203 protein-coding genes, 1 pseudogene and 1 riboswitch (2 of these 205 only partly in view) are annotated in these 230,686 nt (G+C 52.0%); of the genes and pseudogenes, 118 read left to right on the top strand and 86 right to left on the bottom strand.

Going from position 1 to position 230,686, the window contains the following annotated elements; genetic code table 11:
* On the bottom strand, positions 1-542 hold the 5' portion of the coding sequence (locus KDM89_RS05590; protein WP_212686958.1) for a MerR family transcriptional regulator. Its footprint begins 457 nt before the window's first position; only the first 542 of its 999 coding nucleotides appear in the window; its start codon is at positions 540-542; the stop codon falls past the left edge of the window.
* 98 nt (positions 543-640) lie between these two features.
* On the opposite strand from KDM89_RS05590, the gene KDM89_RS05595 reads away from it, so the two are divergent.
* From KDM89_RS05595 to KDM89_RS05610, 4 genes are all read left to right on the top strand, one after another.
* Positions 641-1,012, top strand: a complete 372-nt coding sequence (locus KDM89_RS05595; RefSeq protein WP_212686959.1) for a thiol-disulfide oxidoreductase DCC family protein — start codon at positions 641-643, stop codon at positions 1,010-1,012.
* A gap of 310 nt (positions 1,013-1,322) precedes the next feature.
* Entirely contained in the window at positions 1,323-2,345 is a 1,023-nt protein-coding gene (locus tag KDM89_RS05600; RefSeq protein ID WP_212686960.1) for a phospholipase C/P1 nuclease family protein, read from the top strand.
* Positions 2,346-2,451: 106 nt separating this feature from the next.
* A complete protein-coding gene (locus KDM89_RS22835; protein ID WP_212686961.1) occupies positions 2,452-3,708 on the top strand; it encodes a peptidylprolyl isomerase in 1,257 nt (418 codons plus the stop codon).
* Positions 3,705-4,280 (top strand): hypothetical protein, encoded by a 576-nt coding sequence (locus KDM89_RS05610; RefSeq protein ID WP_212686962.1) that lies wholly within the window; start codon positions 3,705-3,707, stop codon positions 4,278-4,280. Before KDM89_RS22835 ends, KDM89_RS05610 begins: the two co-directional genes overlap by 4 nt.
* Before the next feature lie 544 nt (positions 4,281-4,824).
* On the opposite strand, the gene nhaR is transcribed toward KDM89_RS05610, so the two are convergent.
* The 7 genes from nhaR to KDM89_RS05645 form a co-directional block, all read right to left on the bottom strand.
* Positions 4,825-5,733 carry a transcriptional activator NhaR gene (nhaR, locus tag KDM89_RS05615; RefSeq protein WP_212686963.1) on the bottom strand — a complete coding sequence of 303 codons (909 nt, stop codon included), beginning with the start codon at positions 5,731-5,733 and terminating at the stop codon, positions 4,825-4,827.
* Positions 5,734-5,841: 108 nt separating this feature from the next.
* Complete coding sequence (locus tag KDM89_RS05620; RefSeq protein ID WP_212686964.1) at positions 5,842-6,414, bottom strand: DUF2062 domain-containing protein; 573 nt, start codon at positions 6,412-6,414, stop codon at positions 5,842-5,844.
* 75 nt (positions 6,415-6,489) lie between these two features.
* Positions 6,490-6,984, bottom strand: a complete 495-nt coding sequence (locus KDM89_RS05625; protein ID WP_212686965.1) for a tellurite resistance TerB family protein — start codon at positions 6,982-6,984, stop codon at positions 6,490-6,492.
* Positions 6,981-7,370 (bottom strand): HPF/RaiA family ribosome-associated protein, encoded by a 390-nt coding sequence (locus tag KDM89_RS05630; protein ID WP_212686966.1) that lies wholly within the window; start codon positions 7,368-7,370, stop codon positions 6,981-6,983. Before KDM89_RS05630 ends, KDM89_RS05625 begins: the two co-directional genes overlap by 4 nt.
* A gap of 342 nt (positions 7,371-7,712) precedes the next feature.
* Positions 7,713-11,096 (bottom strand): metallophosphoesterase, encoded by a 3,384-nt coding sequence (locus KDM89_RS05635; protein WP_212686967.1) that lies wholly within the window; start codon positions 11,094-11,096, stop codon positions 7,713-7,715.
* Positions 11,097-11,359: 263 nt separating this feature from the next.
* A complete protein-coding gene (locus KDM89_RS05640) occupies positions 11,360-12,610 on the bottom strand; it encodes a diguanylate cyclase (RefSeq protein WP_212686968.1) in 1,251 nt (416 codons plus the stop codon).
* Positions 12,611-12,643: 33 nt separating this feature from the next.
* Positions 12,644-13,588, bottom strand: a complete 945-nt coding sequence (locus KDM89_RS05645; protein ID WP_212686969.1) for a TIGR02285 family protein — start codon at positions 13,586-13,588, stop codon at positions 12,644-12,646.
* Between the two features lie 329 nt (positions 13,589-13,917).
* Here KDM89_RS05645 and KDM89_RS05650 point away from each other — a divergent pair, with 329 nt between their 5' ends.
* Positions 13,918-15,372 (top strand): 3-hydroxybutyrate oligomer hydrolase family protein, encoded by a 1,455-nt coding sequence (locus tag KDM89_RS05650; protein WP_212686970.1) that lies wholly within the window; start codon positions 13,918-13,920, stop codon positions 15,370-15,372.
* Positions 15,373-15,636: 264 nt separating this feature from the next.
* Here the strand turns inward: KDM89_RS05650 and KDM89_RS05655 are convergent, their stop codons facing one another.
* From KDM89_RS05655 to KDM89_RS05665, 3 genes are all read right to left on the bottom strand, one after another.
* Positions 15,637-16,950, bottom strand: a complete 1,314-nt coding sequence (locus tag KDM89_RS05655) for a hypothetical protein (RefSeq protein WP_212686971.1) — start codon at positions 16,948-16,950, stop codon at positions 15,637-15,639.
* Positions 16,951-17,338: 388 nt separating this feature from the next.
* On the bottom strand, positions 17,339-18,385 hold the full coding sequence (locus KDM89_RS05660) for an MFS transporter (protein ID WP_212686972.1): 1,047 nt from the start codon (positions 18,383-18,385) through the stop codon (positions 17,339-17,341).
* 319 nt (positions 18,386-18,704) lie between these two features.
* Positions 18,705-19,046 (bottom strand): hypothetical protein, encoded by a 342-nt coding sequence (locus tag KDM89_RS05665; RefSeq protein WP_212686973.1) that lies wholly within the window; start codon positions 19,044-19,046, stop codon positions 18,705-18,707.
* Positions 19,047-19,226: 180 nt separating this feature from the next.
* On the opposite strand from KDM89_RS05665, the gene KDM89_RS05670 reads away from it, so the two are divergent.
* Positions 19,227-20,336 carry an S-(hydroxymethyl)glutathione dehydrogenase/class III alcohol dehydrogenase gene (locus KDM89_RS05670; RefSeq protein WP_212687185.1) on the top strand — a complete coding sequence of 370 codons (1,110 nt, stop codon included), beginning with the start codon at positions 19,227-19,229 and terminating at the stop codon, positions 20,334-20,336.
* A 12-nt stretch (positions 20,337-20,348) separates the two neighbouring features.
* The gene (fghA, locus tag KDM89_RS05675) at positions 20,349-21,185 is read left to right on the top strand and encodes an S-formylglutathione hydrolase (protein ID WP_212686974.1); all 837 of its coding nucleotides are present in this window, start codon (positions 20,349-20,351) and stop codon (positions 21,183-21,185) included.
* A 4-nt stretch (positions 21,186-21,189) separates the two neighbouring features.
* Here the strand turns inward: fghA and KDM89_RS05680 are convergent, their stop codons facing one another.
* Positions 21,190-21,483: a hypothetical protein gene (locus KDM89_RS05680; protein ID WP_212686975.1), complete on the bottom strand. Its 294-nt coding sequence runs from the start codon at positions 21,481-21,483 to the stop codon at positions 21,190-21,192.
* A gap of 14 nt (positions 21,484-21,497) precedes the next feature.
* On the opposite strand from KDM89_RS05680, the gene KDM89_RS05685 reads away from it, so the two are divergent.
* The 6 genes from KDM89_RS05685 to KDM89_RS05710 all read left to right on the top strand — a co-directional run bounded on the left by KDM89_RS05685 (position 21,498) and on the right by KDM89_RS05710 (position 29,262).
* Positions 21,498-22,592, top strand: a complete 1,095-nt coding sequence (locus KDM89_RS05685) for a GGDEF domain-containing protein (RefSeq protein ID WP_212686976.1) — start codon at positions 21,498-21,500, stop codon at positions 22,590-22,592.
* A gap of 24 nt (positions 22,593-22,616) precedes the next feature.
* On the top strand, positions 22,617-23,564 hold the full coding sequence (locus tag KDM89_RS05690; RefSeq protein ID WP_212686977.1) for an AraC family transcriptional regulator: 948 nt from the start codon (positions 22,617-22,619) through the stop codon (positions 23,562-23,564).
* Positions 23,561-23,995, top strand: coding sequence for a GyrI-like domain-containing protein (locus KDM89_RS05695; RefSeq protein WP_212686978.1), 435 nt, complete (start codon positions 23,561-23,563; stop codon positions 23,993-23,995). The genes KDM89_RS05690 and KDM89_RS05695 overlap by 4 nt, the downstream gene beginning before the upstream one ends.
* Positions 23,996-24,278: 283 nt before the next feature.
* Positions 24,279-25,814, top strand: coding sequence for a methyl-accepting chemotaxis protein (locus KDM89_RS05700; protein ID WP_212686979.1), 1,536 nt, complete (start codon positions 24,279-24,281; stop codon positions 25,812-25,814).
* Positions 25,815-26,010: 196 nt separating this feature from the next.
* Positions 26,011-28,272, top strand: a complete 2,262-nt coding sequence (locus tag KDM89_RS05705) for a putative bifunctional diguanylate cyclase/phosphodiesterase (RefSeq protein ID WP_212686980.1) — start codon at positions 26,011-26,013, stop codon at positions 28,270-28,272.
* A gap of 150 nt (positions 28,273-28,422) precedes the next feature.
* Positions 28,423-29,262, top strand: coding sequence for a substrate-binding periplasmic protein (locus tag KDM89_RS05710; protein ID WP_212686981.1), 840 nt, complete (start codon positions 28,423-28,425; stop codon positions 29,260-29,262).
* A 238-nt stretch (positions 29,263-29,500) separates the two neighbouring features.
* On the opposite strand, the gene KDM89_RS05715 is transcribed toward KDM89_RS05710, so the two are convergent.
* Together KDM89_RS05715 and KDM89_RS05720 are read right to left on the bottom strand one after the other, a co-directional pair.
* The gene (locus KDM89_RS05715; protein WP_212686982.1) at positions 29,501-30,499 is read right to left on the bottom strand and encodes a threonine ammonia-lyase; all 999 of its coding nucleotides are present in this window, start codon (positions 30,497-30,499) and stop codon (positions 29,501-29,503) included.
* An 813-nt stretch (positions 30,500-31,312) separates the two neighbouring features.
* A complete protein-coding gene (locus KDM89_RS05720; protein WP_230427695.1) occupies positions 31,313-31,798 on the bottom strand; it encodes a cache domain-containing protein in 486 nt (161 codons plus the stop codon).
* Between the two features lie 405 nt (positions 31,799-32,203).
* On the opposite strand from KDM89_RS05720, the gene KDM89_RS05725 reads away from it, so the two are divergent.
* Complete coding sequence (locus tag KDM89_RS05725; protein ID WP_212686983.1) at positions 32,204-32,731, top strand: HD-GYP domain-containing protein; 528 nt, start codon at positions 32,204-32,206, stop codon at positions 32,729-32,731.
* An 85-nt stretch (positions 32,732-32,816) separates the two neighbouring features.
* Here the strand turns inward: KDM89_RS05725 and KDM89_RS05730 are convergent, their stop codons facing one another.
* The 4 genes from KDM89_RS05730 to KDM89_RS05745 all read right to left on the bottom strand — a co-directional run bounded on the left by KDM89_RS05730 (position 32,817) and on the right by KDM89_RS05745 (position 37,858).
* A complete protein-coding gene (locus tag KDM89_RS05730; RefSeq protein ID WP_212686984.1) occupies positions 32,817-33,713 on the bottom strand; it encodes a CAP domain-containing protein in 897 nt (298 codons plus the stop codon).
* Between the two features lie 460 nt (positions 33,714-34,173).
* Entirely contained in the window at positions 34,174-35,346 is a 1,173-nt protein-coding gene (gene hmpA / locus KDM89_RS05735) for an NO-inducible flavohemoprotein (protein WP_212687187.1), read from the bottom strand.
* A 419-nt stretch (positions 35,347-35,765) separates the two neighbouring features.
* Positions 35,766-37,181 (bottom strand): heavy metal sensor histidine kinase, encoded by a 1,416-nt coding sequence (locus KDM89_RS05740; protein WP_212686985.1) that lies wholly within the window; start codon positions 37,179-37,181, stop codon positions 35,766-35,768.
* Entirely contained in the window at positions 37,178-37,858 is a 681-nt protein-coding gene (locus tag KDM89_RS05745; protein ID WP_212686986.1) for a heavy metal response regulator transcription factor, read from the bottom strand. Before KDM89_RS05745 ends, KDM89_RS05740 begins: the two co-directional genes overlap by 4 nt.
* A gap of 120 nt (positions 37,859-37,978) precedes the next feature.
* Between KDM89_RS05745 and KDM89_RS05750 the strand changes: the two genes are divergently transcribed.
* The 4 genes from KDM89_RS05750 to infA all read left to right on the top strand — a co-directional run bounded on the left by KDM89_RS05750 (position 37,979) and on the right by infA (position 40,041).
* Positions 37,979-38,443 (top strand): GlcG/HbpS family heme-binding protein, encoded by a 465-nt coding sequence (locus KDM89_RS05750; protein ID WP_212686987.1) that lies wholly within the window; start codon positions 37,979-37,981, stop codon positions 38,441-38,443.
* Between the two features lie 31 nt (positions 38,444-38,474).
* Positions 38,475-38,903 (top strand): hydroxyisourate hydrolase, encoded by a 429-nt coding sequence (uraH, locus tag KDM89_RS05755; RefSeq protein WP_212686988.1) that lies wholly within the window; start codon positions 38,475-38,477, stop codon positions 38,901-38,903.
* Between the two features lie 375 nt (positions 38,904-39,278).
* Positions 39,279-39,491: a cold-shock protein gene (locus KDM89_RS05760; protein ID WP_189356265.1), complete on the top strand. Its 213-nt coding sequence runs from the start codon at positions 39,279-39,281 to the stop codon at positions 39,489-39,491.
* A gap of 289 nt (positions 39,492-39,780) precedes the next feature.
* On the top strand, positions 39,781-40,041 hold the full coding sequence (gene infA / locus KDM89_RS05765) for a translation initiation factor IF-1 (protein ID WP_212686989.1): 261 nt from the start codon (positions 39,781-39,783) through the stop codon (positions 40,039-40,041).
* Positions 40,042-40,318: 277 nt separating this feature from the next.
* Here infA and KDM89_RS05770 read toward each other — a convergent pair whose 3' ends face one another.
* From KDM89_RS05770 to KDM89_RS05800, 7 genes are read right to left on the bottom strand one after another with little or no spacing between them, the layout of a single operon-like run.
* Entirely contained in the window at positions 40,319-41,626 is a 1,308-nt protein-coding gene (locus tag KDM89_RS05770) for a glycosyltransferase (RefSeq protein ID WP_212686990.1), read from the bottom strand.
* Positions 41,604-42,203 (bottom strand): hypothetical protein, encoded by a 600-nt coding sequence (locus tag KDM89_RS05775; protein ID WP_212686991.1) that lies wholly within the window; start codon positions 42,201-42,203, stop codon positions 41,604-41,606. The genes KDM89_RS05770 and KDM89_RS05775 overlap by 23 nt, the downstream gene beginning before the upstream one ends.
* Before the next feature lie 21 nt (positions 42,204-42,224).
* Positions 42,225-43,400: a glycosyltransferase gene (locus KDM89_RS05780; protein WP_212686992.1), complete on the bottom strand. Its 1,176-nt coding sequence runs from the start codon at positions 43,398-43,400 to the stop codon at positions 42,225-42,227.
* Positions 43,394-44,359, bottom strand: coding sequence for an NAD-dependent epimerase/dehydratase family protein (locus tag KDM89_RS05785; protein ID WP_212686993.1), 966 nt, complete (start codon positions 44,357-44,359; stop codon positions 43,394-43,396). The genes KDM89_RS05780 and KDM89_RS05785 overlap by 7 nt, the downstream gene beginning before the upstream one ends.
* A gap of 3 nt (positions 44,360-44,362) precedes the next feature.
* Positions 44,363-45,715 (bottom strand): F390 synthetase-related protein, encoded by a 1,353-nt coding sequence (locus tag KDM89_RS05790; RefSeq protein WP_212686994.1) that lies wholly within the window; start codon positions 45,713-45,715, stop codon positions 44,363-44,365.
* A complete protein-coding gene (locus KDM89_RS05795; RefSeq protein ID WP_212686995.1) occupies positions 45,709-46,566 on the bottom strand; it encodes an MBL fold metallo-hydrolase in 858 nt (285 codons plus the stop codon). The genes KDM89_RS05790 and KDM89_RS05795 overlap by 7 nt, the downstream gene beginning before the upstream one ends.
* A 7-nt stretch (positions 46,567-46,573) precedes the next feature.
* Positions 46,574-47,611 (bottom strand): 3-oxoacyl-ACP synthase III family protein, encoded by a 1,038-nt coding sequence (locus tag KDM89_RS05800; RefSeq protein ID WP_212686996.1) that lies wholly within the window; start codon positions 47,609-47,611, stop codon positions 46,574-46,576.
* A 236-nt stretch (positions 47,612-47,847) separates the two neighbouring features.
* Between KDM89_RS05800 and KDM89_RS05805 the strand changes: the two genes are divergently transcribed.
* From KDM89_RS05805 to KDM89_RS05820, 4 genes are all read left to right on the top strand, one after another.
* Positions 47,848-48,585 carry a helix-turn-helix domain-containing protein gene (locus KDM89_RS05805; RefSeq protein ID WP_212686997.1) on the top strand — a complete coding sequence of 246 codons (738 nt, stop codon included), beginning with the start codon at positions 47,848-47,850 and terminating at the stop codon, positions 48,583-48,585.
* A 277-nt stretch (positions 48,586-48,862) separates the two neighbouring features.
* Positions 48,863-49,327 (top strand): VapA/VapB family virulence-associated protein, encoded by a 465-nt coding sequence (locus KDM89_RS05810; RefSeq protein WP_212686998.1) that lies wholly within the window; start codon positions 48,863-48,865, stop codon positions 49,325-49,327.
* Between the two features lie 178 nt (positions 49,328-49,505).
* A complete protein-coding gene (locus KDM89_RS05815) occupies positions 49,506-50,048 on the top strand; it encodes a YbhB/YbcL family Raf kinase inhibitor-like protein (protein ID WP_212686999.1) in 543 nt (180 codons plus the stop codon).
* Positions 50,049-50,107: 59 nt separating this feature from the next.
* Complete coding sequence (locus KDM89_RS05820) at positions 50,108-50,899, top strand: AraC family transcriptional regulator (protein WP_212687000.1); 792 nt, start codon at positions 50,108-50,110, stop codon at positions 50,897-50,899.
* A 46-nt stretch (positions 50,900-50,945) separates the two neighbouring features.
* Here the strand turns inward: KDM89_RS05820 and KDM89_RS05825 are convergent, their stop codons facing one another.
* Positions 50,946-51,209 carry a DUF2249 domain-containing protein gene (locus KDM89_RS05825; protein ID WP_212687001.1) on the bottom strand — a complete coding sequence of 88 codons (264 nt, stop codon included), beginning with the start codon at positions 51,207-51,209 and terminating at the stop codon, positions 50,946-50,948.
* A 121-nt stretch (positions 51,210-51,330) separates the two neighbouring features.
* Complete coding sequence (locus KDM89_RS05830) at positions 51,331-53,616, bottom strand: nitric-oxide reductase large subunit (RefSeq protein WP_212687002.1); 2,286 nt, start codon at positions 53,614-53,616, stop codon at positions 51,331-51,333.
* Positions 53,617-53,764: 148 nt separating this feature from the next.
* Between KDM89_RS05830 and KDM89_RS05835 the strand changes: the two genes are divergently transcribed.
* The 6 genes from KDM89_RS05835 to KDM89_RS05860 all read left to right on the top strand — a co-directional run bounded on the left by KDM89_RS05835 (position 53,765) and on the right by KDM89_RS05860 (position 57,898).
* Positions 53,765-54,358, top strand: coding sequence for an Rrf2 family transcriptional regulator (locus KDM89_RS05835; protein WP_438947501.1), 594 nt, complete (start codon positions 53,765-53,767; stop codon positions 54,356-54,358).
* A gap of 15 nt (positions 54,359-54,373) precedes the next feature.
* Entirely contained in the window at positions 54,374-54,535 is a 162-nt protein-coding gene (locus KDM89_RS05840; RefSeq protein ID WP_212687003.1) for a hypothetical protein, read from the top strand.
* Positions 54,536-54,583: 48 nt separating this feature from the next.
* Positions 54,584-54,754, top strand: a complete 171-nt coding sequence (locus tag KDM89_RS05845) for a hypothetical protein (RefSeq protein ID WP_212687004.1) — start codon at positions 54,584-54,586, stop codon at positions 54,752-54,754.
* A gap of 98 nt (positions 54,755-54,852) precedes the next feature.
* Positions 54,853-56,349: a copper-containing nitrite reductase gene (nirK, locus tag KDM89_RS05850; RefSeq protein WP_212687005.1), complete on the top strand. Its 1,497-nt coding sequence runs from the start codon at positions 54,853-54,855 to the stop codon at positions 56,347-56,349.
* On the top strand, positions 56,349-57,182 hold the full coding sequence (locus KDM89_RS05855) for a formylglycine-generating enzyme family protein (protein WP_438947502.1): 834 nt from the start codon (positions 56,349-56,351) through the stop codon (positions 57,180-57,182). Before nirK ends, KDM89_RS05855 begins: the two co-directional genes overlap by 1 nt.
* A complete protein-coding gene (locus KDM89_RS05860) occupies positions 57,179-57,898 on the top strand; it encodes an SCO family protein (RefSeq protein WP_212687007.1) in 720 nt (239 codons plus the stop codon). Before KDM89_RS05855 ends, KDM89_RS05860 begins: the two co-directional genes overlap by 4 nt.
* 57 nt (positions 57,899-57,955) lie before the next feature.
* Here the strand turns inward: KDM89_RS05860 and KDM89_RS05865 are convergent, their stop codons facing one another.
* Positions 57,956-58,171 carry a DUF3079 domain-containing protein gene (locus tag KDM89_RS05865; RefSeq protein ID WP_438947503.1) on the bottom strand — a complete coding sequence of 72 codons (216 nt, stop codon included), beginning with the start codon at positions 58,169-58,171 and terminating at the stop codon, positions 57,956-57,958.
* A gap of 216 nt (positions 58,172-58,387) precedes the next feature.
* Here KDM89_RS05865 and KDM89_RS05870 point away from each other — a divergent pair, with 216 nt between their 5' ends.
* From KDM89_RS05870 to KDM89_RS05920, 11 genes are all read left to right on the top strand, one after another.
* On the top strand, positions 58,388-59,050 hold the full coding sequence (locus KDM89_RS05870; protein ID WP_212687008.1) for a carbonic anhydrase: 663 nt from the start codon (positions 58,388-58,390) through the stop codon (positions 59,048-59,050).
* A complete protein-coding gene (gene mobB, locus KDM89_RS05875) occupies positions 59,047-59,547 on the top strand; it encodes a molybdopterin-guanine dinucleotide biosynthesis protein B (RefSeq protein WP_212687009.1) in 501 nt (166 codons plus the stop codon). The genes KDM89_RS05870 and mobB overlap by 4 nt, the downstream gene beginning before the upstream one ends.
* The gene (locus KDM89_RS05880) at positions 59,534-60,745 is read left to right on the top strand and encodes a molybdopterin molybdotransferase MoeA (RefSeq protein ID WP_212687010.1); all 1,212 of its coding nucleotides are present in this window, start codon (positions 59,534-59,536) and stop codon (positions 60,743-60,745) included. Before mobB ends, KDM89_RS05880 begins: the two co-directional genes overlap by 14 nt.
* 370 nt (positions 60,746-61,115) lie before the next feature.
* Positions 61,116-61,568, top strand: coding sequence for a GNAT family N-acetyltransferase (locus tag KDM89_RS05885; protein ID WP_212687011.1), 453 nt, complete (start codon positions 61,116-61,118; stop codon positions 61,566-61,568).
* Positions 61,569-61,956: 388 nt separating this feature from the next.
* Positions 61,957-62,337: a VOC family protein gene (locus KDM89_RS05890; protein ID WP_212687012.1), complete on the top strand. Its 381-nt coding sequence runs from the start codon at positions 61,957-61,959 to the stop codon at positions 62,335-62,337.
* Positions 62,338-62,472: 135 nt separating this feature from the next.
* Positions 62,473-62,823: a DUF1304 domain-containing protein gene (locus tag KDM89_RS05895; RefSeq protein WP_212687190.1), complete on the top strand. Its 351-nt coding sequence runs from the start codon at positions 62,473-62,475 to the stop codon at positions 62,821-62,823.
* 22 nt (positions 62,824-62,845) lie between these two features.
* Positions 62,846-63,166, top strand: coding sequence for a DUF6968 family protein (locus tag KDM89_RS05900; RefSeq protein ID WP_212687013.1), 321 nt, complete (start codon positions 62,846-62,848; stop codon positions 63,164-63,166).
* A 580-nt stretch (positions 63,167-63,746) separates the two neighbouring features.
* A complete protein-coding gene (locus KDM89_RS05905) occupies positions 63,747-64,832 on the top strand; it encodes an HD domain-containing phosphohydrolase (protein WP_212687014.1) in 1,086 nt (361 codons plus the stop codon).
* Between the two features lie 79 nt (positions 64,833-64,911).
* Positions 64,912-68,220, top strand: a complete 3,309-nt coding sequence (locus KDM89_RS22840; RefSeq protein ID WP_212687015.1) for a response regulator — start codon at positions 64,912-64,914, stop codon at positions 68,218-68,220.
* A gap of 104 nt (positions 68,221-68,324) precedes the next feature.
* Positions 68,325-68,585 carry a YkgJ family cysteine cluster protein gene (locus KDM89_RS05915; RefSeq protein WP_212687016.1) on the top strand — a complete coding sequence of 87 codons (261 nt, stop codon included), beginning with the start codon at positions 68,325-68,327 and terminating at the stop codon, positions 68,583-68,585.
* Positions 68,586-68,781: 196 nt separating this feature from the next.
* Complete coding sequence (locus KDM89_RS05920) at positions 68,782-69,498, top strand: site-2 protease family protein (RefSeq protein ID WP_212687017.1); 717 nt, start codon at positions 68,782-68,784, stop codon at positions 69,496-69,498.
* A gap of 402 nt (positions 69,499-69,900) precedes the next feature.
* Here KDM89_RS05920 and KDM89_RS05925 read toward each other — a convergent pair whose 3' ends face one another.
* Entirely contained in the window at positions 69,901-72,531 is a 2,631-nt protein-coding gene (locus tag KDM89_RS05925; protein ID WP_212687018.1) for a S53 family peptidase, read from the bottom strand.
* A gap of 55 nt (positions 72,532-72,586) precedes the next feature.
* Positions 72,587-72,672, bottom strand: a riboswitch (cyclic di-GMP riboswitch).
* A gap of 811 nt (positions 72,673-73,483) precedes the next feature.
* Between KDM89_RS05925 and KDM89_RS05930 the strand changes: the two genes are divergently transcribed.
* The 5 genes from KDM89_RS05930 (at position 73,484) to KDM89_RS05950 (ending at position 79,760) form a co-directional block, all read left to right on the top strand.
* The gene (locus KDM89_RS05930; RefSeq protein ID WP_212687019.1) at positions 73,484-74,758 is read left to right on the top strand and encodes an MFS transporter; all 1,275 of its coding nucleotides are present in this window, start codon (positions 73,484-73,486) and stop codon (positions 74,756-74,758) included.
* A gap of 21 nt (positions 74,759-74,779) precedes the next feature.
* Entirely contained in the window at positions 74,780-76,162 is a 1,383-nt protein-coding gene (locus tag KDM89_RS05935; protein WP_212687020.1) for a NarK family nitrate/nitrite MFS transporter, read from the top strand.
* 202 nt (positions 76,163-76,364) lie between these two features.
* Positions 76,365-77,111 carry a DUF4852 domain-containing protein gene (locus tag KDM89_RS05940; RefSeq protein WP_212687021.1) on the top strand — a complete coding sequence of 249 codons (747 nt, stop codon included), beginning with the start codon at positions 76,365-76,367 and terminating at the stop codon, positions 77,109-77,111.
* Positions 77,108-78,022: a thioredoxin domain-containing protein gene (locus KDM89_RS05945; protein ID WP_212687022.1), complete on the top strand. Its 915-nt coding sequence runs from the start codon at positions 77,108-77,110 to the stop codon at positions 78,020-78,022. Before KDM89_RS05940 ends, KDM89_RS05945 begins: the two co-directional genes overlap by 4 nt.
* Positions 78,023-78,371: 349 nt before the next feature.
* On the top strand, positions 78,372-79,760 hold the full coding sequence (locus KDM89_RS05950) for a flavin monoamine oxidase family protein (protein WP_212687023.1): 1,389 nt from the start codon (positions 78,372-78,374) through the stop codon (positions 79,758-79,760).
* A gap of 206 nt (positions 79,761-79,966) precedes the next feature.
* Here KDM89_RS05950 and KDM89_RS05955 read toward each other — a convergent pair whose 3' ends face one another.
* Together KDM89_RS05955 and KDM89_RS05960 are read right to left on the bottom strand one after the other, a co-directional pair.
* Positions 79,967-81,031: an FAD:protein FMN transferase gene (locus KDM89_RS05955; RefSeq protein ID WP_212687024.1), complete on the bottom strand. Its 1,065-nt coding sequence runs from the start codon at positions 81,029-81,031 to the stop codon at positions 79,967-79,969.
* A gap of 22 nt (positions 81,032-81,053) precedes the next feature.
* Positions 81,054-81,461, bottom strand: a complete 408-nt coding sequence (locus KDM89_RS05960; RefSeq protein ID WP_212687025.1) for a c-type cytochrome — start codon at positions 81,459-81,461, stop codon at positions 81,054-81,056.
* Between the two features lie 406 nt (positions 81,462-81,867).
* On the opposite strand from KDM89_RS05960, the gene nosZ reads away from it, so the two are divergent.
* The 6 genes from nosZ to KDM89_RS05990 all read left to right on the top strand — a co-directional run bounded on the left by nosZ (position 81,868) and on the right by KDM89_RS05990 (position 90,372).
* Positions 81,868-83,787 (top strand): TAT-dependent nitrous-oxide reductase, encoded by a 1,920-nt coding sequence (gene nosZ / locus KDM89_RS05965; protein ID WP_212687026.1) that lies wholly within the window; start codon positions 81,868-81,870, stop codon positions 83,785-83,787.
* Between the two features lie 367 nt (positions 83,788-84,154).
* A complete protein-coding gene (locus KDM89_RS05970) occupies positions 84,155-86,737 on the top strand; it encodes a 4Fe-4S binding protein (RefSeq protein WP_438947504.1) in 2,583 nt (860 codons plus the stop codon).
* A complete protein-coding gene (locus tag KDM89_RS05975; RefSeq protein ID WP_212687027.1) occupies positions 86,734-88,017 on the top strand; it encodes a nitrous oxide reductase family maturation protein NosD in 1,284 nt (427 codons plus the stop codon). Before KDM89_RS05970 ends, KDM89_RS05975 begins: the two co-directional genes overlap by 4 nt.
* Positions 88,018-88,021: 4 nt before the next feature.
* The gene (locus KDM89_RS05980) at positions 88,022-89,008 is read left to right on the top strand and encodes an ABC transporter ATP-binding protein (protein WP_438947505.1); all 987 of its coding nucleotides are present in this window, start codon (positions 88,022-88,024) and stop codon (positions 89,006-89,008) included.
* Between the two features lie 9 nt (positions 89,009-89,017).
* The gene (locus KDM89_RS05985) at positions 89,018-89,833 is read left to right on the top strand and encodes an ABC transporter permease (RefSeq protein ID WP_212687193.1); all 816 of its coding nucleotides are present in this window, start codon (positions 89,018-89,020) and stop codon (positions 89,831-89,833) included.
* Complete coding sequence (locus KDM89_RS05990) at positions 89,830-90,372, top strand: nitrous oxide reductase accessory protein NosL (RefSeq protein WP_212687028.1); 543 nt, start codon at positions 89,830-89,832, stop codon at positions 90,370-90,372. The genes KDM89_RS05985 and KDM89_RS05990 overlap by 4 nt, the downstream gene beginning before the upstream one ends.
* 365 nt (positions 90,373-90,737) lie before the next feature.
* Here KDM89_RS05990 and KDM89_RS05995 read toward each other — a convergent pair whose 3' ends face one another.
* From KDM89_RS05995 to KDM89_RS06005, 3 genes are all read right to left on the bottom strand, one after another.
* Positions 90,738-91,226, bottom strand: a complete 489-nt coding sequence (locus tag KDM89_RS05995) for a nuclear transport factor 2 family protein (protein WP_212687029.1) — start codon at positions 91,224-91,226, stop codon at positions 90,738-90,740.
* A gap of 11 nt (positions 91,227-91,237) precedes the next feature.
* Positions 91,238-91,921: a pyridoxamine 5'-phosphate oxidase family protein gene (locus KDM89_RS06000; RefSeq protein ID WP_212687030.1), complete on the bottom strand. Its 684-nt coding sequence runs from the start codon at positions 91,919-91,921 to the stop codon at positions 91,238-91,240.
* Positions 91,922-91,984: 63 nt separating this feature from the next.
* Entirely contained in the window at positions 91,985-92,521 is a 537-nt protein-coding gene (locus KDM89_RS06005) for a carboxymuconolactone decarboxylase family protein (protein WP_212687031.1), read from the bottom strand.
* A gap of 172 nt (positions 92,522-92,693) precedes the next feature.
* Here KDM89_RS06005 and KDM89_RS06010 point away from each other — a divergent pair, with 172 nt between their 5' ends.
* Positions 92,694-93,602, top strand: coding sequence for a LysR family transcriptional regulator (locus KDM89_RS06010; protein ID WP_212687032.1), 909 nt, complete (start codon positions 92,694-92,696; stop codon positions 93,600-93,602).
* Positions 93,603-93,810: 208 nt separating this feature from the next.
* On the opposite strand, the gene KDM89_RS06015 is transcribed toward KDM89_RS06010, so the two are convergent.
* Both KDM89_RS06015 and KDM89_RS06020 read right to left on the bottom strand, forming a co-directional pair.
* Positions 93,811-94,479, bottom strand: coding sequence for a hypothetical protein (locus KDM89_RS06015; protein ID WP_212687033.1), 669 nt, complete (start codon positions 94,477-94,479; stop codon positions 93,811-93,813).
* Between the two features lie 98 nt (positions 94,480-94,577).
* On the bottom strand, positions 94,578-95,246 hold the full coding sequence (locus KDM89_RS06020; RefSeq protein WP_212687034.1) for a ribonuclease E inhibitor RraB: 669 nt from the start codon (positions 95,244-95,246) through the stop codon (positions 94,578-94,580).
* Between the two features lie 201 nt (positions 95,247-95,447).
* Between KDM89_RS06020 and KDM89_RS06025 the strand changes: the two genes are divergently transcribed.
* Both KDM89_RS06025 and KDM89_RS06030 read left to right on the top strand, forming a co-directional pair.
* A complete protein-coding gene (locus KDM89_RS06025; RefSeq protein ID WP_212687035.1) occupies positions 95,448-96,200 on the top strand; it encodes a glucose 1-dehydrogenase in 753 nt (250 codons plus the stop codon).
* 71 nt (positions 96,201-96,271) lie between these two features.
* On the top strand, positions 96,272-96,670 hold the full coding sequence (locus KDM89_RS06030) for an ACT domain-containing protein (protein ID WP_212687036.1): 399 nt from the start codon (positions 96,272-96,274) through the stop codon (positions 96,668-96,670).
* Positions 96,671-96,742: 72 nt separating this feature from the next.
* Here KDM89_RS06030 and KDM89_RS06035 read toward each other — a convergent pair whose 3' ends face one another.
* Complete coding sequence (locus KDM89_RS06035; RefSeq protein WP_212687037.1) at positions 96,743-97,081, bottom strand: hypothetical protein; 339 nt, start codon at positions 97,079-97,081, stop codon at positions 96,743-96,745.
* Between the two features lie 456 nt (positions 97,082-97,537).
* On the opposite strand from KDM89_RS06035, the gene KDM89_RS06040 reads away from it, so the two are divergent.
* Entirely contained in the window at positions 97,538-98,578 is a 1,041-nt protein-coding gene (locus KDM89_RS06040) for an RDD family protein (RefSeq protein WP_212687038.1), read from the top strand.
* A gap of 206 nt (positions 98,579-98,784) precedes the next feature.
* Here KDM89_RS06040 and KDM89_RS06045 read toward each other — a convergent pair whose 3' ends face one another.
* Positions 98,785-98,952: a hypothetical protein gene (locus tag KDM89_RS06045; RefSeq protein ID WP_212687039.1), complete on the bottom strand. Its 168-nt coding sequence runs from the start codon at positions 98,950-98,952 to the stop codon at positions 98,785-98,787.
* A 355-nt stretch (positions 98,953-99,307) separates the two neighbouring features.
* Between KDM89_RS06045 and KDM89_RS06050 the strand changes: the two genes are divergently transcribed.
* Both KDM89_RS06050 and KDM89_RS06055 read left to right on the top strand, forming a co-directional pair.
* Positions 99,308-99,676 carry a hypothetical protein gene (locus KDM89_RS06050; protein ID WP_212687040.1) on the top strand — a complete coding sequence of 123 codons (369 nt, stop codon included), beginning with the start codon at positions 99,308-99,310 and terminating at the stop codon, positions 99,674-99,676.
* Between the two features lie 54 nt (positions 99,677-99,730).
* Positions 99,731-100,006, top strand: coding sequence for a hypothetical protein (locus KDM89_RS06055; protein ID WP_212687041.1), 276 nt, complete (start codon positions 99,731-99,733; stop codon positions 100,004-100,006).
* Between the two features lie 438 nt (positions 100,007-100,444).
* On the opposite strand, the gene arsH is transcribed toward KDM89_RS06055, so the two are convergent.
* The 4 genes from arsH to KDM89_RS06075 form a co-directional block, all read right to left on the bottom strand.
* The gene (gene arsH / locus KDM89_RS06060) at positions 100,445-101,167 is read right to left on the bottom strand and encodes an arsenical resistance protein ArsH (RefSeq protein ID WP_212687042.1); all 723 of its coding nucleotides are present in this window, start codon (positions 101,165-101,167) and stop codon (positions 100,445-100,447) included.
* 38 nt (positions 101,168-101,205) lie between these two features.
* Positions 101,206-101,898 (bottom strand): aquaporin, encoded by a 693-nt coding sequence (locus KDM89_RS06065; RefSeq protein WP_212687043.1) that lies wholly within the window; start codon positions 101,896-101,898, stop codon positions 101,206-101,208.
* Positions 101,899-101,997: 99 nt separating this feature from the next.
* Positions 101,998-102,483: an arsenate reductase ArsC gene (locus KDM89_RS06070; RefSeq protein WP_212687044.1), complete on the bottom strand. Its 486-nt coding sequence runs from the start codon at positions 102,481-102,483 to the stop codon at positions 101,998-102,000.
* A 33-nt stretch (positions 102,484-102,516) separates the two neighbouring features.
* Entirely contained in the window at positions 102,517-102,828 is a 312-nt protein-coding gene (locus tag KDM89_RS06075) for an ArsR/SmtB family transcription factor (RefSeq protein ID WP_212687045.1), read from the bottom strand.
* A 710-nt stretch (positions 102,829-103,538) separates the two neighbouring features.
* On the opposite strand from KDM89_RS06075, the gene KDM89_RS06080 reads away from it, so the two are divergent.
* The 10 genes from KDM89_RS06080 (at position 103,539) to KDM89_RS06125 (ending at position 116,796) form a co-directional block, all read left to right on the top strand.
* Positions 103,539-107,270 (top strand): nitrate reductase subunit alpha, encoded by a 3,732-nt coding sequence (locus KDM89_RS06080; RefSeq protein WP_212687046.1) that lies wholly within the window; start codon positions 103,539-103,541, stop codon positions 107,268-107,270.
* A complete protein-coding gene (gene narH / locus KDM89_RS06085; protein WP_212687047.1) occupies positions 107,267-108,823 on the top strand; it encodes a nitrate reductase subunit beta in 1,557 nt (518 codons plus the stop codon). The genes KDM89_RS06080 and narH overlap by 4 nt, the downstream gene beginning before the upstream one ends.
* 13 nt (positions 108,824-108,836) lie before the next feature.
* Entirely contained in the window at positions 108,837-109,514 is a 678-nt protein-coding gene (narJ, locus tag KDM89_RS06090) for a nitrate reductase molybdenum cofactor assembly chaperone (protein ID WP_212687048.1), read from the top strand.
* Positions 109,511-110,194 (top strand): respiratory nitrate reductase subunit gamma, encoded by a 684-nt coding sequence (narI, locus tag KDM89_RS06095; RefSeq protein WP_212687049.1) that lies wholly within the window; start codon positions 109,511-109,513, stop codon positions 110,192-110,194. Before narJ ends, narI begins: the two co-directional genes overlap by 4 nt.
* 9 nt (positions 110,195-110,203) lie before the next feature.
* Positions 110,204-110,965, top strand: coding sequence for a peptidylprolyl isomerase (locus tag KDM89_RS06100; protein WP_212687050.1), 762 nt, complete (start codon positions 110,204-110,206; stop codon positions 110,963-110,965).
* Positions 110,955-111,398: a hemerythrin domain-containing protein gene (locus KDM89_RS06105; protein ID WP_212687051.1), complete on the top strand. Its 444-nt coding sequence runs from the start codon at positions 110,955-110,957 to the stop codon at positions 111,396-111,398. Before KDM89_RS06100 ends, KDM89_RS06105 begins: the two co-directional genes overlap by 11 nt.
* 12 nt (positions 111,399-111,410) lie before the next feature.
* Positions 111,411-112,679, top strand: coding sequence for a hypothetical protein (locus tag KDM89_RS06110; RefSeq protein WP_212687052.1), 1,269 nt, complete (start codon positions 111,411-111,413; stop codon positions 112,677-112,679).
* Positions 112,680-113,277: 598 nt separating this feature from the next.
* Positions 113,278-114,972 carry a 2-isopropylmalate synthase gene (locus KDM89_RS06115; protein ID WP_212687053.1) on the top strand — a complete coding sequence of 565 codons (1,695 nt, stop codon included), beginning with the start codon at positions 113,278-113,280 and terminating at the stop codon, positions 114,970-114,972.
* Between the two features lie 145 nt (positions 114,973-115,117).
* On the top strand, positions 115,118-115,582 hold the full coding sequence (locus KDM89_RS06120) for an OsmC family protein (RefSeq protein ID WP_212687054.1): 465 nt from the start codon (positions 115,118-115,120) through the stop codon (positions 115,580-115,582).
* 71 nt (positions 115,583-115,653) lie between these two features.
* Positions 115,654-116,796 carry a TDT family transporter gene (locus tag KDM89_RS06125; RefSeq protein WP_212687055.1) on the top strand — a complete coding sequence of 381 codons (1,143 nt, stop codon included), beginning with the start codon at positions 115,654-115,656 and terminating at the stop codon, positions 116,794-116,796.
* 6 nt (positions 116,797-116,802) lie between these two features.
* Here the strand turns inward: KDM89_RS06125 and KDM89_RS06130 are convergent, their stop codons facing one another.
* From KDM89_RS06130 to KDM89_RS06140, 3 genes are all read right to left on the bottom strand, one after another.
* Positions 116,803-118,317: a S41 family peptidase gene (locus KDM89_RS06130; protein WP_212687056.1), complete on the bottom strand. Its 1,515-nt coding sequence runs from the start codon at positions 118,315-118,317 to the stop codon at positions 116,803-116,805.
* Between the two features lie 356 nt (positions 118,318-118,673).
* Entirely contained in the window at positions 118,674-120,752 is a 2,079-nt protein-coding gene (locus tag KDM89_RS06135) for a sensor histidine kinase (RefSeq protein WP_212687057.1), read from the bottom strand.
* Complete coding sequence (locus KDM89_RS06140) at positions 120,749-121,441, bottom strand: response regulator transcription factor (protein WP_212687058.1); 693 nt, start codon at positions 121,439-121,441, stop codon at positions 120,749-120,751. Before KDM89_RS06140 ends, KDM89_RS06135 begins: the two co-directional genes overlap by 4 nt.
* A 191-nt stretch (positions 121,442-121,632) precedes the next feature.
* On the opposite strand from KDM89_RS06140, the gene KDM89_RS06145 reads away from it, so the two are divergent.
* Positions 121,633-121,977 (top strand): hypothetical protein, encoded by a 345-nt coding sequence (locus KDM89_RS06145; RefSeq protein WP_212687059.1) that lies wholly within the window; start codon positions 121,633-121,635, stop codon positions 121,975-121,977.
* Here the strand turns inward: KDM89_RS06145 and KDM89_RS06150 are convergent.
* Together KDM89_RS06150 and KDM89_RS06155 are read right to left on the bottom strand one after the other, a co-directional pair.
* The gene (locus KDM89_RS06150; protein WP_212687060.1) at positions 121,948-122,346 is read right to left on the bottom strand and encodes a hypothetical protein; all 399 of its coding nucleotides are present in this window, start codon (positions 122,344-122,346) and stop codon (positions 121,948-121,950) included. The two genes, KDM89_RS06145 and KDM89_RS06150, sit on opposite strands and share 30 nt — an antisense overlap.
* Before the next feature lie 129 nt (positions 122,347-122,475).
* Positions 122,476-122,796 (bottom strand): DDE-type integrase/transposase/recombinase, encoded by a 321-nt coding sequence (locus KDM89_RS06155; RefSeq protein WP_212687061.1) that lies wholly within the window; start codon positions 122,794-122,796, stop codon positions 122,476-122,478.
* A 297-nt stretch (positions 122,797-123,093) separates the two neighbouring features.
* On the opposite strand from KDM89_RS06155, the gene KDM89_RS06160 reads away from it, so the two are divergent.
* The 4 genes from KDM89_RS06160 to KDM89_RS06175 all read left to right on the top strand — a co-directional run bounded on the left by KDM89_RS06160 (position 123,094) and on the right by KDM89_RS06175 (position 126,205).
* On the top strand, positions 123,094-123,522 hold the full coding sequence (locus KDM89_RS06160) for a hypothetical protein (protein ID WP_212687062.1): 429 nt from the start codon (positions 123,094-123,096) through the stop codon (positions 123,520-123,522).
* A gap of 419 nt (positions 123,523-123,941) precedes the next feature.
* Complete coding sequence (locus tag KDM89_RS06165; protein ID WP_212687063.1) at positions 123,942-124,571, top strand: pentapeptide repeat-containing protein; 630 nt, start codon at positions 123,942-123,944, stop codon at positions 124,569-124,571.
* 588 nt (positions 124,572-125,159) lie between these two features.
* Positions 125,160-125,450, top strand: a complete 291-nt coding sequence (locus KDM89_RS06170; protein ID WP_212687064.1) for a hypothetical protein — start codon at positions 125,160-125,162, stop codon at positions 125,448-125,450.
* 449 nt (positions 125,451-125,899) lie between these two features.
* The gene (locus KDM89_RS06175; RefSeq protein WP_212687065.1) at positions 125,900-126,205 is read left to right on the top strand and encodes a hypothetical protein; all 306 of its coding nucleotides are present in this window, start codon (positions 125,900-125,902) and stop codon (positions 126,203-126,205) included.
* A gap of 279 nt (positions 126,206-126,484) precedes the next feature.
* On the opposite strand, the pseudogene KDM89_RS06180 reads toward KDM89_RS06175, so the two are convergent.
* Positions 126,485-127,060 (bottom strand): annotated as a pseudogene (locus KDM89_RS06180) (IS66 family transposase); the annotation flags it as partial.
* Between the two features lie 267 nt (positions 127,061-127,327).
* On the bottom strand, positions 127,328-129,064 hold the full coding sequence (locus KDM89_RS06185; protein WP_230427698.1) for a carbohydrate-binding protein: 1,737 nt from the start codon (positions 129,062-129,064) through the stop codon (positions 127,328-127,330).
* Between the two features lie 187 nt (positions 129,065-129,251).
* Here KDM89_RS06185 and KDM89_RS06190 point away from each other — a divergent pair, with 187 nt between their 5' ends.
* Complete coding sequence (locus KDM89_RS06190; RefSeq protein ID WP_212687067.1) at positions 129,252-129,572, top strand: hypothetical protein; 321 nt, start codon at positions 129,252-129,254, stop codon at positions 129,570-129,572.
* 60 nt (positions 129,573-129,632) lie between these two features.
* On the opposite strand, the gene KDM89_RS06195 is transcribed toward KDM89_RS06190, so the two are convergent.
* On the bottom strand, positions 129,633-130,199 hold the full coding sequence (locus tag KDM89_RS06195) for a TlpA family protein disulfide reductase (RefSeq protein ID WP_212687068.1): 567 nt from the start codon (positions 130,197-130,199) through the stop codon (positions 129,633-129,635).
* A 110-nt stretch (positions 130,200-130,309) separates the two neighbouring features.
* Positions 130,310-131,929 carry a methyl-accepting chemotaxis protein gene (locus tag KDM89_RS06200; protein ID WP_212687069.1) on the bottom strand — a complete coding sequence of 540 codons (1,620 nt, stop codon included), beginning with the start codon at positions 131,927-131,929 and terminating at the stop codon, positions 130,310-130,312.
* Between the two features lie 457 nt (positions 131,930-132,386).
* Here KDM89_RS06200 and KDM89_RS06205 point away from each other — a divergent pair, with 457 nt between their 5' ends.
* The 3 genes from KDM89_RS06205 (at position 132,387) to KDM89_RS06215 (ending at position 135,832) form a co-directional block, all read left to right on the top strand.
* The gene (locus KDM89_RS06205; protein WP_212687070.1) at positions 132,387-133,706 is read left to right on the top strand and encodes an SPFH domain-containing protein; all 1,320 of its coding nucleotides are present in this window, start codon (positions 132,387-132,389) and stop codon (positions 133,704-133,706) included.
* A gap of 2 nt (positions 133,707-133,708) precedes the next feature.
* Positions 133,709-135,151, top strand: coding sequence for a hypothetical protein (locus KDM89_RS06210; protein ID WP_212687071.1), 1,443 nt, complete (start codon positions 133,709-133,711; stop codon positions 135,149-135,151).
* A gap of 294 nt (positions 135,152-135,445) precedes the next feature.
* A complete protein-coding gene (locus KDM89_RS06215; RefSeq protein WP_212687072.1) occupies positions 135,446-135,832 on the top strand; it encodes a VOC family protein in 387 nt (128 codons plus the stop codon).
* 46 nt (positions 135,833-135,878) lie between these two features.
* Here the strand turns inward: KDM89_RS06215 and KDM89_RS06220 are convergent, their stop codons facing one another.
* Both KDM89_RS06220 and KDM89_RS06225 read right to left on the bottom strand, forming a co-directional pair.
* On the bottom strand, positions 135,879-137,318 hold the full coding sequence (locus KDM89_RS06220) for a nitrilase-related carbon-nitrogen hydrolase (protein WP_212687073.1): 1,440 nt from the start codon (positions 137,316-137,318) through the stop codon (positions 135,879-135,881).
* Between the two features lie 375 nt (positions 137,319-137,693).
* A complete protein-coding gene (locus KDM89_RS06225; RefSeq protein ID WP_212687074.1) occupies positions 137,694-138,560 on the bottom strand; it encodes an SDR family oxidoreductase in 867 nt (288 codons plus the stop codon).
* A gap of 107 nt (positions 138,561-138,667) precedes the next feature.
* Here KDM89_RS06225 and KDM89_RS06230 point away from each other — a divergent pair, with 107 nt between their 5' ends.
* From KDM89_RS06230 to KDM89_RS06255, 6 genes are all read left to right on the top strand, one after another.
* A complete protein-coding gene (locus KDM89_RS06230) occupies positions 138,668-139,570 on the top strand; it encodes a LysR family transcriptional regulator (protein ID WP_212687075.1) in 903 nt (300 codons plus the stop codon).
* A 166-nt stretch (positions 139,571-139,736) separates the two neighbouring features.
* Complete coding sequence (locus KDM89_RS06235) at positions 139,737-140,522, top strand: SDR family NAD(P)-dependent oxidoreductase (protein WP_212687076.1); 786 nt, start codon at positions 139,737-139,739, stop codon at positions 140,520-140,522.
* A gap of 122 nt (positions 140,523-140,644) precedes the next feature.
* A complete protein-coding gene (locus KDM89_RS06240) occupies positions 140,645-141,289 on the top strand; it encodes a Rossmann-fold NAD(P)-binding domain-containing protein (protein ID WP_212687077.1) in 645 nt (214 codons plus the stop codon).
* Positions 141,290-141,470: 181 nt separating this feature from the next.
* Positions 141,471-143,042, top strand: coding sequence for an alpha/beta fold hydrolase (locus KDM89_RS06245; RefSeq protein ID WP_212687078.1), 1,572 nt, complete (start codon positions 141,471-141,473; stop codon positions 143,040-143,042).
* A gap of 183 nt (positions 143,043-143,225) precedes the next feature.
* Positions 143,226-143,690, top strand: a complete 465-nt coding sequence (locus KDM89_RS06250; protein WP_212687079.1) for a hypothetical protein — start codon at positions 143,226-143,228, stop codon at positions 143,688-143,690.
* 190 nt (positions 143,691-143,880) lie between these two features.
* On the top strand, positions 143,881-144,555 hold the full coding sequence (locus tag KDM89_RS06255) for a TetR/AcrR family transcriptional regulator (RefSeq protein ID WP_212687080.1): 675 nt from the start codon (positions 143,881-143,883) through the stop codon (positions 144,553-144,555).
* A gap of 175 nt (positions 144,556-144,730) precedes the next feature.
* On the opposite strand, the gene KDM89_RS06260 is transcribed toward KDM89_RS06255, so the two are convergent.
* Together KDM89_RS06260 and KDM89_RS06265 are read right to left on the bottom strand one after the other, a co-directional pair.
* Positions 144,731-145,444: an FMN-binding negative transcriptional regulator gene (locus KDM89_RS06260; protein WP_212687081.1), complete on the bottom strand. Its 714-nt coding sequence runs from the start codon at positions 145,442-145,444 to the stop codon at positions 144,731-144,733.
* Positions 145,445-145,495: 51 nt separating this feature from the next.
* A complete protein-coding gene (locus KDM89_RS06265) occupies positions 145,496-145,846 on the bottom strand; it encodes a DUF3147 family protein (RefSeq protein WP_212687082.1) in 351 nt (116 codons plus the stop codon).
* Between the two features lie 200 nt (positions 145,847-146,046).
* Between KDM89_RS06265 and moaA the strand changes: the two genes are divergently transcribed.
* The 7 genes from moaA (at position 146,047) to KDM89_RS06300 (ending at position 155,676) form a co-directional block, all read left to right on the top strand.
* A complete protein-coding gene (gene moaA, locus KDM89_RS06270; RefSeq protein ID WP_212687195.1) occupies positions 146,047-147,075 on the top strand; it encodes a GTP 3',8-cyclase MoaA in 1,029 nt (342 codons plus the stop codon).
* 40 nt (positions 147,076-147,115) lie between these two features.
* Positions 147,116-149,038, top strand: a complete 1,923-nt coding sequence (locus KDM89_RS06275; RefSeq protein WP_212687083.1) for a type IV pili methyl-accepting chemotaxis transducer N-terminal domain-containing protein — start codon at positions 147,116-147,118, stop codon at positions 149,036-149,038.
* A gap of 26 nt (positions 149,039-149,064) precedes the next feature.
* Positions 149,065-149,715: a response regulator gene (locus KDM89_RS06280; RefSeq protein ID WP_212687084.1), complete on the top strand. Its 651-nt coding sequence runs from the start codon at positions 149,065-149,067 to the stop codon at positions 149,713-149,715.
* Between the two features lie 73 nt (positions 149,716-149,788).
* Positions 149,789-150,493, top strand: a complete 705-nt coding sequence (locus KDM89_RS06285; protein WP_212687085.1) for a Crp/Fnr family transcriptional regulator — start codon at positions 149,789-149,791, stop codon at positions 150,491-150,493.
* An 11-nt stretch (positions 150,494-150,504) separates the two neighbouring features.
* Positions 150,505-151,650 (top strand): NnrS family protein, encoded by a 1,146-nt coding sequence (locus KDM89_RS06290; protein WP_212687086.1) that lies wholly within the window; start codon positions 150,505-150,507, stop codon positions 151,648-151,650.
* Between the two features lie 141 nt (positions 151,651-151,791).
* On the top strand, positions 151,792-152,253 hold the full coding sequence (locus KDM89_RS06295; RefSeq protein ID WP_212687087.1) for a hypothetical protein: 462 nt from the start codon (positions 151,792-151,794) through the stop codon (positions 152,251-152,253).
* Between the two features lie 264 nt (positions 152,254-152,517).
* The gene (locus KDM89_RS06300; protein WP_212687088.1) at positions 152,518-155,676 is read left to right on the top strand and encodes an MORN repeat-containing protein; all 3,159 of its coding nucleotides are present in this window, start codon (positions 152,518-152,520) and stop codon (positions 155,674-155,676) included.
* 71 nt (positions 155,677-155,747) lie between these two features.
* On the opposite strand, the gene KDM89_RS06305 is transcribed toward KDM89_RS06300, so the two are convergent.
* The 7 genes from KDM89_RS06305 to KDM89_RS06335 form a co-directional block, all read right to left on the bottom strand.
* The gene (locus tag KDM89_RS06305) at positions 155,748-158,522 is read right to left on the bottom strand and encodes a nitrate reductase (protein WP_212687089.1); all 2,775 of its coding nucleotides are present in this window, start codon (positions 158,520-158,522) and stop codon (positions 155,748-155,750) included.
* Between the two features lie 24 nt (positions 158,523-158,546).
* Positions 158,547-158,885 (bottom strand): nitrite reductase small subunit NirD, encoded by a 339-nt coding sequence (nirD, locus tag KDM89_RS06310; protein ID WP_212687090.1) that lies wholly within the window; start codon positions 158,883-158,885, stop codon positions 158,547-158,549.
* A gap of 17 nt (positions 158,886-158,902) precedes the next feature.
* Positions 158,903-161,332 carry a nitrite reductase large subunit NirB gene (gene nirB, locus KDM89_RS06315; protein ID WP_212687091.1) on the bottom strand — a complete coding sequence of 810 codons (2,430 nt, stop codon included), beginning with the start codon at positions 161,330-161,332 and terminating at the stop codon, positions 158,903-158,905.
* A 15-nt stretch (positions 161,333-161,347) separates the two neighbouring features.
* Positions 161,348-162,187 (bottom strand): ABC transporter ATP-binding protein, encoded by an 840-nt coding sequence (locus KDM89_RS06320; RefSeq protein WP_230427699.1) that lies wholly within the window; start codon positions 162,185-162,187, stop codon positions 161,348-161,350.
* Between the two features lies 1 nt (position 162,188).
* Entirely contained in the window at positions 162,189-163,076 is an 888-nt protein-coding gene (gene ntrB, locus KDM89_RS06325; protein ID WP_212687092.1) for a nitrate ABC transporter permease, read from the bottom strand.
* 10 nt (positions 163,077-163,086) lie between these two features.
* Complete coding sequence (locus KDM89_RS06330; protein WP_212687093.1) at positions 163,087-164,367, bottom strand: CmpA/NrtA family ABC transporter substrate-binding protein; 1,281 nt, start codon at positions 164,365-164,367, stop codon at positions 163,087-163,089.
* Between the two features lie 256 nt (positions 164,368-164,623).
* Entirely contained in the window at positions 164,624-165,271 is a 648-nt protein-coding gene (locus tag KDM89_RS06335; protein ID WP_230427700.1) for an ANTAR domain-containing response regulator, read from the bottom strand.
* A 216-nt stretch (positions 165,272-165,487) separates the two neighbouring features.
* Here KDM89_RS06335 and KDM89_RS06340 point away from each other — a divergent pair, with 216 nt between their 5' ends.
* The 4 genes from KDM89_RS06340 to KDM89_RS06355 all read left to right on the top strand — a co-directional run bounded on the left by KDM89_RS06340 (position 165,488) and on the right by KDM89_RS06355 (position 168,049).
* Positions 165,488-165,814 carry a low molecular weight protein tyrosine phosphatase family protein gene (locus KDM89_RS06340; RefSeq protein ID WP_212687198.1) on the top strand — a complete coding sequence of 109 codons (327 nt, stop codon included), beginning with the start codon at positions 165,488-165,490 and terminating at the stop codon, positions 165,812-165,814.
* Positions 165,815-165,827: 13 nt separating this feature from the next.
* Positions 165,828-166,655, top strand: a complete 828-nt coding sequence (locus KDM89_RS06345) for a DUF4349 domain-containing protein (RefSeq protein WP_212687094.1) — start codon at positions 165,828-165,830, stop codon at positions 166,653-166,655.
* Entirely contained in the window at positions 166,655-167,278 is a 624-nt protein-coding gene (locus KDM89_RS06350) for a transglutaminase-like domain-containing protein (protein WP_212687095.1), read from the top strand. The genes KDM89_RS06345 and KDM89_RS06350 overlap by 1 nt, the downstream gene beginning before the upstream one ends.
* A 90-nt stretch (positions 167,279-167,368) precedes the next feature.
* Positions 167,369-168,049 carry a YoaK family protein gene (locus KDM89_RS06355; RefSeq protein ID WP_212687096.1) on the top strand — a complete coding sequence of 227 codons (681 nt, stop codon included), beginning with the start codon at positions 167,369-167,371 and terminating at the stop codon, positions 168,047-168,049.
* A 240-nt stretch (positions 168,050-168,289) separates the two neighbouring features.
* Here the strand turns inward: KDM89_RS06355 and KDM89_RS06360 are convergent, their stop codons facing one another.
* On the bottom strand, positions 168,290-169,114 hold the full coding sequence (locus KDM89_RS06360; RefSeq protein ID WP_212687097.1) for an NAD-dependent epimerase/dehydratase family protein: 825 nt from the start codon (positions 169,112-169,114) through the stop codon (positions 168,290-168,292).
* 69 nt (positions 169,115-169,183) lie between these two features.
* Positions 169,184-170,737, bottom strand: a complete 1,554-nt coding sequence (gene garD / locus KDM89_RS06365) for a galactarate dehydratase (RefSeq protein ID WP_212687098.1) — start codon at positions 170,735-170,737, stop codon at positions 169,184-169,186.
* Between the two features lie 372 nt (positions 170,738-171,109).
* On the opposite strand from garD, the gene KDM89_RS06370 reads away from it, so the two are divergent.
* The 6 genes from KDM89_RS06370 (at position 171,110) to KDM89_RS06395 (ending at position 182,197) form a co-directional block, all read left to right on the top strand.
* Positions 171,110-171,814 (top strand): FadR/GntR family transcriptional regulator, encoded by a 705-nt coding sequence (locus KDM89_RS06370; protein ID WP_212687099.1) that lies wholly within the window; start codon positions 171,110-171,112, stop codon positions 171,812-171,814.
* A gap of 237 nt (positions 171,815-172,051) precedes the next feature.
* Complete coding sequence (locus tag KDM89_RS06375) at positions 172,052-174,742, top strand: TonB-dependent receptor plug domain-containing protein (RefSeq protein ID WP_212687100.1); 2,691 nt, start codon at positions 172,052-172,054, stop codon at positions 174,740-174,742.
* Positions 174,743-174,791: 49 nt separating this feature from the next.
* Positions 174,792-176,663 (top strand): glycoside hydrolase family 28 protein, encoded by a 1,872-nt coding sequence (locus tag KDM89_RS06380; RefSeq protein WP_212687101.1) that lies wholly within the window; start codon positions 174,792-174,794, stop codon positions 176,661-176,663.
* A 58-nt stretch (positions 176,664-176,721) separates the two neighbouring features.
* Entirely contained in the window at positions 176,722-177,546 is an 825-nt protein-coding gene (locus KDM89_RS06385) for a rhamnogalacturonan acetylesterase (protein ID WP_212687102.1), read from the top strand.
* Positions 177,543-180,314: a pectinesterase family protein gene (locus KDM89_RS06390; RefSeq protein ID WP_212687103.1), complete on the top strand. Its 2,772-nt coding sequence runs from the start codon at positions 177,543-177,545 to the stop codon at positions 180,312-180,314. The genes KDM89_RS06385 and KDM89_RS06390 overlap by 4 nt, the downstream gene beginning before the upstream one ends.
* Complete coding sequence (locus KDM89_RS06395; protein ID WP_230427701.1) at positions 180,311-182,197, top strand: glycoside hydrolase family 28 protein; 1,887 nt, start codon at positions 180,311-180,313, stop codon at positions 182,195-182,197. The genes KDM89_RS06390 and KDM89_RS06395 overlap by 4 nt, the downstream gene beginning before the upstream one ends.
* Before the next feature lie 88 nt (positions 182,198-182,285).
* Here the strand turns inward: KDM89_RS06395 and KDM89_RS06400 are convergent, their stop codons facing one another.
* The 8 genes from KDM89_RS06400 to KDM89_RS06435 all read right to left on the bottom strand — a co-directional run bounded on the left by KDM89_RS06400 (position 182,286) and on the right by KDM89_RS06435 (position 193,781).
* Positions 182,286-183,893, bottom strand: a complete 1,608-nt coding sequence (locus tag KDM89_RS06400; protein ID WP_212687104.1) for a methyl-accepting chemotaxis protein — start codon at positions 183,891-183,893, stop codon at positions 182,286-182,288.
* Positions 183,894-184,041: 148 nt separating this feature from the next.
* Complete coding sequence (locus KDM89_RS06405) at positions 184,042-186,165, bottom strand: glycoside hydrolase family 28 protein (RefSeq protein WP_438947506.1); 2,124 nt, start codon at positions 186,163-186,165, stop codon at positions 184,042-184,044.
* A gap of 27 nt (positions 186,166-186,192) precedes the next feature.
* The gene (locus KDM89_RS06410; RefSeq protein ID WP_212687106.1) at positions 186,193-187,452 is read right to left on the bottom strand and encodes a porin; all 1,260 of its coding nucleotides are present in this window, start codon (positions 187,450-187,452) and stop codon (positions 186,193-186,195) included.
* A 455-nt stretch (positions 187,453-187,907) separates the two neighbouring features.
* Complete coding sequence (locus KDM89_RS06415) at positions 187,908-188,804, bottom strand: SMP-30/gluconolactonase/LRE family protein (protein WP_212687107.1); 897 nt, start codon at positions 188,802-188,804, stop codon at positions 187,908-187,910.
* A gap of 40 nt (positions 188,805-188,844) precedes the next feature.
* Positions 188,845-190,206, bottom strand: coding sequence for an MFS transporter (locus tag KDM89_RS06420; RefSeq protein ID WP_212687108.1), 1,362 nt, complete (start codon positions 190,204-190,206; stop codon positions 188,845-188,847).
* Positions 190,207-190,333: 127 nt separating this feature from the next.
* Positions 190,334-191,908, bottom strand: coding sequence for an aldehyde dehydrogenase (NADP(+)) (locus KDM89_RS06425; protein ID WP_212687109.1), 1,575 nt, complete (start codon positions 191,906-191,908; stop codon positions 190,334-190,336).
* Between the two features lie 52 nt (positions 191,909-191,960).
* A complete protein-coding gene (gene kdgD, locus KDM89_RS06430) occupies positions 191,961-192,878 on the bottom strand; it encodes a 5-dehydro-4-deoxyglucarate dehydratase (protein ID WP_212687110.1) in 918 nt (305 codons plus the stop codon).
* A 141-nt stretch (positions 192,879-193,019) separates the two neighbouring features.
* The gene (locus KDM89_RS06435; RefSeq protein WP_212687111.1) at positions 193,020-193,781 is read right to left on the bottom strand and encodes a FadR/GntR family transcriptional regulator; all 762 of its coding nucleotides are present in this window, start codon (positions 193,779-193,781) and stop codon (positions 193,020-193,022) included.
* A gap of 76 nt (positions 193,782-193,857) precedes the next feature.
* Between KDM89_RS06435 and KDM89_RS06440 the strand changes: the two genes are divergently transcribed.
* The 6 genes from KDM89_RS06440 to KDM89_RS06465 all read left to right on the top strand — a co-directional run bounded on the left by KDM89_RS06440 (position 193,858) and on the right by KDM89_RS06465 (position 198,439).
* On the top strand, positions 193,858-194,757 hold the full coding sequence (locus tag KDM89_RS06440) for an aldose epimerase family protein (RefSeq protein WP_212687112.1): 900 nt from the start codon (positions 193,858-193,860) through the stop codon (positions 194,755-194,757).
* A 231-nt stretch (positions 194,758-194,988) separates the two neighbouring features.
* Positions 194,989-195,234, top strand: a complete 246-nt coding sequence (locus tag KDM89_RS06445; RefSeq protein ID WP_212687113.1) for a DUF7661 family protein — start codon at positions 194,989-194,991, stop codon at positions 195,232-195,234.
* 78 nt (positions 195,235-195,312) lie between these two features.
* Complete coding sequence (locus tag KDM89_RS06450; RefSeq protein ID WP_212687114.1) at positions 195,313-195,771, top strand: GNAT family N-acetyltransferase; 459 nt, start codon at positions 195,313-195,315, stop codon at positions 195,769-195,771.
* A 49-nt stretch (positions 195,772-195,820) separates the two neighbouring features.
* Entirely contained in the window at positions 195,821-196,342 is a 522-nt protein-coding gene (locus tag KDM89_RS06455; RefSeq protein WP_212687115.1) for a GNAT family N-acetyltransferase, read from the top strand.
* Between the two features lie 518 nt (positions 196,343-196,860).
* Positions 196,861-197,301 (top strand): inner membrane protein YiaA, encoded by a 441-nt coding sequence (yiaA, locus tag KDM89_RS06460; RefSeq protein ID WP_212687116.1) that lies wholly within the window; start codon positions 196,861-196,863, stop codon positions 197,299-197,301.
* Positions 197,302-197,614: 313 nt separating this feature from the next.
* Entirely contained in the window at positions 197,615-198,439 is an 825-nt protein-coding gene (locus KDM89_RS06465; protein WP_212687200.1) for a mechanosensitive ion channel family protein, read from the top strand.
* Between the two features lie 87 nt (positions 198,440-198,526).
* Here KDM89_RS06465 and KDM89_RS06470 read toward each other — a convergent pair whose 3' ends face one another.
* The 8 genes from KDM89_RS06470 to KDM89_RS06505 are packed head-to-tail and all read right to left on the bottom strand — an operon-like array spanning position 198,527 to position 206,288.
* Entirely contained in the window at positions 198,527-198,982 is a 456-nt protein-coding gene (locus tag KDM89_RS06470) for a hypothetical protein (RefSeq protein ID WP_212687117.1), read from the bottom strand.
* Positions 198,983-198,994: 12 nt separating this feature from the next.
* Positions 198,995-199,252: a hypothetical protein gene (locus KDM89_RS06475; protein WP_212687118.1), complete on the bottom strand. Its 258-nt coding sequence runs from the start codon at positions 199,250-199,252 to the stop codon at positions 198,995-198,997.
* A complete protein-coding gene (locus tag KDM89_RS06480) occupies positions 199,249-200,133 on the bottom strand; it encodes a ChaN family lipoprotein (RefSeq protein ID WP_212687119.1) in 885 nt (294 codons plus the stop codon). The genes KDM89_RS06475 and KDM89_RS06480 overlap by 4 nt, the downstream gene beginning before the upstream one ends.
* A 1-nt stretch (position 200,134) precedes the next feature.
* Positions 200,135-201,055 carry an ATP-binding cassette domain-containing protein gene (locus tag KDM89_RS06485; protein ID WP_212687120.1) on the bottom strand — a complete coding sequence of 307 codons (921 nt, stop codon included), beginning with the start codon at positions 201,053-201,055 and terminating at the stop codon, positions 200,135-200,137.
* Complete coding sequence (locus KDM89_RS06490; RefSeq protein ID WP_230427702.1) at positions 201,019-202,104, bottom strand: FecCD family ABC transporter permease; 1,086 nt, start codon at positions 202,102-202,104, stop codon at positions 201,019-201,021. Before KDM89_RS06490 ends, KDM89_RS06485 begins: the two co-directional genes overlap by 37 nt.
* A complete protein-coding gene (locus tag KDM89_RS06495) occupies positions 202,104-203,009 on the bottom strand; it encodes a heme/hemin ABC transporter substrate-binding protein (protein WP_212687121.1) in 906 nt (301 codons plus the stop codon). Before KDM89_RS06495 ends, KDM89_RS06490 begins: the two co-directional genes overlap by 1 nt.
* Positions 202,997-204,073 carry a hemin-degrading factor gene (locus KDM89_RS06500; protein WP_212687122.1) on the bottom strand — a complete coding sequence of 359 codons (1,077 nt, stop codon included), beginning with the start codon at positions 204,071-204,073 and terminating at the stop codon, positions 202,997-202,999. The genes KDM89_RS06495 and KDM89_RS06500 overlap by 13 nt, the downstream gene beginning before the upstream one ends.
* Positions 204,066-206,288: a TonB-dependent hemoglobin/transferrin/lactoferrin family receptor gene (locus tag KDM89_RS06505; protein ID WP_212687123.1), complete on the bottom strand. Its 2,223-nt coding sequence runs from the start codon at positions 206,286-206,288 to the stop codon at positions 204,066-204,068. The genes KDM89_RS06500 and KDM89_RS06505 overlap by 8 nt, the downstream gene beginning before the upstream one ends.
* Positions 206,289-207,137: 849 nt before the next feature.
* Between KDM89_RS06505 and KDM89_RS06510 the strand changes: the two genes are divergently transcribed.
* Entirely contained in the window at positions 207,138-208,988 is a 1,851-nt protein-coding gene (locus KDM89_RS06510) for a hypothetical protein (protein WP_212687124.1), read from the top strand.
* A gap of 95 nt (positions 208,989-209,083) precedes the next feature.
* Here the strand turns inward: KDM89_RS06510 and dbpA are convergent, their stop codons facing one another.
* Entirely contained in the window at positions 209,084-210,469 is a 1,386-nt protein-coding gene (gene dbpA / locus KDM89_RS06515) for an ATP-dependent RNA helicase DbpA (RefSeq protein ID WP_212687125.1), read from the bottom strand.
* Between the two features lie 175 nt (positions 210,470-210,644).
* On the opposite strand from dbpA, the gene KDM89_RS06520 reads away from it, so the two are divergent.
* Positions 210,645-211,169 (top strand): hypothetical protein, encoded by a 525-nt coding sequence (locus tag KDM89_RS06520; RefSeq protein WP_212687126.1) that lies wholly within the window; start codon positions 210,645-210,647, stop codon positions 211,167-211,169.
* 88 nt (positions 211,170-211,257) lie between these two features.
* Here the strand turns inward: KDM89_RS06520 and KDM89_RS06525 are convergent, their stop codons facing one another.
* A complete protein-coding gene (locus KDM89_RS06525) occupies positions 211,258-211,560 on the bottom strand; it encodes a hypothetical protein (protein ID WP_212687127.1) in 303 nt (100 codons plus the stop codon).
* Between the two features lie 565 nt (positions 211,561-212,125).
* Here KDM89_RS06525 and KDM89_RS06530 point away from each other — a divergent pair.
* The 12 genes from KDM89_RS06530 to KDM89_RS06585 all read left to right on the top strand — a co-directional run bounded on the left by KDM89_RS06530 (position 212,126) and on the right by KDM89_RS06585 (position 224,899).
* The gene (locus KDM89_RS06530) at positions 212,126-213,187 is read left to right on the top strand and encodes a hypothetical protein (RefSeq protein WP_212687128.1); all 1,062 of its coding nucleotides are present in this window, start codon (positions 212,126-212,128) and stop codon (positions 213,185-213,187) included.
* Between the two features lie 44 nt (positions 213,188-213,231).
* Complete coding sequence (locus KDM89_RS06535; protein ID WP_212687129.1) at positions 213,232-213,924, top strand: FadR/GntR family transcriptional regulator; 693 nt, start codon at positions 213,232-213,234, stop codon at positions 213,922-213,924.
* Positions 213,925-213,997: 73 nt separating this feature from the next.
* Positions 213,998-215,560: an ABC transporter substrate-binding protein gene (locus KDM89_RS06540; protein WP_212687130.1), complete on the top strand. Its 1,563-nt coding sequence runs from the start codon at positions 213,998-214,000 to the stop codon at positions 215,558-215,560.
* 105 nt (positions 215,561-215,665) lie between these two features.
* Positions 215,666-216,619 carry an ABC transporter permease gene (locus KDM89_RS06545; RefSeq protein ID WP_212687131.1) on the top strand — a complete coding sequence of 318 codons (954 nt, stop codon included), beginning with the start codon at positions 215,666-215,668 and terminating at the stop codon, positions 216,617-216,619.
* 98 nt (positions 216,620-216,717) lie between these two features.
* Positions 216,718-217,569 carry an ABC transporter permease gene (locus KDM89_RS06550; RefSeq protein ID WP_212687132.1) on the top strand — a complete coding sequence of 284 codons (852 nt, stop codon included), beginning with the start codon at positions 216,718-216,720 and terminating at the stop codon, positions 217,567-217,569.
* A gap of 4 nt (positions 217,570-217,573) precedes the next feature.
* A complete protein-coding gene (locus KDM89_RS06555; protein ID WP_212687133.1) occupies positions 217,574-218,497 on the top strand; it encodes a dihydrodipicolinate synthase family protein in 924 nt (307 codons plus the stop codon).
* 16 nt (positions 218,498-218,513) lie between these two features.
* Positions 218,514-219,530 (top strand): ABC transporter ATP-binding protein, encoded by a 1,017-nt coding sequence (locus KDM89_RS06560; RefSeq protein ID WP_212687134.1) that lies wholly within the window; start codon positions 218,514-218,516, stop codon positions 219,528-219,530.
* Positions 219,527-220,528, top strand: a complete 1,002-nt coding sequence (locus KDM89_RS06565) for an ABC transporter ATP-binding protein (RefSeq protein ID WP_212687135.1) — start codon at positions 219,527-219,529, stop codon at positions 220,526-220,528. Before KDM89_RS06560 ends, KDM89_RS06565 begins: the two co-directional genes overlap by 4 nt.
* Positions 220,525-221,223, top strand: coding sequence for an N-acetylmannosamine-6-phosphate 2-epimerase (locus KDM89_RS06570; protein WP_212687136.1), 699 nt, complete (start codon positions 220,525-220,527; stop codon positions 221,221-221,223). The genes KDM89_RS06565 and KDM89_RS06570 overlap by 4 nt, the downstream gene beginning before the upstream one ends.
* Positions 221,165-222,103 carry an ROK family protein gene (locus tag KDM89_RS06575; protein ID WP_212687137.1) on the top strand — a complete coding sequence of 313 codons (939 nt, stop codon included), beginning with the start codon at positions 221,165-221,167 and terminating at the stop codon, positions 222,101-222,103. Before KDM89_RS06570 ends, KDM89_RS06575 begins: the two co-directional genes overlap by 59 nt.
* Positions 222,100-223,212 carry a sialate O-acetylesterase family protein gene (locus KDM89_RS06580; RefSeq protein WP_212687138.1) on the top strand — a complete coding sequence of 371 codons (1,113 nt, stop codon included), beginning with the start codon at positions 222,100-222,102 and terminating at the stop codon, positions 223,210-223,212. The genes KDM89_RS06575 and KDM89_RS06580 overlap by 4 nt, the downstream gene beginning before the upstream one ends.
* A 19-nt stretch (positions 223,213-223,231) precedes the next feature.
* A complete protein-coding gene (locus tag KDM89_RS06585) occupies positions 223,232-224,899 on the top strand; it encodes a methyl-accepting chemotaxis protein (RefSeq protein WP_212687139.1) in 1,668 nt (555 codons plus the stop codon).
* Positions 224,900-224,905: 6 nt separating this feature from the next.
* Here the strand turns inward: KDM89_RS06585 and KDM89_RS06590 are convergent, their stop codons facing one another.
* The 4 genes from KDM89_RS06590 to KDM89_RS06605 all read right to left on the bottom strand — a co-directional run.
* Positions 224,906-226,261, bottom strand: a complete 1,356-nt coding sequence (locus tag KDM89_RS06590; protein ID WP_230427703.1) for an MFS transporter — start codon at positions 226,259-226,261, stop codon at positions 224,906-224,908.
* Between the two features lie 37 nt (positions 226,262-226,298).
* Positions 226,299-227,258, bottom strand: coding sequence for a PfkB family carbohydrate kinase (locus tag KDM89_RS06595; RefSeq protein ID WP_212687140.1), 960 nt, complete (start codon positions 227,256-227,258; stop codon positions 226,299-226,301).
* Positions 227,255-229,219 carry an alpha-amylase family protein gene (locus KDM89_RS06600; RefSeq protein ID WP_230427704.1) on the bottom strand — a complete coding sequence of 655 codons (1,965 nt, stop codon included), beginning with the start codon at positions 229,217-229,219 and terminating at the stop codon, positions 227,255-227,257. Before KDM89_RS06600 ends, KDM89_RS06595 begins: the two co-directional genes overlap by 4 nt.
* A gap of 111 nt (positions 229,220-229,330) precedes the next feature.
* A protein-coding gene (locus tag KDM89_RS06605; protein ID WP_212687141.1) for a TonB-dependent receptor crosses the window boundary here: on the bottom strand, positions 229,331-230,686 show its 3' portion. 954 nt of this gene lie beyond the right edge of the window; 1,356 of the gene's 2,310 nt are visible here — the last part of the coding sequence; the start codon falls outside the window, past its right edge; its stop codon occupies positions 229,331-229,333.

Consider the following 230,686-nt stretch of genomic DNA (forward strand, 5'->3'; position numbering starts at 1 on the left):
CGGTACATCACCGCAGTGCGTGCCTGACCGGTATTGTCCGGCAGTAAATCCGGGTGCAGGGTATTCATTTGCAGCAGCACTAATTCTGCGCTGTGCTCTTTGGTGTGCCAAACGCTGATGTCGTCATAAACATCAATCTGACTGAAATACTGGCGCGCCCGGGTTGCCAGTGCTGGCCGTTGCAGGCGCAGCGCAATGCCTGCACCGATCACTGCCAGGCGTAAAGGACGCAGGATTTTTTTGTCACTGACGGTCACGCGCCCCTGTGCGGCCAGTTCCCGCAGCTGGGTATCGCTGAGCGCTGCAATGGCGCTGATCGCATGTCCCAGAGATGTCAGGGAGCGCAAGAGCATAACTCTCTGTAAATCGAGCGCCGAATACAGACGATGTCCGCCGTGGCTGGTGCGTGGTTGCACTGCGCGGTAACGCTGCTCCCAGATGCGCAGTGTTGCCACCGGCATACCCGCCATTTGCGCGACGACGCTGCTGCGAAATGCGGCGGCTTCTGCAATTTGAGTCGGATTTTCGCTATTTTTCATCATCTGCATGATTTTCTGACCTCTGCTACACTGTAAAAAGTCACGCAAAACCAACGCGACTACTATTGATGAGTTCAATTTGAGTTGGATTATAGTTGAAAATGGAAAAAGCAACCTGTCAGGGCACGGTGGTCTATTACGACGGCGGATGTCCGGTTTGTCAGCGCGAAATTACCTACTACCAAACCCAGAAGGGGGCGGAGCAAGTGCAGTGGGTGGATGCCGCCACCTGCGGCGAAAATGCGCTCGGTGAGAATCTTGAAAGGGACGCGGCACTGAGCCGTATGCATGTGCGCTTGCCGGATGGCCGTCTGGTCAGCGGAGCGGCAGCCTTTGTCGCGATGTGGCAAACCATGCCACGCTGGGCGTGGCTCGCGCGTCTGGCAGGTTCCGGCTGGCGTTTGCAAGGTCTGGAACTGGCCTATCGGGCTTTTCTGAAAATACGCCGTCTGTGGCGCAAACCGGCGCCCTGAGCCGGATACCGGCTGTTGTTTGTCACCTGCTACTCATCTCTTTGCGGGACGCATTTCGCAGACTTCTCGCGCAATCGTTTTCGTCTTCAAATCTGCCATCCCACTGTTTCAGGCGTATGAAAAAACCTAGATGTGACAGTCTAGGTTTAATCATTGATTGCCCCCGCTGAAGCACAGTTCAATAGCGCCTCTGTCTTACCCTTGTCCAGGCAGGGCGCGGAAACATCGCTTCTGTTATCCGCTGCATGCTGTACTTACCTTGCCGCTGTGATTGTTGTAATTGTTTTTATTTAAAAATAAGGAAAAAGCAATGAAATCAGTCTTCCAAGCGACAGTGCTGAGTCTCGCTCTGTGCGCCAGTTTGCCAGCAATGGCATTTCAGCAGGAAACCCATCGTCGTATCGCGATGGATGCCGTCACTTTCATGAAAAATAATCCAGACAAAACCAATTTCGCCAAACTGCAGGCGGGTTTAGCGAAAGCCGGTATTACCGTTGATCAGTTTGCCACGGCAATGGGACAAGGCGCTTACGACGTCGATGATTTTGCCGATACCTATCTGTGCGGTGCAACCACTGGCAGCTGTGTGCTCGCGCCGGTCTGGGGTGCGGCACAAAGCATCGTTAAATACACGTCTTACTGGCATTTTCAGAATCACACCGCAGGGCCGGATGTACACGGCAATCCGTTTGGCGGATATAACTATGCGAAGCTGACTGTGGCGGGTGATGTCGATAAACTGGCAGCGACATGGCTGGTTGGCGATTATCTGGATGATGGTCCTGGCGGAATGAAGGGCTGGTTTGGCGACAGCAGTAAGTACAACAGCTATGGCGTGACTGAGGCGCATTATCGCCTCGGTGGTTATTCCACACCGCAAATGTATGCTGACTTTGAAACTGCACCATTTCAGCCGATTGATAATCTGGCGCAATACTGGTTCCAGCAATTCCTGACCGCGCCAAGTCTGCAAAGTCTGGGTTTCGTTATGCACTCCACCGACTTGCTGCAACCGCATCACACCTGGACAACATCGGCCAACAACCATTCCGGTTGGGAACAATGGGTGAACGACTATTACTACAGCCAGAATCTGAACGATCCGGCGCTGGTCAAAGTCGCGCTGAACGATTTCACGCCGGTGCCTGCGGGCTCGAATGATATTCGTCCTTTGCTGACACAAGGCGGCACGTATTCGTACAAAAACGGCGGCATCGTGTTGTCATCGACTGACCAGAATGACCGTGTTCGCGTCGGCAAAATGGTCGTGCCTCACGCCATTGCGATGCTGGTGCATGTGCTTAACCGCGCTGCAGACCGTCTGGCGAGCTGATATGTTCAGTGTGCGTAAGTATGATGTTACGCAACGCAAACAGTTAACAAACTGCCTGCTGCTGGCAGGCAGTTTGTTCTGTTTCTCGTTGTCGCAAGTGAATGCTGTGCAACCACAATCAGCTGTGGCGCTGCGCAGTCAGAATCAGCCTGTATATCAGCTAACGCTGGAAGTCATGACGCGCTTACGCCAGCAACAGGACAAGCACGTCGGCGAAGCGGCGATGCTGGAAGAAATGCTGACGCAGCGCTATTTGCTGGAAAAAACTGCCGGACGTATCGGGCAGCATGATCTGTTTTCCGGTGCGCGCCGCGTGGGTTTCGATCCGGCAGTTGCCAGTGATGATCAACTGGCTGCCGCCTTGCGCAGTGTGTATCAGACGCAGATAGAAGCCAGCCTGAAAGCCTTACCCGGCGGCAGTTTGCAGGGGAAAGTCAGCGCGGAAGCGAATCTGAGCGCGCAGGATTGGCAGCAATTGCTCGGACCCGCCGATAAACTGATTGCAGAGTATCGCCTGAGCAATGCGCAACTGGCGCAGGCCGGACAATACGTTTTGCTGCGCAGTCCGCTTGCGCCGAACGGCGTAATCACACTGGCAGATGTGTATGCCCGTCAGAATGTGCAGGGCAGGGTCGCGATTTTTAATCGGGATCAGACTTTCGTACGGCAGCAAGCCTGGCTGATGCTGGGGCAGCTGTATGTGACGCAATGGGCTGAGCAGCAATTCGGCAAAGCAGCGGTAGCGGATCTGCGTGAAGCACTGACGACGCAGAACAAAGTACAGGCATTGCTGGCGCTGCATGGCATCGGTGCGGATATCGACAGCGAAAGTCCGCTGATCAGCCAGCTGGCTCAGCAAGTCACGCCAAAAGAAATTCAAAGCTACTACCGGCAGCACAAATCGGAATTCCGTCGTATTGCGTGGATCAGCGCACGACATATCCGCGTACCGGATCAGGCTACGGCAGACAAAGTGCTGCAAGCGGCACGCAGCGGGCAGGATTTTGCCACGCTGGCACGCCGTTATTCGATTGCACCGGATGCGCTGAGTGGTGGCGACCTCGGAAAAATTCTGCATGAAGGACAGCTCAACTGGCTGCAGGAACTGGCGATGATGCAGGAGCCGGGCGTGGTGTCGCCACCGTTTCGCGCTGCAGTTGGCGCGAATGAACCTGCGTATTATGAAATTCTGTTAGTCAGCCAGCGTGAATACGGTTTTCAGCCGGAGAATTCAGAAACCGTTCGCTATCAGGCTAGTCGCGCCATCGCCCAGCAAAAAGCGGTTCAGCAAATCCAGCGACTGCAACAGGATGCAAGGCTGGCTGCGCAACGCGAAATACGCAATAGCGGAGCCAGAACATGATGCGCAAATGGATGATCGCCGGACTACTGGCCGCACTGGCGCTGATCGCGCTGCGCTTGCTGGCAAACGACGATAGCAGCGAAGCCGGAAAGACAGCATCAGCACCGCGGTCGCCGATGCAAACCAGTGAAGGCAGGACGGCGGGTACAGAGTCGCAACAGCAAACCGCCAGCTGGCCGCCACCGTTTCCGGAACTCAAACGTGTCCCTTTACTGGACTACGGGCCGCAGCAAGCGGCGGCGCAAAGCCTTGCCACCACTCGCAACGGCGATCCGCGTAGCCCGCCTCTGCATCGTGATACGGTTTCTGCAAATCAGCCAAGCGCTGCTGAACTGGCAGACCCGCAAGCCTATCAGCGTTACGAAGCCAGCCAGCATCAGCAATTGCTGGCTTCTTTCGCCAGTGCGGCGCAGCAGGAAGTGCCGCGTCTGCAAGCCGATATCGAACGCGGCCGCCAGATGGGGATAGCGCCGGACGCTATCGCCAAAATGGAAGACAAAGCCAGACGCCTCGCCGCGCTGGAACAGGAACTCCGTCAACAACATCCGGAATGGCAAACCCGGCCGCGCTGACGGTTCAACCATTCACTTCGTTGTGCAGAAGTCCGCATCCGTGATTTTCGGAGAGCCGGACTTTCTGCCGACGACCGCCGGATCGCTGTGCAGAACACCGCATTTGAGCAGGTTTTTGCGGTTTTCAGGCGGTTAAGCACCCTCGTCGGTAAACCAGTCTGCACCGCATCGCTCTGTGTCGGAAAGTTGAGGATGAAAAGAAAGGCCGGAACAGCAGCGCACGGTTCAGATGCTAGAACTCATTTCATAAATACCCGCGAGATGCGTTTGTCTCATAGCGCGGGCTGGCAAGGCGGACAAGGCAGTGAATAGCGGTGCTATTCACAACGCGTCCAACGCGGTCCAGCGTGCGCTATGAGACAAACCCTCCGGGAACGGAGGTGCCGGGCGCATTGCTTTGTTGCGTCGCTTGCACAGGCACCAGCCTGTGCTGCGCAACGGCGCCGCGCACTGCATCCCGGCACCTCGCGTTCGCACTCGTGGCTATTTATGAAATGAGTTCTAGACCCGTCGCGTGCTGTCTGACAGACTGTCACGGAGGCTGTCATGCAAAGGTATCTTGTTTTGCATGCTGGCTGATCGCCATCACGGCAGGATCTTGCAGCCTGCGCTCTGTGGTGATGACGTAAATTTCTTCTATCAGTTCCGGCACATCAAAAACCGCCTTCACGCCATATTGCTGTATGACGTCTTCTTTCATCGCCGATGGCGCAAAGAAGAAACCGGCTCCGGCGCGGCCAAAGGCTTTCATTAATGCGCCATCATCAAACTCACCGATGATCACCGCTTGTAAATGCTGATCGGACATCCATCGTAAGATTTTGCTTTGTACCGCCGCATCTTCGCCCGGAATCAGAAACGGCGCTTCTTTCAGGCAAGCCGGATAGGTTCCTTTATATTGCTTTGCCAGCGCGGGTGCCGCGAAGATCGTGAGTCCGCATTTTCCCAGCAGATGGCTGAAAGCCCGAACGCTGACCTGATTGCTGACACTGTTCAGTGCGCGATCTGCGATCACGGCGTCGATTTTATGCAGGGCCAGATCCGCCAGCAACAATTCCAGGCCACCCTCGCGGCAATGCAAACGCACCGGCTCACTGATCTGCAAGGCGGGTTCTAACAGCTTATAGGCCAGCACTTTCGGTACGGCATCTGCAATGCCAACGCGGAACGGGCGACGCCGTGCCTGCAACTGATTACGCAATACATCGAGTAACTGATCGCCTGTCGTGAAGATATCATCGGCATAACTCATGATGCGCTGGCCGGCTTCGGTCAGGCTCAGGTTACGACCGGTTTTTTTGAATAACTCAACGCCCAGAGTTTGCTCAAATTCTTTGATCTGGCCACTCACCGCATGCGGCGTCAGATGTAATTGCTCTGCCGCTTTGGCGATACTGCCCGTCTTCGCCACCATCCAGTAATAGCGCAAGTGCTTGTAATTTAACGACGCCATCGCATGCCTTTCCGGTACATGACTTTCATGTATGCATGCATTTGACCAGTACCGGTACGAAAAAAACGGTCGTATCTGTGTCGGCAGAAATGCACACCTTTTAAGAAGTCACATTTTAACCGTTTGCTGACGCAGAGACCGCAGCCGTATTAAGTGCCAGTAACGGTGACCGCGCCAGACGATTTGCATCAGAACATAACTGAGCAGCGCCATGCCGAAGGCCAGTACCAGCATACCGGTTACCCACGGCATGCCCAGATCTGCGACCCATTGCCACCATGTCTGCAGGCTGCTCCATGGCGTTTGCCAGTCGGTTTGCGGCAGGGGCGGGAATTGATTCCAGTCTGTATCGCCGTCATCTGCACCCAGCAGCCATTGTCCGGTGCTATAGGCAGCAATATAAATCGGCACGATGGTGAACGGATTCGTGAGAAACGTACCAACCACGGCCATAGGCAGGTTCAGGCGGAACAAAAATGCGAGGCTGATTGCCGCTATCATTTGCAGCGGTCCGGGAATCATGCCGCATAACACACCCGCAGCCAGACCACGGGCGATTGCTTCGCGCTCAACCAGCCATAGACCGGGCCGGTCAAACCGGTGTGTAAAGCGACGGCTGACCGGAATCCGTTCTATGGTTTCGCGGTTAGGCAGAATACGGCGTAATAGTTTCTTTGGCATACGCAACATGCCTGAAGCTTTGCATGCCGCCCCCGCTTCGTCCGGGTTTTGTCATGCAAAATATCAGGCTTTATTTCAGTAGTGAGTTTCGAGGATAGAGGGGCGGCGCTTAGCCGGAAACGGACTGGAGAATTCCGGCGCTGCCACAGAATGCACTTCACTCATCCTGGCATCGCCTAAAGTCACCAGATCCAGCGTCCAGCGTTCAAGCGCCCTTGAAATCAGTACGGCTTCACCATCGCTGACGCGCTGATCGGCATCCACAATCGCCACCATCCACGCCAGCAATAATTTACGCAATTGCGGGTCTTCAATTTCTGCCAGCAAACTGTCAATCTGATCTATCGTCATTTCAATCTGACCGTAGCGCGTCCCGCAAGTCAGAATATCTTCACACAGAATATGAACGATAGATTCGAATTCATCTTCACTTAAACCCAGCTTACGGACGATGCCGTATCCCGCCACCAGTTCCAGTTCCGATTTATCCAGACCGCCATCTACCAGCATCGCCAGCGCAACGATTCTTGCCATCGCCTGCGGACTGTCTTTTTCATAGCTTCGCATCATGCCCTCGCCTTGGGTTCGGTATCAGAAATCTCACTGTCGTCTGCAACCGGTGCAGACCAGAGCTTGTGCTGTACATGGCTGTGCTCCCGCTTACGACCGATACGTTTTGACAGCAGATGCTCAGCCCGCCCGATGGCACGGTCAATCGCAACATACATATCCGCTTCCGTATCGTGTACCAGAATTTGCTGACGGCCAGCCAGAGGAATCTGGATCAGGCAATGTTTATCTTCGCCACCACGTGGTCCGTTGACATCCGAGAGTCTGACTTTCACCGTCCGCACTTCGTCGAGTGCCCAGTCAGTAGCGAACTTTAAGCGGCGGAACGTATGTTCACGTAATCCTTCGGTGAGTTCAAAGCCGCGAGCGTGGATGTCGATATGCATTGCTGATCTCCTGTAAAAATGTCAGACGCAGTTGTGTGACTTCCTTAGTGTAGGGATCAGTCAATGCTCTTTCAAATCGATTAATCGGACAGAATTGCTCGAAAATTTCGAGTTATTTAGTAGCTTGAAATGGACTGGGCAGGCGTCGGAATTTCCTTTGTGCGGGGGGGCATACGGGGCGCGGAAATTGGTGCGTCTGAAGGGCTCGTGTCCCTGATAGCAGCAGGAATAAATTTATACCTAAGGATAGCTGTTGAAGCAGTACCAGCCCGACTCACTCAACTAAGTGGATTAATATCAAGGGCGGTACATGCTTGTGTTGTCCCGGTGAATTCGGATTTCTCAGTTTGAAGAACGTAAATTTTCCCACTCAGCCTGGCGTAAGCGATAGCCGCATTCCTGAATCAGTGCTCCGGCACGTTGGTGGTCTTGGGCGGGGGAGGAATCTGGCCAGGGGTAGGGCTGGGTCGCGCCAAACAATTCCAACCTCGTCAGCAGGGCATCAGTTTCGTATAGTCGCATGCCGCAACGGTGGGCGATGGCATAGGCTTCGTTCAGCGCCACCAGCGCGGCGGCGGGGGCTTGTAAAGCACATCGAATGCGGGCATGGGTGAGCAGGGCGAGAATGATGTGATCAGCGGGACCACCCTGACGGATCAAGCGTAAGGCAGTCTGGTTGTGGGCTAGCGCTGCGTTCAGGCAGGCGGCAGGGTCCGGCTGCGCGGCGCGCGCCAACAGCAACTGGCATTTGGCTAGAGTGTGGTGGTCTAGGCCCTGATCTAGCAGCCAATTTTGGCTTTCCGCCACGGCCAAAGTCTGCTGCGCACGCTTGACCACCTCCGCCGCGCTGCTTTGCTGCGCCAACAGGATCTCGCAATACTGAAAACCTCGCAACGAATACAGCAGCGGGTATTTTGGTTGGTTTTCCGCTTGCAAGCACTCGGCTTCCTGCATCAAGCGCACTGCGCTGGCGCTGTCGCCGCTTAAAAAGCGGTGCCAGGCAAGGTTGCAGCGCCTTACGATTTTCTGAATGGCGTCTTGGCTTTGCTCTGCATAGTCCAACGCCTGTTGGGCAATGGTTAGCGCGGCTGGCAAGTGGCCGAGCAGTGCTCGGGTTTGGCTGAGGTTGCTGGCGGTGATGGCGGCGTTTTTCCAATTTTCTTGCGGCACACGCATGGCAAGTTCTGCTTCCATCAAGGACAGAGATTCTGGCAAACGCCCCAACGCATGCAGGCGAAACGCGATTGCGGCAAACAGCCAAGCCTGTTTGCCATCGGGGATTTGCTTGACTGCTTCCTCTTGTAGTGCGCGCCAACCGGGCTCAAAAAAATGGGCGATGGCGGCCAGGTCGTGGGCATAAACGCCAAGTTTTTTGATGCTGTAATTTTCGTTGCCGCGTTTGATGCGTTTGCGATACACATCATCCAGCGCTTTTGCAAATTCCCCCGCCGCACAGCCATGCATCATGGCTTGATACAGCGGCAATAAATCTTCCAGTGTGGGTTGTGTTTTTTCCGGAGTGTTTTTACACAGATAGTTAAATACCCGCTTGTGCGCTTCACGCCAGCCGTGCGGGCAGTAGTTTTGCAATTCGCGTGCAAAGTATTCGCGCAGCAAGGGATGGGCGTCCAGGCTATGCCATTCGTTTTGTGTGTCTTTGCTTTGGCTGATCAGCTTGGCTTGCTCTAAGCGGCTGAGCAGGGTTTGCAGGATGTTTGGCGGCAAGGGTGTGTGGACTTTTTTGCGGCCTTTTTGCGTGGTGCTGAATAGGGCATCTGTTACGCCCTCGATCGGTTCACCTCGCAACAGGCATTCAATACTGCCACGGCTGGCAGGTTTATCAAACAGGCTGAGTATGTACAAAATCGCCAGCGCTTGTTTGCCATATTTTTCATCCTGATTCAGCCATTGTGCATAGGCGCGTATCGCGCGGAAGGCATGACCGTGACCCTCTTCCTCATCGGCAATTTGCCAATCGACCAGATCACGCTTGGCGATGTCGCCGCCATGGGCTTCTTTTAAATACAAGCCGAGGATGCGCAGGGCCAGGGCGTGGCAGCGCATTTCATTTGCGGCAGCCTCAAGTTCGTGCGGTGGCCCTTTAATTTCTAGACTGCGCAGTAACGCAACTGCGGCAGACAGAGGCAGGGCGGGCAAGTAGATTTTTTCTACGTGGGCGGTGAAACGGTCATCCAGCGCATAGCGGCTGGTGATGACACACAGGCTGGGGCCATCCCAATGGCGGAGCAGGGCTTCTATGCCTGGGTCTTTGATTCTGCCGCGCTCCGGGCTGGAGGGCGGCATTTGCAAAGGTTCCAAACCATCGAGCAAGAGCAGGGACTTAGTTTTCTTGCAGCAGTCAGCCAGTTTTTGGCCTTTTTCGTAGAGGCTGGCCTGGCTATCAGCGAAATCCGCTTCGCCAAAAAATTTCAACGCAGCACGTAAAAATAAATCTGAGGAGGCCTGACTTTGGTCGCTGGAACCCTGACTGTAAAACGACCAGGCAAAGACTTTTTGCAAGCCTGGCCAACCCGCATTTTTACGGGTGTAAACCCAGTTCGTCATCAACGAGGTTTTGCCTTCGCCACCCAAAGCGATGATGGTCGCGATTTTCTTGGCGTTTGGATCTTCAAATAGCGCATCCAGTCTGGCTAGCTCCGGCTCACGTCCCAGCAAATCAGGCAGCAAATATTGCATGATGTGGCTGAGGTCTTCGTGTACGAGTGGTGGTTGTGGCGCGCTGGTAGGACTGAGCATTGGCGCGATGCCTGCACCAAGTGGCGCTGGATCAAGCTGGTAAGATTTTACTGTACTTAACCGCCACGGCTCATCTGTACTGCCGGGATCAAATTCCCAAGGCTGACGCTGCACCTGCACACCATCAATCCGTATCAAGCTGAAGCTGTTTGTATGCCCGCCATCCTCAAACGTCGCGCCACCTTGAAAATGCCAGGCTTTATCACATACCTTGCTGGGTTTTTTGACCTTACCATGCGTATGTCCAGTCAATACTACATGGCAGCGCGAGGCGACAAAATCGTCAATATCGACCCGCCCCCGTGCATTAGTTTCTTCTTCGTGTAACCAGTCAAAGGGATGATGCAGCATGCCTACTGTCAGCTTGACCCCGTCTTTGCAATCAGCTAAGCCATTTTCTGCCGCCAGCACCTGCAATTGCGGCAAGCCCAGCCAGAGATTGTCTTTATCTTTATCGCCTTGCGCATACCAGGCCGAATTCATTACCAGTACGCGCAAATCAGCCCATTCATAAATCCCGGCCAGACGGTTTTGTTCGGCGCCTAACATCAATGGCGGCAAGTCGAAATCGGTGCAAAATTTTATAAAATTAGTGAAACTTTTCAGGTTAGGAATGTCAGCAATTGGTGGGCTCAGCGCATCATTGGCAGCCTCGTTGCTGCTCGGATAAGCAAAGCGCTTGGCGGTGTTGCGATCACTGTCATGGTTCCCAGCACAGATTTGCATCTTATCCGTCGTCAAATCGCAAACTGCCAACAATTTCTTTAGCCATTCTCCAGCCAAATCATAGTCGCTGGCAGTCCCGCGCATACCCAAATCGCCACTGATCAAGATGTAATCCGGTTTCCAGCAACGAGGATCCTTCAGGCAGGTTAGCAAACCATCTAAACATAGCGTGCGTTGCGCTTTTTGTGTTGGGTTGGCATCGAAACCAAAATGCAGATCAGACAAATGTAAAATTGTAGGCATTGTTAGGTGCGGGCTGGAAACGGGGGGTGACATTTTAGCATTTCAATATCCTAATATTCCATACGAATGCACAGATCAAATGGATAGGATTTTCCGGCCGCCAGAATAGGAAATTTGACCTCAATCCCATGATCATGGGGAATTTTCCGGATGAAATTTACCTGATGTTCAGTTCATTATCCGGAGAGATACACGCGATCAGGTTCTTTTGAATTTATTTTTTCAGCCAGTTCTTCTTCGGCTTTACCTGTGGTTGATTGTTTCTAACAGATCTCTGTTATCGCAATCCCGGCAGCCGCCACGCGGTTACGTCCGCCGCGTTTGGCTTCATACAAGGCATTGTCGGCGTGTCTGAGCAGATCGTTGCTGCTGTCGTTTTCGGTGAGGCTGGCGACGCCGAAGCTGCTGGTTATATGGCCGACGACAGGGAAGATATGGCCTTCCACTGCGCTGCGCAGTTGCTCTGCCAGCAGGCGGGTTTGTTCCGGATTGCTGTCGGGGCAGATGATCAGAAATTCTTCGCCGCCCCAGCGTCCCAGTACCGCTGTCGCCGGAATTGTCTGTTGCAGAATGCGGGCGAATTCCTGCAGTAACTGATCGCCGGTCAGATGCCCGTGCTGGTCGTTGACTTGCTTGAAATGGTCGATGTCAGTGATGATCAGCGACAGCGCACGCTGTTCTTTTTTTGCCGTGGTAATTGCCGACTGCAGTGTTTCATCCAGCCCAAGCCGGTTCAGAATACCGGTTAGTTTGTCGGTAACGGATAAGCGCGCCAGTTCCTGATGGGCTGCGCTCAGTTCTCTGGTGCGTTCTGCGACTTCGCGGCTCAGGATTTCCGCATGCTGCACTTCAAATTCGTGGGCTTTTTGTATGCGCTGATAGGCATCATTGAGCGCATCAACCAGCACCGTCAGTTCATCCGGCGACGATGTTTCGCGGCGGCGCAGGCGGAAAGGCCGGAAATTTTGTCCCGGTTGAAAGGCTTGTGCAAATGCAGCCATTTGCGTCAGCGGGCGGGTAATCAGCCATGTCATCAGCAGAAAAATGCTGATGGTGGTGATCAGCGATTTGCCGATTTGCGTACTCAGCACCACCACAAAGCGGTCGATTGTCCGGCGGTACAGAACGTCGAGATTCGGAAAAATATAAATTTTGCCGACCACTGCATCATTTCTGTGTAATTCATACGTGTACAAATGATGGCTGTCGGTTGCGATCTGACCAGTAGTTAATTCGGCGGCCTGACGCGGGCCGTAGCGCAGGCTGACACCGGCAACCCACGGCGACCGGCCTATGCCTTCCAGTTGCAGTTGCATGCTGGGAATATTGAAATTCCACGCTGCATCAGATAATCCCGGCAACTGGTTTTGTTCAATGTAATGCATGCCTTGTTCCAGCTCGGACAAGTCACGCCGGTAATCAAAAAACAATTGTATGGATGTGGCAACCAGCGCCGCAACGGCACTGATGCCGAGAATCCAGGCCAGCATACGACGTGCAAGACGATGTTTCATTTGCTGTTGTCCGTGGAATATCAATATGTTTATTTATTTTTGATGACGAAATGGTGAGTGGCGCGCATAAATGACTTCAAACCGCTTCGCTGCTTCCGGGTCCAGAAAACCGGCTTCCGCGTCCACCCATGGCGGACGTTTTCCGGCTTTCGCCACTACTTCATTAACGCGCTGTATCACTTTTTTTCCCCACGGGCTTTTGGTGCAGCCGACGTAACCTATCGTGTATTCGGGAATGCCGGCAATCGGTACATACGCCAGTTTCAGCGGCGTTTCCAGTTGCCGTGCGTACCAGTTCGCTTCATTGGCATAGGCAACGACATAACTGATCCAGCCAGTAGAAATCTGACGAAACGCCGCTTGCCCGTCATCACTGCTGACGATGATATTCTTTTGTCCGGCAGCGGCTTCAAACGCACTCAACACCGGCGGCGGGTAACCGCGCTTTTCCTGACGCACGGTGGTCAGGCTGGTGTCGTGTACCAGCTTGCTCATATCGACTTCGCCTTTGGCATTGCGATATGGCGCCAGTTTCGGCAGCAGTCTGACCGGTAACACAACGTGATGTGGCAAGACAAATTCGACCGGATCGCTGAAATCAACATACTGCTCGCGTTCCGCGGTTTTAATCAGGCTGGGTTCACAGACCAGCTCACCCTGTCGCATCAGTCCGAATACCCGCGACATGCTGGATGGCTCAATTACATGCTTGATATCCGGCGTGCGTTCGATGAAATAGCGCAGAAAAACATCGGCATAGCCGGTTCCTTTATGCGGACCGCTGCCAATAATCGCGGGCGGAAAATCCGGCATTTGCCAGCTGATGGTCAGCTCGGCGGCTTGCGCGGTGCCGCAGGCGGCAATACTTAGCCACGCAGCCATCGCTTGTATAGGGCGCAGATCGCGCCGTTGACCGGCAGGCTGAGACCTTACGGTTCTGATTGCGGGAAAAGCGTTTTTGTTCTCGTGCATCGTCATCGCAGAAATCCGGATGATATTTGTAAAATTTATATTGAAATGCATGATGACACTGCGCGGTCTGACTGACTCTGATGCAGCGCATAACTGGCGCGAGGCATTATATCAGTGCCAATCTTGCTCCTGTGTTATTGCAAGCGCTGAATATGGCTGAAAGATCGGATTTAATCGCTATTTCTTTAGGAAAATTAATAATTTTTTCATTTTTATGGCAATTAACATGTCAACAGTATGGCAATTCGTTATCATGCTATTCGATAATCTATGCAGAAATAACAACATATTTATCTGAATATCCCGTTAATCCTATTCTTAAAAGGAAGCCTGATATGTGGAAACCGGTGCTGGCAGCGATTCCTGCCATGTTGTACTCAACCTTTACCTTTGCTGCCGGTACGGCATCGTGTGAACAGGTGTTAAAGCAATTAGCAAGCCAGCTGATGGACGCCACTTGCGTTGAAAGTGCTGATCTGACGACCCGCAATCCGGCCACCACGCCCGAAGACAATGCGATCAAATCACTGCCGCCGTTTGCATTTATGCCGCGTTCTGACCGCGCCATTCTGATGCCGGATGAACGCCGCAGAACCCCGATTCTGAAAGCCGTCCCCGGATTGCAGATTCAGGCGCGCTTTGTCAGCGATCCTTTACAGCAGGGACGTTTCCTGCTGCGCTTGCCGAAAGACTGGAACGGTCGTCTGGTGATTGCCGGTGCATCCGGTGCGCGCAGCGAGTTCAATGGCGATTTCGCATGGAGCGATTATCTGGTGCAAAAGGGATACGCCTATGCCTCGCAAAATAAAGGCGTGCTGAGTTCACAATCCAGTCAGGCTGACGACCCGCTCGCATGTCGTACTGCGCCGGACTCCGATACCTATGTGCGCTACTACGATAATGAAGCAGGACAGGAATTTACGCGCTGGCGCGATTTCATGGTGCTGGCAGCGCGAGTGGCACGTCAGGGTGTTCAGTTTGCTTACGGCAAAGCGCCGCGTTACACCTATGCAGTCGGCACATCGAATGGCGGTTATCAGGTGCGCCGTGCGGTGGAATCTGCGCCGGAACAATTTGATGGCGGCGTGGAATGGGCGGGAACCTACGTTGGCGAGCCCGGGCCGAATTTACTGACTGCATTACCACCGGCCATACGGAATTTTCAGGCATATCAGGATTCAGGCTACGCCGCCGACAGCCTTGCCGCCCGCAATCTGCTGGCGGCAGGCTATCCGCCGGATCTGATCATCGAAAAAGATGGTAAGAAAACCTCCTTCCTCGCATATCACTCCATGCATTTCTGGGAGCCAACCCAGTGCCAGTGGCAAAAGCGCCTCGATCCTGACTACAACACCTATGGCGCAGGCCCCGGCAATTACAACTATCTGGCGCGCTTATCTGCTTCCGGTGTCGGTAAAAACGTAGCTGCGATTGCGACTACCGGCCATATCCGCCGTCCGTTAATTACCGTGGCTGGCACCATGGATGGCTTACTGCCGATTGATTTACATGCACGCGCCTATGCACGTCAGGTGGCGGCACAGGCAGGGCGCAATGCACCGGCTTACCGCTTGTATGAAATCCAGAACGGCAACCACGTCGAAAGCCTCGCCGACGATTTCCCGCAACTGGAACTGATGTGGCCGCACGCCCAGCATGCGTTTGATCTGTTAGTTGCCGCCGTCGAGCAAAAGAAAACTCTGCCACCTGCGCAATGCGTGCCGCGTGGCGCACGCATCGCCGAACAACCCGCCCAACCCGGTCATTGCGTGCAGCTGTTGCAACCGTAATTGGCGCCATCGTTATGCAGAAGTCTGCATCCGCTATTTACGGACAGCCAGACTTTCTGCCGACGACCGCCGGATGGCTATGCAAAAATCCGCATTTGGGGTGAAAAGTGGTGTTTCAGGGATGACCAAGCAACTGCTTGCCTGAGTGTGGTCAATACATCGTGTTGATTCATTGATCTTCATTATCATTAATTTGCTTATGGCAGACTTTGGCGCGGTAGAAGGTTGATACAAAATACTAGGTCATTCCACGTAGATAAATGACTAATCTTTTGGATATCCGCAATAGCTTGGTTTTTGAAATTTAGTATCTGATCGCGTTTCCTCAATCCATGAAAATTTTTCGTTAGATAGATGTTCTTTAATGAGATTGTCTGCAGTTATAGAATTTTTTAAAAAGTAAATTGATTTCAAAATTCCTTGAATTGCATTAGTTTTATTTAATAAATGTATATATTTTCTTCTTATACTATCTTCGTCTTTATTGTGAAAAAAAATCTTTGCTTCATTTAGGTTGTTATTGTAAATTTTTATATAGCACTCTGAAAAATCTAGATCTCGGCTAAAATAAAATAGAGCATTCAAACCCGCTAAATTTTCAGGAGTAAGTTCTGGTAAAACCGAGAGCCAAATATCATCTTGAATTTCAAATGTTTTTTTCATTTTCCTAAGAATTTCATCAATGCCCTCCTGATTTTCAACGTCCTCGCCTGAATGAGGCTTGTGTTGTTTAAGCCATTGACAGAAAAAGTTACCTATATCTTTTTCATTGACGCCAAGTAGTGGAATCGAAATATTGATTTTTGGGGCAATTTCATAATGTTTTTCTATGATTCTTAAAGCCGTAGAAAATTCTGCGCTACCGATTTTAAACTGACTTTTAATTTCAGATTTTGCATTGGAAAATATTTCGCTACCCCAACTATTGCGAGGGGGAAGTATATTTGCAATTTCAAATAAATTTTTCCTTGAAAGCTTCTTTGTAAACGATTTCCATTGATATTCTGTTCTTAGAAATTCATTTAGTTTATTTAATTCATCTAATGATGACTCTAATTTTATAAATCTCTCTTTTAAGGTTACGAAGTTAATTATTTTGACATCAACGAGATGCTTTTTGCTATTGGTGTCTAGTGGATATCTAAATGTTTGACCAGTTGCGTCAATTTCAGCAATATCCATTATTTTTTCATCTAAATTGCTAACTATATTTTCAAATCTGTCGTCTAAGTTTTTGGATTTTTCTTTAAAAAAATTCCATATTTTTGCAATATCATGTGAGCCTACAAGGTCAAAATCTAGGCGAATTTCCTTAAGGCTACTGAGATGAATTATTTCTTCAATCGCACCTTTTATACGGAGCTCAATTGAGTGTCTCATGTTAAAGCAAACGGGATAAACCATTTCGTCAACGGAATATCTCATTCCTGGGTCACTAATAACTAAATCGATAAGGATAGTTGCTGCTTGGGAAAAGCCCTTTGCATATTCCCAGTACCCTGGAGATCCATTTTCGCCAACGCACGCATTTGCCCATGTTGGCTCACCACCTGAGAACGTTTTATTGATTCTTTTCATGAGACTTTCCCGACGTCAATTTTTGAAGATATATGTAATAATTTTATATGAGACATTTAATGTAAGTATTGATGCTTGCTAAAAAACATTTTTTCGTATAATTAATATATGGATATTTTATTATTAATTTAATCTTTCATAAAATACTCATAAGGTAATTGGTATATTTTTTTTGTTATTTTTGTGGTGTGAATAAATTGGCTTTCCAAGAAATAGAAATTGATTTTGTAATTTACATATAAATTACAAAAAATCAATTTCTATCATTTTCCCGAGAATGTCACCAGACATTTTGGATGAGCAGAACGCCGGATTTCAGGCGAAAGACGCCTGCCAGGACTATCCAGTGTGGCGCCATCCGTTTCTGTGTGAACGGATGGCTGGAAAATCACTTTTTATTCTTGCGGCGTTGTTCGTAGAACTGCTGCATTTTCTTTTCCAATTCAGAATGATCAAGCTGCCACATACCCAGCGGGCCGCGGACCAGATTGAACTGATGGATGGAATCTTCTTCAAACTGGTTCCAGTATTCCCTTCTGTTTTTGTAATCAATATCCGGCGGGCCGTCGCTGACGGGTGTCAGTAAGCCATGGTCCCCCAGCCGGTAGGCGTACGATTGCGGGCCATCGGTGGAAAGTAACTGATCCACGCGCTTGATTGCCGGAATGTAGGCAAGGCTCAGTGCAACGGCGATCAGCGTGGATAAGGTCAGTGATTCTCTTGCCGGTACTTTCGATTTGCTGAGCCACCAGTACACAGGCAAGGCCAGAAGCATGATGATTTGCATGCCCGGCATCAGTAGCCATGAAGTGCCAGCCGTTCTTAACCATTCATATTTATTCAGAAATTTTCCGTCGATCAGGGCAAAGGCCAGCAGCAGAAAGAATATCGCTACGATGACCAGTGAAGCCCGGTTTTTTTCCAGTGCGAATTCTGATTTTGCGATGCCCGGTAAGCGAAACTCAGGATCAATTCTGCGGCACAAATCGGCGGTGGCTTCGCGTGACTGGATTGCGTTAAAGCCAGTGTCGGCGCTCAGCATCAGCGGATTGTCATTCGATCCGATGGCGAGCCAGTGCAGGTTGGCACTGGCGATGCCGCTGTTGCCGTGCCAGCGTAATTGCATACTGGATTTCGGAAAGGTTTGATCGATGCGTTCGCCGGAAGGCCATTCCGCAATCACTCTGACGCCATCCGGCAGGTTGACTAAAATACCCCTGGTTTCATAGGCAGTGAATTTGAACCGTTTGCGGAAAAAAGGTGTTCTGGAAATGTAGATGCGATACCAGTCGCGCAATCCTTCACGCTCTACATTTTCAACGATCTGATTTTGCGTGCGTTTGCTGCGCCGGGCTTTTCTGAAAACGACCCAGAATATCGGAATCCAGCAGAGCAAAAGAATGCTGTGCAGTGTGGACAGCGTGCTGATATTCATAAGAAAATATTTTAAAAGGTGGTGATATCGCTGCGCCTTCCTCAATGGAAGTGCAGCGGGCGATGTGGTGGTGCCTGATTCCGGTTCTTCGTGCGGTTTTGCGCTTGCGGCCGGATGCGCTTGTCCCGCGCATACCTGTATCTGTCTGCCGGATCGCTTAGTCTGATGCGGTATGCCATTTCAGCCTGCGGTTCAGATCTTTTGCCTTTACTGAATGGCAATAACTGACACTAGCACAGTGATATGTTTGCAGCAATAAATCTGCGATTGCCGCACATTGCTTGCGCGGACGGGCGATCGGATACCACAGGTGGGCGGCTCAGCCGACATCGTTGCGATCCGGCTTTAAGGTATCCGGTGGCTGGATTGCCGTCTTGATTGTGCAAAAATCATCACCTGTACATTTCGGACAGCCAGACTTTCTGCCGACGACAGACGGGGTGCTGTGCTGAACACCGCATTTTGCACAAAATTGGTGCATTTTTGGCATGGGAGAGCATTCCAGCGTTGCCAGCGGCGCTGGCGGGATAAGCAGGGGCGAAATCGCCGGCAATGCTGAAACCAGGCAATCCGCCAAATCCAAAGCATCCACGCAATCCGCCAAGCCGGCCAAAATGACCGGAACGACCAGAAAGACTAAAACAACAACCACGGTAATCACGGTAAAAAAGCTGAAACCGGGGCATGGCCGGAGCCCTGATACCAGTTCTGCTATACTTTTTGAAATCAGGTTTGCGCTGATCGTGTGAATTGCAGCGCAGACGGAGAACAGCGGTGACGCGGCCTGTGGCCAGCGTCGCCGCTTTCTTATTTCCCTCTTTTTTCTTCAGGAGTCACCATGCTGAAATCCCGTGCTGCCGTTGCTTTTAAAGCTGGCGAACCACTGCAAATCGTTGAAATTGATGTCGCACCGCCAAAGAAAGGTGAAGTGCTGATCAAAATCACCCATACCGGCGTTTGCCATACGGATGCGTTTACGCTGTCCGGTGAAGATCCGGAAGGTTTGTTCCCGGTGGTGCTGGGCCATGAAGGCGCAGGCATTGTGGTGGAAGTCGGTGAAGGCGTGACCAGCGTGCAGCCGGGCGACCACGTGATTCCTTTGTACACGGCGGAATGCGGCGAATGTCTGTTCTGTAAGAGCGGTAAGACCAATCTGTGCGTTTCCGTGCGCGCAACGCAGGGCAAGGGCGTGATGCCGGATGGCACCAGCCGTTTCTCGTATCAGGGCCAGCCGCTGTATCACTACATGGGTTGCTCTACCTTCAGTGAATATACCGTGGTGGCCGAAGTATCGCTGGCAAAAATCAATCCGGATGCAAATCCGGAGCAAGTTTGTCTGCTCGGTTGCGGCGTGACGACCGGTCTCGGTGCCGTTAAAAATACGGCGAATGTGCAGGAAGGTGACAGCGTGGCAGTGTTTGGCCTCGGTGGCATCGGTCTGGCAGTTGTGCAGGGTGCGCAAATGGCGAAAGCCGGTCGCATTATTGCGGTGGATACTAATCCGGAAAAATTTGAACTGGCGCGTAAATTCGGCGCGACCGACTGCATCAATCCGAAAGATTACGACAAACCGATCCAGCAAGTGATTGTGGAAATGACAGGCTGGGGCGTGGATCACAGCTTTGAATGTATCGGTAATGTGAATGTGATGCGCGCTGCGCTGGAATCGGCGCACCGTGGCTGGGGCCAATCCGTGATTATCGGTGTAGCAGGTGCGGGTCAGGAAATCTCTACCCGTCCGTTCCAGCTCGTGACCGGCCGTCGCTGGCTCGGTACGGCGTTCGGTGGCGTCAAAGGCCGCAGCCAGTTGCCGGGTATGGTGGAAGATGCGATGGCAGGCAAAATTCAGCTGGAACCGTTTGTCACACACACCATGCCTATCAGTGAAATCAATGAAGCCTTTGATCTGATGCACGAAGGCAAATCGATACGCTCGGTTGTGCATTACTGATCGGAGCGGTCTATGCAACGTACAGAACGACACGCCAGCTTTGGCGGCTGGCAGGAAGTCTGGCAGCACCGGTCGGAGGTTTTATCCTGCGACATGAAGTTTGGTATTTATTTGCCACCGGCAGCGGTGCGCGGTGAAGCTTGCCCTGTGTTGTACTGGCTGTCCGGCCTGACCTGCAACGAGCAAAACTTCATCACCAAAGCAGGTGCGCAACAGTATGCGGCGCAGCACGGCCTTATTCTGGTGGCGCCGGATACCAGTCCGCGCGGAGCGGATGTGGCGGACGATGCGGCTTATGATCTGGGGCAGGGCGCAGGCTTTTATCTGAATGCCACGCAAGCACCGTGGGCCGCGCATTTCCGCATGGAAGATTACATCGTGCAGGAATTGCCGGCACTGATACAGCAGCATTTTGCGGTAACAGCGGCGCAGAGTATTTTCGGTCATTCTATGGGTGGACATGGCGCGCTGACACTGGCGCTGCGCCACCCGGGGCGTTACCGCAGCGTATCGGCATTTTCTCCGATTGTGGCACCGTCGCAAGTGCCGTGGGGTGAGAAAGCCTTCAGCGCCTATCTGGGTGAAGACCGCGACCAGTGGGCGGCGCATGATGCCTGTGCGCTGATTCAAAGTCAGCTCAGCGAACGGCTGCCTTTGCTGGTGGATCAGGGCGAGGCCGATGATTTTCTGGCGAACCAGTTGCAGCCGCAACGCCTGCAAGCCGCATGCGACGCTGCCGGACACCCGCTGACCCTGCGCCGGCACCCCGGCGCCGACCACAGCTATTACTTCATCGCCAGCCTGATCGGTGAACATATTGCCCATCACGCCAAGGCACTACAGGGCTGATCAGTCAGACAAAATTCTTGTTGTCTGAGGTAAAAAAGGGAGAGTCTGACTCTCCCTTTTTATTGGGTTTCCCGCTCATTGCTCCGGTGAAATACAGTGTTACCGGAGCATGTGCCAGATCAAATTCCAGCGTTGCCCTAAGCTGGTTTTCGGTACCAATCGGCAGCTGGTAAGGCGCAAAATAGAAATCAGTGCAGGCGTTTTTTCCGGTGCCCGCTTTAATATTTCCTGCCTTCAGTGTAGTGCTGAAATGGATGGGCAGGTTCTGGCGGATGCTGGGAATGTGTTCTCTGATCACAGAAGGTGAAATAAATGGTGCTGTCTTTGCAAAAAATTCTGTTTGGCCCGGTTCATTTCCCGGATAACGATGAATACCGGGCGTTTCAGTTTCGCTTTTTATGTATTGTGCTGATCGCCGGTGGTCTGGTGACCTTGCTGCTGCTGGGCGGTTCTGTGGGGGGTGTGAATCCCATCAGCAGACAGCATTCGGTATCAATGACAGCATTCACCACCGTCAGCTTTGGTTTATGGCTGGTTTTGCGCGGGCAGCCGCAACGGTTCTATCCGGTTGCCTGGACGTATGAACTGATTTGTCTGGCGGAATATATTTCAGCGCTGATTTTCGTTTCAGAAGATGAAATGCGTGTGATCTGGTTTTTTACCAATATCCCGGGCGTGTACATTTTGCTGGGACAGCGTGCCGGTATGGTGATCACCGCACTGACGGTGACCGGGCTGGCACTGGCAAACCGGCATTTTCCGAGACCGTATTCGGTAAATGGTCTCGCCACCGTGTTATCTGCACTGGTGTATCTGGGGGCTTTCTTCCATGTCTACGGAGCGCGTTCCGTATCGTATTTTGTCCGTATGCGCGAATCGAATCAGCGTCTGCGCCATATCGCCAGCCACGATGCATTAACCGATTTACTGAACGCAGGTGCGTATTACGCCAGTTGCGATCAGATGATTCATCTTGCCGCGCGCCAGGGCAAACCTTACTCAGTGTTGTTTGTGGATCTGGATCACTTCAAGAAAATTAACGATACCTATGGTCACGAAGCCGGTGACACCGTATTGCGCAGCGTGGCATCGGTTCTGGCTGCTTCGGTGCGGCAAAGTGATGCAGTCGGCAGAATCGGTGGTGAGGAATTTTCTGTTTTTTTACCGGATACAGACCGGCATGGGGCATTCCGGCTTGCAGAGCAGTTACGGCAAAACATTGAACAGCTTCGTCCGAAATCCGGTGAGATTTTTATTCCCGTGACAGCCAGCATTGGTATTGCAACCAGCGATCACAGCGATATGTCGATGGCAGTCATTCAGCGTAAAGCTGATCAGGCGATGTACGTTGCGAAACAACAGGGACGAAACCGGGTTTCATTATTCGATCAACCCGCACCATTCTGAATCAGGCGCAGGTCAGCAAGATTTGTGAAACACAGACGTGGTACGCTGCAAGCATATCAACATGGCAACCACGTCATCATGAACTTACTCAGTCCGCTACAGCAAAGCTATGAGCGTCGCTTAATCCGCGTCACACAGTATCTGCATGCGCATCTGGATCAGCCGCTGGATTTGCAGACGCTGGCGGATCTGGCATGTATGTCGCCTTATCACTGGCATCGTATATATCAGGGCATACACGGCGAAAGCGTGATTGCGACGCTGAAGCGTTTGCGCATGCAAAAAGCGGCAGCTCTGCTGTTGCACACATCCACGGCGGTGAAAGAAATTGCTGTGCAGGTCGGTTATCCGAATCTGCAATCGTTCACACGCACGTTCACCCAGACCTATGGCACGCCGCCTGCGCGTTTCCGTGAAGCTGGTGTTGCTCCGGTATTGCCTGACGCGGCGCAGATGCAAACGCACTATCCGGTCCGGCTTTGCCACCAGCCATCGCAGCAACTGATACAGCTCGCCCATCAGGGCTCTTATATGGAGATAGGCCGCGCATTTGATGTGTTAAATGCCTGCGCCGGACAACGCGGCTGGATAGTACCGGATACTGAGTGGATGGGCATTTATCCGGATGATCCGGTCATCACACCGGAAGCTGATCTGCAGTCATTTGCGGCAATCAGCGTGCGTGAAAGTCAGCAAACAGCGTTGCCAGCCGGTTTTACGACGCGACAACTGCCGGCCGGCACCTACGCAGTCTTACGTTATCAGGGGCCGTACTCAGCTATGCAGCCGGTATATCAGTGGTTTTGCGGTCAGTGGTTGCCTGCATCCGGTTATGAAGTGGCGGCGCATCCGCCATTTGAAAAATACCTGAATAACCCACGTCAGACTGCACCGGCAGATTTGTTAACGGATATTTATTTGTTGCTCAACCCGGTATCCGAGGATGCCAACAGCGAAGGAAAATCATCATGAAACTTCAGAAAATGCAGGCATTGACGGTGCATGGCATCAGTGTGCGCACCAATAATCAGACCGAAAGCGGCCCGGACGGCAAGATCCCGCTGTTATGGCAACGCTATATGGCAGCGCATCCGCAGCCCGCCGCAGAGATATATGCTGTGTACGCAGATTATGCTTCTGATGTTAACGGCGATTACACCTTAACTGTGGGAAGTTTGCAGGATTTGAACGCTGAAACTGTTACCGGTGTGGCTGCAGGAGATTATCTGGCGTTTGAAGTGCATGGCACCATGCCGGAAGCCATTATCCGTGGCTGGCAAACGGTCTGGACTTATTTTTCTGAACCAGGCGCGCCGCAGCGTGCTTACCGTACCGATCTGGAAATCTATCACGGCCCTGCATCGGCAACGATCCTGATTGGCATTGTCCCGCCCGCCCCGTAAGCCCATCACCGCACACCTTCCCCCTGAACTCCCAAGAAAAAAGCACGCATGACCACAGTTGGCTCATGCGTGTTAAACGACATATCAACATTGTTTGCTACTTTTTACATCGAACATCAGTTCGCTGATCTGTGTGAATCCGGTATTGTGTTTTTTTAATCATCACGAAATACCGGGAATGTCATACGTAGTTTCCGACACTTTGTGCTGAATTATTTTCATTCATTCTTCTGATGACATAGGATGCTGACAGCGTCATAAAAAAGTGGTCACGGGGGACAACATGAAAAACTTCAGTATCAGTCGCAAACTCGCGCTTGGTTTCGGCATCATTTTGTTTATTGTTGCTGTGATTGCAAGTGTCGGTGCCTGGCGTTTGTCGGAATCTGATAAAGCAACGCATGACATTCTGGATATTCCGCTGCGTAAAGAGAGAATCGTCAGCGACTGGTATGCCACAGTCAGTGCCGGTGTGCGGCGCACGGCGGCGATTGCCAAAAGCAGCGATGCATCGCTGGCGGGATTTTTTGAAAGCGATGTAAAAGATGCATCGAAAGCATCTTCGGGTTATCAGAAAGCCTTTGAGGAGCTGGCTTCCGGCGACGAAGAGAAAAAACTATTCGCTGACATCGGGCAGTCACGCAATGAATTTATCCGCACACGCGACAAAATTACAGAACTCAAAAAAGCGGGCAACGAGCAGGAAGCCTTTGAATTGCTGGAAACTAAATTCAAGCCGGCAGCCAAAGCGTATCTGGATGGCATGCTGGCCTTGCAGGCAATGCAAAGGGAAGATATCACCCGTCGAAAAGAAGCGATTGAGCAGGCGAATTCCAATGGAGCCCGGTTCTTGCTGGGGCTTAGCGCATTATCCTTGTGTCTGGGCGCATTCATTGCATGGCAGATCAGCAAGCTGATTACGCAGCCGTTACGGCAGGCAATGCATTTTGCAGAGCAGGTGGCTTCCGGTAATTTGTCCGGCAATATCCGTGCCGAAGCACAGGATGAAACGGGTGTGTTACTGGCAACTTTATCGCGTATGAAAGATGATCTGGCGCGAGTGGTATCAACGGTCCGTGAAAATGCTGACTGTGTTGCCACTGCCAGCGCGGAAATCGCGCAGGGTAATCTGGACCTCAGCCAGCGCACCGAAAGTCAGGCTGCCGCGCTGGAAGAAACCTCGGCCACCATGGGCGAACTCAATGAAATGGTCAGGCGTAATGCCGCCAATGCGGGTGAATCACGTCATCTGGCGGAAAAAGCATCGCAGGTTGCTGTGAAGGGCGGCGAAGTGGTGGAGAGTGTGGTCGATACGATGTCAGAGATCAATTCCAGCTCACAAAAGATTATGGACATCATCAGTGTGATTGATGGCATTGCTTTTCAGACCAATATTCTGGCGTTGAATGCAGCGGTCGAGGCGGCGCGTGCCGGTGAGCAGGGCAGAGGATTTGCCGTGGTGGCCTCCGAAGTCCGCACGCTGGCGCAGCGCAGTGCAACCGCTGCAAAAGAAATTAAAGAATTGATTTCTGACAGCGTGGAAAAAGTGGAGCGCGGGTCCACACAGGTGGAGCATGCAAAGCAAACCATGACCGAGATTGTCAGTGCGATTCATCAGGTCAGCAGCATCGTCAGTGAAATCAGTGCTGCCAGCAGCGAACAAAGTAACAGCGTGGCGCAGGTGGGTATTGCGATTACAGAAATGGACGATGTCACGCAGCAAAATGCCGCGCTGGTAGAGCAAAGTGCAGCCGCCGCTGAAAATCTGAAACGGCAATCGCGCGAACTGGTTGCCACAGTATCAATATTTAAAATATGACATCGCCAACCTATCGTGACCGTCTATAAAAAATATTTCTATAAGGAAATTTTGTGCGGTTTTTGTAAGATAATGTCGGGATTCTGAGCGATTGTTATTGTTTAAACTGGTATCTTGTGAAGCTGGCAATGGGTGCTGTCGCTGATGCAGGCACAGATTGCCGGTTTTTGTTTTTGCACTATTTCTTTTGATTACTGTGGAAGCACAATCTTTTGTCCTGTTATCACTTGCGGTTGATGTTGTCCTGATTGCAGCTTTGTTGCTGCCGTGGCTGCATGAGCGCAAAGAATCGCATGCCTTATTCTGGGCAGCCGGTCAGGCGGCACTGACAGCAAATACGGCATTATTGTTTCTCGGAGTGCAGCCAGTTGCCAAAGCAACCGTGTCCGCATTGCTTCTGACTACCAGCATCAGCAGTTTTTTACTCGGTACCGGAAAGTTCATTCGCCAGCGCGCGATTACACGCACAACGGCAATGATGATTACAACGCTGGCGATAATGATGCAGGTATTTTATGCGTTGTTTCCGGCACTGATCGTCGATGCAACTGCATTTATGACGGGCGCAACTTTTCTGGTCAGTGGATTACTGATTGCAAAATTCACCCGTGCTTATCCTGTCCTCAGTGCTTTACTGATTATTCGCGGAGTTATAAATTTGTTGACGGCATTTAAATGGATGCCGGACAACATGACGCTGTGGTTTTTCGAGTCGTTTACGATTAAAACCCTGTCAATGCTCTGCCTGATTTCTGCCGTCATCGAGCGTATTCGTGACCGGTATAAATACACAATTGACAGCTTTGGCAGCGGCCTGATTATTCTGGATGGTCAGGCCAGAGTGCAGATGGTGAATGAGCGTGCGGCAAGTCTGATCGGTAAAAGTAATACCCGCAGCGCACGCGATCTGCATGTGGCAGATGTGTTTGCCAGACCGCATGGCGCGTCGCTGAGTGCATTTCTTGAGCGGATTACAGCCAGTCAGTCACCGGTACCAATGACCGATGAAATCACCGTTACGGCTGCAGACGGGCGCAGCATACCGCTGGAAGTGATTGTGTCGCCTTACTACGAGCGTGAGGAACGTTTTTACTTACTGCAGTTGATTGATATTTCTGAGCGTAAAGAAAAAGAAGGTTTGCTGTACAAGGTCGCGCATTTTGACGGGCTGACCGGTTTACTGAACCGTCACGGTTTCCTGCGGGCGCTGAGCGCACTGATGCAGGCCGGTGCACAGCCCGGTAACGATTACGTGGTGATACTGGTGGATCTGGACAAATACAAGCGTGTCTATGATTCTTTTGGTCACGTGTATGCGGAGCAACTGCTGAAGCAGATTGCTGCTGATCTGACTACGCACATACCGGAGCACGCTATTCTGGCAAGGTTTGGCGGTGATGAATTTGCGATCGGGATTACCGGTATTCCCTCTTCTCAGACCGCTGCGCTGGCTGAAAACATCGCTGCTGCGCTGGGTCGTTCACTGGCTGCGGGCTTTGCTATTCAGCATCATCAGCATTATCTGACGGCGAGTATCGGCATTGCGATTGCGCCGGAAATGCAGCCGGATGTATATGGCCTGATTCAGAATGCTTATCTTGCGATGTACGACGCCAAGAAAGCCGGTAAAGGACAAATCAGGACTTTCAACCCGCAAATGCTGGGCTTACCGCGTGAAGCCATTCTCGACAGTGCTTTACGTCATGCGATGCATACCGATGAGTTGTATCTGCTGTATCAGCCTATTGTTGATGTGAATTCCGGCGAGATTCGCAAATTTGAGGCATTGATACGCTGGTCCAGTAAAACCCTGGGTCAGGTGCCACCCGATCAGTTTATTCCGATTGCTGAAGACAGTGATCTGATTCTGGACATCGGTGACTGGGTGATTGCCACTGCCTGCGCCCAGTTTGCCGAATGGAGTCAGCACTTTGATATTCGCAATTGCGTCATGAGTATCAATATTTCAGCTGCGCAACTGATGGATTCGCGGTTTGCCGGAAAACTGAAAGCAATCCTCAGTACACACGGTTTGCAGCCTTCGCAAATTGAACTGGAACTGACGGAGCGGGTACTGATTGATGACGGGGATTACGTACGACGTTCCCTCAGCGATTTGAATCAGCTTGGCGTTCGCATTTCGCTCGACGATTTTGGTACCGGCTATTCTGCGCTCAGTTATCTGACCAAGTTTCAGATTGATACCCTGAAAATCGACCGCTCATTTGTCATGCGTCTGACTGAGCACGACAAGCTTGAGCAACTGGTGTCATCTATCATCATGATGGGACATAAGCTGGGGATGTCTCTGGTGGCGGAGGGGGTGGAAACCGCGTATCAGGCCAGTACATTGTCGGCGATGGGCTGTCATTTTCTTCAGGGTTACCTGATCTCGAAGCCGATTGCAGCGCAGGATATCCCGGCGTTTGTGCTGAGTCACGGCAGTGGTACCCGATAAACACGACAGGCTTGCCGGAGTTCTGTTTTTCTTTTCGGCAATTCAGGTATTCCGGTGTAGCCAGCGGTAACACCATTTAACAGACGAAGCTTGCATAGCCTGGTCCCGTCGCCTAACTTAAATACCGGATGTATGAAACGGGAGAGTGGTATGGAGCGAGGCGCGGTGAAGCAAGCACGACGGTTTATCTCCGGCAATACCGGCCAGTTCACTGCCGTATGGCTGCAATGTCTGCTGATGCTGTGCCTTGTGATCCCGGGCTTTGCATGTGCCGGAAACGAGCTGACGATTTATACCGAGGACTGGCCACCGGTCACATTTAAAAACGGCGACAAGCCGGATGGTATGGCAGTGGAAGTCGTGCAGGAACTGCAGCGCCGCATCGGTAATACTTCAGCAATTCAGGTAGTGCCCTGGAATCGCGCCTATAAAGCCTTGCTGGACGAAGCGAACGTCATGATCTTTACCGTAGGCTGGTCGGAAGAACGCGAGCGTCAGATGACGCTGATCGGCCCGGTCGCTGTATCCCGCACCGTGCTGTACACCCGCAAAGGCAATGCCGCCCGCCTGCAAGCCCTCAAAGACGATATCAAACATCTTGCCGTTGGCGCATACCGCGGCAGTATTTTTGCGGATGCTGCTGCCCGCAAGGGCTTTCAGACACTGGAGCTGGCCGGTACGCCACAGGTTGTTGCCAAAATGCTGATGTCAGGGCGCTTTGATTTATGGTCTGAAGGCAGCGTGGTTGTTTCATCTGTACTGAAAGAGATTGGCTATACAGCCAATGATGTCGAGCCTGTCATGGTGCTGGAAAGTCTGGATTTGTATCTGGCGTTTTCTTCCAAGACGTCACTGAGTACGATCAGGCAATGGGAAGATGCGCTGCGCCAGATGAAAAAAGATGGCAGCTTCCAGAAAATTCACCAAAAATGGTTTCCGAATGAACCGGTACCGGCTGAAGTCACCCGCAAAGGCCTGACGGCGCAGTGAGTCCGTCCGCCGGAAAATAAGCGGAAATTGTGCAGTTATCGTCATTTACTATTTCCGGAGAGCCGGACTTTCTGCCGACGACCGCCGGATTGCTATGCTAAACACCGCATTTCAGCAAAAAACAGGCCAAGAACAGGCTAAAAACAAGTCAAACAAGGCCAGAATTTAACAATCCAGCGCCTGCTGATGATTCTGCCCCGACTGGCCTGCAGCTCGTACAGGTCACTCAGGCTGCATTTCAGGACTTTTCCACCAGTACTTGTCCACGCGCGAGCAATTCGCTGTAGCGGCTGACATCAATGTTGGCACCGCACACAATCAGCCCGACTTTTTTGCCGTTCAGCGTTTCCTTCAGCGGCCCGAGTAACGCAGCGGTACTAGCGGCAGTTGCAGGCTCGGTAACCAGTTTCATGTCGCGGAACAGAAAATACATGGCCTGACACAGCGCATCATCACTGACCCGCACCACATCATCCACAAAACGCTGGCACACACCAAAGCTGTAAGGCAATGCAAACGGCGCGCCCAGGCTGTCAGCAACCGTGCTGACTTTCTCCAGCTTTTCAGGTTGCCCGCTGCGCAAGCTGCGCGACATTGAATCCGCGCCTTCCGGTTCCACACCATACACTGCGCAGGCCGGATTGATTTGTTTGACTGCCGCAGCAATACCGGCGCACAGTCCGCCACCGCCAATCGGCACAATCACAGCATCCAGCTGCGGTACTTGCTGCATCAGCTCCAGTCCAACAGTGGCCGTACCCTGCGCAGTCAGCTGGCCTTCAAACGGATGAATCATGGTGCGCGATTCATCTTCAGCAATCTGTTTTGCCCACGCAAAGGCCTGATGCACATCGGGTGCCAGCAAAATTTCCGCTCCTGACGCTTTGCAGGCAGCGATCCTCGCAGGGCTGGATTGTTCGAGCATGACAACTTTTGCATGGGTGCCAGCCAGCGCAGAAGCATAAGCAACAGCGATAGCGTGATTTCCCGCACTGACGGCAACCACGCCCCTCGTTTTGGCTTCCGCATCCAGCGCTTCAATGCAATTCAGTGCTCCGCGCAGCTTAAAAGTACCGGTCTTTTGTAGCAATTCCAGCTTCAGCCAGACTTCTGTTTGTGGCAGCAACTGATCTGCAATCACACCGGTTTGCCATTGCCAGACAGGTGTTGTCAGAACCTTGCCTTGTAAACGTTTCGCGGTTTCCTGAATGGTTTGTAAACGAGGATATTCAGACATGCGTGTTTTCTCCTTATCGTGAATTTTTTAAAAAACTGCGATCCGAAAAAAGTACCGGATCTGCTGGGTGACTTGAAGCTCAGACTAAACCTTACACAGACTGTATCACAGCTTCGTTTTGAAAAAATACATACAGCCGCTTACGGAAATTTTTCCAACTGTCATAGAAATTTCTGTGATGCGCTTTGGCTACGATGAAAAGTTTCTTGGTTTAATAGCAGTAGAAAAACATCTTTTGAAAGGTTACGTAAAGCTGTATGCTCACCGGAGCCTATCTTTAGATTTACTGCTTGCGGAAGACTGAAAAACTCACCAGAATCGCAGCAGTTCATGCTGTAACAGAATGGACAGAATATGAATGAAAACCGCGTGGGGCGCAGTCACCGTAAAAAATGCGGTTTGTAAAAGATAATACTGCGCAGAACTTTTGTGGACGGGAGATTTGCTAACCCGGGTACAAGTGAGATTTCAAGCCAGTATGTCTATGTTCGTCCGATATCCGCAACCACGCCGATGCAGTGCAGGAAATCATGACGTTTGAATGAGGCGAAGCGCCTGATGCTGAATGTGCATGCTGATGCCGCGACGGCTACAACAGCGTTTCGTATGGGTTATGAAAGCCTGTTTCAGCTCAGCAGGGAATAGCAGGGAATAGCGGAGATTTTTCGGAGCCCCGCCACCCAAAGGCATTTCATCCAGTCAGGATGTGTAATCGAAGCAACTTTTGATCCAGAGTTAACGCCGAAACTGTCGATTGTATCGGCGCATTGCCGGCATCGCGAGGATTCCCGCTGTCTTCAATTTCGCTGAGAATCAGCCTTTACCGGAATAGATTCCAGTGCAAATCATGGTGTCACCGGCACCGCGTTCACAGTAGGATTTCTTCAGTTCGTAAGACTGGGTAGCCGGATTGTTAAATTTGTATGGTCCATACCAGCCCTTAGATGAAGCTTTGACCATATCGATCATTCCTTTGATAAACGTATTGCCATCGACATCACGCATCGCCAGAAGATTTTTCCCAACCATTTTCGGGTTTGCACCTTGTGCCAGACAGTTGCCTTCAAAGTCATACACAAAAACGTATAAATCTTTTAATTTAAAACTGTTGTCCGTATGATCAGTAAATGCTTTATAGGCTTTTTCAGTACCCGCTGATTTGACCATAGAAACAGCATCTTTAACCATTTTGACGGCCTCCGCTTCACTGCCATGTTCGGAGGCGGATGCAGATACATGTATTTCTGACATCAGTAACGCTGCAGAAAATACAGCAAACGGTATTGTTTTCTGATTCATTCTTACCTACTCCTGATTGATTTTTTTTACGAATTACATAGTGCATTCCGGTTTCTTTTCTGCCGTTTATCGTTTTAGCACATGAAATACTGATATGTTGAGAATTAACAATATTTCAGGAATCATTGATTCTGAATCAATACTTACTGTCTCTGAAAGCTTGTTGCTGATGTATTACACACGAAATGATCAGCAAAATTGATGTTCAGCACCGGACAAGACTGAGTCTGATGTCGTGGCTCCTGAGTAATGTGAATTTTTGATAATCAGTTCCGTATTTCAGCTACACTGGGATTGTGCAGGCAGCGGCTCAGTGAGAATGATTCACAAAACAGATAAGCAAGATTTTGTTTTTTTACAGAGCAGGAATACAGATGAGTCTTTTAAACACGGTTTCGAAACTTCTTGGCGGCGGAGAGTCTGCAAACTGAAACACCGGACGGAAAAGGTTATCCGCGCGGACTTGCGGGTAATGATGTCCCTGTGGATGCGCGTATCGTAGGGATTTGCGATGCGTTCGATGCGATGACCAGCACGCGGCCTTATCGCCGCGGTATGCCGGTCGAGAAGGCACTTTCAATTATCGAAGAAAATGCAGGCCGTCAGTTCGATGCTTCTTTCAGCAAAATTTTTATCAATATGGGACGCGCTGGAAAACTCGATCCTGTTGTCGCACACAGTGACGAGGGAATCCCGCTGCGCGAATGCCTGCAGTGCGGTCCGGTGATCGTATTGAAAAGAAAGCATCAGCATGGTGATAAAGTGTATTGTCCGGCCTGTACGGGTGAATACTCACTGGTGTCACAGGGCAATTCGATCAGCATTGCGCCAACCGGCGCAACAGGCACACCAAAACAACTGGAACCGGAAGCGGATACAGAACTCATCGCCAGACTTGTCCGGGATTCTGCGCGGGCACTGCTCGCTGGCTGAACCGGAAAGTATCACGCTAATTTTGCTATCGCTGGCTGCACAGGGTGTCGGAGATCTAGCAGCAATCTGACGACACTCCTCGGTATCACCTTGTGGTGAACGAGAAATCCCTTTTGATGTGTGCACCCGATACGACGGCATTCACCGTAACTTTGTAAGTTGTTTTCGGTTTAAATGGCTGATATCCGACCAGATACGCAATATGCCTATCACGGTGGGGATTGGGGTACCGGGTGCTGTTCCACCAGAACAGACGTACACCTAAAGTCTTTTGTGTATTTATTTCCGTCACAGTGGCATCAAGCTGCTCGATGACAGCGGATCTTTCAAAGCCGAAAATCATTGCAGCTGATGTGCCGTTTAGCCAGTCGTCATTTCCCGTCTTGTCTTTCGGTAAATCAGGAACCGGATTCGGATCTTCCGGTGTCATAGAAAGCGGTACGCCTGTCTGCCCGTCGTAAGGGTAATGGAAGAAAAACTGTCCGCTGTTTTTCTGGCATAAGCTGTAACCAGCACTGGTAAGCTGATTGCCAAAATTCAAAACCAACGGATTCAGTTCGTTTCCGCGGTCATTGAGTACCGCATAGCCGATGCCGATATCCGTTGCGCACTGATCCAGCATCAGACGTGCGTGACTGATCGTGTTCAGAAAGTTATAGGCCGGAGACAAATGAAATACAAAATTTGCGCCACCCAGATTTTCGCCGGCAGTTCCGGGATAACCGGCAAACTGGGCGCGCTCGGTGGGCCCGCTTCCGGTAAATTGAGGGCGATCATATTGTTCTGTATGTCCGTAAGCACTGGCATCATCAGGCAAATTTCTGACGATGTAGCGTAAATGATTTTGTGCTGCCGAATCAAGTTGCCGGTTTTGTACCAGCACCCCAAGCCCAAGCTTGCGACGAATCGAATTTAATTCATAAAACGTTTGCAGTTCCGGCGAAAGCGGTAAATAGTCGGGCTCCGGAGCATAGATTTGCAAAGGCAACTGCGTACAGTGCGGATAATCAGCTGCATTATTCATACAGGTATTGGAAAGGCGGCTGCTGTGACAAGCAGAAATTCCGGATATCAGCATGAGCAATAAAGTACATAAATACAGACGTCTGATCATGAGTTGCAATGCATCGGCGTGGTTGAGATGAGGACTAACAGAGCCGCGATTTTACGCAATATTTATTAATTCAGAAAAAGTTTTTATTAACCGTCTTAGTGATGGCATTGAAATTCTGAAAAGCGAATCTGCCATCAGGCATGCAACTGCTCTTAGTGTTGTCAGATGGGCTGATGAATGTCAGGCTGAACTGAAAGCAAAGTGCAACTGTCATTAGCTGTTGCACTTTGCTTTGTCTGGTAAGGGGTTCTACGAAAAGCCAGTCATTGCAGCCATAGTTTACATGACGTAATTTGTGGTGCGATGGCTGATGTGACGGGCTTCTGAATTATTGTAGCGCTTCCGCTGGTCCGAAAAATTCGTAATGGCTTTGTGATTCCGGTACACCGATGTCGCGTAAATGGAATTTCACCGCTTTCATAAATGGCAGCGGGCCGAGGAAATAGGCGTCTACATCGCGTGAAGCCGGAATCCATTGTTCCAGATGTTCACGTGACAGAAAACCGGTCGCATCCGCGCCTTCTGTACCCTGTTCATATACATAGTAGCGCTGCAATTGCGGGTGTGCCGCTGCCAGCGCATCAATATGCGCACCGAAAGCGTGAACACCAGCGTGCCTTGCAGCATGAATAAAGTGCACAGGTCGCTGTGTTTGTAATGCTTTGCTCAGCATTGCCAGTGTCGGTGTAATACCCACACCACCACTGATCAGTACCAGCGGTTTTTCACTACTGTTCAGTGTGAAAGCACCAGTCGGCGGAAACAGGCTGACCTGGCTGCCGACGCTGATATGATCGTGAAGATAGTTGGATACCTTGCCACCCGGTTCGCGTTTTACGCTGATTCTGTAAGTTTTGCCGTTACTGATGTCAGACAGCGAATACTGGCGGCGTGCCTGCTCACCGTCGATTGTGAGCAGTATTGTGATGTATTGTCCCGGCAGAAAATCCATCACTTCGGCCTCGTCTGCGGGTGCCATGACAAAGGAAGTGATCTCGTCGCTTTCTATGGTTTTACTGATCACTTGAAAAGATCTTTCACCTTGCCAGCCGCCAACTGCCTGCGCATTTTTTGTATAAATTTCTTGTTCGGCACCAGTCAGAATTTCTGCCAGCTGACCATACGCGGCAGCCCAGGCTTCGATCACAGCGTCGGTAGCCACTGCTTCACCAAGCACTTCACGGATCGCGCCTAGCAATGCAGCGCCTACCATTGGGTAATGCTCTGGCATGATTTGCAAAGCTGCATGCTTGTTGACGATGCCTTTTACCAGCGGGCCGAGTGCTTCCAGACGGTCGATATTGGAGGCATACATCAGAATGCTGTTAGCCAGTGCTCGTTGCTGTGTGCCGGAATGCTGGTGAGCCTGATTGAAAAACGGCAAAACTTGCGGATATTCGCTGAACAGTTTTTGATAAAAATGACGTGTCAGTGTTTCGCCGCCTTGCTGAAGGACTGGCACGGTGGCAGAGATAATGGCGCGGTGTTCCTGGGATAGCATAATCAAACCTTTAATCTGGCAAATAATCGTCATCCCGTTCTGCGGTAGCGGTGAAGCCGGAAGCTTTTCGCGTGACTGATGCGTTGATGGCATCGTTATCGCAGCAGGCTTTGCAGAGCGAATGACAGGACAATGTTGTAGTCATTCAATGGCATCCTGCATCCATCTGATTGTCTGAGACTGACCTGCAGAAATTAATCTCATTCAGTAACGGGATGCCCCATGATCTGACTCATCGTGCACGCGCGCCGTTGTACGGATTGTTGTCAAAATCACTTGTGAGCCATTGAATTGAACACATTCTATCTGCAAAAAATAAAACATGCAAACAAAAAGCATCTTTATGATTAAGCGTATTTCCAATCTGAAAAATGTACTAGCTTTGATTTCCCTGCGTGGACTGCTCCGTGTTTCAGCGTTCAAAGCCGCGAGACTGGTAACCTCAGAGAAAACGTAATTTTGCCGTCGCTGCTTTGCGAGACCGACGCGTTGCCGCCGTGCAGTATTGCGATCGCTTTGACGATTGCAAGGCCTAAGCCGCTGCCACCATTATTTGAATAACGCGATGCATCTGTCCGGTAAAAACGGTCAAACAGACGTTCCAGATCAGCTTGTGCCAGCAGATCGCCCTGATTCGACACATCGAGAACGACAATTTGCGGATCAGCCGTTTTGGCGGTCAATTCAATGACCGTTCCTTCGGCAGCATAGCGCACCGCATTCGACACCAGATTGGCAAGCACGCGTCGCACCATATGCGGATCGGCGAAAATCTCAGCCTCTCCTGAACAGACAATCCTGAGCTGGCGCTGCTCAGCGAGATCTTCAAAATAGTCGGCAATACGTGCGAACTCATCACTGATGCTGACCGGATGATGTACAAGATCCCGGGCAATTTGCTGATGTTCGCTGCGCGCCAGAAAGAGCAGGCTGTCGACCAGACGTGTGAGCCGTTCAAAGGCTTCTAAATGTGATTCGAGCAAGGCTTCGTATTCGTCAGCGTTTCTTTGTTTGCTCAGAATGACTTGTGTTTGCGTGTTCAGCGCCGCAAGTGGTGTTCGCAATTCGTGGGCCAGGTCTGCTGAAAACTGATTCAGTTGCAGATAGCCATTTTCCAGCCGCGTAAGCATCTGGTTCAAACCATCGACCAACGGAAGCAATTTGCCGGGAACCTGGCTGCTATCAAGCCGCTGAGACAGGTTTTGCGGACTGACGGCGGCCGTTTGCGTGCGCAATTTCCGCAAAGGCGCGAGGCCACGCCAGATAACAAAAAGTAGAATGCCACCGGACAGCAGGCCGGCAGCGAGACTGGTGAACAGAATTTGCAACCGGTATGTTTTCAGTAATACATCCCGCTCTGAATACAATCTTGTCAGCCTGATTTCAACTGGCTTATTCCCGAGACTGGAGATGGCAGTTAATGTGGCAGCCGGAACGCCACTTTCTGTTTGCCAGTGTCGGATGTGCTGTCGTCCTGCCTCATTTGTTAACGGTACCGGTGTTAGTACGGGGAAAGCCAAATTGACGGGGTTGATACGCAGGATCGGGGCGGAGGGTTTTACGCTGACATCATCCATCTCAATCAAAGCATTGCTTTCACCGCTCATCGTATCCCGGACGTAATCAGCCTGAGAACGGAGCATTTCCGCAGTGCTGCTATGGCTGAGTAATTGTCGCAACTGGCGTAATTTTCCCAGCAGCTGTACATCATCCCTTTGTAATAACTGGGCTTCAAAGGTTTCATATAAATACAGCCCGAGTAATGCGCTGGCTGCTGCGGCAACCATTGCACCGGAGATGCCGAGTCGCCATCCGAGTGAGCGTTGTTTGCTCATGATCGCAGTTCACAGACATAGCCCATACCACGGACAGCATGAATCAGTTGTCCGGGCACCGGATCGTTGATTTTCTGGCGCAAACGCTTAATTGCGACGTCCACGACATTGGTATCGCTGTCAAAGTTCATATCCCAGACCTGTGAAGCGATTTCACTGCGCGATAAAATCTCTCCCTGACGACGCATCAGCAGGCAGAGCAGGTTAAATTCCCGTCCGCTCAGGTGCAGGCGTGCATCATTGCGTGTCGCAGTTCGCGCCAGTACATTTAAGCGAAGGTCATTGATAACCAGCACATCATCTTCGCGTTGCGGGCCGCGCCGGAGCAGGGTACGGATACGTGCCAGTAATTCAGCAAACGCAAACGGCTTCACCAGATAATCGTCTGCACCGAGTTCCAGACCGTGAACCCGGTCAGAGAGCGCATCACGGGCGCTGAGAAATAACACCGGTGTGTGTCGCCCCGTAAGCGATTCCCGCAGATGACGCAGAATAGTCCACCCGTCTATTCCTGGCAGCATAACGTCTAGTACGATCAGATCGTAGGCTTGCTCCAGCGCCAGATGCAGCCCGGTTTTGCCATCGTTGGCAATGTCCACCACAAAACCGGCTTCGCTGAGCCCCTGTTTCAGGTATTCGTTGGTCCGGATTTCATCTTCTACAAGAAGCAATCTCACGCTTATCCTCACTGATTTGTCATCTGGCTGAATGATAGCCGGAATACAGCCTTCGTTCGATGACAATGATGTCATCGAGTTGTCAGTAAAGGCTCATGGCAACCTTCTTAAAATGACGCCATGAAAACACTTTTGAAAGCCATGTTGCTGGTAATGATCTCGCGAAATGCCAGTGCACAAACTACACCCGGAATTGTATTCGACGATGCGATGAATCTGGCACGCCATGCGCAACAGCATTGCCGGACTCTGCATCGTGATATTGCGGTATCAGTGGTGGATGCCAGTGGGCAGGCTTTACTGATACAGAGAGCAGAAAGTGTCGGTCCGCATAATCTGGAGGCTGCGCGCAGGAAAGCTTATACCGCCTTATCGACACGACAGCCGACCTTACAACTTGGTCGTCAGGCACGGAGCCAGCCGGACACCGCAGCGCTGCAATACTTACCGGAGTTATTACTGCTTGGTGGTGGTGTGCCTATCCGCCGTGACGGACAGGTCGTTGGTGCAATCGGGGTTGCCGGTGGCGGTGGTCCGGAAAATGATGACGCCTGCGCCCGTGCAGCAGCGGACCTCATTCGTTAACTGATTTATTGATATATAAACGGAGAAGACAATGAAAATAACTGATTTGAAATTATGGCTGATATCTGCAGTACTGAGCTGTACGGCTGTTTCTGCGATGGCAGCGGATACCAATCCCGTCAGTGTGCATGTTCTGGACCTGCAAACCGGACAGCCAACGCCGGGTGTTCAGGTTGAGATCGAGATGCATACAAAAAATGGCGCATGGCAGCCTGTAGGAAAAGGGCAAACTGATGAAAATGGCAGAATCCGGTCACTGATCGCACAGGATGCAATAGCTAACTGGGCAGCCGGAGAGTATCGGGTTGTTTTTAAAACCGGTGACTATTACCGTACTAAAAAGCAGGCGACTTTCTTTCCGGAAATTCCTGTTGTGTTTCAGGTGGAAGATCAGAAAGCGCATTACCACATTCCATTACTTCTGAGTCCTTTCGGTTTTTCGACTTATCGCGGAAATTAAGAAAGTAAGGTAATTTTAAATAAATAAATTAATTAAATTTTTTATTAACATATTTATTGGTGAAATTATTCATGAAACATCAGGTGAAAATTTCATAAATGATTTCATCAAAGAAAGAGATTGCACGAAAGATCAAATTTACTTTTAGTTGCCGCATAAACATTTATTTGAAAACAGTTTAAATAAAGTTAGACGATTTCGAATTTATGCGGTACTATTCGCTTCAGCACTTGCATCAAGTCGTAGTCTTTGTCGGTCTCTTTCCTCTACTGCAGTAGTTATTGCAGCACTGTTTGAATTCCTTTCAGTTACTTTTTTCTTGATCTCCGGTGCCAACCGGGCGCAGCCCATTTTCAATTTTAAAAAGGAAGTAACATGAGCAATCAACAAACAGGTACAGTAAAGTGGTTCAACGAATCTAAAGGCTTCGGCTTCATCGCTCCTGATAACGGTGGTGCAGACTTGTTCGCCCACTTCGGCGACATCCAGACTACAGGTTTCAAAACGCTGACTGAAAACCAGCGTGTATCGTTCGAACGTGCAACTGGCCCTAAAGGCGACAAAGCCAGCAACATTCGTCCTCTGTAATATTCTTTCGCCTCACCATCTTAGTGCTGGCTATTGACCACATTCATCAAACGATACCAGTGTCGCTGGTATCAGCAAGTTTCACGATCGTTACTTGTCCGGAAGGCACTTTGCAGATAGCACTGGTCTCCGGAAGCAGACTCCCGTCACACCACGCAGATAGCATGGGTACCGGGCATCGTGATCGACAGTGAATGGAAGCTCGCTCCGGCGGGCTTTTTTCATTCTCTGTTCATACAGGTTGTTCAACCGCACCATAAGCTGCTTGCCAGCAACGAAGGGAAATGCCATGGCGAAAGAAGAATTGATTGAAATGATGGGCAGCGTCGGTGAAATTCTGCCGGATCTGCGGTTTCGCGTTGTTCTCGATAACGGTCACGAAATCATTGCCTATACCGGTGGCAAAATGCGCAAGCACAATATCCGTATTCTGGCAGGTGACAAGGTCACGGTAGAACTATCGCCTTACGATTTCAGTAAAGGCCGGATTATCTTCCGTCACCTGGCAACCCGCAGCGGTCCGCCGCCAGCGCCGCGCCGCCATCACTGATATTTGCTCATCGCGCATGTCGCAAAACATCAGCGCAGGAAAATAAAAAACCGGCTTGCAATCAGGCCGGTTTTTTTATGGGAGTTTGCAAACGTTTCCGGCGCAGTCATTGTGCAAAAATCCGCATTCACGATTTCCGGAGAGCCGGACTTTCTGCCGACGACTGCCGGATCGCTGTGCTGAACACCGCATTCGGGCTTAAAACAGGCTCTCCGTAGCATACTGATTGATGGCTTTCGGATGGGGCTGACTTTCGATAAGACGCGTTCATCTGACCTCATTCACCTTTTTCATCCACCTTTATAGCCCATTGTTGCAGACAGTCTGCCAGTAAGCGGCGAATTGCCTGTGCATTTCTGAGTCCGTTGCGAAGCCAGACGGCTTTGCCCGCCACTTCGAGGCGGGCAGCATGGTCAAACTGATCGAAATCCTGCGGCCAAACCAGCGCCGGAATCGCATGTTGCAGGCAGTGATACATAATCCCCGCGCCACCGTGATGAATTACCGCCGCATACTTTGCCAGATGGCTTTGATACGAGATATAGCTGTAGCGGTGCAGATTACTGCGCAATGGCTGATGTTGCTGATCGTGACGCCCGTCTGAAAAATGAAAATCCCATTCGGGGCAAATAGCCGCCAGTTCGCTGAGTGCGGCAACCACGGCTTCTTTCTGCCAGTGCAAATGGGTTCCCAGTGTGATCAGAATCGCGGGACGTTCAGCGTCAAATTGCGGTTCAGGGGTGGTCAGCGGTGGTGTGTACAGCGCCGGACCTATGAATTGCAATGCTTGCGGCCAGTTACGCGGAAATTCCAGTGCCGGATCAGCCAGCGCAAGTATGCAATCCGGTGAGTAAGCGGCTTCACTGCCATCCGCGCGATACAGCGTTCTGACACCCAGATCGCGTAGCAGCGGGTAGCACAGGGTGAATACTATCCGTTTAAAGCAGCGGACTTTTTTTCTGTGCAGCCATTGCAGCCAGTATTGCCAGCGGTTTTCCGGCGGTTGCAGACCACCGCAATACGCGGGCGGACCTTCGCTGGTTTCGATGACGCAGGGCGAGGGCATACTGGTCCACCAACTGATCTGATGCTGTTGCGCGATGATGCCGGCCAGCGGCAGCGTAAAGTCGGCAATGATCAGATCGGGTTTTGCCTTCGTGCGGTAGTGCTGATCGAGCTCTGTCCGGAATTGCCGGAATAATCTGAGCGCGGCGCGGAACTGACGCCACAGTGCCAGCGGATTGCTGCGTACAGCCTTCCCTGGATTGGCAATCTGATCCAGCGTGTCGTCTGCTTCGCTGCCTTCCAGCACGCTGTGCGCCTGTAACCCGGCCTGAGCAATCGCCTTACCGGCGGCCGGTGTACTGATGACTTGCACGCTGTGCTCAGCGGCAGCGGCGCGTGCCAGTGCCAGCACCGGATGCAAATGTCCGGCAAACGGCGGCGCCAGAAAGTCGATACGTAAGGCTTTTTTGCCTTTGGTCGCCATCAATGCTTGTAACAGATTTAACAGATTATTTGGCGTGTCACTGGCGCTGTAGCCGGGTTTCTGGTTTGCCTGTTCAGGCTGCACGGTGCTGTTCATGGCGGTATCCCGAAAAAGTCCTGACGCTGATTTGCTCAATGAACTGGCGGCAGTGCTGTAACACTTCCGGCTGTTGCAGGTAATTCAGATGATCTGCATCGACGAGTAAATCAGCCTCTGCAAACCAGCGGCGCGAAATCCAGTCCGCTCTGCCCTGTACCAGTAAACTGTGACATGCGGGTTTTGTCCGCGCGACCGGGCCGTAAGCAAATACCGACAGTTTTTGCAGATCAGCAGCAGGTAACTGCAGGCTGCTCAGTAACTCCAGCCCGCAACTGCCCGCGACAAAAACCGTATGTTCAGCCTGCGCTAACAGTTGCTGGATCAGAGGGCGGTAATGACGCCGGAACCACGGAGTGCGCGCATTCAGATATTCCCGCGCATTGGCCAGACTGGCGCGCAGTAAAGGAACCGGCTGATATGGTTTGTCAGATGGCAGATACGGAAAATTATTCAACACCAGATGACGCCCCTGTCCTGACAGTTGCATCAGAAATGCATGTTGCGCAGGGCTCAGTGCCCAGCAATCAGGCTTGCTTCTGCCATTCAGCATGGCGATTTGCAGTAAATGCTTCATATGATCTGCCTCGTGTTGAGTTCAGGATTCAGCGACATGGAACTGGTCATTGCGTTTGACCTGATACACCCGCGAACGCCAGCGTATGCGGCGCTCACGCAATGCATGCAGTAAATGCAGCGGTTGTAGCAGTTCGGATAACAGCGACAAGCCAAAACGATGTCTGAATGCACCCGTCACCTGTTTTTGTACCAGCATCATTGCCGCACTGCGCATCACCAGCACCAAGACCAGCAGAAACAGCGTAGCGGGCTGCACGATGCATAACAGCAACAGTATCCATAGCAATAAAGGGTGTATGCCTTGCAGCAGTGTGATCAGCAAGGCGGTGCCTTTACTTTGCTGTTGCAATAACAGCGTCGCAAACACCATCCAGCGATGCATTTGCTGACGGTAATGGCGCATGTCGCTTACGCTGGTCTGCACTTCCACCGGCACCGCCAGTTGCAGCAAATCGCCGTCGTGCTGTCTGCACAATTCCGCCATTGCCAGATCATCGGTCAGATGCTGCAATACCGGTGCAAAACCACCACACTGCTGCAAAAAATCACGACGTAACGCATAGCACATGCCATTGATGGATACCGGTGTGGTGAATGGCAGTAAAGGCAGATACGTCATCACCGCGTTATTGTTGACAAACTGTGCCAGCAACTGTGAAGGCAGATTATTACCCTGCTGGTAATGAGGCAGAGCGGTGACGATGCCGCGTACAGGGCAATGCTGCACCAGCGCACGCAAACTGGCGGCAGGCAGCGTTGCATCATCATCCAATACCAGACAAACCGCTGTCTGCAGTAAGGGTCTGGCCAGTTCCAGCTTCCAGGCCTTGGGATTGATGCCGTCCGGTGCCGGATCACACAGCAGAACGTTAATTTGTGCGGCAGGGAAGGATGCACGTAAGGCTGCGGCGATCTGTTGAGCGACGGCATCATCACGATCAATCAGCCACAAAAATGCCTGTTCCGGCAGTGTTTGCAGATTTGTTGCCAGCACTTGCGGCAAACGCGGATCACCGCTGAGCAGCGGCTGGACGATCGTCACTTCCGCCTGCGCGGATTCGCCACTGACACGGAAGCGTTTGGCAGCGCTGTGGGTTTCCGGCATGTTAGCCAGTGCCACCAGCGCATACGCCGTTTTGAAGCCGAGCAGACTCAGGTATAACAGGGCGCACAGAATGATCAGGCTGATCAGCATGGCTGTTCCTTTTGCCAGTCGATAAAGCGACGCAAGCCTTCGCTGACCGATACCGAAGGTAAACCGAGATCACTGATAGTACGTGAAGGATTAAAGGTTTTGGAATAAGCAAACACACTGACACCAAAACGGGTGACAGGTGGCTCACCACGCAGACGTAACAGACTATAAATCTGCTCAATCAGGCCTGCTGCGATCCAGGCTGTTTTAATACTGATACTGCGTTTCGGTTCCGGTAAATCCAGCTCTCTTAATACCTTCAATAAGAAATCGGTAATGCGTACCGGTTCTGCATTGGTCAGGTTATAAGCCAGTGCAAGTTTTTTTGCTTCGCAGGCACGCATCATGTAATCACATAAGGTATCGATATAAATCAGATCGCCGACCGCTGGTGTGTCGGTCTGAAATACAGGTAATTTACCTTCCTTCGCCGCACGAAGAATGCGTGGAAACAGTACGGTATCGCCGGGGCCGAATACTGCGCGTGGTCGCAGAATGGTTTTTTCACCTTCGTATTCGCGCACCAGCAGTTCTCCAGCGTATTTTGTTTCTGCATACAAATTGACAAATGCAGGGCCGATCGGACTGTCTTCGTGCAGATTAGTCTGGTGCCGGTTCTGATAAAACACGGAACTGGAAGACAGATAAATCAGACGCGGCTTACCATGGGTACGGCAAAACTCAATCACGTTACGGGTGGCTTCTATATTTTGCTGTTCAAATTCTTCACGGGTGCCCCACGGTGCTGCTCTCGCTGCCGCATGAATCACAACATCGGGACAAACCGGCAAATCAAATGGCTGGCTCAGATCCAGAGGGTGATACACCACCTGCACCGGTAAATCTGCATCCAGCCGTCGGCCTATGCCATGCAGCGATAAATCACTGCGTTCAGCAAAGCGCTTCATAAACGATGAGCCAACAAAGCCGGAGGCGCCGGTGACTAAAATAGTTTTCACAGATTACTCCTTGTGCGGTGATTGCTGACAACGGATACGGCGGCGTTTTTGTCCGGCTGGCATTGCCTCCCATCCGGCAAAACGTATTTCGGGGGCTTGTAACTGCTGCTGCAAAAACAGCGTGAATAATGCAGCCGCTGTCTGGTGCTGCAGCGCGCTGATTTGCTCTGCTGTCAATTGCGTCGCTTCCTGCAAGCGTATCAGCCAGATAATGCCGTGTTGCTCAATACGGTAGTCTTCGATGGCCGGTTGTAACTGCATCATCAGATGGCGCAGCTTGTCAGGAAAAACCGGTTGCATGCTGCTGTCAGCTGCTGGCAGCCATAAAACATCATCCTGACGGCCTTCAATTGCCGATAACACGCGGCTGTGCCGGCCGCAGCGGCATTGTGCGGAACTGACGCGCAGTACATCATCCAGCCGGTAGCGAACGAAGGCTTGCGTTTCGCGTCCGAAATCGGTGATTTCGGGCGTAAAGCGTTCGTCATCCAGCCAGTGCGGCTGAATATGCAGCCATTCCTCGTTCAGATGCAGCTGCCCGTGTTCGCAGGTATAGGCCAGCAAACCCTCGGTGCATTGATAAATTTGCCCCGCTTGCTGCCGCCACGCCTGCTGTACCAGTAACTTGTCATCTGCTTCCAGCACTTCTGCAACGCTGATGACTTGCTGAGGCTGTATCTGCAGACTTCCCTGCAATTGCGCACGTGCCAGCGCGGCCAGTACCGATGCAGGTGCGATCAGTATTTGCGGCTGTACGCCCTGCAACCAGTTCACCAACGCAGAGAGACTTTGCTGCAGATCGCCATAGTGAAAATGCAGACGGGCATTGTGTACCGTGGTGTACAGCTTGCTGTTGGCTCTTAACAAAAACGCGACAGATAAAGGTTTTGCGAACGGATTCAGTAATTGCCGTAAATGCGCAGGCTTCAGAACCCGTGCGAGGATCACCCCGGCCCAGCGTGCTCTTTCCTTATCGCTGACCAGAAAAACGCCGCGCTGCCCTGATGTCCCGCTGGACAAACCGACGGCAATACCGGGTTGCAGCGGCGCGGAAAATGCGCGTTGTTTTTCAGCGGTCAGACCGAATTGCTGTGCCTGCTGCAGGCTGATTCCGGCCTGATTCAGTTCAGCAAAGTGTTGCTGCATCTGCTCTTTCTGCATCAGCGGCCACTCCGGTAAAGGCTTACCGGCAAAGGCGCGGTAATACGGAATGTGCTGTGCGCAAGATTGCAGGAAGTGGCTGACGCGCCGCTGCTGCCAGTTTTCCAGTGCGGCTCTGTTACTGAAGCGAAAACCATAACGGGTACGGATAAACGCATGCAGGAAAATACCTGCCTGTTGAAGACGGCTCAGCATGATGTGCTCCCGTCACGGTAAGCTGCCAGACTGTCGGTGCAGTGTGAAGGCAGCAGTGCAATTTCCGGATGTCGTGTGCCGAGGGTATGCAATTGCTGCAGCGTATGGCGATACTGGTGCCAGTCATGCATGACGAGGCGGGTCAGCGCAGAAGGCATACTCGCATGCTGCCATGCGGCGCGGGACCAGCAGGCATCGGCACACAGAAAAACTTCACGATCATACTGGTCGCGCAGAATCAGACCCATTTGTCCGGCAGAATGTCCGGGCAGAGATACCGCCATGATGCTGCCATCGCCGAAGATATCGTAAGCACTGCCGAAAGCTTGCCATTGCGCAGCCAGACTCCGCTGCGGATAGGATTCAGCCAGCGTCAGCCTTTGCTGAAAGTTGTCGGGCAACAGGCCGGGCAGCAAGCCGTGTCTGGTCAGTGCAAAGCGACTGCGTTCAGCAAGAACACTGCTGACTTCTGCGCCCATGGCGACAAAGCGTGCATTCGGCAAATCGCGCATACCAGCAACATGATCGGCATGGAAATGCGAAATCAGGCATAAACGGATATCGGACAATGCATAGCCTAGCGTGTGCAGTTGTGATGCCAGTGTCTGTTCCGGCGCCAGTTGTACCGGTGTCGCCCAGCGATACAGACGCTCAGGAAATGGTGTTGTCGCGGTGTCGAAATGTTCAGCGTAGCCGGTATCAAATAATACGGGGCCGGCCTGCGGGTGGACGATCAGCGCGGCAATCGATGGAAAATCCACCAGTTTCCAGCGACCGCGCTGATTGGCGACCCGTTCGCAGTGATGGCAACTGCCAACCTGCATCAGATGCAAACTCACACGTGTTGTCATCGCCGCCTCACAAACGCATGACGGCAACGCCGAGCGACACACCTGCGCCGGTACCGATCAGCGCAATCAGATCACCGCGCTTCGCCTTGCCGGAACGGATTGCTGCATCCAGTGCAAACGGCATCGAAGCAGCTACCTGATTGCCGTGACTGGCCAGAATATTCACGATACGGGCCGGGGAGATATCCAGCAGGCGCGGCAGGATGGAGAGCGCTTTACCGGATGCCTGGTGCGGAATAAAACACTGGATCTGATCGCGCCGCACGCCAGCCTGGCGTAAGACACGCTCAAACAATGCAGGCAAATGGCGTGCAGATAATTTATACAAAGCTTTACCATCCATCTCGAAAAAAGTTCCGACCGCCGACGCTACCTGAGCCTGACCCGCCAGAAAATAGTTGCTGCCACCGGCTTTCAGGTGACATGCATCCTGACCTTCGCTGTAGGTTTCCTGTGCAGCGGCAAGCAGTGCGCTGCCATCCGCATCGCTTCTTTCCAGAATCACAGCGGCTGCACCGTCGCCGAACAGTGGTGCGGTATAGCGGCATGCGGGATTCAGTGCGCGGCTGGGTAATTCAGCAGAAACCAGCAGCACGCGCCGGTAACGCCCCGCCGCAATTGCATAGCTGAGTTGCTCCAGTGCGACCAGAAAACTCAGGCAGGTCGCATTCAGATCAAATGCAGGTATACCACTGCCTTGTAAACCGAGGGCTGCATGAATTTGTGCCGCAAAGCAGGGAATCGCTTGCTGTGGCGTGCTGCTGGCAGAGACCACGCAGTCGAGATCTTGTGCTTTGAGGCCTGCAGAATCTAAGGCCGCGCGGGTAGCAATGACAGCCAGCGATTGCGCAGATTCGCCGGAGCTGGCCTGATGCCGCAGCTCCACACCGCTTGCGGCAGCAGTTGTACCGGCGCGTAATTGCCAGCGCTGGTCAAATTCCGCAGAGGTTACAAGCTGTGGCGGCAGGCTGGTTCCGGTCGATACGATACGTACCGGCAAACCCTGCTGACTGACTGATCCTGACGCGGAACCCGTATAGCCCATGATCCTGATTCTCCTGATGACGCTGAGTCAATTGGTAAATTGGTCAATTGAAAGGAAAGAATTGTCGCATTCTTTTGTCAAAACTTTATGCGTAATACCGACTGGCGCACTGCTGTCTGGCAGCGGTCAGAATGCAACAAAATGCTTGGACACAGTATGCGATGCATCGAAAAATTAGTACACTTAGCTATTAAAAGAAGATAAAAATATGCAATAAAGTATATAAAAAGGGAACTATGTCCACACAGCAAAGCCAGTTAATCGCAAGCCTGAAACAACAATTGCGCAACAAAGGCATCACTTACCGCCAGCTCGGTTTGTCGCTGGATTTGTCCGAAGCACGGGTCAAGAAAATGTTTGCCAGTGAACGTTTCACGCTGGACAGGGTGATAGAAATTGCTGAATTACTGGGAATGACTTTGTCTGAACTGACCCGCCTTGCGGAACAACAGCAGGCTGCAATTCATACCCTGACTGAAAAGCAGGAAGCTGAACTGACATCCGATACCCGTTTATTACTGGTTTGCGTCTGTGTACTGAATCACTGGAGCCCCGAAGAGATTACCCGTACTTATCAGCTGGATACCCACACATGTTTGTTGTATCTGCTGCGGCTGGACAAACTGGGGCTGATCAATGTGTTACCGGGCAACCGTATCCGGCTGAATATTGCACGTGATTTCGACTGGCTCAGCGATGGCCCGATACGCCGTTTCTTTATTCAGCATGGTTTGTCAGATTTTCTCAATGACGATTTTGTGCGAGAAGATGAAAGCCTGTGCTTCACGCACGGCATGCTGAGCCGTGCCGCCATGCATCAGATGCAAGCTGAAATACGTCGCCTGCGTCAGCGTTTTGCAGAATTACACAGCGACAGCATGGCCTTGCCGCTGACACACCGTCATGGCACGGCGATGATCGTTGCGATGCGTGAATGGGAATTACAGGCTTTTGAGTCACTGCGACGAAGCTGAGGACTGATACAAAACGATTTCAGAAAAAAAGTTTTTCACATGAAATTAATATGTAAAATTACATAGTAAATTGAAAACAAATTCTGCCGGATACTGAGAGATTATTTCTGATAATTGCTGGCATGCTATATGCATAAACTGCACCGTGCCGGATGAGCGGGCGCATTTGAGGTTTTACAACGTTCAACGTGCACTTGGGAAGCTGTTATGACTGTTTTTTGATAAAGGTCACGACAGTACACATCGGAATTTTCTTATATGATTTCTGGAGTATGAAATGAACCAAGAAGTAAAACAAGGCCAATGGCTTGCAGAAGACTTTAAATCTCGTTTTTCAGAAAAATTACCGGATCAGGAATTAGAAGCAGCGCTTGCAGACTTACGCAATATCCATCCTGATCGCTTACGCGTAGCCCAGGCCTATTCAGCGTCCGGGTCTCTGGCAAGTCTGGTTTTCTATGTCAGAGCGACATGCAGAATTAATGACGGAAAATCGTTCTCGGGTTCTGCCTGGGGTGTCAGTTTTCCCGGTGGTGGTGCTTTGTTCGGTGACGTGTATCTGGAAGACGGCGTTAGCCTTGAAGCACTTTATCAGGATACGGTCAGTTTCAAATTTATCGCGACACCGGTGTATACCACCTTCCTGTTCTACAACAGCGCAGGAAATCTGCTGGGACATTTCCAGGCAGGAAGTGTATCGACCGTCAGTGGCACGGGTGCCGGAGAAGGTCGCTGGTCGTAATCGCTTCTGTGCGAAAAACAAAAAACCGGCAATATGCCGGTTTTTTTATGGCATCAGAATGATCGATTAACGATATGAACTGAGCGAATCACGCAATTCCACTTTTTTATGTGATTTATGATTTTTCCTGTCGGTTGCGACATCAGCAGAAGCGAACTAACTAACAGGAAAAGCAAACATGCGTAAATTTATGATGGGAATTATTCTGGCCGGAGCATTCGTTTCAGCCCACGCTTTCGATATTTCAAGCAGTAATATAGAAAACGGAAAAGCGCTGGGAAATGCACAGGTTTTTAATGGTTTTGGCTGCAGCGGTGCTAATGTCTCACCGCAGGTGAGCTGGTCGGATGTTCCGGCAGGGACAAAGAGTTTCGCGATCACGATGTATGATCCGGATGCACCGACCGGAAGTGGCTGGTGGCACTGGACGGTGGTGAATATTCCGAAAGAAGTCCGTTCGCTGGCAGCTGGCGCAGGTCAGGCAGGCGGCGCGGCCTTACCGAAAGGTGCTGTAATGGGCCGTACCGATTTTGGTGCCGCTGCATTCGGCGGTGCCTGCCCGCCACCGGGTGATAAACCGCACCGTTACCAGTTAACCGTGTGGGCGCTGAATACAGATCATCTGGATCTGAATCATGAAGCAAGCGGTGCACTGGTCGGCTACATGCTGCGGGCACATGCTTTAGGGCAGGCGAGTCTGACCGGTTATTATGGTCGTTAAGATAGCGGAAGATAAAACGCAGTCGCTGACTGCGTTTTACGGTTTTCAGGGATAGAGCAATGATGGCAGTTTCCACAGCACTGGGTTTTTATCATGCGCGGCAAGTCCAGAGTCTGCGCAGCGTTCGCTTTGCTGAACCTGCACTGTGTTTTGTCAGACGCGGACAGAAACACTTAACCGTCGGTGATTGCTGTTTTCAGGCTTCCGCCGGAGAATGGCTGATCTTGCCCGGCAATACGCCGCTGATGATGGAAAATTGTCCGGATCAGGGGCAGTATGCGGCGGAGGTGCTCAGTGTATCACCGGCTATGGCCAGTGCTTTTTTGCAGTATGCCGGTGCAGAACTGGCATTGCCGCCAGCGTCATCTGCTTTTCCGCTGAATATTCCGGCGTCGCCTTTGTTATCGCAGGCCTGGGAAAAGCTGGCGCAGGCGCAGCAGCCCGGATTTCCTGCGCTGCTGGCACGTCATTATCTGTTTGAAGTGCTAATGGTGGCTGCCTTACATGGCAATGTACAGGCCTTGCTGAATCCGCCCGCACCGGGGCTGGCGGATAAGGTTCGTCAGTTACTGCAAACGCAGCCTGCTGCTGACTGGTCGCAAGCAGATATCGCGGATCGTTTTCATATGAGTACACCGACGCTGCGTCGCCATCTGGCAGCAGAACAACAGTCTTTCCGCGATATTCTGGATGATGTCCGTATGCATCATGCGCTGCACTTTGTGCTGACCAGCCGTAAATCAATCGACTGGATAGCAGGGGAGTGCGGGTTTACATCCCCTGCTGCGTTTTCAACCCGTTTTCGTCAGCGCTTTGGCATGGCGCCGGTAACGCTGCGTAAAACTTGCTGAAACCGGCTACCTTCACCGAAGCAGCAGGACTTCCGAAAGTCAGCGTTCACTGCACGATAACGAAATCAATGATAATCGCGCCCGGTTCTTCGGATACCGGAGAAATTTGTACACGGTCACCAAACAAGTGCGTGATTTGCTGTAGTAAAGGCAGCGGATAATGATCATTGCAGAAGCGCATCGTTTCCCCTTTATCCAGCGCATTCAGTGCACCGAAAATCGCGGCGTGGCGAAAGCGTTTGGCGATACTGCGTGCATCAAACGCATATACACCGTTTTGCATTGTCGGTAATGAGCAATCGTGAGCCATGATGATTCTCCTTTGTTAAAAATAAGATTAAGAATAGAAATTAAAAAGCAGAGTTGTTTTGTGTTGCATGACCTTGCTGTCGCAAAGTCATGCAGATCAGGTGCTGATTCAGCTCATGCCATCAGACGCCGTTTTTTGTTGCTTGTCCGGCTAAGGCGTCGCTGGTTTGTGGCTCGCGGCCACCGGTCAGTAAGCGCAGTGCGAAGATCGCGAGACAGACTGCACCGAGGGCAAACACCACGTCACCCGGTACGCGCAGCCAGACCAGTGATTCCATGAAGGAGGAGTGCACCACTTCTGGCGAACGGGCAAACCACATACCTTTACTGATGCTGGCAGCGGCCTGATAGATGCCTGCCGGTACCAGCGACATGAATACCATCATCGCCAGACCGATATTCATCAGCCAGAACATGGCGGCCAGCCAGCCGTCAGACCATGCCATGCGGGATGATAAGCCGCGCAGGCAGAACAGCATCAGACCGATACCCAGCATGCCGTACACACCAAACAGCGCGGCGTGGCCGTGGGCTGCTGTCATGTTCAGACCCTGCATGTAATACAGTGCGATTGGTGTATTGATAGAGAAGCCCAGCAAACCGGCACCAACAGTATTCCAGAAACCAACGGCGATGAAGCACAGTACCGGCCAGCGATAGGTTTGTACCCAGCGTGCAGAACGCGAACGCTGATAGTTTTTCCAGGCTTCCAGACCCACCAGTGACAGTGGTACAACTTCGAGCGCAGAGAACATCCCGCCGATAGCGATCACAAAGGTTGGTGTACCAGTGAAATACAGATGGTGCAGCGTACCCAGAATGCCGCCGAACAGGAACACTATGGTTTCGGCGATGATTGCGGTATTCGCAGTGGCTGCTCTGATCAGGCCGAGGCGTGTGAACAGCAAGGCAATCACAGCGGTGGCAAACACTTCAAAGAAGCCTTCCACCCACAGATGGACCAGCCACCAGCGCCAGTATTCGATCAGTGCGTAGTGTGTATGACGACCCCAGGTCAGGGATGTCGCATAGAATGCACCGATACACATCGCGGCCAGAAATACCATTGCGATCAGACCACGGCTTTCTGACGGACGACGCAGAGCAGGCATCAGACCACGGCCGAGCAGGGTTACCCAGAACAGCAAACCAACAAATAACAGGATTTGCCAGACGCGTCCCATACTCGTAAATTCCAGACCCTGATTTCCGAGCCAGAAACTGAATTCACTGCCTTTGTGCTGCAAAGTACCAAGCCAGCCTGTAGCAGTAGAGCCAACAACGATGAACAGCAGCGCATAGAACAACAGATTCACGCCGAGCTTTTGCAGTGGTGGTTCTTGTCCGGAAATGGCCGGTGCAATATACAGACCGGTTGCCAGCCACGCCGTTGCAATCCATAACACCGCAAACTGGGTATGAATGGTGCGGCTGATGGTGAACGGTAAAACATCTGCCAGCGGGATACCGAAGAAGCTCTGACCTTCAACTGCGTAGTGGGCGGTAATCACTCCCATACCGATCTGCGCCAGAATCAGGCCGATCACCACATAGAAATATTTGCGGGTGGCACGCATGGATGGCGTTGGTTTCAGACTGAACAGCGGATCTGCTTTCGGCGGTTCCGGATCGTCTTCCTCTTTCGCTGCTGCATGGCGCAATACCATGGCGGCAATCGCGGCAATCAGCAGGATCACGCTGGCAACCGACCAGATACCTGTTGCGGCGGTTGGCGTATTGCCGGTTAATGGTTCATGCGGCCAGTTGCTGGTATAACTGACGCCATCCACACCCGGTCTGTCTGTGGAGGCAGACCATGCTGACCAGAAGAAAAAGCCGGTCAGTGCCTGCAAGTCGCCGGCATCCGGTACCGAGCCTTTTTGCATCGCATATTGCTCACGCAGCTTATCCAGCTTGTCATCGCTGCCGAACAAGCCGCTGTAGTGGGCTGCCACCTGTGCCATGGCTTCGGCACGTTCGGCAGACACTTGCAGGGTTTCAGATGCGGCGTCATAAGTATTGGCGCGCATTTCCTGTTTCAGTACAGCCTGTAAAGCTGCCTGCTTTGCGGTATCCAGCTTCGCAAAAGGCAGTTGATATTGCTGTTGCGCACGAACATCCAGTAAAGCCAGCGCTTCGCGGTGTAACCAGTCTGCCGACCAGTCGGGTGCTAAATAACTGCCGTGGCCCCAGACCGTACCTAATTGCTGCCCACCGGCCGCCAGCCAGGCTTCCTGCCCCTGCTGGATTTGTTCGCGTGTGTACAGCAGCTTCCCATCCTTGCTGACAACTTGTTGTGGAATTGGTGGCGCAGAAAGATAAATCTCACTGCCCACCCATAGTAAAACGCCGAAGGACAGGGCGCAGATGACTGCCAGCCATGTCCAGAGTTTGCGTGTTGCATGCATGGTTTTCCTCTCTGATGAGTAAAAAGACGGAAAGCCGGCTTTTGCGCGGTTTAAAAGCTGACTTTAAAATGCATTTTATCTGCATCTTTTTAAACATGCAAACAAAATGCATATTAAAATACGACAGAGGATTTGAAGCAGATCATGTATGCGCACAGAAAGCCGCACCCGTCAGGGCAGGGCTGTGCTGGCAGAATCTGCACAGATCACGGACAATGACAGCTGTTTGACAATCAGCGGCCAGCCGCACGAAGTTTCAGGACCCACCATGCGATTAACCAGCTATACCGACTACACCCTGCGCACTCTGATGTATCTGGCCATGCATCCGGAGCAACTGGTCACGATTCAGGATATTGTCAGCCTGCATGACATTTCCAAAAACCATCTGACCAAGGTAGTGCATCAGCTGGGTTTATCCGGTCTGATTGAAACAGTGCGTGGCCGTAACGGCGGTATCCGCCTTGCAAAGCCGGCGGATCAGATCGTGATTGGTGACGTCATCCGCATGGCTGAATCGGACTTCGACATGGCGGAATGTTTTCAGGCCGACAGCAGCCAGTGCGCCTACGCCCGTGCCTGCCACCTGAAAGGCGTGCTGTATCAGGCAACGCAGGCGTATCTGGCCGTTCTTGATAAAGTCACGCTGGCAGATATCACCGGCGCGAACAGCGCAAACAACCCAACAGGCCAGCCAGTGACGATCTCGCTGGACTTGCTGACGAAAAAAACGACTTCCTGACCACTTCGCTGCACCATGATGATGGCCGACCCGCGTATGCGGGTGGATGCTGTTGTCATGGTAAAACGGTTGTTCACCCGTTCCCCCTTACTGTGCGAAAATCTGCATTTGCTAATTCCTGAGCGCCAGACTTTCCGCCGACGACAAGCCGGTTGCTATGCAAAAATCCGCATTTAGCCCTGTTTTGGCCATTTTTCAGGGATTTTGGCGCTGCCGCAGCAGACTTTGATGCTTTCCACGGTGCTGAGTTTGTATGTGTTGGTGTCCGTATTTGCCGCATCGCCGCAACAGTCACTGTCTGATCTGGCGCAAACCTTACTGTGCTTCATTTCCCGAAAAGCATCAGGCCGGATTTTCTTTGCACAGATCAAGGAATTCCGTTTTCCGGGGGCATAAGGTGACTGCAGCGGAACTTACTTCTTGATGAGGAATTCATCAACTTGCGCGGTAGTGGGTTCCTGTTCTGTTCTTAATCTGAGCCGAAAGGGAAGAAGATGAAACCTCAAGTCAAACGCCGGGCCTTGTCTGTTGTGGCAGCCATGTTAACCGGAATATTCATGGCAGGATCTGCACTGGCTGCAGATATACCAGCCAAAGCCGCTGTCAAAGACAGTGCATCCGCCAAATTGCCTGTCATTCATGCGCAACTGACCAGTCCGCCGTTCGTACCACCTGCTACTAACCGCAAATCTCCGGCCAAAGTGATTGTCGAGCTGGAAGTCATCGAAAAAGAAATGGCGATTTCCGAAGGCGTGAAATACATGTTCTGGACTTTCGGCGGATCAGTGCCCGGCAGTTTTATCCGTGTGCGTCAGGGCGACACCGTTGAATTCCATCTGAAAAATCATCCGAGCAGCAAGATGCCGCATAACATCGATTTGCACGGCGTGACCGGACCAGGCGGCGGTGCGGCTTCCAGTTTCACTGCGCCGGGTCATGAATCGCAATTCAGCTTTAAAGCACTGAATGAAGGTTTGTATGTGTACCACTGTGCGACTGCACCAGTAGGGATGCACGTTGCCAATGGTATGTATGGTCTGATTCTGGTGGAACCACCGGAAGGTTTGCCGAAAGTGGATCGTGAATATTATGTGATGCAGGGCGATTTCTATACCACCGGTAAATACCGTGAAAAAGGCTTGCAACCATTCGACATGGAAAAAGCCATCGATGAAAAGCCGACCTACGTCCTGTTTAACGGTGCAGAAGGCGCGCTGACCGGCGAGAAAGCACTGGCCGCAAAAACCGGTGAAAAAATCCGCTTATTCGTTGGTAACGGCGGCCCGAATCTGGTTTCCAGCTTCCACGTGATCGGTGCGATTTTTGACAAAGTCCGTTTTGAAGGCGGTACCAATATCCAGAAAAACGTACAAACCACGCTGATTCCAGCCGGTGGTGCAGCGATTGTGGAATACGACACCAAAGTACCGGGCAGTTATGTACTGGTGGATCACTCCATCTTCCGTGCATTCAACAAAGGCGCGCTGGCGGTGATGAAAGTGGACGGCGCTGAACGCAAGGAAATTTATTCCGGTAAAGAACTGGATTCCGTGTATCTGGGTGATCGTGCGCAGGCGAATCTGAATGCGGTGACGGTTGCTACCAATTCCGCAGAAAAAGGTACGCTGACGCTGCAGGATCAGATCAATGCCGGTGCACAGTTGTATGCCGGTACTTGCTCAGTTTGCCATCAGGGTAACGGCGCTGGCTTACCTGGCGTATTCCCGCCACTGGCCGGATCAGACTATCTGAATGCCGACCATAACCGTGCTGTGCGTGCTGTCTTGCACGGATTGAATGGCAAAGTTACCGTCAATGGCAAAGAGTACAACTCGGTCATGCCGGGCATGAGTCAGCTGAACGACGATGAGGTCGCCAATATCCTGACCTATGTGCTGAACAGCTGGGATAACAAAGGTGGCAAAGTCAGTGCTGATCAGGTCAAAACGGCACGCAGTAAAGCGCCTGCAACGAAAGCCGAGGCACACTGATGTACGCCATCAGGCAAAGTACAACAACAGCCGCAGCAGCCGCTTGCGGCTGTTTGTTGTCAGCACTGATGCTGATGCCTGCGGTAGCTGGTGCAGCAGAGTTTGCAGATACGGACATCAGTCCGTATCTGCCCGTTGCCGGTGGCACATTCAAGAGTGTGCTGTCCGGCACCGGCTTGCAAAGCGAGATCCGTGTAGCTGGCTTTCTGATGCGGCGCGACCCTGTCAGTCAGCAGAATTTTCTGCAGTTTGTGCAAAAAAATCCGCAATGGCGCAAAGACCGAATTCCCTCACTGTTTGCAGATAAGGCGTATCTGGCGCAATGGCCAGCGGCAGACAGTTTCGGCGCTGCCGACCCTGCCTCGCCGGTCACAGGCATCAGCTGGTTTGCAGCCCGCGCCTACTGCCAGTCTGAGCGGGCACGCTTACCACGCTGGTATGAGTGGGAACTGGCGGCCGCTGCTGATGAAACCAGTACCGACGCGCGCGCCAGCGCTGCATGGCGCTCCCGCATCCTGAACTGGTACGGACAAAATGCGCAATCCGGTCAGACACAGCAATCCTTCCCGCCGAATGTGTATGGCCTGCGCGCTTTGCACGGGCAAATCTGGGAATGGGTTGGCGATTTCAACGCCTTGCTGATCAGCCCGGACAGCCGTACCCAGGGTGACCCCGACAAACTGCAATTTTGCGGTGCCGGTGCGATCAGCTTACAAAACAAAGAAAACTACGCCATTCTGATGCGGGTGGCCTTGCTGTCTTCACTGACAGCGCGCAGTACCACCGCCAGTATGGGTTTCCGCTGTGTGCGGGATCAGAAAGGAACACCATGAAATTTCACCGACAATTGCGCTGCGGTCTGCTGATGCTGGCGCTGTCCGGCGCAAGTACGCTGGTTTTGGCGGCGGAAAACACCGCAACACCAGCGGCAGCGTCTGCGACGGGCGTAACAACGGCAACAACCGCAACAATCGCAACAATCGCAACAACCGCGCCGCAGTCATGGCCGGAAGATTCGGTTTATCAGCTGGATCTGAAACTGCAGATACAGACTGGCCAGCAAGTTCCCTTATCGGTGGATGCGGGCAGTCCGGTGCTGGTCAGCATGTTTTATAACTCTTGCGAATATGTCTGTCCTATGCTGATCGAAACGCTGCAAATGACAGAAGCTGCACTGACGAAGCGCGAACGCGCAAAATTAAAAATGATGCTGGTCAGTTTTGATCCCGCACGTGATGATGTCGCCGCGCTGAAAAACATACAGCGTCAGCGCCATCTGGATCAGCGCTGGACAGTTGCCCGCAGCGATGAAGACAGCGTCCGTAGTTTGTCGGTAGCACTCGGTATTCAGTATCGTCAGCTGGAAAGCGGAGAGTTTAATCACAGTACCGCGATTATCCTGCTGGCGCCGGATGGTCGTATTCTCGCCAAAACCACCAAACTGGCGGATACCGATCCTGCATTTATCAAAGTATTGAAGCAAACGCTGCAGACAGCCGGCAAGCAGGGCGGAGCGAAAAGCAAACCCGCTGCGAATGCCGCACCCTGAGATGTTTTCTGATGCCTGAGCTGCCGGATGTGTGGTGTGCAGCTCAGTGTTTAGCTTTCAGTTTTCAACGTTCTGGCCGGAAGGTGCAGGGGGCGCGGTGTTGTCGCTATCCAGTGCTGTTTCCGCCCAGTCATCGCCCCAGGTTTCGCACGGATGCTGCGTACGTTCGGCCCCGTTTCCGCAGCGCATCTCGCCAACCTTGCAATATAAATCGCAGCCCCAGCAAATCCGCTCAGGATGGGCAGGGCGCACAGGAAAAGTTTTTTTATTCACGATCTTGCCAGACACAGTGACTTGATACGCAAGCCTAACAGCCAGCCTGTGCACTGTATCTAGCTCTTCAGGACTAGTCCGCGCAGCGAATAGGCGACATCACAGGATTCTTCCATAATCAGTCTCACAGACTTTGTGCTGTCTCAGAGGCTGTCTTTTGCTTATTGGCAGCATACAGCCTGCGACGCGATCGGCGTCGTGACTGTGGAGAACATCATGCATGCTTTAGAGCGCCTGGTCGATGGCTTTCAGAAATTTCAGACGCAGTATTTTGATGCGACGCCGGAATTGTTCCGGTCGCTGCAGGAAGGACAGCGTCCGACGACGCTGCTGATCGGATGCTGCGATTCGCGGGTAGACCCCGCGCTGTTACTGGGTATTGATCCCGGTGAAGTGTTCACGGTAAGGAATGTTGCGAATCTTGTACCACCATGCGATCCCAGCCAGCATTTTGCCGGTGTGACATCGGCAATCCAGTTCGGCGTGGAACAGTTGCAGATCAGCCGCATTATCATTATGGGTCACGCCCGTTGCGGCGGTATCCGGGCGCTGATGGAGCAGCGCTTTACCGGTGAAAACAGTTATGATTACATCGGCCGCTGGATACGTATCGCGCAACCCGCGCGTGAACGTGTCCTGCTGCAAATGCCATCGGCAACGGCGGAACAGCAACAGCAAGCCTGTGAAATGGGCGCGATACTGGTGTCGTTAAGAAATCTCGCCAGTTATCCGTGGATACGGGAGCGCATGGAGCAGGGAAGTTTAACTGTGCATGGCTGGTATTTCGATCTGAAATCTGGCGCACTGTTAGCGTATTCTGAACGTGCCGATGCCTTTTTACCTCTGGTCTGTCCGGTTCAAACACAAGTCAGCACATGAAAGTTTTAGGAATTTGCGGTCATTCCGGCAGCGGAAAAACCACGCTCATCGAAAAGCTGCTGCCGCTGCTGCGTCAGCGCGGTTTGCGCGTCCATGTCATTAAACACAGCCATCACGATGTGGTACTGGAACCGCCGCAAAAGGACAGCTCGCGTTTTCGTGCTGCAGGTGCGGGCGATGTCATGCTGGTTACGCCGTATCGCTACGCCATCATGCATGAATTACGCGATACGCCGGAACCTTCACTCAGCGAATGTTTACACAGACTCAGTCCGGCAGATCTGGTGCTGGTGGAAGGCTTTAAACGTGAGCCGATACCGCGCCTGGAAGTATATCGCCCCGCAAATGGTAAGCCTGCACTGTATCCGCAGGACAGCGGCATACTGGCCGTTGCCAGTGATGCGACTGCACCGGAAGCAGCGCCGCAATGGCTGATGCTGAATGATACAGCCTCAATTGTTAACTGGATATTTGACACAATTTATGCAAACCATTGAACAGACCCGCAACGCACTGCAACAGTTAGCTGCACCGGCATTGCAGACCGAATCTCTGCCGCTGTTGCAGGCCGTCGGCCGCATCGCTGCGGAACCGGTAGTAGCTGCGTTCGATATGCCAGCATTTGATAACAGTGCGATGGATGGCTTTGCAATTGCATTTCATGCGGATAGCGCTAATACCGCTTTTCATCTGATCGGTACTGTATTTGCCGGCGATGCGCAGAGCATGCATCTGCAACCCGGACAAGCTGCCCGTGTATTCACCGGCGCACGCTTGCCGGCCAATACATCGGCAGTAGTGATGCAGGAACAATGCGAATGGACTGACCGCACACTGCAGATACAACAGTTACCGCCTGCCGGACAACATATGCGTCGCGCTGGCAGCGAACTGGCCAAAGGCAGCGACATACTGCAACGCGGACAAATCATCAGCCCTTTGCAAACCGGTTTGCTCGCCAGTCTGGGCGTTGCCGCACTGACGGTGTATCGCAAACTGCGGGTTGCCGTGTTATCGAGCGGAAATGAACTGTGCGAACCGGGGCAAGCCTTAAGCAGCGGACAAATCTACGATGCAAATCGCCCGCAATTGCTGGCCTTGCTGCAAGCCTGCGGTTTTGAGGCGATTGATGCTGGCATCGTGCGTGATGATCCGACGCAGATTGATGCACGGCTCAGAGCCAGTCTGTTGCAAGCCGATGTACTGATTACCTCTGGCGGTGCATCGGTGGGCGAAGCAGACTGGATGCGCGACGTGATTGCCGGACTCGGCCAGTTGCATCAATGGAAAGTCTCCATCAAACCAGGCAAACCGTTCGGTTTTGGCACGGTGCTCGGAAAACCGGTACTGATGCTGCCCGGTAATCCGGTATCTGCGCTCGTCACCTTATGGATGATTGCGATGCCGTGGTTACGTCGTTGCGCCGGTGCGTCAGACGCTGCATTACCACAGCGCAGAGTACGCCTCAGCGCTGCGGTCAGTAATCATGACCAGCGTCCGCATCTGATGCGCAGTACGCTGGAATGCACAGAACAAGGCTGGCTGGCTACAGTCTCAGCCCAGCAAGGCTCAGGCGCGCTCAGTTCGCTGGCGCAGGCAGATTGTCTGGTCGAAGTACCGCCACAAACCAGCTTTTCCGCCGGTGATACGGCAATCGCATGGCTGCTGCCGCAGACCGGCACGCAATTACTTTAGTCTGCAACAGTTAGCGAAGGAACACCGCGCCAACTGTTGCGCGCGGATTCCGCCCGGTCTTTGTTATGATGCCTGAGTGCCTTAGAACTCATTTCATCAATATCCGCGAGATGCGTTTGTCTCATAGCGCGGGCTGGCAAGGCGGGCGAGGCAGTGAATAGCGGTGCTATTCACAACGCGTCCAACGCTGTCCAGCGTGCGCTATGAGACAAACCCTTCGGGAACGGAGGTGCCGGGCGCATTGCTTTGTTGCGTCGCTTGCACAGGCACCAGCCTGTGCTGCGCAACGACGCCGCGCACTGCATCCCGGCACCTCGCGTTCGCACTCGTGGCTATTGATGAAATGAGTTCTAGTATTCGGAGAACTCAGGTGACCATACACATCAACCAAACCGCCCACTTACCCGATTTCATCCGCCTGAATCAGCGCTGGATACAACAGTATTTTCAGCTGGAAGCCGCCGATCATGCGCTCGCAGCTGACCCTGAAAAAGTGATCCGTGACGGCGGTTATATCTTCAGTCTGGAACACGAGGGGAAAATCGCTGGTGTTTGCGCCTTATTCCGCGACACACCGCAACGCATGCAACTGGCACGTATGGCAGTCGACCCGGAATTTCAGGGGAAAGGCTTTGGCTGGCAACTGATGGAATTCGCGCTGAATTATGCGAAGGAGGCCGGTGTCCAGTCGGTTTATCTGCTGTCTAACACCTGCCTGAACGCCGCGATCAGCATGTACGAAAAAGCCGGTTTTCAGGCCATCTCCAGAGACCAGCACCCGGTCTACGCCCGCTGCAATATCGTGATGGAAAAACAGCTGTAAACCCGATTCCGGCTGCACAGATTGTGCAGCTATCCGCATCCCTCATTTCCGGAACCCCAGACTTTCTGCCGACGACCGCAGTATGGCTGTGCTGAAAGCCGCATTTTGGCGGTTTTGGGATGTCTGGCGCCGTTCGGGGCTTTCTTGGCAGCATTTCCGGTCAGATTCCGCACTCGCATGTCAGTAAGTGGTCTGGCAGCTGGTTGTGGTTTAGCGCAAGCGGGCTTAGCAGCGGGGGATGGCTGGCATCGGGCAGTGGTCTGATCCGGTTTGTGTTGTTGTGTTTTCTGGTGTTTTTGGCAAAAAAAGATTTCTGTGCAGAATTGTTTGTGTTAGCGTGTGTTTTTCTGTGTCAGACGAAACCCGGTATTCGGGATGAGAGGCGATTATGCAGCGGGTAACAGGGTTTGGCGGCGTGTTTTTCCGTGCGAAAGATCCGGTGGCATTGCGTGCCTGGTATCAGCGCTATCTGGGCGTGGATGTTCAGGGCTGGGGCGGTGCGGTGTTTCCGTGGCCGTCCGATGCAGAGCGTGCGGAAGGAGATGGCACCATCTGGTCGATTGGTGGTGATGATCATGCGGCGTTTGCCGGTTCGACGGTGCCTTTTGTGATCAATTATCGCGTCGCGGATTTGCGTGGTTTGCTGGCTGTGCTGAAAGAAGAGGGTTGCGATGTGCAGGGCGAGGCGATTGATTCAGAGTACGGCTTGTTCGGACGTGTAGCTGATCCTGAAGGCAATATGATTGAGTTATGGCAGCCACCGGCGTGATTCTGAATCCTGTTTTTATAAATTTGTTTTTTTAAGATATATTTCTGAAATTCACGATTTAAATAAGTTGTGTGGTTTTGCCAGCCGGATGTTTATCTGGTCATTGTTGAATTAAATAAGGAGTTTGCGGTGTTGATGGTGTCTTCTGCGATTGTGTTGCTGATTGGTGTTTTGCATATTTATATTCTGGTGCTGGAAATGTTCCTGTGGGATAAGCCAGCCGGTTTGCGTGCTTTCGGCAATACACCGGAATCCGCAGCAAAAACCAAAGTTCTGGCGGCGAATCAGGGTTTGTATAACGGTTTTCTGGCAGCGGGTTTGCTGTGGGGGTGCTGGCTGGGTGCAGATGGTTACGCGGTTAAAACGTTTTTCTTGCTGTGTGTATTCGTCGCCGGTGTATTTGGCGGCATGACTGCCAGCAAAAAAATTATCTTCATTCAGGCCGTTCCTGCTGCACTGGGTCTGATTGCACTGAATCTGGCCTGATGCCAGTGTCAACGGAGGCCGCATGCAGGCTGTAATTGCTTCTTCTAGCTGGAATGCGATTGCGAAAGACGGCGATACCTTCAGTATGCAACTGGAGATCGGCCTGCCGTATCAGGTGCAGGGGGCAGAGTTTGAAGAATGGGCCTGCCCCGTCAGCCTGACACCTTTGTTCGGGCGTCTGGCGGATATTCACGGTTCTGATGCTGTGCAAGCGCTGGCACTGGCGATGGGGCTGGCGCGAAATTTGTTACAACAATTTCTGCAGGATGGCGGGCGTTTGCTGGCGGATGATGGTTCTGAGCTGACCATCGACGCGATCCTGCCCTGCGTTGCGGATCACTGATTTCTGCAATTTTTCAGCACCGTAATGTGGTCTCCTCACGGTTTTGGTTTTACGCATTCACTCAATTCTCTGATCAGCGGCAAGTCTTGCCGCATACCTTTTCCGCATCAGCTTTGAACAACATTCTTCAGCAGCAGTCTTCAGCGGCAAATGGGGCTGGCTGGCAGTTTGTCGTTGCTCTTTCTTATTCTGATCCCGGTTCCGAACCATATTCAGTAATCTTTCCTCCGCAAGGTGTTGATTTGATAAGTGGTATTATCCAAATGCCATGATCGCTGTGCGCAATCCGTCGTTAAAAAATGTTTCCGGTCAGCAATGTGTCAGCCAGATGTGGTTAGATATGTGTATTGCTGTATGGAAATATTCCACCTTGTCAGGTAACTCAGCTTGCTGGTACGCAAGAGAGAAAGTTAATTTCTATAAAGCAACTGATTAAGGCCAATTAACCGCTTTGTTTTTCCTTTGCCTCTCGCAGATTACTGCTAACATGAAAGTCAGCAGCTTGTCGGAAGTGAAATATCCTGCCGCATGTCTGTCGGCGTTGCGATAGCAGGCAAACGTGTATCAACTTTGAAATGCCATGAATACGAATATTCTGATTGTTGATGACAGTGAGCTGAATCTGATGCTGATGACATCGCTCGCCAGTTCCATTCCTGATGCAGAGACACATGCGTTTGATGACCCGCTTGCCGCATTGCAAGCCTGTGCGGAATTCACACCGGATCTGATTCTGGTGGACTACATGATGCCGGATATGAACGGCCATGAATTTATCCGCATTGTGCGCAGTCTGCCGGACTGTCACGACGTGCCTATCATTATGGTGACTACCGAAAATGAAAAGCAGGTACGCAGTCATGCACTGGAGCTGGGCGCAACTGAATTTCTGGCGAAGCCGATTGATGTCACCGAGTGCCGTATCCGTATGCGCAATCTGCTGGCATTGCGGCGGGCGCAAAGTATGCTGAAGGATCGCGCCAAGCATCTGGAATTTGAAGTCGCGCAGGCGACCAATGCCTTGCTGGAGCGTGAAAACGAACTGATCTCGCGCTTATCCTGTGCCGCAGAGTTTCGCGATCCGGAAACCGGCGGGCATATCAACCGTATGGCGCATTATTCGCGGCTGATTGCTGAAAAGCTGGGCATGGACAAAGCCTATCAGGATTTAATGCTGAAGGCTGCGCCCATGCATGACATCGGCAAGATTGGGATTCCGGATTACATTTTGCTCAAACCCGGAAAGCTGACGCCGGAAGAAATGGATAACATGCGCCGCCATCCGCTGATTGGATCTGAAATTCTGGCAGGCAGCGATGCGCCGGTGATAAGGCTGGGCGAAGAAATTGCCCGCACCCATCATGAAAAATATGATGGTTCCGGTTATCCGAATGGTTTGAAGGGAGAAGATATTCCGCTGTCAGGCCGCATTGTGGCGGTCGCCGATGTTTTTGATGCTTTATCCAGCGCGAGGCCGTATAAGCCCGCCTGGCCAATGGAAGAAGCCAGGGCATTTCTGGTAAAAAATGCCGGTAGCCATTTCTGCCCCGATTGCGTGGAGGCGTTTATCAGCGCCTGGGATCAGGTCGTTGAAATCCGGTACCGGTTTGATGATGAACAAAACGACATCACCGCAATGCCGGTGGAATGTCAGACACCTGCCTGAATACCGTTAAACCGCCATGCGACAGCGTGGCAGCACACAATACGGACGGATTCCGGCAGCCAGTCTTTTGGGGGAGCGCATGAAATTAGTCCGGCAACAGGTTTACCGTCAGCTGATCAGCCTGTACAGCTTTGTGTTAGTGCTGGTTTGGGGTCTGGCGATGTTCGAACTGGACCGCAATTACGAGGTTCAGCTCAACGATGTGAAATTCCGGACCCGTGCCGAGGCTGAACTCGCTGCAGAATATTCCGTTTCTGCGATTAAACGTATTGATGAACTGATTCTGGATTTGCGTGATGACTGGCAGGGAGACTGGGAACAGTTCGCTGATAAAGTCCGTAAGCGTCAGGATATCGTACAGGACATCACATTCCAGATTGCCATTATTAACAAAGATGGCATCATGGAATTTTCAAATCTGGCGAAACCGGATAACCGCGTCGATTTAAGCTCACGCCGGCATTTTCAGATTCACAAGAACCGCCCCGATACCGATGCGCTGTACATCAGTAATCCTTTATTGGGTAAAGTTTCACAAAAGTGGTCGATCCAGTTTACACGACCAATTATGAAACAGGGTCACTTTGACGGCGTGATTGTCCTATCCGTTGCCCCCGAACTGTTTACCTCAATACGTACAAAATTCAGTAATTCTGAAAACAAAGTCGTTTCTGTTGTTCGCGATTCTGGCGATATTCTTGCACGCTCACCGGACTTTGTTCAGTTTGCAGGGAAGGTCGTGAACACACAGGAATTTGCAGGTCCTGCTGCATTGCTTTCCGGAAATTTTCAGCGGCCCTCGCAAGTCGATAGCGTTGACCGGACATTTGGGTATAAACGGGTAAAAGATTATGAACTGACATTTCTGGTCGCAGAGCCTACCGGCATCATGACTGCGGCTTTTCAGTCTTACCGCAACACGGTGTACGGGTTTGCGGTTCTCGCCACCCTTTGCATCAGCGTTTTATTCTATTTTCTGTACCGTTCGCAACGGCATCTGGTATCGATTCAGCACCGGCTGGAAGAACGTGAAAAAACCCTGCGTACATCGCAGGAAATCGGTCAGATCGGCAGTTATTCGCTGGATTTGCAAACAAAGCAGTTTACCTGCTCTGATGCGATGTTCGGGCTGACCGGCTTTGATCCCGGTTTGCCGGTCAGCTTGCATGCCTGGCTGCATCTGATTCCGGCACAAGACCGCCGCCATATCATGCAATCGGTACGCAGCATGCTGTCTGCCACCGGGCGTTTTGAACTGGAATACCGTATCCGGCACTTGAATGATGGACAAACCCGCTGGCTGGCGACGTTCGGCCAGTATTACCGCGATGCGGATAACCGCCTGACCCGTGTAGTTGGTGTTGTTCAGGACATTACCGAGCGCAAAGTACGTGAGACTGAACTGACCAGCGCCAAAGAAATGGCGGAATCTGCGAATGTGGCGAAAAGCCTGTTTCTCGCATCGATGTCGCACGAAATCCGCACGCCGATGAATGGCATCATCGGCATGACCGATCTGATGCTGGAAACCCAGTTAAGCCGCGATCAGCAGCGCTACCTGAACCTGATCCGCTCCTCATCCGACACGCTGATGCGGATTATCGACGACATCCTCGATACCTCAAAAATTGAAGCCGGTAAGCTGGTGCTGGAACAAACCGAATTCGATATGTATTGCGTGCTGATGGAGGCTACCAAATCACTCGCGATACAGGCGGAAAAGAAAAAACTCGAACTGATAGCGGATATCGATATCAATTTGACCCACCAGTACCGCGGTGACCCGACCCGTATTCGTCAGGTCTTGTTCAACATTGTCGGCAACGCGATTAAATTTACTAAAGAAGGTGAAATCACCGTCATCGTGCGTCAGCAAAAATTGTCTGAAACCGAAGCAGAGCTGCATTTTGCAGTCATCGATACCGGCATCGGTATACCGGAAGATAAGCAAAAAACCATTTTCGAACTGTTTTCGCAGGCTGACAATTCTGTTACCCGCAAATATGGCGGTACGGGTCTGGGATTATCGATTTCCTCACGGCTGGTGGAAATGATGGGCGGCAAACTCTGGGTAGAAAGCGAAGCGGGTGTCGGCAGCACGTTCCATTTCACGCTGCGCTGCGAACTAACCAGTCTGCCATGCACTTTACCGCTGCCGACCGGCGAGTTCCCGGCATCCCGCACACTGATCGTGGACGACAACGCGCAATGTCGCCAGTTCCTGAGTCAGCAGATCAGCCAGTGGGGCAGTGAAGTGTCCAGCGCGGCAAATGCTCAGGAAGCGCTGACGCATATTCTGAACGCAGAATTTGCCGGTAAGCCGGTGGAATTGCTGATTTTAGATACCAATATGCCCGGCGTCAGTGGCTTTACCCTGCTGGAAAAACTCAGGGACAGCGGCTTATCACGCATGCCACCGGCCATTTTGCTGACGCTGTCATCCTCGTCGATAGAAATCGAACGCTACAGTGCATTCGGTGTGCGGCTGCATATTCCTAAGCCAGCCCTGCCGCTGGAACTGAAACAGGCAATTTACGCTATGCGTGACAAAGCCCAGCGTGCCGAAGAAGCCGGTTTGCCCGTGACGCAAGTAGCAGGTGCTGCTGCAGGGCAAGTTCACCGCTTATTACTGGTTGAAGATAATGCGATTAATCAGCAGGTTGCGCTGCGCTGGCTCAGCGGTGCAGGACATGAAGTTCTGGTCGCAGAAGACGGACAGCAGGCACTGAATATTCTGCGCGAACAAACCGTCGATCTGGTGCTGATGGATATGCAAATGCCAGTGATGGACGGTATCGAAGCGACACGCAGAATTCGTGCCGGTGAAGGCGGACAGCACCGCGCCGTGCCGATTGTTGCCATGACTGCTAATGTCATGCCGGCGGATGTGGAAGCTTGCTATCAGGCCGGTATGAATGCGTATATTTCAAAACCGATTCGCAAAGAAGTTTTGTTTTCAACCGTCAACGATATTCTGAATCATGCACCGGACGCCGCTGAAAAGCCTTTATCTGCAATGACCGACATTCAGTCAGACAATCAGCCTGCATTTGATTATGCAAACGCAATCCGCGAAACCGATGAAGAAGTTCTGGCGCTGATAGGCGGTGTCGCGCTGAAAAACATTCCGCCCAAGCTGGATGAATTGCGGATAGCACTGACGGAGGGTGATATCAAAGCAGGTGTCATGGCCGCCCATGCGCTGCGCGGCATGACGGGTTATTTCGGAGAAGGCCCGCTGAACACCTTCGCACTCAGCATAGAAAATGCGCTGAAAGCCGGTGACCTGCTGGTCGCCCGCCAGTATTTACCGGCACTGCAAACCGAAGAACGCCGTTTTATCGAAGCGCTGCATCAGCATTTAAATGCAGGTGCTGAAACTGCCTGAGATTACAAGGGATAGCCGCAGGTGCACGATCGCATCGAGCACCTTGCAGGCAAGCCGCAAAACAGGCAAACTCCGGCGCTCCGGCTAACCCTTTCAACCAGACTATGACCACATGCCGTGACCGCTGCGGCGCCTGCTGCATCGCCCCCTCCATTACCAGCCCGATTCCCGGTATGCCGAACGGCAAACCCGCTGGCGTGCGCTGCATACAACTGGGCGAAGATGAACGCTGTAAGATCTTCGGCCACCCAGACCGCCCCGCCTTCTGCGCCGGCCTGCAACCTTCCGCCGAGATGTGCGGCAACACCCGCGAACAGGCGATGTTCTGGCTGGCTGAGCTGGAGCGCGTAACTGCGCCGTTGTGATCCGGCTTGCAGCCAGTCAAATGAACGACAGGTGAGCGACAGGTGCATTAGATCTCCTCTGGCGCGCTACCAGGAATGACGCCACTCTGCTGGAACCGGGAAATACAAATCGTAGTGTTGAGCGGCTGCCAAAGTTAAGTTAGCCCGGAATCGCGCTGCATTCGTCAGTTACTCTTCTCCTGGATGCGTCAAGCAAATGATTTGCAAGGATATTTATTGTGCAGCAAAATCTTCCTTTTACTGTATTTATAAAATTTGCAAGATGATTTCTCTGCTGCTGACAATAATTGGTCTGACATTTTTATCTACATTGTTGACCGCAGCTGCATGCCGCACAGCGGGTGTAGCGATGCGGGAGGTCGCTTTGGGTGCCGGAAAAGCAGTTTTTCGCTACGGGATATTCAGTATTCGTTGTATTCCTGTTAGTGGCAGTGTCAGCTGCTGGCAGTCACAGGACTTAGATGCTGATGAAGCTGCTTTACGTGGCTCCGCCTTGTATGAAAATCAGCCCCGTCTGGTGCAGGCTATGATCATACTGTCCGGGAATCTGGGTTTAATTGCGCTGGCACTGCTACTGGCCGGGTCTGAAGGGTGGGACGCATTTATTTCCGGATTTTCTGAGTTTATATCCGGTGCGCTGAATCCGGAGCTTAACGGTGTCGAGTATTTGCAGTCCGCGCAATCGTATATAAGTACTCATCGCTGGCTGAACTACTTACCACTGGTCGCAGCAAAAGCAGCTGCCTGGAATTTATTGCCATTAAGCGCTTTAAATGGTGGTCAGATCATTATGATGTTACTGAGCCCCGGAAAAGTGCTGAAAAGCCTGTTTCACAAATACTCGAGCATATTACTGATGGTAATGCTTGCCTGCTGGCTGTTTGCATTGTTTCGCTGGTTGTATGGCCATTGATTTGCGCTGCACCGGTTTTTGATCTGAAGAATGCTTCAAAACACCCCAAATGCGGTGTTCAGCACAGCAACCCGGCGGTTGTCGGCAGAAAGTCCGGCTGTCCGTAAATTGCAGATGCGGATAGCTGCACAGGGATGTGCGGGTAGCGGAGGCTTCCGGCGCTGCGTCGTCTCGTCAGCTACGAAGAAATTTTGAGGAAATTTCCAAGAAAATTCCCGAGAAAATTCCGGGGATATTTCGAGTGAGGTTTGTCTTTTGCCCGCGCGCCGGTGGTTTGTTCGCAATGACAGTGCAGTTGCCGGAACCCGATAAATTCAATGAATTTAATAAAAGCAAAAAAAAAACGGGACAGGTGTTTCTCCTGTCCCGGCTGGCTAATCTGCTCGTTCGTTTTGGCCAGAATTACTTGATGGTGATGGTTTGGGTTGTAGTGGCGGTTTTACCGGCGGAGTCAGTGACAGTGATTTTCAGCGAGTAGGTGCCAGCGACCGGAGATCCCCAGTAAGAGTTGATGGTCAGGCCGGTCATCGAGAAGCTCATGCCCAGTGGTACGCCGGAGATGGATACCGATACCCATGCTGCACCCGGATCAGTGATACTGATACTGCCGCTCAGTGCTTTACCGACGCTGCCGGTAATTGCCGGTGCATTGATGGTGATGCCGTTGGCGGCGACATTGAAGACAACGCTGGCGCTGCCGCTGAGGCCGGTTTTACTGTCGGTTGCGGTGACGGTGACTGTATAAGTACCGGCTGCAGCAGGAACCCAGCTGATCACACCTGCAGTGCTGATGCTCATACCGGTTGGTGCGCCAGTCAGTTTGTAGGTCACAGGGTTGTAGGCAGTGACGGCAACGGTTTCGCTGACAGTTGCACCGACCAGTGTGCTGACTGTTTTACCGGTGACGACAGGAGCCGGTACGGCGCTGACTTTTACGCTGACAACTGCGCTGGCGGTGAAGCCGGTTTTGCTGTCTTTGGCTGTCACAGTGACGTTAAACGTGCCGAGTACAGGGGATGTCCAGCTGATCACACCTGCGCTGCTGATGGTCATGCCCGACGGTGCACCGGTCAGTGTGAATGTCACCGGATTTGGTGCTGTGTAGGCCACGGTGTAGCTCAGCGCCTGGCCAACCATGCCCGTGACTGTACCTGCAGTGACGGTTGGTGGTGGCGGGGCTGTTACGGTAACTGTGTACACGCCCTGACCAGTCAGACCGGTTTTGGTGTCAGTGGCTTTCACGGTCACAGAGTAGGTGCCTGCTACCGGTGTGCTCCAGCTGACGACACCTGCTGTCGTGATCGTCATACCGGCTGGTGCGCCAGTCAGGCTGTAAGTGACCGGATTCACAGCGGATACCGATGCGGTAAAGGTCAGCGGTGTGCCGGTGGTGCCGGAGATACTTGCACCATTGACGATAGGTGCTGCGACAGTGCCGCCATCATTCAGCAAAGTCAGCAGGTTGGTGACATTGGGTGTACCCAGACCGGTCAGCTGGTCGAAGCCGGTTTTTGCTGAGCAAGTGCCGCAAGTGCCGTGGGTGCCTGTGGTCACATCGAGGAAACCTTTGGCGTAGTTGGTGGCGTTGGTGGAGATAGTCTGGTACAGGGTGTTGTGCGTCTGACCAACGACTGCTTTACCGGAGGCGGTGCGGACAGCATTCGCCATGGCGACGATACCTGCCCATTGTGGTGTGGACATACTTGTACCGCCTGCACTGATCCAGTTGACGGTGGTGCTGCCAGGGTTGATGACGGCAACATATTGCCCGGTATTCGGATTCGCATTCATCGACACATCGGCCACGGTACGGCGTACCGGTGTGCCCATGCCCGGTACAACGCTGGTCTGGTAAGACGGTGTTGCTGTGTAAGCGCTGATGCCGCCGCCTGTACCGGACCATGCTGCTTCAGAGCGGGTGCCAGTGCCGGAGTAAGTCAGGCTGGTACCGCCGACTGCCAGTACTTTAGTCGAGACAGAAGGCCAGCTGACGGCCATACCGTTATCGCCGGTGGCTGCCAGATACGTCATTTTGGTGTTGGCGAATGCGGTATCAACAGAGCTTGTCCATGTGCCTTCGGCGGCGCCAAAGCTCATCGACACTGCACCCGGGCCCATCACATTAGCCAGATTCACACCGCCAACCAGACTGTTGATCGATGCATCCGGTGCTTCGATCAGAACGATACGTGCCAGTGGTGCAATGGCATGCGCCCATTGCACATCCAGACTGATTTCAGTTGCCCAGCCGGAGTTGTAGGCTGGTGCGGTATTGCTCAGACCGCCGGCCGCAGTGTTATAAGCGATAGCGAATTCACATGTGTTTGCTGCAGGCGCAGCCAGTGGCAGGGCGGTGCCGACAACATACTGTTTCGTGGTGCAACCCGGCAAGCCGAATTTGGTGTTGAATGCGGCCAGCTCGGCAGCGGCATTCGGGTTGTGGTAAGCATCAACGATGTAAATCGTCTGACCGGCACCGAACTGCGCTAACTGTGCAGCAGTTAAGCCAGTGAAGCTGGCTGGCAGGGCAGGCAGGTTATAGGCTGCGCGGACTTGTGCCGGTGTGTAGGTCGTAACCGCCGCAGTGATACCGGCGGCTGGCTGGAAGCGCGCCGCGCTGGCACTGCCGGTCTGTACGAATTCTTTGCGTGCAATCTGCGATACGGTCAGGCCACGGGTGGAAACGCTTTGCAGTGCAGCAGAAATACTCTGGGTATGTGCCGGCATGGATGCGGAAGCACCCGGACGCAACTGGTCTGCGTCGGACGGCTCATTCAGCAAAACCGGGGCAACGTGGAAAGTCGGTGCCGCTGTCAGCGCTTGCGCTTCAGCCGGTACGGTCGTTTCAGCAGGAACCTGTACTGTAAAGGAAGTTGTTGCGGTTGCAATACCTGCAGCAGTGGTGTTATTGGATTGTTGTGCTGTTGGTGTGCTGCTGCCACCACAGCCTGCCAGCCCGATCGCAGTGATCGTGGCCAGTGTGATAGTACTTGCAGAAAAAGTCTTAGGCTGCAAATAAGAAGAAATTGTCATGGTACGCTCCAGAGTTGGGGCGAGGACCACGCAGTCAGCCTGTACAGTCTTACAGACTGGCAACCCCGCTACCATTGCATCATGTGCTTTAGGCCGGAAGCTTTGCGTCCCCGATTTTCAACGGGTTTGCCCTCAAAAATAAAAACTACAACGCAAGTGTAGACTGTAACAATCGTTACGATTTAAGAATATTTGTTAAACATTGTAGCGATTGCTCAGAAACATGGTTACCTTAACCACGTTTCCGTTCAAAACCTTGTTATCCGGTCATTGATTTAAATAATTCTTACGAAAAAATTGCTGTTTACTTCACATTTAGCTGTTGCTGAAATACACAACGCTTGCATCGGAATGCTTGTTTTCAGGGCTTTTTGACCGCCGGATTGCAACAGTCAGTAACATCTCCGGAAACATTTGCCGGAGACCTTCATTTGTTGTTGAGATTGCACTGAAATGGTGCGAAATGCGGTGTTCTGCATAGCACTTGGCTGGTCGTCGGCAGAAAAGCTGGCGGAGCGAATTTGCCTGATGCGGATACCTGCACAATGAATGCCTGTAGCTCTTGGTTTTTACTTTGAATTTTTTACGCTTAACTTTTTAAGCTTCACTGTTTGCTCTGAATGGCTACCTGAACGGCGATCCGGAACTCAAACCAAATCGCAACCTGAATCACAACCCGAACTGCGACTTTTTCCGTGCTTTTATTCAGTCACTAATGATCAGCCACCAATGATCTGCCATCACCGGAAGTGTCGCATCAGCCGCTGCCTTCATCAGCCCGATGTTCTGTCCTTCCGTCGCCATGCCATGGTCTGACTGACAGCCTGCTAGTTCAAAAGGACTAGCGCAGGCCGCAATATAACTAGCGCCGGCTGGTCTTCCGGTGAATAGGCAAAATTGTGCCGCTCTCTAGAATCTGATAGTGCCACTAACAGAATAAGTGAGAGAAAAAATGGCTACATCTGTGCCACCCTCTGCACCCGTTGCAGAATCAAAAAAATACTTTGTGCTCGGCAGCAGTACGCTGGCATTCACCGTCTGTTTCACCATCTGGATGATGTTCGGTGTGGTCGGTATTCCGATCAAAACCGCGCTGCAATTAAATGAAACCCAGTTCGGTTTGCTGACTGCCATGCCGGTGCTGACCGGTTCGCTGGTGCGGGTACCGCTCGGTATCTGGACCGACCGTTTCGGCGGCCGCATCGTGCTGTTTATCCTCATGCTGAGTACCGTCGTTCCGATTTACATGATCAGCTACGCCACCGAATACTGGCACTTCCTGGTGCTGGGTTTGTTTGTCGGTCTGGCCGGCGGCTCTTTCTCGGTAGGTACACCGTATGTTGCACGCTGGTTCAAACCGGAACGTAAAGGTCTGGCGATGGGAGTGTTCGGTGCCGGTAACTCCGGTGCAGCCGTCAATAAATTCGTTGCGCCGGTCATTATCGCCAGCGCTGGCTGGATGATGGTGCCAAAAGTCTACGCGGCGCTGATGCTGGGTACGGCAATTCTGTTCTGGATTTTTTCTGCATCTGATCCTTCCCATCAGGTGACTTCGAAAGAAAGTCTCGGTCAGCAACTGGCCATGCTGAAAGACTCACGCGTGCTGCGTTACTGCCAGTATTACTCCGTGGTGTTTGGCGGTTACGTTGGTCTGAGCTTGTGGATGGTGAAGTACTACGTCACCGAATACGGTCTGGATATGAAACATGCGGCGCTGCTGGCTGCTTGCTTCTCCTTACCCGGTGGTGTGCTGCGCGCGCTCGGTGGCTGGTTGTCTGACCGTTACGGTGCTTACAAAGTGACATGGTGGGTGATGTGGGTATGCTGGGTCGCATTCTTCCTGCTGTCGTATCCGCAAACCGATTTCACCGTGATCACCGTTAAAGGCCCGCAAACCTTCCATATCGGTATCGGCGTAGAAGCCTTCACCGCCCTGATGTTTACCGTCGGTATTGCGATGGCGGTTGGTAAAGCCTCGGTCTTCAAATTTATCTCGGATGAGTATTCCAGCAATATCGGCGCGGTATCCGGCATCGTTGGTCTGGCCGGTGGTTTGGGTGGCTTCATTCTGCCAATCATCTTTGGTGCAGCGCTGGATCTGACCGGCGTGCGCAGTTCCTGCTTCATGCTGTTGTACGGCACCGTTTGTGTGTCGCTGGTGGGGATGCATTATCAGTTCCGTCGCGAATCCATGCTGTCTGCACAAGCAGCACTGGCTAAAGCGTAATTTTATTAATCAGGAGTTAACATGAGCCGCACAATAACCCACTGGGAACCGGAGCACGCCGAATTCTGGCAGCGCACCGGCAAACAAGTTGCGAACCGCAATCTGTGGATTTCCATCCCTTGTCTGATGCTGTCATTTTCTGTCTGGATGCTGTGGAGCGTGGTCGCTGCCAATCTGGACAAAGCAGGTTTTCAGTTCAGCAAAGATCAGTTATTTTTTCTGACAGCGCTGCCCGCTTTGTCAGGTGCCACACTGCGCATTTTTTACTCGTTTCTGGTGCCGGTGTTCGGTGGCCGCCGCTGGACAACGATCTCTACCGCCAGTTTGCTGATTCCGGCTATTGGTATGGGTATGGCACTGAAAGATCCGACCACCAGCTACACCACTTTACTGGTGCTGGCGCTGCTGTGCGGTCTTGGCGGCGGCAACTTCAGTTCCAGTATGGCGAATATCAGCTTCTTTTTCCCGAAAGCCCGCAAAGGTTACGCGACAGGGATGAATGCCGGTATCGGTAATCTGGGTGTTTCCGTTGTGCAGTTCCTCACACCGATGGTGATTTCCGGCGCAGTGTTCGGTGCCAGTATTTCCGGCAGCGGCTTTGAATTTCTGAATCCGAAAACCCATCAGACAGCAACGTTCTGGCTGGCGAATGCAGGCTTTATCTGGGTGATCCCGATTGTGATTGCCACCATCGCTTCGTGGCTGTTCATGAACGATATTGAATCTGCCAAAGCATCATTTGCAGATCAGGCTGTGATTTTCAAACGCAAACACAACTGGCTGATGTGCTGGCTGTACATCGGTACCTTTGGTTCTTTCATCGGTTTTTCCGCCGGTTTTGCGATGCTGATCAAATCGCAGTTCCCTGAAATTGATGTCGCGAAGTTTGCCTTCCTCGGCCCTTTGGCTGGTGCACTGGTGCGACCTATCGGCGGTATTATTTCCGACAAAATCGGCGGCGCACGCTTAACCTTCTGGGTTTTTGCAGCAATGAGCGCAGTCATCGTGGCAGGCATTGTGCCTGCGCTTCACAGTCATGATTTCACGATTTTCCTGGCATCCTTCCTTGGGATGTTCATTCTGACAGGTCTTGGTAACGGTTCAACTTTCTGCATGATTCCGATCATTTTCCAGCAAATGAAAGAACGTGCTGCTGAAGGTCAGGGACAGCAGGCGATGGTACAGGCACGTCAGGAAGCTTCGAAAGAATCTGCTGCAGTTCTGGGTTTCTCCGGCGCGATTGGTGCTTACGGTGGTTTCTTCATCCCGCAAAGTTTCGGTACATCCATCAAAATGACCGGTAGCCCGGACATGGCTTTGTACACCTTCGTCGGCTTCTATATTACCTGCCTCGTCATTACCTGGTGGTTCTATTCCCGCAAAGGCGCAGAAATGCCTTGCTGATCATCACTGTTGTGGCACTTGTGGTATTTCCCCCTCGTCGCAGAGGGGGTTTTTGTTTGTTGTTCGTATATTCAGGATACAGGTTAGCCACACGCAATAACCGAAATAGTCTTTACTGTCCATAGAACAGATGTTCCATAGCTTGTCATTTGCCGCCCGCATAGCATAGTCCGGTCAATCAAAAATCTGCACGGAGAAACGGATGAATCAGAAACTGATGTGCGTTGCGATCGCTGCTGTCATGCTGGCAGCCTGCTCGAAAAAACAAGAAACAAGCGCTTCCTCTGTCGATTCGGCAGCACAGCCTCAGGTGCAAGCAGCCAGTGCTGCAGCACCGGAACAAAAGGCAAAGCCAGCTTCTGCAGCACCAAAGGCGGATAAATCCGTACCGTTCAGCAATTATCAAAAACTGACTGACGGCAAACAGCTGATGTTTGCGTATTACGCTGCGTCAACAGCACCAGTTGAATACGAAAAAGTTGCCGCCATTCTGGAACCGCAAAAATATGTCTATGAGCAGGACGAATTCAAACGCCGCGACGTACTGGCAGCGTTAAAACCACAAATTGATGCTGCAGTTGAAAAAGCAAAGCAATCGAAATACTACAAAATCGCGGTCGGCAGTTCCTCTGATCTGGATAAATACGATTTTGAATCGAAATCTTTTCTGTGTAAGTCGGTACCTTACGATGGTGCAACTCAGTTCTTCACCGACGGTACAAACGAATACCGGTTCACATTTGCGAACGGCGAAGGTTTCCGTAAATTTAAAATCGACAATGAAGAACTCGCGCGCAAAATTGAAGGTTTGAGAACAAAATATAACAGCTTCGAAGTTGTAGCTTACTTCTTCGCAGGCGACACCAAAATCGGTGAAAAAACGATCAGTGGTGAACTGATGAAACTGCAGATCGTTGACAAAGCCGGCAACGTACTGGCAGAGCAATGATGAAAAAAACCATCCTGGGAATCGCCGCAACCGCTTTGCTGGCCGGCGGCGCATTCGCACAAAACCTGGACCGTGATCTGCGCAAAGCGGTCGATGGTTACACCGCACTGGTCGCTAATTTGCAGGCGAATAATAATTTGCCGCAGATTGAATGGTCTTCCTATGTGAAGACGACCGATGTGGATGAAGCGTGGACAGTTTCGGCCATTCCGGGTTTGTTCGCATTCCGTCACATTGCGCCGAATATGGATAAAAACCCGGCGGAATTTGAAAAATGGATGAAGAACAAAGGTTATCTTTTCGAGTCCCGCGCGATCGTGTTGTTTTTGCCGAACGGCGCTGGCTTTATCACACGCACCGGTATGTTTAAAAAGAATCCGGATGCGCTGATTGTTTACGATAAAGATAAAGGCTATCGCAACGGTGCGGATGCCTTACCGTATCTGGCGCAGATTCTCCCGCATCTGCATCTGGATGATTTGCCGAAAGTCGGCAGTAAAAAACCGACTTTTGTACTGATCAGTAGTCCGTCTTGCCCGTATTCAGCAGCGCTGGATCCGAAACTGGTGGAAAGCGGACTATCGTTCCGCGTTAACGTCACCTTCGGCGTTAATCCGATGAAAGATTATCCTTATGTAAACCGGGTCTACTGCGCGAAAGACAAAGTTGCCGAATGGCGTAAACAAGTCGCTACCAAGCCGCTGCCGGACATCAAAATGTTTGATGCCCAATGTGACCGTCAGGAACTGGCACGCTACGAAACCGCTGACCTGAACCTGCTGACCGGCGAAAACCTGCCAACGCCATCCTTTGTATTTGCCGACGGTACTATTTTGTCCGGTGCTGATAAGCTGGAGCAAGTCAAACAAAAATCGCAGGAAATGGAAAGAAAGAAATTGTTCTTCCAGTAAAGGTATTACCGCTATCTGCAAAAAGCCCTTCTGCGCAAGCAGCGGGGCTTTTTTCTTCCTTTTCCGTATACATCTCTGTCAATTCTTTACCATTTCTCCGGATATTCTCTGCACAGCGAGGCCAGGGCCGAACTTCAGAAAATACGTCGGATATTGATTCGGTAAAGCAGCAAAGACGCAGACTGTTTGTAATGGCAAGCGGACTGTGCCGACGAAGAGTTTGAATCCTGCCCGATGCTGCAGTCCGGCGTAATTCTGTTTTCAATCATCCTGTCAGCCGATAAACTACGCGCGATTTGCAGCCGGTGAAGTGCTGAGTCACAAATAGTCGTCTGAACAGGAGACCTGTATGAAACGCAGAACCATCTTAAAAGCCGGAGCCGGTTTATCGCCTTTACTGTCTCTGAGCGCACTCGCAGCATTTCCTGGCGGGCAAAAAAAGTCAGCGCAGGTGCTGGTCATCGGTGCCGGGATTGCCGGTCTGGCCGCCGCAAAGCAGTTACGCGACGCAGGTATTGACGTCATCGTACTGGAAGCCCGCGACCGTACCGGTGGCCGTATTCATACCTATGCCAACTGGCGCGGTCCGGCGCTGGACATTGGTGCATCGTGGATACACGGTGCCGGACCTGCCAATCCGATTGCAAAACTGGCTCGTAAAATCGGTGCACGTACCGTAACGACGGAATATGAAAAAGCGGAACTGTACAATGGTGATGGTTCTGCGCTGAACAGCCGCGATGAAAAGAAAATCGACAGCATCCGTAAAGAAGTGAATCAAGCTATTGCTGAGCAAAGCCGCCGTGGCCCGGATTCATCATTGCGTAAGCTGGTGTATGCAGAAACGGATTATGAAACACGCTCAGCACTGGAACAGCGCATCATTGATTTCACACTGAACTCAAATTTTGAGCACGATTACAGCGGCTCGGCTGACCAGTTATCACGCTTATGGTTTGATGATGGCAGTTCTTATACCGGCGACGAAGTGCTTTTCCCGGATGGATATCGAGTCATTACCAACGCACTGGCAGAAGATCTGGATATTCGTTTGCGTCACGAGGTCACCGCAATACATTATGGTGAAAAAGAGGGCGTCAGTATTGAAACCACACAGGGAGTATTTACCGCAAGCTCGGTGATTGTGACTTTGCCGCTCGGTGTGCTGAAGGCAGGTAATGTGCAATTCACGCCCGCATTGCCACTGCAAAAACAGGCGGCTATCGGTCAGCTCGGTTTTGGCGTACTGAACAAATGCTGCCTGCTGTTCCCTGAAACTTTCTGGAATAAAAATCTGGACTGGCTGAATCATTTACCACGCACCGGTCATGCCGGTGAATGGGTGGAGTGGGTCAGCTTTGCGCGTCCTACCGGTAAGCCTGTGCTGATGGGCTTTAATGCTGCAGAGTTTGGCAGCCGGATTGAAGCATGGAGCGATGAGAAAATCATCCGGAGTGCAGTCTCCACGCTCAGCACCATGTTCGGTAAACCCATTGCCATGCCGCTGGATGCGGTGATCACCCGCTGGAATTCAGATCCGTTTGCACGCGGTTCGTATTCTTTTAATGCAGTCGGTTCCACACCGGCACAACGCGATGATCTGGCGCGTAACGTAGCGGGAAAAGTATTTTTTGCCGGTGAAGCTACTGAAAAAAAATATTATCAGACCGTACATGGCGCTTATCAGTCCGGCTTACGCGCTGCCGGTGAAATTCTGAAGCAGAAGATTCGGCGCTGAGCCGAATCGTCGTCAGATCGCTTTGGATAAATTGCAAAGGCATTACTGCCTGGTACATTCCGATCAAGGATCTTTTCGCCAATTTGCGGGCTTGCATCTTAGTAAACAAGAACCGGAAACACCCTGACGGAATCAGTTTTTCTGTTTCGGGCCGTAAACAGGCAACCTTGTGTTTGCCATTGGAAATGGAAGAGATACGAGAGCAGTTATGTGGCTAAGCTATGCAGGCGATTTTTCATGCCTTCTGAGAACCAAAGCGACTGATCATGATTGACAATGAATGCGTCTATATGCGGAAGGTTTGCCAGCATCTGGCGACCGCGTGCGCTGCCTGTCACCATAATCGCTGCACCAAGGCCATTTATATCCTTCAGACTGGAAGGCGTATGACGAACTACCAGAGCCAGACCATGCGGACCACGGGTTGGCAATCCAGTGCCCGGATTCAGAATATGGTGCTGACGCTGCCCCTGCTCAAAGAAATAGCGTTCGTAATCGCCCGATGCAGCAACAATGCCGTCACTGAGTTCTATTTGACCAAGAAGGCGTTCCGGCTGGCGCGGATCACGTAGTCCTATACGCCATGGGTGTTGATTCAGCTGTCCTTTAACAAAAACATCTCCGCCACCGTTCAGCATGGCATGCTCAATTCCCATACTTTCTATGACCCGTAAACCGGCTTGCAAAATAGGAAGTTTGGCGATGCCGCCTAAATCCAAACGCATACCTCTTTGCTGCAAAAAGGCTGTCCCGTGCTCCTGGTCCAGAATCAAATGCTGTGCGTCAACGAGCTGACGTTGTTGTGCCAGCTCAGATGAGGCTGGGCTCTGGTTGTGCGTGCCGTCAAAATGCCAACCCTGATATGCGCCGACAGTCGGATCGAAAGCACCATGACTTTGCTGTGAGCGTTCTTTCGCCATGCGTAACACGCTGAACAACTCCGGAGGTACCGGAATCGGACGCAGACCTGACGCGTAGTGCAGGGCATTGACCACGGATGTCGGATGAAAACGGCTCATCATTTGTGAAAGTCTGTCCATCTCCTGCATCGCGGCATTTGCTGCCAATTTCAATGCAGCAGGATCGCGTCCCTGCAAGCAGATTTCCAGTTGTGTACCCATCATGTTCTTAGCGATCCGCAGGATATCGCTTTGAACCGGAGGCGCAGCAATGGCGACGCCACAGACGAACGCAGGCAACGACAACACCAGACGACGCCGTTGTTGAAAGTAGGGATCGTTACGGCTTGCTGAAGCAGGGTGTTGTCGCATTACAGAATCCTCACAAAATTGATTAACGTGACTGATTCACCATGAAGTCCACACCGGCTTTAACTTCATCATCGCTGAGTGCTGCCGCACCGCCGCGTGCTGGCATTTGTCCTTTTGCGCCGGTAAAACCTTCTAATGCATGTTTATACAAAACATCCATACCTTGTTGAATTCGGGGAGCCCAATCTGCTTTATCACCGGGTTTCGGTGCGCCGGCAACGTTCGCCGCATGGCACATAGAGCAAGTTGAACCGTAGACTTTTTTCCCCACCGGATTTTCAGCAACTGTCGGTGTTGCCGGGCTGGCAGGGGTTGTGCTGCTGGCAGACGGACTGGATTCTTTGGTGGTTGTATTTTCAGCAGATTTGTTACAGGCACTCAAAGACACTGCAGCGATGAGTAAGCCTAAGATTAGCGTCGTTTTTTTCATTTTTAAATCCTCATTATGGCGAAATAGCGTGTACCGGATATCGGTCTGAATACTTGAAAAGATACATTAAATGCGTATGGAGAATTTTCAACCAATATCAGGCTTGTAGTAAATCAACCTGAAATAACAAATTGAACCGCGTATGTATTTTCTTGACTCGCGTCAATTATTTTTAATGCATGTCAGTAGCATGATTCGGAATGCATTCATCAATTCTCACAAAAGTCATTTTCTGAAAAATACAAATAAAACCTGATATCAGGAATTTTTTTTTGAAAATATCATTTTGAGTGCCGGGCATTTACGGCTAAAAACGGGAATTAGATTCGTCTTTGAAATACATGGATTTCAACTTGTTTTCCGATTTTTAAGTGGGTATTCGTACTGTTGACATGAGAGGTTAGTAATGAGCGAAGATAAAAAATTAAAAAGTGGTAGTACAGCATTGACGAGTCGTCGTAGTTTTCTGAATACTGCTGCAATAGCGAGCCTTGGTGGTCTGGTTGCCTGCTCTGAAAAACCCTCTTCCATGGCAGCTTCGGCAGCAGGATCGGCCAGTGCGCATGCACAGGGAAGTTCGAATCCTGCGCATTTAAAGCCGGGTGAGCTGGACGAATACTATGGTTTATGGAGTGGCGGCCACACAGGTGATATGCGTGTTCTGGGCATCCCGTCCGGAAGAGAAATTTTACGTATTCCTTGTTTCGTACCTGATGCTTTGGTTGGCTGGGGTATCACAAACGAATCTAAGAAAGTGATGGGAACCAAACCTGACGGTAGCTTGAAATATACTGTTGCCGACACTCATCACACCCATGCCTCTTATAAAGACGGGAATTATGATGGGCGCTATGCGTTCATCAATGACAAAATTAATTCAAGAATTGCACGTATCCGACTCGATTATTTTATTTGTGACAAAATTACTGAGTTGCCTAATGTGCAGGGTTTTCACGGAATTTTCCCGGATAAACGCGATCCGGTTGACCAGAAAATTAACTATACCACCCGTGTTTTTTGTGGTGGTGAGTTCTCTGTGCCATTGCCAAATGTCGGTACAGATGACAGTAGCCAGTATCGTTCACTGTTCTCTTGTGTGGATGCAGAAACAATGGAAGTTCGCTGGCAGGTGCTGATTGATGGTAATTGTGATCTGGTCGCGACTTCATACGATGGTAAGCTGGCAGCAACCAATCAGTACAATACTGAAATGGGCGTGCATTATGAAGATATGATGTCAGCCGAACGTGATGCCTGCTTGTTTTTTAACGTTGCGCGTATTGAAGAGGCGGTTAAAGCCGGAAAATTCAAGACAATCGGCGATTCAAAAGTACCTGTCGTTGACGGAACTCATGCTGCGAACAAAGATGCAAAAACTGCATTAACAGCATATGTCAGCGTACCTAAAAACCCGCATGGTGTTAATGCCAGCCCGGACGGAAAATATTTCATTTGTGCTGGTAAGTTGTCACCAACGGCTACGGTGATTGAGCTGTCCAGAGTGCTGGACTGGTTTGATGGAAAACTGGAAAAAATCGACGGTGCGATTGTCGCTGAAGTAGAGCTAGGACTGGGCCCTTTGCATACAGCGTTTGATGGCCGTGGAAATGCTTTTACGACTTTATTCCTGGATTCGCAGATTGTGAAATGGAATGTGGCTGAAGCGATTAAATTCCACAGTGGAGATAAAACAGCGAAGTACGTGGTTGACAGGCTCGATGTTCAGTATCAGCCAGGCCACTTAAATGCATCGCAATCTGAGACAAAGGCAGCGGATGGTAAATATCTGGCTGTAGGTTGCAAATTTTCGAAAGACCGCTTCCTGCCGGTTGGACCTTTACATCCGGAGAATGAGCAGTTAATCGATATTTCCGGCGAGAAAATGGTTCTGATGGCAGATCACCCTGTACGTGGTGAGCCGCATGATTTCATCATTTTTAAACGCGATCTGGTACGTCCGAAGCAAGTGTACGATCTGGATGAATTTCCGTTAGCAGTAAAAGATGCCAAAGATTCCGGTGTGGTCAGAAACGGTAAAAAGGTGACAGTCAAGCTGACATCTTTGGCACCGGCATTCAGTATGCGTGAATTCAAACTGAAGAAAGGTGATGAAGTTACGCTGATTTTAACAAATCTGGACAAGATCGAAGATCTGACTCACGGCTTCGCTATTCCTAAATACAATATTAATTTCATTGTCAATCCACAAGAAACCGCCTCGGTTAGCTTTATTGCTGATAAACCGGGTGTGTTCTGGTGTTATTGCACCCATTTCTGTCATGCACTGCATCTGGAGATGCGTACACGCATGATCGTTGAAGCTTAACCGGTAGTTGTAGCTCAGGTGGCGTTTGACCTAGGTCGGGCGCTACCTTTTTTATTTTAAAGCACATCAAATCAGCGAAATTTAAAAATTCAGGTTAATTCAAGATTTTAGAAAAGTAGTGAAATGTTCTTTGATAAGTTTTAATGAAAAAACGGAGCTTCGTTTATATCAAACGGTTCCACGTATAAAAACGTAAGCATTCTGCAGACCAGCGTCGTGAAAACGAATCTGCGTACGGCTGAAGTTTTCCGCAGTATATCGGTGGTATAGCGGATTGTCTGAAGATTGAATTCGTGAGGAAATGAGTATGGTTTTCAGGTGTATGAGTGGCGTGTCCGGCAGGTCATCCGGATGGATGGCAATGTGTATGCAAATAATTTCCTGTCTGATGATATACGGGCTCATGCCTGCATTCAGCTATGCCAGTACAGGTGCGTATGAAGCAGTACTGCCCGAAAATCTGAAAACAGCAAAAGACATGTGCGCGCTGGTGCCGTGCGGAGAAGTATTTCCTGATGCGGCATCGTTCTCAGAGCGCCTAGGAAATCCCCCATATGTTGAAGCATACAGCGAACAAGGCGGACAAAAAAAACTGATCGGCTATGTGATGTTGTCCACCGATATTACTGACACGCCAGCGTATTCCGGTAAGCCTGTCGTTACCCTGATTGGTATGGATATACAGGGAAAATTTGTCGGAATCAAAGTGCTAAAGCATTCCGAGCCAATTTTATTACTGGGTATTCCTGAGTCTGCTTTACTGAAATTCAATCAGCAATACATAGGAAGATCCGTTGCCGACAAGATCGAAGTTGGTCCAAGTCGTCCAGCAGAAGGGATACTCGGAGTCGATGCAATTTCCGGTGCAACCGTGACAGTGATTGTGCAGAATCAGGTCATGATGGCTGCCGGAACGGCGGTGGCGAAGCAGGTTGGGATTCTGGCACCTACGGTGAGATTGCAACCGGATTACAAGATAAAAAATAAGAAATATAGCTGGAACGAGCTTGCTAGCCTGGGCAGTATAAAGAAAATTCTGGTGCATACGGAGCAGGTAGGTCTTCCTAAATCAGATACGCCATTTATTGAAATGTGGTTCGGAGATCTGAATCATCCGGACGTTGGTATCAGTCTGCTGGGGGAAGATAATTACCAGAATTTGCGTGCGCATCTGAAGGAAGGTGAACATGCGATTTTTATTATACGCAGCAATGGGAATGAATCTTTTAAAGGGTCAGGCTTTGTGCGCGGTGGTATGTATGACCGGATACGGGTAAAGCAGGGCGCTGATTCTTTTACATTCCGTGATTTAGATTACGTGAACTTATATGGTGTAAAGGCACAGGGTGCACCCGCATACAATGAATCCGCGATTTTCATCATTCGTTCTCAGGCGTTTTCACCAGCATATCCATGGACTCTTGCTTTTCTCGGTAATCGGATTGATCGTGCAACCGGCACAAAAAGTTTTGCTAATTTTGAGCAAACTTTGTGGCTGGCAGATGAATTGCTTATTGGAGGGCGGCCTCAGGCTGATACGGCCGATGCTGCATGGATAGGTATCTGGAAAAGTCGTGCACTGTCTATCGCTCTGTTTGTTCTGTTACTGACGTCAGTGACAGTTGCCTATGCCTTCCGTGAAAAACTGACTCGTCGTTCCACTCTTAAGAATAAATGGCCGGTCAATCTCTTTAAATACAGCGCGTGGGTATTGAGTATTGGTTTTGTGGGCTTCGGTGCAATGGCGCAACCTTCCATTACACAGGTGCTGACCTGGTTTCATTCCATTTTGTTCCAGTGGACGTGGTCACTGTTCCTGAGTGATCCGTTTATTTTCGTATTCTGGATTTTTATTATTCTGACCGTTTTTCTGTACGGACGAGGCTTGTTCTGCGGATGGCTTTGCCCGTTTGGATCACTCTCTGAGGCACTGTATAAGGTGGCTGGAAAAATCGGTCTGAAGCGTTTTCAGTCGCATGTTCCGCATGCTGTTCATGAAAAATTGAAGTGGCTGAAATACGCGATATTTCTTGGACTGTTATCGGTTTCCCTGTTCTCCATGGGGCTTGCCGAAGTATTGGCGGAGGTTGAACCCTTTAAGACCACCTTTCTGGTCGGTATCACACATCGTGCATGGCCTTATGGTTTGTTCGTATGCGTATTGCTTGCTGTTTCGTTGTTTATCGAGCGGCCTTATTGTAAGTACATTTGTCCTCTGGGCGCAGCGCTTGCCATTCCCAGCACATTTCGCTGGTTTGGTCTGAAACGTAAGCAGGACTGCAACTCCTGTAAGGCCTGTGCAGTTGGCTGCGGTTCACTGGCAATTGATAAGAATGGCCGTATTGATCATCGTGAATGCCTGCATTGCCTCGATTGTATGGTTCTGTACACCGAACCACATGCTTGCCCGCCTTTGGCGAAAGAGCGGAAGCAACGCGAGAAAGCGGGCCTCAGAATGACACCGATCGGAAAAGATGGCTATTTCATTCCGATACAAGAAATCAGGAATGTGCCGAAGGCTGGCCCTGATCCGCGTATGGCAAGCGAACCTGTTTATCCGGCACACTTAACTCAGTCTCGCGGATGGGTGTGGCTGATGCAGGAGCTGAAGCATCATCTGTGGCCATGGCAACGCACTGCCTGGCAAAAAAATAAAATCTGGCAATTGACTGGATTCGTTGTTGCCGGTGGCGTGAGTCTGGCATGGATTTTTGCGGCAATGGGAAGGCTGGAGTCAGGGGTGATCATTGCATTGTGGTTCGGCTGGAGCATGTATGAGCTTGTGCTGCGTATGCTGAGCCAGCGTTATGTCAAAGAAGGTCCCTGGTGGCGCACACAATACCGTTACGCCAGCCTGATGGATATGTTCAGTTATGTCTGTTTTAAAAATCTGATTATCGGTGCAGGCTTGTTCTTAATACTCAAATTTTTTGCCGATCTGAACGTATGAGAATTTCTCTGAAAAGATGGTATGTGCTACTGCTGTTTGTGTTTTGGGGGAGCACCGCGGCCATTACTCATGCCAAGACAGTATTAGTGAAAGCAGGAAGCTCATTGCAGGATGCGATTTCCGAGGCGCAGGAAGGAGATGTGCTGGAGATTGAACGTGGTGTTTATGTCGGAAATTTTCTGATTAATAAACGACTGACCTTGCGTGGTCTGCGAAGACCCACGCTGAGTGGCGGTATGCGTGGCGATACCATTCGGGTAACAGCGCCCGATGTTGTTCTGGAGGGATTAATCGTGCGTGATTCCGGTGACAGCTTAAAAGATCAGAATGCGGGAATTTATATATATCCGGGGGCACACCGTGCTGTTGTCCGGAACAGTGATCTGACATATAACCTGTTTGGTTTATGGATAGAGAAGTCAAATGATGTGTTGATCGAAGCTAATATCATTACAGGAAAGCGTGACTACAATTCTTCTCAGCGCGGAAACGGTGTTCAGTTATATAACACCAATGGCGCGAAAATTATCAATAACCATATTAGTTTTGTGCGCGATGCTTTATATGTTGATGTCTCACATCATGCGCTTTTTAAAGGGAATAAATTGCATCACAGCCGGTACGGCAGTCATTACATGAATTCCTACTATAACGTGTGGGAAGACAATGACAGTTACTATAACCGCGGCGGATTGGCGCTGATGGAGACACGCGATCAGATCGTCAGAAATAACCGCACCTGGGGCAATTCAGATCACGGCATCATGCTGCGTACCATTCAGGATTCTGTGATCGAAAATAATATTATTGCGGGCAATAACCGGGGTTTGTTTATTTACGATGTTGGTTATGTCACGCTGAAAAATAATCTTGTGGTTGACAACCGTGTTGGTGTGCATTTGTCTGCGGGTTCTAATTATAACCAGGTAGAGGGTAACGACTTCGTCGCAAATCGCGAGCAAGTCCGCTATGTCGGCGCAAAAGATGAAATATGGGGCGTGCGCACAGGAAATTACTGGAGTAACTATGTCGGCTGGGATCGTAATGGTGATCAGCGCGGCGATTTGGCATACGAGGCAAATGATCTGGTTGACAGAATGAACTGGCGCTATCCGAGCTCTCAGTTGCTGGCGGGAAGTCCTGCGGTGCAGGTATTGCGTGGTGTTTCACAGCAATTTCCGGTTTTGCGTGTTCCCAGTGTTGTGGACCCGCATCCGCGTATGCACCCCGGCAATAACAATATTGGCCTTTGGTTTGGAATGCATTATCCGGGAATGTAGAACGATGAACATGGAAACGAAGGAAGTTTGCGCGCTGTTGGCAGATTCAGCGCCCCAGAGTGAAAACGTCAGCGTGATACAAGTGCGCGACGTTAGTAAGCAGTATGGCGATCTGAGCGCGGTAAAGAACGTGAATTTATCGGTGCATCCTGGCGAGATATTTGGCCTGATCGGTCACAACGGTGCCGGAAAAAGCACGCTGTTTAAAATGTTGCTTGGGTTGATTGTTCCCAGTTCAGGGGAGTTACTGATTAATGGTAAATCGGTACAGGGTCGCCATTTCCGGCAGGTACGGCGTCAGATCGGCTATCTGCCCGAAAATGTGGTTTTATACGATAACTTAAATGGTCTGGAAACCTTGCAGTTCTTTGCAAAACTGAAAGGTATGAACGGGCCGGATAGCCGCAATCATTGTCTCGAAAAGCTGACCGAAGTGGGGTTGGAGCACGCGGGCAGCAAGCCAGTCCGCGAGTATTCGAAAGGGATGCGTCAGCGACTCGGTTTCGCTCAGGCATTGCTCGGGCAGCCCGAAGTACTTTTTCTGGATGAGCCTACCAATGGACTGGATCCGCAGGCGATACGTGACTTCTATACAGTGCTCAACACACTAAAGCAGCGCGGCGTGACGATCATGATCACCTCACACATTCTGGCTGAGTTACAGGAGCGGGTGGACAGACTGGCGATTATGGCTGCCGGACAAATACAGGCAATCGGCAGTATTGATCAGTTACGAAAAAAAGCCCACCTGCCTTTAACTATGCGGGTAGTCATTGCTGCACACAATATCAGCAAGCTGGAAGCTCAGCTCAGTGTTTTTTCCAATCGCGGCGTCAGTACTCGGATCACTGCCGACGGATTGCAAGTGCATTGCCCGCGTTCATACAAAATGCAGGTGCTGGAAAAAATGATGGAAATTCCGGGTCTGGTGCAGGATGTTCATTTGCAGGAAGCGACACTGGAAGAAGTTTTTTTCGGAATATCAGATTAGGAAACCATGATGGAATGGATGCAGGTATTCACGCTGGCCGGTAAAGAATTTCGTGACCGCTTAAGAAATCGCTGGGTACTGGTGGTTGCGCTGGTATTTACCGTATTTTCTCTGGTGATCACTTACTTTGGTGGTGCGCAGCAGGGGCAGGTCGGCATGAAGTCCATTGAAATCACGATCACCAGTCTGGTCAGTCTGGTGATCTATCTGATTCCTTTGATTTCACTGCTGCTTGGTTTCGACACCATCGTTGGCGAACGAGAAAGAGGCTCACTGGACTTACTGTGTGCTTTGCCGGTGACACGATTTGAAATTCTGCTCGGCAAATATCTGGGGTTGGCGGCGACACTGACAGTTTCTCTGACACTGGGTTTTTCACTTGTCGCGTTACTGATGCTACAGCAGTTTGGCTGGTCGGGCTTGAGCGCTTACTTATCATTTATGGGTAGTTCTGCGCTTCTGGGGCTGGCTTTTTTAAGTATGGCAGTTTTGCTTTCTGTGGTGACCAGAGAGCGTACCCGCGCATCCGGGCTAGCCATCGCCTTGTGGTTTTTCTTCGTTCTTGTTTTTGATTTGTTGCTGCTTGGTGCGCTGGTCACCACGAGCGGGCATTACGGGGCAGATATCTTTGCTTATCTGCTGTTACTGAATCCGACTGATGTGTTCCGGATTATTAACATTTTTTCGCTGGATGATATCCGTACTACTTATGGCTTCAGCAGCATTATTCCTCCACTGCTGGCAAAGCCCTGGGTAATGGTTCTGGTGATGCTGCAGTGGATAGTTCTTCCTGTATGGCTGGCACAATGGAGATTTAAATCGTGAAATTCAAAAAAAAAGAAGTTTTTGGCTCTTACATCCTTGCGGCATTCGCATTGACCGGAGTTCTGAGTTTAAGTGCTTGTGACGAAGATAAGGCGGCCAGACAAGCGGCTGCTAAAGAAATTACAGAAAAAGAGATCTGCAGTCTGGACGGTATGACGCTGGCGGATTACCCGGGACCAAAAGCCCAGATTAAGTACGAGGGAGAAAAAGAAGTTAGCTTCTTTTGCGACACCATCGAGTTTTTTCATGCGGTTCTCGCGCCGGAACAAGTACGCAAAATCGAAAGCATGTATGTGCAGGATATGGGCAAAGCTAACTGGGATAATCCGCGTGAATACTGGATGGACCCGTCAAACGGCTATTACGTCGTTGACAGTAAGCGTCAGGGTTCTATGGGGCCGACCATCGCCAGTTTTTCTCAGGAAGCCGATGCAAAAAAATATATGAGCGAATGGGGTGGAAAATTGTTGCGGTTCAAGGAAATCAATAAAGGTATGGTGGATTTAAGCGGCGGCGCATTACACGACGAAAAAATGTAATTTCAGATTATTGCTTGCTGCTCCCCGTCTCTGTTCGTCACTGACAGCAATCGGGCACCGTGATCTGCACCGGCAAATAAGTGACACGGAAGGGGCGTGAAATGCCTTGAACGGTACTTTAAATATGGCCCCGAAAGTTACCGCCAGTACCTGATCAGATGGCAGTAATTTCCGCTGCGGGCAACGGTGTTGTTCTCGGAATTCTGATCCCGCCGGTGTCTGTGTTATGCAGAAATCCTCATCATCCGTTTTCTGAGCCCCGGACTTTCTACCGACGAGCAGCCGGTACCTGTGCCCAGATCCGCATTTCAGGTCAAAAACGGCCTGAAATGCGGGTTTGAGGTGCTGATCGTGCAGGACGCGGCTTACAAGCCCAGTGCGCTGAGGCCGGGGTGATCATCCGGGCGGCGGCCTTGTGGCCAGTGGAACAGGCGCTGGTCGGCGCTGATCTTCAGATCATTGATACTGGCATAGCGTTTTGCCATCAGACCATTTGCTGCGAATTCCCAGTTTTCATTGCCGTAAGAACGGAACCAGTTGCCCTGATGATCACACCATTCATAGGCAAAACGCACGGCGATACGGTTCTGATCGTGCGCCCAGATTTCTTTGATCAGCCGGTATTCCAGCTCTCTTTCCCATTTGGCCGTTAAGAACGGAACGATTTGTTCACGCCCTTGAAGAAACTGATCGCGGTTGCGCCAGAGACTGTCTTCGGTGTAAGCCAGCGACACTTTTTCCGGATTGCGTGAATTCCACGCATCTTCAGCGATGCGTACTTTTTGGATCGCGGTGTCCAGTGTGTATGGCGGCAGCAGAATGCCGGTGGTAACGGGTGTGGATAGTGACTGCATGGTATTTCCTTTCAAGTGAAGTCGGGCAGGTGGGGGTGGGATAACAGGTCAGTGTCCGGATCGCGATGCAGGCTGGCGGCGGTACTGAGCGCAAGAAGCTGGTCACGTTCTTGTTTCAGTTGCGCAATTTCCTGCTGCAAAGAATCGATCAGTTCACTGACTTCATGCTCGGTGTAACGTGGGGTAATGTGTTTCGGGCAATTCCAGTCAAAGGCTTCAACCTCAATCACAAACGCGCGTTCTATGGGTGCGCGATAGCTGGGCACTTCCAGCCGCGCAATCAGTGCCGGATCTTCCGCTTCATGCACGATACGGACACGGCCCCACAGCTTTAAGCGGCGGCGATAGCGGTAATCCATCAGGATCAGCGCGATTTTGTTGTTGCTGCGCAGATTGCCAACGCTGATGTACTGGCGATTGCCGCTGAAGTCTGCGAAAGCAACGGTGTGTGCGTCCAGCACTTGCAGAAAGCCAGCCGCGCCGCCGCGGTGCTGGACATAAGGCCAGCCGTTTTCATTGACGGTGGCCTGATAAAAGCTGTCACGCTCTTCGATAAACGCTTTTTCGGTCTCACCGAGCTGATCGTGACCGACGCTGCTCATTTCCAGCGCGAGATTCGATGTACGGCTGCCGTAAGCAGCCTGCGCTGCTTTCACCGATTCCGTAAAGTGCAGTTGAGTAAACGCGCGTGGCATAGCTGGCTCCTGATGGCAATGATGAAGACCGGCAGGCGAACGATGGCTGCCTGCCGGAGCGCATTAATTCAGACTGACTTTCGGAAAGTCGATATCAACGCGGCTGGCTTTGCCGATCATGTTGGTCAGCAGGTTTAAGCCAACGTGGATAATGATTTCCACAATGTCGCTGTCACTGAATCCGGCGGCGCGCGCTTCCAGCAGCTCGGCGGTGGTGATTTCGCCGTGATGTTCCATCAGCGAACGCGCCAGATTCACCGCCACCGCTGCCTGAGCATCCAGGCTGCTGCCGGCACGGTTAGCCTCAATCTCTTCGTGACTCAGACCGGCTTTTTTGCCCAGCGCAGTATGGGCAGACAGGCAGTATTCGCAGGAGTTTTTCTGGGCAATCGCCAGTGCAATCCGTTCACGGGTGGTCGCTGCCAGACTGCCCTGTTTCGTGATGCCGTACAAACCGAGGAAGGCGCGCAGTGCATCCGGCGAATGGGCGAAGACTTTCAGGAAGTTAGGAACCACGCCCAGTTCTGCCTGAATCGCCGCGTACAGGGCTTGTTGTTCGGCATTGGCGTGTTCTGCGCTGACTAAGGTAATACGGCTCATGATGCATCCTTTCGGTGTGGGTTACTCACGGTGTCGTGCTTGCAGCAACGATGGAATGCATTCTGAGTGATAACGTTTGAAATAAGAATCACCGGAAATTGCAATAGATTATTGCGATATGCGGAATAATTGGGATAATCGGAATAATCGAAATCATCAGAATCACTACCTTATGGATCGCTTTATACAGCTGACGGCCTATGTTGCCGTTGCCGAGGAAGAAAGTTTCGCCCGTGCTGCGCGGCGGCTGAATATGTCGGCTCCCGCCTTAACCCGTACCATTGCGGCGCTGGAGCAGACGCTGGGCGTGAAACTGCTGAACCGCACCACGCGCTTTGTGCGTCCCACCGAAGCCGGACTGCGCTATCTGGACGATGCACGTCAGATTCTGGCCAGAATGCAGGAAGCGGATGACGCGGTAATCGGTATCAATGCCGCGCCGCGCGGGCATCTGACGATGACGGCACCGGTTTTGTTCGGAAAATTATTCGTGATGCCGCAACTGGTCAGCTATCTGCAAACGTATCCGGACATGCAAGTCTCTGCGCTGTTTCTGGACCGCGTGGTGAATATGCTGGAAGAGGGCGTGGAAGTCGGTGTGCGTATCGGTGAGCTGGCGGATTCCAGCATGCGCGCGATTCGCGTTGGCAGCATACGGCGCGTGCTGTGCGCTTCGCCGCAGTATCTGGCACAACATGGTACACCGCAGACACCGGCCGATCTGGCGCAGCATCAGATCATCGCAGCCACCGGTGTCGGCACCAATACAGAATGGCAATTTACAGAAAATACACAGCCGCTGACCATACGCGTGAAACCGCGCCTCACCGTCAGTACCAATGATGCGGCGATCTGTGCAGTCATCATGCATGCCGGAATCGCACGCTTATTGTCCTATCAGGTTGCTGCAGAAATACAGCAGGGCAGCCTGCAAACCGTACTGAGCGATTACGAACCGGCACCGTGGCCGGTGCATGTTGTGCATCGCGAAGGGCGCGGCGGCTCGGCGCGCGTGCGCAGTCTGGTCGATCATTTGGTGCAAGGCTTACGCCAGCAGACTGCATTGCAGTCAGTTGACTGATTTTGAGCTGTCGGAAAGCCTGTATGTACCGCGATTGTGACCCATCAAACCGCCGCAACTGAGCACTTGTTTGTGCAGAGATCGTCATACGTCATTTCCGGACGCCCGGAGTTTCTGCCGACGACCGCCAGATGCCTGTGCTGAACACCGCATTCAGGCCGATTTCAGGCTCAGAAACTGCCCGGGATCTTCCTCACCGCCTGCCGGATCAGTGTTGCTTGCGGTACACCGCATCAAACCGGACATTCGCGCCGCCGCACAGGCCGTTATCCGACACCACCAGCTGATCATGCAGCAAGCGGAAACTCGCCACGCAGGTATACGCTGCTTCGGGATCACCGATGCGCAACTGATGACCGGCAGGCCGTGCTGTACCGGACAGATCGCCGAAGTGGATGATGCGTTCACCGGTCGGCCCCGGTCCGCCTACCCAGCGCGCCGTCCCGGTGACTGTCAGCTGACCATCCGCTGACTGCCTGATCATGATACGCGCCGCGCCGCCGATAGATTTCCAGTTGCCAAGCCAGTTCTTCATTGAGGTATCGCGTTCCGGCAAGGCACGAATGTTCTGACTGGCGATCCATCCGACCACTTCGCTGTGTTTTCCTGAATACCATACGCAGCTCCAGCGATCCGATGCATGAGCGATCAGTACTTTGTCGCCCTTCTTCAGCGCATCTTTCTGACTGCACGAGGAGGAATCAGGGCAGCCTTCCCCGTCAGGAAAGACAGCCGCAGGCTGCCCTGCACTGACCGACACTTCGCCGTAACTTATTTCCGGATATGAAGGGAAAGCGCCGTTTCTGCAGGTATCCGGCTCTGCGGCCAACGCCTGCCCGCTCAGCAGCATTATTGCGGTCATTAAAAACAATCTCATCGCATCGCCTTTCGGTTTCTATGTAATCACTCAATTTTGCAAAAAACGGATCAAATAGGCAGCAATAGTTCCGCACAAATTCAGCAACTATTCAGTAACTATTCAGTAATTTTCTGCAACGCGAGGTTCGCATCCTCTGCGCTCACTTCAAAGCAACCCCAGCCATCATTTTGTCCGCCAAAAGGCAATGCCAGCGCAGCCAGCATATCTTCTGCTTTACCGATATTGTCACAGGTCGGAATCAATGGCAGCGTAACCTCTGCCTGCGCATGAAAACGCTCTGCACCATCGTAAAGACTGGCTTCGCAGGAATATCCGTCCTCCCTTAACTTCACTGCAAATGCTTCCGCCGCCTGCATGTCCGGAAAAACGACAGAGAAATCAACAGCTCTGCTGATCCACAATGCATCGCCTTTACATGCCATCATGTAAAGTACATTCCCGTTGTCGGTGTCGGGAAACACACGCATATTGCGCTGACCAAACAACAGATCTGCCTCATAAGAAACCACGATGTGCCAGCCCGGCATCGCAGGCGCCGCCGCTTTCATATCAGCGATGACTGGCATCAGATCCGGATAGCCTTCCGCTGACAAAATCAGATCCATGCCTTCATCGGTTGAACCAATAAAAAAATACAGCCTGTCGTCGATCATTTGCAGCGACGTCAGTAAAGACTCCATCGCTGACAGAGAAGGCTCATCGCCCTCTGTGAATTGCGGCAGCAAGTACAGAAAATCATGCCAGAATGTCTGAACCTGATTCATAAGAAATTCCTCGCAGCAGTAATCGGTATCACCGGATTGACAGAAGCGCATCTCAGACCGGCGTGCTATCGGATAGTTCGCGTCGTCACTTCACAAATCATTGCGCGAAACATCATCTGCTTTTTACCGTTAAACTGCCAGAACAGAAAGTAAAAGCTGACGGAAAACCAAAAAATACATAAAGCAAACACAGGAGCGCGCATGACAAACACAAAAGTCGCCATCATCACCGGTTCCAGCCGTGGCATCGGTGCCGAAACTGCCAGACTGTTTGCCGCAAATGGTTACGCAGTGTGCATCAATTACTGTAAGGATCTGGCGGCTGCGGAAAGCGTGCAGGCCGATATCGTCAGCGCAGGTGGTCGCTGCATCGTGGTGCAGGCGGATGTATCACTGGCAGCCGATGTGAAACGCATGTTTGATCAGACCGAAGCAGCATTCGGCAAGGTCACGGTGCTGGTCAACAATGCAGCCATACTGCAACAACAATGTTCATTTACTGATATTTCTGAAGAAAGATTTTCAGAAATACTGCGCACCAATGTCATCAGTTGCTTCCTGTGCTGTAAAGAAGCAGTGCTGCGCATGTCTACCAGACACGGTGGCAACGGTGGTGCCATCGTCAATGTGTCATCCGGTGCGGCAAAGAGTGGCTCACCACATGAATACATCGATTACGCGGCCTCCAAAGGCGCTGTCGATACCATGACGCGCGGGCTGGCGCTGGAAGTGGCCGCCGAAGGCATCCGCGTCAACGCCGTCCGCCCCGGCCTGATTTACACCGACATGCACGCTTCCGGCGGCGAAGCCAGCCGCGTAGACCGCCTCAAATCCCGCATCCCGCTGCAACGCGGCGGCTACCCGCAGGAAATCGCCGAAGCCATCCTGTGGCTGGCATCAGAAAAATCTTCATTCGTGACCGGCAGTTTTATTGATGCGGCGGGCGGTTTGTAATCCGGTAGTATTGAATCGCGCGAATGAAGCCGCCCCTGAGCTGCGAATCACACTGTACTAAGAGAGATAAAATGGCGATTTCTGATCTGAATCTTTTGCTGCAATCCATGCAGCCAGTATTACATGAAGGTGTGTACGCCTATTGCGTCGTCCCGCACGGCACAGAATTGCAAGGCTTGTCGCCGGTCGTCACTGTCACAGAAGCCGAGGGGCTGACGCTGGTACTGCCTGAACAACAGGCGCTGAACGCTGGTTTAGCCATCCTGTTCCGCGCCGCATGGATTACCCTGACCGTGCACTCCGACTTACAAGCTGTCGGCCTCACCGCCGCTTTCGCGACCGTACTGGGCGAAGCCGGCATCAGCTGCAATGTGGTGGCAGGCGCTTACCATGATCATATTTTTGTGCCGGTGGAGAAGGCGGAATCGGCGATGGATACGTTGAGAGCTTTGCAGCGTGGAGCGGGATGATTGGTAAACTTAAAAATGAAGCGCAGGTTTTTTGGGCAAGAAGTAAGCGACCTCGATCTGTAGCGGCATTTTCTAAAACCCCGTACCTGGCCCGACATTGATTATTCGTTCTGGCCAATCCATTGGCCACATGTGGATACTGAAATCGTTGATTGCGAACACGGAAATGATTCCGATCAAACCTGATATTCCCGCAATCCAACATGCGATCTGCAAAATGTTTTTCTTCAAGCTAAAGACATTTTGTGCGAACCTCAGCAATATCTTTGCGAACACGAAGTACACGCCAAAATCCAGCAGTGCAGGCAGCAAATAAATGTCTTTTGCCAGAGAGAACGCCGGAGATCGCGCATTCCATGGCAGGGGGAAGCCATACAACTCTATCTCTGTGCCATCGAGGCCAACAACCATATTCATGCTGATATAACTGAACAGGAAGATTGTGAGACCAACAGTCGAGAGATGGTTTTTAATTTTCATTTCTTAAAAAAGTTATAATTAAAAAAACTTAAACATAATATTGTTTACTTCCGTGGAAAAAATAAGAAAAGTGCGGTGAAATCTTTTCATACTACATCACCACATCTCTGTCAAAAATAGATTAAATTCCAAGTTATCTGAAAGAACAGACTAAGTGATTGTAATCATCCTGAATATTGACAGGTGATAAACGTAAAATTCTTTAGAAAATCACAGCTTTCAGCCTGAAAGCTTGTTATCCTTGGCACGCTTACGGGCTTCGCAACTGCCTAGACTTTGTTCCTGGACAATGGACAGGCAGTGGCCTGGCGAAAGAGGATTAGTAAAGGTTGATCGTAAATTTAAAGTTTATTTATTGACGACGGCTCCCTGTGCTAAGCAGATAACATGTCTGGCATGTGGGCAGATTTTCAGCGTCTTTATCGCTCCTGTCGCCAGTTAAGTTGGACTCTAATTATTGAATTTGGAAAAGAAATAATGAATAGCGAATCAAAATGGATAGCGGGATTTTGGAGAAGAATTGGAGCATTTTTCATAGATGTTGCAATCATAGCAACTATAGGAATGGTTCTTGGTTATGTATTTGAAAATGAATTTGTTCAAATTGGTAATTTAGGAAGGTTATTTGGGATTTTTGTGACGACAATATACTTTGGTTTTTTAAACAGTAAAGTTTTTGGAGGGCAAACAATTGGTAAAAAGATACTTAAGATACGTGTTGTTGATTCAACAAATAATATTTTGAGCTTACCAAGATCTTTAATTAGATATGCAATATTTTTCATGCCATTATTTCTGAATGGGGTTCAGCTTCCGGAAAGTGTAAGCAGTAAGCTATTTTATAGTTTAGCTATAATGATCACTTTTGGTGTAAATTTATCGGCTACTTACCTTTACATTTTCAATTGGCGGACACGACAGTCATTGCATGACATTGCAGTAGGAAGTTACGTTGTAAATGTATCGAATGAAGATAATAAATTTGCAAGTCTTCAAAAGACCCATAAAATGCATTACGCAGTTGTAATAGTTATTTTTTTTATGGCAGCTGCTTTATCGGTGTATATTAAAAATTTGTTTGGAGATATTAATTTAGTTCAACTAAATTACATCGGAGACATATTAATTAAAGAAAAAAGCCTTGTAGATATAAGCGTAAGTTCCACAGATTTTTACATCAATAAAAATAGTGAGGATAAGAATAAAAATTTAATAATTACGGCGTATATTCGTAGCAATAACGTTGGTGACGTAGAGTTCGCTAAGAAACTCGCAAATGATGCCATGATAATATACACAGATGCAAAGAAAATTAATGCAGTTCAAGTAAATATGGTTTATGGATTTGATATCGGAATTGCATCTAAGTGGTCGTATTATAGGCACATTTTTACGCAAGAAGAATTGGGTAAAGCCAAAAATCCATGATCTAAGAAAAATGAATTGACCGATAAAATTTAAAGCGACTCGGGGTAATTATCCCCTGAGTCAGACTTGATAAAGAAGTTTGTTGCACATCTGAGATTGAGTCTTCGGTTTCAAGTAGTCTGATTTCGCCAAAGTCGGCGGTGTACTTCGGTCGGTGTCCGGTTGCTGAGCGCAGACTTTAGCCGTTCAATGTTATGAAATTTTTTTCATTTTACGATGAAGACTATGGCTGTTTGGCATGTCGAGAACCATTGCTGGTTAATGCAGTCATCGAGCAACATACAGTTGGAAATTTCCATAAAACCGCCCTGCAAGGGGCCGAACGGCTTGATGCAGACCGGCCCCACATTTCGGACCCGCAGCAACTTCATCATCGTAGCGCCTGAAAATTCTACTCCGCTGTCCGATCGGAATACGTATGCAGTGTTTTGGTATGAATTTACTAACACTCTTGCAGCCCATAATACGTTTCAAACACATCTCGCTGGTATTGATCAAATCAGTTCTAGTCAGACGAAACGGGCATGATCTACGAAAGCTTATCCAAAAAATTCCAGATAGTCGGTTCGAATAGTCTTGAATGTTACTATGTACTTTTTGTAACTTACGTATACATCAGTGTAGATGTGTGCATTATATAAATATATTTATATGGCGTCTGGTGAACAACTTCCGAACAAAATAGAGCCTCATTAGAGAAGCTACTGGTTTGGCCTTTGCTCCGGTATCGTGGCAAATTTTGGTGTGTCGACAGTGCTGACTGGACTTGTATTGTTACTGGATAGCGCGGCCTCAGTAGCGTTTGAACGTCAGCCCTTTCTGAACGATATGGAAGATGCGGGAACGAAAGCTTGGTTTTTAATGCTGAGCATGAAATTTCTCAGCGCATGTGTCGCAGGATTTGTCACCGTCCGGTTTTCGCCACCGCGTTCTAACCGTGCCTGGATGACGCTTCTGATTCTTGCTGTAGCTTCTTCAATTTTTGCGCAATTCCCGCAACCGGCTTCTGCTGCGGTGTTGGTGATTTGGATGGCTTCCGCTCCGCTTGGTGTATTGTGCGGGTGGTTACTCGTTCGCAGAAGTGCACTTTTACTTTAGCCCGTCGTCGCATTGAATTTTTAAATCTCTTTGAACTCTGACACTACTCAGCTTATGCGCCCCTTTGACTATATCGGCTTTCTCATTTTGGCGCTTGGCATTAGCGCATCCATACTTGGGCATCACTGGTTTGGTCTTGTGTGGTTCTGGGGTGGATTTGCGCTGATGGCCTTGGGGCTTGGCATTCTTTCGCGTGGCGGACGCAGGGACAAAATTAACAAAGCGATCCGTTCGCACGACGGCCCCGGAGATGGTGGAAATACGGATTATCACGGCGGCCGTGATATTTACGGACATGACTCCGGGCATGTTGGCTTAGACGGAGATTGAGTGCCGCAGGCCGGGTCAACTGTAAGTGCCACCGAGTAAAAGATTCTGACCATCTTACTTGAACGTGGGGGTAAACCGCCAAGTGACTATTCTTTATCCGCAGTCAGACAAAATGTGCTCGGTGTTTTCCGCTATCTCACCGCGAATTGCTTAATTTGCTAAAAGTGGCAGAGGCATCCGTCGGAGCTCAGACAATGAAACATAGGCAATATGTCCTCATCTGTCCCTGATTCCCCTGAAGCGCCGAAATTCTGTTCAAACCCCGTAAAAACACGCCAAATGCGGATCACTGCATACCAATCTGCCGGTCGTCGGCGGAAATTGCGGGTCTTCGTAAGTGATACATGCGGACTTCTGCATAGTCCGCTCTCCTTCTCAGCCCCGCATTAACGGGCGTCCACAGGTGGACTGAACTAAACTCACCGAGCCTCTTCGGCCTTAAATACTGCGCTGATTGACCCGCTTAGACAATGCTTCGGCACTTTCTTTGCGCTCGCTGTAGCGGTCAACAAGATAGGGGGCGATGTCGCGGGTGAGCAGGGTGAATTTCATCAGTTCTTCCATCACATCGACTACCCGGTCATAGTAGGCGGATGGTTTCATGCGTCCGGCGTCGTCAAATTCCAGAAATGCTTTGGGTACGGAGGACTGGTTAGGAATGGTCAGCATGCGCATCCAGCGGCCTAGTATGCGTAGCTGGTTGACGGCATTGAATGATTGCGAGCCGCCGGATACTTCCATGACCGCCAGTGTTTTTCCCTGCGTTGGGCGGATTGCGCCGCTGTTTAACGGAATCCAGTCGATTTGTGCTTTCATAATGCCGGTCATTGCGCCGTGGCGTTCCGGCGAGCACCAGACCATGCCTTCGGCCCAGAGCGTCAGTTCGCGCAATTCTCTGACTTTCGGATGGTCTTCCGGCGCGCCATCCGGCAGCGGTAAATCTTTCGGATCAAACACTTTAACGTCAGCACCCATCGCAGTCAGCAGACGCGCGGCTTCCAGCGTGAGTAATTTGCTGTAAGAGCGTTCGCGCAGAGAACCGTACAGCAGTAAGAAGCGCGGCGGATGCTGTGACGGGCTGGCAGGCCGTAACTGGCTGATGTCCGGTTGCTGAAACAGTTCCGTTTGTAAATTGGGTAAATCAGAAAGATGATGTGACACGCTGATCCTCGCTATCGGTAATGGTTTTATCGCCTTGTTCAGTTCGTTTCTACTGTTGCAGTGACAGTAGCTTTTGGCGTTGCCGGATACAGCCAGTTAAATAAAATCGTAGCGACCATTGCACCGGCTAATTGTGCGACGATAAAACCCAAGGTATCGGCAGGGCGAATTCCGGCAAAAGTATTGCTGGCGGCGCGTGCCAGCGTTACTGCCGGATTGGCAAACGAAGTGGATGCGGTAAACCAGTAAGCAGAAGTGATATAAGCAGCGACTGCAATCGGCGTCACACCCGGTCGCGTTCTGGACGTGCTGATAATGACGGCGATCAGCCCGAAGGTTGCGACAAACTCACTCCACCACTGAGACCAGCCGGTTCGCACATGTTCTGACGCAAAAAATGCCGGCTCGCCAAACATGCTGTGTGCCATCGCAACACCGGCAAAAGCACCGGCAATTTGTATCGCTATATATGGCAGCACTTCATTGCGCGGAAGATTGCCGAGCCATGCTTCCGATAAGCTCACCACCGGATTGAAATGCGCACCGGAAATTGCGCCGAACATCAGTATCAGGGCAATTAAACCGCAACCGGTGGCAATCGCATTCGCGAGTAGGGCGATTGCAATATTACCGCCCGCCAGACCTTCCGCCATGATGCCGGAACCCACCACCACCGCTAACAAAAAAGCCGTACCTAAACCCTCGGCTACCAGTCGCTTCACGCTACCCATTCCTGTATTCCCTTTATTCGCATGCGCATTCCTGACAGCGCATACTTTATTTATGATTTGTATGTTCAGTACAAAACTCAGTATAAAAAAATGTCGTGATTACTGTGCTGGCAGCAGGCTGCCGATCTTGTCCAGTGCTGTTTTCAGTACCGTTTTGTCCTGCACCAGTGTTTCCAGCGGCAAGGCCAGAAATGCTTCAATGCGGGCGCGTAAAATCCGGTACGCCTGCATAAATGCCGCGTTGATTTCATCGTCGCTGCCAGTGGCGTGTGCCGGATCTTCCACGCCCCAGTGCGTGCGCAGCACTGGTCCCAGATAGGCCGGGCAGGTTTCGCCGGCGGCGCTGGCACATACGGTAATCACAATATCCGGCGTGGCTGGTAAATTGTCCCAGGACTTGCTGCTATAGCCTTCGGTGGCGATGCCTTCTTTTGCCAGCAAAGCCAGCGAGCGCGGATGCACTTGTCCGGTGGGCTGGCTGCCTGCACTCATGGCTTTCCAGCCCGCAGGTGCTAAATGATTAAAAGTCGCTTCGCCCAGAATGGAGCGGCAGGAATTGCCGGTGCAGAGAAAAAGTACGTTCATGATGTTTTCAGTAAGCGGATCAGAAAATGGGTATTAGCAACAGGTGTCCGGTGCGCAGGGTGAACCGCCACAGCAGTTTTCAGTGAGAAAACTGACCAGACCATTCATGGTGTCAAAATTGGCCGAATAAATCATAAAACGCCCGTCCTGCCTGACGTTGACCATACCGGCATGGCTTAATTCTTTCAGATGAAATGACAACGAAGAAGGTGGAATTTCCAGTTGCTCACTGATCTTGCTGGCAATCATGCCCTCCGGCCCCGCCTGCACTAACAGACGAAACACCGCCAGCCGCGACTCCTGTGCAATTGCCGCCAGCGCCGCGATCGCTTGTTTGGTTTCCATAGCACCTCATTGTTTAAAATCGATAATTCTATAATAGTCGAATTATAGAAATGAAAGTGGAGGATTGCAATGGTTTTTTGTAATATTGATGAGGAGTCTGGCTTATATAGTCTTTAGCTAATCGATTGATATTTCTAGTGCTCAGATCCTTCAAAAGCAATAAGACATCAGGGACTGGTGTATTCAATTTCGATGGTGCTTGGTAATGAGTCAAATATCTCTGAATAATTTGCGGAAATCATTTTGATGCTGCTTAATCAGGCATTCATTTGAACGCTGCAAGACAGAACGGAAGCTAAGTAAGGCAGGAATTTTGCAAAACAGATGCGCGACAGCAAATCCCTTAAGCCCCCGATTCACTTTAGCCTCCAAAGTCTCCTCAAAACTCACAAAAACACCCCAAATGCGGATCTCCGCACACCAATCTGCCGGTCGTCGGCGGAAACTGCGGGTCTCCGTAAATGATCAATGCGGACTTCCGCATAGTCCGCTCTTCCTCACAGCCTTACAGCGCTTCACTGCAATCGGACTGCATCACAGCGCCTGCTGAACACCCGGCACTATAGCCGACTAGTTCTTTCGGACTAGGCGGGCTAGACCTTACGCCGTGGCGGCTTACCCGCATCGACGAATATTCACAGACGGACTTCATTTTTACACTGCTTACAGTGCCAACAGAGTGGGTTTTCCCACACCAAATGGAGTCAATAATGAGTCACTTTTTAGACAGACTGCGGTTTATGTCGCATGTGAAGTCGACATTCGCCAATGGCCACGGTGCCGTGGTCGACGAAGACCGTAAGTGGGAAAACGCGTATCGCAGCCGCTGGCAGCATGACAAAATCGTCCGTTCCACGCATGGCGTGAACTGTACCGGTTCCTGTTCCTGGAAAATTTATGTCAAAAACGGTTTGATTACCTGGGAAACCCAGCAAACCGATTATCCGCGCACCCGTCCGGATTTGCCTAACCATGAGCCGCGCGGTTGTCCGCGCGGTGCGTCTTACAGCTGGTATGTGTATTCTGCGCAGCGCGTGAAATATCCGATGATCCGTGGTCGTCTGATGGAAATGTGGCGTGAAGCGCGTAAAACCATGGACCCGATCGCTGCATGGGAATCGATCAGCCAGAATCCGGAAAAGGCCAAGCGCTATAAATCGGTGCGTGGTCTGGGTGGTTTTGTGCGTGCTGACTGGGATACGGCAGAGGAAATTATTGCCGCAGCAAATGCGTTTACCGTCAAAAAATTCGGCCCGGATCGCGTCGTCGGGTTCTCGCCGATTCCGGCGATGTCGATGGTGTCGTATGCCGCCGGTGCGCGTTATCTGAGTCTGATTGGTGGTGCCTGCCTGTCATTCTATGACTGGTACTGCGATTTGCCGCCTGCCAGCCCGCAAATCTGGGGCGAGCAGACCGACGTGCCTGAATCGGCGGACTGGTATAACTCCACGTATCTGATGGTCTGGGGCTCTAACGTGCCGCAAACCCGTACGCCGGATGCCCACTTCTATACCGAAGTGCGCTACAAGGGTACAAAAACGGTTGCAGTATCGTCTGACTTTGGTGAGATGGTGAAGTTCGGCGATATCTGGATGGCACCGAAGCAGGGTACGGATGCGGCGCTGGCGATGGCGATGGGCCATGTGGTGCTGAAAGAATTCCACCTGAACGGTAAGTCTGATTATTTCCGTGGTTATGTGAAACAGTACACCGATATGCCGGTGCTGGTGCGTTTGCAGCAGCGTAACGGACATTTTGTGCCGGACCAGTTCCTGCGTGCTTCGGAATTGCCGGGCGGTCTGGGCGAAGCGAATAATCCGGACTGGAAAACGGTTGCGATTGATGCAGCGACTAATACACTGGTCACGCCGAATGGTTCGGTTGGTTTCCGCTGGGGCGAAGACAAGCACAATAACGGTGAAAAAGTCGGCCGCTGGAATCTGGAAAGCAAAGATGGCGGCAGCGGTCGTGAAATCGATCCGGTGCTGAGTCTGGTGGATAGCAATGATGAAATCGCGACGGTTGGCTTCAGCTATTTCGGTGGTAAAGATGCATCCGACCTGTTGCTGCGCGAAGTACCGGTACGCCGCCTGACACTGGCGGACGGTTCTGAAGCGCTGGTCGCTACGGTGTATGACCTGACGATGGCCAACTATGGCGTGGATCAGGGTCTGGGTGGCAGTGTTGCTTCGTCGTATGACGATGACGTGCCTTACACACCGGCATGGCAGGAAAAACATACCGGCGTGAAGCGTGAGCTGGTGATTCAGGTAGCGCGTGAGTTTGCACAAAATGCGCACGACACCCACGGTAAGAGCATGGTGATTGTCGGTGCTGCGCTGAACCACTGGTACCACAACGATATGATTTATCGCGGCATTATCAATCTGCTGATGATGTGCGGCTGCGTTGGTCAGTCCGGCGGTGGCTGGGCGCACTATGTGGGTCAGGAAAAACTGCGTCCGCAATTCGGCTGGGCTCCGCTGGCATTTGCGCTGGACTGGGTACGTCCGCCACGTCAGATGAATGGCACCAGTTTCTTCTATGCGCATACCAGCCAGTGGCGTCATGAAAAACTGCATGTGGATGAAATCCTTGCTCCAACGGCGGACAAGTCGAAATTCAGCCACATGAGCATGATTGATCTGAATGCGAAATCCGAGCGTCTGGGCTGGTTGCCGTCAGCACCGCAACTGGAAACCAATCCGCTGGATATTTGTGATCAGGCCAAAGCGGCCGGTGCAGATCCGAAAGCCTTCCTTGCTCAGGGACTGAAAAACGGTTCCATCCATATGAGCTGCGATGATCCGGATAATCCGAAAAACTTCCCGCGCAATATGTTTGTGTGGCGCTCCAATATTCTGGGCAGTTCCGGAAAAGGGCACGAATATTTCCTGAAATATCTGCTCGGTACACAAAACGCCTTGTTTGATGATGAAAACGATGCGATTCGTCCGGCGGAAGTGAAATTCCGCGAAGAAGCGGCAGAAGGCAAGCTGGATTTGCTGACGGTGCTGGATTTCCGGATGAGTACGACTTGCCTGTACGGCGATATCGTGCTGCCAACCGCAACATGGTATGAAAAAGATGATTTGAATACCTCAGATATGCATCCATTCATTCATCCGCTGAGTGAAGCCGTGCAGCCTTTGTGGGAAAGCAAAAGCGATTGGGAAATTTATAAAGGCATCGCCAAAAAATTCACAGAAATCGGTGGCGAATATCTGGGTACCCGTCAGGACATCGTGTTGCAGCCATTAATGCATGATACGCCGTCTGAACTGGGACAAGCGTTTGAACCGAAAGACTGGAAAAAAGGCGAATGCGATCTGATTCCGGGTAAAACCGCGCCGAACTTTGTGGTGGTGGAACGTGATTACCGTCAGATCTACAAAAAATTCACTTCAGTCGGCCCGCTGCTGGACAAACTGGGCAATGGCGGTAAAGGCATTAACTGGAATACAGAGCATGAAGTGCATGAACTGGCAGACCTGAACAAACGGGTAGCCGATGCCGGTGTCAGTGAAGGTCGTCCGAAACTGGAAACCGCGATTGATGCGGCGGAAATGATTCTGACCTTCGCACCTGAAACCAATGGCCATGTGTCGGTAAAAGCCTGGGAAGCCTTAAGCAAAATCACAGGCCGCGATCATACGCATCTGGCGGTTGGCCGCGAGCACGACAAAATCCGTTTCCGCGATGTACAGGCGCAGCCACGCAAAATTATTTCTGCACCGACCTGGTCGGGTCTGGAATCGGAAGAAGTCAGCTACAACGCCGGTTATACCAATGTGCATGAACTGATACCGTGGCGCACACTGACCGGTCGCCAGCAGTTCTATCAGGACCACCGCTGGATGCTGGAATTCGGTGAAGGCTTCTGCGTGTATAAACCAGCGATTGATACGAAGACGATTGAGCCGGTGCTGGACAAAATGCCGAACGGTGAAAAAGAAATCGTGCTGAACTGGATTACACCGCATCAGAAATGGGGCATTCACTCCACGTATTCCGACAATCTGCGTATGCTGACCTTAAGCCGTGGCGGTCCGCACGTCTGGGTATCTGAACAGGACGCAAAAAAAGCCGGGCTGGTGGATAACGACTGGGTCGAAGTGTTCAACAGTAACGGTACGCTGACAGCGCGTGTCGTGGTCAGCCAGCGTGTGCCGGACGGCATGTGCCTGATGTATCACGCACAGGAAAAAATCATCAATGTGCCGGGTGCAGAAACCAGTAAAAAACGCGGTGGTATCCATAACTCGGTGACCCGCGCCGTGCTGAAACCAACCCACATGATCGGCGGTTATGCGCAGCTGGCCTATGGCTTTAACTACTACGGTACCGTCGGCAGTAACCGCGATGAATTTGTGGTGGTACGTAAGATGAAGCGTGTGGACTGGCTGGAAGGCAAACTGCAAGAACAAGGAGAAGCATCATGAGAATTCGTGCACAAGTCGGAATGGTGCTGAATCTGGATAAATGTATCGGCTGCCATACCTGCTCGGTCACGTGTAAAAACGTCTGGACCAGTCGCGACGGCGTGGAATACGCGTGGTTCAACAACGTGGAAACCAAGCCGGGTATCGGTTATCCGAAAGAATGGGAAAACCAGAAGAAATGGAATGGCGGCTGGAAGCGTAATGCAGAAGGTAAGCTGGAACCGCGTCAGGGCAGCCGTCTGAAGATTCTGGCAAACATTTTTGCGAATCCGAATCTGCCTTCGATTGACGATTACTACGAGCCATTTACTTTCGATTACGAACATCTGCAAAAAGCGCCGTTGTCAGAAACGCCGCCGACAGCACGTCCGGTGTCTGTGATTACCGGTAAAAAGATGGACAAGATCGTCTGGGGCCCGAACTGGGAAGATGATCTGGGTGGTGAGTTCAGCGCGCGCAGTAAAGATGCCTTGTTCGAAGGTTTGCAGAAGGAGATGTACAGCACCTTCGAATCGACCTTCATGATGTATTTGCCGCGTTTGTGCGAACACTGCCTGAATCCGGCTTGTGTGGCTTCGTGTCCGTCCGGTTCGATTTACAAACGTGAAGACGATGGCATTGTGCTGGTGGATCAGGACAAATGCCGCGGCTGGCGTATGTGTATCTCCGGTTGTCCGTATAAAAAGATTTATTACAACTGGAGTTCCGGTAAGGCAGAGAAATGTACGTTCTGCTTCCCGCGTATCGAAGCCGGTCAGCCAACTGTTTGTTCGGAAACCTGCGTAGGTCGTATCCGTTATCTGGGTGTGTTGCTGTATGACGCAGACAAAATCGAAGCAGCGGCTTCGGTTGCCGATGAGCGTGATCTGTATCAGGCGCAGCTGGATTGCTTCCTGAATCCGCACGATCCGGAAGTGCAGAAAATGGCACGCGAACAGGGTATTCCTGAAAGCTGGCTGATCTCTGCACAAAAATCGCCGGTGTACAAAATGGCGATGGACTGGAAGATCGCGTTCCCGCTGCATCCTGAATACCGCACGCTGCCTATGGTCTGGTATATCCCGCCGCTGTCTCCGATTCAGAAAGCCGCTGAGTCCGGCCGTATGGGGATGAACGGCATTATTCCGGATGTGGCTTCGTTGCGTATTCCGCTACGCTATCTGGCGAATCTGCTGACTGCTGGCGATGAAGCGCCGGTACTGAAAGCACTGGAACGCTTGCTGGCAATGCGCGCATTCAAACGCGAGCAAACCGTACATGGCAATACCGACGTGGCCTTGCTGCAGCAAACCGGGCTGACACCGGCGCAGGTGGAAGATATGTACCAGATTCTGGCGATTGCTAATTACGAAGACCGTTTCGTCGTGCCTTCTTCTCACAAAGAAATGGTGGAAGACAGCTTTAACGAAAAAGGCAGCTGCGGCTTCACGTTTGGTAATGGTTGCAGTGGTGGTACATCCGACGGCACTTTGTTCGGCCGCAAGGCAGAGGGCAGTGTGATTTTTGTGGATATGCCGAAGTCGCGCAAAAAAGCGCTGGCAGATCAGGGTTAATCAGGAGGCTGAAATGAATATTTACCGCGTCATTTCAGCGCTGCTCAGCTATCCGGAAGAGGATATGCTGGCAGCCCTGCCTGAAATCCGGACTGTCGTGCAAACACTGGATGCACCAGTGGATTTGCCTGAAGTATTAGCGCCGCTGCTGGATTATCTGTCTGCGCACGATCTGATCACGCTGCAGGAAAACTATGTGGCGACCTTTGACCGCAATCCTTCACAGGCTTTGCATTTGTTTGAACATATTCACGGTGAAAGCCGTGACCGTGGTCAGGCCATGGTGGATTTGCTGCAAGAGTATCAGCGGCATGGCTTTGAGCCGGGCAGCAATGAAATTCCGGATTATCTGCCCTTGTTTCTGGAGTTTCTCAGCTGCATTCCGGCGGAAGAATCCGAGCCTATGCTGGGCGAAGCCATCCACGTGATTGCGGCGATCGGTGCAAGGCTGCGCGATGTGCAGTCACCGTATGCGAATGCTTTACTGGTGCTGACAGCGTACACCGAAGTCGAGCCGCGTCAGCAATCAATGCCGCCAGTACGCGACATGGATGAGGTGATGGAAAAATTCGGTCCCGGCGCAGATGGTACAGAGCCTTTGCTGAGGCCGGGTAAGGATGAGCAGGTGGTCCGTTTTTATCCGAAATCCGCCGCCAATTTTGAATCAACACAACGCGGGAGCGCATCATGAATTACCTGCATCAGTTTTTATACGGTATTTATCCTTATATCGCACTGGCGATTTTCCTGTTCGGCAGTCTGGCGCGTTTTGAACGGGAGCAGTACACCTGGAAGAGTGATTCCTCGCAAATGCTGCATACAGGTAATCTGCGTGCCGGCAATATCCTGTTTCATATCGGGATCATCGGTTTGTTCTTCGGCCACATGGTGGGTTTGCTGACACCGGTTGCCGTGTGGGACAACCTCGGTGTCAGCCACGGCTTTAAACAAATGATCGCGATGGTCGCCGGTGGTGTGTTTGGTACGATGTGTCTGACCGGCTTGCTGATCCTGTTGCATCGTCGTTTTTCTGATGCGCGTATTTCTGCAGTTACCCGCTTCGGCGATAAAGTGTTGCTGCTGTGGATACTGATCACGCTGGCACTGGGTTTATCAACGATCTTCGTTTCTGCCAGCCATCTGGACGGACATATGATGGTGTTGTTTATGAGCTGGGCTCAGCACATCTTCACATTCCGTGCTGACGCAGCAGGATTTATCGAAGAAGCGCCATTGCTGTTCAAAATCCACTTGTTTATGGGAATGAGTCTGTTCGTGATTTTCCCGTTCACCCGTCTGGTTCACGTATGGAGTGGCTTTGCTTCGGTCACTTACCTGCGCCGTGCCTGGCAACTGGTTCGTACACGCTAAGGAGTTGTCATGCCAGTTTCGATCAATGGAATTGAACTCAGCGATGCAGATATGGAGCGGGAGCTGCCGCTGCATCAGGATCAGACGAATCCGCTGGAAAGCGCCATGACCGCGCTGATTCTGCGCAATGTGCTGCAACAGGAAGCCGATAAACTGGGTTTGCAGGGCGACGAAGAAACACGCATCTCTGCATTGCTGGATAAGGCAATACGTGTGCCGGAACCAACGCAGGAAGAATGCCTGAGTCATTATCAGCGCTTTCCGCAGCATTTCCGCAAGGGGCAAATCGCCGAGGTGTCGCACATTCTGTATCAGGTCACGCCGCAGGTAGATCTGGAAGCCTTGCGTGCTCATGCGCTGGCCCAGCTGGCTGTATTGCAGGCAGATCCGTCACAGTTTGCGGCCATCGCGAAAGCGCAGTCTAACTGTCCTTCGGGGCAGCAGGGCGGCAATCTGGGACAGATGACGCCGGGGCAAATGGTGCCGGAGTTTGATGCGGCAGTCTGGATAGCTGTGCCACAGGCATTGATTCCCGCGCTGGTGGAAACCCGTTTCGGTCTACACATTGTTGCGCTGGGTAACAAGGACGATGGTGTGCTGGTACCTTTCGAAGTCGCTTCCGCATCAATCGCCACAGCCCTTCAGCAACGCAGTTTTGAGCAAGCCTTGCAGGAATATCTGCGTCAGCTGGTCCAGCAAGCCGATATACGCGGTGCAGATTTTCTGCCGCAATTTCAGACCCAGTCTTCAGGAGTAGAGTATGCGAACTGATATCCCTCATCTCGTCAGTGAACACCGTGAATGTGATGAATTACTGCATCGTGCAGAAAATGCCTTAAACGATGGGCAACTGACCGAAGCGCTGGTATTGCTGAACCGGTTTTCCGATATGCTGAACCGGCATCTGCAGGAGGAAGAGCAGGACTGGTTTCCTGCATTCGAGAAGCAAACCGGCATGACGACCGGCCCGACAGCGGTGATGCGTACCGAGCATGCCGATATCCGTGACATGGCAGCACAAGCTGCCGGTGCAGCGAATACTGGTCAGGCTGAGGAGGCACTTGCTGCGATTGATACGCTGAACGTGTTATTACAGCAGCATAATGTGAAGGAAGAAAATATTCTTTATCCTATGCTGGATCGCGTGCTGGGTGCAAAAGCAGAAGGCAGTGCCTGTTGTGGCGGTTGTACCTGCTCCGGGTAATCTGCCGACGGCATGACGCTTCCGAAAACCCTGAGCTATGATCTGGCACCGGATCCGGCCATCGTCTTCTTTTGCCTTGTACCCGCTCCGCTGTTGAGCGCAGCAGCGGGTTTCTGGCTGGCTTTCGGCCCGCAAGCCGGTTTTCCGGATCGCTTTTCCGGGCTGGCGCTGGCGCTGGTGCACTGGATGATGCTGGCAGTAGCGTTGCCAGTGATGCTCGGGGCGCTGATGCAATTGTTGCCGGTGGTGGCTGCTGTGCGGGTAACAGAATCGCGCAGCGCACGCTTGCTACTTGCTCCTTTGTGCTGGATCACTGCAGCAGCGCTGATTAACGCCCTCAGCGGGTTTGCAGGCACTGCACAGCTCGCTTTTGCAGCGGCGGCAATATGCGGCAGCTTACTGTTACTGCTGGTCGTGTTTGTCTATTTTCCGGCTCTGCGCAACGTTGAGCTTGTTGATAACACCACGCTGACACTCCGCTTTATTCCTTTACCCTTATGTGTGGTGCTGGTTGCGGGTGTACTGATGGCCGGCTTATTCGGCGATCTGCCTGTTCCTTTGTTACCGGTTGGCTGGTTACTGAATGTTCACGTTGGTGCAGCAAGCGTGGCCTGGCTGGCTGCCTTACTGGTTGGCATCGCATCGACTACCGTGCCGATGTTCTGGCAGACGCCGCGCCCCGGTCGCTGGTTTCAGACATTCTTTCCTGCCAGTTTCTGGTTCACATCCCTGTTGCTACTGATTCCGGCATGGCAGACGATAGCGTTGCTGAGTATGGCCGTGTCGGTCATTGTCTGTGCGGTCTGCTCTTTATTCGCATTGCTGAAGGCAAAGCGGCGTAATGATCCCGGATATCTGTTATGGCTGATTGCCGGTGCGGGCTGGGCTGCGGGCGCGATGATTGTTCTTGCTTTGCAATGTGGCTTACTGACCGGCAATAGCTGGCCATGGATCGCCGGCGTGCTGGTGCTGATCGCTGGCGTCTGGTTACCGGTGAATGCGATGCTGGTCAAAATCATACCGTTTCTGGTGTTTCTGCATTTGCGGCGACGCTTACCACCGCGCAGTAAAATTCCGCCTATGCAAATGTTGTTGCCGGTAAAGCAAGCACTATGGCAGGCAAGAGCACAGAGTCTGACTCTGTTATTGTTGCTTGCAATACCATTGCACCCTGAGCTGCTGCGTGTGATTGCAGGTTTTGGCTTCGCAACGACCCAGATATGGCTGGGAATATTGCTTCTGCGGGTTTTATGGAAATTTCGTAAATTGCAGGCAAGCTGATCACTGACAGAAACGCCGTTTGATCAAAATTATTTGTTAAATATCTTAATTAAGAAATTCAGGTAAGTATTTTTACGTATGATGAAAATGCACTTTTTTTGAAAAAATCCTTGACCGGTTTTTAAAGTCGATTTACAGTACATCACATGAAATCTCAAAAGCACATCACCGTTGCGCAACAAACAGAAGCCGGCAAACAGCTGGCTGTGACTGTTTCTGCACTGATGCTGCTATCCCTACTAGTTATCCTAGCGCTACGACTAAGCTGATCTGCTACGTCGTCTGAAGTGTTCACACTTCACCAGGTTCCGGAATTCCGGAATACAGAAAAACCCGGTTCAATCAGCGTTTCACCCAGTCACTTACCGTGACTGACAGGATAACACCATGATCTTCTTCGCCAGCTTACTGACAATTTCTCTGTTGTACCGCGCTTTTGCCTTGCGCAAAGCAACTTTGCTACGACTACCGCGCGGCTGACCGGCCTCGTGTTCGTGGCAGCCGGTCGCCTCTGACGCCACATTTTCCTATTGTTTATTGTATTCCGGATCAGCAGTCGCTGAGAGTCTGTTGCATCCGTTCATCCAGAGAAAATGCCATGTTGAATCAACCTGCTGCCAAATATCGTCCATCTGCCACTGTAGATTTACCGGATCGTCAGTGGCCGTCACGTCGTATTACGGCTGCGCCGGTATGGATGAGTACAGACTTGCGCGATGGCAATCAGTCGCTGATTGAACCCATGAGCATCGCACAGAAACTGCGTTTCTTTCAGATGCTGGTACAGATAGGATTTAAAGAAATTGAAGTCGCGTTTCCATCTGCATCGGATACCGAATTTCAGTTTGTACGCGAACTGATCGAAGGTGGTCATATTCCGGATGATGTGACGATAGAAGTATTAACGCAGGCAAGAGAGGACTTAATCCGTCGCACCATTGAATCGGTAGAGGGTGCGCGCAGTGTGATTGTGCATTTGTATAACCCGGTCTCGCCATCGTTTCGCCGCATCGTGTTCGGAAAGAGTCGTGCCGAGATTCTGGCGCTGGCAAGCGCTGGTACACAGTTAATCCGTGAACTGACGGATGCCAGACCTGCAACGCAGTGGCGTTACGAATATTCACCTGAAACCTTCAGCATGGCAGAACTCGATTTTTCGCTCGAAGTCTGCGATGCCGTCAGTGATATCTGGTGTGCCGGTCGCGACAGTGAAACGGACATCATCATTAATTTGCCGGCGACAGTGGAAGTCTCCACGCCGAATGTTTACGCAGATCAGATTGAATGGATGCACCGCCATTTAAAGCGACGTGCGCAAACCGTATTATCCGTACATCCGCATAATGACCGTGGCACAGGTATCGCCGCTGCGGAGCTGGCGCTGATGGCTGGTGCAGACCGTGTCGAAGGCTGTTTGTTCGGTAACGGCGAACGCACCGGCAACGTGGATATTGTGACGCTGGCGCTGAATCTGTACACCCAGGGTATTTCGCCGCAACTCGACTTTTCCGATATCGATGCGGTACGCGCTGTGGTGGAAGATATCAACCGTATTCCTGTGCATCCGCGCCATCCTTACGCCGGTGATCTGGTGCATACCGCGTTCTCAGGCTCACATCAGGATGCGATACGCAAAGGCTTTGCGCAACAACAGTCCGGTCAGATCTGGGAAGTACCATACTTACCGATTGATCCGCAAGACATTGGCCGTAGTTATGACGCGGTAATTCGGGTCAACAGTCAGTCCGGCAAAGGTGGTATGAGCTATTTGCTGGAACAGGCATACGGCATTCGTTTGCCGCGTCGTATGCAGATTGCACTGAGTCGTGAAGTACAACAACTGGCCGATGCCAGCGGTGCGGAAGTCAGCGCACAAACCGTCTTTCAGGTGTTTGAAAAAGTCTATTTACAAACACCAACCCATCTCGCTTATCAAGCACATCAGGTTCTGGATCACAGAACATCGCCATCAGATGCCGCACAATTATCGTTGCGTACGGATCTGCTGTTGCACGGCCAGCCACGAGCGGTCATTGCGGCAGGCTCTGGCTTTCATGACGCCTGTCAGCATATGCTGAACAATCTCGGATTTAACGTGCAGTCTGCGCAGTGGTCGGTCATGCCGGATAAACATCAGCACGGCAAAGTGTATGTGATTGCCGAAATTCATACCGGACACGGATACGCTTGCGGTGTCGCCCATCATCAGGATGCAGAAGTTGCCGCGATCAGCGCCGTGTTTGCTGCCGTTTCGGCGCAGATCCCGCAACGAGAGATTCAGGCTGCAGCTTAAATCCATTATCAGATTGATGTAGGGGAGGCAGCGTTTGCTGCCTTTTTCATTTTGAGACGGCAAACCGGATGGATGAAAAACACTTACACTACACACTCTTTGCGTCAACCCTTTGCATTTCATTCTATTCAATCAGGAGAGAAAGATGAGTCAGCATCTGGCAAGTATCGTATGGCAGCGCGGCGAACAGGTATTCAGTGATAATCAGTACAGCCGCGCCCATGAATGGCAATTTGACGGTGGTTTGCGTGTACCGGCATCGTCTGCGCCATCTTCTGTACCATTACCGATGTCGGTCGCGGAAAATGTGGATCCGGAAGAGGCCGTGGTTGCCGCACTGGCGAGTTGCCATATGCTGTTTTTCCTCGCTTTCGCCTGCAAAAAAGGTTACATCGTTGACCAGTATGAAGATCATCCGGTCGGCACCATGGAAAAAAACGAACGTAACCGCCTGTATCTTGCCAATATTGTGTTGCAGCCGAAGGTGACATTTTCCGGTGACAATCAGCCTGATCAGGCAACAATCACCGCCTTACATGAACTGTCGCATGATCATTGCTATATCGCAAATTCGCTCAAAGCCAGCGTGACCATCCAGCCAGTCGTTTAAACATCACACGTCGTTTTCCGGCCATATAGTCCGTCGTCGATCTGTGCCAGTATTTGTAAAGAGAGATCCGTATGCAATGGATGCGTTTATTCGGGGCACTGTCTTCGCCGGTGTCGGGGCGGGTCGTTTTGGGGCCAAACTGGTTTGCGTCAGTCATGGGAACGGGCATGATTGCGATTGCGGGTGCATTATTGCCTGATCATTTCGCATGGATTGATCAGATATCCTTGTTTGCCTGGCTCGCGTCCTCGGTATTTTTAGTGATCTTGCTGATTGTTGTGCCTTTGCACTGGCTGAAACATCCCCAAGTATTACGTGCATTGCTTGATGATCCTGTAGCAATACAGTTTTTCGGTGCACCACCGATGGCGATTATGACTGTCGGAACGGCCAGTTTGCTGACCGGGCAGCACTATCTGGGAATCAATGCTGCGTTACTGATTGCGGAATTCTGCTGGGCCACAGGTACTGTGATGGGTTATCTGGTTGCAATTGCCGTACCATTTCGTTTATTTACCCAGTTGAAAGTCAGTCACGACGGCGCATTTGGTGGATGGTTAATGCCAGTGGTGCCACCGATGGTGTCAGCGACGGGTGGTGCGGTCATCGCGCCCTATATCGTTGACCCTGTTTTGCGCGAGTCGCTGATTCTGGCCTGCTATGCGATGTTTGGTATGAGCCTGACCACGTCGTTCATGATCATTACTCTGATCTGGAGTCGGCTGGCACATTTTGGCTCATCGGCATCAGTGAGGGTACCTACTTTATGGCTTGTACTTGGGCCGGTCGGTCAGTCAGTGACTGCCGCTGGCGGACTGGGTATGGCTGCAGCCAATACCCTGCCGGAACCCTACGCAATGGGCTTGAAATCACTGGCGTTGCTGTACGGTGTGCCGGTTTGGGGATTTATCTGGTTGTGGATACCGATAGCTACCTTGCTGACGTTGCGTGCGCACCAGAATAAGATGGGTTTTGCACTGACCTGGTGGTCATTCACCTTTCCGGTCGGTACCTGCGTTACGGCAACATGCCAGCTAGCCCGCCACAGCGGTTTGCCAGTGTTCAGCTGGCTGGCAATGGTGATGTACGTCGCTCTGCTGGGAGCATGGCTGATTGTGCTGGCATATACCGCCTGGGGCACCATCAGCGGGCATTTGCTGACACCTAAACTGAATGTTCCCCCAGCTTCCGCAAAGAAGATAAGCGATAACTGATCTATTTTAATTCCGGGTCTCCGCAATCGCTTTCAAGTGCTTTTCAAAGGATTGAGTTGACCAGTCAAGGTCAGAATGCAGCACGTCAGGGAGGTAATAATCCCCATTTTTTCTGGGGCGGTTAACGACGATCTTACCCGGCAGAATAACTTTCGTCATTCCTGATGCGGTGGGCTGATAACGTACTTCCATATAAGTTGAATCTACTGAGCTTGGCGCACCGATGAGTTTCGTATTTAGGAAGAACTTAAAATAATCAATTGCATCAAGACACGAGCTGGCGCAGTCGCCGGGTACTATTACCCATACAGGCGTTGTGAGCTGAGGCAGATCGCCTGCTTGCGGTTGTAAAGCAATTTGCATTGCCTGATTGCGCGTTAAACCTTTGGGAAGCGGCGTTTTTTCATTTCCTTCGATATAAAATGGCTCGCCATTGTTGTAGGCAGTTCTTAAACCCTTAGCGAGCCAACGTACATATTCTACATACTCTGGCATACCTCGTTTGATCATTGCTTCAGGCTCGAGTTCCATGGCTTCAACATTCTGAATTGAAGCACGCCGCCATGTTCGTGTCTCAGCAAAGTAGCTTGCTTTTAAGCGCTCGAATACGGATTCTCCCCACAAAGCCTGTGCAGTTCGTACCGCCCAGGAGCCATAGCCGCCCTGGTTGTGTCGCAGATCGATGACGATCATACGGGACTTAAGTAGTTTTTCACGTTCTGATTTTATTTGGTCCAGCATTTGCTCATAGAGCTTGATCTGATCCTGATCCGGCGTAAAATTGGGCAGTGCGATCCAAGCCATTTCCGGAGTAATCCAGCGCATGCCGATCGGGAGCCTGTCACCGAATTTACTTTCCCGACGCCACTGCCATCCCTCTTCAGGTCTTACAGTCCATTGCAACCGGATTTTTTTTGTGTTTCCGTTAATACGAATTTCACAGGCGTTCAGCGGATTCAAAAATGGATTCTGATTATCCGTCATCACATCGCCAGCCAGACTCCACCATTGACCAGGTACGTCTTGTAAGCCTCTGTACTGGAACACACGCTGCTTGATCAGGTCTTCGATTGCAATGCCGTCACAGGCCAGAATCTGTGCCCCTTTGGGTACTTCTGGCAGATCGGAGCGAAAGACCCGGAGACCATTGCCACGCCAGCTTGCATTGAATCCCGGCCAGCGAATCGTCGTGAATGATTCCGGTAGCGTGTTAAATGCTCCGGCATGGCCATCTTGCAATAAGGTACTGAATTTCGCGATGACAGCCATATAGCCATTGGCTTCCGTCACTTGTTGACTCATTGCTATTGCGTCATCTCTCGCCTTATCCAGTTGCAAAATAAATCCCGGATTTTGAGGATCATACATGCCCGGATGGTTTTCCTTTGTTAACTGATAGGCTGCTTCTACATCTTTTCGTGCAGCTGTTGCCCATGCTTGTGCTGTTTGCGGCATTTGTGTCACTGTGAGCGAGCTCGCTTGTAATGCAATTAATGTTGCTGCAAGGGACAGAGTAGTCATATTGTTTGTCTCTCCGGGTATGTGAAGAACAATGGCAGTAAGAAAGCAATAAGGGTATGTTAAAAGTGACTAGAACTCATTTCATAAATACCCGCGAGATGCGTTTGTCTCATAGCGCACGCTGTCCAGCGTGCGCTATGAGGCAAACCCTCCGGGAACGGAGGTGCCGGGCGCATTGCTTTGTTGCGTCGCTTGCACAGGCACCAGCCTGTGCTGCGCAACGACGCCGCGCACTGCCTCCCGGCACCCCGCGTTCGCACTCGTGGCTATTTATGAAATGAGTTCTATGTATTAATTGAAATTCCTGTACATTATTGCAGTGATTGTTTTACGTGGCATTCGGATTTAAGCGAAGCCTATATAGACGTAACCCGCGGCAAAGTCAGCACAAAACACACACCGTCCGCCAGGTTGCTGACCGTAATCGTCCCACCCATTTTCGCCATATAGGTTTTGGCGACGAATAAGCCTTGTCCGCGTTGCCCCATTGCACCGGCTTCGGCCTGATCCGATACACCGTATTCAAAAATTTTATCGATCAGTTCGGCGGAAATTTGTGGTCCGCAGTTTTTAATGCTGATCATGGCGTAGCGCTCATCAGCCTGTAACCCGATTTCAATTGCAGTGTCCGGCAGGCGGTAACGCAATGCATTGTTCAGGATATGGCTGAACACATCTTCCAGCGAATGTTCGTCGGCTTTGATCCAGATTTTCTGCTGACTGTCCGGTGGCGGTTCGGCCCATACCAGACCGTGTATGCCCGCATCCGGTGCATATTCGATGAGCGTACTGACAAATTGCTGTAATTCCAGCGGTGCAATATCCAGCACGCTGGCCTGAAAGGCTTCGGAAGGGGAGGCATTGCCGTACAGTATGGTCAGCGCCTGCTGCATGCGCTGCAAATAACGCAGGCTGGGATCATCTTCGCGCTGATGTAAGGCCAGCAAAGACTGCAATGGCGACATGATTTCATGCCCGACCGCATGCCACATATCTTTTTCCTGTGCGGCACGGATTTGCTCCCGTTCCAGATCTTCACGCACGCGGCGCAATAAATCCTGCAGACAGCTGGCCAGTACGCCGAGTTCATCTGCACTGCGTAAATCATTCAGATTAAATTGCTCTATACCCTGACTGGCTTTGACGTGGCTGGACAGGGCTTTGGCGCGTTTGGACAGCAGGGTGATGCGACGCATGATGTTCACTTCCAGCAAGCCCCAGGCCAGCAGCAGAGCCAGCAGCATCGCTGCGACATACCAACTGATACGCGCAGCGACGATGGTCAGATTCTGCAGTGCGCTGCGCTGATCGCCGGTCAGGCTGAATTCCACCGGAAATGCTGCGGTGTTCAGCACTTCTTTACGTTCCAGTCGCCAGATTCGTTTTTCTACCGGTAGCCAGTTAATTAAGCGAATTAATAAGGCTTTCTGATCCAGTGCCTGTGCGTTGTCACCTTGAAGTTGCAAATACGCTTTTTTCTGATCAGGCCGGCGGATTTCAATTTTTTCACCTGCCAGCAAATGCTGCTGTAAATCACGCAGAGAAAAAATCCCGCTGCGGTTTTCGTGATCACTGTCGAGTAAGACTTGCTCGCTGTTGGCCGCTTTGATTTGCGCATGGATACGCAATTTGTTCAGATCGCTCGGAGGCCATGCGGGATTGCGGTTGGTGTAAATGGCCGCCTGCCATTGCGGAATTGCGATGCGCACAGAAAAGAAAGCCGTGCGCTGGCACTGGCTTTCGTCCTTATCTGACTGCGCCTGATTACAGCGCCCCTGTTGCCAGACTAAGGCACGAAAATCCTTATATGGCTTGCTTTTTCCTGCTTCCAGATCGCTGCTCAGAAAGCCGGTAAAGCGTCCGCGTAACACCGGTGCGGCGTTGTTTTTATTATTGTCGGCTTCAAACGGTGCGATCCAGTGAAACTCCTGATCATCAACGCGCAGCGACAATTCCAGCCGGTCTGCCTTGCTCAGATCGCGTTCGCCGCGTTCATGTTCGGTCAGTGCCGGTGCATTGAAATGCCCTGCCAGATACAAAAACGCGCCGCCCCACGGACTGTTACCGATGCCTGCGCACAGATCGCCATTGTCACCGTACTGCTGCAGACAGCCGGACATCGCAATTGCCTGCTGTACCTTACTCTGATCATCAAAATCCAGCGCGGCAAATGGCAGTATGACAGGATGCAGTCCGGTGCTGGCTTCATTCAGCATGCCCGGATTCAGCAACGCCAGCTGACCGCTGGGATGACGCAGTAACGCGGATAACTGTTGCTGGGTTTTATCAAAATGCGTCTGGTAAGCATCCAGCGCGAGTTGCTTTTCTTGTTGCAGCAAGGAAATTGCCAGCGCGATGGTCGCAATCGCCAGCAACAAAAAAATGCCGCGAAAGACAATCCGCAGCCGGTAAGCCGCCAGCCACAGGCGCTTCATTCGCTCACCCAGCGAAAGCCGCGCAAAGGCACGTTTTCAATCAGGTTAAAGTTCGCATCGATTTCGCGGAAAGCATCGCGGATAGTGGACACGTGTTTGCGGATATTTTCGCGGTTACGTCCGCTTTTCACGACTTCGTATAAGTCGTCGTAGGTGACGACCTGACCCTGATGTTCCAGCAACACCGCAAGAATGCGTTGTGCCGTCAATGGCAGATTCACGCGCTGACCGCGCCAGATCGGATTGCGCTGACGTAAGGGGTCAAGGCTGATGCTGACCGGTTCAGGAGCTACTTTTTGCTGCGATTTTTTTTCACGTACCGCACGCAGAATTTCCAGCAGAGTTTCGATGAAATCATCTTCGCTGAAGGTGGCTTTTTGCAGATAATCCCAGGCATCCAGCGCTTTCATGATGCTGCGGTAGATGGTGGCAGGCATCGCAGATACCACCAGCACCGGCGTCGCGCTGTGTTTATTGATCGCATTGATGATGGCAACACCGGCATGGCGCTCGCGACCCAGCTCGATATCCAGAATCACCAGATCGTACTGTTCACGCAGCAGCGCCGCTTCTGCATCGTCCCGGTTAAACCACTGATCCACCCGCGCTTCCGGTTTGGCGGCGCTGATCCACTGGCGCAGCTGGTTACTGGTCGGTTCGTCGTCTTCTATCAGGGCGATATTGATCATGATGGTTTGGCAAATATAGCAATCTGCCAAGCCTAAACGGAGTGCCGTAAAAAAGCCAGCCATCCGGCTGTGAGTGTTTCTTCACAGGCGACCAGCGGCACGGAATTGAGCCTGAAAACAGCTCAAATGCGGTGTTCAGCATAGCGATCCTGCGGTCGTCGGCAGAAAGTCCGGGCTTGCGGAAAATTGAAATGACGATATTTGCACAGATGTCAGAACTGACCCCGTTTTACGTTTTTTTGCAGCAACCCGGCATCATTCCCATTCGGCGCATTGCAATGCGCCCTACGAGGTACGGGATACGCCTTACGGCCTTTATACTTGCTGGTGGGGCGATGTATCTTTGGCAGCAGCAAGTAATGCAGAACTCTGGGCAGGGGACAGATGAGGCGACTGCTATTAGTGCAGGGGATACAAACAGTGCAACGGCCAGCCCACCGCCTGATGATGATAAAAAGGAAGACGCTGAGAAAAAGATTGATTCAAAGAGTGTTGTGGTTTTGGTTTTAATGCTTTTTGAAATGGGTGTCCTGTGAATTGTGCAAATCTAAATCAATCAAAAACTCTTCCTCATTTACCGCTTCGTTCTCCAAAAATGCTACCCACTTTTTAAGCACCTCGATAAACACAGTCAGCGGCATTGAGAATTCACCATACTCTTCGACCACATGATCTAAGGTCACTATGTCTTTGTTGAAGTACACACCAACCGAATCATAAAACCCTAAATCTTCTACGCGAGTAATTTGAGAAATTTCTGTCGCTAGAGTTAACAACTCTTGAGCATTGGAAGCGAGATAGATATTTCCATGCAAAAGCTGCGCAAGAAGATGATCACCTAATGTATTAACTCTCACCAAAGATGCCCGACCCATATATTTTGTCATGCGGATATGAGAATCCATTATTATTTTCCTTTCCAGATGAGCTTCACTCGGTATTTAGTTCACCATCAGGTGAATGTCACGCAGTGAGATTCTCTTGATTTTGTTTCTTTATCCGGTCTTCCAGATATTGAACCGGCGAGCGGTAACCTAATGTCGAATGCTGCCGCGTTCGATTATAAACTGCTCAATATATTCAAAGCTCGCGACCTTCATTGCATCATGGCTTGCATTGCGAATTCCATGATAACGCTCATTCTTAAAGCTGTTAAACCAGCTCTCAGTCGGTGCATTATCCCAGCAATTTCCCTTACGACTCATCGAGCAACGTATGGCAAACTTTCTCGGTTTATCCCTGAACGCCTTGCTGGCGTGCTGACATCCTCTGTCGGAATGATGGTGCAAACCCAGCGCCGGCTTTTTACGGAACCATGTCACACTCAGCGCGGCCGTGAGGATATCGGCGGTCATGCGAGGCTTGAGCTACCAGCTCACGACTGCCCTGTTGAACAGGTCTAGCCCGTAGGGCTCATTACAATGCGCCAAGCCTTATCATTTTATCGTTTTAACATCAAAATGCGGTGTTCAGCATAGCAACCCGGCGGTCGTCGGCAGAAAGTCCGGGCTTGCGGAAAATTGAAATGATGATATTTGCACAGATGTCAGAACTGACCCCGTTTTGTGGTTTCTAGGCGCAACCCGGTATCATTCCCATTCGGCGTATTGCAATGTGCCTTACAGCTTTACAAAATAGAGAGCGAAATTTTTATGTTAAACCATCCAAATAGTGACACCGATTTTGTTCCGACTCCGGGGTATTTAGTTGGAGGTTTTTCGATTTATGATAGGGAAGAGTCATTGGGAGAAGAGTTGAACAAATTTGATCCCAATGTCTTTTCGGATCTGCAGCAACTCACTGAGAGATATTTTTGTCGCACATCAACGGTCAGATCGTGGTCAGTTCATCACAAAGTTATTTTCCTTGAAATGCTTACGAATGCTTTTCAGGATAGCAATTATGATTTTGCACGAATAATTGAAGACGATCATGATGAGTGCTTTTATCTGCCTTCAGGCTGGAAGATAGATAATGTGAGGCTGATGTTTGTGAGAATGTACGGTATTTTATTGGTGGAATGGCGTGATGAATTAACTGCAAATAATTTCGTTCCCACTCCTGTTTCGACGCTTGAATAAATTCACAGGACACCCAGTGCGGCTGCAAAGCTGGTGAAAGATAGTCGGTGAAAGTCCGACACAGAGAATAAGTAGCGAATTACTCTGGTCGGCATTTTTCAACGTAGATGTCGCATCAATCTATTTCGAGCAGCCATTTGCGCCTGTCTTGTAAGTGAGCTTCCCCTGAAATTTAGTTCCCCAAAGGTGACGTAAAATCAACGAAACTTTGGAAAGACAAATGATGAACAGGATACCCAAAAAAGCTTATACAACCGAGTTTAAAGCGCTGGCAGTCAAACGTGTAACTGACGGCGAAGCGGTCACAGGTTCCCTTAAATTCTATTACTCACTGCGGTGTTGTTGTGGAATCTCGTTCAGGCGCTCTTCGTGTGGAACAATGGATTGAAAATCCGTTTTATAAAAAATAAGGAAAAAAAATGGATGATTTAAAAATATTAACCGCTCGTTGGATGAATTCCCCCTGGAAGGAAGCGGTCGACGTCCTCGTCGATTCGAATAGTACTAAAGAAGTATTTTTGGCAATGGTAAGAAAATTGTATCCTGATGAGGGTAGTGAAATCCGAACCTCATATACACATCGAGGAAAGGCGGAACTCTATGATTTTCGATGTGTAAACTTAGCCAAGAGGAATTTGGAAAACGTTGATTTCTATAAATTCGATTTAAGCGACGGAGATTTTTCAAAATCAAATATTAGTGGTGCAGATTTCGGAACCGCACAACTTGAAAATGCTGATTTTTCCAACGCACAGGCTGATAACTCCACCAATTTTCACGGATGCTTCGCAAAAAATACAGATTTCTCAAGCGCAAAATTTTATGGAGTTGACTTTTCAGGCGCTGACTTTTCAGGCGCGAATTTTGTGAATGCTGTTCTTGAAAATTGCGATCTTTCGAACGTAAGACTGCAAGGTGCAAAATTGGATAATGTAAAGATTATTAATTGTAATGGACAGAAGCTTCAGCTTTCGAAAAATGAGCAAAATGCTGATTGGTTTTTACAAAGTTCATTTAATAAGGTCGATCAAATCGTTTGGATTAACTAAGGCCGTAAGGTGCAAGTATTTTTAAGGCACAATGGGTTTCATCTATTGCGTCGTATGGATGCGCTAGTAGAAGCTCAAATAGACACCCACTCCAAAAAGCAATTAAATTATCAACTCATAGGACACTGTAGTGAACAACTAATTTTGGCCACTTCGTTATAGCTAAGCCAATAATTGTGCCCGGTCTCTTTGGGTGCCAAACCACCATTATGGTGATGCGGCCTGAGCTGGCTGTTGTGGCACAGACTGTAATCCAGTATTGCCTTCTCAGCTTGGACAAATGTACCGCAGCATTACAATCCGGCCAACCCTGTTGTTTTAAAGTTTTAACATCAAAATGTGGTGTTCAGCACAGCAATCCGGCGGTCGTCGGCAGAAAGTCCGGGCTTGCGGAAAATTGAAATGATGATATTTGCACAGATGTCAGAACTGACCCCGTTTTGGGTTTTTTAGCCGCAATCCTGTCCCTAAATTAAAGAAATTGCGCCAATAACTGCCGATGAATTAGGCGCGATTAATATACCTTCTGTAATTGAATTATTAGGGTCTTTGTCGAACGGAAATAGGCAGTTAATACAAAATCCAATTGTGAATTATGATAATCCAGAGCCTGTTGAGGCGGATAAGGCCTATTTCGACCGAATCCGAAGACCAATTTCATTTGGAGAGAGTAAATATATCATGTTCCTTTTTAAAGGCAACTCTGAACAAGTTGCTGCGATCTCGCAAGAGGTAATTATTGGAGATGTTAAAGTCAGCATAGTTTCGCCCTTCTCAATTTCATATCCAGCTGGGGATGTGCCACAGCAATTAAAAGAGCTTCCAAGCTTTAAATTGATTGCCAATTTGCTTGGTACCGTACCTGAAAGAAAGTTGTAATTAACTAAATATTTTATTCTTAACCAGAAACAAAACCCTTACGATACTTATTGGGCTACCTACTATAATAGACCGGATTTTTCTTCGGTAGCCAGTGCAGGTCATGGAAATTTGATTTTTTATCCAATGGATTCGGTCAACGCGAAATCACAAGATTATATTGATTCGACAACGATTCATGAAACAGGCCACTTACTAAGTAAATCATTATGGGAAGATTCTAATGCTGAGTATGCCTAGAAAAATGCGATTAGCACTGATGGGCGAACGCCATCCATTTATTCGAGAAGTTCACCAGAGGAAGATTTTTCAGAGTCATTGGCCATGTATGCATTAAGCAAAGGAGCGCCAAATGAAAGCGCAGCAAAAACTTTATTTCAGAAACGATATGAGTTATTAGATAAAATTCTTATTAATAGAAACTAATCATTTTTTAGAAAATTATGAACATGCCCTGCGATCTGCCAGTTTTAAAGCCGAATGAAATCATTTTAGTTATTGATGTTTTTTCCAAGTCAGTGAAAAAAGAGTTGTTTAATCAAATGCCTGAAGGTGTTCGTTATATAGAAGGTGATGTTGAATGTGAAGGAAAGATTAAGAATTTGTTAATTCCAGTTGCGGAAATAAGAGTTTCTACTTTTGACGAATCTGGAAGATTGGTCCCTAAGGATAAAGCAACTAACATGTTGATTGAATATTTCGATAAGAATGGGAAAGTTTTACATGTTACGAGAATGAAAGGCCGTAAGGAGTAATCATCTGATCGGGTCGAGCTAATGCCGCGAGCGAAGAGGGAAGTCTTGTTGTAATACATTTTCCTTGCCGTTATTGCGTGTTTGATTTGGGGTTCTTCTCTCTAAACATATAAAAAACCTCTACCAAAACCCTAAGCAATTGCCAGGGATTTTGATAGAGGTTTCTTTTTAGTTGTTGCTGTGTAAGCACCCGGTGAAGTCATCTTGAAGTTAAGTGCGTGAGCATAGATGATCGGTATCGCTCCGGCCCAACCACCTGCTCAGTAGCACCGGTATAAATTAGTCGCGCAGCGGCAGCAATTCATCAATCCGGCTATTGGGCCAAGTCGGGAGTTTTTCCGGCGTATCTTTCAGCCATTCGGATGGTTCAATGTCATGCAATTTGGCGGTCGCCAACAAACTTTGGATCGCGTCAGCGCGCTTGCCGGCGCGTTCATTGCCCACAAATAACCAGTTCCTCTTGCCAATCGCAATCGGCCGTATGGCGTTTTCGATTGGATTGTTGTCGATCGGCAGGTCGCCCGTTTCAGCATAATGAACCAGCGCTGGCCAGCGCCGCAGTGTGTAATCGATGGCTTTGGCTAAGCTGCCACCACTGGCCACATTCGGCCGTAGTTTCAACAGCCAATCGTGCAGTGATTGCAGTTCGGGTTGGCTGTGCAAAGCGCGACTTTGCGCACGTTGGTCTGCGGTTTGGACTTTGGCTTGTTCTTCGATGGCATATAGTCGCGCAATACGTTGCAACGCTTCCGCTGCGACAGGGTGACCACCCGCCGCATGCAGTTCGAAGAATTTACGCCGGGCATGTGCCAAGCAGCCAATTTCCCGCATGCCATTGGCAAACAAGGCTTTGTAAGGCCGTAAGGCGTATCCCGCACCGCGTAGGGGGAATTACAATGAGCCAAGCCTTATTATTTTCCGTTTTAACATCAAAATGCGGTGTTCAGCACAGCAACCCAGCGGTCGTCGGCAGAAAGTCTGGTTGTCCGGAAAACAGAAATGACGATATTTGCACAGCGGTAGTGTGGCGGGGCAATCATTGCCCCGGGTTGCAAGTGCCGTATGGTGCAGGGAGCAAGAGAGAAAAATCCCCCGCGGCATGGCGGCGCGGGGGATTTTATTTTAGTAACCGAAGCCGGTCAGGAAGGCTTTGGTGAAGCCCAGTGAACCTGCTTTACCGTAGGTGTTACAGGTTGGCGAAGCGTAGCCCGGTGCGCAGTCTGTATCACGGTCCAGCGACCAGAAATGCACGCCGGCAATACCGTTTTGCTTAGCGTAATTGACCACGACGCTGATGTCTTCCAGGCGGAAGGTTTCGTTCGGCGTGTCGTTGCCGCCTATCATCGGCGTGATTTCGATTTTGCTCAGCGGAATGCCGTACTGCTTGTTCAGGTTAATTGCTGCCTGAACCGCAGATGCACCCATATCGCACTCACCGTTTTTGACGATGCAGTTACCACCCGAAGGGCTGCCGTAATCCATGGTCATCAGGTTGATCGTGTAATTACTGAGCTGATATTTTTTGATCAGCTTAATCACCAGTTCGCCGTAGTAATTCAGGCTAGGGCTGACGTTACCGCCCAGTGTGGCAATCGTGAAGCTGTAGCGCAGATTCGGCCATTTTTTCTGTGCATTCGCTACCCGTTGTACCAGGTTACTGATGTCGGCTTCGGTCTGGCCCGCTTCAATATCAAAATCGATACCGATCAGATTGGCGGAGCTGTAGCGGTTGATGAAGGTTTCAAAACCGGCATCGGTCGCGCAGGTAAAGGAGCCTGCTGCACCGCCAGTGGAAAGAATATATTTCTTATTTTTGGCAACCAGCGCCGGAATATTGGCCGATGCAATTGTTGCACCGGCGACGCCACCCCAGTTCTCCGCACCGCATTCACCGGTGGCAAAGGCCAGCGTGACTGTCGATAAATTCGCAGGCATCGCGTTCGCCAGTGTTTGCGAACTACCGATCACCGTGGTCATCGCCATGTTGGTGTTCCAGTTCATATTGATGCTGATGTCTTTGTACGGGCTGAAGATGAAACCCGGTGCTACGCCGGTTGTGCCGGTGCCGCCAGTTGAACCGCCGGTAGAGCCACCGGTTGATCCACCAGTTGAGCCGCCGGTAGAACCACCGGTAGAGCCACCAGTCGAACCGCCAGTCGAGCCTCCCGTAGAGCCACCGGAGCCGCTGCAGACACCCTGATCCGTCCACGGCTGGCCGGAACCGGCAGGGCCGCTGAATTGTTGCGGATCATTCGCCTGCGTCCACCAGTTGGCTTTGTAGTTATGGCCATTTTCGCTGGCGAAACTGCCACCGGCGTAAGCCACGCCGCTGTTCCATGCTGTTGCGCAGCTATTGCCGCTACCGCCCGTATTTCCACCGGTATTTCCACCTGTACTGCCGCCGGAACCGCCGGTACTGCCTCCCGTGCTTCCGCCTGAGCCACCAGTACCACCAGTGCCACTTGTGTCACCGGTTCCGCTGCCGCCGCAAGCGCCCTGATCAGTCCACGGTTGTCCGGTGCCGGTTGCACCATTATTTTTCAGCGGCTCATTACCCTGCGTCCACCAGTTAGCGACATAGTTGCGGCCATTTTCACTGACCAGTTTGCCGCCGGTGTACGCTGTTTTAGCGTCCCACGCCGCCGCGCAGCTGGCAACCGCTGCGGCTGTCGCCGATAACTTGCCGGAAGGTATCAGCTTGCCTGCTGTGGTCTGAACGACAGACTGACCGCTCAGTACAACCGGCAGCGCAGAGCCGGATAAAGATTGCGCAGATTTCGGTGCAGAGTCTGTTCCGCCGCAGGCTGTTAACAATAAGCCCACGGTCAGCGGAGCCAGTAAATGCAGATGGTGTTTCATGATATTCCTTTCTTTATGGAAACAGATACCAATGTAATACCATCAAATTTACTTCATCTTTTATACTGGCTATTGAAAATCAAGTGTTGATTAGTAATTTCAATTTAATGCAAAAATATGTAGAAAATAGCAAGTCATACTTACAAATCGATTACATTTTCTCTGATGGGGGATAGGTTGTTGTGGCTTGAAGTGGTATTTATCTGTGCCGGGTACGGCGGTATTTCCGGCGGCAGCATCAGAAAAGTTCGGTAGCATAACTGGACTATGCTGCTTCTTTTTCTATGCAAAAAAAGAAACAATCAGTTTCTTCAGAAATGATGGAATCCATAACATCTTGTTGCAAAAAATATTGTTTTTGACGGCGTGGCGGAAATGCCGCATTGCAGGCGCTGATTTCCGGGAAAACGGAATAGGGAGCTTGAAGAGTACGGGTTTGCCGGAAGCAGGTGAAACGGAAATGCAGTACAGAGGGCCGGTAAGTACTGTGCCGGTACGGCACAAATAATTCAGGCGGCAAGGGCATACGCCGGTTTGCCGCCTGAAAAAATGAAGAGGTTTCTGATGCTTACTGTCTGCTGCGCATTTTCAGTCGCAGCCACTTTTCTATTCCTTCCAGCGTGGCATTACCATCTTCGCCGCCCAGCTTATTCGCGTAAACCGTGGTGACCAGTTTGCCGTTTGCATCCAGCAGTGCAAACGACGGAAAAGATTTCACGCCAATCCGATTGAACAATAACTGATCAGCACCCGCGGCCACAGGCCATTTCAACGCATGTTGCTGCAAATATTGCTTCGCTTCTTCGGCTTTGTCCGGTGTGATGGCAAGAACGTAAATATCTTTATTCCTTGCCTGAATCTGATTCAGTACCGGCACTTCACGGATGCATGGCGCACAGTGTTCTGAATAAAAGTTAATCAGCACATATTTTCCCTGAAACGCTTTTTCAGACATGGCATTACCGGATAAATCGTTCAGCTGCTTCAGCGGGAATTTGTCGCCAGCCGCAAGGCTCAGGTTCGGTAATTGCAGGTATTCGCTTTCGGCTGCCTGAGTCAAAGGGGAAATCGTTAAAGCCGCGAGTGCGATAAATGCTGCGCCTGTTTTTTGTTTGAAGCTAAACAAGGATGCCATCTGAGTTTTTCCGATCATCAATAGAAATTGCTGAACGGAAATTGTAATTTTAAATAGATGCTGTAGCAATGAAAATAGTATGTTTCATTGCACAGCATCTTTACCTGCGCTCAGTGCGCAATACTCAGCCTGATTGCCTGTGGTGGCCTTCCACTGCTGACAGTGTTGCTATTGGCAATTAACTTGAATGCACTGACTTCCTGCATCAGATTCGCAGCTTGTTCCTGCATGCTGGCGGCAGCTGCCGCCGCTTCTTCGACGAGTGCAGCATTTTGTTGTGTGACTTCATCCATTTGCGAAATGGCATGATTCACTTCTTCGATACCGGTACTTTGTTCCTGGCTGGCGGCGGCGATCTCATTCATGATTTCCAGCACCTGCTTAACCGAAGAGACGATGTCATTCATGGTGACACCAGCCTGATCGACCAGAACACTGCCGGTATTGACGTTGCTGACGGAGTCTTCAATCAGCGCTTTGATTTCTTTGGCGGCAGATGCAGACCGGTGTGCAAGGCTTCGGACTTCGGAAGCAACGACGGCAAAGCCACGTCCCTGTTCTCCGGCGCGCGCCGCTTCAACTGCTGCATTCAGAGCAAGGATATTTGTCTGAAACGCGATACTGTCGATGACGCTGATGATATCGACAATTTTTCCGGAGCTTTCTTTAATCTTGCCCATGGTGGCGACGACATTTTGCACTACCTGACCACCATTCAGCGCGATATTCGACGCTGATTCTGCCAGCTGATTCGCTTGCCGTGCATTGTCTGCATTTTGTTTGACGGTGGCAGTCAGTTGTTCCATTGCAGACGCGGTTTCTTCCAATGAGCCTGCCTGCTCCTCTGTGCGTGAAGAGAGATCAAGATTGCCAGTGGCTATTTCTTCGGATGCAGCAGTGATCAGCTCTGTACTGGTGCGCACCTGAGCAATCGTCGCTGCGAGACCATTATTCATTTGATTCAGCGCCTGCAGTAACTGACCCGGTTCATCAGTAAACTCAGTTGAGATTTCACTTCGGAAGTCGCCGGATGCCACAATATTGGCAACCTTCACCGCTTCAGACAGTGGTTGAATAATACTGCGGGTGATCAGTACCGCACCTGTAATGCCAAGTCCCAGTGAGCCTGCAAGAATAATCATTAACAGTACTGTCGCCGTACTGATCTGATTTTTGGATTCTGTTTCCAGGCTTTCTGCCTGTGCATTCGCAATACGGACTAACTGATTAATTTGTGCCAGATGCGTGTCATAGCTGGCCTTCATTTTCTGCATCGCTGCAGACATTGCTTCCTTATCCTGCTTTTGTGCCGCCGGGATAAATTCGCTGAAGGCAGTTGTATAAAAGGCTTGTGCCGGCGCATATGATTTATCCAGTAAGCCGTCTGCAATGTTTTTCTCCAAATTTTGTTTCGACCAGAATTCATGCTGGCTGTCGTAATCTTTTTTCAGGTCTTTCAGGCGGGTAATCAGCTTTTCCTGTTCACCGGCGTTTTCAGCTGCCATGATTTGAAACACGACCAGATACGATTCGAGAATGTATTCCGGTGGCGGCAGGATATCCGCAACCAGGTCTTTGCTTTGTGTGATTTTCTGGTAGACGGGGCCAGAGACTTTTAATTCGTTTAAGGTCTTAAATGACCAGATGCCGTAAATCAGAAAGCCTGCTGAAAACAGAACGATCAGTACGGCAAGCCGTTTTGACAAAGACAAGAGGCGAAGCGAAAGCATGTTACCCATCCTTTCATCACTATATGAACGTATTCAGCACCAGATTGGTGCAAATAAAGTTGCTTGTGCCGGAAACTGCTGAGTAAGTGCAAATGACAGATGCTGCAATCTGAATATAAAGCTGGTCTGCACAGGGAGATTCACTGCATTACCTGAGTATTGTTCTAACACCGACTTTTTTCCAGAAGAAAATGCTGCGTATTTTCAATAAGTTACATTTAATTTCCGTTTGGCAATGGAAAACGAAATGCATGCAACAGCTTTCGGCTGATCCCGACGCAGAATTCCACTCCATGATCTTGTGAATTTTTCTTCACAACCCGGAATGAACATCGCCGAAAGATGTACAGACTGGCAAGCCGGCGGCATTGTTTGCTCGGCAACGCGGGGCGCATGATGGCATCACGTTGCAGCGAACACTGCAACCCGTCAGACAAATTACTTAACGGAGATGATCATGTGGAATGGCTTAAAAAAAATCACAGCAGCGATTCGTAACAGCCTCGGCTGGGGCGCAAAAAAAGGTTTGCAGGGTGCAAGCAGTGCGAGCCATCTGGCGGTGAAAAGCGTGCGTCAGTTGAATACCCGCATGATCATGGTGGTGGCTGGTGTCAGTCTGAGCGTGTATGGCGTCTACACCCATACACCGGTACACAGCGTCGCCCGTGGTGAAGCGGTGTTACGCAGCAATCAATGGACCGGCAGTATTGATGTGATTCGTGAAGGCAGCTTTATTGCCGTGCCGGGCTTCCATCAGATTCAGCAAGTGTCGCTGCGTGATCAGTTATACCGTCCGGAACACAGCGACAGCGCACAGGGAGGCTCGCCATTTCAGTCGGTGGAAGGCTTGTCGCTTGGCGTGGAACTGGCTGTACGTTATGCGCTGGATAACGGCAAGCTGCCGCAGTTCTCCGGTATGGATCAGCATCAGATCGATAGTCAGATCGTCGAACCTGTGGTTCAAGCCGTGATTTACAAAGCCTTTTCCCGTTATACCGTCAAAGAAATTTTCTCCAGCAAACGGGCGGAAATTCAGCAACTGATTGAAGCGGAACTGCGTCCGCGTCTGGCGGCAGACGGCATCACGCTGCGCAACGTGATGCTGGGCAAAGTGGATTTGCCAGCCGACTATAAAAAAGGTATGGAACGCTTACTGGCAGAAGAACTGGCTTCAGAAAAAATGCGCTACACGCTGGAACTGAAAGAAAAAGAAGTGCAGCAAACCGCGCTGGAATCGGAAGCCTTAAAAGTGCGCCGTGAAAAAGAAGCCGAAGCGGCGGCGAAAGAGCAAGTCATTGCCGCCAGAGCGCAGGAAGAAGCGATGAAGCATGTACTGCCATTCAAACAAAAGCAAATTGAACAGCGTCAGTTTGAAGCGGAAGCTGAGAAAGTGGCACGGATTAAATCGTCTGAAGGTGCGGCGCAGGCAAGGGTGATCGAGGCCGTGGGTGAAGCGGATTCGCGCCGTAAGCTGGCCGATGCTGAAGCCTATCGTCAGGATCTGATTGGTAAAGTTACCAGCACACAAATGGAAAGAGAAGGGCAGTTACTGAGTAAACATCCGTTGCTGATTCAGAAAACCATGGCAGATAAATTGTCGGATAAAGTGTCGGTCATCATTGCGCCGCCTCCTGCCGACGGTGGTTTCATCGGTGCCAGTCTGCTCGGTCAGAAAAACAGCGCAAATGCTAACCAGAATACAAATCCGGTCATGAACCGGGTCAGCGACACAATGCAGCAACCGGCAAATCTGAATACACAAAATCAGGAGAATTGATCATGTTGTTCAGTCTTGTTGCTGCCAGCAGCTTTGCTTTAGTGATACAGGATGCAGCGGCCTTAAGAGCCGCACCGCGTGACAGCGCCTTGCAGCAAAGCGCTTTATATCAGGGTGATATGGTGGAAATTCGCGGCAGCAAGCTGGATTACCTGCAAGTGTACGACTACCGCCGTGAACGCGGCGGTTATATCCGCGCCCAGCAACTGCGCCCGCTGGAGCTGAATCCGGCGCAGGCTGCCGATAACCGTATGGTGTGGCGTTATCTGCGCGATGTGCCGGGGGCAGAAAGTCTGGGCATCGCTTATACCGCGGCTTATCTGAAAGCGGCAGCACCAACCGACATCGACGCTGAAGCATTTGATGCGCTGGGAACTTTTGCCGACCGGCTTGCGAAGAGGGCGAATAATAAACCTGCCGGAAAAAGTGCAGAGCTGGCGCTGGCGGGACATTTAGAATCCGCAGCATATTACGGTGTGCAAATCAAACGTTACGAGCGCGACGGAAAAGCCTGGTTTTGCTATGACGGCGAAGCTTACCGCCGTGTACTGGCGATGCGTGCTACAGCAGAGCAGCAAGCGAAAGCAGCGCTGGCGCTGACCCGCAGCGATTGCATCAATCCGTCGGCGCTGGAAACCGACAGACAAGCGCACGATGTATGGCGTGCCGAGGTGCTGGATAAAGTCGATCAGAAAGAATTGCCGGATCTGCTGAAACAGCGTCTGCGCTTGCGTAAAGCCGGTATCTGGTCAGCGATTGCGTTTCAGCAGGCGCGCAAAGGCCAGCCATATCAGGCAGCGGGTAGTCGCGCTTTGCAGGAATTCAGCGGCTTAAAAGCCTCTGAACTCAGTGATGAAGATCAGCCCGTGTACACCGAAGCGGCATTGCGGGTTGCGGCCAGCCGCTGGGCCAGTCTGCCGGAAAAGCTGCCACAAACCGCTGCAGTATCCGGCTTGCATCTGAATACCCAGAATGGTGCAGCCGGCGAAACCTGCCTGACGCTGACAGATGGGGCTGCGCCTGCCAAAGCCGGACAAAACAATGTGCTGGCGCGCCGCTGCACTTACGGTATGGCGTGGATGGCATCGCAGCGTGTACATCCGCAGAATCAGGCGCTGGTCGTGGCGGTGCAAACGCTGGAAGGCTGGCGTGAATTGTGGCTGTGGCACAAAGTTGACCAGCAATGGGTAGTGGATGTGATTCCGCCTGCAAACAGCGATCCTGATCTGGCATATGTCGACTTCGCCGGATGGATACCCGGCAGCAACGATAAATTGCTGCTGGCACGCGAAGCGCGCATCGATGGCCGCTATCAGCGCAGCTACGAAGTCTTCAACCGCCAGAACCTGCAAACCGAAACCAGCAGCGAACGCCTGCGCAATGTGGCGCTGTTCAGCAAATGGCAGGATGCGCAGTGGCAGGGCATCAGCCTGATGCAGCGCTGAAACGGTTTCACTGTTCTATCAAAAAAACATGCGGAGATTCTGCGACTGTGCAGAACTCCGCATTTTTATTTTTGCGACAGCCAGACTTTCTGCCGACGACCGCCGGATTGCTATGCTGAACTCCGCATTTTGGTTAATCTGAAGCAAAAATACCTGTTTCGGCACGTCCTGTGAGCAGATACCTTCACACAGGTGCCGGACAGGCCGGTTTTTGTACTAAGCTGCATCGGGTTCAGGTAACGGGAACTTTGTCTGTGACCATTTCGTAGTTTCATTTTCAAAAGGAGGCAAACCATGCATCAGCCAGCGGGATTTCAGACCGTCGTGCCTTATGTTTTTGTGAATGGTGCCGCGGAGTTTTTAAGGTTTTTGGCAGACGGGCTGGGCGCGCGCGAGGTCTTGCGTCATGCCGAGGGAGACCGTATCGCGCATGCACAGGTGCTGATCGGCGATGCGGTCATGATGGTCAGCGATACCGCAGCAGATTTTCCGGCAATGCCATCATCGTTTTATCTGTACACCGCGAATGCCGATCAAGCGGTGGCGAAGGCGATTGCTGCAGGCGCGGTGCTGATCAGTGAAGTGGAAGACAAGCCATATCAGGACCGGCAGGGCGGTGTGCGCGACTGCTGGGGCAACATCTGGTGGATTTCGCAGCGGCTGACCGACGCACCATACTGACAGTTGGCAGTGGCTCACTTTGCCACTTTTCAGAAAAGCGGCAAGTTTACGCAGTTTGCATAGCCGCTTTACGTTGTCTCAGTAGTGCCCAGATAAATCCGCCAATACACAGTGAGCCCGGCCAGTCGCCGACGTAGCTGAAGATGCCGGGCGACGGCGGATTGAGCGACAAGCTGGTGAACAGACTGCTGCCCGGTAAAGTGTCGCTGTGGCGATAGGCGAGTTTTCTGCCGTATGCATCGCTGACCGTCAGCCATCCTTCGCGTGCGCTGCGGACGATAGCAAAGCCGTTCTCAATACCACGCAGCATGGTGATGTTATACGCCATCGCTGCATCCATGCCGAAATCCCATGCGGGCACCAGCAGCAGCGAGGTTCCCGCTTTAGCATAGGTGCGCGACAAGTCCGGAAAATGCATGTCTTTACAGATCGCGAGACCGGCAGGAATGTTGATCAGCGATTGTATTGCGATCTGATTGCCACGCTGAAAGTCACGTTCGCCCGGTGCCAGAAATTGCTTTTGATACTCCCGTTGCAGTTTGCCATCCGGTGCATAGATCCATGCGACATTGCGGGTTTTATCGCTGTCTGTGATCGCGACACCCGCCAGCAGCCACACCGATAAATGCGCCGCCAGCGCAGAAAGACGTTGTTGTGCTTGTTGCGCACCACTGTTGTCCAGCACTGCAATTTTTTCAGGCAGTACAATTAACTCCGCGCCCTGAAGGCGTAAGTGCGCGGCATTGACCGCATATTGCTGCCAGATATGCTCCTTATAACTGGCGCTGGCTTGCAAACCTATCGCATCGTCAATCGCCGTTAAGCCCAGTTGTATTTTTGGGCCCATGCCCGGCTTGACGGTATCGGCCTGATGCAAGCGCCAGTAACCAAAACCCAGGCTCAGCGTCATCACAGATATCGTCATGCATACCGCCAGCCGGACTTTTCTGGCTTGCCAGCCGAAGTGCAGCAGCATAGCGAGTGCAGAGGAACATATACCCAGTACAAAACTGATACCCATGCTGCCGCAAAAGCTGGCGATTTGCAGCACGGGCAGGAAATCAGCCTGCGTATAAGAAATACTGCCCCAGTTTCCATCCGGCAAAAAGCGCAGCATCAGACTGTCAATCGCGGTGTAACAGACCGGAAAAGCCAGCACCGCCAGTGCTTTGTCTTCTTTCAAGAGCAGCCGGCGCGCGAAGTAAAACGCACCCAGCCACGGCAGGCTTTGACCAATGACCAGACAAATTGCGATGACAGGATTCGTGACGTTTGCAAAATAAGCATAACTGCCACTACAAGCCAACAGAACTGCCAGCGACAGACATAGCAGTGCTTTATGCGGCGTCAGCTTCAGGGCTATTGCCAGCAGTACACCTGGCAGTACCCATGCAAGCCACCAGACCGGTTCCAGTCCGGTCACCATGCGGAATGACAGACCAAGCGGTACTGCCGCTAATACCGGAGCGAAGCGTGAAATACTCATGTGCAGGATGCATGGAAGACTGATCCAGCAGCATAACTGATGCTGTTTGCCGGGGAGTACTTTTGAGTTTCGCCATACCTTAAAATTGATTTAAGTGTTGCGTATTATGCAAATATCCGCATTGGACGAAAACGGAGAGCCGGACTTTCTGCCGACGACCGCCAGATTGCTGTGCTGGACTCCGCATTTGGAGCCTTCAGAGTGGGTTTGAGGCTGTTTTGATCTATTTTTCGCGGCTTTTTGGAACTTTACCGTGATATTCAGCCAATACCTGGTATGCGATAGGCGGTTCACTCTGACCGCCAAAACGCCTTCGTCCCGGCCATGCTGTTGATGGTCGGGATGAAAGAAGCTGAAGCAGGTTGTTGCGAAAGATCAGGCAGCTGGCAATGCAGTCAGCGCTTGTTTCAGACTGGTCTGGAATGGCGTCGTCGCGCGGCCGATCAGCTTGCTCAGGGCGCGGCTGTCATCGAATAAACCGCCTTTAGATGCGCCTTCGTCAGAATCTGCCAGAAATGCGGCGAAACCGGCTGGCAAGCCGAAGGATTCCAGTGCAGCCTGATACGCTGCCGTTGGCATATCCTGATACTGCACCTTCTTACCGGATTGCGCGCTGATTTCTGCTGCCAGTTCGCTCAGGGAATAGCTGTCATCGCCAGCCAGTTCCAGCACCTTACCTGCAGCGTCGGCCGCTTGCAGGACGATGGCAGCGGCTGTCGCGTAATCTTCACGGCTGGCAGAACTGATGCGACCCGCACCGGCAGCACCCAGAACAGCGCCGTGCTGCAAGGCTGTAGCCAGACTGGCCAGATAATTTTCGGTGTACCAGCCATTGCGCAATACCGCGTGCGGAATCGCACTGTCGCGCAGCATTTGCTCGGTCGCCAGATGTTCTTTTGCCAGCGCCAGTGGTGTGCTGTCGGCGTGCAGCAGACTGGTGTACGCGATCAGTTGCACACCTGCGGCTTTGGCAGCCTGAACCACATTGCGGTGTTGCGCTTCGCGCTGGCCGATTTCACTGGAAGAAATCAGTAATAAACGTTGCACACCCTGTAATGCCGCTTGCACAGCATCCGCCTGATTGTAATCTGCCTGACGTACCTGTACGCCTTGTGCAGCCAGATCGGCAACGCTGGACGGTGTGCGGACGATCGCAACAATCTGCGATGCCGGAACGGTTTTGAGTAACTGAGCGATCACGAGACGGCCAAGCTGGCCGGAAGCGCCGGTAATTGCAAACATGTTTTTTCCTTTAACGAAACTGGTGAAGACAGGCAGATTCTGCTACCGTTTCTGATGTTCAGCCAGCCAGTGGCAGGCAAGGGTGAATTTCTTAAAAGGAAATGATGATGGATCAGCTCAAAAGTATGCGTCTGTTTTGCGCGGTGGTGGAGAAGGGGAGTTTAGCGGCTGCCGCCGAGGTACTGGAGATGTCCACGCCGATGGCAACCAAGTACCTGAATGCGCTGGAAACCCGCCTCGGCACCCGCCTGATTCACCGCACCAGCCGTCAGCGCAGACTGACACCTTCCGGCGAAAACTACTATCTGCAATGCAAGCAAGCGCTGGGGCTGATTGACCAGGCAGAGGCGGATCTGATCGAAAGCACCGAGCTGCCGCGTGGCAAACTGAAAGTCAGTGCCCCGACCTGGCTGATACATCCGGGTTTTGGCGGGCTGGTCACCGCTTACCGTCAGCAATGTCCGGAGGTGACGCTGGATTTACGGCTGAATGAAAAGCTGGTTGATCTGGTCGCAGAAGGTTTTGATATCGCCCTGCGTGCCACCCAGCAACCCGCGCCGCAACTGATCGCCCGCCCTTTGTGTACCGTGCATTTCGCATCGGTGGCGTCGCCTGCCTGTCTGGCTGCGCATCCGGTCAGTACGCCGGAAGATTTTTTGCAGGCACCGGCTGTGGCGCCAGCGGAAGTCGATTTGTCATCAATGTGGCTGATGCATAAAGATGGCCAGCAGCGGCCTTTGCGTGTCAGCGCCGGTTTGCTGACCGATAGTGCCGCAATGGCAAAATGGTGCGCAATGGCGGGAGCCGGTACCGCGTTTCTGCCTTTGTCTATGGTGGCGGAAGAACTGGAAGACGGACGCCTGCAGCGCGTGCTGCCGGACTGGCAAATCCGCCCGATTACCCTGTTTGCGGTGTACACCAGCCGCCGTCAGATGTCGCCGCGTTTGCGATATTTTATTGATTTGCTGGCAGAACAATTGCCGCAATTACCCGGATTTTCACGTCAATAGACTTAGTTTTACCGAAAAAAGACAGATTTTTGCTCGCAGGTAGGGAGACCTGCTGAAAAAATTTGCTTGACGGATGCAGGCATGATTTCTTAGGATGTCTCGCAAATGACCAACGGTCATTTATTTTTGGTCGATAACTGACCGTTGGTCATTTAAAGGGAAAATCATGGAAAAAGTGAGCGGCAAATGGGCATTGGTAACGGGCGCATCCAGTGGTTTCGGACAGGATTTCGCTGCTCTGTTGGCAGAGCGTGGCTATGATCTGGTGCTGGTGGCACGTCGTGCAGCGCCGATGGAAACGCTGGCCACACAATTGCGCAGCCAGCACCACGTGCAGGTGAAAGTGATTGCACAGGATCTGGGTAGCGCAGAAGGGGCGGATGCGCTGATGGCGACGCTGGCAGCGCAAAACATTCAGATTGAAACGCTGATCAATAACGCAGGTTTTGGTGTGTTCGGTGAATTTACCGGACATCCGTACGCCAAAACCGAAGAAATGCTGCAACTGAATATGATGACGCTGACCCGGCTGACCCATGCGTTCGCACAGCAAATGCAGCAGCGTGGCGAAGGACAGATTTTGCTGGTGGCCAGTATCGGCGGTTATCAGGCCACGCCGTTTTACGCTGCGTATTCCGCCTCCAAAGCCTATGTGTTATTGCTGGGTGAAGCGCTGAATGTGGAAATGGCAAAATACGGGGTGAACGTCAGCGTGTTATCACCAGGCATTACCGCAACCGGTTTTCTGGATGTATCCGGTCAGAAAGCTACGCTGTATCAGCGTTTAATGATGATGCAATCACGTCCGGTAGCGGAAATTGGCTTGAAAGCCTTATTTGCAGGCAAACCGAGCGTGATTCCGGGCATCATGAATAAGCTGACGATTTTTTCGAATCGTTTTGCGCCGCGCTGGCTGCAGGCGAAAATCGCCGGTGCGTTAATGAAAAACTGAAAGCGGTTGCGCTTTACCTGTGCGCAGATCAGCCCGTGTCAAATCTAATTTTTCACTGTAGGGAAAAGTGGTTGTGAGTGTGAATGTACGGGTAAGTGTGAAAGAGAGACAGGAATACGCTTATGAATAAACATCTTTTAATTCTCGGGGCTACCGGGCTGGTCGGGCAGCAATTATTGCAGCAAGCCTTGCAAGATCCGACGGTCAGCCGCGTCACCGCACCCACCCGCAAACCGCTGCCACCGCATGCGAAGCTTGATAATCCCATCGTCGATTTTGCAGCCTTGCCGGAACAGGCAGCGTGGTGGCAGGCCGATGCGATGCTATGTGCGCTCGGCACCACGATACGCCTCGCGGGCAGTCAGGAAAACTTCACGCGTATCGACCATGATTACGTGATCCGCGCCGCACAGCTGGCGCTGAATGCAGGTTGCAAAACCATGGTGTACAACTCCTCACTCGGCGCAAACCCTAATGCCAGTTCGTTTTATCTGCGTTCCAAAGGCCAGACCGAAGTAGCATTGCAGGCACTGGGATTCACTTCGCTGAACATCGTGCGGCCTTCATTGCTGGGGGGTAAACGTTCAGAACACCGGCCCGGCGAAGCAATCGCCTTGCGTGTGTTCAGCTGTTTAGAACCACTGATTCCGCGTAAATACCGCATCGTACCCGCCAGCCGTGTTGCGCAGTGTATGCACCGCATGGCAATGGAACCCGGCACGGGCGTGCACATTCTGGAGTCTGCGGCCATTCTCGGACAGGAATGATCATGCGGTGCTGACAGGCACTGCGCTTCACCGTTGTTTCAAAGTGATGTTTACCGTTAGCTGGTCGATATATTTGTATTCTTAACATGAATTCAGGCAGACTGCGTAAGCCCTGACAGTTGCTGCGTATTTCACACTGAATCCAAGCCTGCAGGCGTCATTCTTCTTACCGGAGTTGCTTATGAATCCTGCGCTGCGCTTGTTATCTGCTTTTTTTCCGCGTGTTAGCACCATGATCAGCGCTGGTTTGTGCGCTGGACTGATGTTGTTTAGCGTGCAGCAACAACCGGTGCAGGCCGCTGGAAAAATCTACGATCCGGTCGCACAGGATCCGGTAATACAGGATCAGAAATATCCGCCCAAAGTATACGAAGTGGCGTTTGACAGTGCCGGTGTGCGTCTGTACGGCAAAGTGTATGCCGCGCAGGGTGCAGCACCGAGGCCGACGATACTGATCGCACGCGGTTTTCCGGATATGACTTCCGGTGCTGATCTGGCGCTTATTCTGCAGCGCGCCGGATATAACGTGATGATGTTCAGTTTCCGTGGCAGCTGGGGAATGGACGGTATTTTCACGATGGAAAATGCATATCAGGATTTGAAGGCGGCGACAGCGTTCTTGCGCAGTTACCGCAGTTCGCTGACGATGCAGGTTGATCCGAATAATATCGTCGTTTACGGTTACAGCTTAGGCGGGCCGCTGGCATTGCGGCTGGCGGCAGAAGATGCCCGCATACGCGGCGTAATACAGCTGGATGGCTTGGATATGCGGGTCATGCAGCCCGACAGCGGTGATCAGACTAAGCCCGCGCTGACCTTACGCAGCATTGCTGTTCCCACTGCCAATGCTCAGCGCATTAGTGCGGATGTCGCCAGCCACTGGACAGAATGGAATCCGGCAAGCTATGCAAGCAAACTGCAGGGAAAATCCTTGCTTCTGCTGTGGGCTGCACGAGGAAATGGCGGTTTAATCAATGCTTATGGACCATCGCTTGCCGCGATGTATGGGAAAACCAGTCATCTCACAGAAAAAACGCTGCAGACCGATCATGATTTCGCAGACAGCCGGATCGCCCTGGCGCGCACGGTACTGGGCTGGCTGAAGCAAGTGCCGATGCAAGCCCCCAGCCTGACAGAGAAACCGGTAGCGGTGCAGCGGAAGCCGGTGCAACTCAGTGCCGCACAAATGGAAAATTATGTCGGTACCTATGAATTGAATGGAATGCGTTTATTTGCCCGAATTCATCAGGGACAGTTGCAAGTGGCAGACGCCAATCAGGAATGGAAGCAAGTCAGCGCACTGGAGGCGCATCGCTTTGTCGTGCAGGGCGAAGAAGCGAAGGATTGCGCAGATATTGAAGCGAATGAAGATCTGGCCGGAAACGTGCTGTCCTTCACGCAGCACTGCAGCCGTCAGTCCATGGAATGGAAACACATCAGCAATGCATTGTTGTTTCCGCCTGAACGTACGTATATCGATGCGGATGATGCAGTGCTGGCCGCGTACGCCGGAGAATATGCAATGCCAGCTAGTATGCGTATCGAAGGGTTGATGCAGGTCAGGGTAGATGGCAAGCGCCTGATCGCAACACCACCAGCTGGTGGTCGCGTCATTTTATATGCACTGAGCGACACGCTTTTTGTTGATAAAGCCGGCAGTATGGAAATGCTGTTTGTGAAAGACAGTAAAGGAAATATCAGCCACATTGATATGCGTATGCAGGGGCGTGAGTACCGGTTTCAGCGGCGTTAGTGTATTAAAATCTGTGCTGAAAACAGCGAGTGACTGGAGGACGAAAAACGTGTCTGATATCCCTGTGTATTTTTTCGTAGAAATGTCGCAGTATTGATAATTTAAATACCGATGCACGTCATCGGATAAGCGGAATTTCTGATTTAGTTCTTAGTATCATATTTATGTAAAATATTATTTATCATGAATGAGTCTATGCAGCCGGTGTGGATTGTCTTTCCGAAAATTCCGTGGGGAAGTCTTGGTTGGCGTATGGGGGCCGGAGAAGTCTATTGGTGTGAATGGACTACCTGGTTTCGCTCGCTTCCAGAAACCGAACGGCACGTCTACAAGTCCAAATGGCTTGAGCCTGATCGCTGGATAGGTTTTTACTCCTTCATTGAGACGGGAAAGTTGCCTGAGTGGTTTCAAGATATGCGCCGGAAAGTTGCTGAAGCTGCCATCCCTCCAACTCCTGATGAGGACATAATTGAGCACTATTTTCGCGTGCTTTGGCTCATTCGCGAGCACCTCAAGCGAATTTGCGTCGAGCATCCTCTTCCCGGGGAAAGCATTGCCGAGCTTTATCTGGGACCGGATGGAGTGCAGTGGCGGCTATCGTCCGATGCGATTCGTGGTGGAATGAGGTTGGTGCGGCAAGCGCAATGAGGTATAACTTGCCACTTCAGCAGACCGCCCTCAATATCCGCTCACTTACATTAGAAACACCATCCCTCTCGTCGCTGAGGAGAAAATGTTCTGAAATCAGAGTAACCAAGGAAAAGACTTTTTGTCAGTTCCATTTCTTACCCGCGCACTGGCAAGGCTACAATAGCGGTCTTGTGTTTTGAATCCTGTTATGAAAACCCGTGCCCTCAGTCATCACGATAAACAAGCCAAGCGCAGCCTGATACTGGATGCGGCCCGTGCCTTATTTTTGCTGAACGACCGGCAATTGCCGTCGGTGATCAGCATCGCGCAGCAGGCGGGGCTGGCAAAGGGGACGGTGTATTTGTATTTTCAGACCAAGGAAGAGATTTTTCTGTCCTTGCTGGAGCAGGAATTTCACGGCTTGCTGCATGCCATTCGTTCAAAGCTGGGTACACTGGCGGAAGCCGGTGCGGGGAACGGGATGCTACCTGAACAGCAGAGTGCGCTGGCGGGGCAGTTGATTGCGGGGATTCTTTCTTATCTGGATGCGCATCCGGCGTTTCTGCGGCTGGACGCGATGACGTACAGCGTGCTGGAACAAAATCTCAGTGAAGCGTTTCTGCGCGATTTCAAAATAGGCTTAACGCAGGCGCTGACGGCAACCGGAACCATACTGGATCAGGCTTTGCAATTACCGGAAGGTCGTGGCACCAGCCTGCTGTTGCGCAGCCATGCGCTGATCCGTGGATTGTGGCAATCGCTGGATTATCCGGCGCATTTGCGCCAGTTCCTGAACGAACCGGAGTTCGCTGCTATTCGGCCCGACTTCCGTACCGAGCTGCAACAAGCCTTGGCGGAATACTGGCGCGGCGCGCTGGCCTGAGCCCGCGAAACCAGCCTGCTACGCCCGCAAATCGCATCCTGATTGTGCAGAAGTCCGCATTCGATCATTTCGGAGGCCCGGACTTTCTGCCGACAAGAACGGAATCGCTATGCTGAACTCCGCATTTCGGGTGTTTTCGGGCAATTTCAGACTGTTTTACGGGCTCACTGCTGCTTCAGGCTTTCCCGTCAGCCGGACCGTAGCCTTGCAGTATCGTTGCCAGCGCTTGCTGATGTTCCGAGCCAGCGGCTTGCAAGCCGTGTACCAGCGAATCATGATTCTGGCGGGTTTTGTCCTGACTGACTTTCCACTTGCCTTCCAGGGTAGCAATATCCAGTTCGATGCCGACGATGGCGGTGCAAAGTTTTTCAAGATAGTCTGCTGGCGCATCATCGACGCTCCACGGGTGGGACTGACTGCTTTCGTGCTGGTCAGTCAGCTGGCGCAGGATTGCCAGCAGAGCTGCCGGTTCGCTGACGGTGCGCAGCGTACAGCGTGCATGAACCACCGCATAATTCCAGGTCGGCACCACACGCGGATCATCGGCTTTGCTGGCGTACCAGTTCGGTGAAATATACGCTTGCGGCCCCTGAAAAATCACCAGTACCTGCTGACCATCGGCATGTTTCCAGATGGGATTAGCGCGTGCCACATGGCCGATCAGTTTGCCGTGACCTTGTTCACCGGCAACCCATTGCAGCGGAATGTGATCGGCGCAAATATCGCCATCCTGACTGGTAATGATGGTGGCCAGCGGAAATTGCTGCATCAGTGCAGACAATACTTCGGGACGGGTTTCCTGAAAACGGGTCGGGTTGTACATGGGTGGATTGTGGTCGGATAAAGGTGAAAACGCTGATAGTGCAGGAATTTTCAGCAAACGATGCATGACAATCGATCAGGCAAACTTGCCATATCTGTATCGGAAAGCAGAGCTTATTTACAGCAGATGCACCCCGAAACGTCGCATGATCAGCGCAAATCCGGCAAACAGCGCAATCGTCAGCAGTGCTGACAGGATCAGTGCAGGCCAGAACCCCAGCCGTGATAACAATGCCGGAAACATCAGAAACATGGGCAGCGTCGGTAGTACGTACCAGAAGGTGTACCACGCGTGCGAAGCAATTTTTTCCTGCGGCTGTTGTTCAATATGCAGCCAGATCAGGGTCAGGATGGTGACAAACGGCAGCGCAGCAATCAAGCCGCCCAGCTTGTCGCTGCGTTTGGCAAATTCCGAAATCGCAACCACCAGACCTGCTGTCACCAGATATTTTGTGATTAACCAGCTCATGTCAGATTCCTTATAACGGGCAGTAATAGCAGGCGGCGATTATAAATGCTGGTGCTGCGCGCCATGATGTCAGTCTGTATCGGGCAGATTTTTTGGGAGAAAAGCGGACAGTGCCTGTCAGAAAATAGTTCGAAAGAACTATATGCTCTAGCCAGCCAGAGCAATTGTGTGCAGACGATGACTGGAACAGAATGAACATTATGCCTGCCAATTCCACCATTGCTGCCATTGCTGATCACCACGACAACCGGCCCGCGTTGCGCGACCGCTTCGGACGTGATATTCGCTATCTGCGTATCTCAGTCACGGATAAATGTGACCTGCGTTGCAATTACTGCATGCCCAAAGGTTTTCGCGATTTTACCGAACCGGCGGAGTGGCTGACCTATCCTGAAATTCTGCGTTTGACGCGGGTTTTTGCAGCACTGGGTACGCGCCGCGTGCGGATTACCGGCGGCGAACCGCTGACCCGTAAAGGCTTACCGCAACTGATCGCCGGTATCAGGGATATCGACGGCGTCGAAGATATTTCACTGTCCACGAATGGCACTCTACTGGCTCCGGTGGCGGCCGAATTAAAAGCGGCTGGATTGCATCGTCTGAATGTCAGTCTGGACAGTTTAGACCGCGCCTGCTGGGCTGGGATTACCGGTGCAGACAAGTTGCCGCATGTGTTGTCTGGTCTGGCGGCAGCGCGGGAGGCAGGCTTAGGGCCGGTCAAAGTCAATATGGTCTTGCTGAAAGACGTGAATGAGCATGAAATTCCCGCTGTGGTGCGTTATTGCTTTGAGCACGGCTATATTCTGCGGCTGATCGAAGAAATGCCGATGGGACAAACCGGTGCTGCGCGCGGGATGGCAACGCTGGAAACGATACGGCAGCAACTGGTCAGCGAATTCGGTCTGGTGCCTGTGACCCGGGAGCTGGGCGGTGGCCCGGCGCGCTACTGGGAAACGCCGGATGGCAGCAATTCGCTGGGCTTTATCACACCGATGAGTCAGCATTTCTGCGCCAGTTGCAACCGCGTACGGCTTGCCTCCGACGGACGTTTGTATTTGTGTCTGGGACAAGAACACAGTGCTGATCTGCGCGCGCCGCTGCGCGATGGCTGCAGCGATGCTGAGCTGACCGCGATCATCCGTCAGGCGATTGAACTGAAACCGGAAAAACACGAATTTCGTGAGCAACCGCATCAGATTATCCGGTTTATGTCGCATACTGGCGGCTGAACACGGTAATCCGCTGATACTCTCTTAAGCTCCGCAACCTATGCAAAACCTGCTGCTACCTTTACGCCAGCGTCTGACTTTCCGGATTCTTGCCACCACGCTGGTGGGCCTGATGCTGACCTTATCTGCGGTTGGCTACACCTTGCTGTTATCGTGGCAGCTGGAAGGTGGTGCAGCAGCAATTAATGAAGCGGGCACCATGCGGATGCGCTCTTACAAGTTGCTATCGCAAATCAGTCTGAATGCGCCGCCGCAGGCATTGCAGGATGAGTTACAGGAATTCCGTCAGACTTTTATGCTGCTGCATAAGGGAGACCCGCAACGGCCATTATTTTTACCGGCGACTCCTGCGATACAGCAGCAACTGAATGATGTGGAACGCCGCTGGCAGCAGGAAATTCAGCGTTATACCGAGGCGGTACTGAATGCGCAGGATGGCTCGCAACGTCAGGCTGCGTTATCGGTATTGCGTGATCACATTCCTTTATTTGTCGGCAATATTAATCAACTGGTATCGGCCGTAGAAACGGAGCTGGCAGAAAAAACCACATGGTTACGGCTGTGCCAGACCGCGCTGATTTTTATGTCGCTGGCTGCCAGTGTCGCGGTCTTGTATCTGTTATTCCTCTGGATTATTTCCCCGGTGAATCGCCTGCAGCAGGGCATTGCGCTGATGACGCAGAATCATCTGGATGCCAGGGTAGAAGTTGACAGTGAAGATGAGTTCGGAGAACTGGCCAAAGCCTTTAATCAGATGGCCGATAAAATTCAGATGGCGCAGCGTACACTCGAAGAAAAAGTGACGGAAAAAACGGCAAAGCTGCGTTCACAAAACCATGAGATCTCGACTTTATATGAGATCGGCGGATTTCTGGCCGGGCCGCATACGATAGAGGAACTGAGTCGCGGATTTCTTGCACGGATTATGCAGCGCACCGGCGCAGATGGCGGTACGGTCAGAATTCTGGATGGCGACAGCGATAATCTGCATCTGACGGTGCATGAAGGCATTTCGGAAGACATCACCGACAAAGAACACTGCATGAAGGTCAACGCATGTTTTTGCGGCGAGGCGACGCGCAAAGGTGTGATTGTGATTCAGGATTTGCAGGCACTGACCACACCGAAAACCTATCTGTGCAAAGAGGAAGGTTTCCACGGGCTGGCAGTATTTCAGATTACCGTGCTGGATAAGGTCATCGGTAGCTTCTCTCTGCATTTCCGCGACGCACGTCTGCTGACTGCTGAAGAGCGCCGTTTGCTGGAAACACTGGGACGGAATCTGGGCGCAGCGATTGAGAATCAGCGTCTGATTGCCAAGGAGCGTGAATACGCCGTGTCACAGGAACGCAATCTGATGGCGCAGGGTTTGCACGACAGTATTGCGCAGGGTCTGAACTTCCTGAATTTGCAGGTGCAGATGCTGGAAGACTCTCAGAAGCGTGGTCAGTTTACGGAAGTCGAAGACATTATTCCTTTGTTACGTGCAGGCGTTCAGGAAAGTTATGAGGATGTACGTGAGCTGTTACTGAATTTCCGTACCCGTCTGCAGGAGTCCGATTTTGAAGCAGAGGTGCAGAATGTGCTGAAGCGCTTTGAACGTCAGACAGCAATTCAGGCAAATCTGGAAGTCAGCGGGCAAGGTGCGCCGCTGGGGCCGGAGCAGCAATTACAGGTTTTATTTATTTTGCAGGAAGCCTTATCGAATATCCGCAAACACGCGCAGGCAGATCAGGTACTGGTCAGCATTCTGAACGAACGCGATTTTATGCTTAGGGTAGAAGATAACGGACGCGGGTTCAGCGCTGCCGAACTGGCAGAAAAAGGCGATTCCCATGTGGGATTGCGTATTATGCAGGAGCGCGCTGCGCAGATGTCTGCGAATCTGGATATTCAGAGTGCCAGCGGCGAAGGTACACGCGTCATTCTGAATCTGATGCGCCACGAACGGCGCGTTGCCTGATGATTGAGGCGGGAGACAACATTACAATGACGATTAAGATTTTACTGGTAGACGATCACACACTGTTTCGCACAGGCATTCGCTTGCTGTTGCAACGGCAGACGGATTTTGAGATTGTCGGTGAAGCATCTGATGGTGCGGAGGGCGTCAAACGTGCGCGCCAGTTGCAACCGGATGTGGTACTAATGGATCTGAATATGCCTGGCTTGTCGGGTCTGGAGGCAATGCGCCTGATCGTCGCCGACATGCCATCGACGGCAGTACTGATGCTGACCGTATCCGAAGAAGCAGAACATCTTGGCGAAGCCTTGCGTACCGGTGCAAAAGGTTATCTGATCAAGAATATTGAAGCGGATTATCTGGTGAATGCTGTCCGTCGCGCTGCTGCCGGAGAACCGGTGGTTTCCGAAAGTATGACGGCTAAACTGGTGATGCAGTTACAGCATCAGCACAACAGCCCGGCAGCGTCAGAAAAAGAAAAACTGACCCCGCGCGAACGTGAAACGGTTGCCTGCCTGGCGCAGGGACTCAGCAATAAAGAAATTGCCCGGCAGCTGGATGTGGCCGAGAGCACCGTCAAAATTCATGTTCAGAATATTCTGAAGAAACTCAATCTGTCCAGCCGCGTTCAGATCGCTGTCTACGCGGTGGAGAACGGGCTGGATAAAACGGCCTAAGCGTTCTAGTTCTCTTGACGTATAGGCAGTCCGGCGGTGTTTACTTAGACTGTGTGCTGACAGGAGGGAGCACATGGACTTTGATACCGTTACCGGCGTACTGCAGAATCAGCGCCTGTTTAAAGATGTCAGTACCAGTGAGCTGCGTTGTATTGCTCCGGAACTGATACGAACCGAACTCCGGCGTGGCGAGCATTTACGAAAAACCTATGAACTGAACGATGCAATTGATCTGGTCGTTTTTGGCCTGGTCCAGCTGGTATTGCCTTCTGATCAGGGGGCACACCGGATTATGGAACTGATACGGCCGGGGCAAAGCCTGGGCGAAGTCATGTGGATGCGCAGCAAGCCCCTGCCGTTTTGCGCCGTCGCCGCTGAACCTACGCTGATTTATCGCTTACCGGCAAGTACGGTCAGCTGGCTGATGCGGACTTCACTGACCTTTAACCGCAATCTGGCGGAAGGTCTGGCCGACCGTATGGCTGGTCTGATGCACAATATCGAACGTCTGAGCATGCAAAACGCTACCCAGCGGGTTGCCGACTATTTGCTGCAGTCAGCTGAAATGCAGGGATCAGACCGGTTCCGTCTGGAACTGAAAAAACATTTAACTGCCTCATTTCTGGATATTTCTGCAGAGACTTTATCGCGGGTTTTTCACCATCTGATGCGTGACCGCATGATACAGGTCAATGGTTCAGAAATTGCGATTCTCAGCAAGGAAGGCCTTGCACGCTTGCTGCAACCGGCACCTATGCAAAACACGATGCGTGCCTGAAACGGAACACTATGCAATTACTTCGTATTGCCCCGCACCGGCTGTATTTTTTCAGTGGCATGCTGGCGATTCTCGCTATGTTTGGCTGGTGGGGATACCGTTTACCAGCTTTGTCTGCCGGTGGATTGCAAACGCACGCGATGCTGATGCCGCTGGGCTTCTTTCCCTTATTCATTCTTGGATTTACCTTTACCGCCGGGCCGAAGTGGCTGGCGATGCCGGATGAAAAACGTGGCTTTGTGCTGGCTGGTGCCAGCTATCTGACTGGTGTGGCCGCGCAGGTTTTTTCAGATATCAGCGGGCTGTCATGGACAGGGCTGGTCGGCAGCCTACTGATGTTACTGGCCTGGCTGGGAGTGACATTACGCTGGGCAGGAATTTGTGGCAGCAGTGCGGTCAAAGACCGCTGGCATGGCTGGGTATTATTGTCCGGCATGATGCACGGTGCTGTTGCGCTGTTTACCCTGATGCTGGTCCGGGCAGGGCTGTCGCAATACGCATTACCGACAACGGCACTGGCGGTGTTTGGTTTCTTGTTGCCGGTATTTCTGAATGTCTGTCACCGTATGCTGCCATTCTTCAGTCAGAATGTTGTTCAGCCTTATCAGATGTGGAAACCCTACTGGTTGCTCGCAACATGGGTGGTTTGCTGTGAGCTGATTGTCATTGGTCAGGGATTCGTAATACCTGTAATGACAGCCACAGGTGCAGCGGGCTTATGTCTGAGCGGCATGACAGCGCTGTATCGCTGGCAAAGTCATCGCTGTCTGAATAATCGCTTGCTGGCGATGCTGCATTACGCGTTTGTATGGTTACCTGTTTCAGCGGCATTGTTGCTGGCGCAGGCATCGGGTCTGAATACCGGTAGCGCTGCAGTACACGGATTTGCGCTCGGGCTGATGGGATCGATGCTGATTGGCTTCGTCAGCCGTGTTTCCTTCGGACACAGCGGACGTCCTTTGCAGGCACCAAACTGGTTATGGCTGGTCTACTGGGCAGCACACTTCGCAGCAGCATTACGTGTACTCGCCTCAATACTGCATCAGACGGTACTGATGCAGGTGTCGCTGACCATCTGGATTATCGCCTTACTGGTTTGGGGGGCGAAATTGTTACCTGTATATCTGCAACCGAGAGCGGATGGCAAAGCCGGCTGACGATCCGGTCGCAGAAAGCCGAACAGATCGTCAAATACACCGATACCGGTCGTATCATTGCGCTGATTTGTTTTCTTAAATATACGATTTGGACACATGGAGCCTGCATGGTATCGTGCTGCATCTTATGGAAAGGTGAAGATGATGCAGCGTTTCATGCCGGCTGTGACAACCGTATTTTTAGTATGTTTGTTTTTATTCTCCGCAACTACAGGTGCAGACACCGGTGAACTGGAGAAAAAAGTACAGACACTGACTGAGACAGTGCCACCTGTGTCGGCGTATTCTCATACGCCACAACGTCGCCTTCCGGTGCCGGAACCCGACAATGCGCCAGCATCCGCTTCAGCGGCTTCTTCAGCATCAGAAAAACTGGTTGATAAAAACCGCCATGATGCAACCCGTGAGGCCTTCCGTCAGCGGCTGGAAAAGGGGCGTTCAAACCGCACCGAGGGTGGCATCGAAGAACAGCGCATTTACGAAACCGATGGTCGTCCGGTCTCACAGATCAAAACACCTTACGGCACTTACTGCGTTCGTCATCGCAAACCCGGTGAACCGGATCATCTGAAACCACCTTCTGTGCCGGGTAAATGTCCTTAACCACCTTGCTGATGTTGCTCATGTCCCTCTCGCGTTGATGTGGCATACGGACGCCGTTGTTGTGCAGAAAGCCGCATTTATAGTTTTCGGAGAGCCGGACTTTCTGCCGACGAGAGCGATTTTGCTGTGCTGAAATCAGCATTTTAACCATTTTTGCCGTTTTTACCCGCCTGATCCCCGCCTGATTTTGTATTTCGGATGTGCTGCCTTAGACTTAGCGTACAGCGTGCTTAACCGCTGGATTTGCTACAGGAGCGGGAGACGATGAAATATTTACTGATGAGTCTGGTGTCAATTCCGGCGCTGGTGTCCGGCCGTGAAATGCTTGCTCAGGAAACGCAAGGAGCCATGGTTCCTGCGATCGTCTCTGGGGTTGTGACAGACAAAAAAGTTTTCCCGGACGGCTCGGAATATACCGGTGAACTGCAAAACGGAAAGCGCCATGGTAAAGGGGTTGCGGTCTGGCCGGACGGACTGCGCTACGAAGGTGAGTGGCAGGACGACAAGCGGCACGGACATGGTAAATCGAGTAATAAGGGCGAATCGTATACCGGAGAATACCGTAACGATCTTAAGAACGGCGTCGGTCGCTATGTATGGACGAACGGATCGTCGTACGAAGGTGAATTTCGCAATGGATTAGCGCATGGCTTTGGTGTGATGCTGAATGCCAGGGGGCTTCGCTATGAAGGTGAAATGGAAAATGGCAAAGAAAATGGGTATGGCTGGACAGAAGTGACCGCAGCTAATGCCATTAGCCTCGACATCGAAAAGACTTTTTTGGGTGTTTCTACCGGCGCTTACGAACGCATCACGCTCGGCGTAGGAGATACCTACTCCAGCATGCACCGCAATGGCTCATTCGTTGATTCTGGCTGGTTTGTAGAGAAGAATGGCAAACGACAACAGACAAAGCGTCTCGATTACGGAATTATTAAACTGACTGGTGACAGCACGGAGCCAACTGAACTGACTTCAAATGTGGCAAAAACCCGTCAGGCTGCACAGGATGCGCAGCGACGGGCGACAGAACAAGTCGCAAAGACGCAAAGTATTCTTCAGCAAATTCAGCCCGCAGGTAACGGCAGCAATATGCAGGTGGCGCTGTTACCTCCGGTTCCTGTGAATCCAAGACTGGCATACACTGCGACGGCACAGACTCCGCAGGCAGCTCCGCCAGAGTCTCGTGCAGTTGGTCAGGGCAGTGAGGCAAGCGTCAGCAAGCAGGGTTCCGGCGGATCGTCAGTAGCTCCGGCAGCAAATCAGGCAGATACCCTGACGGCGGTGACCACCTCAACTGTAACCAGTACGTCATCTAATGCGAATCCGGTTAAACCGGTAACGATGAGTACGCCGGCAAATACAACGGTAACCGCTCCCGGAAAACCACTGCGCTATCCCGACGGAAGCAGTTATACCGGTGGCTTGCTAAATGGTAAGCGCCATGGCACTGGCACCATGGTTTGGCCCGATGGCGACAGTTACAGCGGTGAATTTCAGCATGATCAGAAACAGGGGAACGGGCGCTATGGATTTGCCGATGGCAGTTTCCTGCTGGGACAGTGGCAGAATAATCAGTTCAGCGGACTCGGTATAGCGGCATTCAAAGACGGCACGCACTATGAGGGTGAGTGGCAGAACGGCGAAAAGCATGGTTACGGACGAATCACTCTGGCAAGTGGTAAAACCTATACCGGTGAGTTTCGGAAAGATAAGCTGGAAGGCTGGGGACGTGCGGTGCAAGCTGATGGCAGCCGGACTGATGCGAAATGGACAAAAGATGCGCCTGACGGTGTCGCCGTCTTTGTCTGGCCAAATGGTGCAATTGATGATCAGGTGTTGCGCGCGGGCTTTATCCGCAGTGAAGTACGGCGTCAGCCCGGTGCCGTACCCGCCAAATCTGTACAGGCCTTGAACGAACAAATTGAGAAAGCAGTGCAGGCTGCTTTGACGGCGAGCAAACGGGCAACAGAGCAGGCCAATAGCGCGCAGGCAGTTGCAAAATCGGTCAATCCCGCCATAACACCGGTTGCCGCATTCCAGTCGGTTACCCCCGCCATCGTTGCCGCACCGAATTCTGTACCTGCGCCTGCGCCAGTCGTAGCGGCGAGAACAGAAGCTGTACCGCCGGTTACTGCACCCGTACAGAAGTCCGTGCAGCAGACAGAAATAAACGGAAAGAAAGTCTTCGGTGCCGAAGTCGGCAAAGCGCAGCAGGGTGTTTATGAGGGCGCGTTGATGAACGGTGTTCGCCACGGCTATGGTGTCATGGCGTTTAATGACGGGCGACGCTATGAGGGTGAGTGGAGTAATGATCAGTTCAACGGCTACGGTGAATTGATCCGGGCCAATGGTATTCCGGTCTATGTCGGGGAATGGAAAGACGGCCATTACCACGGCAAAGGGCGCGCAACCTATGGTCCCAACGGGAATGTGGAGTGGCGTGAAGGAGACTGGGATTACGGGCAACCCAGTGGCAGATCGGTCTGGCACCAGCGAAATGACGGGCTGGAAGTGCTGGAAATTTATAATGCCGATGGTGATCGGATCAGTGAACAGGTTGTGACCCCGGCCCAAAGACAGGGAAATAATTCGTCAATTCTGGCTGCCGCTGCAACAGCGCTGGCCCAGATGCGTCAGAAAGCCAGTGTGCCGGATATTGTCGCCGCACAACAGCGCGGAATTGCCATGGCGCAGCAAGTGCAGCCGCGGCCAGCTTTGCCCAGTCCGCAACCGGTGTATAACAATACGGCACCGAATACTGGGCGCACGGCAGTACCTGAAACCAGCGTGCTGCCGCCTGTAAAACCAGTTTCTCCTGTCGCAAAGCCTGCGACGAATATACCGGCCAATACGATTCCACAGGCAGTTAGCACGGCAACGCCGGTTCCCGCAGGGAACAGTCAGGCAGTTGTACATGCCCCTGTATCTGGCAATGGCGCTCCCGATTTCGTACAGGATTTCAATAACCGGGCTGCGGCCCTGAAAGTATCACCGGCTAATTCGGTATCAGCGACGCCTGCAGCCAAAACGCAAGTATCTTCCGGAAATGTCTCTCAGGCGGCGAATACTGTGCCAGCTCCTGTCAAAGGAAAGGATTGCCAGTTACCGGATGGCAGAAATGCTCCGGGGAATACTGCGGGCTGGTTTGATTGCGAATATGAATACAAAATCGTTACGGTCGAAGGGAGGTGGACAGGTTGCGAATCTTCACGTGAGCTCGCGTTGCGCTGGGCACAGCGTGGTTTGGAAAGTAACGGCATTGAAGCATGCTGGGCACTGGGTACCGGCTGGAATGCAGTGGATACAGACAAAAAAATGTTCCAGTTCCCTGGCTATGAACAAACACCGGTTTGCAAGGATGGTAAGAGCTGGAAAGCGGAAATTACACGGGCTATGGCAATTTGCAGAAAGCACCGCTGACAAGCCATGTAGATTTCAGATGGATTCGATGGCTTGTTGTGCGGCGCTTCCGGTGCGGAATGTTTTGCAGGTCAGGCGATATGCAGTACCTTCTGACGTAAGTTCCGTATGCTTTGTTTTAATTCCGGCACACAAGAGCCACAGCGCGTTCCGCAATGCAGGTTTTTCTGCAGATGCTGCAAAATTTTTTGTTCTGCTTCCGGTGTTGCGGGCGCTTCCTGTTGACTGAGGAACTGTGAAATCTGCGCTTCACTGACGCCCAGACACTGACAAATTTGTGCGCTGCGTTGAATGACAATTCCTGCCGGAGCTTTATCCTGTAACAGTGATGATGACGGCATATCGATTTCTCTGGCTTCCTTAAGCCATTGCCTTATCCATTCCGGTAAAGGATGCCGGCCAGTTTGCATAAGGGTTTGTAACTGCCGGTTTTCCAGCCGGATCAGCCGCGTACTGCGCTGCGCATCCTGATAGCGTATGTGATCTTGCTCGCTGAATCCGAATACCTCCGCCAGTGCTTCAAACATGGCGGGTTCAAGCTGATGCAGGCAGGCAAACAGGGAAATGCCGGTGGTGTTGCCACCGAAGGGCAGACATTCTGCGTAGGGTAAATCACGCAGCAAGTGGCGACAGGCGCGTTGTACATCGGCGATCCGCTCCGTCGGTAAGCGGCTGACGATATGCAGGAAAAACGGGAATTCCTGCTTTTGCAGTTGTACGCTGGCAAATTTGAGTTCCGGCTGAAATGATTGCGGATCAAGTGCAGGGCTGGCTAAGGTATTCGCACCCAGATTACGGATATCGCCGCTGCATCCCCAAACATATTCTTCGCCCCAGTGCATAGGCAGCCACAGCATGCCGCTGCGTAATGCGGGGTTGGCGCGGATGCGCCAGATTTGCTGACCGCGCGCGTTGCGCAGACTGACCATATCACCATCTTTCAGGAAACGTGCTGCCATGTCCTGCGGATGCATTTCTAGTAGCGGTTCCGGCTGATGTGCGAATGCAGCGGGATTCACACCGGTACGGCTCATCCCGTGCCAGTGATCACGCAAGCGCCCGCCGGACAGGATAAACGGCGTTCTGGCATTGATTTTGTCGATTGCAGGCTGATACGGCGTACAAATCAGACGCGCTTTACCGTCGGCATGCGCAAACTGAAAATCCGTGTACAGCCGCGCTTTGCCCGTAGTTTGTCCTTCAGGGCAGGGCCATTGCTGCGGTTCCTGCTCCAGCAGCGCATAACTGAGACCGGTAATATCCAGATCCCTGCCACGGGTCAGTGCGCGGTGCTCATTCCAGATTTCCTGACTGGACGGATAATCCAGGCGCAGCGCTTGCTTCTCCTGCATCTGCGCCTGGATTGCCTGTCCGATCCGACTTGCAATCCACCAGTCCGGTTTCGCCATTCCTGCTGGTGCAATGGCTGCGCGTACCCGCGAGATGCGGCGCTCGGAATTGGTCACCGTGCCTTCTTTTTCCCCCCAGCTGGCCGCCGGCAGTAATACGTCGGCATAGGCGCAGGTCGCGGTATCGCGAAAAGCTTCCTGTACGATGACCAGTTCTGCCGCTTCCAGTGCCGCCCTGACTTGCGCCTGCGATGGCAGGGAATGGGCAGGGTTGGTGCAGACTATCCACAGTATCCGTATCTTGCCACTGCGGGCTGCTTCAAACATATCCACCGCCGTGGTTCCGGCCTGAGCCGGTAATTCCGGTATGCCCCAGAACTCAGTCACTTCTGCACGATCTTCTGCACTGTTCAGATTGCGGTGTCCGCACAATAGGTTCGCCATACTGCCGGTTTCCCTGCCACCCATCGCATTTGGCTGACCGGTCAGCGAAAAAGGGCCGGCTCCTGCACGGCCTATCTGCGCAGTGACCAGATGCAGATTGATCAGTGCGCTGTTTTTTGCTGTACCGGCGCTGGACTGATTCAAGCCCTGACAATACAGCGACAGGCTCGCAGGCGATTGCGCAAACCAGCGTGCGAGCTGATAAATATCGTCGGCGGAGACGCCGCAAATGGCTGCTGTCTGTTCCGGCGTGCAGTGACGCACACTGTCGCGCAAGGCATCAAAACCACTGGTATGCGCCGCAATCCAGTCAGCCTGTATCCAGCCCTCCCAGAAGCAGATATGCAGCAAGCCATTGAGCAGTGCGACATCAGTGCCGGGTTTGATTGCCAGATGTAAGTCCGCATCCTGTGCGCTGTCGGTACGGCGCGGGTCCACCACCACCAGCTTCATCTGTGGTCGTTTGGCGCGTGCGGCTTCCAGTCGGCGGTACAGCACAGGATGCGCATACGCCGGGTTCGCGCCGATGATCAGCACCAGATCCGCATGATCCAGATCTTCATAATTGCAGGGTGGCGCATCGCTGCCCAGCGATTGTTTATAACCAGCGACCGCACTGGACATACACAGCCGCGAATTGCTGTCGATCTGATTGGTGCCTATCAGCCCGCGCGCCAGTTTGTTAAACAGAAAATAGTCTTCGGTCAGTAACTGGCCGGAAACATAAAAGCCTATGCTGTCCGGCCCGTGTTCCTGCACGCAGCGGTGGATACGCTGCGCGACGTAAGCAATGCTGGTATCCCAGTCAGTTGCGGTCAGCGCATCAGTCCGCTGGTGGCGCAGCATGGGTTGCTGCAAACGGCGCTGAGCCTGCACCAAAGGTGTGCTGGTCAGATGCAACTGGCTGCCTTTGCTGCACAGCCGTCCGAAATTCGCCGGATGTTCCGGATCACCGCGCACGCCGGTAATCTGCTCGCCGTCACTGCTGATCAGCACACCGCAACCTACGCCGCAATAGCAACAAGTGCTTCTGGTTTCTTTGTGCTCAGACATACTGTTCCCCGTCCGTGATGCGTATCAGGCTTTGCCGCCGCAACGCAGTTCGGTTTCATCCATCAGCACCTGTCCCTGTTCCACGCGCACCTGAAACCGTGCAGCGCAACCCTGATCTGGGGCCACCGCTTCACCGCTGCGCAAATCGATATGCCAGTTATGCAGCGGACAGGCAACTTTATCGCCGACCACCATCCCCTGCGACAGCGGGCCGCCTTTATGCGGACAGCGGTCTGTCACGGCAAACACCTGATTTTCAGCGGTACGGAAGATGGCGACATCGTCCATCCCTGCGCGTTGCAATATGCGTGCGCCCTGACGCGGAATATCATTCAGTTCGCAGATTATTTTCCATGTAGTCATGATGATGGCTCCCGGTTTCAGACAGTCAGTGCGCTGAACTGGCGTGTATCGACATGCGCCGCCTGCGGCTGATGCCACGGATCCGCTTCGCCACTCAGTGCAAACAGTAATTCTTCATACAGTGCGCGGCGTTTTTCCGCATCCTGCAGAATCACCGACTTTACGTAATCCAGACCAACACGGCTGACAAAATGCACGGTGCGTTCCAGATACCAGGCTTCCAGCCGGTACAGCTGCAGGAAAGCGCCGGTGTATTCCATCACTTCTTCCGCTGTTTTTACCTTCACCAGAAACTGTGCGACTTCGGTTTTGATACCGCCATTGCCGGCCACATAAATTTCCCAGCCCGAATCCACGCCGATCACACCCACATCTTTGATGCCGGCTTCCGCACAGTTACGCGGACAACCGGATACCGCCAGTTTGACCTTATGCGGCGCATACATACGTGCCAGCGCACGTTCCAGCTGCTTACCCATAGACGTGGAATCCTGTGTACCAAAACGGCACCATTCGCTGCCTACGCAGGTTTTGACGGTGCGCAGCCCCTTGGCATAAGCCAGACCGCAAGGCATTCCGAGATCCTCCCATACGGCAGGCAGATCGGCTTTTTTCACACCCAGCAAATCAATACGCTGACCACCGGTGACTTTGACAGTCGGGATCTGATATTTATCGACCACATCGGCAATGCGGCGTAAGTCCGCGGCACTGGTCTCACCACCCCACATGCGCGGAATCACCGAGTAAGTACCGTCTTTCTGAATATTCGCATGTGAACGTTCGTTGATCATGCGCGATTGCGGATCGTCTTTCGCTTCGTGCGGCCAGGTCGAAATCAGATAATAATTCAGCGCCGGACGGCAGCTTGTGCAGCCATCAGCACTGCGCCACTGCAATTGTTTCTGTACATCGGGAATGCTGAGTAAGTGCTGTTCGCGTATGGCGAGCCGTACTTCCGCGTGGCTGAGATCAGTACAGCCGCACATCGCTTTTTTGCGCGGTGCAGCGGAATAATCGCCACCGGCGGTGCTGACCAGTATCTGTTCCACCAGACCGGTGCAGGAACCGCAGGAAGCGGATGCCTTAGTGTGTTTGCGCACATCTTCAATCGTGAATAAGCCTTTCTCCCGAATAGCTTTCACGATGCTGCCCTTGCAAACCCCGTTACAACCGCAGACCTCGGCCGTATCCGGCATCGCAGCCGCCAGTGAATGGCCTTCATGGCCGGTATCACCGATACTGCTTTCACCAAACATCAGCTGATCGCGGATGCTGCTGATGTCTTTGCCTTCGCGTAGCAGACGGAAATACCATGCGCCGTCTGCCGTATCGCCATACAGACAGGCACCAACCAGCTTGTTGTTTTGCAGTACCAGTTTTTTGTAAATACCACCGTTAGGATCGGACAAGACAATTTCTTCGCGGCCTTCGCCACCCATAAAATCACCGGCAGAAAATAAATCAATGCCGGTTACTTTCAGTTTGGTGGACGTCACGGAGCCCTGATAACGCCCGATACCGAACTCGGCCAGATGATTGGCGCAGACTTTCGCCATATCGAACAGCGGCGCTACCAGCCCGTAGGCCGTACCGCGATGGCTGACGCATTCACCGACTGCATAAATACGCGGATCATAGGTTTGCATGGTGTCGTTCACGACAATACCGCGCTGGCAATGCAGGCCAGCCGATTCCGCCAGTGCGGTATTCGGACGGATGCCAACCGCCATCACGACCAGATCGGCAGCGACTTCGCTATCGTCTGTGAAGCGCAAGGCACGGACTCGTCCCGCTTCGTTGCCCAGTAATGCAGCGGTATTTTTACCGAGCAGGAAATGCAAACCTTTTTGTTCCAGCGATTGCTGCAGCAAACCGGCGGCAACCGGGTCCAGTTGTCTTTCCATCAGCCAGCCCGGTAAATGCACCACACTGACTTGCATGCCCCGCTGGCGCAGGCCATTGGCGGCTTCCAGTCCGAGCAAACCACCACCGATCACCACCGCATGTTTATATTGCTGTGCTGCCTGTATCATCGCCTCCGTATCAGCGATATCGCGATATGCAATCACGCCCTGCAATTCACGCCCCGGCACTGGCAGCATGAACGGGATGGAGCCGGTCGCCAGTATCAGTCTGTCGTAGGGCGTGACGCTGCCGTCATCTGCAATCACCTCGCGCCGGTGGCGGTCAATTTTTGTGATGGTGGTGCCGGTGCGCAGCGTAATACCATTGCTCTTGTACCAGTCCCAGTCGTTCAGAACAATGTCTTGTAAGCTCTGTTCACCGGCCAGTACCGGCGACAACAGAATACGGTTGTAATTTGGCCATGGCTCGCTGCCAAACACCGTGATCTCGTATAAATCCGGTGTCAGTTTCAGCACTTCTTCGATAGTACGCACACCGGCCATGCCATTGCCGACCAGTACCAGACGCAGTTTTTTCATGATGATCTCCGTGACTCAGGCAGCCTGTGTGGCCGGATGTTGCTGGCGGTGATACAGGAATTCCAGAACCGCGCTGCGGCAACGCTGATATTCGCTGTCCTGTGCCAGCGCAACGCGGTCACGCGGATGCGGCAGAGGCACTTCCAGCACTTCACCTATCGTTGCAGCAGGGCCGTTGGTCAGCATCACGATGCGGTCGGATAACAGTACGGCTTCATCAACATCATGCGTCACCATCACCACAGTGGATTTTGTCTGCGCCACGATTTTCAGCAATTCATCCTGCAAATGGGCGCGGGTCAGCGCATCCAGTGCGCCGAAAGGTTCATCCATCAGTAAGACTTGCGGTTGCATTGCCAGCGCACGGGCAATACCGACCCTTTGCTTCATGCCACCGGAAATTTCATTCGGACGTTTTTTTGCTGCGTGTGACAAACCCACCAGTGCCAGTGCCGCTTCGGTGCGGTCACGCAGTTTGTGTGCGGACTCTTTGCGTGCAAACACGCGCTCCACACCGAGATACACATTTTCAAAGCAGGTCAGCCATGGCAGCAGCGAATGATTTTGAAACACCACCGCCCGTTCCGGCCCCGGCCCGCGTACTTCGCGCTGCGCACACAGCACATTGCCGCTGCTGGGCGTCGTCAGTCCGGCAATCAGATTCAGCAAGGTGGATTTGCCGCAGCCGGAATGGCCGATCAGTGACACAAATTCACCGCGATGTATCTGCAGATTGATATCTTTCAGCGCATGGAAAGCTTTTCCCTTGCTGTGAAAAACCATTTCCACCTGCTCAATGTCGATATATTTTTTGTCGTGCGGATGCAGATTCAGTTCAGATCTCAGTTCAGACATTTCAGGCTCCTGTATCTTCGTAAGTCACGATTTTTGCCAGCGTCACCAGCATTTGTTCCAGCAGCAAACCAACACCGCCGATAACAAAAATCGCAATCAGGATATGGCTTACATTCAGGTTGTTCCATTCATCCCAGACCCAGAAACCGATACCGACACCGCCGGTCAGCATTTCTGCCGCCACAATTACCAGCCACGCCGTGCCGATCGCCAGCCGCACACCGGTTAATAAATGCGGTAACACTGCGGGAATCAGAATTTTGGTCAGAATTTTCCATTCGCTCAGATTCAGTACCCGCGCCACATTCAGATAATCCTGCGGTACGCGCTGCACACCGGTCGCGGTATTAATAATCAGCGGCCAGATTGAACAGATGAAGATTGACCAGATCGCTGCCGGATTCGCAGATTTGAAAATCAGCAAACCAATCGGCAACCATGCCAGTGGCGACACCGGTTTCAGCAGACTGATCAGCGGTTGCAGCATGCGGTGTGCGAAGGCAGAGCGCCCGGTCAGAAAACCCAGAGGAATACCCACCAGCGCTGCCAGTCCGAAGCCCAGCGCCACCCGTTTCAGCGAAGCCAGAATATTCCAGCCTATGCCCTGATCATTCGGGCCATGCTGGTAAAACGGATCACTGAATACAATGCGTGCTTCGGTCCAGGTTTGTTCAGGACTCGGAATACTGCTGTTTTTAAATGAAATGATTTGCCAGATTAAAACCAGCAAAGCCAGACCGGCAGCCGGCGGAATCAGTTGCAGCAGCAGGCGGCGTACAGAAAATGCCTGCCATTGCTGCTGCAAAACAGTGCGGGCTGCGGATGTTTTTTTCGTGGCGGTTTGCTGGTCAGCCTTCGCGTTCATGGCGGCGGGAAGTGATTTGCTCATGATCGTGACCTCAGGCTCTGATCTTGAATGAAGCTGCATAGACCGCCGGATTTTTACCATCCCAGACCGTACCATCTGCCAGCTTGCTGCTGCGCATCAGCTCCTTCGGCACGCTGACACCGGCTTTCGCAGCACCATCTTTGTACAGATCAATCCTGTTGACTGCTTTAGCGACAGCCAGATAATCCGGATCCGCTTTCAGCAAGCCCCAGCGTTTATGCTGGGTCATGAACCACATGCCGTCCGACAGGTAAGGGAAATTCACCGCGCCGTCATTGAAGAATTTCATGTGATCAGGGTCGTCCCAGGTTTTTCCTAAACCATTCTGATAACGGCCCAGAATCCGCTGATTAATTACGTCAACGGAAGTATTCACATACGCCTTATCGGCAATCACTTCGGCCATTTTGTTTTTGTTCGACAGCGATGCATCAATCCAGCGGCTGGCTTCCAGTACCGCAGCGATCAGCGCTCTGGCGGTGTTCGGATACTTATTACTGAATTCTGCAGTGGTGCCGAGCACCTTTTCCGGATGGTCTTTCCAGATTTCCTGCGTGGTGGCCGCCGTGATTCCGATGCGGTCAACAATTGCACGATGATTCCACGGCTCACCGACGCAGAAACCATCCATATTGCCGACCCGCATATTGGCCACCATTTGCGGTGGCGGCACGGTAATCACTTTGGCGTCTTTCAGCGGATGGATGCCATGTTGTGCCAGCCAGAAATACAGCCACATTGCGTGGGTGCCGGTGGGGAAGGTTTGTGCAAACGTATATTCACGTTTATCTGTCTGCATCAGTTTCGCCAGCGAAGCACCGTTGACCGCGCCTTTATCCGCTAAGGCTTTCGACAAAGTGATGGCCTGACCGTTATGGTTCAGCGTCATGAGGACATTCATATCCTTTTTCTGGCCGCCTATACCTTGCTGCACGCCGTAAATCAGGCCATACAGCACATGGGCGGCATCCAGTTCGCCATTCACCAGTTTGTCGCGCACACTGGCCCACGATGATTCTTTGGTCGGAATGATTTTGATACCGTATTTTTTGTCGAAGCCGAGCACGGAGGCCATCACGACGGAGGCGCAATCGGTCAGCGGAATAAAACCAACCCGGACTTCTTCTTTTTCGGGCTTGTCGCTGCCCGCCGCCCAGACGTGGGGGGCTTGCCCCAGTATTCCTGCTCCCAGCATTGCACTCGCTCCTTGTATCCATTTCCGGCGTGGCAGATCGCAGGTCTGTGACAGTGTGCCGGTTGCTGACGCGGACTTCAGATTGACTTCACTCATCGCAGCTCCTTCGTGATTAAGATTCAGAAAAGCAAAAAGGCGTCTGTTCATTCCGCAACGCAGAATGAAGAGACACCTTTGTCTGATGTGAACAGCCGCCGTTAGCCGGTTCACAGGGCGCACCTTCGTTGGTACATACACTGTTATGCAAACAGTGTGCCAGCCGGAAAGCGCAGTGAAGTAAGGCGAAAAAACGGGTGGCAGATCGTGATGCTCAAAAATTGAGCAATATTTTGGTGCGCCGCACCAAAAAAGTTCAGCCTATCAGATCTGCCGCATCCAGAATCCGCTGCGCCAGTTCGCCTATGCGCAGGTTTTTTTCCATCGCTTGTTTGCGCAGGCGCTGGTACGCTTCCTCTTCCGAAAAGGAAAAGCGCTGCATTAAGAATCCCTTGGCTTTTTCGATGTATTTACGTTCCGCCAGTCTGCTGCGGGTATCAGCAAGTTCCTGACGGACTTGCTGATCTACCTGAAATCTGGCCATCGCTACTTCCAGCACCGGTTTAATGCGTTCGCTCTGCAAGCCTGCCACCACATAAGCAGAGACACCGGCTTCCATCGCTTTGCGCATATGGCTGGGCTCGTCATCGTCAGTAAACAGGACGATAGGCCGTGGTGCCTGCTGCGACATAATCACCAGATGCTCCAGCACATCACGTGCATCGGACTCTGCATCAATAATGATCATGTCCGGTTCCAGCTGGCGGATACGGTCGATCAGGAACATATCACCCGGCAAAGAAGCAATGATGTCGTAACCCGCCTGCAGCAGGCCGATGCGCAAGGTGGCGGAGCGGTTTTTCTGTGCTGCATCGGTTTCAGGATCTTCCGGCGGCAGCACACCGGCCGTGTTTACCACCACGATCCGTAATGATTCGGCATGCATTGCCACAGACTTTGCCATTTGCAATCCAGTGTAGGTCGATACTTGAATGGCAGATGCAAGAAGCAGACCAGTTTGCTTTCGTACATACCTACGCTATCTGACGACGGGAGGGGGAATGTTGTTGCAGACGAAATTTTCGGAAAAAAGTGTGCGCCATCGGGAGTGAATGGTACAGTCTGTTTTTTTTGTGATGAAAATTGCATGTCTGTTGTATACCGGCAAGCTGAAAACCTGATGCGCGCACTGTTTATCTGTACTCACAACAAACTCCGCAGCCCGACTGCAGAACACATTTTTGCCAGCTGGCCCGGTGTGGAAACGGATTCCGCCGGTATCGGCGCGGATGCCGAAGTCCCGCTGGCGCCGGAGCAAATTGCGTGGGCAACAGTCATTTTTGTGATGGAAAATGTTCATAAGCGCAAACTGTCACAAAAGTTTCAACGCTATCTGAATGGCAAGCGCGTCATTTGCCTCGGCATCCCGGATGATTACGACTATATGCAGCCAGAGTTAGTGGCTCTGCTGCAAAAGAAAGTCGCTCCGTTTTTACCTTCAAACTGAATAAAAAAAGAAGATGATGAAATTCAGGAAATTAACATCAGCACTGGTACTGGCGACAGTAGTTCTGAGTGCCTGTGGCAAAAAGGAAGAAGCTGCTGACTTGAATGCGGCATCGGTTGCTGCTGCAGAAATTTCTCTCAGCAAGCCTGCTTCTGCAAATAAAACGCTGGCCTATGAGCACGAACTGAACCTGAATGTCAGTGAAGAAGCATTGCCAAAAGTCTTTAACAGTGTGAAAGCAGTCTGTCTGGCGGAGCCTGATAACGGATGTACAGAGTTGGGTTCCAGCATCCGTACCGGTGATTTTCCGTCCGCGACTGTGAAACTGAGAGCGAAGCCTGAGAGCGTGCAAAAGATCGTGAAAGGCTTGTCGCAGCAAGCAGTCATTGTTTCTCAGAACAGTCACGCAGAGGATTTATCGCGTCCTTTGGCTGACAACGCAAAAAAAATACAGATGTTGCGCGATTACCGGAATCAGTTAGAGGAACTGCGCAAGCAAACCGGTAAAGACGTTGAGACGCTGATGAAAGTCAGTAAGGAACTGGCTGAAGTACAAAATGATATCGAAACACTGGAAGGCAGCCAGTCCGGTATGGTGCAGCGCGTACAGACAGAGTTGCTGACGATTTCCATGTCGGTGGAAGGCGCCGGACATCAGCAATCCAGTGTTAAGCAAGCTTTGCATGCATTCGGTTCAAATTTTTCCAGCGCACTGGCTGCCACGATTACCGCAATTGCCTATATGCTGCCGTGGGTTGGATTACTGGCTGTTGTCTGGTTGATGATCAGTCAATGGCGTCAGCGCAGAAAGCGTCAGCAAAACAAAGATCAAAATTCATAATGAAAAATATTCCGGTTCCTGCCGCTTTTTTACAAGCTTGCGACATCATCGATGCTGACCATCCGGCGGTGCTTGCCAAAGCACAGCAGCTGGCGCTGGGTGCAGATGGCGTAATGGAGACAGCGCAGCGCTGCTTTGAATTTGTGCGTGACCATATACAGCACAGTTCTGATTTCAAACGTAATCCTGTCACGCTGCGTGCTTCGGATGTGCTGGCACATGGTACGGGCTACTGTTATGCCAAGAGCCATTTGCTGGCGGCTTTGCTGCGTGCCAACGGCATTCCTGCCGGCTTATGTTATCAGCGACTGACGGTGGGTGATCACGGGGAACCGTATTGCCTGCATGGCCTGAATGCTTTGTATTTGCCGGATGCTGGCTGGTATCGCGTGGATGCACGGGGTAACAAGCCCGGCGTGAATGCTCAGTTTTGTCCGCCGCAAGAGCAACTGGCATTTGTAATTCGTCCGCCGCAGGAACTGGATTTTCCCGGCGTGTATGCCAGACCCGTTGCGGTGATTTGCGATGCATTACGCACCCATGCGACTTACGATGCGGTGCTGGCAAATCTGCCGGATGCCGCAGTATTGCCGCAATCAGCCGACTGGTTGCCCTTGCGCTGATAAAAACTGTTCAGCGGCTACTGCACGGATGGCAATCCGACTGCTTCAGGGCTTACAATAAAAACTGGTTGTTGAAGCAGGAGATGCAGTGTGATCAATCGTTTGCCTAAATGGGTAGAAATCGGCGGTTTTTTTCTGGCGCTGAATGCCGGTGTCATTAATGCGATCGCTTTACTGGGATTTAAACATCAGGCGGTATCGCACCTGACCGGTACGTCCACCTTCCTGTCGCTGGAACTGGCTAATCTTCAATGGAATGATGCATTGCATCTGAGTTTCGTGATGCTGAGCTTCGTCGCCGGTGCTGCGCTCAGCGGTGTGATGATAGGCAATACCGCATTACAACTGGGGCGTAATTACAGCGTAGCATTACTGTTTTGTGTCCTGATGCTGCTCGCTGCCTGGTATTTTCTGAATCACAATTCCCCTTATGGTCACTATTTTGCTTCCGCTGCCTGCGGCTTGCAGAATGCGATGACCAGTACCTACAGCGGTGCTGTGGTACGTACGACGCATGTATCCGGTATTTTCACCGATCTCGGTGTTTCGCTCGGTTTATGGTTGCGTGGTCAGGTGCCGGATCGCCGTAAAGTCATTTTGTACATCACCCTGATCACCGGCTTTCTGGTGGGCGGGATTGCCGGGGCGCGTGGCTTTATGGCGTTTCGCTTCGATGCGATGCTGTTACCGGTTTGGATTACTTCTTCGATAGGTCTGGCGTACTGGTTGCTGGTACACCGTGTCAGAACCGGGCCCGACGGCACCACATAATGTGCAGAAATCGTCTTTTGTGATTTACGGAGACCCGGACTTTCTGCCGACGACCGCCAGATCGCCATGCTGAAATCCGCATTTGGGGTGTTTGGGAGGTGTTTTTGATGTTTTCAGCGGCCGCGGGAGGCACTCTGTCCTTCCCGCCAGCCACTGCACGAAACCGGCGGTGGCGCCCGCGGTTCCGTGCTGCTTCGGTTTCTGCTTCTGATACCGGCTTTTGCTGAGTCTGGTTTTGGCTCAGTCTTTGTACTGAGGTCCGGTCAGAATGAAGCCGCCACCCTGATACATCGTGGTGACATCATCTGCTGCCGGATAATTTCCGCTGTCCGGGAATAAATGCACGAAGGGTTCTGAACTGTCTTTCGGGCGGAAGCCCAGATGCGCCGCTTCGCGGTTATCCCACCATTTTTCACGGTTGTCCGATGCGCCGAAGACGATGGTGTGGCCGACACGCGGTGTCATCGCTGCGCAACGCAGTAATTCAAATAAATCGTCGTAGCTCAGATAGGTCGTCAGCATGCGGCGGTTTGCCGGTGCAGGGAAGGCAGAGCCGATACGGACACACACGGTTTCGAGGCCGGTACGGTCGTAGTAGTAACGCGACAGGCTTTCACCGAAACACTTGCTGACACCGTACATACCATCCGGGCGCGGCGGCATGCTGGCGGTCAGCTGATCGGTGGTTTTGTAATAGCCGATCGTATGGTTGGAGCTCGCAAAAATCACGCGCTTTACGCCATGTTTATGTGCTGCTTCGTAAATGTTGTAAGTGCCCTGAATGTTGGCGCGCAAGATGTCTTCGAAGCTGGCTTCGACCGAAATGCCGCCGAAATGCAGAATCAGTTCAACATCTTTCACCATTGCCAGTACGGCTGCTTTGTCAGCCAGATCGCATTGCACGACTTCTTCACCGGCCTGCGCAGGGCCCAGATCAGAAAGGTCGCTGACGACCAGTGTGTCAGTCCATGCTTTCAGGCGTTCGCGCAGGATTTTGCCGAGGCCGCCGGCAGCACCGGTCAGTAATATACGGCGAAACGGTTTAGCAGCTGTTTGCGTAGTCATGTTATTCCTTGTCTCTTGATCAGTTTTGTAAAAGCAGGCGCTGCAGCGCCGGAAAATGCGTGGGTAATCTCAGGTGATAGGCGCAGGGTTAAACAGCACCAGAGCATTCTGCAGTTTCCAGTGTTCTGCCCAGGTTTTTTTGCCGCTCGCCACTTCCAGCATCAGATGGAATAATTCCCAGCCCAGTTCTTCGATGCTGGCTTCGCCTGTTGCGATTTTGCCCGCATTCACATCCATCAGATCATGCCAGCGACGTGCCAGATCTTCGCGGGTAGCGACTTTAATCACTGGTACCGGTGCCAGACCATACGGTGTACCGCGTCCGGTAGTGAAAATATGCAGGTTCATACCGGCGGCAACCTGAAGCGTGCCACAGATAAAGTCACTGGCTGGTGTTGCCGCATAAATCAGGCCGCGCTGTTGCAGCTTTTCGCCGGGAGACAATACACCGGAAATCGGCGAGGAGCCGGATTTCACAATCGAACCCATGGCTTTCTCAACGATATTCGACAGACCGCCTTTTTTATTGCCCGGCGTGGTATTCGCACTGCGGTCAGCGCCACCGCGTTTCAGATAATCGTCATACCATTGCATTTCGCGGATCATCGCATCCGCTACTTCCGGCGTTACCGCACGCGAAGTCAGCTGATCGATACCATCCCGTACTTCAGTGACTTCAGAAAACATGACGCTGGCTCCGGCGCGTACCAACAAGTCCGTGGCGAAACCCACCGCCGGATTGGCAGTGACGCCGGAAAACGCATCGCTGCCGCCGCACTGTACGCCGACAACCAGTTCCGACGCAGGGCAGACTTCGCGCTGACGACTGTTCAGCCGCTCCAGATGGGCTTTCGCCTGCGTCATGATTGATGCAATCATCGATTCAAATCCGGTATGCGCCGCATCCTGCAGGCACACCACCGGCACTTCTTCCTGTGTACGCAGGGGAATGCTGCCGGCCGGGAACAGGCGTGCCGGTTGCAGTTTTTCGCAACCCAGGCTGACAACCATCACTTCGCCGCCAAAATTCGGATTTTTTGCCAGATTACGAATCGTGCGGATAGGAATATCCGCGCCCGGCGCGTCAATCGCAACACCGCAACCATAGGTGTGCTCCAGTCCGATGACATCATCGACATTCGGATAGGACGGCAGTAATTCCGATTTGATGCGTTGTACCGCAAATTCCACGACACCGGAAACACATTGCACTGTCGTGGTAATCGCCAGAATGTTACGTGTTCCGACCGAACCATCCGGATTGCGGAAGCCAAGAAAGGTATAACCATCCAGTGGTGGTAAGGCTTGCGGTACGCGGCTGGACTTCGGTAAATCATCAAGTGTGCGTGCATCCGGCATGCGGATTAAGCCTTCATGTAACCATTGACCGCGCTGCACAGCTTCCATTGCATAGCCAATCACCACGTTATAGCGGCGTATGACATCGCCAGCCTGCATATCGCTAAGGGCAATCTTGTGTCCTTGCGGTACTTGTCCGGTCAGTGTCAGCCCGCAGGGAAACACCGTGCCGGCGGGCAGGCCACCATCGTTTGCCACAATCGCGACATTATCGTTATCGTGCATTTTGATATACAGGGGAACTGGTCCGGTTGCCTGTGACATGAAAAATCCTCTCTGAGTTGGCGCTGGCTGTACTGATTTCGCCGGATTACAACAGAAGACGCAGAGTTTTTGGTCTGTCCGCATGTAAATTGGACTGACCAGTAAATCATGAAAACACAATGTGGTTAAGCAGTTTTTTGTACCGGAATATCGACGGATTATTCAAATTAACGCTTAAAATTCAATGATTTACCAACAAATTCTAGGTCGGTTTGCAGTGTCTGGGTATAATCAGAAATTACAGATTGTGTGGCGAGTATGCCACTTCGAAAAAATTTTGGCTAGTCCAGATTGATGTTTTGGTCAGACCACTTTAGAATGGCCTGACCGAATAAAAACTGACTGGCCTTTCGTTTGAACAGGATCGTCAAGATGAATAAGAAAAATCAGGTGGGACAAGCTGACGCAGCAATCCATGAGCCGCGTCTGTACAGAGTTGTTGCAGACAAAATTCAGGCGCTGATTGCGTCGGAAGTGATTCAACCGGGGGAGAGACTTCCTTCCGAGCGCGATCTCGCAACCAAACTGAATGTGTCCCGCGCTTCATTACGTGAAGCCCTGATTGCACTTGAACTTGGCGGCGTTGTTGAAGTACGGGGTGGTTCGGGTGTGTATGTCAGTCAGCAACCCGAGCCGGATACTGCATTACCGGAATCCGGCCCGGGGCCTTTTGAAGTCTTATCAGCACGCCGGCTGATTGAAGCGGAAATCGCAGCGATTGCTGCCCGCGTGGCAACCGATTCGGCGATTGATGAGATTCTGAAGGCAGTACTTGAGATGGAGAAGCATCATGCGAATTACGCCAGTAATGAAAGCGCAGACCGGAATTTTCATCTGTCCATTGCAAAAGCTACCGGAAACAGTGCTTATGTGGGCGTGGTGGGATATCTGTGGGATCAGCGCGGTCGTTTATGGCATAAATTAAAGGAGCATTTTCAGACCGAAGAATTACGTCAGCAGACACTGACAGATCACAGAAATATTCTGGAAGCTATTGCATCCCATGATCCGGCGGCAGCGCGAAAAGCGATGCGTGCCCATCTGGAGCGGGTAACCAGAACCTTCTCGCGCGGATAAGGATTCAGCAGAAATCCACCGCCCGGAGACAAATCAATAAGGCAAAGACACATTTGCCAGCGTAAGAAAAAACTAAAGAATCAGACCTTTTTTCGACCGGCTGAGACCCCGGTGGGGCTTCGTGCGCCCATCTTCGTCGCAGTGGCAAGGAGTACGCGAGGTGCTCCGGATTCGTTACCAGATGTCGAAGACACGGTAACGTCGTTGATGAAAACAGGAGTTTGAGGAGACATCGCAATGAAAAGCAAAACAGCAAACCGCAAACGGTTTGTGTTAACCAGTATCAGCCTCGCTGTTTTAACACTCGCAGCAGAGGTTCATGCACAAGAAACACAACGTGTCGAAGTTACCGGTTCATCGATTCGCCGGGTGGCAGCAGAAGCTTCTCTGCCGGTTACGATGGTCACTGGTGAAGAGCTGGAAAAACGTGGCATGACCACACTGGCTGATCTGATGATGGCATTGCCGGAATCAGCATCGCTGGCACCATCCAATGCCGGTTCCGGCACCAATATCAATCTGCGCGGCCTCGGTGTCAACCGTACACTGGTGTTGCTGAATGGTCGTCGTATGGCGAATGAAGCAATCGCTGACGGGTATGCCAATCTGGATGTGATACCGATGAGTGCAATTGCCCGCGTTGAAATTCTGCGGGACGGCGCATCTTCCATTTATGGTTCGGATGCAATTGGCGGTGTGGTTAACTTCATCACCAAGCGTTCATTCGAAGGGAAAACCATTTCCGCACAAATGGTGCAGCCGCAGAAAAACGGCGGCGCAGACGAGCAGCGCTTCAGCTCTACAGTGGGTTTCGGTAATCTGGAAAATGATGGCTGGAACTGGTACGCGACGGTTGACGGACACCGCCGCAGCCGCTTGCTGGCATCGGATCGTGCTGAACTGAGTACACCGGAATTACTGACCAGTATCGGCCGTGCGCCGACGCTGGGCAGCGGCGGTTATGCAATGCCAGCCAACTTTACTACCGCTACTAACAAAACAGCTCAGAACCCTTATTACGCGCAGGGCTGTGCCGCACCGTACTCAATTCAGGGCGCGAAAAATACCTGTATTCTGAATGCCAATTATTACGGTACGGCGCTGTATGCCAATGAGCAGCTGACTTTTTATACCCGCTTCACAAAACGCTTTAATGAAGATCACACGCTGACCGTCGATTACATGCGTGGTCAGGAATATATTCTGGGGACAAAAAACCCGAGTACCAGTCTGGCTGCAAACGGTGTGACTGCACAATTACCGTCAACCAGTAAATGGTATCCGGGCGGCAGTGGCGGTGTGCCTGCAGTGGCTGGTCTGAAGGGCGAACCGCTGACTGTGACATGGAGTGTCGCGGATCTCGGCGAAGCGACAACCAAAGATAAGCAGGTCAACCAGCGGATTGCTGTAAATGATGAAGGGCGTCTGGGTGGCTGGGATTACAAACTCGGCTTTGTTTATGGCCACAGCCTGCGTGAAAATTATTATGACTCCGGCTATGTCAGCGGCCCCGGCTTACTGGCAGGTCTGGCGAACGGCAAGCTGAATCCTTTCGGCTTACAGGATGCAGCCGGTAAAGAATATCTGGCGAGCATTTCTGTTGACGGTGCAATGAACCGTCATTCGGTCAGTACATTTACCGGCCTGGATCTGACAGGCTCACGTGAGCTGATGTCTCTGTCAGGCGGCCCGGCCATGCTGGCGATTGGCGCAGATGTACATCGTGATACGAACGAAGATCAGAAGACAGATATCACATCCATCGTTACTTACGCGAATGCATCGCCGTCATATGCGAAGTCATCACGTAATGTGATGGCAGCGTATGCAGAATTGGAATTGCCGGTAACGAAAACCCTGAACCTGAACGTGGCGGTACGTGACGATCATTTCAGTGATTTCGGGAACACGATTAATCCGAAATTCAGCTTCCGTTATCAGCCGACGAAAGCAGTGATGTTCCGTGGCTCTGCAAATACCGGCTTCCGTGCGCCAACACTTTTCGACCGTTACGGATATCGCTTACCGGGTGCAACCACCACCACGTCCGCAAAATGGGATGATCCGGTTCAGTGTCCGGGCGGCACCCCCGGTGTAGCAGGCACTGGTAAAGCGTTGCCGGGTCTTGTGGCATCGACAGTATGTAATACGACATTGCCAAAACAAACCGGTAGTAATGCAGATCTGCAACCGGAAAAATCCAAAGGCTACACACTCGGTCTGGTGGTGGAACCCGTTAAAGATCTGATGATGTCTGCAGATTATTGGCACATCGAAATGAAAGATATGCTGGCGAATCTGCCGGAACAGGTGTACTTCCTGAATCCGGAAAAATACGCCAGTTATTTTGTACGTAATCCGGATGGTTCTCTGGCTTATCTTAAAAACGTCACGATGAATCTGGGTGGGCAAAAAGCCAGCGGTATTGATGTGTCTTTATCGTATGCATTTCCAAAGACTGCACTGGGTAACTTTAAGGCACAACTGGATGGTACGTATCTGACTCAGTTCGATAATCAGCTGGAGCCGGATGGTCCGTATATTCCAAACGTAGGACGTTTTGGCGCTGCCAGCAACGGTACAACATCCAGCATGCCGATTATTACTTTCCGCTGGAAGCATACGCTGACTTTATCCTGGAATCGCGGCGACTGGGGTTCACAGCTGACGCAAAACTTTAACACCGGATATCACGATCAGAATCTGGTGGCGGCACAGTATTTCCGCGACATCGAATCTTATGCAGTGTGGAACTGGACTGTCAGCTATCGTGGTTTCAAAAACACGACGATTTCTGCCGGTATTACTAATCTGCTGGATGCAAAACCGCCTGTGACCAACCATAACGCTTACACCTTTGGTTATCTGAGCAGTGCAGCAAGCCCGATTGGCCGCGCATTTAATGCACGTCTGACTTACAACTTCTGACCGGCCACCCCTCCGGTCTGAGGCCGGAGGGCGTCACAGGAATGATGATATGAATGAACTGATGAATCCGAAACGCCGTACCCTGATTCAGGCGGCATCTGCAGCAGGCTTATGGGTGGGAGCGGGAATGCAGGCAGCCAGCGCTGCCAGCACGCTGAAAGCTGACCCGTGGAAGCAAGCGCAGACAATTATCGACCGCTTTGCACGTCCAATCCGTTTTCGCAAAGAAGATTTTCCGATTACCGGCTATGGCGCAAAAGCCTGCGAGGTGAAACCTGTTGAAGCATGGGTTTCTTTTGTTGACCGTAAAACGCTGGAAACGCCGGTGGATGGCGCACATGATTGCTATCCGGCGATTCGTGCAGCGATCGAAGCATGCAATAAAGCCGGTGGCGGACGTGTACTGATTCCCGCTGGCAACTGGTTTTGCGCCGGGCCGATTGTTTTACTGTCGAATGTGAACGTGCATTTACAGGCGGGTGCCCATGTCTACTTCAGTAACCGGCCCGAAGATTACGCGAAGTATGGTGAATTCGATTGCGGTCCGCGTGGAAAACTGGCGATGACACGCTGGGAAGGAAATGATTGCCTGAATTACTCCTCGATGATTTACGCGATTGGTCAGCGCAATATCGCATTGACCGGTGATGACTGGACAGCGATTCTGGACGGACAGGCAGGTGTGAATTTCCCCGGCAGTGAGTACTGCTGGTGGTCGTGGAAAGGCCGTGAAAAACCAAGCTCTGCCGGTGATATCGCGCCCGGTGGCGGTAACTGGGTCAGACATCAGAAAGGTGAAACTGAAGTTTCACTGAATCCGCTGAATCCTGCGTCGCTGGCTGAAGTTGCACCGCATCTCAGTGAAGAAAAAATCCGCTTCATTCAGGGAGAAGGCGATAAATGGCGCCGCGATTCAAATTATCTGCGTGCGCTGGCAGAAGCCGGTGTACCTGCGAATAAGCGTGTATTCGGCATTGGCCATTTTCTGAGGCCGCATATGGTGCAGGTCATTAATTGCACCAATGTCCTGTTTCAGGGCTACCAGCTGACCAATTCGCCGTTCTGGCAGCACAATCCGGTGGGTTGCCGGAATGTGCATGTGAAAGGTATTTACGCGAACAGTATTGGTCCGAACAGCGACGGCTTTGATCCTGAATCCTGTGAATACGTGCTGATCGAAGATTCAACCTTTGATACCGGTGACGATTGTATTGCGGTTGACTCCGGTAAAGGCCCTGACATTCAGTATGGCCCGTCAAAAAACATCGTGGTTCAGAATTGTAAGATGCACAGCGGTCACGGCGCGATGACCTTTGGCAGCATTATGTCCGGCGGAATCGAAAATGTGTTTGCGCAGAATCTGGTATTCGAAAACAGTCACTGGAAAACAGATCCGCTGAATATTGCCATTCGCCTTAAATCCAATATGAGCCGCGGCGGTTATCTGAAAAATTTACATATCCGGAATATTCAGATTCCGAATGGTATCCGCACCACACCGGCATTTTATTCAACCCTGCCCGGATCGCTGATTCCGAACAAATCTGTGGCAACCTCTGCCGGTGGGATTATCACGATCGACTGCGGCTATGATCCGGTAAATGACAATGTCAGAACAAGGCCGCCGGTTGTTCAGGACGTGCATATTTCGAATGTGCAGGTTGGGAACGTGGATACCGGAAAAGGGCAATTCTCCTGCTATCAGGCAATTGTGATTCTTGGCCCGGTTGCCAGTGATTACAACGGCCCCGCCAGCCCGCCACCGCATATTGTTCCGGTGAAAAATATCACGATTTCTGATTGCAATCTGGGTAATCCGGTCAATAGTGAGCAGCCGCTGTATTTGTATAACGTACGCGATCTGACACTGAAAAATGTCCGTATCGGTAATACCGTTCACAACAAAACCCTCTCTGCTTAAGATTTTCTCACGGTGAGTTCGAGCCTCCTTCGCGAGGCTCTTTTTTCGGATATACGCTATGCAAATCAGATTTTTTAACCGGCTTTCCGGCTGGTGCAGTTTGATTCCGGCGCTGATGTTACTGAGTGCCTGTCAGAGTGCAGCAAACATTACGACGCCAGTCAGTGCGCAATCGCAGACACTGATTCTGGTTGGTGACTCCACGATGGCTTCTAACAGCGGATATGGTAATGCGCTGTGCGCACAGTTCAGCTTGCCTGTGTCTTGTCTGAACCTTGCAAAAGGTGGTCGCAGTTCAGGCAGTTACCGCGCCGAAGGCTCCTGGGAACAGGTGATGAAAACGCTCAAGGCTTTACCCGCAGGGCAGCAAGGCATCGTACTTCTGCAATTTGGCCACAATGATCAGCCGGGTAAGCCGGGACGTTCGACTGATCTGCAAACGGAGTATCCGGTCAATTTGCAGGGATACATTCGTGATGTACGCGCCGTCGGTGGAGACATTGTGCTGGTCACACCACTTGCACGCCGCACTTTTAAAGACGGGATATTGCCAAATGATTTACGCCCCTGGGCGCTTTCCATGATTGCCGTTGCAGCGCAGGAAAAAGTCGCGCTGATTGACTTGAATATGCACAGTCACCAGCTACTGAGCCAGATGGGACAGGATGAAGCGGATACGCTGGCAATGGTACCCAAACCGGTTTTGGTAACGCCTGCAGGCGGAAATGCGGCCACGGAACCGCAGGGGGCACCAAAAAGTGCATTTGACCGCACACATGTTGGCGTGAAAGGTGCGGAATTGTTTTCGGGGATGGTTGTACGTGAACTGGTCAGCATCAGACCGTCGCTGGCATCTTCACTGATACAGAAAGGCGAGAAATGAAGAAACGATTATATGCCAGTCCTGCGGCTGCCTTCTTACTGCTTCTTCAGTGTCTGACTGTTCAGGCACAAGACAGCCGTCAGGTGAAAGAGCCGGTTGTACCGCCGGTTTGCCAGTGGATTGGCGCAAAACTGAATCATGAGCAGGTCAATGTTCAACAAGGTAATGCACCGGATACGCAGCGTCTGCAAGCAGCAATTGATCAGTGCAGCGCCGGTCAGGCAGTCAGGCTGACTGCCGCCGGAAATAACCGCGCATTTCTGGCGGGGGCTTTACGCCTCAAGCCCGGCGTATCTTTGCTGATAGATGGCGGCGTAACCTTATTTGCCTCACGTTTTCCTGCAGATTTTGACCGTGGTACCGGAAGCTGCGGCAGCAATGATGAAAAAGGGCGCGGATGTTTTCCGTTTATTCTGATGGAAAAATCAGCACATGCAGGTATTTATGGTGATGGTGTGATTGACGGGCAGGGCGGCAGAAAAATGCTCGGTTCTTCGGAAAGCTGGTGGGAACTTGCCCGCCGCGCACAGCGCGAGGACAAACATCAGAACGTACCGCGTCTGATCGAAATTCAGCAATCTGAAGATATCGCGCTGCACCGGATCTGGCTGAAAAATTCAGCTAATTTTCATGTCACTATCACGCGCACTGACGGTTTAACCGCCTGGGGAATTCATATTGATACGCCGTCGGATGCGCGTAATACCGATGGTTTTGATCCTGTATCTTCGCGCAATATCACCCTGACACGAAGTTACATCCGCACGGGCGATGACAATGTGGCGATCAAAGCCGGCAATCAGGGACTAACGGAAAACATCAGCATTACCGATAATCATTTTTACAGCGGTCACGGAATGTCCATCGGTAGCGAAACGAATGGTGGTGTACGCAATATTCTGGTCAGAAATTTATCAATCGATGGTGCGACTTCCGGCTTGCGGATTAAGAGTGATGTGTCACGTGGTGGTTTGGTTGAACAGGTGAAGTATGAACAGATTTGTGTTCGCAACAGTAAAGCCCCGCTAGACTTCGACAGTTTTTACGGTAAGCGTGCACAGGGAAATGCACTCCCGCTGTATCAGAATATTCAGCTTGATAAAGTCTTTGTGCTGACCCCGGGAAAACTGATTTTCCGCGGACTGGATGCTGACCATGTGATGCGCGTCAAAGCAAAAACACTGAAGCTGTCTGGTAACAGCACCATCACAGCACAGCATGTCAGTCTGGAAGCTGATGACAGTGATCTGAATAGCCAGTTCGCTTTGCAACCGGGTGGTGATCTTTCGGCGACCACAGCTTGTAAAGTTGCGTTCGCAGAATATCCGAATTCTGATGCCGGTGTACGGCGACCTCAGCTAAACCCCGAGCAGGCGGCATATTACTCGATGGAGAATGTGCTTGGATTTGCCGGATTGCCGGGCAAAGAGATTGCTGATCCCTGGAATCCGCTGGCTGATCCGATTGCTAAGGTGGGTCAGTTTGTACCAGACTATATTGTGAGCCAGACGCGCAAGCCGGATGGCGTAAAAGTTTTCCGGCATTTGCAGGACGCATTTAATCGTCTGATTCTGGATTCGCAAAAACCACAGCAGGCTGCATCCGATCCTGTGCGCAAGCGCTTGTATATCGAAATTGAACCCGGTGTTTACGAAGGCCTTGCTTATTTACCGGAGACGCCGCTACCTGTGACCGTGACGGGACACGGCAGTCAGCAAACCCGTCTGCGCTCTGCACCGGAAGCCGCAATGACCGGCGAACAGTTTGCTGCGCTTTACGATGCACAGTTTCAGGATGCACCGGCAGCTGTTCTGGCAATGGTGGACAGTGTCAGACGGAGGCCGGTCATCGGTACTTTTGGCACGCCGGTACTCTGGGTAAAAAGTCAGGCCTTTCAGATGCGTGATATCACGGTAGAGAACAGTTATAACCGTGACGGCACTGCATATAAGCCCGGTTGTCAGGGCGCTGCCTGTGAAGGTGAGGGGGTATTTGCCAAGATGAATATGGTTCACCATCAGGCTCTGGCACTGATGACAGACGGTGTTGATCGTGCGCAGTTTGAGCAGGTTCAGTTGCTTGGCTTGCAGGACACCTTGTATATGCGTGCAGGCACTGACGGAAAAACGGCGCGTAACTTTTTTTATCGCAGTCTGATAGAGGGGGACGTGGACTACATCTTTGGCGATGCGACAGCCTATTTTCTCGAAAGCGAAATCCGCTCAGTCGGTACCCGAACCACCTCGTATGCAGTTGCACCGAATACTAATCTGATGACGCGCTATGGTTTTGTATTCAACCAGAGTCGTTTCACCAGCGATCACAGCGTGAATGCAAGAGCAGGCCGCTTTTATCTGGCCAGACAGTGGTTCAGCAATCAGAAATGTACGCCGTATGACCGGGTGCCGCTGGATGGATATCGCTGTGTTATCGGCAACGTCAATCAGTTCAACAGTCCCGCTGGCAGCATTACCCGTGCGACGCTCGAAACCGTGGGGAAAATGGTGGTGATGAACTCGGAAATCGGGCCGCATATTCAACCGGTGACGCCATGGTCAGACTGGAATAAACGCGGAACGCTGCCATATCGTCCTGCGCAAACGACGATTGCCGAATATTTTGCCAATTTACGTACAGCCGGTATTGATCCTGTGCGTGACCTTGGCTACAGCCTCCCTTTACCTGACGGCATCATTCTCGGTGAATTTCATAATATCGCAGGTGAGCCATCTGCTATCCCGGCAACAATGAAAAAGGAAAAACCATGAAATCATCGCGAACGCATTCTGTACATCCGCTACCGCCGCAAATGGCACGCCGGAGATTATTGCAGGGATTATCTATTGCGGGACTCGGACTGGGGCTGGAAGGAGGACTCATGAAATCTGCGTTAGCCGCAACGCAGAACCCATGGCAGCAGGCTGATGATATCGTTGCACGCTTAAGGCAGCCACTGCAGTTTCGGAAGAAGGATTATCTGATTACTGCGTACGGTGCGCGCACTTGCAATTTAAGGAAAGTGACTGCCTGGATTTCATTTGAGGAACAGGCACTCACCGAAACCCCCGACGATAATGCGCCGGATTGCTATGCCGCGATTCGTACTGCAATTGAAACCTGTCACCGTGAAGGTGGCGGACGTGTCGTGATTCCGGCCGGAAACTGGTTTTGCGCTGGCCCTATTGTGCTGCTCTCAAATGTGCATGTGCATTTGCAAGCCGGTGCGCATGTTTATTTCAGTCACAGACCGGAAGACTATGCCCGTCACGGTGAAGTGGATTGCGGTGAGAACGGGCGTCTGACGATTTCTCGCTGGCAAAGCAATGATTGTCTGAATTACTCACCGATGGTGTACGCCCGTAATCAGGACAATATTGCGCTGACAGGTGAAGACTGGACAGCAGTCTTGCATGGTCAGGGTGGCGTTGCATTTAATGATGCCGGTGATTGCTGGTGGACATGGAAAGGCAAACTGAAAACCATTAATGCAGTCGGGCAGAATTCGGTTCCGAATTACAAGGCAGGTAAGCCGTCTGAAAACGCTGTGAATCCGCTGAATGCAGAGTCACTGACACAACTGGCACCATCGCTCGGCGAAGCAATGCGTCAGTTAATACAGGGACAGGGAGATAAATGGCGGGCTGATGCCAACTATTTGCCTGCATTGTCGGAAGCCGGCGTACCGCTGGAGAAAAGAGTTTTCGGGAAAGGACATTTTTTGCGGCCACCGATGATACAACTGATTGGCTGCCGCAAAGTATTGCTTGAGGGTTACGAGGTCAGAGATACGCCGTTCTGGCAGCATCATCCTGTCGCCTGTACGGATGTGGTTATCCGTAAAGTGCATGCCAAAAGCCACGGCCCTAACAGCGACGGATTTGATCCGGAAGCCTGTAATTATGTGCTGGTGGAAGAGTGTACCTTTGATTCCGGTGATGATTGTATTGCCATTAAGGCTGGTAAAAACCGTGATACCCAGTACGGTCCATCACAGAATATCGTCATTCAGCATTGCACTATGCAAAGTGGACACGGTGCAGTGACGCTGGGTAGTGAAATGGCTGGCGGTATTCAGCATGTGTATGCGCGCCACCTGCTGTTTGAAAACATACACTGGAAAACGAATCCGCTGAATACGGCGATTCGCTTAAAAACCAATCTGAACCGGGGCGGCTTTTTGCGCCATTTCTATGTGCAGGATGTCCGTATTCCGAATGGTGTGCAAACCAGTCCGTCGTTCTATACCTCTTTGCCGGGTTCGCCGATACAGTCAAAAACCGTTGCGACAGCTGCAGGTGCGGTCGTGACCTTTGACTGTGATTACACACCCGTCAGCGACAACGTGAGGATTCGTCCGCCGGTCGTCGAAGATATACATATTTCCGGTATTCGCGTCGGTAATGTGGATACCGGAAAAGGGCAGTACTCGTGTTATCAGGCCATCGTGATTCTTGGCCCGGTCGCATCCGATTACAATGGCCCTGCGCCTGTTCCGCCAGTACCTGCGGTACAAAGAGTCACGATACGTGATTGCGATTTCGGTACGCCGGTAGCATCGTCAAATCCCGTGTATTTGTATAACGTCAGGGATTTACAACTGACTGATGTCCGCATTGGCGGAAAAGTCCTGAACGGACAATTCTCCGGTTAAAAAAAGAGCCGGTGCCGGATTTCCGGTACCGGCTCAACAGCCATTTCATTTTGAAGAAATGGCCGCCCAGAGCTTATGCTTTGTCTGATCAGCGAATGGCGGTCATACGTTTGACTGGTCGGGCCGGATGAATACGGCTGACTGAAACGGTCGCTTCTTTTGCAGCGTCATCCGGTAAGGTGAATTCGCGTACCAGGGTTGCAAGACCGGAAGCCTGTAACTGCAGACTGTCTGCAGCTGCGGCAGCTTCTTCCACCAGTGCTGCATTTTGTTGCGTCACACTGTCCATCTGGCGAATGGCTTCGCCGATTTGTGTAATACCAGTGTGTTGTTCTTCACTGGCTGCGGTGATTTCCTGCATGATAGAGGCGACTTTGCCAAAGCCGTCGACAATGCGGTGAATGGACGTACCGGCTTCCTGCGCCAGTTGATTACCCGCTTCCACCTGCTGTTGTGACGCATCAATCAGAACCTTAATTTCTTTCGCTGCAGATGCGCAGCGTTGCGCAAGGCTGCGGACTTCTGATGCAACGACAGCGAATCCGCGCCCCTGTTCTCCGGCACGCGCAGCTTCAACAGCGGCATTCAGTGCCAGGATATTGGTCTGAAACGCGATACCGTCGATCATGCTGACGATATCCACCACAGCACGTGCAGACTGCGTAATTGTTTCCATGGTGTTCAGCATGTTACTCATCACTTCACCGCCCTGACTTGCCAGTATGGTCGCTTCACGTGTCAGATTGTTGGCGTGACGGGCATGTTCCATGTTCAGGCGCACTGTCTGCTCCAGTTCATGCAGTGTCGCAGAAGTTTCTTCCAGTGCGCTGGCCTGTTCTTCCGTACGCGACGATAAATCCAGATTGCCCGCAGCGATCTGTGTCGATGCCGTTGCAATTTGTTCGGAGCTGGTACGGATACGGCTGACTGTTTCCGCCAGATGGCTTTGCATGATCTGCATATAACGCAGCAAGCTGTTCTGATATTTCGGGCTGACTTCAATTGCACCGGACAAATCATTGTCTGAAATACGCTGAGTGATCGCGGTTGCGTAGGCAGGCTCACCACCAAGGGTGGCGAGAATAGAGCGGATAATGCTCCAGCCGGCAGTGACCAGAATACCCAGCCCGATGACAAAGATTGCCAGCAGAATGCTGGCAGCATTCCAATAGGTTTCCTGAATATCATCACTGAAGAAACCGGTACCTATCCACCAGTTCCAAGGCGTGAATTCCACCAGCCCGTTCAGTTTGGGGGCCAGTGATCCGTCGGGGCGACGGGATTGCATGGTGACCAGCGCGATGTGCGCATCGCGTAAGGCTTCGCGGTAAGCCTGTGCATCCGGCTTGCCATCCATCGTTTGCCCCTGTGCAATGGTGCCGATTTTTTTCGCATCCGGATGTACCAGGTTTAAGCCATCCGGCAACCGTACCCAGTAATAGCTGACACCGTGACGAAGCTGGGATAAGGCGGCCTTTGCCTGCTTTTGAGCTGCTTCACGACTGAGCTCGCCTTTTTGTTCTAACTGATAATAATGTCTGACCAGATTTTCACCCATATACAGCATAGTTTCGATCTGGTACTGACGGTCTTTCATCAGTACGCTGTACAGAGAAGAAAGCCCGACACCACCAACGGTGGCAATCGCAAGCGCAGCGGCTCCGACTAACAGCAATAATTTTCTGAAAATATTCATGTTGATCAGGAAGTGAGGATTGCCGGAAGACGGCTACGCAATTGTGAAAACAGGGAGTGAGCGGATGCAGATATCCGCGCACTCCCGTGGTATCAGATCCGTTCTTTTCGCTTTGAAAGAGACGGATCTGTCTTCCGGTTAAAAAGGCTTATTTGTCCCATCCGGAGCCGAAAATATTCGACTGGCCGATAGCAGGAAAATCGACGAATGCCTTACTGCAATCCAGTACTTTGTCGGCATCGACTGCCCAGGTTGCAACGCCGTTGACCGTAACGCGATTTTCTGCAGAGGCAAGTACCGGCAGGTTCACGCCTTTAATCGTCAGCTGTGCATCAGATGCCGTAATGCGTACATTTGACGGATTTTCAGCGACAACATTCGTCATGGTCATAACCAGCGGGAACGCTGGCAGATTAAGACCACCGGTATTTGCCTGAAAGCCTTGCAGCTTGACTGCGGTATCGCCGAAGATACGAACGTTTTCCATACGGATATCATGGAAGTTCGGTACGCGCGGACCAGTGGCCGGTAACGGACGTGTGCTGTAGTAAGTGGTGAACAGCAAGGCGTTGTCCGCATCACGAATACAAATATTTTTGTAATTGATATTGCTGACTTCGCCGCCGCGCGCGTAATCCGATTTGATACGCAAGCCTTCTTCGGAATGCATGAAGGAGTTGTCGTACACTTCCATATTGGTCACACCGGCATTCGTTTCGCTACCGACAGAAATACCGTGTCCCCAGTAAATATGGTTATGCGCAATCACCATGCCGTATTTGCGGTCACTGCGTACATCGCGGTTGCCGTCAATGGCCGGAAGATTACTGCCTGCCGGACTCGGGTTATTGGAACCCTTCATCGCGACATCGTCATCACCTGTACTGACATAGTTGTAGGCGAACACGAAGTTTTTCAGATAACCGTCGAATGCGATTTTTGCTGATGAAGTGGTGGATTTACCGGTAGTCAGCGCAACGATGGTCGGACTGGAAGCTGCACCCGGGTCAAATGCATCCGTGTTTTTGACATTGTCCTTGGTATAGGTATCACCTGTGTACAGCGGATTACCATTACCTGCAGGATTCGCAAATGCAGCCAGCGACGGTGTCTGTACCTTCACACCCCAGACAGTCAGGCCATCAACACCACTTGGTACAACGTGGAAGTTGGCGCTGTTGTTCAGCGTTACACGATACAGGGTCAGGTTTTTCGCATAGTTGAATACCATCATGCGGAAATTCGATTGCGAGCCGGAACCGGTAGAACCGTTCTGCACCATGTTGCCGAGGTAAGCCAGATCCCACCAGGTCATGTTGCGGGCAGTGGTTTTGGAATTCACCAGTGTGCCGCCGTTGTCACAAGCGGTACCATCGGCTGCCTGTTGACCTTTTGCATATGCCACATAGGTGTTGGAGCAGGTCAGGTCGACTTTCATTAGCGGATACAGCTTATCGGTCGTCACAATTTCTGCATAGCCACGGCTGTCAATAGCGCCGTCACCGACAACCGCAGAGTTGATCAGATTATTACCGTTGATCAGTGCAAGACAGTTGCCGGAACTACCGGCTTTGGTGGAGCTGACTGCGGTATTAGCACAGTACGGACCGGCCAGATTCGGTGAGTATGCTTTGACATCGCGGCTCGCGTACATCGTCACACCTTTGTCGATCCACAACGTCACGCCGGAGGGCAGGGTCAGCGGGCCGGTGATAAAACTGTCACCCACGCCTTTGCTGTTGACGACCAGACGTACGGCAAATTTGCTGCCACGGTATTGTGGTTTTGCCAGTTCTTCACCGGACACACCGGCGATATTTTTATTCGGAACGGCGGCAGCCTGTTGCTGAGCAACGGCAGCTGCATCGGCTGCTGCAATGGCAGCGCCGACTTCTTTATCGACTGCGGCACCACAGGCGTCCAGTGCAGCCTGAATACGCGCCTGATCCGGGTTAACGACAGCCGGATCAGCTGCAATGCCGACACCCGGTTTTGAAGGGTCAGCTTCCGGTGGCAGAGAACCATCCGGGCGACGCACCAGATTCGGGCTTGCTTCCAGCGTTGCACAGACTTGCGCATCGGTAGGCAAAGTCGGTTCAGGCGGCAGAGCCGGATCAAACGTTGTTGTGCCGACTTTAAATACTTCACCCGGCGAATAGCTGACCGCAGTACTGTCGCTGCCACCACCGCCGCCTCCGCATGCGCTCAGAATCAGGGTTGTTGCCAGCGTGCTGACGGTTGCAATCGGTAATACAAAGCTTTGTTTTTTCATCATGATGATTGTCTCCTTCATCCGGCATCAGAATCGGGCCAGCATGCCAACGCCGATAGCGCGGGGGCTGTCACCCGGTGCGAGGAATGCGGACGAAGTACCCAGATTGTTACTCTTCAGCGGGGATTGTCCGAGGTTGATACTTGCCTGAGCGTTATTCGTGATTTTTGTGAAATACACATACGGCGTCAGCATGTCGTTCAGCTTGTAACGCAACATCAGCGAAACCTGTTTTGCCTCGAAATCGCTTTCTGTAAACTGACGCACACCTTTGAGACCACCGAGTTTGCCGTAGCCGGCCAGAACGCTGGCTTGTCCGAAGTCTTGTGCGACGGTCAGAACAAACGCATTTTGTTTCAGCGTATTGTCCGTATTGCCTGTGTAAATACTGGAGGCACTCGGATTATTGAACTGGGAAATACCGAAGCGGGCTGTTTCGTAGCCTGCGCCCAGCGTGGTGCCAGTAGGTAATGCATAGCTGGCGACCAGTTTGGTGTATGTCGTGGCGTTGCCATCCTGCGCATTCAGAATCACACCAAAACCGCGTTGCAATTGTGTGGTGTCGATGCCGGTATTGCTCTGGCGATCGTAGCCGACACCAATACTCAGACCTTCCCATTTATAGCGTGCAGCCAGGGAAAAGCGGCTGCGGTCACTACGGCTGACACGGGCTTCATCAAAGCCGTAGGAGGCGCCGGCCTGAATGCCATACAGTTCCGGCGACAAATAGTGCACCGAGTTTTTCATGCGCGACTCACCGCGGCTGAAAATGCTGTCCTGGTTACCGGATAATTGTGCAGAACTGTTATTGAATCCGTCCACACCGTGAACGGTCATCCCCAGATTACCACCCAGTGCACCACCGGAACCGACCAGACTGCGGTAGACGGAGTCGCTGTTACCTATGACCAGACGTCCGAAACGCTGGCTGTCGATTCCGACAAAGGTATTGCGGGACTCCAGCGTGGCGGTCTGCCCATTGTCATTGGTGCCGCCCTGTTCGAAATTGTTCAGGCCACCTTCAATTTGCCAGATGCCTTTTAAATCTTCATTGATGGCTACTTTGCCGGTGAAACCAATGCGCGAATTGCCGTCAGAAATCCGGCCGCGACGTTCATACGGTGTGGCACCGCCTTTTGCTTCAACGGATTCAATCTGACCATTGATAAAGCCATACACACTGACGTACTGATTCAGTTCAGCCGCCATACTGGTGCCGGCGGCGCTTGCGCAGATCAGCCCGATGGCTGACTGCAATACTTTTCGGGTAAAACCATTTTTCTGCATGATGCGCTCCTGTGAGAAGAGAATGAAAGACGGTGAAATGCAAGCGCCGGAGCGGCTGTGTGCAGGTTGTCGCAGTCAACACGCAGGCGGATGACTGGTCTGGAACGAGGGCGCGGGTGGAATATGCAACAGACTTCTGACTTGCCGGACATCACCATGCAGGTGAAGATGAGACGAACAGCGAGAAAATCTACGAATTCTAATTTACGACATCGTACAACTTAAAAAGCGATTTAACCTTAACAGAGCAGCTGACAGCGACGAGTTATCTCCTGATTTCGGATTTTTTCCTGTTAGTTGCAGCAATTCACTGCAAGGAAATCCTGTTCTTTTTAATTTAAGTGGTATGTTATCGTATAACTTGGTTTTTGGAAATATTGTGCTGAAAAGGTTTTGACGGCGGTCAGGTGGTATGCACACGCAAGGGGAATGCCCGCCGTCAAAACAAAACTGGTTCAGGCCTCCGCGGGAAACAGAGTTTCTGCAATACCTTGCGCACCGGGGCGGATTATCAGCGAGTGTCCGTTCCATGCATCCGCTGTCTGCGGATCCGGATTGATCGATGTGATAAGCATTTCATCCATATTGCTGCCGCCGAAGCTGCACATGGCCGGTTTTTTCATCGGCAGACTGATCGTGCGGTCAACTTTGCCTTCCGGTGTGAACCGAATTACAGCGCCGCCGTCATTGGCGCAAATCCAGTAGCAACCATCGGTATCAATTGCAGCACCGTCAGGACGACCTGCCATGCTGGTCATATCCGCGAAAACGCACTGACCATGCGGTGTGCCGGTTGCGGTATCGTAATCAAATGCCCAGATCAGCTGGCGTTGCGGATGCGAGTCAGACAGATACATGGTTTTGCCGTCCGGTGACCATGCCAGGCCGTTCTGCGTTAATAACTGACTGACAACCGGTGCAGATAATCCGGCGTCTGTTGTGTAGCGATACAGTTGACCGATATCGCGGGCTGCAGCCATATACATGAACATGGTGCCGCTCCAGTAACGACCCTGACGATCGCAGCGCCCGTCATTAAAGCGTATGCCCGGCCCTGCTTCCGGCAGCTTCGCCAGCAGGCTGGCGCTGACTGCCGGACCATCCTGCAGTATGAGATGGAAAATGCCGCTTTCCATCCCCGCGATCAGTGTACCTGCCGTTGTGAGCGCAATATTCGCAACCATTTCGGCGCAAGCCCAGGAGCGTGTCAGGCCGGAGGCGGGATCAAAGGACCAGATGGTCTTTCCCGGAATATCCACCCAGTACCAGCGTTGCTGATGCACGCTCCACAACGGGCTTTCACCCACAATGCAGGATTGCGTACTGACGATGTCAAAATTGTTCGGGTTCATGTCGGATCAGAATATGTTTGACGATAAGGCGATGGTGCGATCAGAGATCAGTAATATCTTTATGCGCCGGAACCAGTAATTTCATGACGGTCCATGCAACCAGATAAGCTACCGCGCAGAAAGAAAACATGATGGCGTAACCTGTCTGAATACTGCCCGCAGCTTTATAGTAATCAAACAGCCAGCCGCCTGTTTTTGAAACCAGCACGCCACCCAGACCACCAGCCATACCACCGATACCAACAACGGAAGCGACCGCTTTTTTCGGGAACATATCCGATACTGTGGTAAAGATATTGGCAGACCATGCCTGATGCGCAGAAGCGCCGATACCGATCAGTAACACCGGAACCCATGCGCTGATGTAACCGAAAGGCTGGGCCAGTAATACGACGAGCGGGAATAAAGCGATCAGTAACATAGCGCGCATACGGCCTGTGTACGGTGCCATGCCTTGTTTCATGAAATACGCTGGCAGATAACCGCCGCCGATACTGCCCACCATGGTCATGCTGTACAGCACGGTCAGTGGCAGCACGATATCGGTTTTTTGCATTTTGTACTGCACTTCCAGATACTTTGGCAGCCAGAACAGGAAGAACCACCAGACACCATCGGTCATGAATTTACCGAACACAAAAGCCCAGGTCTGACGGTAAGTCAGCAATTTCAGCCAGGATGTTTTTTCACTGGTGACGGCGCCCGGTTCTGCCGGTGCGTCGTGTTGCTGAATATATGCCAGCTCTTCCTTGCTCATACGGCGCTGATTTTCCGGTTTGGCATACAGCATTTCCCAGAACAGCATCCAGACAAAACCCACTGCACCGATGGCAATGAATGCTGTCTGCCAGCCCCATTTTGCTGCAATCCAAGGCACTGTCAGCGGTGCCAGAATGGCGCCGATATTCGCACCGGAATTGAAAATGCCGGTAGCAAATGAACGTTCGTGCTTAGGAAAATATTCTGCAGTCGCTTTAATTGCCGCCGGAAAATTACCGGCTTCGCCCAGCGCCAGAATTGCGCGTGACAACATAAAGCCAGCAACGGAAACAGGAACCACTGCCAGACCAAGTGCGCTCAGCACATTGACCGTCGCTTCACCGGCAGGAATCGCGAACGCATGCATGACAGCGCCCAGCGACCAGATGATAATTGCCAGCGTGTACGCTGCTTTGGTGCCTATCTTATCGATCAGACGTCCTGCGAACAGCATCGCGATCGCATACACAAACTGAAAAACGGCGGTGATATTGGCGTAATCGGTGTTAGACCAGCCAAATTCTTTACTCAGATCCGGCGCCAGTAAACTCAGAACCTGGCGGTCGAGATAATTGACTGTGGTGGCAAAAAACAAAAGGGCGCAGATAGTCCAGCGGTATTTGCCGATAGAAGTTGAACTCATCAAGATGTCTCCATATAACCGATACTTGCACATCTGTTGTGTGTGCTTTTCGTGACCAGCCGGATGTCCGGGCAGGATATGGCTGGCAAAAACCGGCGGACAGCTTTGCGCTATCCGCCGGTTACTTTTACAGCTTCAGTTTTCCATCCACGGTACGCATCAGCTGCCACGGATTGTGATCCTGCAGACCTTGCGGTAACAATGCAGCAGGTACAGCCTGATAGCAGACAGGGCGCAGGAAACGGTCGATGGCAGTGGCGCCGACAGAAGTACTGCGGCTGTCAGACGTCGACGGGAACGGGCCGCCATGCACCATTGCGTGACACACTTCCACACCAGTCGGGAAGCCGTTAAACAGAACCCGTCCTGCTTTGGTTTCCAGTTTGTGCAGCAATACGCGGGCTTCGTCGTAGTCGGCTGCATCAGCGTGTATCGTGGCTGTCAGCTGACCTTCCAGATGGGAGGTGACTTCCAGCATTTGTGCCATATCGTCACACAGAATGATCAGTGAAGAAGGACCGAACACTTCATCCTGCAATGCGTGGTTACGCATGAATGTCTCTGCATCACAAGATGAAATCATCGCGCAGGCAGTATTTGGTGCTGAACCCGGTAAACCTTTACCCAGAACGCTGACCTGCGGCTGTTGCTGCAGTTTGTCGCAACCGGAGGCATACGCACTGTAAATACCCGGTGTCAGCATGGTTGCGGCTGCTTTCGCAGCAACTGCTGTTTTAGCCGCTTCGATGAACTGATCCGCTGCCGCACCTTTTTCCAGCAATACGAGACCAGGATTCGTACAGAACTGACCTGCACCCAGCGTCAGGGAATCAATAAACTGCTGTGCCAGTTGTGCTGCTTGCTGAGAAAGGCTGTTTTTCAGCAAATACACTGGATTGATTGCACTCATTTCGGCATAGACCGGAATCGGTACTTTGCGTGCATTGGCAGTGTTGACCAGTGCCAGACCACCGTTACGCGAACCGGTAAAGCCGACAGCCTGAATCACAGGATGTGCCACCAGTTGCTGGCCGACTTCCGCACCCGCACCAATGACCATAGAGAATGTGCCTTCCGGCATATTGCAGGCGATGACCGCTTTCTGAATCGCACGTCCCACCAGTTCAGATGTACCCAGATGCGCGTTGTGTGCTTTCACGACCACAGGACAACCGGCAGCCAGCGCCGACGCAGTATCACCACCGGCGACCGAGAATGCCAGCGGGAAATTGCTGGCGCCGAACACAGCAACCGGGCCCAGCGGAATTTTCTGCATACGCAGATCCGGACGCGGCGGCGTACGTTCCGGCAGCACGGAATCCAGCGTCGCGTTTAACCAGTGGCCGTCACGCACGACCTGTGCGAATAAGCGCAACTGATTGACGGTACGGCCACGCTCACCTTCAAGCCGAGCCACTGGCAAACCGGTTTCCAGATGCGCGCGGGCGATCAGAGCAGGGCCGATCGCCATGATCTGATCCGCGATTGCTTCCAGAAATGCAGCGCGATCAGCCAGAGTGGTCTGACGGTAAGCGTCAAATGCCTGATATGCGAGCACACAAGCGCGGTCCGTGTCATCCGGTGTGGCGAAGCCGTAAAACGGCTCCATTTTTTCACCGGTAGCCGGATTGATCGCGTGTGTGCCGCCGGATTTTCCCATGACCTGCTGGTGACCGATCAGCATTTGTCCTTGCAATTCCATACTTCATTCTCCGATAAGGGACCGGCAGGTGCCGGGAAAAAATTGTTGTGTATCAGACTGCTTGCGAGCCTTGTTTCAGGATCAGCTGACGCAGCATTTCATCTTCTTCCGCTGTCAGATCTGTCAACGGTGCACGTACCGGACCAGCGCTGTGGCCTACCAGACGGGCACCGGCCTTGACGATACTGACCGCATAACCGGACTTACGGTTCCGGATAGCCAGATATGGCAGGAAAAATTCGTCGATCAGGCGGTTGGTGGTGGCGTGATCATCTTTCGCGATCGCGTGGTAGAAATCCATCGCCAGCTTCGGTACAAAGTTGAAAACGGCGGAAGAATACACCGGTACGCCCAGTGCTTTGTAGGCTGCTGCGTAAACTTCAGCAGTCGGCAGGCCGCCCAGATAGGTCAGACGGTCGCCCAGACGGCGCCAGATCGATACCATCAGTTCGATATCGCCGATACCGTCTTTAAAGCCGATCAGGTTAGGGCAGCGCGCAGCCAGCACTTCCAGTGAGTCAGCAGTCAGGCGGCAGATACCACGGTTATAGACAACCACGCCAAAGCTGACCGACTTACAGACTTGTTCGATATGCGCGATCAGTCCATCCTGGCTGGCTTCTGTCAGATAGTGCGGCAGCAGCAGAATACCGTCTGCCCCCAGACGTTCCGCTTCCTGTGCGCAAGCGATGGCATGACGTGTGGAACCACCTGCACCCGCCAGCAGCGGTACTTTGCCACGGCAGGAATCAACAGCAACGCGAATGACATCGCCGTATTCTTCACCGCTCAGAGAGAAAAATTCGCCTGTACCGCCGGCAGCAAACAATGCACTGGCTCCGTAAGGTGCGAGCCATTCCAGACGTTCAGCATAAGTCTTGGCATTGAAGTTACCTTGCTGATCAAAGTCAGTCAGTGGAAATGACAATAAGCCAGAGGACAGGATTTTTTTCAGTTCTTGCGGATGCATGATGTCTCCAAAGGTTAAGGGCAGTGGTGTGATGTCTTTGATGAACGGGAATGCCGTGTGTGATCAGTTTTAGCGTTCATTCGTACGACATCGTACAACTGATTTTTGAATCATGCAATCACTTGCCCGGAAAAATTCCGGTCAGCCGGAATTTTTCTGAGATTCTTCGAATTTTTGCTGTGCCATGCGCAAACGCTCGCGGCTGTTACTCAGGTGCGTACGCATCGCAGCCCGTGCACCTTCGGGATCTTTGCGCAGAATGGCGTTATGAATATCTTCATGCTCGCGGTTGACCCGCTCCAGATAAGCATTACCGGCTTCCTGACTGATGGCGGCAGAATCCAGTCGTGCACGCGGAATCAGTGTGTTGCCAAGATCCGACAAAATATCCACAAAATAGCGGTTGCCGGTGGCTTTTGCGATCAGCTGATGAAAACGCATATCTGCATTGACGGAAGCGGAATCGCGCGGAACGTGGCGCTGAATATCTTCAAATGCGCTGGTGATCGCCGTCATTTGTTCTTCTGTACGACGCGATGCGGCCAGCCACGCTGCTTCGGTTTCCAGGCTGATACGCAATTCCAGAATATCCAGTACATCACGCACGGTGACGATGGCATCCTTTTGCAGACTCAGCGGATTGGATGCCGGTGGTTCCTGAATAAACGTACCGACGCCGTGGCGCGTATGCACCAGTCCGGCTGCCTGCAAGTGCGAAATTGCTTCGCGCACCACAGTGCGGCTGACTTCATACAATTCCATAATTGCTGATTCGGTCGGGAGTTTCTCTCCCGGTTTCAGAATCCCGCTGCGGATATTATTCGTAATACTCTCTGCAAGACTCTGTGACAGGCTTTTATGGCGGCGTTTTGTATTATTTGTAATTAAAGCTGGCTTTTCCATGCACGGATCTTTGTAGGGGAGGGGTTAGTCAAATGATTGTAGCGGAAAAGCCTGCTTATATGTTGTATGATGTCGTATGATTAAAATAAGTCGTTCACAGACAAGTTCTATGGTTCCGGTACTGTTATATACCGCAGGCGGCGCGCAGTGCACGATATTGCGTGAAGGTGCGAATCTGGTGTCGTGGATACCGGCAAATGGTGGTGAACAATTGTTTATCAGCCGCTGCTCCGGTTCAGTTGACGGTTTGCCGGTGCGCGGCGGCATCCCTCTGGTATTTCCGCAATTTGCTGAAATGGGGCCATTGCCAAAGCACGGCATTCTGCGCAACGTCAACTGGGACCTGATTGCCATCAGCAGCCAGCCAGACTGCGCCAGTGCCACCCTGCAAACTGAATGCCGTCCGTTTTCTTACCCCGGCTGGCCTTATGCTTTCCGTGCCAGACTGGTGGTTGAGCTGCAGGATCACTCTGTATTTCTGCAATTCAGCATTCAGAATACCGGCACACAGACTTTTGCATTTCAGTCTGCCATGCATGCCTACCTGCGGCTGCCCGGTGGCACGCCGGCGGATATTCTCGGCTGCATTCCTGCCAGTTATTTTGATAAACAATTGCAGAGCTGGTGTGAACCAGCGATGTCTGCACCCGTGCATATCAATGCTGCTACCGACCGTATTTACCAGTCGCCCGCAACCCGCTTGCAATGCCAGTCGGGCGTGACCCGACTGACGCTGCAATCCGGCGGTTTTCCGGAAACGGTGATCTGGACGCCGTGGCGTGAAGGCGCAGCTGCGATACCGGATCTGGGCGATGATGAAGGTGATCAGTTCATATGTATAGAACCGGCTGCCATCTATCAGGCACAACAACTTGCCCCCGGCAGCCAGTGGCAGGGGCGATTACGCTTGCTCGCTGAAACGGCTTCGGAACCTGACCACGAACCTGTACCCGCATCGGAAAGCACGCAACCATAATCGCTGTTCAGATGTTGCTCTGACGGGATGCAAATGCCCGGAAGCTTTCTGTAAGGCTGCAACAGGCCATTTTTTGCCATTTTGCGGATTCCTGCATACCAATCTGGCGGTCGTCGGCAGAAAGTCCGGCTCTCCGGAAATCACAAATGACGATATTTGCACAATCGCGATATATTGACGCATGTTTGTCATTACGCTAATGTGAGCAGCCCTCTCGTTGTGAGCATGCTTATGAACGCACCGGCCACCCGTTCCGTACAACTTCGCTTCCGCGTTTTCGTCCATCTGATTACCGTGACCGGATACCCCGGAAACTGGCAGGCATGGCTGACCGGTAATGAGGGTAAGCGTCGTCCGGCAGATTGCTGTATTCCGCCGGACTTGCAGCAACACGAATTGCAGGAATATCTGGCGGATGTCTTCCATGAAGATGCCACGCCGCGCTATAACGAAGTGCTGCTGCTGAGCAGCGAATAATCCCGATTTTTACAGCCACAGGTTGCCGGATCGCTTTGCAGCGACTGCCTTCCTGCAGTGGCCAGAACAATTTTCAATATGACTTATCAATTCAGAGCAGCAAGCCCTGACGATATTCCTGCCTGTATCACGCTGCGCGGTTTAACCCGCGAAAACCCCGCAACGGCAGAGCGGCTGGCGGAGCTTGGCGTCACGGTGGAATCGTGGTCAGCGCAAGTGCGCAATCAGGAACTGACCGGCATCATTTGCATGCACGGCGCAGAAATGGCCGGCTATTGTTTCGGTGACCTGCAAAGCGGAGAAATCGTCGTGCTGGCGCTGTTGCCCGCATATGAAGGGCAGGGCACAGGCCGACGCTTATTGCATGCAGTCATGCTGCAATTACAGCACGCTGGTCACCAGCGTCTGTTTTTAGGCTGCAGCCCTGATCCTGCTGTACGTTCTCATGGCTTCTACCGCCGACTTGGCTGGAAACCCAGCGGTAAAACCGACAAACTCGGCGATGAAGAACTGGAATATTTTTTTGAGTCGCACTGATACTGCATGCTCTCAATGAACCAACAATAAACGTTCAACGCTTAACACAATGACGCAAGCTGCCTTTCAACTTCGCGCCGCAACCGGGGCCGACCTTTCAGCCATCGCCGCACTCAGCCAGCTGGTCTGGCTGCACACTTACACGCCGGAAGGCATCAATGCAGACGTAGCAGATTATGTGTTGCAGGAATTCACGACAGCCAATACCCGCCAGCGTTTTGAAGATCCGAATCAGCATTATCTGCTGGCCGAAGCCGACGGCAAGCTGATCGGCTATCTGTTGCTGCAACTGAATGCAGCCTGCGAAGCCGACGCCGGTTGCAGCGCAGAGATTGCGCGTTTATATGTGATACCGCAATTTGCCGGTAAAGGTGCTGGTCGCGCCTTACTCAGCAAAGCCCGTCGTTTTCTGCAATCACGCGGACACCATGCACTGTGGCTGACCGTGTATGCGGGCAATCAGGCGGCGATTGGCTTTTACCGGCATTGCGGATTTACCCACACCGGCGACACCTTCTTTCAGCTGGGCGAACAGCAGCACGCTAACCTGATTCTGCAATGGCGTTTCTGAGCAGACATTGTTCAGACGCCGCAGGCAGCTGACAGAATGATGCCTAGAACTCATTTCATCAATAGCCACGAGTGCGAACGCGAGGTGCCGGGAGGCAGTGCGCGGCGCCGTTGCGCAGCACAGGCTGGTGCCTGTGCAAGCGACGCAACAAAGCAATGCGCCCGGCACCTCCGTTCCCGGAGGGTTTGTCTCATAGTGCACGCTGGACAGCGTTGGACGCGTTGTGAATAGCACCGCTATTCACTGCCTCGCCCGCCTTGCCAGCCCGCGCTATGAGACAAACGCATCTCGCGGGTATTTATGAAATGAGTTCTAGTAATCCACTGCATGCGCTTTATCCGTTTTTTCTGGTATCCGGTAAGAATTCAACGTAAAACCATTGACATACCCGCCAGTTGACTTGAACCATCGCCCGCATTACGATGCCAGAGTATTGCCGTATTGTTAAGGTTTGCGCTGATTAAGCAGAAATAAATCCGCGTCACGGCAAATTCCAAAACAGAACAAAGGAGTCCAGTATGCAAGTGCAGTTTCAACGTCCTACCGGCGCATTTATCGGTGCCGCATGGTGCGCAATGGCCGTCGGCGCAGTCGCTTACCTCGCAGGCTTGTGGAATTCCAGCATGCAACTGAATGAACAAGGCTATTACTTCACCATTCTGATGTATGGCTTGTTCTCAGCAGTATCTCTGCAAAAATCCGTACGCGACCGCTCAGAAGGCATTCCCGTCACTGGCATTTACTACGGCCTGTGCTGGACCTCGCTGGTGATTGCTATTCTGCTGATGACGGTCGGCTTATGGAACGCCACCATGGCAATGACAGAGAAAGGCTTTTATGCGATGTCATTCTTACTGAGCCTGTTCGGTGCCGTCGCTGTACAGAAAAATATCCGCGACGCTGCGCTGTTCGACAAAATGCATCCGCAGGCGGGCTATAACGATGAAAGTCAGAACTGAAAAACCCATTCCTTACGGAAAGAAAACGCATGAAGAGGGATTTCCAGACGGAAGTCCCTTTTTTATTGTCTTGCGGAAATGCTTTTGCCTGTTACGTAGCATCCTGTAATGCTGCTGCAGGATTTGCAATTGTTTGCGTCTTATAAACTTTGCAAACATTGCAAACAAATATTGTTTTTGCATTGTTTCCTGTTTGTTCACACTATATAACTTCTGTGTTGATGAAAACGATCAGCCCCGCTTTGCAATGGCGGGAAACACGGTGGTGCTTCGCATCACTTCAATAATCACACAGAGGAAAACAGGTGCAATGATGGATGGTGTACAACTGAACAAACTGCAGGAAACGGCAATGAATATCGCGACGGAATTCGGGGTCAAAATTCTCGCGGCGATTGCGTTCTGGGTGATAGGCCGCTGGCTGATTGCTAAAGTGGTGGCGGCGGTACAAAGCTCGGCGCAAAAACAAAAAGTCGATGCGACCGTGATGCGTTATCTGGGATCGGTGGTCACGGTTACGCTGAATGTGTTGCTGGTGATTGGTATTCTTGGTTACTTCGGCATTCAGACCACGACGTTTGCAGCACTGATGGCAGCAGCCGGTGTGGCGATTGGTATGGCGTGGTCCGGCTTGCTGGCGAACTTTGCAGCGGGTGCATTCATCATCGTGCTGCGTCCGTATAAGGTCGGTGATTTTGTGACGGTGGCGGGTGTGACAGGTACGATCAAGGAAATTGGTTTGTTCACGACATCGATTGATTCGCCGGACAATGTGCTGGTGGTGGTGGGTAATAACAAAGTATTCGGCGACACGATTCATAATTACTCCAGCAATCCGTATCGCCGTGTGGAACTGAAATGTCAGTTGTCCGGTAAAGCAGACAGCACCGCCGCCATGTTATTGCTGCGCGAAAAACTGCAAACCATCCCTAACGTGGTTGCCAGTCCATCGGTAGAAGTTGAAATTCTGGAATTTAATCTGGTTGGACCCGTGCTCGCGGTTCGCCCGTTCTGTCATACCGATCATTACTGGCAAGTCTATTTTGATGCGAACCGTATGCTGGCAACATGCCTCGCCGAAGCCGGTTTCCCTGCACCAATGCCTGCGCAACAAGTGCTGGTACAGCAACTGGGCTGATAATCCGTATCGCTCAGTCCCAAAGCTGAGAAATAAAATAAAAAGCCCGGTATTTTCCGGGCTTTTTATTTGCTGTGATTTTTTCCTTTAGCGAACCGGATAGAATTTTTTCAGATTCCTGTGGCGGTTCTTAAAAACCATGTTAACAATCAGTGTCACCAGTGGAGTCATCCAGTACATGCGTGGTGTAAAGATCAGTTCGTCAATTACGCTGCAGCCGTTTTCAGTTGCTGTCACCAGACGCCGGTGCTGCCAGTGTTTATTATTCCACGATGACGATGTTTCGATAAATTCACGCTCTGCAGGGAATACGATTTTTTCAAAGGAATGACGGTCGATAGGTATCAGACCGAACAGCAACACCCAGCTGGCAAATAAAGTATTGTCACCCCGCCAGTCCTGCAACTGAATCTGACGGTAATGCGGCGGTGCCGTCATGCGCAGCCATGGCCCCATTTCCTGACTGATGGTTGCAATCGACTGGCGTTTCCAGAACAGGTCCGGATCAACGATGATGTCAGTCTGAAAGCGCAGTTGTTGCATGCTTAGTCCGCCTTAATGGGTTTTCTTAATGAAAGGTTTGACGTTTTGTACCGCCTGATACTGGTGGCGGCTGTAATGTTCATGATCTTCCATGTTTAGCTGCGCCTGCGCAAGCATATAGGTCAGTGTACGAAAGGTCTCTGTCTCCAGGCGCAGGGACAGATTTTGTACTGCCAGATGGACGATGCCGCAGTCTGCACAGTATTTGACATCACCGATACTGCTGCTGGCCAGATTCATATGCTGGCACGGATTACTGGTTTGGCTCATGTGGTCTCTCCGGGTTTGGTGTTGATGGTCATGCCGGCGCAAGGATCGGGCCGGTTTTGCGTTGGCAAGGGTGTTTGTGTATCCGCAGAGGCGGCAGATACGGCGGATTCTGAAAACAGATGGCTGTGGACTGATTCAGCACCGGCGAAACGCAGCCAGTACGCCACGCCAATGTCTTTACGCACATGGCCGTTACCGGCAATCAGGATACTGCGGCGGCTTTGTTGCAACAGTTTTTCTGTCATCACGATATCTCTGGCGATCTGGGCTTTGGCCATTCCGGCAGCCATGCTCAGTGGTAATTGCCCGCAGTGAGCTTTCAGCACTTCTTGTTGCTGCGCCTGAACAACAGCGTGATGCGGTGAGCTTGCTAAATCGTCTTCGCTCAGTTGCCAGCGTTTGATATCCGCTTCCGCCAAAACGGCGCGGTAGCCTTCTTTCATGACACGGCGTGCATCGCTGCGTGACAGATTGCCAGCGACCAGAGGGAGTTTCTGATCCAGCGCCAGTTGAATCAGTGGTGAGTACAGCGACCATTGCCATTGCAATCCGGGCTTTTTCAGTGTTTGCAGCAGGCAGTCTGCCGTGCTGCAAAGGCGCTGTGCTTCGTCCAGTGCAGTTTGCTGATCGGTATCGAACTGCTCCAGTACCAGTGCGGTCGGTTGATTTGTTGCCAGTTGCTGGCGGATAACAGCGAGTCTGGCCTGATGGCCTGCTGCATGATCATGCACTTCGCCCAGCAGCAGATAACGCGGCGTGACGGTTGCCGCCGCGCTGACAGGGGCTTGCGGCGTCGCCTGACAGGCAGTCAGCAACCCAAGGATAAGTGGTAATACTGCAGTAGTGATGATTTTTTTGTTAACACTAATATTAATTTTCATCTCATGACCCCTGGTGTGCCTGTGATTGCTGCTGGCGGCAATGAAAAGAAATCACCGGCGCTGCGATTTTTTTCCGACGGTGTGGCGGAATGCAGTGCAGTACGGTTTCACCATCGGCGCTGCGTAACACTTGCCAGCCGGTCTGATACAGCTGTTCCAGTTGCGGTACAGCCTGCAGCGTGGCCGGGCAATCGGCCATTAACTGACCATCCCTGATCATCCAAAGGCGTTCAAAATACTGTAGCGCCTGATTCACATCATGCAAGACTGCAATCACGGCATGGTGACGCTCGCTTGCGAATTGCTGTAAGCGATGCAGTAATTCAGATTGCAAACCAGGGTCCAGTGCGCTGACCGGTTCATCCACCAGAATGATCGCTCCCTGCCTGTCCCAGAGCTGGGCAAATACCCGTGCCAGTTGCACCCGCGCCTGTTCACCGCCGGAAAGGCTGTTGTACTGACGCTGCAGCAAGTGAGCAGCTTCCGCCAGTTGCGCTGCCTGACGTACAACTTCCTGCTGATGCGAGTCAGCATCACGCGCAATACGTCCCAGCGAAATCACCAATTCTACCGGCAAAGAAAATGCCATCTGATGACTCTGCATCAGTACTGCACGATGCTCTGCCAGTGCTTGTGCTGAGTACTGTTGAAAGTCTTCGCCATTCAGAAATACGGATTTGTGCAGCGCTGGAAGATCGCCGGATAAGGCTTTCAGCAGGCTGCTTTTCCCCGCGCCGGAAGGGCCGAGAATCGCGATGCGTTCGGCACCGCGTACCTGCAGCACAAACGGGCCCATCGTCGCTTGACCCTGTTGCCAGCCTGCGCAACGGATCATCAGTCTGGCGGCAGTCTGTTGTTCGTTCTGAATCGAGTGCATATCCGCTTTCAGTAAAGGCGCTGGCGGCTCTGGTACAGCAGCCACAGTAAGACCGGACTGCCGCATAAGGCAGTCAGAATGCCAACCGGAATTTCAGCAGGCAGCGCCAGAGTACGTGCCAGCGTATCAGCCAGCAGCAGTACCAGAGCACCGGACAACATCGCACCCGGTAACACAATGCGCTGATCCGCCCCGCGTTGCATACGAACCAGATGAGCGGCGATCAGACCAATAAAACCGATAGCGCCGCACCAGGCCATCACCACACCGGTCAGCACTGCCACCGTCAGAATTACACGCCAGCGCAAGGCTGCAATATTCACACCGCTGTGCGCTGCGGTCTGCGCACCCAGCGACATTGCATTTAAGGCTTGTGCTGTGTGTTTTAGTCTGTGCAGCGATAACAGCAGAATCATGCTTAACGCCAGCAATGCAGGCCAGCTGGCTGCGCTCAGCGAACCCAGTGTCCAGAACGACAAATTGCGTAACTGCTCGTCGGTACTCAGATAAGTGCAGATACCGATGACCGCTGCCGCAAGCGCATTCATCGCAATACCGGTCAGCAGTAATCCGGTAACTGAACCCGGCGTCAGCCAGCGTGCGACGGCATCCAGCAATAAACAAGTCAGCAGTGCGCCGCTGAACGCCGCCACCGGCAGTATCCAGCCGCGTAAAGCCGGTGATACCGGCCACGGCAGATTGCCGATAAACACGATGCTTAATGCCGCGGCGCAGGCAGCGCCGGTGGTAACACCCAGTAAGCCGGGATCAGCCAGCGGATTGCGAAACAAGCCCTGACATAAGCCTCCGCTGTAACCGAGTGCCGCACCGGCCAGTAATGCAAACAATACACGCGGCAGACGCATAAACCAGAACACATACAACTGACTGCTTTGCATTGCGGACGGCGCTTCTGCCAAGCCCAGCCAGTGTTGCAGCGCTTGCAGACTGGCATCAGCCAGCACAGGCCATTGCAGATGCACCGCACCGGCCGCCAGGGCAGTCATAATCAGTAAGGCACTCAGCAGTGAATACAATGGCCAGTGACGTCCGCTGCTGACTGAACGATGCGCTGCGGTAAAAGCCATTGCCATCAGTTGCTCCGCTTGCGCATTTGCTGCTGCGCCGCTTCGCGCAGACTGTTCACCGCTTGCGGCAGACGCGGACCGAAACCCAGCATCAGCATAGCTTCCTGCACCACGACGCGCTGATGGCGTGCAGCCGGTGTTTGCGCCATGCCGGGTAAGCTGAGCAGTGCAGACTGATTGCCGAGCGTCTTAACGCCTTGTTCTGTCGCGATCAGCAAATCCGGCGCACTCTGAATCAGGGCTTCTGCATTGATGGCTTTGTAACCGCTGACATCTGCAAAGGCATTCTGCAGACCGGCGTATTCCATGATGGTGTGCGCATGGGTATCGCGTCCGGCCAGCATGACTTGTCCCGGTGCATGGGCCATCACAAATAATGCGCGCGCTTTGGTCGTTGGTTGAGCGGCGGGGTTTTGTACCTGCGCCCATTCCTGCGTCAGTTGTTGCTGCAACTGCTGTGCCTGCGCTGGCCGCTGCAACAATTGTCCGAGCAGGGCGATGGTGCTTAGTAAATCTTTAAAGCTGCGGATTTCCGGTATCTGGTGGACGCGAATGCCTGCGCCTTCAATCTGACGTAATACCGCAGACGGTCCCGCTTCATGGCTGGCAATCACCAGTTGCGGGCTCAGGCTCAGGATGCCTTCGGCAGATAATTTGCGGGCATAGCCTACATTCGGCAACTTTTGCAGCGATGCCGGAAAGTTCGATGTGGTATCCACGCCCGCAATACCTGCTTCACCCTGCAGCCTGACCACAATTTCAGTGATCGCACCGCCGATACAGACGATACGTTTCAGATTGCCGGATTCGGATTGTGCGGATGCGGTTTGCCACAGCGCAGGTGCAGCACCCGCGATTCCGAACACACCTGCCTGCATCAGAAAACGACGGCGTGGATTCATGCTTTGCATAACAGATGCTCCGTCCGCATTTGATCCAGCAGGGCACGCCATTCGCAGCGTTCCGCCTGTCCCGGTTTTCGTTCACCAAACAGCATACAAATCAGTTCGTGATGTGCATCAAACAATTCCAGCGAGCACACCAGCCCGTCCGTCGTTGGTTTGCGCACTATCCATGCTTCCGCAATCAGATCAGTACGCAGATGTAAATTGAAGCCGGCATCCAGCACATTGATCCACGGGCCTGTAGGCAGCACCTTGCTGACAGGGCCGCTGTGAATCTGAATCATGCCGGCATTGCCGGTGAATACCATAATCGGTACTTGCTCTTGTGCAGCGGCCAGTAAAACATCACTGGCGGCGGCAGTATCCAGCTGTTCCGCATAATCAACACCGGCTTCGCGCAACGCCAGTGTGCGGCTGATCTTAAACTGACGCAGCATACTGAAAAAGTCATGCGTATCACGCAGTGAACGCCAGGCATCACGGAACGCAGCATTGTCAAAATTGTCGGGCAGAGTGGCCTCGGCGCGCGGTGCGGCAGCCTGTATCTGCAATGGCGCGGCATGGTCATCGGCGAAAGCCATGATCAGTGCATCAAATGCCTGCAGATTGCTTTCCGGTTGCAGAAAAATTTTGTGTATCGCTACGCCGCTGCGGTCAAAGAATTGCAGGCTGCGCTGCGTGCCGTCGGCCAGTTCTTCCTGAACCGCAAAGCCACTGCTCCAGTGCTGATAAAAAATCCGCAGATCGATATCACCCGCCAGCACCAGACCGGTCTGGCCGTTGACGCTGCTGTGGTGATATACCCCTTTTTTCTCATGCACACAGGCTTCATTACGGGTTAAGGCCATCACCTTGCCCAGCGTTTCCACCGTTTTTATCAGATCCGGCCAGCGCGCTTGCAGACGTACTGCACGCAGACTGATCGCGTCATCATCTGTCATCACGCCGCTGTGCGCTGCAATCAGTTCTGCTTCGCTGATACCGAGTTCCAGCGCAATATCGCGGTGCCGCTTTTTCTGGGCGCGGCGCATTTCGGTAAACAAACGGGGAATGTTCAAGCTGTTATTCATGGCTGCTCCTGAAGTCGTAACGTAAGCTGAGAAGGAACTGGCGTCCCGGTGCGGTATAAGCATCTTTCACGGTGCTGCTGTCGGCGACGCCGCGCACATCGGCCCAGCGCCAGTATTTGCGGTCAGTCAGATTGCTGATCTGCGCCTGCAGCGTCCAGCCTTGCGCCAGTTTCCATGCAGTGCCGATATCCAGCGTCGTGAATGCACCCGGTGCGAAAGCCGGTGTGGCAGCCACCGGAATATCCGACAAGGCTTTGCCGCGCTGATGCTGAATCTGCAGCCAGCCGCTCAGTGCATTCTGGTTGTAATGCAGCGTGGTTTGCAGCCGGGCCGGATTGATGGTTTCCAGCGGATCACGCTGGCTGCCTTGTGTCGTCTCGCCGCGCCCCTGCGCCCATGCGCCCTGTAAGCGCCAGACCGGATCAATTTGCCAGTCCAGTCGCAGTTCTGCGCCGCGTATCGTGGCTTGCTGCAGATTGATGTACTGAAAAATCATCGGATCGCCCGGTCTGCCGCTGCCGCCGGTAACTTGCTGTTTGATGAAGTCATCATAAGTATTGCGGTACATCGCCCACTGATAACGCAAGCCTTTAACCTGACCGCGCATACCCAGCTCCAGACTGTGCGCAGTTTCCGGTCGCAAATCCGGATTACCACGGGTTTCGTAACCCATTACCGGATTGCTGAAACCGTTATTTACCTGATCCGGCGACGGTGCGCGGAAGCCCTGTGCGATCTGGAAATAAGCCTGATGTGCCTTTTGCAATTGCCATACCAGCCCCAGACGCGGGCTGACTGCCTGATCACTGAGCGTAACGGTTTTACCGCTGTAACCGGCCGCATCCGGACTCAGCTTGTAATGATCGAGACGCACACCGGGCTGAATGCGGAACGTACCGGCTTGCCAGTCTCCCTGCCAGAACGCACCGGCGACGGTGTACTGCGTATCCGGAAACGGTTTGGAAGGGAAGGTTTCGCCCGTCGGCGGCGTCACGCCATCGCGCAGCGCTGAAACCTGCGTACGGCTCCAGTCCAGACCATAACTGACCGGCGCACTGGCCATTTCGCCCTGAGCAGTTGTAGAAAAATGCCAGCCACGGTTTTCATAATGGTTATCGCGCACACGATCAGGATCGGTGTAGCGGTCTTCCAGACTGAACTGACGCGCTGACGATTTCTGATAACTGAGCCGACTGTCTGCCTGTTGCAGCCAGCGCAAACCGGCAGGTTGCCAGCGGTGTTCGAGTGCAATTTTGTCACGCCGCGTTTCATCATCGGCAGTTAAACCAATCACGCTGTTGCTGCGATATGGCGCAGTCGCGCGGCCGCTCAGCACATTGCTGTCAATTTCCTGTCGCAGTGCTTCCAGCGTGATGCCAAACCGTTGTTGCGGATGGAATTGCCACTGACTTTTTGCCAGCAGATAGCGGCCACTGGTATCGGTAGGATTCGGTTTGGTACGGCGGCTGTCCGGGCTGGCATCATCGCCCTGATTCGCCACTTCATGCCCTGTGCGGCGGCTGACGAAGATTAAGTTTTTCGTTTCACCAGCCTGCCATGCCACTGCGCCGCTGCTGAACCAGCTGCGGTCCAGACTGCTGTAACCACTGCGCAGAAAACCACCGAAACGCTGCTTTTCAGAAATAAAGTCATCCGGATCGATAGTACGGAAACTCACCGCGCCGGCCAGACCATCACTGCCATGCTGCATCGACGCCGGACCGCGCAGCACTTCCACCGACTTCAGCGCATCCGTATTCAGATACGCACCGCGACCGGTACTGAACGCACCGAAACTGAAACTGTTCGGCAACGGTACACCGTCGCTCATCAGTAAGACCTGATTGTCTTCCAGACCGCGGATATTGATGCTTTCCTGACCGGCACGACCAAATGCACTGCCTGCCGCCGTAAAACGCGGCGTCGCGGCACGCACGCTCAGATCCGGTTCCATGCTGAACAAATCCGCCAGCCGTCCGGTTTGTGCGCGTTCTATCTGCTCGGTTTCGCTTTGCGTTACCGTCACGGCCTGCTGGCGCCGGTCACCGGCACTGCGAGTGGTGCGCACATGAATATCCTGCAAAATCTGCTCAGGACGCTGCTGCGCCTGTTCCATTTCCTGCGTGGTAATCGTGGTCTGCACGCTTTGTGCGCCTGCAGATAAGGGAGTCAAGGCCAGCGCAATTGCCGCCGCCATCGAAGTTTTCTGAATCATCTTCTTTCCTGAAAATTTCAAATGTGGCTGGCACAGGGCTGGCAATCCGGAGAAAGGTCAACAGGAGAATGGCTGCTTCACCTGTGAGGGCAGGGAAGCAGCCACCGAAAGCTGCACCGTATCGCATTGAATTGCGCTGAGCCGGGAAGAGTGAGGGAGATCCCCGGCCTGTTCAGCACAACAGCGCCTGAGTAACAGCGGAGCGTGTTGACCCATGACCAGTGCAACGACAGCAAACAACATCACACCGGCGATCATGTGTATGCATTATAAATGCGAATCATTATCATTTGCAACAAAGAAGTGAATCTTTCTTTCATGATGCAAATGTCACTGCCAATCGGATGAATACGGAGGAGCGGACCATGAACAGCAATCCGCGAAGAACGAATCAACAGAAGCAGGAGAGTACGCTGAGGTCAGCGCAGAGCTGAGCGAGTCAGAGCGGCTCATCGCGGGAAGATAAACCAGCAAGTTGCAGCTTTTCCCTGACTGTATTTCAGGCTGGCGAGCCAGTTCAGTCCACCAGCACACCTCATCCGGCTCAAAAACCCTGTTTTACACCCCAAATGCCGATTTCAGCATGGCAATCCGGCGGTCGTCGGCAGAAAGTCTGGCTGTCCGGAAAACATCAATGCGGATATTGGCATAGTAATTTCCTTGTGAAGGGTATGTAATCTGCGGTTCTGACATGTCAATTTACTTTCCAGTGCAGGGGATTCTGTTGCTGTCGCTGCAGCGGGAGGTGAACTGGCAGGCGTGGCACGATGATTGCAACTGACTGCAAACGCGCTCTCCAGCGTGTTTGCCGCGCTGCCGGTAACCTCACCTTGATGAAGGAAAATGAACATGGTTGCGACTACATTTATCATCAATAACAATCAAAAGCTTTATACGCCAGAACAAATCTGGGTCAGCTTTGACGGTAGTATGACGACCTCCGATACGGTGGGCGGGATCGCTTGCACAGACGCCAGTTGGCAGTCGTTTCAACTGAGTGCGATGCAGGCTGAAGTCAGCCTTCCTTACTTCAGCAGCAACCCGCTGCAATACACATTTTCACTGGATAATTTTAACGGGCGTATTTATGTGAACTATGGCGCCGCTGCATTAACGGCTTCGCCAAATCCGGGGCAGCCGGGCAATGTGCCTTACATCGTTTTTGAAGCAACGGTGTTGCCAAGCAATTCGAGCAATATTGATCTTTCTTACGTGGATGGTATTTCAGCCGCTGCAGGTACTATGCTGCGGGATGCGACGACAGGCGCAGCCTTGCTTGCCACTTCGGTCAATCCGGTCAGTGCCAGCCCGGAAATTGTCAGTCTGGTCGCAGCGCAGGTTCCTGATGCAGTGATTTCGAATGAGAACGGCATTTGCCGGATTATGTCAGCTTCCGCGTCACCATCCAGTTATCACGACTGGACTGCATTGCTGGCTGCGCTGCAAACCTCAACCAGCCAGACACCGTTAAATATTGCCGATTACACCAGCCCTGCAACCGGGCTCCCGGCAAAATCTGAGCTGAACGGTGTGCTGTTTGGTTACTCCGGTGCGCCTGCCATAACGGGACAATTAAGTGGATTCGATCAGCAGCAAAGCTATACATTAACGGCAACATTTCAGGCAGATCTGAATCCTGACAGCGATCCGACTCTGACCAGTCTGGAAATTCCCCAAGGAACAGCAGGCGTGCTGATGACCGGCAGCGGCACGGTGAGCGGAACGTTTTCGATCTACATTACGAATGCCGCGATGAATGCGGGAACAGGTATTTACGGGAATAATCCCGCCTATGTTGTTGTGCCATCGGAAAGCACTCAGGGAAGCGCGTACGCGACCAACGGAATTTATAACGATCTGAGTGGACGCATCGTCGGCGATCTGATGGCGGGGATTGTCTTCGGCTGGAGTAACAGCGCAACCAATATTGCGGATCATGCGAAGAACACAAATACGAATTTGTACGGCATGATATTCAGTGCGGATACGGTTTCCGGAATCAAGACCGGTGAGCTTTTCTTTCTGCTTTCGCTGGCAGCCACACAGGGAAAACTAAGTCATTGGATAGGTGCAGGAATCAGCAACAATCCGCTTGAATACGATCCGTATTTGTATGCAGTTTCTCAATACACTTATGCCTATGCCAGCGGATTTACGGATCGCTTGCAAGGATTTGCGAATCCCGACACATACTGGTACACCAGCAATCCACCGGCGATTCCGTGGAATGCGCAAGAGAATTTTCCGCTGATTGGTTTTGTACAGCTGACACTGGGTGCAACAGCAATCGACTATACCATCGACTATACCGTACAAGCGAATCAAGCCTGGCAAGATACGGGGCTTGCAGTGCATGCGGATAGCAAAATAAAGGTAGAGTATTTGTCCGGCAAATGGACTGCTGATCCGTATACCAATAACGGGAACTTATATGGCGCAGCTGGCTGCCCCGGACTCATCATGACGCAGCCTGGTTATCCTTCGGTCGATGCTGACCTGCAGGCGAACATGGGTGCTTTGATGGGACGCATCGGCGGAGAGGGCGGAAAAGTCATACTAATCGGCGATGGTCCGGTAAGTCTGCCTGCAGGCTATAGCGGAAATCTGGAGTTATGTATTAACGACGATCTGAAAGGACATTACGGCGCCGGTCTGACTGACAATCAGGGGGCAGTCTGCGTTTCAATTCGGCTTGGTTAAATGCCGGATCGAATCTGGAAAATCTAAGATAAAAAGGGAGCTGATATCAGCTCCCTTTTTATTAAATGCTAAACGGCGATCAACCCGCGTTCGCCTCAGCCCACCATGCGCATACGGAACTGGCGGCCTTTGATCTGGGTGCGGGACAGGCGTTCCAGTGTGTCTTCGGCGATGCTGCGTTCGATGGCGACGAAGGTGACGAAGTCGCCGACGTTGATTTTGCCGACTTGCGCTTTTTGCAGACCGAGGTCGGCGCACAGTGCGCCGAGCAGGTCGCCGGGGCGCATTTTGTCTTTTTTACCGGCCTGAATACACAGCGTCATCATCGGTGCCTGCAGCGGGGCATCGTTATTGATGTCGAGGCTGTCCAGCTCCAGCCATTGCGCCTGTTCGCCGCTGTATTCTTCGATATTACGTACCCATTTCTTTTCGCCGGGCGTGACCAGTGTCAGCGCCAGGCCCTGTTCACCGGCGCGGCCGCTGCGGCCAATGCGGTGGATGTGTACTTCGCTGTCTTTCGACACATCGACATTAATCACAGCGCCGAGATTCTGAATATCCAGACCACGTGCGGCAACGTCGGTTGCGACCAGTACTGAGCAGCTTTGATTGGCGAAGCGGATAAGTACTTCATCGCGGTCACGCTGTTCCATGTCGCCATGCAGAGCCAGTGCGCTGATGCCTTGTGCATGCAATTCTTCGGTTAATTCGCGGCAGTGAATTTTGGTATTACAAAACGCAATGCTGGATGCAGGCTGATAGTGTTGCAGTAAGCGGCCGACGGCGGCATTGCGCTGTTCCGGCGTGGTCTGAAAAAACCATTGCTGGATTTGATTTGCGCTGTGTTGTACTTCGACCTGAATTTCTTCCGGCTGATTCAGCAATTGTTCGCTGGCGGCGCGGATGTCATCCGGATAGGTTGCCGAGAACAGCAGCGTCTGACGGCGTGGCGAGCAGGCAGCGGCGATATCGTAAATATCATCGTAAAAGCCCATGTCCACCATGCGGTCTGCTTCATCCAGAACCAGCGTCTGAATGGCATTCAGTCGCAGCGTGCCACGGCTGATGTGATCAATCAGGCGACCCGGCGTACCAACGACAATGTGCGCACCGAATTCCAGCGAGGCGATTTGCGGACGCATAGGAATGCCGCCGGTCAGCGTGACGATTTTGACGTTCTCGATACGGCGCGCCAGACGGCGTAATTCATTAGCGACCTGATCGGCCAGTTCGCGCGTCGGACAAATCACCAGACCCTGTACTGCAAAGTAAGTCGGGTTCAGCTTATTCAGCAAACCCAGCCCGAATGCCGCCGTTTTACCGGAACCGGTTTTTGCCTGTGCAATCAGATCGCGTTGCTGCAGGATGACCGGCAAGGCCGCCGCCTGAATCGGCGTCATTTGCTCATAGCCAAGGCTGGCCAGATTGTCGAGCAGGGCGGCTTGTAAGGGAAGGGAACTGAAGGAGAGTGTGTCTGACATGGAATGCTTTACAAAAACTGGCAGGCAACAGGCCCGCCGAAGGCGGTATTGTAGGTGATGTGGGGCGCTTCTGCGGCCTTCTTGCAGAAAGAATGCATTGCTCTGAGGGAAATATCTTGCCAAACACATATTGCAGGTGTATGTTCGCGCTTGTTATCACTTTGTGCATATTTCAATGCGTAAAATTCAGATTTCAGCGAAGGCTTTTGCGGTACAGGCGGTGGTCAGGTTTGTTCTGACTGAATTGCTCACGTTCTCTGCATTTATGGCGGTGTTTTACTCAGGTGTGCTCAGAGGACACCGGCCAGCGGGAGCGGAATTGGCTGGTTTGGTACTGGCGCTGTGCTGGCTGGGCTGGCGTGCGCTGCGGCAGCTGAAAGAGTGGCGCCGTGATCCGGCAAATGGTGATGCGCCGGTGCCGTCCGGACAGGCGTATGCGATGGTGGAACGTAAGCTGCTGGTGATTCGTCAGGGCATGTTTGAGACCCGCATTGATCTGACAGCAGACACGATGATTGCAGTGGAGCAAATCGCGCCGGTTTCGCTGGTTACTTCGGGTGCGGAAAAAGGTTTGCGTATCCGCCTGAATCGCTGGATGTCGTTTCGCCTGACTGGCGCTGTACCGTATGTGAATCAGCTGATCAGTGATATCGCGCAGTATCGCGTTGTCGATACAAAGTACACCGCGCTGACAGCCTGATCTGAACGCTGTCTCCCGACAAAAAACGCTGGCTTGGTATGCCAGCGTTTTTTATTTGTGCAGGCAGATCGCTGCGTGAAGGAAAGGATCAGCTTTCCAGTAAGTGCCGCTTGCGCGCAAAGCGCAGCATCAGGCCGCCACCGAGCAGTGGTGTGATTGCCATCGCCCCCAGATACAGGTTCACATGCGCTGTCTGTTCCAGTGTCGGCGGAAGAAACACGGCGCATATACCCAAAGTTAGTAATTCGGCGAATACGGCGCCGCTGATAAATGCCAGTGTGATACGGAAGGCTTTACGCGGTGCGTTGAAGGCCAGTGCAATAAAAAAGATGCAGGCCAGCAGCAGTGCGCCTGCAGTTGATAGCAGTATCAGTGAAAACAATGGCGCCATTGGCTTGTCAGAAAATTAAAAACAAGCGCGATGATACCGGATGTGTTGTTTTTGATAATGCTGAAAAGCTGGAGTAAACCGTCGATTTTGGGCAAACGGGCTGACTTGCAGGGCAATTCGGATGAACGGCGCTGCATCTGCTTGTCATATACGATCGGGGAAGGCGGTGAAAGCGCTGGTCACTCTGCAGAAATCGTCATTTCACTTTCACGGAGGCCCGGACTTTCTGCCGACGACCGCCGGATCGCTATGCCAGACTCCGCATTTAGGCCCGAAAATGCCCGTTTCGGGCTCCGTATGAAGCGAATGATTACTGACAACACCGGATGTTGCGGGTGATCAGCTAAGGCAATGCACACGACAAGACATACTGGCATCCTAGGCTTTGCGGCTACGAAAATCTGAACGGCGTACCTTGCTGGCTTCTTCTGTATCTTTATGGCTGTTGCGCATCAGAAACAGGCACAAAAAAAGATGAAGATTTAGCAGTTCAGATATTTGACATCTTACATCAGATCTGAGAAGATCATTCTCAACGGTACTTTCTCTATACACGGATTATTTCATGATGAAGTCTGAAACCATGCTTCCAGCACTGCCAGTGGCGGTGGTCAGCGGTGCCAGCGGGCAAAGCGGCACACGCTTGTTTGCCGGACTGGGCAGCGCCGGTCAGGCATGGTTCGGGCTGGATGTCACGAATACGGGGGCTGGCTGGGTGTCGCTGGCACCTTTTCCGGCGGAAGCACCGCAGCAAGCCGCTTGCGTGACGATACAGGATCGTATCTTTGTGCTGGGAGGCAGTATTCTGGATCAGCGCAGCGGATGCATGCGTCAGAGTACCCGCATCTGGGCTTATGACATGCTGCAGGATGTCTGGCATTGTATGCCGTTTGAACAGCACAGCGATTTTCTGGGCGCGGTTGCGTTTGCCGATCCGCAGCGCGGTCTGATGGTGGCCGGTGGTTATCATCGTGGTCAGTTTGATGATTTTTGCATTCGTATGAGCAGCCTGACAGCGGAAGATAAAGAGCGGTTCCGTTCAGATTACATGGCACGGGAAATCGCCGGTTTCCACTGGAATACAGGCTTGCGCCGCTTCGATACGCGCACGGCCTGTCTCGATGTCATTGCAGAAAATCCTTTACTGGCGACTTGCGGCAGTGGCCTGATACAGCAGTCTGATCTGGCCTGGCTGATTTCGGGTGAAGTCAAACCGGGCTTGCGTCGTAACGCTGTGGTTTGTCTGGATACATCAAACTGCGAAGTGCTGGCAACAGAGCAGGTCAGTGGTGGTAAGGTGTTTGGACAGGGCGATGGTGTTGCATCGCCGTTTGCGGGGCTGTTACAGCAAACCCCGCTGTTTGCCGGCGGAACGTACTTTCCCGGTGCTGCGAAAAACTATCAGGCGGGCAGCCTGTTCGCGCATCGGGGTCTGGAAAAACGCTGGTCAGACGAATGCTTCGTGCGGACTGGAGAAGGCTGGCAACTGGCAGGAAATCTGCCCGCTGGTCGTGCGCACGGATGCAGTTTTGTACTTCCGGAAGGCATTTTGCTGACCGGAGGTGACAGTCAGGATGGCGTACCGGTGCTGGAAAACTGGTTGTTGTCAGACATGTCAGTTAATTAGAAAATAATGACTCTTATTTAAAATTCTTACAGTCCGAGGTCGATATGGCGACAAAAATTCCTGCATACAAATTAGCGCAGGGCGAAATTAAGCAGTACATCGAAAAGAATAATCTGCGTGAGGGTGATGCGCTGCCACCGGAAGGTAAGCTGGCGGAAGAACTGGGGATCAGCCGCCCGTCGCTGCGTGAAGCGGTGAAAGCGCTGGAATCACTCGGCATTATTGAATCACGCCATGGCGAAGGCATTTATGTGAAGCCTTTTACCTTTGATTCGATTCTGGAAAATCTGCCGTATTCGATGATTACCAATGATTCACAAATCAGCGATCTGCTGTATGTGCGGACGTATTTAGAAGTCGGGGCGCTTGCTTCTGTGGTTAAAAATATTCAGCCGGAAAACACACTGAAACTGCGTCGTCTGGCAGAGAAAATGCTGGAAAAAGCACGTCAGAATGAAAGTTTTGCAGACGAAGACCGCGAGTTTCACGCGGAAATGTACCGCTGCCTCGACAACCGTTTCTTGCTGGCGCTGATTGATTTGTTCTGGAATATCTTCAATAACATGCTTAAACAAAGCGGACCGGCGAATACGGATCCGTGGGCAGCTGAAGCGACTGCCAATGACCATCTTTCTATCGTGAATATGCTGGAAACCAAAGATGAAGCCGGTTTACTGAAAGCCCATCTCGGTCACTTTGAATCCATCTTTAAACGATATCCCAAAGGAGTTGCATGATGCGTTAGTCCGGATAGCGCATCGGGCGACTCAGTTCGCTCAATCCACCAAGCCTGAATAGGATAGGAGACTTATGTTGACTTATCGTGGTACTGGCAGCATTGCGCTGTCAGCGGCTCTGGCCGCACTTTTGCAGGTAAGTTTGCCCGCAGCGGCTGCAGATACCGTGTTTACCGGTGCGTTTGATGTGGGGCCACAAGGCAACCCGCAGAAGTTTAATCCGCTGACGGCATCTGCCGGTTTTGGATTTTATAATAAATATTTTAACACGTTGACGCTGTATGATCCAGCGTTTCAGAAAATATCCGGCGATCTGGCGGAAAGCTGGTCGTTTTCTAAAGATGGTAAGAGTTTTACCATCAAGCTGCGTAAAGGTGTGCACTGGCATGACGGCGCACCGTTCACTGCAGCCGATGTGAAATTCACGCTGGGGCTGATCAAAGATCCGGACATGGCCAGTGTGTTTGCCGTGCGCTTTGCCGATGTAGTGAATATCCGCGTCGCGGATGAACATACTGTGGTGCTGGAGTTGCTGAACATGGATGCATCGCTGCCGGATGCACTGACCAATGTGATGATGCTGCCGAATCATTTGCTGTCCAAATTCACCGCCAAAGAATTACGTACCTCAGACTGGTGGAAATCGCCGGTTGGTACCGGCCCGTTTAAATGGAATAAATACGTGCCGGATCAGTATGTCGAATTGCTGGCAAACCCGGATTATTTCCGTGGCAAGCCGAAAATTAACCGTCTGGTCAATCGCTATTTTAAAGACAGCAGTTCTGCGGCGATTGCGCTGGCTGCAGGCGAAATCAATTACAGCTATTTAACCCAGGATCAGATACGCGACGGTGCCGGAAAAAATGTGCAGGTGATTTCGGGTCAATCGATGGTGCTGAACTATATCGGTTTAAATAATCAGGATCCGCGTTTTAAAGATGTGCGTGTGCGTCAGGCTTTGCTGTACGCGATTGACCGCGCCGCGATTGTCAAAAACATTTATAAAGGCAGCGCAGTTGCCAGCAACTGCGTGCTGAGTTCACCAAAATATATTCCGCAGGATGCAAACAGCTATGACATGAATCTGAGCAAAGCAAAAGCTTTGCTGGAGGAAGCGGGCTGGAGCAAGCTGAATCACGGAGAACCACTGGAATTGCTGACGTATTACAGCGATCAGTTATCCAAAGATGTGGTCGCCAGCCTGCAAGTGATGTTCGGACAAATCGGTGTCACGGTGAAACCGCGTTTTGTGGATGCGCCGACTTACGGGCAAATTGTCGATGCCGGTAAGTTCAGTATGGTGTTCGCCGGTGCCGGTAATGGCCCGGATCCTGCATCCCTGATGCCACTGCTGCACTCTTCGTATGCACCGCCAAAAGGTGTGAACCGTATGCGTGTCCGTATTCCTGAGCTGGATAAATTATTTGATGCCGGTCAGGCGGAAACGGATGACGGCAAGCGCAATGATATTTACAAACAATTGTGCCGCATTACGAATCAGCAATTGCCGTGGATACCGTTGTGGGTGGCAAACCGCTATGGCGGCTATACAAAGAACGTAACGAACTTTGTATGGACACCATCGCCCGGCGGTGGTCGCTATCAGGACAGTCCGGAAAACTGGACCCTGCGCTGAACTGCTTTTTACCGTATTGCAAATGCAACTCTCCCGTTATACAGGCTGCATCCGTACAACGTGTGTTTGCAATCCGGCTGACGATTTGATCTGGCTGAAGACATCATGTGGACTTATTTGCTGAACCGCCTTGCTGTTAACATCCCCACGCTGTTTGCGATTCTGGTGGTGGTGTTCGTATTGATGAATATGGCGCCCGGAGATCCGGTTGACGCTTTTGTACCGCCGACTGCGGTGCTCACCGATCAACAAAAAGAAGTGCTGCGCCACGAAATGGGACTGGATCAGCCTTTGCCGCTGCGTTTTGTCAGCTGGCTGCAGCAGGTGGCACATGGCGAGCTGGGATTGCGTTACAAAGACGGTTCTCCGGTATTGCAGGAAATCGCACGCCGTGCAGTCCCGACCGGCTTGCTGACCGTTGCAGGTCTGGGTATGGGCGCTTTGCTCGGCGTGCTGACCGGCCTGATTTCTGCGCGTGCTTACCGCCGCTGGCCTGATCATGTGCTGTCTGTACTGGCGTATATCTCAATTTCCAGTCCTGCTTTTCTGGTGGGCATTATTGCGATGTATGTGTTTGCGCTGCAGCTGGGCTGGTTCCCGTCCGGTGGTTATACCGATCCCGGTGATGAAAGCTGGCGCAATATTCTGTACCACCTTGCCATGCCTGCGATGGTGTTGTCCCTGCAGTTTATCGGCATCCTGATGCGTTACACCCGCGCCGGATTGCTGGAAACCATGAGCCAGGATTATGTCCGCACTGCCCGTGCCAAAGGCTTAAGCCCGCAGCAAGTCTTATTCCGTCACGCTTTCCCGAACACCCTGATTCCGATTATTACCGTGATCGGTGCGAATTTCAGTGCGTTGATCGGCGGTGCAGTGTTTATCGAAACCGTTTTTTCGTGGCCGGGCATGGGCATGCTGTTCCTCGATGGCATTGAGAGCCGAGATTACCCGCTGATTATGGGAATTACGCTGGTGATGGCGGTCGTGATTCTGATCATCAATATGCTGACCGACCTGATTTACTCACGGATCGACCCGCGCATTACCTTGCGCTGAACCTTTCGCTTCAACCTGTATTGCACTGTATGTCAGGCCTGTTTTCAGGCCGGCAGGGGAAGATGCAACCTGAAACCTGTCTTACATCAGAGGAAATTATGTCTAGTGTTACTGCCATGCGTTGGCAAAAGTTCCGTAAGCACCGCCCGGCGATGGCCGGACTGCTGATCTTCGGTCTGATCAGTCTGCTGTGTTTATGCTCCGACTGGTTATTTCATGCAGATCCGAATGCGATTGATCTGGAAGCTACCTTGCAGGCACCCGGCAAACTGCACTGGCTGGGAACCGATCAGACCGGCCGTGACATGCTGGCACGGACTTTTGCAGCCGGGCGTGTGTCGCTGATGGTCGGAGTGCTGAGTGTCAGTCTGGCTTTGCTGATTGGCACCTTTCTTGGTGCGCTGGCCGGTTACTTCGGCGGCTGGATCGACAACCTGATCATGCGTTTCGTCGATATGGTCATGACTTTCCCGCCGATTATCGTACTGATGACGCTGGCTGCGGTGCTCGGTCCCGGTACGGAAAAAACCATTGTGGTGATTGGCTTATTGTCGTGGCCGCTGATTTGCCGCCTGGTGCGTGCACGGATTCTGACTATCCGTGAAATGGAATATGTGGCTGCGGCGCGCACCCTCGGCGCTGGTCACACTTACCTGTTATTGCGGCACTGTCTGCCAAACACCATGGATGTACTGGTGGTGTCTTTTTCACTCGGTTTCGTGTCGGCCATCATGGCTGAAGCCGGTCTGAGTTTTCTGGGGCTGGGTGTGCAGCTACCGGATGCGAGCTGGGGCAGCCTGATCAGTATTGCCCGTGAAGCCTCCGTGCTTCAGCAAAATCCGTGGATCTGGCTGCCATCCGGAATCCTGATTGTCCTCACGGCGTTGTCTGTCAATTTTATTGGTGATGGCCTGCGTCAGTCTTTCGATCCTAAATCTTTAAAGGAATAAATCTATGTCCGCTCTGAAACTGCACGGCATTGTGCCGCCGGTCGTTACCCCTCTGACGCCTGACTATCAGGTGGATGAAGTCAGTCTGCGCAAAGTGATTCGTCATTTGATTGATAACGGTGTACATGGCTTATTCCTGCTCGGTTCCACATCCGAAGTGGTATTTCTGAATGCAAAACAACGTGCTGACGCAATCCGTATTGCGCTGGATGAAGCAAACGGCGCAGTACCTGCGGTGTGTGGCGTGATGGATCCGACTACTGACCGAGTGATTGAAAACGCCCGTCAGGCAAAAGAACTGGGCGTCGATGGTCTGGTCGTGACTTCGCAGTTTTATCCGCGTACCAGCCAGAACGAAACCATCGTACATTTTTCGATGATACGCGAAGCAGTGGATTTGCCGATTGTGGCGTATGACATTCCGGTTTGTACGCAATTAAAACTGAGCCGCGAAACACTGATGAGCATGTATGAGCAAAAGCTGATTTGCGGTCTGAAAGACAGCAGCGGCGATGATGGCAATATGCGCATGGTCATGAAGGACTTTGAAGATAAGCCTGACTTTTCAATACTGACCGGTTCGGAAACCACCGTGGATTACGCCTTGTTAGGTGGTGCACATGGCAATGTACCGGGTCTGGGAAATGTGGATCCGGCTGGCTATGTGCGTTTGTATGAAGCGGCGCAACGTGGTGACTGGGATGCAGCGCGTGCTGAACAGGAGCGCTTGATCCGCGTGTTCCAGATCGTGTTCCAGGGTGTGCCACACACCAGCCCGAATGCTTCCGGCGTTGGTGGTTTTAAAACGGCCATGCACTTAATGGGACTGATCAGCCACCGCCACATGAGCCGTCCGAATCAGCTGATTCCGGATGCAGGCGTGGAAAAGATCCGTCAGATCCTGACCGAAACCGGTTTACTGCATTAATCAGAAGGTGTCAGCCATGTCCGATGAAACGCAGGTCATTCTCGATGTGCAGCAATTGCGTACCTCATTCGCCACACCGGCTGGCACCGTGGTCGCAGTCAGCGATATCAGTTTTCAGGTAAGGCAGGGAGAAACGCTGGCGATCGTCGGCGAATCCGGTTGCGGTAAGTCTGTCACATCATTTTCTCTGATGGGCTTACTTGGCGCAAATGCAGTCACTACCGGTAAGGCAAAACTGCAAACCGGTGCAGGCCAGTTTGCCGATCTGGTACGGGGTACGGAAGCACAGAAGCAGGCGTTACGCGGCAAAGCCGTCAGCATGATTTTTCAGGAGCCAATGACATCACTGAATCCGCTTCAGACCGTTGCAGACCAGATTGCGGAAGCGATCACGGTGCATGGTGTCGCGAATAAAAAATCAGCGATGGCAAAAGCGGTGCAGCTGCTGAAGCTGGTGGGTATTTCTGATCCGGAAACACGGGCGAAGCAGTATCCGCATCAGTTATCCGGCGGCATGCGTCAGCGCGTGATGATTGCAATTGCACTGGCTTGTGAACCGCGTCTGCTGATTGCTGATGAACCGACCACTGCGCTGGATGTGACGATACAGGCGCAGATCCTGCAACTGATTCGTGAATTGCAGCAAGCCACAGGCATGGGTGTGATTTTCATTACGCACGATATGGGCGTCGTGGCTCAAATCGCTGACAGGGTTGCGGTGATGTACGGCGGTCACATTGTGGAAAGCGGTACGGTGCAGCAAATCTTCAGTCAGCCTGTGCATCCGTACACACGGGGCTTACTCGCGGCGATTCCGCGTCCGGCCCCGGATGCCGTACTCAGTGGCATTCCGGGACAAGTGGAAAGCGTGACCGGCGAGCACCGGCAATGCCGCTTCGCTAACCGTTGTGAGCACGCCAGTTCTTTATGCCATCAGCAATTGCCCAAGACCGCAGCCGTTGCGCCGGAACATTCGGTGGCATGCCATCACTGGCGGCATACCACCCCTCAGCCACAAGGAGTAGCAGCATGAGCGCAATGACGTCTGCCAGCCCACAAGTCTTACTGGAATTCGATCAGATCAGTGTCAGTTATGCCGGGAAAGCTTCATTGTTCCGTCCGGTTCGACGGGTAAAAGCAGTGAATGCCGTCAGTTTTCAGCTAATGCAGGGTGAGGTGCTGGGTATAGTCGGTGAGTCCGGCAGCGGTAAGTCCACCATTGCCAAACTGGCGATGCGGATGCTGAAACCGGATGACGGTGAAATCCGTTATCGCGGCAAGCCACTGAGTGAATATCGTGGTCGTGATGAGAATTGTCTGCGTAAAGAAATTCAGATGGTGTTTCAGGATCCGAATGCCAGCCTGAATCCGCGTCTGACCATAGAGCAAAGTCTGCGAGAACCGTTTTATCTGCATGATCTGGGTAGCAGCATTGAACAGCACGAGGAAATTACCCGTCTGCTGAAACTGGTTGGCTTGCCGGTATCCGTGCTGCACCGCTATCCGCATGAATTATCCGGTGGACAGAAACAAAGGGTGGTGATTGCGCGTGCACTGGCATTGCAGCCCAAAGTGCTGATTGCAGATGAAGCGGTGGCAGCACTGGATGCTTCTGTCAAAGCCCAGATCATTAATCTGCTGCTGAGTCTCAGAGAACAACTGGGACTGACGATTATTTTTATTTCACACGATTTACCGCTGGTACAGATTATGTGTGACCGCGTACTGGTGCTGTATCTGGGCCAGAAAATGGAGCTGACCAGTCGCGCCATGATCGCCAGTGGTGGCGAACATCCTTATACCCGTGCGTTGTGGGCCAGTTCTCCGGTGGCAGATCCTGCCCGTCGTTTGCAGCGCGAGCAGTTGCTGCAGGGCGAAATTCCGAGTCCGTTGTCACCGCCGCCGGGTTGTGTATTTCACACCCGTTGCCCTGATGCTCAGCCAGTGTGCCGTGAAAAGAAAGTCGCACCGCCACTGTCAGCCAGCGTATCTGAAGTGATTTGCCATTTTGCACAAGGAAAGTCTGTATGAAGCAGGAAATTCAGCGTTTGTCCGGTGGTCTGGTCGTTTCTTGTCAGCCATTGCCGGAAAGTCCGATGAACCGGCCCGATATCGTCGTCGCGATGGCTGCTGCCGCGATGCAGGCGGGTGCGGCAGGCGTACGCATTGAAGGCGCGGAGCATGTACGTCTGGTGCGCCAGGCGCTGCCGGAAGCCTGTATTACCGGCATTATCAAACGCGATTTAACGGACAGTGATGTACGTATTACCCCGTTTCTGGAAGATGTAAAAAGTCTGGCCAGTGCCGGTGCGACCATCATCGCCTTTGATGCGACTGCACGCGGCAGACCGGTATCAATTCAGCATTTGTTTCAGGCAGTGAAGCAAGCTGGCTGTCTGGCGATGGCAGACTGTGCAACGCTGGCGGATGGCATTCTGGCCTGGGATATCGGTTGCGATCTGGTTGGTACTACTTTGTCCGGCTATACCGCTGAAACCGGAGATCAGGATATGTCGGCACCGGACACCTTGCTGATCAGCCAGCTGGCACAGCGCGGTATTCGCGTTATGGCGGAAGGGCGCATCCGGACGCCGGCTGATGCGCAGCGCGCGCTGGCTGCAGGTGCGTTCAGCGTCACCGTCGGATCGGCAATCACCCGTATTGAGCATGTCACCGCGTGGTTTGGTGATGCCTTGCGTGAACTTCAAACCGCTGAAGGTGGCTGAGATGCTGGCAACGCTGGATATAGGCGGCACCAAAGTCGCCGCTGCACTGACACAATCCGGCAGAGTACTGGAGCGTCGTCAGTTGCCGATGGTGAGTCAGCGAGAAGATTTGCAACCCTTGCTGGCGAGCCTCTTGCAGGGCTGGGAAGGCATACAGAAAATCGGTGTTGCGACGACCGGTTATGTGCAGCAGGGCAGGGTTTATTCCGTGAATCACGACATAATCGGGTTCTGGAACGGACTTCCGTTGCAAGACATTTTGCGGAGTATTTGCGATGTACCGGTCGTAATGCTGAACGATGCACAGGCTGCTGCATGGGGTGAATATCTGGCGCGCCAGCAAGATGGTAACGGGCCGGCAGATCTGATGTTCATTACCTTATCGACCGGGATAGGTGGAGGATTGGTGCTGAACCATCGCTTGCGTACCGGGCAGGCGGGTCTGGCCGGACATATCGGCCATATTCCTTCACACATTAGGAGTATGGATGGTCAGTTGCGTTGCGGTTGCGGCCAGACCGGCTGTCTGGAGCTGATTGCTTCCGGTACTGGTCTGGCAAGGCAAGCCAGTACCTTAATGGGGGAAACTTGTGACAGCCGCAGCCTGTTTATGCTGGCGCAACAGCATCCGGCAGCAGAGCGGCTGATTCAGCATGCGGCAGATGCGGTGGCAGCCATGCTGGCGAGTCAGCATCTGGCACTGGATTTACAGGAAATTGTGATCGGTGGCAGCGTAGGCATGGCACCCGGCATGCTGGAACGCATACAGCGTGCTTTCAGCCGTATACCGATTCCGGCTGCTCCGGTCATCAGCGCAGCACGCTGCGGTGCTGATGCCGGCCTCGCAGGCATCATGCACTGGGCTGGAGCCCGATCATGAAACCGCGCCGCTGGTTCGTGCTGGTGATTGCCGGACAATCTAATGCACAGGGCTTCGCTGAAGCGCTGCCGGAGGCATCAGATCTGGAGACTTCTGAACGGATTTGCCAGTTAGGCCGCTATCGCGGCATGCGTCCGGATGGTGCTTGGGAAGACCGCTGGAATCAGCTCTTGCCCGCTGGTCATGTACTGGATGATGTGAAAGACATGCGATTTGCCAACCGTCGTGGCAATACGAATCTGCGTTACAGCGGTACGATAGGTCCCGGTTTGTTTATCGCCCGTCGTTTGCTGCCGCTACTGCCACAGGACACCGGAATTCTGTTGGTACCACAGGCGCATGGCGGCGCTGGCATGGTGACCGGACAGCGTGGCATCTATTTATCCCCTGACGATGCAGGACCGTATCTGCAACCCGGTGCTCAGACCGGACGCGCGGTTTACCACTATCCCGGTGTTCCGGATCAGAATTCCAACGGCGCCATGTGCTGGGGCGGTAGTGATTCGCCCTTGTATCTGGACACCGTAGAGCGCATACGAACTGCGCTGGCACTCAATGCTGATAATCGCTTACTGGGTGTGGTCTGGTGTCAGGGTGAAAGCGATGCCCATGCTGGTCTCGATGTGGCGCAGCGCCATCTGGCTGCGTTCAGCTCGATGCTGGATCAGATGGGAAAAGATCTTGCTGCCTGCCACCGGCAAATGCCGCAATCCCGCTGGGATGCCGTACCGTGGCTACTGATGGCAGCAACGCACTGGTGGGATGACAGTAAGGCTGCACATGCTGTGGTACTCAACGGGTACAGACGGCTGGCGCAGCAACGTCCGCAACAATGCTACTGGCAGGATATGCGTTTGCAAGCCAATGGACAGCCACAAACGACAAATGCGAATTACTTTCAGCCGGATGAATACTGGGCGGATGGAGAACGCAGCGACAATCTTCCAGCTGCCTGGACGGATTCCCGCACTTGTCCACCCGAAACAGCGCATATCCATTTATCAGCAGAAGCATACCGCGGTGAGGTTTCTGAACGGCTGGCAGCAGCGCTGCTACCGCATCTTAATAGTTTGCTCGCAGAACAAGTGACTGAACAAGCACAGGAATAAAACATCGCAGGAGTCCGGCATGGCTGCAAAAATCATTCAATGGTTATCCCAACGCGCACAACGTATAGAAACACGCCTGAATCTGGCCGCCATGACACTTGCTTTGCTGGCGTTACTGTCGGCACTGACGGGGATTGTCGCGCTGAACAGTTTTCGCAGTCAGGTGCGCGAACTGACCGGAACGCAGCTTGAACGCCGTGCGCTGTTATCCGGGCAGCAGCAGAATTTACAACTGATCGCTGTCGCGATACGGCATATTGCGCTACTGACCGATGCAGAAGCGCTGAATGCAGAGAAGGCCAGGCTCAGTGATTTGCAAAGCAAAGAGCAGCGCGACTTACAAACCATACTGCGCCATTTCCCGGATACACTGGATCGTCCGGAACCTGCAACGGCTAAGGGTAATACCGATAAAACGATGCAGCAGGAATTTCCTGCACCTTCACGCGACAGTCTCACAGCGGAGAGCGCCGCATATGCAACTGCTGTGCGGCAGGCGCTGCAGTTTGCCGAGTCGGGCGGCATTATGGAGGCGGCGAATTTTGTGACTCAGCATCTGGAGCCAATTCAGAGCAGGTATTTCGGCAGCCTGAGCACAATGACCCGTCTTCAGGACACGACGCTGGACAATAAAATTGCAGACCTCGAAAAACAAGGTGCACGGGTAATTACCGGAATGTTGCTGATTCTGAGTTTCTTGCTGATCGCGGGTTTCTGGGTATCAAGGCGCTTAGCTGCCTCTATTGTCCATCCTTTGCAAAGTTGTATGCACGTCGCGGATGCGATCAGTCACGGTAAGCTGAGTCAGAAAATTACTGAGAATGGACATGGCGAGCTGGGCGAGTTGCAACAGTCAATTCAGCGCATGCGTGATGTGCTTCTGCAAATCGTTGAGATGATGCAGACCCAGGCCGGAGCGCTGGAAAATACCGGCAATGAATTACAGGTCAGCAGTACCGAAAGTCACCGCGCTGCTGCTCATCAGATCAGGGTCTTGCATCAGGTGCTGGAGGCCAATCAGCGGCTTGCGCACTCGGTCATGCAAAATCAGACGTTTGCGGTTTCTGCAGATGAACGTGCCGGACTGGCTGCACAATCTGCCAATGGCTGCGAGGAAATGATACGGCAGTTACTGAAGTCTATGCAGTCTATTCAGACTGGCGCTGAACAGATCGGTCAGATTACCGCAGAAGCAGACAGCATTGCGATGCAAACTAATATGCTCGCCATTAACGCCACGATTGAAGCGGCACATGCAGGTGATGCAGGCAAAGGATTTGTGGTTGTTGCCGGTGAGGTGCGTGCGCTTGCTCAACGCAGTGCGCGTGCTGCAGCGATGATCCGGCAGCTTGTTGATGAAAGTCAGCGAAATGCCGGGCATGGCGGTATGCTGGTCAAAGAAATTCATCAGCGTGTGAGCGGCATCGTGGCTGATACCGGTGAAGTCAGTAGCGAGATGGCTGGCATACGTGAGCGCTGCGAGCAGCAGCGCAGCCATATTGAAGAGACTTCATCGCTGCTGCTTGCATTGCAGAATCAGACCAGTCAGAGCATTACACGGCTGGAACAGCAGCAGGCATCCGTGCTCGCCCTGACCGGACAGTCAGCTCAACTACAGCAGGCAATTCGCTTTTTCCGGCAGGATGAACAACATCAGCTGGCAAATCCCGTTGCCCTGCGAAGATGAGCGAGTTTAGCGTGCTGGTGAAGGCACAACTGGCAAGCGATCCGCAGTTTTCACAAATCCCACGCATCCTGCTGCAATAATCAGTAACACGCCTGCCAGACGGATGACGTTCTCAGGATTGCCGTTCAGCAGGCTCAGATGATACAGAGGCAGAGTGAAAATCTGAATGATCATTGGGATAACAATAAACATATTGAAAATACCCATGTAAATACCGGTTTTTTGCGGAGGTATACATCCGGCCAGCATGACATACGGATTTCCCATAATACTGGCCCAGGCCAGCCCGATGCCAATCATAGGAACTACAAGCAAGACAGGATCCGTAATCGACGGAATGCTCAGCATCGCAATACCAGCACAAATCAGGCAAACCGCGTGTGTGATTTTCGGGCCAAAACGGCGGGTAAAAGGAATCAGGGCAAATGCCGCAAAAAAAGCAACCAGATTGTAGAAAGCGCCGATTTTTCCGTTCAGCAAACCCGCCTCACGAAATCCGGCCGAGGTCGGATCGGTGGTATGAAAAACCGTCCGGGCAAGAGATAACACGATGTACTGCCAGTAGCAAAACATTGCATACCACTGAAACAATTTAACCAGTGCAAGTTGTTTCATGGTCAGCGGCATTTCGCGGAAAGCTGTCGCAATATCGCGCAATGTGGTACGCCAGCCTGATGGTTCCGAGCGGATAATCCGAATTTCTTCGTCGCTCAGCGGGATTTCAGGTGTGGTTTTCAGCGTCCATAAAATGGATGCAAGTGAAAAAAAAGCACCGATCATAAACGCGGCTATCACGATATGCGGTATGTTGTGCGCATTCACCGCATCTTTATTCATACCGAGCCAGACAAGAATCGATGGTGTCAGATAGGCCAGTGTTTGCCCCAAACCGGTAAATGCACTTTGTGTCAGAAAGCCGAGAGAATGCTGCGATGTATCCAGTTTATCGCTGACGAAGGCGCGATAAGGTTCCATCGTTACATTGTTTGCCGCATCCAGAATCCACAATAAACTTGCAGCGATCCACAATACAGGGCTGTAGGGCATCGCCAGTAAGCCGAGACTGCAAAGAATCGCACCGATCAGAAAATATGGAGACCGGCGCCCCCAGCGACTGACAGTGCGGTCACTCATAGCACCGATCAGCGGTTGCACAATCAGACCGGTGACAGGTCCGGCGAGCCACAAATACGGAAGACTGGATTCATCCGCTCCCAGATAAGAATAGATGGGACTCATACTGCTTTGCTGCAAGCCAAAACTGAATTGAATACCGAAAAAACCGGCATTCATATTGATGATCTGGCTGAAATTCAGTGCCGGTTTTTGCGTCCGGGATACCGCGGAAGTGGAATTCATCATGATCAGGAGCACCGTGAATATGGTTCGGAGTCAGAAACTATTGCCAGGCCTGCAGCCATTCTTTGTAAAGTGAACGAGGCCCGGCAGCGCCGCGAACCTGACAGATGGCGCCGGCAAAGTCCTGTGCGCGACGCAGCGTTATCTCTGTTGGCCATTGCTTCAGTAATCCCAGTAAAAATACCGCAGAAAAAGCATCGCCTGCACCTACTGTGTCAGCGACATCGACTGCTTGTGCCGGCTTGCCGCGTAAGATATTTCCCTGCTGATCCGCATACGCATAGCCTTCTGCACCGAGAGTCACAATCAGCGCTTTCAGTTCAAGCCGGGACAACATCGCTGTAAGCAGATGATCTGAAGGAGAAGATTCGCTGTCCTTAGCAGAGTGTATCGTTTCAGAAACAGAATACATGGTCAGCAGAATCTGTAATTCATCCTCATTGATTTTGAGAATATCCGCAGCAGCGATTGCTTCGCGAATGACTTGCTCACCCACTTCCTGTTGCCGCAGATTCAGGTCCAGATAACGTAATGCCATATTGTCTGTCAGAAGCGACCGCAATGCGCTGCGGGAAGTCAGCTGGCGCAGGGCAAGGGTGCCGAAATACAAAATCGCTTGCTGACTGCGGCATCCTCGCTGCTCCAAATAAGATTCGAACTGGCGACGTGCCTCGTCGCCATCAATCTGATCGTAAGCCTGATTGCGTACAATCTTAAAAGTATGCGTCAGCGGGTCATTAGCGTCGAAGTCTACTAGCACGCGCCCGGTTGGCCATTGTTTATCAGACTGAACACCCTGACAGCGCATATCTGCATCGCGCATATCCTGACGAATCAACGCTGCAAAGTCATCTTGTCCTGTGCGTGTGATCATTAACGGGTCTGCACCAAAGCAAGCGAGGGCACGTGCAACGTTGTACGGTGCGCCGCCAATAACTGCACCATCCGGAAATTCGTCAAGCAACACTTCACCGAATACTGCGATACAAGCCAGCGTCATTTCTGTACTCCCGAAACCGATTCATTATCCTGTGTCAGCCAGATCTGGCCCCAGGGTTCCAGATCCAGTGTATCGCCGCAGAGATTTCCATTCACGCTTTTCCATTGCTGATGTTGCTCATCTTCACTTCTGCCAAAAAGTGCATTAGGCGTTGGTAAAACCACTGACTTCCTTTGATCTGAAAAATTACCGACGAACAGCATGGCATTATCTTTTGCGATGCGGGCCATGATTAACAGTGCAGGGTCATTGCTCTCAATAACTTGTCTGCGATACGGTGCTGCCAGTTGTGGCAATGACCGTCGCCAGCGCAGCAGGGTTTGCAGGCTGTACCGGAATTGCCCGGATACAGTTTGATCGTCATGGCTGGCCGATGCGAGTTGCTCACTCCACAAAGGACGATGCAACCAGCGTGCATCCAGACGGTGTGCAGCGCGATCGGTGTAAGTGTCATCATTTCCCTGCGCGAACTCATCTCCCATATAGATCAAAGGCATTCCGCCAAAGCAGAGACTGAGTCCGTACAGTAATAACATCCGGTTCAGTGCTGCCTGACGTGCTTCCGGCGAAGTTGCCTTCTGCAGTCCGCACAATGCAGAAGTCATCCCTACAGTGCCGTGTACCGCTGAAGGATCACTGGCCTGAAAGCTGGCGCCGCTGGCAAAGCTACCGTCAAGGCCTGCATAGAAACGACTAACTGCGGATAAGCGTTGCTGAACATCGCCGTCCAGATTTGCGGCATCAGGGCGCAGTACATTCCAGCCAATATCATCATGGCAGCGTACATAGTTCAGCCAGCTGGTATCCTGTGGCAGTTCCGGCGTGTTTCGGATAACTTCAGACAGCAGGCTGACATTTTGTTCTGCGACTGCTACCCATGCACCGGCCATCAGGCTACTGTGATATGCCATGTGACATTCTTTTGTTTTGCCATCGAGCGAGCCGAGGTAAGGTGGCAAGTCTCGTGTAGGAACAATCGCTTCCGCTTTCAGAATGACGCCGGGTACGACGATGGCCGCAATGGCGCGCAGACACTGAAGAATCTGATGAGCTTCCGGTTCATTCATGCAGCTGGTTCCCGGACGTTTCCACAAAAACGCCGTGGAATCCAGGCGAAAAGCTTCAATTCCCTGATTGGCCAGGTGCAGCATTGCAATGCTCATCTCTGCAAATACTGCCGGATTGCTGTAATTTAAATCCCACTGATAAGGATAAAACGTCGTCCACACCCACGATTGCATCTCTTCGATATAGGTGAAGTTACCAGGAGCCACTTGCGGGAAAATCTGCGGCAGTGTCTTTTCAAACTGATCGGGTATCGTGCGGTCGGGGTAATGATAAAAATAGCTGCGGTGTTCTTCACTACCGTTGCGGGCGGCAATTGCCCACGGATGATCATCTGCAACATGATTCAGAACCAGATCAGAACACAGGCTGATACCGGCACTGCGTAAAGCAGATGTTAAGTGCTTCAGATCGGCCATATTGCCAAGCGCAGGTGCAATTTCAGCGAAATCAGAAACAGCGAAACCGCCGTCGTTTTCACCTGCACGTGCTTTTAAGAAAGGCAGCAAATGCAGATAGGTGACACCCAGATCCTGCAAATGCGGAATGTGTTGTTCCACACCGGAAAGCGTGCCGCCAAAACGATCTGCATAAGCGCAGTATCCCAGCATATGCTGGCTGGTGAACCAGTCCGGATGCAACTGGCGGTAATGATCCAGCGCCAGTAAATCCTGCGGACGTTCTGCCAGTTGCTTTGCCATTCCTTCAGTCAACTGCAGGCACCAGTCTGCGAAGTCCTGTCCGGAATGGAATCGGGCTCCGTATAAGCTGTGTAAGGTGCAAAATAACAGAGGTGCGTTTTCCTGAAAGCGCTGATCGATATCCCGTTGCAAAGCGATATTTGTCTGACTGAGAAAACGTTCGCGACAAGCGCGAACCACCGGTTCGATTTCCATGTTGAGTGCGGAGTGCATAGGATTAGTGTGAAATGGGTTCCCCCGGTCGTCGAGGGGTGACCAGAGGAACCCAAGTACTGCAAACAAACAGATAGATAACGCTGAAGCAGATCAGAAGCTGTATTTCAGCGTGGCACGAATGGTCCGGCCATTGATAGAGCGTGCAGCATGTCCGTCGCCTTCCACCTCGGTGTAACCAATCGTGTTCAGCAGATTATTGATACCAACCGATGCTTGCAAACGATCTGTCAGCTGATAATTCACAAATGCATTCAGTACGTTAAAGCCCGGCAGGGTGATGGTGTTTGCATCGTCACCGAACGATTTTGTCGTGCCAATCAGACTGGCGCCGAATACCGCGTCGCCCATCGTGTAAGTCGGCGAAATCTGATAGACGTATTTGGCCTGTCTGCGTGGTGTTTTGCCGATAATCGAAGCATCTGCAGCATTGGCAATGCTTGCATTGGTATAAGTCAAACCACCAGTCATACGGAACGCACCGATTTTGTAACTGGCCTCGATTTCAAGACCTTTCGCATCGTAGGTGTTCGCAGAAAATTTCTGAGTCGTTGCTTCGAAATTGGATTCAGAAGTTTTCGCCTGGAACATTGTCACAAAACTGCTGAAATCACCTGATTTCCATTTCACGCCGGCTTCGTGCTGTTTAACGATATTGGTACTGATAGGAACGCTGCCGTCCAGCGGATTACCGAACATTATCCGGTCTGCATTGAATGCAATACCTTCACTGGTACGGGCGAATAAAGCCAGATCTTTATTCAGGCGATAGTTGACACCGAAAGAATACGAAGTGTGGTTAACCGTATAATTAATAAACTTTGTATTTGCCTGGCTGTATGCCTGATTAACGGCCTGATTATAAGTGCCGCTGGCAGATTGCTTGTCATTGCGTGCGCTGCCGTCAACATTCCAGTCACCTTGTTCCCAGCCAAGATTGGCATACAGTGCGTTCGTTTTGTACTGCGCATCGATTGCACGGTTACAGCATCCGCCCCAGACATTCGTTCCCTGAGCAAGCAGACCCGGGCTGCCACTGACCGTTGCAGCTGAGTTCAGTAATGCCGGTTTATCACCGGTTGCCTGCATCAGATACTGATTGAAGTTCCAGGTCAGTGCTACATTCTGAATGGAAGTAAAGTAACCGGCGGTTGCGGACAATTTGCCTTGTCCGAAATCGAAAGCTTTGGAAATGCGTGCATCATTGGTTGTACTGCCCAGATCATCCAGTGAAGTATTGAACACTGTCGCAGTAAATGCAGGGCCGGTATAGGCTTTACCGGCATTTGGTCCGGTGGCATAGGTCATACCCGTGCTGTTATTGGCACTGTCTGCCGGAAACAGAGAAATGAAGCGTCCAGTATTGGTAGATTTGCGGAATTTTTCATCCAGCGTCCAGCCATCGCCCAGACGGAAAGACGCTTCCGCGCCGAACGCATTACTCTGAAC

It is taken from the genome of Cognatundibacterium luofuense (assembly GCF_018139685.1).
GTDB lineage: Bacteria > Pseudomonadota > Gammaproteobacteria > Burkholderiales > Burkholderiaceae_D > Undibacterium > Undibacterium luofuense.

Excerpts from the sequence above, each read along its gene's own strand:
- hmpA (WP_212687187.1), bottom strand. The coding sequence starts at position 35,346 with ATGCTATCCCAGGAACACCGCGCCATTATCTCTGCCACCGTGCCAGTC.
- KDM89_RS06580 (WP_212687138.1), top strand. The coding sequence starts at position 222,100 with ATGAAACCGCGCCGCTGGTTCGTGCTGGTGATTGCCGGACAATCTAAT.
- KDM89_RS06550 (WP_212687132.1), top strand. The coding sequence starts at position 216,718 with ATGTCTAGTGTTACTGCCATGCGTTGGCAAAAGTTCCGTAAGCACCGC.
- KDM89_RS06420 (WP_212687108.1), bottom strand. The coding sequence starts at position 190,206 with ATGAGTTCAACTTCTATCGGCAAATACCGCTGGACTATCTGCGCCCTT.
- KDM89_RS06140 (WP_212687058.1), bottom strand. The coding sequence starts at position 121,441 with ATGATCAATATCGCCCTGATAGAAGACGACGAACCGACCAGTAACCAG.
- KDM89_RS05600 (WP_212686960.1), top strand. The coding sequence starts at position 1,323 with ATGAAATCAGTCTTCCAAGCGACAGTGCTGAGTCTCGCTCTGTGCGCC.
- KDM89_RS05795 (WP_212686995.1), bottom strand. The coding sequence starts at position 46,566 with ATGACAACACGTGTGAGTTTGCATCTGATGCAGGTTGGCAGTTGCCAT.
- KDM89_RS06125 (WP_212687055.1), top strand. The coding sequence starts at position 115,654 with ATGCAATGGATGCGTTTATTCGGGGCACTGTCTTCGCCGGTGTCGGGG.
- KDM89_RS06595 (WP_212687140.1), bottom strand. The coding sequence starts at position 227,258 with ATGACGCTGGCTTGTATCGCAGTATTCGGTGAAGTGTTGCTTGACGAA.
- KDM89_RS05740 (WP_212686985.1), bottom strand. The coding sequence starts at position 37,181 with ATGAGCAAACAACGCTCACTCGGATGGCGACTCGGCATCTCCGGTGCA.
- KDM89_RS06135 (WP_212687057.1), bottom strand. The coding sequence starts at position 120,752 with ATGAAGCGCCTGTGGCTGGCGGCTTACCGGCTGCGGATTGTCTTTCGC.
- nhaR (WP_212686963.1), bottom strand. The coding sequence starts at position 5,733 with ATGGCGTCGTTAAATTACAAGCACTTGCGCTATTACTGGATGGTGGCG.
- KDM89_RS05685 (WP_212686976.1), top strand. The coding sequence starts at position 21,498 with ATGGTGCTGTCTTTGCAAAAAATTCTGTTTGGCCCGGTTCATTTCCCG.
- narI (WP_212687049.1), top strand. The coding sequence starts at position 109,511 with ATGAATTACCTGCATCAGTTTTTATACGGTATTTATCCTTATATCGCA.
- ntrB (WP_212687092.1), bottom strand. The coding sequence starts at position 163,076 with ATGAGCAAATCACTTCCCGCCGCCATGAACGCGAAGGCTGACCAGCAA.
- KDM89_RS05935 (WP_212687020.1), top strand. The coding sequence starts at position 74,780 with ATGAGCCGCACAATAACCCACTGGGAACCGGAGCACGCCGAATTCTGG.
- KDM89_RS05630 (WP_212686966.1), bottom strand. The coding sequence starts at position 7,370 with ATGCATATCGACATCCACGCTCGCGGCTTTGAACTCACCGAAGGATTA.
- KDM89_RS06155 (WP_212687061.1), bottom strand. The coding sequence starts at position 122,796 with ATGACCGCCGATATCCTCACGGCCGCGCTGAGTGTGACATGGTTCCGT.
- infA (WP_212686989.1), top strand. The coding sequence starts at position 39,781 with ATGGCGAAAGAAGAATTGATTGAAATGATGGGCAGCGTCGGTGAAATT.
- nirD (WP_212687090.1), bottom strand. The coding sequence starts at position 158,885 with ATGACTACATGGAAAATAATCTGCGAACTGAATGATATTCCGCGTCAG.
- KDM89_RS06560 (WP_212687134.1), top strand. The coding sequence starts at position 218,514 with ATGTCCGATGAAACGCAGGTCATTCTCGATGTGCAGCAATTGCGTACC.
- KDM89_RS06045 (WP_212687039.1), bottom strand. The coding sequence starts at position 98,952 with ATGATGAAGTTGCTGCGGGTCCGAAATGTGGGGCCGGTCTGCATCAAG.
- KDM89_RS05805 (WP_212686997.1), top strand. The coding sequence starts at position 47,848 with ATGTCCACACAGCAAAGCCAGTTAATCGCAAGCCTGAAACAACAATTG.
- KDM89_RS06245 (WP_212687078.1), top strand. The coding sequence starts at position 141,471 with ATGAATCCTGCGCTGCGCTTGTTATCTGCTTTTTTTCCGCGTGTTAGC.
- KDM89_RS06410 (WP_212687106.1), bottom strand. The coding sequence starts at position 187,452 with ATGCAGAAAAATGGTTTTACCCGAAAAGTATTGCAGTCAGCCATCGGG.
- KDM89_RS06335 (WP_230427700.1), bottom strand. The coding sequence starts at position 165,271 with ATGGCAAAGTCTGTGGCAATGCATGCCGAATCATTACGGATCGTGGTG.
- KDM89_RS06370 (WP_212687099.1), top strand. The coding sequence starts at position 171,110 with ATGAATAAGAAAAATCAGGTGGGACAAGCTGACGCAGCAATCCATGAG.
- KDM89_RS06035 (WP_212687037.1), bottom strand. The coding sequence starts at position 97,081 with ATGGTTGTTGGCCTCGATGGCACAGAGATAGAGTTGTATGGCTTCCCC.
- KDM89_RS06505 (WP_212687123.1), bottom strand. The coding sequence starts at position 206,288 with ATGATTCAGAAAACTTCGATGGCGGCGGCAATTGCGCTGGCCTTGACT.
- KDM89_RS05960 (WP_212687025.1), bottom strand. The coding sequence starts at position 81,461 with ATGAAAAAAACGACGCTAATCTTAGGCTTACTCATCGCTGCAGTGTCT.
- KDM89_RS06510 (WP_212687124.1), top strand. The coding sequence starts at position 207,138 with ATGGTTGCGACTACATTTATCATCAATAACAATCAAAAGCTTTATACG.
- KDM89_RS06495 (WP_212687121.1), bottom strand. The coding sequence starts at position 203,009 with ATGCAAAGCATGAATCCACGCCGTCGTTTTCTGATGCAGGCAGGTGTG.
- KDM89_RS05760 (WP_189356265.1), top strand. The coding sequence starts at position 39,279 with ATGAGCAATCAACAAACAGGTACAGTAAAGTGGTTCAACGAATCTAAA.
- KDM89_RS06375 (WP_212687100.1), top strand. The coding sequence starts at position 172,052 with ATGAAAAGCAAAACAGCAAACCGCAAACGGTTTGTGTTAACCAGTATC.
- KDM89_RS06320 (WP_230427699.1), bottom strand. The coding sequence starts at position 162,187 with ATGTCTGAACTGAGATCTGAACTGAATCTGCATCCGCACGACAAAAAA.
- KDM89_RS06205 (WP_212687070.1), top strand. The coding sequence starts at position 132,387 with ATGTGGAATGGCTTAAAAAAAATCACAGCAGCGATTCGTAACAGCCTC.
- KDM89_RS06225 (WP_212687074.1), bottom strand. The coding sequence starts at position 138,560 with ATGTTTGCAATTACCGGCGCTTCCGGCCAGCTTGGCCGTCTCGTGATC.
- KDM89_RS06350 (WP_212687095.1), top strand. The coding sequence starts at position 166,655 with ATGAAAAATATTCCGGTTCCTGCCGCTTTTTTACAAGCTTGCGACATC.
- KDM89_RS06525 (WP_212687127.1), bottom strand. The coding sequence starts at position 211,560 with ATGGCGCCATTGTTTTCACTGATACTGCTATCAACTGCAGGCGCACTG.
- uraH (WP_212686988.1), top strand. The coding sequence starts at position 38,475 with ATGAAAATAACTGATTTGAAATTATGGCTGATATCTGCAGTACTGAGC.
- KDM89_RS05860 (WP_212687007.1), top strand. The coding sequence starts at position 57,179 with ATGAAATTTCACCGACAATTGCGCTGCGGTCTGCTGATGCTGGCGCTG.
- KDM89_RS06210 (WP_212687071.1), top strand. The coding sequence starts at position 133,709 with ATGTTGTTCAGTCTTGTTGCTGCCAGCAGCTTTGCTTTAGTGATACAG.
- KDM89_RS05995 (WP_212687029.1), bottom strand. The coding sequence starts at position 91,226 with ATGCAGTCACTATCCACACCCGTTACCACCGGCATTCTGCTGCCGCCA.
- KDM89_RS05825 (WP_212687001.1), bottom strand. The coding sequence starts at position 51,209 with ATGGCTCACGATTGCTCATTACCGACAATGCAAAACGGTGTATATGCG.
- KDM89_RS06100 (WP_212687050.1), top strand. The coding sequence starts at position 110,204 with ATGCCAGTTTCGATCAATGGAATTGAACTCAGCGATGCAGATATGGAG.
- KDM89_RS05780 (WP_212686992.1), bottom strand. The coding sequence starts at position 43,400 with ATGCTGATCAGCCTGATCATTCTGTGCGCCCTGTTATACCTGAGTCTG.
- KDM89_RS06215 (WP_212687072.1), top strand. The coding sequence starts at position 135,446 with ATGCATCAGCCAGCGGGATTTCAGACCGTCGTGCCTTATGTTTTTGTG.
- KDM89_RS06540 (WP_212687130.1), top strand. The coding sequence starts at position 213,998 with ATGTTGACTTATCGTGGTACTGGCAGCATTGCGCTGTCAGCGGCTCTG.
- KDM89_RS06480 (WP_212687119.1), bottom strand. The coding sequence starts at position 200,133 with ATGAAAATTAATATTAGTGTTAACAAAAAAATCATCACTACTGCAGTA.
- KDM89_RS05820 (WP_212687000.1), top strand. The coding sequence starts at position 50,108 with ATGATGGCAGTTTCCACAGCACTGGGTTTTTATCATGCGCGGCAAGTC.
- KDM89_RS06535 (WP_212687129.1), top strand. The coding sequence starts at position 213,232 with ATGGCGACAAAAATTCCTGCATACAAATTAGCGCAGGGCGAAATTAAG.
- KDM89_RS05915 (WP_212687016.1), top strand. The coding sequence starts at position 68,325 with ATGACCACATGCCGTGACCGCTGCGGCGCCTGCTGCATCGCCCCCTCC.
- KDM89_RS06565 (WP_212687135.1), top strand. The coding sequence starts at position 219,527 with ATGAGCGCAATGACGTCTGCCAGCCCACAAGTCTTACTGGAATTCGAT.
- KDM89_RS05700 (WP_212686979.1), top strand. The coding sequence starts at position 24,279 with ATGAAAAACTTCAGTATCAGTCGCAAACTCGCGCTTGGTTTCGGCATC.
- KDM89_RS06040 (WP_212687038.1), top strand. The coding sequence starts at position 97,538 with ATGTCTGGCATGTGGGCAGATTTTCAGCGTCTTTATCGCTCCTGTCGC.
- KDM89_RS06020 (WP_212687034.1), bottom strand. The coding sequence starts at position 95,246 with ATGAATCAGGTTCAGACATTCTGGCATGATTTTCTGTACTTGCTGCCG.
- KDM89_RS05635 (WP_212686967.1), bottom strand. The coding sequence starts at position 11,096 with ATGCCTACAATTTTACATTTGTCTGATCTGCATTTTGGTTTCGATGCC.
- KDM89_RS06080 (WP_212687046.1), top strand. The coding sequence starts at position 103,539 with ATGAGTCACTTTTTAGACAGACTGCGGTTTATGTCGCATGTGAAGTCG.
- KDM89_RS06385 (WP_212687102.1), top strand. The coding sequence starts at position 176,722 with ATGCAAATCAGATTTTTTAACCGGCTTTCCGGCTGGTGCAGTTTGATT.
- KDM89_RS06195 (WP_212687068.1), bottom strand. The coding sequence starts at position 130,199 with ATGGCATCCTTGTTTAGCTTCAAACAAAAAACAGGCGCAGCATTTATC.
- KDM89_RS06115 (WP_212687053.1), top strand. The coding sequence starts at position 113,278 with ATGTTGAATCAACCTGCTGCCAAATATCGTCCATCTGCCACTGTAGAT.
- narJ (WP_212687048.1), top strand. The coding sequence starts at position 108,837 with ATGAATATTTACCGCGTCATTTCAGCGCTGCTCAGCTATCCGGAAGAG.
- KDM89_RS06015 (WP_212687033.1), bottom strand. The coding sequence starts at position 94,479 with ATGAGATTGTTTTTAATGACCGCAATAATGCTGCTGAGCGGGCAGGCG.
- KDM89_RS05715 (WP_212686982.1), bottom strand. The coding sequence starts at position 30,499 with ATGTCTGAATATCCTCGTTTACAAACCATTCAGGAAACCGCGAAACGT.
- KDM89_RS05955 (WP_212687024.1), bottom strand. The coding sequence starts at position 81,031 with ATGCGACAACACCCTGCTTCAGCAAGCCGTAACGATCCCTACTTTCAA.
- KDM89_RS05620 (WP_212686964.1), bottom strand. The coding sequence starts at position 6,414 with ATGCCAAAGAAACTATTACGCCGTATTCTGCCTAACCGCGAAACCATA.
- KDM89_RS06185 (WP_230427698.1), bottom strand. The coding sequence starts at position 129,064 with ATGAAACACCATCTGCATTTACTGGCTCCGCTGACCGTGGGCTTATTG.
- KDM89_RS05640 (WP_212686968.1), bottom strand. The coding sequence starts at position 12,610 with ATGAAACATCGTCTTGCACGTCGTATGCTGGCCTGGATTCTCGGCATC.
- KDM89_RS06145 (WP_212687059.1), top strand. The coding sequence starts at position 121,633 with ATGACGATATTTGCACAGATGTCAGAACTGACCCCGTTTTACGTTTTT.
- KDM89_RS05930 (WP_212687019.1), top strand. The coding sequence starts at position 73,484 with ATGGCTACATCTGTGCCACCCTCTGCACCCGTTGCAGAATCAAAAAAA.
- KDM89_RS06055 (WP_212687041.1), top strand. The coding sequence starts at position 99,731 with ATGCGCCCCTTTGACTATATCGGCTTTCTCATTTTGGCGCTTGGCATT.
- KDM89_RS05905 (WP_212687014.1), top strand. The coding sequence starts at position 63,747 with ATGAATACGAATATTCTGATTGTTGATGACAGTGAGCTGAATCTGATG.
- KDM89_RS06545 (WP_212687131.1), top strand. The coding sequence starts at position 215,666 with ATGTGGACTTATTTGCTGAACCGCCTTGCTGTTAACATCCCCACGCTG.
- kdgD (WP_212687110.1), bottom strand. The coding sequence starts at position 192,878 with ATGCATCCGCAAGAACTGAAAAAAATCCTGTCCTCTGGCTTATTGTCA.
- KDM89_RS05775 (WP_212686991.1), bottom strand. The coding sequence starts at position 42,203 with ATGAAGCATTTACTGCAAATCGCCATGCTGAATGGCAGAAGCAAGCCT.
- KDM89_RS06235 (WP_212687076.1), top strand. The coding sequence starts at position 139,737 with ATGGAAAAAGTGAGCGGCAAATGGGCATTGGTAACGGGCGCATCCAGT.
- KDM89_RS05830 (WP_212687002.1), bottom strand. The coding sequence starts at position 53,616 with ATGCATGCAACACGCAAACTCTGGACATGGCTGGCAGTCATCTGCGCC.
- KDM89_RS06065 (WP_212687043.1), bottom strand. The coding sequence starts at position 101,898 with ATGGGTAGCGTGAAGCGACTGGTAGCCGAGGGTTTAGGTACGGCTTTT.
- KDM89_RS06435 (WP_212687111.1), bottom strand. The coding sequence starts at position 193,781 with ATGGAAAAGCCAGCTTTAATTACAAATAATACAAAACGCCGCCATAAA.
- KDM89_RS06380 (WP_212687101.1), top strand. The coding sequence starts at position 174,792 with ATGAATGAACTGATGAATCCGAAACGCCGTACCCTGATTCAGGCGGCA.
- KDM89_RS05975 (WP_212687027.1), top strand. The coding sequence starts at position 86,734 with ATGAGAATTTCTCTGAAAAGATGGTATGTGCTACTGCTGTTTGTGTTT.
- KDM89_RS06440 (WP_212687112.1), top strand. The coding sequence starts at position 193,858 with ATGATTAAAATAAGTCGTTCACAGACAAGTTCTATGGTTCCGGTACTG.
- KDM89_RS05625 (WP_212686965.1), bottom strand. The coding sequence starts at position 6,984 with ATGATGCGAAGCTATGAAAAAGACAGTCCGCAGGCGATGGCAAGAATC.
- KDM89_RS06490 (WP_230427702.1), bottom strand. The coding sequence starts at position 202,104 with ATGGCAATGGCTTTTACCGCAGCGCATCGTTCAGTCAGCAGCGGACGT.
- KDM89_RS06520 (WP_212687126.1), top strand. The coding sequence starts at position 210,645 with ATGCGTAAAATTCAGATTTCAGCGAAGGCTTTTGCGGTACAGGCGGTG.
- KDM89_RS06280 (WP_212687084.1), top strand. The coding sequence starts at position 149,065 with ATGACGATTAAGATTTTACTGGTAGACGATCACACACTGTTTCGCACA.
- moaA (WP_212687195.1), top strand. The coding sequence starts at position 146,047 with ATGCCTGCCAATTCCACCATTGCTGCCATTGCTGATCACCACGACAAC.
- KDM89_RS05750 (WP_212686987.1), top strand. The coding sequence starts at position 37,979 with ATGAAAACACTTTTGAAAGCCATGTTGCTGGTAATGATCTCGCGAAAT.
- narH (WP_212687047.1), top strand. The coding sequence starts at position 107,267 with ATGAGAATTCGTGCACAAGTCGGAATGGTGCTGAATCTGGATAAATGT.
- mobB (WP_212687009.1), top strand. The coding sequence starts at position 59,047 with ATGAAAGTTTTAGGAATTTGCGGTCATTCCGGCAGCGGAAAAACCACG.
- KDM89_RS06290 (WP_212687086.1), top strand. The coding sequence starts at position 150,505 with ATGCAATTACTTCGTATTGCCCCGCACCGGCTGTATTTTTTCAGTGGC.
- KDM89_RS05655 (WP_212686971.1), bottom strand. The coding sequence starts at position 16,950 with ATGAAAAGAATCAATAAAACGTTCTCAGGTGGTGAGCCAACATGGGCA.
- KDM89_RS06030 (WP_212687036.1), top strand. The coding sequence starts at position 96,272 with ATGGCGATTTCTGATCTGAATCTTTTGCTGCAATCCATGCAGCCAGTA.
- KDM89_RS06200 (WP_212687069.1), bottom strand. The coding sequence starts at position 131,929 with ATGCTTTCGCTTCGCCTCTTGTCTTTGTCAAAACGGCTTGCCGTACTG.
- fghA (WP_212686974.1), top strand. The coding sequence starts at position 20,349 with ATGCAACGTACAGAACGACACGCCAGCTTTGGCGGCTGGCAGGAAGTC.
- nosZ (WP_212687026.1), top strand. The coding sequence starts at position 81,868 with ATGAGCGAAGATAAAAAATTAAAAAGTGGTAGTACAGCATTGACGAGT.
- KDM89_RS05710 (WP_212686981.1), top strand. The coding sequence starts at position 28,423 with ATGGAGCGAGGCGCGGTGAAGCAAGCACGACGGTTTATCTCCGGCAAT.
- KDM89_RS06500 (WP_212687122.1), bottom strand. The coding sequence starts at position 204,073 with ATGAATAACAGCTTGAACATTCCCCGTTTGTTTACCGAAATGCGCCGC.
- KDM89_RS06295 (WP_212687087.1), top strand. The coding sequence starts at position 151,792 with ATGATGCAGCGTTTCATGCCGGCTGTGACAACCGTATTTTTAGTATGT.
- KDM89_RS05695 (WP_212686978.1), top strand. The coding sequence starts at position 23,561 with ATGAAACTTCAGAAAATGCAGGCATTGACGGTGCATGGCATCAGTGTG.
- KDM89_RS05895 (WP_212687190.1), top strand. The coding sequence starts at position 62,473 with ATGGTGTCTTCTGCGATTGTGTTGCTGATTGGTGTTTTGCATATTTAT.
- KDM89_RS05835 (WP_438947501.1), top strand. The coding sequence starts at position 53,765 with ATGCGCACAGAAAGCCGCACCCGTCAGGGCAGGGCTGTGCTGGCAGAA.
- KDM89_RS06585 (WP_212687139.1), top strand. The coding sequence starts at position 223,232 with ATGGCTGCAAAAATCATTCAATGGTTATCCCAACGCGCACAACGTATA.
- KDM89_RS05800 (WP_212686996.1), bottom strand. The coding sequence starts at position 47,611 with ATGGGCTATACGGGTTCCGCGTCAGGATCAGTCAGTCAGCAGGGTTTG.
- KDM89_RS06405 (WP_438947506.1), bottom strand. The coding sequence starts at position 186,165 with ATGAAAAAACAAAGCTTTGTATTACCGATTGCAACCGTCAGCACGCTG.
- KDM89_RS06555 (WP_212687133.1), top strand. The coding sequence starts at position 217,574 with ATGTCCGCTCTGAAACTGCACGGCATTGTGCCGCCGGTCGTTACCCCT.
- KDM89_RS06450 (WP_212687114.1), top strand. The coding sequence starts at position 195,313 with ATGACTTATCAATTCAGAGCAGCAAGCCCTGACGATATTCCTGCCTGT.
- KDM89_RS06120 (WP_212687054.1), top strand. The coding sequence starts at position 115,118 with ATGAGTCAGCATCTGGCAAGTATCGTATGGCAGCGCGGCGAACAGGTA.
- KDM89_RS05610 (WP_212686962.1), top strand. The coding sequence starts at position 3,705 with ATGATGCGCAAATGGATGATCGCCGGACTACTGGCCGCACTGGCGCTG.
- KDM89_RS05720 (WP_230427695.1), bottom strand. The coding sequence starts at position 31,798 with ATGAATCAGAAAACAATACCGTTTGCTGTATTTTCTGCAGCGTTACTG.
- KDM89_RS06305 (WP_212687089.1), bottom strand. The coding sequence starts at position 158,522 with ATGTCTGAGCACAAAGAAACCAGAAGCACTTGTTGCTATTGCGGCGTA.
- KDM89_RS06005 (WP_212687031.1), bottom strand. The coding sequence starts at position 92,521 with ATGAGCCGTATTACCTTAGTCAGCGCAGAACACGCCAATGCCGAACAA.
- KDM89_RS06465 (WP_212687200.1), top strand. The coding sequence starts at position 197,615 with ATGGATGGTGTACAACTGAACAAACTGCAGGAAACGGCAATGAATATC.
- KDM89_RS06570 (WP_212687136.1), top strand. The coding sequence starts at position 220,525 with ATGAAGCAGGAAATTCAGCGTTTGTCCGGTGGTCTGGTCGTTTCTTGT.
- KDM89_RS06600 (WP_230427704.1), bottom strand. The coding sequence starts at position 229,219 with ATGGAAATCGAACCGGTGGTTCGCGCTTGTCGCGAACGTTTTCTCAGT.
- KDM89_RS05790 (WP_212686994.1), bottom strand. The coding sequence starts at position 45,715 with ATGCTGAGCCGTCTTCAACAGGCAGGTATTTTCCTGCATGCGTTTATC.
- KDM89_RS06010 (WP_212687032.1), top strand. The coding sequence starts at position 92,694 with ATGGATCGCTTTATACAGCTGACGGCCTATGTTGCCGTTGCCGAGGAA.
- KDM89_RS06345 (WP_212687094.1), top strand. The coding sequence starts at position 165,828 with ATGATGAAATTCAGGAAATTAACATCAGCACTGGTACTGGCGACAGTA.
- KDM89_RS06105 (WP_212687051.1), top strand. The coding sequence starts at position 110,955 with ATGCGAACTGATATCCCTCATCTCGTCAGTGAACACCGTGAATGTGAT.
- KDM89_RS06360 (WP_212687097.1), bottom strand. The coding sequence starts at position 169,114 with ATGACTACGCAAACAGCTGCTAAACCGTTTCGCCGTATATTACTGACC.
- KDM89_RS06175 (WP_212687065.1), top strand. The coding sequence starts at position 125,900 with ATGCCCTGCGATCTGCCAGTTTTAAAGCCGAATGAAATCATTTTAGTT.
- KDM89_RS06330 (WP_212687093.1), bottom strand. The coding sequence starts at position 164,367 with ATGAGTGAAGTCAATCTGAAGTCCGCGTCAGCAACCGGCACACTGTCA.
- KDM89_RS06400 (WP_212687104.1), bottom strand. The coding sequence starts at position 183,893 with ATGAATATTTTCAGAAAATTATTGCTGTTAGTCGGAGCCGCTGCGCTT.
- KDM89_RS06455 (WP_212687115.1), top strand. The coding sequence starts at position 195,821 with ATGACGCAAGCTGCCTTTCAACTTCGCGCCGCAACCGGGGCCGACCTT.
- KDM89_RS06590 (WP_230427703.1), bottom strand. The coding sequence starts at position 226,261 with ATGATGAATTCCACTTCCGCGGTATCCCGGACGCAAAAACCGGCACTG.
- KDM89_RS06415 (WP_212687107.1), bottom strand. The coding sequence starts at position 188,804 with ATGAACCCGAACAATTTTGACATCGTCAGTACGCAATCCTGCATTGTG.
- KDM89_RS06130 (WP_212687056.1), bottom strand. The coding sequence starts at position 118,317 with ATGACTACTCTGTCCCTTGCAGCAACATTAATTGCATTACAAGCGAGC.
- KDM89_RS05810 (WP_212686998.1), top strand. The coding sequence starts at position 48,863 with ATGAACCAAGAAGTAAAACAAGGCCAATGGCTTGCAGAAGACTTTAAA.
- KDM89_RS05870 (WP_212687008.1), top strand. The coding sequence starts at position 58,388 with ATGCATGCTTTAGAGCGCCTGGTCGATGGCTTTCAGAAATTTCAGACG.
- KDM89_RS06285 (WP_212687085.1), top strand. The coding sequence starts at position 149,789 with ATGGACTTTGATACCGTTACCGGCGTACTGCAGAATCAGCGCCTGTTT.
- KDM89_RS05645 (WP_212686969.1), bottom strand. The coding sequence starts at position 13,588 with ATGACGATGCACGAGAACAAAAACGCTTTTCCCGCAATCAGAACCGTA.
- KDM89_RS05595 (WP_212686959.1), top strand. The coding sequence starts at position 641 with ATGGAAAAAGCAACCTGTCAGGGCACGGTGGTCTATTACGACGGCGGA.
- KDM89_RS05770 (WP_212686990.1), bottom strand. The coding sequence starts at position 41,626 with ATGAACAGCACCGTGCAGCCTGAACAGGCAAACCAGAAACCCGGCTAC.
- KDM89_RS06470 (WP_212687117.1), bottom strand. The coding sequence starts at position 198,982 with ATGCAACAACTGCGCTTTCAGACTGACATCATCGTTGATCCGGACCTG.
- KDM89_RS05940 (WP_212687021.1), top strand. The coding sequence starts at position 76,365 with ATGAATCAGAAACTGATGTGCGTTGCGATCGCTGCTGTCATGCTGGCA.
- KDM89_RS05980 (WP_438947505.1), top strand. The coding sequence starts at position 88,022 with ATGAACATGGAAACGAAGGAAGTTTGCGCGCTGTTGGCAGATTCAGCG.
- KDM89_RS06000 (WP_212687030.1), bottom strand. The coding sequence starts at position 91,921 with ATGCCACGCGCGTTTACTCAACTGCACTTTACGGAATCGGTGAAAGCA.
- KDM89_RS05815 (WP_212686999.1), top strand. The coding sequence starts at position 49,506 with ATGCGTAAATTTATGATGGGAATTATTCTGGCCGGAGCATTCGTTTCA.
- KDM89_RS05985 (WP_212687193.1), top strand. The coding sequence starts at position 89,018 with ATGGAATGGATGCAGGTATTCACGCTGGCCGGTAAAGAATTTCGTGAC.
- KDM89_RS05925 (WP_212687018.1), bottom strand. The coding sequence starts at position 72,531 with ATGACAATTTCTTCTTATTTGCAGCCTAAGACTTTTTCTGCAAGTACT.
- KDM89_RS06340 (WP_212687198.1), top strand. The coding sequence starts at position 165,488 with ATGCGCGCACTGTTTATCTGTACTCACAACAAACTCCGCAGCCCGACT.
- KDM89_RS06260 (WP_212687081.1), bottom strand. The coding sequence starts at position 145,444 with ATGCATCGTTTGCTGAAAATTCCTGCACTATCAGCGTTTTCACCTTTA.
- KDM89_RS06250 (WP_212687079.1), top strand. The coding sequence starts at position 143,226 with ATGAATGAGTCTATGCAGCCGGTGTGGATTGTCTTTCCGAAAATTCCG.
- KDM89_RS05650 (WP_212686970.1), top strand. The coding sequence starts at position 13,918 with ATGTGGAAACCGGTGCTGGCAGCGATTCCTGCCATGTTGTACTCAACC.
- KDM89_RS06025 (WP_212687035.1), top strand. The coding sequence starts at position 95,448 with ATGACAAACACAAAAGTCGCCATCATCACCGGTTCCAGCCGTGGCATC.
- dbpA (WP_212687125.1), bottom strand. The coding sequence starts at position 210,469 with ATGTCAGACACACTCTCCTTCAGTTCCCTTCCCTTACAAGCCGCCCTG.
- KDM89_RS22840 (WP_212687015.1), top strand. The coding sequence starts at position 64,912 with ATGAAATTAGTCCGGCAACAGGTTTACCGTCAGCTGATCAGCCTGTAC.
- nirB (WP_212687091.1), bottom strand. The coding sequence starts at position 161,332 with ATGAAAAAACTGCGTCTGGTACTGGTCGGCAATGGCATGGCCGGTGTG.
- KDM89_RS06255 (WP_212687080.1), top strand. The coding sequence starts at position 143,881 with ATGAAAACCCGTGCCCTCAGTCATCACGATAAACAAGCCAAGCGCAGC.
- KDM89_RS05855 (WP_438947502.1), top strand. The coding sequence starts at position 56,349 with ATGTACGCCATCAGGCAAAGTACAACAACAGCCGCAGCAGCCGCTTGC.
- KDM89_RS06160 (WP_212687062.1), top strand. The coding sequence starts at position 123,094 with ATGTTAAACCATCCAAATAGTGACACCGATTTTGTTCCGACTCCGGGG.
- KDM89_RS05660 (WP_212686972.1), bottom strand. The coding sequence starts at position 18,385 with ATGAATATCAGCACGCTGTCCACACTGCACAGCATTCTTTTGCTCTGC.
- KDM89_RS06300 (WP_212687088.1), top strand. The coding sequence starts at position 152,518 with ATGAAATATTTACTGATGAGTCTGGTGTCAATTCCGGCGCTGGTGTCC.
- KDM89_RS05890 (WP_212687012.1), top strand. The coding sequence starts at position 61,957 with ATGCAGCGGGTAACAGGGTTTGGCGGCGTGTTTTTCCGTGCGAAAGAT.
- KDM89_RS06575 (WP_212687137.1), top strand. The coding sequence starts at position 221,165 with ATGTCACCGCGTGGTTTGGTGATGCCTTGCGTGAACTTCAAACCGCTG.
- KDM89_RS06165 (WP_212687063.1), top strand. The coding sequence starts at position 123,942 with ATGGATGATTTAAAAATATTAACCGCTCGTTGGATGAATTCCCCCTGG.
- KDM89_RS06395 (WP_230427701.1), top strand. The coding sequence starts at position 180,311 with ATGAAATCATCGCGAACGCATTCTGTACATCCGCTACCGCCGCAAATG.
- KDM89_RS06240 (WP_212687077.1), top strand. The coding sequence starts at position 140,645 with ATGAATAAACATCTTTTAATTCTCGGGGCTACCGGGCTGGTCGGGCAG.
- KDM89_RS06230 (WP_212687075.1), top strand. The coding sequence starts at position 138,668 with ATGGATCAGCTCAAAAGTATGCGTCTGTTTTGCGCGGTGGTGGAGAAG.
- KDM89_RS05920 (WP_212687017.1), top strand. The coding sequence starts at position 68,782 with ATGATTTGCAAGGATATTTATTGTGCAGCAAAATCTTCCTTTTACTGT.
- KDM89_RS05970 (WP_438947504.1), top strand. The coding sequence starts at position 84,155 with ATGCAAATAATTTCCTGTCTGATGATATACGGGCTCATGCCTGCATTC.
- KDM89_RS06275 (WP_212687083.1), top strand. The coding sequence starts at position 147,116 with ATGCAAAACCTGCTGCTACCTTTACGCCAGCGTCTGACTTTCCGGATT.
- KDM89_RS06265 (WP_212687082.1), bottom strand. The coding sequence starts at position 145,846 with ATGAGCTGGTTAATCACAAAATATCTGGTGACAGCAGGTCTGGTGGTT.
- nirK (WP_212687005.1), top strand. The coding sequence starts at position 54,853 with ATGAAACCTCAAGTCAAACGCCGGGCCTTGTCTGTTGTGGCAGCCATG.
- KDM89_RS05945 (WP_212687022.1), top strand. The coding sequence starts at position 77,108 with ATGATGAAAAAAACCATCCTGGGAATCGCCGCAACCGCTTTGCTGGCC.
- KDM89_RS05900 (WP_212687013.1), top strand. The coding sequence starts at position 62,846 with ATGCAGGCTGTAATTGCTTCTTCTAGCTGGAATGCGATTGCGAAAGAC.
- KDM89_RS06110 (WP_212687052.1), top strand. The coding sequence starts at position 111,411 with ATGACGCTTCCGAAAACCCTGAGCTATGATCTGGCACCGGATCCGGCC.
- KDM89_RS06390 (WP_212687103.1), top strand. The coding sequence starts at position 177,543 with ATGAAGAAACGATTATATGCCAGTCCTGCGGCTGCCTTCTTACTGCTT.
- KDM89_RS05950 (WP_212687023.1), top strand. The coding sequence starts at position 78,372 with ATGAAACGCAGAACCATCTTAAAAGCCGGAGCCGGTTTATCGCCTTTA.
- yiaA (WP_212687116.1), top strand. The coding sequence starts at position 196,861 with ATGCAAGTGCAGTTTCAACGTCCTACCGGCGCATTTATCGGTGCCGCA.
- KDM89_RS06220 (WP_212687073.1), bottom strand. The coding sequence starts at position 137,318 with ATGAGTATTTCACGCTTCGCTCCGGTATTAGCGGCAGTACCGCTTGGT.
- KDM89_RS06075 (WP_212687045.1), bottom strand. The coding sequence starts at position 102,828 with ATGGAAACCAAACAAGCGATCGCGGCGCTGGCGGCAATTGCACAGGAG.
- KDM89_RS06070 (WP_212687044.1), bottom strand. The coding sequence starts at position 102,483 with ATGAACGTACTTTTTCTCTGCACCGGCAATTCCTGCCGCTCCATTCTG.
- KDM89_RS06475 (WP_212687118.1), bottom strand. The coding sequence starts at position 199,252 with ATGAGCCAAACCAGTAATCCGTGCCAGCATATGAATCTGGCCAGCAGC.
- KDM89_RS05880 (WP_212687010.1), top strand. The coding sequence starts at position 59,534 with ATGCAAACCATTGAACAGACCCGCAACGCACTGCAACAGTTAGCTGCA.
- garD (WP_212687098.1), bottom strand. The coding sequence starts at position 170,737 with ATGTCACAGGCAACCGGACCAGTTCCCCTGTATATCAAAATGCACGAT.
- KDM89_RS06445 (WP_212687113.1), top strand. The coding sequence starts at position 194,989 with ATGAACGCACCGGCCACCCGTTCCGTACAACTTCGCTTCCGCGTTTTC.
- KDM89_RS06425 (WP_212687109.1), bottom strand. The coding sequence starts at position 191,908 with ATGGAATTGCAAGGACAAATGCTGATCGGTCACCAGCAGGTCATGGGA.
- KDM89_RS06150 (WP_212687060.1), bottom strand. The coding sequence starts at position 122,346 with ATGGATTCTCATATCCGCATGACAAAATATATGGGTCGGGCATCTTTG.
- KDM89_RS05840 (WP_212687003.1), top strand. The coding sequence starts at position 54,374 with ATGATGATGGCCGACCCGCGTATGCGGGTGGATGCTGTTGTCATGGTA.
- KDM89_RS06530 (WP_212687128.1), top strand. The coding sequence starts at position 212,126 with ATGATGAAGTCTGAAACCATGCTTCCAGCACTGCCAGTGGCGGTGGTC.